We start from the raw sequence: 219100 nt of genomic DNA, 5'->3' as shown, positions 1-219100 counted from the left end.
CCCTCGTGGAGGATGTGGGAGACGCTCTTCACCAGCGGCGAATGCATCGCCTCCAGCCGGGTCGAGCCGCGGACGTGGCGGGCGCCGCCGCGGTTCTCGTCGTTCAGAAGCACGATGAAATCGGGGTTTGTCGCGAGGTAATCGAACGAGGCCTCGATCAGCTTGCGGATCGCCTTTTCCGGCGGCAGGCCTTCGAGGTTGAGCTGGCGCTCCTGCTCGCGGATGTCGGCGTAGACCCATTCGAGCACGGCGAGATAGAGCGCGTCCTTGTCGCCGAAGTAGTGGTAGACGAGCTGCTTGTTGACGCCGGCGCGCTCGGCGATCTCGTCGACGCGGGCGCCGGCAAAGCCGTGCCGGGCGAACTCCAGGCGCGCCGCGGTGAGCAGCTTCTTGCGGGTGGCGACGGGGTCGCGCCGCTGCGGCACGGTGTCGCCTGAACGTTTTGCGGGCATTTCCAACCAGACAGTTGACAAGTCGAGGGCGGCTTGTTGCATTGGTATCCTCACATGGGGAGAGCGACAAGCCGGGTCGCGGCAATGAGGAGGGATGCGATGAAGCGTTTGCAGGCTGCGGGCTCGGCTTTGGCTTTGGCCCTGATGCTCGGTGTGCCGGCGGTGCCGGCGAGCGCGGGGGAGGCGGTCAACCTGATCCTGAACTGGACGCCGACGGCCGACCATTCGCCGTTCTATTACGCCAAGGCGCAGGGCTGGTACGAGAAGGCCGGCATCGACCTGACCATCGAGGTCGGCAAGGGCTCCGGCGTCTCCGCCGCCAAGGTCGGCTCCGGCGGCTCGCCGTTCGGCATCGCCGATCTCGCCACCATGCTGGTCGCCAAGAGCAAGGGCGCCGATGACGTCGCGCTGATGAGCATCTACGCCAACACCGGCCAGACGTTTTATTGGCTGAAGAGCTACGGCGTGAATGGCGTCAAGGATTTTCCGAGCCACAAGATCGGCAACCCGCCCGGCGACGCCTCGCGCGTGATGTGGCCGGCCTTTGCCAAGGCCGCAGGCATCGCGCCTGATGCCGTCAGCTTCGTCAATATCGGCCCGACCGCGAAGATCGCCGCGCTGAAGAGCCATACCGTCGACATCATCAGCGATTTCTACAACGAGCACGATCTGAAGGTGACGGAGTTCGGAAGCGATCTCGGCTTCGTCAACTGGAAGGACATCGGGCTCAACCCCTACGGCAATTCGCTGATCGTCAACGGCGCCTATCTCCAGAAGAACCCGAAGCTGGTCGAGGAGTTCGTCCGCATCTCGCAGAAGGCCTTTGCGGCCTGCGTCGCCGACGTCACGCCGTGCCTGAAGGCGCTGCTCGACCAGGTCTCCGGCCACGACAGGGAGAACCAGGAGCGGCAGTGGGAGCGCATCAAGTATTTGATGACCGACGAGTTCACGACCACCAAGGGTCTCGGCTGGATCGACGGCGAGCGGATGAAGAAGGACTATGAGCTGGTCCAGACCTATCTCGGCATGGAGAAGCCGTTCGACGTCTCTACGGCCTTCACGACCAAGATGCTGGATCCGGCCGTCAAGATGGATGCGAGCAAGGTGAAGAAGTAGGGGGGCGGTAGCGCGGCTGGAGCGAACCCTTCATTTCGCGTCGAAACGAATGATTCCGCTCCAGTCTTCGGGGGGAGGCTCCAGCACGAATCCGATCACCCGTGAAAGATAGATACCGGCCACAACATCGTCGGGGTGGTTCACGGCAAATTCCTGCAGGGCATCCAGCATGCCGAGCCAGTCCCTGTTGGCGTACACCTCATAGACGCGGTTCCAGTCTTCGACGAGCCGCACCATCTCGGTCGTGACCCGGTACGATTCGGGGCCTTCGAACATGCCAAGGAGCTCGAAGACATCAAGCGGCTTGCTCGCGCCCTTCGGCTGGCTGCGATCGATCCGGCGGAACAGGAACGCATCTGAGCAAACGTTGACGATCTCGCCACTGGCGAGAATGCCGCTACCATAATACTTGTTGAGTGCCTCCAGGCGGGAGGCGATGTTCACGGTGTCACCGATCGCGGTGTAGTCGATGCGGTCGGATGATCCGACATTGCCGAGGACCGCGTCGCCGACGTGAACTCCGAAGCGCGTGTGCCACGGCGCCAGACCTTGCTCGACCCGGCGGCCGTTCAGGCGCTGGAGCGCGAAACGGCACTTGAGCGCCGTAGCGCAAGCCAGGTGCTGATGATGCTCCAGGGGAAGGGGAGCGTTCCAGAACGCGAAAATCGCGTCGCCGATATATTTGTCGACCGTTCCGCCCTCCTTGATGATGAGGGATGCAAGCTCCTCGAAATATTCGGAAAGGTCCCTCAGCAGCGATTCAGGCGCCATGCTCGCGGCGATCTGCGTGAAGTCCCTGATATCGCTGAACAGGATGCTGACGCGGCGCATCGTGCCGCCGACCTCAACGGAGCCTTCGCTCTGCAATAGCTCCCTGACCAGCGCCTTGGGCACGTATTTCGAGACTTCCCGGATCGCTCCTTTCATGCCGGACATCGATCGGATCAGCGTGTGGACCTCCCGAATGTGCGACTTCATCTTGATCGGAGCCGCAAGCTGGAATTCTTGGATCAATTCCGCTTCTTCGGAGAGCCTGCTGAGCGGCCGGGAGATCGAGTGAGCGAAGTAGATGATGGCGGGCAGGGCCAGCAGGAATACCACCAGCGCGGCCAGGATGTTTCGCGCGGCGGCATCGGCCAGAGGTCCCATGAAGTCGGATACCGGGGCAGCGTAGAGCACGAAGAAGATGCCTCCTTCCCGGCCGACCTGGCGCACGACCGTCGCGAGATACTCGGCGTCGGCGACTTCGAACAATGCAGAGGCGTACGGACCGTCTCGTGCAAAGACCTCCAGCGCCTGGCGGACCACGGGGTCGGTGAGATCAGCGGTCGATGCGAGCTCGGCCGATTTGATGCCGCCGACCGTCGTCGGCTTGAACATCTGGTCGGGATCGAAATGGGCGAGCAGGCGGCTGTGGTCGTCGAACGCGACGAAGCGCTGGTTTTCGTTCGATCTGACCGAGCGGACGTAGGTCATCAGCCGATCGAGCGTGATGTCAACGCCGACTGCACCGCCCTCGAAGGCTCGCGCCAGTGTCATTCCGACCTGAGAGGTGGTTGCGAAGACATACGCGTCGTTGCGGACCACCTTTTGCGGCTGCGTGCGCGCGTCGCGATACCAATCGCGGCTGCGGGGGTCATAGCTGGCGACTTGATCGTCCAGCGCCCCGATCTGAGCGCCGCCGGCATCGAGGAACTTCCAGGCTTCCCTGCGAGCGCCATTGTCGGACCGGATGTCCTGAACAGCGAAACGGGTGGCCTGCGGCGCACCGAGCCGGTCGATGAAGAACTTCTCGGCATCGGAGATCGACAGGACCTGGAAGTAGTTTCCGTTTTCGTAACCGGCGTAGACGGCTGAAATATGCGGGTTCATCCGCAGGCCGGACAGGATCGATTTCAGGATAGCGTCCTTGGATCCGGCCGATTGGAGCAGCACGGGGTCATCGTGGAGCTGCTCCACGATCAGGAACGGCGAGGCAAAGAACGCCAAGCGCCGCTCGTTGATTCGGCCGATCTTTTCCTTGAACGTGTCGGCGGCCACGCGGATTGCGGTCCTCCTGTTCTGGACGTAGTCGGAAACCGTGACGCCCGCGCCGACCAGAAGCGCGGCGGACAGGAACAGGGTCAGGATCGTCACGAAGAGGCTGAAGCGCGCTTTGCGGTCTGGATGTGGGTCCATCGCCGGGCTCCACGAGCACGTTACGGCGCAGAGAGGTCGATAATGCGCTTCGACAGATAATCGACCCAGTAGCGAATGAACGGGTCGGCCTCTTCCAATTTCTCCTTGAGCTTGTCTTCGCTGACCGACATCACCTCGCATCCTCGTTCGGTGAAGGCGGTTGCGCCGCGCCGGGCCCCGGCCATGAGCGCGTGCACGCCGAACATCTGGCCTGGTTTCAGCCTGGTCAATGCACGCTGTCGGCCGGCTTCCAGTCCAGCGAGAAGCGTGACGTCGCCGCGAAGCAGGATGAAGGCGACCGTTCCAATCTCGCCCTCGGAGAAGATGGTCGCTCCGGGCGAAAACGCCTTGCGATCGAAGCCCTGCCATACGGCTTTAATTGATCGAGCGTCCTCCTTGGGCATCATATGATGGCCTCAGCTCTCATGTATCTTGGCAACAGAAAGCGGAACGGCCCGGAATCGGGGGCCGTTCCTTCTGCAACATTCAGTTGCCGGTAGGCATGCCGATCTGGAATCCGCTCTTGGCAAGTTGATCCCTGAACATCTGGAACCGCTCGTACTGTTGAATCGTGATCGGTCCCGCGTAGGTCTCGCTCTGGATCTTCCGTGGCGGAAACTTCACGTAGGTCTTCATCAGATCCTTGATCGAGTCGTTGATCGTGACCATGATCCAGGTGCGTTCCGTGTAATTGTTCATGAAGATGTCGTAGCGCTCCTGCGGATCCTGCCAGAGGTCAAAGACCTGGGGCACGGTCGCCACATAGGACTCCGGTCCCTTCCAGCCGAGGTTGCTGTCAACCGAGAGGCCGCCGGTCTTGACGCCGTCATCGCCGCGCAGGTTGAACACCGCCTTGTAATTGCCGACGCGCGCTGCGCCCGGCGTGAGCTCGGACTCGGTGAAAAAGAACCAGCTCTTGCGATCGGACTTACCGGTCCCGAACAGGACCGGGGACATGTCGATGCTGTCGAAAATGATCGGCTTACCCTCGCGATCGTTCTCCGGCAGCTTCACGCCGGCGAGCTTCGCGAACGTCGCCATGTAGTCGAGGCCGCCGACGATGTCGGAATTCTTCGTACCAGCCTTGATGCCTGGCCCCCATGCGATGGAGGGGACGCGGTTGCCGCCTTCGCGGACCGTGCCCTTGGTGCCGCGGAACGGCGTATAGCCGGCATCCGGATAGACGTCCTGCCAGGCGCCGTTGTCGGTGGTCCAGAACACATAGGTGTTCTTGTCGAGCCCGAGCGACCGCACCTTGTCCATGATACGGCCGATGCGCGTGTCGTTCTCCACCACCGAGTCGGCAAACTTGCTCTTCGACATCGACTTGCCCTGGAATTCGGGGGCCGGCATGTTGGGCTGGTGCACCTTCATGAAGTTGATGCTCATGAAGAAGGGGCCCGAGGACTTGTTGCGATCCAGATATTCAAGCGAGGCCTTCTCGACATAATCGTCGAAGAAGGGGATGCCGACCACGCCCTTGTCCGGCGTGTTGACATATTGTCCGTTGATCTTGAAATCCTCCTTCGCCGGCTGCCCGGCATTTCCAGACAGCGCGCCCTTGGTGACCTTCGTGAACATCGCCCTGAGTTCGGGGTCCATGTCGGGAAACCACGTCGGGTCGGCATAGGTGTAGGCGTTGAGATGATAGAGTCCGCAATACTTCATCTCGTCGTAGCCCTGGGCGTTCGGTATCGCGTAGTCGTCCTCGCCGAGATGCCATTTGCCGGTGAAGAACGTCTTGTAGCCCCCGGTCTTCAGAACGGAAGCTAGCGTCCATTCTGCAGCGGGAAGTCCGCCGCCCTGGCCCTGGAACGCCACGGTGGTCATGCCGCTGCGGTTTGGAATTCGGCCGGTCTGCACGGCGGCACGCCCGGGCGTACAGCTCGGCTGCGCGTAGAAGGACATGAATTGCAGTCCTTCATTCGCGAGACGATCGATGTTCGGCGTCGGCATGCCACGATTTTCGCCACCGCCGTAGACCCCGGAGTCGCCATAGCCAAAGTCATCCGACAGGATCAGGATGATGTTCGGCTTCGCGCCGCCGACGGAAGACGAGGGCTGTGTGGTCCCCTGTGCTTGCGCGATTTGGACCGGTGCCATAGCCGAGAAGGCGGCAATGGTGGCGAGCGAGCTGGAGGCCGCGAGCAATTTGCGGCGGCTGAAGTCTTCCGTCGTCTTCTTGTCGGTCATCACTCTCTCCCTGGACGTGTCACGCAGCGAAACCCGAGATGGCTGGTCGACGTGTCGATCGGCTCGGCATGGCGCGCAGCCGGTCGATAGCGGCGGCAATAATTTGGCGCACAGAGATGCGAGCCGCCCTTGATCACCTTGCGCGGAATCCGGCTGAGCGGCAGGCTGGGGTCGTGGCTGTCTTGTTCGAGGCCGCCCCGCGGGTTTTGCGGGATGCAACAGGCCTTCTTGGCGTCGGCCTGGTGCTTCGGAGCCCACCAATCGCTGGTCCACTCCCAAACATTCCCGATCATGTCGAAGACGCCGTAACCGTTCGGCGGATACGTCATCACCGGCGAGGTCCGCTCGTAGCCGTCCTCGCGCCGGTTCTCGAACGGGAAGTGTCCCTGCCAAATGTTGGCCTGATGGACGCCGCCCGGAACGAGCTCGTCACCCCAGGCATACTCGGCCCCCTCGAGTCCGCCGCGCGCGGCAAACTCCCACTCGGCTTCCGTGGGCAAATCCTTGCCGGCCCATCGGGCATATGCGAGCGCGTCGGAATAGGCGACGTGGACGACGGGATGATCGTCGAGCGACTTGATGTTGCTCTTCCGGCCATAGGGACACCGCCAGTTTGCGCCCTTGAGCAGCGTCCACCATTGGCTGTAGTCACGAAGATCGACAGGATGATCCGGCGGCGCGAAGACCAGCGATCCCGCGAAGATCATGTGGGGCAGGGCATCCGGATAGTTCTTTGGATCCGGAGCGACTTCGGCAAACGTGACGTGCCCGGTGGCTCGTACGAATTCCTTGAATTGGCGGTTCGTCACCGGCGTGCGGTCGATCCAGAAGCCGTCGACGCTCGCCATGTGGGACGGGGCCTCTTCCGGATAGTGCCGATCCGATCCCATGCGGAAGGTACCGCCCGGAATAAAGATCGCGCTCGTTGCGCTGCCTTCGCAAACATCTGCGGCCGGTGTTTGGTACGTCGCGATACCCACGTGCGGACTCTCGTGCTCGTGAAAGCGCTCAACTGCGGTTCGTTCAACTGCCTCGCATCTTCAAGGCGTCGAGAATCTCGCGCACCGCAGGGCGCGGGTCCGTCGTTGCTCTGGCAAAAGACGGTGAGGGGGCGAGATTGCACGAGCTGCGCGCATCTTCGGCATTGTTTCTCTCCGCATAGCCGGCCTATTTGCGCGTTGTGCGACGGTGCCGACAGCGCGCAGCGAGAAGAGCTTGATGGCGGTAGAGAGTAGACACGCGCAGATACGTTTGGCTATGCAGTTTGTGCCACAAGCGAGCTAAGCCATTGCGTCGCAATCTTTCGATGAGTTCCGGCGACGGCACAAAGTGCACAGCGATGGCGAATTGACATGAGGGAATGTGCCCGTCGGGCAGGACAGCTGACGTCAGCTCTTTTTCATCTCGTAGACGTGTTCGGGGCCGGGAAAGGCGCGTGACCGCACGTCGGCGGCATATCCTTCGATCGCCGCTTCGATGGCCGGACCAAGATTGCCGTAGCGCCGGACGAATTTCGGGGTTCGTGGCGACAGCCCGAGCATGTCCTCGAGCACGAGCACCTGACCGTCGCAGGCAGCGCTCGCGCCGATGCCAATGGTGGGGATCGCAATCGTCTCCGTAATCCTGCGCGCCAACGGTTCGGCCACGGCTTCGACGACGACCGAGAATGCACCGGCATCGGCGACGGCCTTCGCATCGTCCTCGATCGGGCCCCAGTCCACCTCGTTGCGCCCCTGGGCACGAAACGAACCGAGCGTGTTGATGGATTGCGGTGTGAGGCCAACATGCCCCATCACTGGGATGCCGCGCCCGGACAGGAATGCAATCGTCTCGGCCATGCGGACGCCGCCCTCAAGCTTCACCGCGCCGCATTGCGTTTCCTTCATGATCCGCACCGCGGAGTTGAACGCCTGCTCCCTGGAAGCTTCATACGAGCCGAACGGCATATCGACGACGACCAGCGCCTGCTTCGAGCCGCGCATCACCGCGGCGCCCTGAAGGATCATCATGTCGAGCGTAACCGGCACCGTCGTCTCGAAGCCATGCATGACGTTGCCAAGGGAATCGCCGACCAGGATGACGTCGCAATGCCGATCCACCAGTGCGGCCGTATGCGCGTGATAGGACGTCAGCATCACGATCGGCTCGCCCCGCTTGCGTGCACGGATGTCCGGCGCGGTCTTGCGCCTGATGGAAGACTGAATTGACATGATCGGCTCCGTCTGCGGGGGAGGCGGATCGAAACCAGATGCCATGAGCATGTCAATCCGGATGGTCGGGCCTGCGATCACAATGGACGGCGTGAGGGCCCACTGTCTCGACATTCTCAGTGTCATCGCCCGCGTAGTGTTTAGCCCGGACAGATCACTGACGGGTGTTCGGAGACATAGCTGACACATCAACATTGGCTGGATTGGTCCGATTCGGGAGGCCGTCCATGCCTTGGAGCGAGGTGTCAGTGATGGATCAGCGCCACGAGTTTGTGCGGCTGGCTTTGCAGGAGGGCGCCAACCGGCGCGAACTGTGCCGTCGGTTCAACATCAGTCCTGACGTCGGCTACAAGTGGCTGGCGCGCTGGCAGGCCGGCGATCGGGAGCTGGCCGACTGTTCCCGGCGCCCGCATGCGATGCCCAAGCGGAGTGAGGCTGCGGTCGAGGCAGAAGTCCTGGCTGTACGCGACAAGCATCCGGCTTGGGGAGCACGGAAGATTGCCCATTGCCTGAAGCGGGGCGGGCAGACGGTGCCTGTGCCATCAACGGTGCACCAGATCCTGTGTCGGAACGACCGGATCAAACCGAGTGAGAATGCGCCGCCCAATCCGGGCCACCGGTTCGAGAAGGAAGCTCCCAACCTGCTGTGGCAGATGGACTTCAAGGGTCACCTGCCGCTCGCCAATGGGACGCGGTGCCATCCGCTAACGATCGTCGACGATCACTCGCGCTACGTGCTGTGCCTGAAGGCATGTGCCGACGAGCAGCGCCTCACCGTGCAGAATCACCTGTCGACGACGTTCCGCTGCTATGGCCTGCCGGAGGCCTTCTACACCGACAATGGCTCACCCTGGGGCGATACGTCCGGCATTCGTTGGACCGGACTGAAGGTGTGGCTGCTCAAGCTTGGCGTCAGGGTGGTGCACGCAAGGCCATGCCACCCACAGGCCCGCGGCAAGAACGAACGCTTCCATCGCACCCTGAAGGCCGAGGTGTTTGCAATGCGCCGCTTCCGAACTCTCCCGGAAGTCCAGCGCGCCTTCGACGCCTGGCGGCCGGTCTACAATCTGGAGCGGCCTCACCAAGGCCTCGATATGCAGGTCCCTGCCGATCGCTTCCGGCCAAGTGCTCGCCCCATGCCGGCCCGCGTTCCGAACGTCGAATACGACAGCGGCGAGATCGTGCGCAGGGTCTCATCGACAAGACCCTACATCTCCTTCAAGGGACACTTCTGGAAAGTTCCCCAGGCCTTCGCCCGCGAACGCCTTGCCATCCGGCCGCTGGATCGTGACGGCCACTACGGAATCTTCTTCGCCAGCTGGCAGGTCGCATCGATCGACTTGACCAATGGCCAACCTGTCAGTGATGTGTCCGAACAGGTGTCAGCCATGTCTCCGGGCTAAACAGTAGGCGGGCGATCCAGTATTCCAGAGGCCGTGCCATGATGCGGATAAGCCGCGGCGTACTGGATGCCCCGGTCAAGCCGGGGCATGACAGCGGTGTGTTGCGCGGAAGCGCTCGCCCAAGCCCTTCCGCAGGCCCAGCCCGTCCACACCCCACGTGCCCACGGAGAAATTAACTGGCCGTTAACCAAATCCGCCGCATCGTTAACCATTCAATAACAGGGATCGAGTCGGCCGCTATGGAGGCTGCAGCAAAAGTCCAACGCCAAATGGTTCGCCTGCGCGGGCGCTCCTACGTGGCCTTCGTGTTCGTGCCGACGGTTCCGATCCAGGACTGGCTGCAGGAGATCGACGCCACGATTGCGCGCTCGCCGGGTTTCTTCGCCGGCCGGCCCGTGGTGATCGATCTGTCCTCGGTCGATCTCAGCCAGTCCGGCATCGCCCATCTGCTCACGAGCCTCCAGGATCGCAACATCCGGGTGCTCGGGATCGAGGGGGTGGAGGAGGGCCGGCTGACGCCGACCATGCCGCCGCTGCTCTCGGGAGGGCGCAGCTGCGTGGTCGAGCCGAGCGCGCCGAAGAAGGCCGAGGCGAAGGCCGTAACCAAGCCGACCTCGCTCCTGCTCGATAGCCCGGTGCGCTCGGGCCAGACCGTGATCTTCCCGGAGGGCGACGTCACCATTCTGGGCTCGGTCGGCTCCGGCGCCGAAGTCGTCGCCGGCGGTTCCATCCACATCTACGGCGCGCTCCGCGGCCGTGCCATGGCGGGGGTCAATGGGCACACGAGCGCCCGCATCTATTGTCAGAAGATCGAGGCTGAACTGCTTGCAATTGATGGATTTTACCAGACTGCGGACGACATCGACGCCGCTTTGCGCGGCAAGCCGGCGCAGGCCTGGCTGCAGGGGAATACCATGCGAATCACAGCACTGAACTGACCAGCAAAGGAGACATTTCAGATGAGTAAGGTACTGGTCGTGACATCAGGCAAGGGCGGGGTCGGCAAGACCACGACGACCGCCGCGTTGGGGGCTGCGCTGGCGCAGCGCGGCGACAAGGTCGTCGTCGTCGATTTCGACGTCGGCCTGCGCAACCTCGATCTCGTCATGGGCGCCGAACGCCGCGTCGTGTTCGACCTCATCAACGTGGTGCAGGGCGTCGCAAAGCTCCCGCAGGCGCTGATCCGCGACAAGCGGCTGGAGAATCTCTGGCTGCTGCCGGCCTCGCAAACCCGCGACAAGGACGCGCTGACGGAAGAGGGCGTCGGCAAGGTCATCGACGATTTGCGCGACCGCTTCGACTGGGTGATCTGCGACAGCCCGGCCGGCATCGAGCGCGGCGCCTCCATGGCGATGCGCTTTGCGGACGAGGCCGTGATCGTCACCAATCCGGAAGTCTCCTCGGTGCGCGATTCCGACCGCATCATCGGCATGCTCGATTCCAAGACGGTGCGGGCCGAGAAGGGCGAGCACGTCCAGAAGCACATTCTCATCACCCGCTACGATGCCTCGCGCGCCGCGCGCGGCGAGATGCTGACCATCGACGACATCCTCGAAATCCTCGCAACGCCCTTGCTCGGCATCATCCCCGAGAGCCAGGACGTGTTGAAGGCCTCCAATGTCGGCACGCCGGTGACGCTGTCGAACGTGGACGGTGCACCCGCACGGGCCTATATCGACGCGGCGCGGCGGCTGTGCGGCGACACGGTGGCGATGCAGGTTCCGGCCGAGCGCAGGCGCTTCATGGATCGTCTGCTGCGACGGAGGGCTGCATGAGCATGGGTCTGCTTCGGCTTCTCCGCGGCAAGAAGGCCTCTGCCCCGGTCGCTCGCGAGCGATTGCAGATCCTGCTTGCCCATGAACGCGGATTGCGCGGCCAGCCCGATCTGCTCGGCGTGCTGCGCGAGGAAATTCTTGCTGTCGTGTCCAGGCACGTCACGCTGGACCCGACCAAGGTCATCGTCCGGCTCGAGCGCGGCGACGAGGTATCGACCCTGGAGGTCGATATCGAGGTGCCGAACGATTTGGAGCGCAAGCGCGCGGCGGTCGGGTAGGGGATCCGGCCGGTACACTGCAAATTTGGGGTGGGTGAGAAGGCGGTCCGCTGGGCATAGCGGACCGCCTTTGTCTTGCTTGCTCGTCACGTCAAATTCCAGGCCTGCCGATGTGATCGGTCGTGGGCGGAACGGGACCTGCGGCGAAATCGTTGTCAGAGGCCGCGGAGCGCCAAGCCAGGCGCTGCGGTTTCCTGAACAGGAGAGCGGCCATGATATCCGAGATCCAGGTCCACACCATCGCGCGCCAGATGCTGGAAAAACATGGTTTCGCTGCGATTGCGAAGGCCGCCGAGCAGGCGCAGGCCTGTGAGGGCCGCGGCGAGGCCGATGAGGCCAAGGAGTGGCGTCACATCGAGGACGCCATGAAGATCATCCGCGGCCCGCACCAGAGCTGATCCGCGGCCAGCGCGCTCAGCGCTCCCCGCGGTCGGCGCCCGGCTGCGTAGTGCGATTTTGTGTCTGCGGCTGGGGACGCTCGCCTGTCTCTTTGCAAGGGAGCGGTTCCCACGAGCCGTCGGGTGCCTGCTGGTAGGCACTACAGGATGAAGAGGTGGATTTTTCCTCGCCTTTCTGGGCATCGGAATTCTTCGCCAGGGCGGGCGCGGTCAGCACCGTGGCGGCCGCAAATGCGCCGGCGAAAACGAAATGGATACTCCGCATGTGGGCTCTCCTGTTCGAATTCGAAGAGGCCGCATGGTGTCGAGGATTATGACGATAGTTAGCCGCCGCGACGGTTCCGCCGCGGCGTGCTTAACGCCGCGAGAGCGCGCCTAGCCGCCCTTGCTGCGGATCAGGCCGGCGAGGTTGGTCTTCTGGGCCTCGCACCAGCCGGGCATGCCGAGGCGGCGCTGGTCCATGTCGGTCGCCTGCGTCGCGACCGCGACCTCGGCCATCAAATCGTCGTCCTGCTTCTCGCCCATCTTGCCGCCGGTGTGCATCCAGGCGATCGCCTTGCGCACCTTCTCGGTGGTGCCGTCCGGCAGCTGCATCTGCTGCGCCTTCTGCACGAGGTCCTGATAGACGAGATCGGTGTTCGGACATTCCACCTTGGCGGCGAAGGCCTGCAAGACCATCGTCACATAGGTCGAGCGTGCACGGTCCGCCGCTTGGGCCGGCGCGGCGAGCAGTAACAGACCTGCGATCAGGAAACCGGTGCGCATCCTTGGTATCTCCTCCGTTTTTTTGGGAGGCTAGCGTCCGGCAAGCCACTCCGCAATGGTGCCGGGACGTATTTGTCGCTCCCCGGTGCGGTGCGCTATCGTCACCCCGTCCTGGCCACGGAGAGCGACATGAGCCTGTTGAGCACGCCGTTCGACCCCGCACGCGACACGGCGCTCGTCACCGGCGCAGGCAACGGCATCGGCCGCGCGATTGCGCAGGCGCTGGTCGGCGAAGGCGTTCGGACCGTGTTCGCCGATATGAGCCTGGAACGGGTGAATGCGGCGATCAGCGCGAGCGGCAGGCCTGAACTGGCGGTGCCGTGGGTCGGCGATCTCGCCAGGTCAGACGCTTGCGATGCCCTGCTGGCCGCCGCAGAGGCGCTCGGCGAGGTCTCGCATTTCGTGCACAGCGCATCGCCGCCGCGGCGGGAGGCCGATCATGCGCTCGCGGTCGACCGCAAGACCTGGCAGGAGATGCATGCCGTCAATCTCGATGCCGGATTCCATCTGGCGCGCGGGCTGGCAAAGCGGCTGATCGCTGCGAAACGGCCGGGCTCGTTCCTGTTTCTCACCTCGCTGCACGCGGGCACGCCGCGCAACCTGCCGCATTATTCGACGGCGAAGGCGGGGATGGCGATGCTGGTGAAGGAGCTCGCGAAGACGCTCGGGCGTCACGACATCCGCGTCAACGCGCTGGTGCCCGGCGCGATCGCAGCGGGCGGGTTCGTTGCCGACGCCTCGCTGGCGAAGCACATTCCGCTCGGGCGTCTCGGCGAGGCCAAGGACCTCGCGCCGATGGCGCTTGCGGTGCTGTCGAACAAGCTCTCGGGTTACGTCACCGGCGCAGCCTTCGTCGTCGACGGCGGATTGTCACTGACGAACTGGTTCGAGCCGCCGGAGCTGGACGACTAAAGCCCCGTTCCGATGACTCGGAACGATGCTTTTGAGTCACGGTTCGACGCGCTTTTTGCGCGAACCGGTTTCCAAATCGCTCGAAAACGCTGTGGCCTAGCGTCGCCAGGCCGGCACGGGATCGAGCGGCGTGCGATAGACCTCGTTGTGATCGCGATCGGTGACGCGCACCGCGCAACCCTTCCGTTGCAGCTCCGGCTTCACCTGCGACAGCTCGGTAGCCAATTGAACGGCGCGATCGGAAGCGACCTCGATGTCTTCGAGGATGATTCCACCCTGGTTCTTGAACTCTTCACCAACCACGAGATCGAAGGAATAGTAGGGCATTCGATTTCCCCGGTGTGACGACGTGAGCTTCAGTGGAAGTCTCAACACATCCCGGATGATACCACTGAGTCGATATTTTCGAATGAACAGGTCGCGCAATCTCTGTGCTTATGGCGCAGAAATCATGTGCAGCATTCGTGCGCGTTAAGATTTTATTAAATATGTCGACGTGATCATAAGGCATGGAATTGCAGCAGAACCGGGCTCCGGGAACCGGCAGCTGCAAGAGAAGGCCGGCGGCATAGATCCCGACGGCCTTTTCTCTTGACGGAAGACGATCGAAATATCGGTCTCCGTAATTGCCCGGACTCAACGCGTCGCATCGACTCGGACAGCTTGGACGACGTCGCGACAGCGACGCTGCGTCGGCGCCTGATCTAGCGCAGCGGCATCGGCGGACGCACGACAGGTCCGTCGTCATCGGCAACGGCTTGCGTCGTGGCGACCGGTGCTGCCGTCGGCGCGACCGCGGCAGCCTGCGAAGGTGCAGGCGGCGCGGGCGAATAGGCCGGCATGTAGGTTTGCGACACGACCGGCTTCGGCTTGCGAACCGGAGGCGCCGGAGATCGCGACGGGAGCGTGGACACGCGCGCGCGCGGATCGACCGGCTTGGCCTCAGCCACCGGCTTAGGCGCGGGCGGTTTCGCCATCTCGCGCGCCATCTGCTCCTGCCCGGCCTTCAGCTCGGCGATGTTGGCCTTGAGCGCTTCGATCTGCTGCGCCATCGCTGCGAGATCGCGCGTCATCGATTGGACCGACTGCGCGGGATCGGGCTGCGTTGCGACCGGTGCTGCTGCAACCTGAACCGGAGGCGGCGTCGCAGGTTGAGTAGATTGATCGGTCGCTTGATCCGTTGCGGCTGGCTCCGCGGGCGGCGCGGCCTGCGCGGCCGTGACCGGCGCGGCGGGCATCGGCGCCGCCGTTTGCGATGTCGAAGGCTGCAGCGAGGTCAACGCAGTCAATGCTGGTTTCCATTCGGCAAAGATCTGCCTGGCCGTGTCGCCATGTTTCTCCCAGGCGACAGTGGCGGCCGCGCTTCCGCCCGCAAACAAGATCATGACGAACGCGCCGCGCAGCCATTTGCCGGCGGAGGATCGCTTCTGCCGGCGACCATCGCTGGCGGCGACGCGCACGGCGGTGTCGACCGAGGGCGCTGCCGTCTGCGGCTCCAAGACGGGACTGAATTTCGGCTCCGGATTAATGGTGCGCTCCGGCGCGAACTTCGGATCTATTTTCGGCTCTGGACGGGTTGCGATCTCAGGGGCCAACGCGGGCGCACCACTGATGGGGCGCGAAGCCAGCACCATGTCGGGTGAAATCTCAACGGCGTCGTGCGGATCGTTGTCCTTGACCGTGTCCTTCACGATCTCATCGACGATTTGCCTAGAGTTCAGCGTCGCGAGCATCGCAGCTCCTTTGAAGTCCGAGTGTTTAAAGTATGGGCGTCCGCATTGGCGCGAGCCGATCTGTCGAGGTGAACCCATCCCAAATCCGATGAGTCAGCACGATGACCCACGAGTCCAGCCGGGTTTGACCAAAGCAAGGCGAGGGGATGGAGACTGTGCGACGCTTCTCCGCCGTTTGTGGTGATGGAACCAGGCCAGTGGAACACGCGCACGTGTTCCGCACTGCCTTTTTTTCAGCACGATTTGGGCAGCATCTAGCGGGGCTGGGGGCGCTGCTATCCGCTATCGGGGGGCCGGTGGTGCCAAAATCTCGAATCGTCTTGTTCGTCATTGCCATGCTTCCGCTCGCCGGCTGCATGCAAACGACGCTTTCTCCATCGACGGATGCGAGCATGACGCCGCGCGACCGGCAGTTGCTTGCGCACACGCCGTACGCGCAGGCGAACGTGCCTGAGCAATATCTCCGTCATATCGTCGACTACCCGCGCAAGGAGCAGCCGGGCACGATCCTGGTCGATACCGATGCGCGCTACCTCTATTTCGTGTTGCCCGAAGGCAAGGCGATCCGCTACGGCGTCGCGGTCGGCGAGGAAGCCATGGCCTTCTCCGGCGTCGCGCGCGTCGGCCGTCTGGCGGAATGGCCCGACTGGGTTCCGACAGCGGAGATCCAGGCGCGGCTCGGACCATATCCGGCGCGCGTCGCCGGTGGCCCCGCCAATCCGCTGGGCGCGCGCGGCATCTATCTCTACCTCGGCAACAAGGACACGCTCTACCGTATCCACGGCACCAACCAGCCGGAATATATCGGGCAGGCGATCTCGTCCGGCTGCATCCGGATGCGCAACGAGGACGTGATCGATCTGTTCGACCGGGTGAAGCTGAATGCCACGGTGGTGGTGTTGCCGCCCGGGCAGAATGCACGGGTCGACGCGGGGTCTAGCTGGCGCGGCTAAGCGCAGTGCGATCGGTCATTCCACTGCTCACGAGGCTTTCGTCGTGGGCAGGGTTGCCGGTTGAGACCTAGTTCTCAGGCCGGGCGACGCGCCATTGCAGAGTCGTGGCATTGCCGTTGGCATCGCCTGGCGCCTTGTCGGCCGGCGAGGTGTAGAGCGGACGATAGCGGTACGCCCACATCTTGCTGCCGTCGTTGCGACTGATCACGGTGAAGTCGCCGATGGCCTTGGCGTCGACCGTAGCGGATAACGGTACCCAGCTCTCGGTGCACTTGCCGTTGCAGTTCGACGTCTTGCCGGTGGTGTCGCGCTCGTAAGTGTAGAGCGTCATGCCCTTGAGGTCGACGAGCGTGGGACCTTGCTTGGTCAGGACCACCTTCGCCGGTGCGGTCGTGGCCTCGGGCTTCGGCGGAGCAGGGTCGCCGCCACCATGGCCGTTGGCAAGCGCAGGACCGGCCGAGAGCGCGATGGCCGTCGCCGCAATGAGGAACCTGAACATCCGAAACTCCCGAACGGCAAAGTAAATCGCGCGTTAAACGCCGAATGTTGCCGACCCTATCAGCCGAAGGTTAGTTCCAGGTTTCGCGGCACTGCGACAATTACGGATGGAAATACGAGGGTCATGCCTCCAGCTCGCGCAGCGGGGCGCGGCTGAGCTCGTTGCCGGCGGCAATGGCCTTGCGCAGCAACCGCATCAGCTCTTCACTTTCCTTCGCGCTGAGACCGCGCAGCATGACGCGCTGGGCGGACTCCACCGCCGGGGTGATCTTGCGCAGTGTGCGTCGGCCCTCGTCGGTGATCTCGAGCTCGCGGGCGCGGCGGTCGCGGCTGGAGGCGCGGCGCTCGGCAAGGCCTTTCTGGACGAGGCGGTCGATGACCCCGGTGATGGTGGTGCGGTCGTAGGCGATCAATCCTGCGAGCGTCACCTGGTCGAGCCCCGGATTGGCCTTGATGGTCGCAAGGGCCGCGTATTGCACCGGCGTGAGGTCGAAGCCGGCTTCGCCGACTTCGGCCAGAAACACCGCCACCGCGATCTGCTGGAACCGGCGCGCCAGGTGCCCGGGCATGTCGTTGTTGTCTTTCACCGAATTCTCCGTTGCGGCAGGGAATGCGCGGATCGTTGACAAGTATACTGATAGTCAGCATACTGAGCAATATCGAAGAAGACGTTGACGGGAGAGGTGCTCATGCAATTCCATCTCAATGGATTTCAGCCGGGCGATCCTGAAATCGCCGATCCCGCCGAACGTATTCAGGCTTCGGGCGCAGCCGGGGCCGTGCCTGAAGAGGTCGATGTCCTCATCGTCGGCTGCGGCCCTGCGGGCCTGACGCTCGCGGCCCAGCTTGCGCAATTCGGCGACATCAAGACCTGCATCGTCGAGCAGAAGCCGGGCCGTTTGCTGGTCGGGCAGGCCGACGGCATCGCCTGCCGCACCATGGAGATGTTCCACGCCTATGGGTTTAGCGAGCGCGTGCTGAAGGAAGCCTATTGGGTTAACGAGACCACGTTCTGGAAGCCGGACGAACGGAAGCCCGAGACGATCGTCCGCAGCGGGCGTGTGCAGGATGTCGAGGACGGGCTGTCTGAATTCCCGCATGTCATCCTCAACCAGGCGCGCATCCATGACGGCTTTCTCGATCTCATGCGCAAATCGCCGGCCAAGCTCGAACCGCATTACAACCGGCGCCTGCTCGACCTCGAGGTCGATCCGGCGGCAGGTCCCGCCAACCATGCCGTGACGGTGCGCCTCGAACGTGCCGATGCCGGCAATGAGGGGAAGGTGGAGACGATCAGGGCGCGCTACGTCGTCGGCTGCGACGGCGCGCGCAGCACGGTGCGCAAATCGATCGGCCGCGAACTGCATGGCGATTCCGCCAACCACGCCTGGGGCGTGATGGACGTGCTGGCGGTGACCGATTTTCCCGACATCCGCTTCAAGGCCCTGATCCAGTCGGCGAAGGATGGCAGCCTGCTGATCATTCCGCGCGAGGGCGGCTACATGGTCCGCCTCTATGTCGAGCTCGCAAAACTCGATGTCGGCGAGCGCGTCGCCAATCGCAACATCACCGCCGATGACGTGATCGCGAAAGCGCAGCGGATCCTGAAGCCGCATACGCTTGACGTGAAGGAGATCGCCTGGTGGTCGGTCTACGAAATCGGCCAGCGCCTGACCGACAAGTTCGACGACGTGCCGGAGGCCGAGATCGCCTCGCGCCTGCCGCGCATCTTTATCGCCGGCGATGCCTGCCACACCCACAGCCCGAAGGCGGGGCAAGGCATGAACGTCTCGATGCAGGACGCTTTCAATCTCGGCTGGAAGCTCGCCGCCGTCCTCCGGGGGCAGTGTGCACCGAGCCTCCTGCATTCCTATTCGGCCGAGCGCCAGGCGGTGGCGAAGGAGCTGATCGATTTCGACCGCGAATGGGCGGGCATTCTCGCCTCCGCCGCCAAGGCCGGTGGTGCCGATGCGGCGAAGACGCAGGATTATTTCGTCAGGCACGGGCGTTACACCGCCGGCACGGCGACGCATTACCGGCCGTCGCTCCTCACTGGCGCGACATCACACCAGCATCTTGCCGAAGGCCTCGTCATCGGCACGCGCTTCCATTCCGCGCCGGTTATTCGGCTCGGGGATGCCAAGCCTGTCCATCTCGGCCACGCATCGCAGGCTGATGGCCGCTTCCGCATCTACGCGTTCTCGCCCGCGGAGGATCCCGCCGCCGCGGGATCGACGATCCGCGCGCTGTGTGATTTTCTCGCAGAGGCCCGTGAATCGCCGGTCCGTCGCCATACGCCCGCTGGAGCCGACATCGACAGCGTGATCGACCTGCGTGCCGTCTTCCAGCAGGATCATCGCGCGCTCGCCGTGGAGGCGATGCCGGCGCTGCTGCTGCCGCGCAAGGGGCGACACGGCTTGATCGACTACGAGAAGATGTTCTGTCCGGACCTCAAGAGCGGCCAGGACGTTTTCACCATGCGCGGTATCGATCGGAGGGCTGGCTGCATCGTCGTGGTGCGCCCCGACCAATATGTCGCGCAGGTTCTTCCGATCGACGCTTTTTCTGCGCTCGCGGCGTACTTCGACGCGTTCATGCTGCAAGCGAGCTGACGCTCAAACAGCCCTGGCGTTGCCAACGAAAGCCCGGTCCTCGCGCCGGGCTTTCCGTTTGGTTCGAGTCAGGTTCCCGGCTTGTCCAATTTAAGAAAGTTCTTCGCGGGCAGATTTCATCGATCGTAATATGTGTACTCAAAGCTGTAAGCATCCACTCGGGGCAGCGGGGCAACGGGAGGATGACGATGAGACAGAGCCAGGCGGAGACGCGCCGCCAAAATGTCGCGAAGCGGTCGATGACCAAGGAGGCCAAACAGCTGTCCAGCCTGATCGCCGGGCTGCGCAAATCCCTCGACGGGATTCACAAGGAGCGGACGAGCACGAAGCTCACCGGTGCCGAGATGGGCATGCTCGACGAGCGCCGCAACAACCTGTTGCTGACCATCGCAGCGCTGGACGACCGTCTCTCGGCGGTGCAGGGGCTGATCGATCTCGGCCGTCCCCATATCATTCGCGTCCACTAAGCGGATCGCGATACCTTAACGGTTCCGTCGCGGCGGCGATGGACCCGGGCCCGGTGGCCGGCTCCGCAGGGCATAAGGGTTGGCGTAGCACTGGGCGGACTGCCCGGAAGCAGTCGCGGCGCACTGCGCGATCGACGTGAAGCTGCAATCGATGCTGCTGCCGTCGATGGTGTAGATCTCGATGCAGACGGGATAGCGCGGATCGTAGGTCTGCGCCCGCGCAGGTGCGGTGGCAAGCAGCGCCACGCCAGGCAAGCCCGCGACAAGCAGAATCGCATTTCTGATGCTGCGCACGATCAATCTCCGTCGCTCAGTTGGAACCAGGGCACAATGCTGCCGTCGATGGCACCAAATTGCCACGCTCCCGGCGAATTGCCGCCAAAGCCCGCTGCCACGAGGGGGGCTGGTGCAGGGCGACGCAAGGGGATGCGCATTGGCCTATAAAATGGTCGCAGAACGCGACAATGAGAAGTGCAGTTTTGCCCGCGAGAGCCGGTTGCTCATCGTGGCGAAGGCAAAAGTATGGGCGAGCGAGGGATGGAAGGTCGTCATCACCGACCCGGACGGCAAGGCCTACACTCCGCCCGAATTCGATCAGCTATTGGCGGCGTGACCGCGCGACGGGGCCGATTCTTCTTTTGACGCGTTTTCTTTACGCGAACCGGAATCCACTTCGCTCGAAAACGCTCTAGGGGACGACATTGATTTCGCTGTTTCGACCGGGGCGCGATGTGATCGCGCCCCTGGTGACTCTCGCAGCCGCGGCGCTGACGGTGACGGTCGCGTCCGCGCAAAATCTCGATGCCGGCAAGCCGGCCGCAAAGCTCTTCGCGGACGGCTGCGCGACCTGCCATCGCAGCCCGCGGGGATTGGCGAAAGGGCGCTTCAGCCTGACGCTCGCCTGGTTCCTGAAGGACCATTACGCAACCAGCTCCGACTCCGCCAAGGCGCTCGCCGCCTATCTGGTGTCCGTCGACGAACCGCCGCCGCGCGCGGCGGCGAAGTCCGGTAAGCCGGCCAAATCCGCGCCGCGTCCGCCCAAGGCAGTGCAGAGCCAATAGCCGTCGTTCCGGTTATCCGCGCCGATAGGTCTGTGCGATCAGGCGGTCGTGCACGGCACGCAAGTCCGCGCCCATGCGCGTCTGTCCCGTCGTGATGTAGGACAGCCAGGCGCCGTCGGCGGCGAGGCGCACGACGTGGAGTTCGGGCGCCGCGTCGGTCGTACGGTGACGCTTCAGGCGCGCCTTCATCCAGTCGTTCCAGAGCCGACGCAGGGACGGATCGGTGACCACGACCATGCTCAGCGCCGCCCAGGGCGTCGCAAAGCCGAAGGCCTTGCCGGTGAAGACCGCATTGACATAGGCCCGCGTAAAGCTGCCGCGCAGCTTCGGGTCCGTTTCGATAGCGGCGTCGATCTCGGCATCGACGCGGGCGAGGAGATCGGCGAACAGGCCCTCGATCAGCGCCTGCTTGCTGCCGAAATGATGAAACAGCCCGCCCTTGGTGACGCCGGCGGCCGCCGCCACCGCCTGCACCGTAATCCCTGATACGCCGTGATCCATGGCGATCGCCGCGGCGTGGTCGAGCAGGGCGCGGCGGACCTGCTCGGGCTGCTTGGCGCGGGTGTAGGCGCTGGCCGGCATCAATGCGCCGTCGTCTGCGAGAACAGGTTGATGACCACGACCCCTGACACGATCAGCCCGATGCCGACGAAGGCCGCGGCGTCCAGCATCTGGCGGAACAGCACGAAGGAGACGGTCGCGGTCAGGATGATGCCGACGCCGCCCCATATCGCATAGGCGATGCTGAGCGGAATGACCCGGATCGCCACCGACAGCGCGTAGAACGAGGCGACGTAGAACAGCACCATGGCCAGCGTCGGCCATGGCCGCGTGAACTGCGCGGACTGCTGCAGGAAGGCGGACGCGGTCACCTCGAAGACGATGGCGAGGGCAAGCGCTGCGTAGGCATTGAAGGCGGAGGTCATGGCCGGCTCGGGATGGGGGTGCGAAAGATACCGCGCGGTAGGTATGTTTAGCACGCGAAACATGGCTTTTGGCGGGTGGAGGTATCACGTGTGAGTGACGAGCCTGCGACAGGGCGGAGCCTGTTGGCGGCGGTTTGGCGGAGTTTTGGCTGTTTCGCCGAGAAGACGAAGCCGCCGCGCGATAGATCGCACGACGGCTCAGAGTGTCGATTTTATGCGGCGTTAGCTGATCCGCACGGACAGCTCGACGTCTTCGGCGAAGGGCGTGGACATGTAGCCGCTTGCGGGCCCGCGTACGCGCGCGAGGTAGTCAGGGCTGTCGTCGGCATTGTCGGCGACGATGATCGCGCCCGGCTTGAGATGGCCTTCGACCAGATCGAGGATCTCCGGGTAGAGCGCCTTGGCGCCGTCGAGCAGCACGAGGTCGATCGTGTCGGGCAGATCGGCGCTGAGCGTCTTCAGCGCATCGCCCTCGCGGATTTCGACGAGATCGATCAGTCCACCAGCCGAGAGGTTGTCCCGTGCTCGTGCCGCCTTGGACGGCTCGAACTCGCTGGTGATGAGACGGCCGCCGCCATTGTCGCGCAAGCCTGCGGCAAGGTGCAGGGTCGAGATGCCGAACGAGGTCCCGAACTCGATGATCGCCTTGGCGCGCGAACTGCGCGCCAGCATGTAGAGCAGGTGACCCGTCTCGCGCGAGACCGCGAGCGGTGCGTCCTTCAAGCGTCCGTAGAGGTCGCGGTAATCGGTCTTGCTCCGCATCATCCGCGCCCGGTCTGCGTCGGACAAATCGGCGACGGCGGCGTGCGTTGCGCCCCTGGCTGCTTCGGCCTCGTCAAACAGGCGATCCAGCAGCGGCGCAAGCGTTGTGATGGTCGGGGTGGTCATTTGATGTCTCCGGAGTTCGCGAGGAAGCGCGCGCTTGCGCAGGGTTGAAATACGACTAATTCGTCGCATTTCCTATTCGCATTGCCCGAGTACGCCATGGCCGACCGTCGAAGCCGTTCAATTTCCTCACGAAAACAGCCGCAACAGGCCCGATCGAGCGGGCTGGTGGCCGCCATTCTGGATGCCGCTGTTCAGGTCCTGGCCAAGGAGGGGGCGCAGCGTTTCACCACTGCACGGGTGGCGGAGCGGGCCGGTGTGAGCGTCGGATCGCTCTACCAATATTTTCCGAACAAGGCGGCGATCCTGTTCCGCCTCCAGAGCGACGAGTGGCGGCGCACGAGCGAGCTCTTGCGCGGGATCCTCGCGGATGCGGCGAAGCCGCCACCGGCGCGGCTGCGCGCGCTGGTCCACGCCTTCATTCGTTCCGAGTGCGAGGAGGCCGCGATCCGCGTCGCACTCAGTGACGCTGCACCGCTGTATCGCGACGCGCCCGAGGCGCAGGACGCCCGGGCAGCCGGCGAGGGGATCGTCGCCGCGTTCATGCGGGAGGCGCTGCCGAAAGCCTCGGATGCGACGCGTATCCTTGCCGGCGAGCTGATCACGGCGACGCTGAGCGAGGTCGGCAAGAGTTTTTCGGAAGAGACGCGGAGCGAGACGGAGATCGCAGCCTATGCCGATGCCATGGCCGACATGTTCTGCGCCTATCTTGCGACGCTGGCGCGGCGCTGAGGCATTGCTGACATCGGCGTTTGCGGGCCGATTGTTCTTCAGATCTTGCCGGCTCGTGGGTTAGCCTTCGCTCGCCGTTCCCTATTCGAGCCATTGAGACCCGTGCCATGCATGTGCTTCGCCCCCAGTTTCGCATCGAGGAGCAGCGTGCGCTGGAATTTGCCGGGCAACGCGGCTTCGGCATGATCGTCGCGGCGGACGAGCACAGTCCGCGGGCCTCGCACGTGCCGTTCGTGCTGGGCGAGCGCAACGGGCAGGTGATCGCGCAGATCCATTTCACCGCCAAGAATCCGCTCGTTGCGCTTGCGGATGGCACGCGGTGCTTCCTGCTGATCGTTGCCGGCGACGACGCCTACATCTCCAACGACTGGTACTCTTCGCGCGACAATGTCTCGACCTGGCTCTACGAGGCCGTGCACCTGTCGGGCGTGGCGCATCTGCGCGAACTGGACGAGAACCGCGGGCATGGCGATGCGCTGCTTGCGGTGTCCGAGGCACGGTTGCCGAAGCAGCCCTGGGACCTCGCGCAAATGGAGCCGGGCAAGCGCGAGAGCATGCTGGCTGCGATCCGGGTCGTCGATCTCGTGGTCGACACCGTCGAGGGGCAGGCCAAGCTCAATCAGCACAAGAGCGATGCGGACCATATCGCGGTCGCCGACCGGCTGGCGCGGTCGGAGGAGACGGGGCACCGGCGGCTGGCGCGGAAGATGCAGGCGCTGCGGCCGGGGCTGGGGTATGAGATGCTCTAAACTTGTAGCCCGGATGGAGCGCAGCGTAATCCGGGATTCATGCCGCGATCTGAGAACCCCGGATTGCGCTTCGCTCCATCCGGGCTACGCCAGCCGTTCCTGCTACGCTTGCTTCGCTCAGCATTTGATCTTACGGACCTCTCAATGCTCGTCATCTCCATTCAAAGCCAGGTGGTCCACGGCCATGTCGGCAACAGCGCGGCCGCCTATGCCATGCAAGCGGAGGGCGTGAACGTCGCGGCGGTGCCGACGACGCTGCTGTCGAACCATCCGCGCTATCCGACGTTGCGCGGGCGGGTGCTGGAGACCGAGCTCGTCGCCGACCTCCTCAAAGGCGTCGAGGAGCGCGACCTCGTCGATGAGGCCGCGGTGCTGGTCACCGGCTATCTCGGCTCCCCCGGCAATGCGGCGGTGATCGCCGACTTTGTCGAGCGGGCGCTGACGCGGAATTCGAAACTGGTCTATCTCTGCGATCCCGTGATCGGCGATGACGGCCGCGTCTATGTTGCCGACGGCATTCTGGACGTGGTGCAGCACCGGCTGCTGCCGGCCGCCAACCTAACCACGCCGAACCAGTTCGAGCTCGAGCTGCTGTCGGGCGTCACGATCGCGGACACGCAGAGCCTGCGCACGGCCTGCGCGGCGCTGGCGGGGCAACGTCGCATCGATGTCGTCGCTACCGGCTGCACGCTCGCTGACACGGCAGAAGGGCAGGTGGAGACGATCCTGTGCGCCGACGGCCAGCTGTCGCGCTTTGCGACGCCGCGGTTGCCGATCCGCCCCTCAGGCACCGGCGATCTCCTTACCGGCCTGATTGCGGCGCATCTGGCCAAGGGCAAGGCGATGCAGGCGGCCGTGCGGCTTGCGGTCGAAACCATCTTTGCGGTGCTGGTGCGCACGCAAGACGCAGGCACCGCCGAGATGCGCCTCGTACCGCTGCCGATCCCCGGGCGGAAGCCGTAACAGGGTCAGGTCGCGCGCTTGCCGGCCGATTGCGCCGACTTCTGCGGCTTGGCCAAACCCTTTTGCTCGCGTGCGGCGTGTGTCTTTCGCAGCTTTGCGTGGGCCGCGGCCCGCATCACCTTCTTGGACCTCACATTGGTCGCTTCCTTGCGGTCTCCCGTGCCACGCTTCGAGATGTATTCCTGGCCGTCGACCGGGCCGACATGCGGCGGATCGCGGCCGAGATAGGGCCGGCCAATGCCGAATGCCTTGCCGTTGGCGTCAACCCACTTCCACAGGATTTCGGTCGAGACCCAGCGCTGCGCGCGGTTGTTGCCCTGGGTGCTGACGATGTCGGCCGCCATGCCGTGGCCGTAGCCACCGCGCGTGCTGCCGCCATGATAGGAGCGGTCGGAGGCGGCCTTCAGGCCGCTCGCGATCGACTGGCGGTAGTCGTCGCGGAACGCACTGGTGATGCCCGGCGACAGGCCGGCGGCCTCGGCTGCGAGCAGCATGCGAAACAGCTTTCGCTTGAAGCTCTTGTCCATGCCGCCGATGACGTAATCCATCATCGGCATGCTGGCGCGCTCGGCCGCTTTCGGATCCTTCCAGCCAAAATCCTGATCGACCAGCTTTGTGAAGCTGCGCATCACCGTGACCATCTTGCCCCTGCGCTTGATGGTGACGGGGCGGCGGTCCTCGACCTTGATCGAATCCTCCTTCGCGGTGCGCTGATAGAGCGTCCACAGATAGCGGTCGATGCAGGCGTCCATGACAAAGCACTCATCGAGCACGGCGACGGTGTCGGCCGGCGGCGCCGGCTTGCTCGCGGCAGGCGCTGGGCCGGTCGCGATCGCCGCGGGCGACAGCGCATCCGTCGTCACAATCTCGGTGGGATCGGCGGAGGCGAGTTTGACCACGGGCTCCGGCGCCGGTGCGGCTTCTGCTGGTGCAGCCTCGCTGAGGACGGGCGCCGGTTCAGGCGAAATCTGTAGCGCCGGCGGCGCTTCCGCCGGCAAGATCAGCGCCGGATCGGCCGAGGCGAGCTTGATGACGGCGGCGGGCATCTCGGCTGTTGCGGCCTCGGGGGCCGGATCCGGATTCGGGGGCGCGGCGACAGCGGCCGCGATATCGGCGGTCAGGGCGATGCCATCCTCGATGACCGCAGCATGCGGGACGTCGGCGAGCTCGAGCCGGCCAAGATCCTTCGCGCGCGACACGGCGGAAGCATTGGCGCTGCTTTTCTCGATGAGGGTCGGAGCGTAGGCGGACAGGGAGAGCGCCAGCCAGCCGGCGAGAACGGCCGAGGGGCACGAGACCGCCACCAGAAGAGACCGCCGATCATTCATGATCCCTGCCTCCAAACGGTTCTGTTCGAACCAATCTTGCATAGCCAGGCACGCGACGCGTCAATTGTTCGGAGGATGGTGTGGCGGCGCAATGGCGCAAATGGGCGAAATGGGTCTTTTCGGGCGGGTGTTGCCGAGGTGCAACGCGAGTTCCCTGCGGTTTAGGGCGGCAAGTGGCTGAAAAGCAGCAGCCATTCATTGTCATCAAATTGAAGGGATTGAATTTACTCAATCTTGGATTGCGACTTGGTATCTCTCCCGTGCCGGCAACGTGCGGTAGAGTTGGAAGGATGCGAGTTGTGAAATTGAAATGCCTGTTGACCGAATTTGCCGCCGATGAATCCGGCGCCACCGCGATCGAATACGGTCTGATTGCAGCCGGTATCGCGTTGGCGATCATCGAGATCATCTATGCGCTCGGCACCAATCTCGTCGCTAAGCTGCAATCGCTGGCGACGGCGTTGAAATAGGCCGCGTGGACGCGGGGGCATGTGCTCGGTGGCTGACCGCCGCCCATAAAAGTGTCATGTCGCGTCTGGCGGGGATTCGACCAAGCGCTTGTGCGCATTAAACATATTGCCATGCAGCGGGCGCGCTGTTGCAATGCAACATAACATGTCGCAATGCAGCAAAACGCGCTTAAATGTGCTCCGAACCTTCCACTCAGGAGCATCACCAATGAACAAGAAGACTCTGTCGATCGCCGCCGCCATCCTGACGATCGCGGGTAGCACCGCGGCCTTCGCCGCCGAGCTGCCGACCTATGAGGCCAACGGTTTCCCGGTCTCCCCCCTGCAGGTGCGCGTGCTTGGTGCAGCGCATGTCGAGCAGCAGGCAACCGTGCCGACCACGGTCGCTTCGGTCCACCAGGCCCGCGTGCTGACGCCGCGCAAGGTCAAGACCGCGGACGTCACGACGGGCACGGCCCGCTGATCTCAATCGCTTGAAGACATGAAACAGGCTCGTCTCCTCCCGAGCCTGCATGGACCGCGTTCCCTTTCAGGAGCGCGGTCTTTTTTTTGAGAAGCGAGCCATGTTCTGGCGCGGCCGTGCGCGGGTTGAGAAAGCTGCGGCAAGAAAAATCGCCGTCGCGCGCCGATTGTGGACGGCCGTTCAAGACGAGTGTGATCTCTTTAATAGTTGCTTTGCAGATCGCGGCGCCTGATACGGGCGCCGCTTAGTGGCGGCCAAAAACCGTTTTCATAATGGAGCCGTCATGCCCGTTGCGCAAAAAGCAGTTATTGCCACCACCTCGCCGCGCGCGTTTATTCTCAGACATATTGCATTGTTCGCGGCCGCCGCGCTGTTCGTGTTCGTGCTGAGCCTGACCTATGGACTCGATCTCAGCCCCGGATTTTTCTGAGCGAACTTGCGCAGCCCGATTCGGGCTACGCATGCTTCGATGAGCGCAGGCTGGACGGCGATCTTCCATAGAGCTCGGCGAACGCGGCGTTGAATCTCCGCAGGCTGCCGAAGCCGGCCTGAAACGCGATGTCGGTCATGGTGTGTTCGCCGCCATCGAGCAGGCGTTTTGCGCGCTGGACGCGCAGCGTCTTGGCAAGCTGCTGCGGCGTCGCGCCGACATGGCGCTCGAACAAGCGCGCCAGGTGACGCGAGGAGATGCCGAGCCGCGTCGCAAGCGTCACCACCGAAGCGTCATCGAGCGCGCCGTCGTTGATCAGCTTCACCGCGCGCGCGACCGTCGAACGCGTGCCGTTCCAGGCCGGGCAGAACGGCGCGGTTTCGGGGCGGCAGCGCAGGCAGGGCCGGAACCCCGAGGCTTCGGCCGCGGCCGCCGTCGGGTAATAGACGACGTTGCGCGTCAGCGGCTGCTTGGCCGGACAGACCGGGCGGCAATAGATGCCCGTGGTCTTCACCGCCGTGAAGAAGCGGCCGTCATAGCGGGGATCCCTGCGCAGGCGCGCGGCGTTGCAATCGTCAAAACTCAGCATAGCCGGATGATAGCGCATGCCAGCGCGGGCGGAAGGGCCGCGGGATGACCGAGTCCGATTGTGGCGAGCCGCAACGCGCATGGCGGCCTAGAAGGCGGCCCTCGATGCAAGCCCCTCAATGCCAGTTCTGGAGCGCGCCGTGACCAGCCCGAAAGACATCGTCCTCAACGCCTGGAAGACCTTTTCGTCGCGCGATGCCGGCCGCATCGCCGCACTGTTCACCGACGATGCCGAATGGATCGCGCCGAAGGGCAACGCCACCGCCGTCGCGCTCGATCACACCGATCACATGGTGGGCGCGCCAGCGATCGCGCGCTTCATCGCGCAGGAGATGCACAGGATGTTTTCCGAGGTCGATATCGCCTTCCGCGGCGTCTACGCCGACGGCGATGTCGTGATCGTGGAGGAGCGGATGCGTGCCACGCTTGCGGGCGGCAAGCCCTACGAGAACGACTATTGCTTCGTGTTCACGGTGGCCGGGGACCGTATTCGCGAGGTGCGGGAATACATGGACACGCGCAAGGGATGGCGGATGGTGTTCGGCGAGGAGGCATGATGGTTGGGCTACGCTGCGTGCCAGACCTGCAACGGCGTGGGTTGAGGCGGCTCACGCGCTGACATAAGGCTTGCCCATGGATCAGCGAACGAGCGGCGCTGACGCTCTCATTCAGAAGAACGATGCGGCGCCGGCGTTGCTCGGCGTCGTCTGCGGCCTGTCGGCTGCGCTGTTCTGGGCGCTGGGCTTTGCCGGCACGCGGCACGGCCTCAAGGTCGGTTTCACCCCGGTCGATCTGCTCGTGCATCGCTATGTCTGGTCGGGCATCGCGTTCCTGCCGCTGGTCGCGCGCGCCGGCATCGGTGATCTCTGCGGCATCGGCTGGGGCAGGGGCCTTGTGCTGATGGTGCTCGGCGGTCCCGTAATGTCGCTGATCTCCTACACCGGATTCCTGTTCGTGCCGCTCGGCCACGGCAGCGTGATCCAGCCCTCCTGCGCGACGCTCGGCGGCCTCCTGCTCGCCGCGGTCGTGCTGAAGGAGCACATCTCCGCTTCGCGCCTTGCCGGCGCCCTGGTCATCGTCGGCGGCCTCTGCGTGATCGGCGCGGAATCGATCGGGCATATCGGAGCTGACGGCGTGTTCGGCGATCTGGTCTTCGTGCTCACCGGATTCATGTTCGCCGGTTTTGGCGCGCTGCTGCGGCACTGGCGCGTCTCCGCCGTGTCGGCCGCGCTCGTCATCAATGTGCTGTCGCTGCTGCTGCTGCCGATCTATCTCGCCACCGTCGGTCTCGCCCATGTCGCGGCGATCGGCGTGACCGAGAATGCCATTCAGGCGCTGGCGCAGGGCGTGCTCGCCGGCCCCGCCGCGCTTTATCTGTTCGCCGTCTCGGTCCAGCGCCTTGGCGTCGCCCGCGCCGCCGTGATCCCGGCCTGCGTGCCGGCGCTGACGCTCCTGGTCGGCTGGCTGCTGCTCGGCGAGCCGCCGACGATGTTGCAGGTGGCGGGTCTGGTCACGGTGCTGTGCGGGTTTTATCTGGCGCAACGGCAGCGGTGATCGCGTAGCCCGGATGGAGCGGAACCGAAGTCCGGGACCGAAAGGTGCGGCAACATTCCGGATTATGCGTCCGCTCCGTCCGGGCTACGCTGCCCGTTATGACCATCCTGCTCAACATCGACGTTCCCGACGCAGCGCAAGCGACCACCTTCTACACCGCCGCCTTCGGCCTCACGGTCGGCCGCCGCTTCGGCACCGACTTCGTCGAGCTGCTGGGCTGGCCGGCGCCGGTGTATCTTCTGACCAAGCAGTCCGGCACGCCGGGCGCGGGCAGCGACCGCCGGCGCTACGAGCGGCACTGGACGCCGCTGCATATCGACGTCGTCGTCGACGACGTCGATGCCGCCGTCGCGCGCGCACTTGCCGCCGGCGCGATCCTCGAGGCGCCCGCGCGCGATGCGTCCTATGGCCGGATCGCGATGCTGGCCGATCCGTTCGGGCACGGGTTTTGTCTGCTGGCGTTCAGCGCGAAGGGGTATGACGCGCTGCTGGAGGAATAGCTCGAGCGGACGCGGGCGGCTTACGCCTTCTTCACGAACTCCGATTTCAAATTCATCGCGCCGATGCCGTCGATCTTGCAGGCGATGTTGTGGCCGTCGGTGGCGTCCTGGAGGCGGATGTTCCTGACCTTGGTGCCGCCCTTGACGACCGACGACGACCCCTTGACCTTGAGGTCCTTCATCACGATGACGCTGTCGCCATCGGTGAGCGCGTTGCCATGGGCATCGCGCACGCCGGCCTCCTGCGCGGCTGGCGCGGCCGCATCGCCCGCAGCACTCCATTCATGGGCGCACTCCGGACAGACCCAGAGATCGCGGTCCTGGTAAGCGTGTTCGGACTGGCAGTTTTGGCATTTCATCGGTTCGGTCATCGCTTGCCTCGCGTCACCCGTCACGGGCGCGCCGCGCGCATTCCGCCGGAAAAGATGGATTGGGAGCAAATCCTTTACCATGGCGTCCGGTCCCGGTTGAAGTGCCGGAGCCTTAGGAGTTCGGGAAAAATTCCGCGGTATCCATGTCCTGATCATACGGATGCGTCGGCTACGCCGTTCGACGCTGCCGCAAGCTTTGGGAGTCCAGGTCATGAGCGAGCATCGTGCCGCTGCCAGACATCAGACGTTGCGAACCGGGATTGTCGAGTTCGACAACGGCACCGGCAGCCTCATCAGCGTGCCCTGCACGATCCGCGATGTCTCCGGCACCGGCGCCCGCCTGCAGCTCAACTCGTCGCTATGGGTGGCCGAGCAGTTCACGCTGGTCTTCAGCAGCGGATTGCGCAAGGACTGCCGGGTCGCCTGGCGCAAAGGCAGACTGATCGGCAGCGCGTTCGCCGAGGGTTATGCGAGCCCGGACGAACAGGCCGTCATGATGACCGCGGACGAGCAGTCCCGGCACCGGCTCGGGATCGGCGCGCGTGTTAAAGCGACGCGCGAGACCCGCGGCTACACCGAAGTCCAGCTCGCCGAGCGCATCGGCGTCACGCCCGCCTTTCTGGCGCTGGCCGAGAACGGCGAGGCCGACATTCCGCTCTACCAGTTGATGCACATCGCCGATTTGCTGATGGTCGGCCTCGACGGGCTCGTCGCAGGTCCGCCGCCTGAGGACGTCGACGCGGCGTAGGGGCACACCTCGCGGAACTGTCCGGCCAACAAAAATGTCGAAAACAACCCCATGCACCGTAGAAAACACGCGTGATTTCAGGGATCTGCGAGACCGAATATTGTGCTGCTCCGTCGGCAATCCCGGTCGTTGCTTGCCTCGCATCGATTTCGGTGATCCCGAATAAAATTTGACTCGTCGGGCAAAACAGGGGCACTATGGCATGGTGGCGCCGGTGCGAGGGAGAGGTGCTTCGCCGGGCCGCGGGGCGACATGCCGAAAGACCTGAAGAGAAAACTGAAGACCTACCAGACCTCGCTCGGCTTCTACGACCAGGCGGTCGCCGCACCCTCGATGAAGGCGGCGCTGGAGGCCTGGGGCGCCAGCTCCAACCTCTTCCATCAGGGTGCCGCGAAGGAGACCGACGACCCCGACATCGTCGCGGCGACCATGGCGAGCCCCGGCGTCGTGCTCAGGCGTCCGGTCGGCTCCGGCGGCCCGTTCACCGAGAGCGCCGCGCTGCCGACCGATCTCGCCGACGGTGAGGCCAAGCGAAAACCCAAACCCAAGTCCCAGCCCGAGTCCAAATCCAAGTCGAAGCAGCGTCCGGCCGAGGGCGTAACAAAACAGTCACGCAAGATTGACGATCAAGACGCGCGCAAAGCCGCCGCGGCGTTCGAGAAGGAAGAGCGGCGGCGAGACGCCGAGCGACGCAAGGAAGAGGTCGCCCTCGCCAAGGAGCGCGCGCGCCGCGACAAGGCGGTCGCCACGGCCGAGGCGGCGCTGGACGCGGCGAGGCGGGAGCACGCCGCGAAAGCGGAGGCGATCGAAGCCGAGCGGGCTGTGCTCGACGAACGCGCCGAGGCCGAGCAGGGCCGGTGGGACAAGCAAAGGAAAAAGCTGGAGGAGGCTCTGCGCCGCGCGCGCACGTAGCGCGAGCGAATTTAGCTTGCCTTGCCTTGCGTCCTTTTGCACTCTTCCAGGGAAGGAGACCAACGCATGAAGATCATCACCGCCGCGTGCGCGCTCGGAACGGCCCTGGTGCTGTGCAACCTCGGGATATCGGGCGCTGAGGCCCGGACGCGGAAGGCCCAAGTGGTTCGCGAACCACAGCAGAGGCTTATCGTCACGGCGCCCGTGCTCAGGCCGACGCCGTGGGATTACTACATTGTTCCACGATATCGTTATCGCCCTGAAGACGACCGGGTCGATCCGAACGGCCCGCCCTATGTGTCATCATGGGTCCGCTATGAGGGATGGCGGTGGCCGTACTGGTGGTAAAGGCCGCCGACGGACGCGGAGCGGAATAGACGGGAAGCGAAACCCGTCGATAGCTGTCGCGGCACGATGGGTTTCGCAAGCGCTCCACCCATCCTGCGCGCTGCTCCTCGAGGCATCCCCGAGACGTGCTATGCTTCTGGGCGGGAGGAATCAGCATGAGAGTCCCTACCGCGATACTCGCCCTGCTTCTTTCAAGCCCGGCCGCCGCCCAGGAGTGCCAGACATGCTCAATGGCCGACGCCTGCATGAAGGAGTACTCTAAGGCAACGTTGGAGGCCCAACGGGCCACGAAGCAAGCAATCCGGGACTGGAAGCAGAATCTGGACCGAAAGGCCTCCGCCGAATTGTCCAGCAGGGGCATACTCGCATTGCAGGACGCGATGGAGGCGCAGGTTCGTTCCGAGTTGGAGCGGCTGAAGGAGTGCCTGGCGAAGATCAGGTAGGGCGCAAGCGCGCGGCGGAAAGCACCCGCATATAGGGACGGGTTGAGCCTTTGCGAAAACGCACGATCTTCGCGGCTGGCAAGACACTGGTTAAGACACTGGTTGCGCCTTCTTCGCGGCAAGCCTCGCATAAGCGCGCGTTGGGATAGTGGCATCTCCGAGTTAGAGGAGATTCTGCAATGCCGATCGCAGGGCAAAAGCTGGCCTTTGTCATGGCCTCGTCCAACCATGGAACGATGATCGTCAATCGCTTCGACTATCGCATGGTCGCTCCCGACCGCGGCTACGGCGTGGGGTTTCAGATCCTCGAAACGGCTGCTTTCGATCCAGTCGAGGTCAAGATAGCTCTCGAACTGCTGGCATTACGACGGCGGTACCACGGTGACGGGGTGGTCGCCATCGACTGTGGCGCGAATATCGGCGTCCACACGATCGAATGGGCCTCGTTGATGACGGGCTGGGGTTCGGTGGTTGCGATCGAAGCCCAGGAGCGGATCTACTATGCTCTGGCGGGCAACATTGCCATCAACAACTGCTTCAATGCGTTGGCCGTGCATGGTGCCGTTTCCTCCGAATCCGGGCACGATGAAAATTCCACATCCAAACTATTTTGCGCCTTCCAGCTTCGGCAGCCTGGAATTGCGGCAGCGCCCCAGTAACGAATTCATCGGTCAGCCGATCGACTATACCAACAACACCGTCCTCATCCGTAAAATGACGCTGGACGAGCTCAACTTGCCGCGAGTCGACTTCATCAAGATCGATATCGAGGGCATGGAGATGGAGGCCCTTGCGGGGGCTCGGGAGACAATCAAGAAATACCGCCCGATCCTCCTGATCGAAAAAATCAAGACGGATAACCGGCAACTCGAGCAATGGCTCAACGACAACGGCTACCGGTTCATGGGTCTCGACATCAACATTCTCGCAGTCCATCAAAGCGATGAGTGTTGGAAGGATATCAACGCGCCTCAAAGCGCCGGCCAGCCCGCTGAAGCGCGCGCCCTCGCGACAATGAATGTCTAGGCTGATGCACTGCGCTTCGCGCTGCAGGCAAACCCACCCTACGGGTCATCCGCCGATAGTCGCAGGAACTGCCGCTTCATCGCGTTGACCCTGGCGATATAGCTTGCAACCGAGTGATCGCCGCAGCGTTCGTCGGCGATCATCTGAAACTTGCGGCGCGCGTAGGCTGTGGCGGGACCGGCGCCGCAGAGATGGATGAAGGCGGCCAGATCCTGCTTCTGCTCGCGGCTTGCCTTCACATCGCCCGCGCGGGCGAGAACGTCAGCCACGTTGCGATCCAGATACACCGATGCCAGCTCGATGGCGTGGCTCGGGATCGCGCGGGTATAGAGGCCCGTGAACCCGCAACCGGTCTCCGTAACCGCGTTGCCGCGGACACAGAACCGTGCGGCGTCGGCGAAAGCCGGATCGGTCATCTGGTAGAGGCCGACGGCGCTGGAGGCGGGCCGGTAGATTGCGAGCGGATTGAGGCTCAATCGCCAGCGCCAGTAGGTGCGCGTCACCGGATTGCCCGAACTCTCGACTTGTGCCAGCGCCGCCAGCAATTCGGGCGTGATCGTCGCGGTGGAAAAGCTTCGGAACAGCGGCCCGTATTGCCGCCAGTTCTCGGCCGGCTCCTTGTCGAGCGCGTTGCCGACGAAGACGAACAGCTCGGTCGGCTTGCGGATGACGTGATAGACGATGTTCAGAAGCGCAGCGACCGCAAGCAGGATCGCCACGCTGCCTGCGATCCGAACCATCCGCGGTGCGCGCGCGAACCTCTTTCGCATCCACCGGGCGCCTCGCCGGACGCTGCGAAGGCGGGGGAGGAGGCGTTTGCTTTTTCGTGGCATGGGTCTGGTGGGAGCGCGTGGATGAGTTGAGGCTTTGCGAAATCCATCACCTGACGGGGGCGATGGGGATCGACTCGCTCCACCCATCCTATGGATCGTGTGGGGGTATCACTGCAACGATTCGTCCCTGTCCTCTGAGAGTTGGGTGCACCGTCACCGCAATTCGAACCGCAACTATGAGAGGTTGAGCGTTGATGACATCCATCATCGCTGCGTGCCGCGGCGGAAACTGCACAAAAATGGCAAAGCTGCGACTGTCAACGACATATCTGATTAGAAGGTCGCTTATCCACGTAATACACTCAGCGCCGTTTGGGGTACGGGGAGCGTATTGGGAGGGTCAATCATGGCAAGTGTCGAACAATTGCGCAGACGTGAAGGCGTAAACTTGGTCCAGCTCGAGGCGGACATTGCATCGGTGCGCACGGGAAGCTCGATTGCTTCAATTGCGCTGCCCGATTACGTCGAGCACACCGAGGGGGTCACGCGGGTGGGCGCGCTCAGTGCTGAGGCGGTCATTCGTGACTATGAGTCCGCTGCGAAAGAGATCGAGGCCATGGGCGCCGAGCTGATCGATGCCGCGCGAAAATGCGAGGCGCTGACAGCCCAGGTCCATGATGCGATCGCCTTCATGCGCGAGACGGCAGCGGGGTATCGCGACGAGGGGCGGAAGATCTTCAAGCGCATCGAGGAATGCGCGCTCTTCACGGAAGACGTCCGCAAGACGTGCGAGCAGGTCAAGCGCAGGATGAAGGACGTCTCGGTCGGCGAGTACTGCAGCGAGGAGCTTGCGACGGAAGAGCTCGAGCCGACCGGGATCGAAGCCAAGGTGTCGGTGTGCGAGGTACGGTGAGGCGGGCGTAGAGCGTCGTTCGCAGGATGGGGTGAGCGCTCGCGCGCCCCCATCCTGCGGGCTGGGCTTCAAAGCCAATCGCGCGTCGACGGGAAACAAGCCCGTTTGCGAGAGTCCCAGACGTAATCCGAACCGCCGCAAGGCGGACGCGCACGCGACGTGGCCGGACATTGATTCCAGACCCGCGCACCCGTTGCCCAGCCATCGACCACGCACGCGCCGGAAACGGTGGCGTGGCAACCGGTGCCGCAGCCGTCTGCGGCGCTGGCCGCGCAGACTGCAAACAGAAGCATCATGGGGGTCAACAGGACGCGTGAAAGGTGCCTGGTCATGGGCTTGCTCCTTCATGCCGAGGCCCGTCGTGACGTCGCACAGATCTGGCCGAGGGCCTGCCGGCCGATCACCGCGCAGCATAGCACCAAGGTTCTTGGCACCAAGGCTCTTGGCACCAAGCCTCTTGGCCGAGAACGCTGACGGCTTACCAATCCGGATCGTAGGGGTCGGCCATATAGGGCGGGGGCATCCAGCGTCCTCGCGGCGGCGGTGGCCTGGGCCGCCGGGGGGCGGTCGCTTGCACGTGCGGCCGTGCAGGCGCAGCCGTCTCGCTGCTCGTCGCGCTCCGCACGACGGGTTTCGCGGGTGCAGGCGCCGATGACGTCGTCGGTTGCGTTTGCAGCGCCTGGACCTGTGCGGCGAGGCGCGCATTGTCCGCGGCATCCTTCTCCTGCGCCGCCTTGAGCTGTTGAATGGTGTCGGCCTGCTCGCGCAGCGTCTGCTCGTTGCGGCTTTTCAGTTGCTCGAGCTTTCCGTTGATGCTCGCAAGCTCGCTGGTGATGGTCTTGAGCGATTGCGCGAGATCGGACGATGACGGATCGGGCGCCGTGGCGCCGGTTCTTGGCGCGTCAGGTCTTGCAGCCTCAGGTCTTGCAGCGTCAGCTTTTGGAGCCTCAGCTCTTGGAGCGTCAGTTCTTGGAGCGCTTTCCGTTTCCTTGCCGAGCGGCGGCGCGGGCACCGGACTGGGCCCATCCGCAGCAGCCAGTTGCACGGCCGGCGGTTGCGCCGGACTTTCGACCACGGACGCTCGCGCGGGTTCGCTCGCGGCCGGCGGAGCCCATCGCGCCATGATGGACCTGGTCATCGACTTGGCCTCATCGCGATATTGCGAAGCGAAGGCGGCGCCGAGAAGGCCGATCGCCAGCACGAGGCCAACCAGGGCACGCAGCATGGTCCGATCTCCCTTCAGGCCTTGATTGCCCACCTTGCTAACCGGTGCCGGCACCTTGTCCTTGGGACCCTCGGCTGCCTTCGCTCCGGCGCTGGCCTGCGAGGTCCGCGGGGCTTCGTTGCCGCGTTCCATTCCGGAAACCAGCCGGTCCAGCCGCGCAAGGTCTTGCTCTGCGCTCTTGATCTGGTCATAGGCCCGCGCCAGCCCGCCATCGGCGCGCACCTCGTCCGGCTTGGCGGCCTCAGGCTTTTGGGCCTCAGGCTTGTCGGTATCAGGCTTGGGGTCGTTCGCTTCAGGCACCGATGCGCGCTCCATCCAGTCGGGCGTCAATGGGAGTGCGGCAGTCCGAACGTCGGAAGGATAGGCCTCACCGTTGTCCAACACAACGCGCGTGCGAAGGAGAAATTATGGCGGGCTACGGTTGCTGAAGCAGCCGGGCGCTGCTCCCCGGGGCATCCCTGCGACGTGCTGTGCTATCGCGGGAGGGAGCGCCATGAGGGTCTCTACCGCGACACTCGCCCTGCTTCTCTCAGGTCCGGCCGCGGCCCGGGAGTGCCAGACATGCTCAATGGCCGACGCCTGCATGAAGGAGTACGTTAAGACGACGTCGGAGGCCCAAAAGGCCACCAAGCAAGCCATCCGGGATTGGAAGCAGAATCTGGACAGAAAGGCCTCCGCAGGATTGTCCAGCAGGGGCATACTCGCATTGCAAGACGCCATGGAGGCGCAGGTTCGTACGGAGCTGGAGCGCCTGAAGGAGTCCTGGCGAAGATCAGGTAGGGAGGGGCGCAAAGGAGGATCCAATGAAATCGCTTCTGCTGCTCACGGCGAGCGGTCCGCTGCTCATTCTCACCTCGCACCAGTCCCTGGACGACCAGAAGCTCCTAGGGGTGCTCAGGCAAAAAGGTATCGGCAAGTTCGTCGCGTTCGAGGTTCCCTTGTCGCTCGCCAGAGAGCGCTACGGCGGGCACTTTCACGCGGTCGAAAGCAATCTGCACGAGACCGATGATTTGAGAGTGCTCGACTTCAACGGCCAGCGGGTCTTTCAGCTCTTTCATTTCGAAGAGCTCGGTTCACCGATCCTGGTAGAGCGGTCGTGATCCGGTTTTATTCGGCTGCGAAAGGGGATGTGTTGAGCAGGGCTGTTCCGAAGAGACGCCGATTGAGGTACGGTGGAAGCTTGGACCCGTGGAGTCTGCCATGACGTCATATACTGTCGGGTTGAAGCTCGGGGTGCGTGCCAAGGTGCTCACGATCGAAGCCGAGGACGCATTGGTCGCGGCGCTGAAGATCAAGCTCGAGAACCCCGAGGCACTCGTCACCTACGTTCGCAAGTCAAACCGGCGTGGCGATCGTCGTCACCCGCACGAAGTGCAGCGGGCCAAGACAACCGGCTAGCCGATGCCGAGACCGCAGCAAGTAGCCCGGATGGAGCCAACGGGTCGGCGCAAAGCGCCGCCCGATGACAGGCTCCGCGCAATCCGGGATGATGCCACAAGGCAACACTGGTCCCGGATTTCGCTTCGCTGCATCCGGGCTACGCTCGCTCCCCCCGGCGTCGGAATACGCAGTTGTCGTTAGTGACGTGTCGCGCGGATTTCGAGCGTCGTCTGGGTGAGCTTGGCCACGAACCCCTCAAAATGCATGACCCTTTGTCTGGTCAATTGTCCATGCAACTCGGCGATCTTCTGGGATTCGGCGATCAACGATCCGCACACCTGTTTCGCGTACTCCATCTGAAGCTCAAAGGCCTCGACGGGTGAGCGCGCCGCCGCGAGCTTTCCCAGGAAGGTCCAGGCGTGCTCAAGCGACGTCCTCGTGTAGTCGCTATAGGCATCGGCAATCGCCTGCGGGCTGGCCTGGGAGGGTTCCACCGGTGCGACGGGCGCGCTTGCAGCGATCTCCATCCCGGAAGCCTCGCCTGGCAAGGCTGCAGCCGAGGGTATCTGGGCACTGATCTCTCGGCTCGTCTCTTGCCTTATCTCTTGCTCGGCCTCTTGCCTGTTCTCTTGCTTGTTCTCTTGCTTGTTCTCTTGGCTGATCTCCGCCGAGGCATCCGGCAATTGATGGGCCGCAGTTGCGTGTTGCTCGCCGGCCCTGGTCCGTTGCCCGGCCTTCTTCTTCGCGCCGCGCCGGCCGGATTTTCCCGTTGTCTTATTTTCGCCCGCACTCAACATTGCAAATAACTCCTGAATATCGCTGAAGCCGCAAGCCTCCGTCGTGTTTGCGCTGAAATCGCGATTGTGGGTTGTCGCTTGCGTGGCGGCCATGTGGTGAGATTTTGCCGGGCATCGGCAAGGCGCAATTCGCGGGTGACGGCCTGGACTGCTTCGCAGAGCCTGTCATCGGGCCGCGCTCCGCGCGGACCCGGCGGCTCGCAATGACGGGCGTCCTGGTCCTCGCGCGTTCGTCGTCACCCGAACAGGGCGACATAGACCACGTAGAGCCAGCCCAAGATGCCGTGGATGATCGCCCACAGGATCGAATGATTGTTGGTGTAGGAGATTGCGATGGCGAGTGCGGAGCCAAAACCCACGCCGTATTTGGCGCCCTCGACCCGAACCCCGTAGTAGCGATTGCCGTTCATGGCGGTCCTTCCTGCGGGCCACGCTTGCTCATCACGCCTTATAAAAGTCTTCCGCCAATTGTGAAATGGCACACAGACGGCAGCCCTCGGGTCTGCTTCTTTAGCGCCGACACTATACCCTCGTGCGCTCGCTCGGCGATGCGCACCGGCGGGTCGGCATTTGGCAATTTCGGGATGATCGCTATGGGCGTTTTCAATCGCACGGCCATGCTTTGCAGCTCTTTCATCGTGTCCACCATGAGCGGGTGAACCGAGAGATTTCGCGTGCGCGCAACGGCGCGTGCAGGGATTTTCTTGAGGCCCCGCCGGTGACGGACGGGGCCTTTCCATTTTTCATGTCAGCCCACGACTGCCCGGCGGTGCCTTCGCGAAGAAGGATGCAGGGTCATGTGGGAGTATTTTGGACCCGATTTCGCTTTTGACGTGGTGAAGGGATTTGTCGCCGGCGTTGCCTCCATGGCGTTTCAGGTCGTGGCGCCGCGGGCGTTTCATGCCGCGAAGCGATTTCGCGAGCACTGGGTTGCCAGAAAAGACGCAAGGCAAGCGGCAAGGCAATCACGCCGCAACGCTCCGGCGAATGATGAGCCGTGAGGTCTCTGGGCGAAGCGAAACCCATCAACAGTCGTCGTGGATTGATGGGTTTCGCAAGTGCTCTACCCATCCTACGGACAAGCTAACCGCCGTCATCCGCCGCCAGGCGCTGAAATTGCCGCTTCATCGCATTGACCCCAGAGATATAGCTTGCGACGAGATGATCGCCGCAGCGCTCGCCGGCCGTCAGCTGAAAGTGGCGGCGTGCGTAGGCCGTGGCGGGACCGGCGCCGCAGAGATGGATGAAGGCGGCCAGATCCTGCTTCTGCTCGCGGCTTGCCTTCACATCGCCCGCGCGGGCGAGAACGTCGGCCACATTGCGGTCCAGATACACCGATGCCAGCTCGATGGCGTGGCTCGGGATCGCGCGGGTGTAGAGGAAGGTCGACCCGCAGCCGGTCTCCGTGACCGCGTTGCCGCGGACACAGAACCGTGCGGCGTCGCTGAGGGCCGGATCGGTCATCTGGTAGAGGCCGACGGCGCTGGAGGCGGGCCGGTAAATCGCGAGCGGATTGAGGCTCCATCGCCAGCGCCAATAGGTGCGCGCCACCGGATTGCCAGAGCTCTCGAACTGCGCCAGCGCGGCCAGCAATTCGGGCGCGATCGTCGCGGTGGAATAGGTGCGGAAGAGGGGGCCGTATTGGCGCCAGATCTCGGCGGGGTCCTTGTCGAGGGAGTGGCCGACGAAGGCGAAGAGCTCGGTTGGTTTGCGGATGATTTGATAGGCGATGTCGAGGAGGGCGAGGGCCGCAAGCAAGACTGCTACGCTGAGCGCGATCCGGACGATCCGCGGTGCGTGGGCGAACGCCTTTCGCATCCGCCGAGCGCCTCTTCGGAGGTTGCGAAAGCGAGGGAGGAGGTGGGTGCGTTTTCCTGGCATTGCGCTTGCGCAGCACTGTCACTGCAATTCAAGCTGTGATCTCAAGACGCTGTGATCTCAAGATCTGGAGCCCGCCATCAATAGCGGCCGCCGCTGCCCTTTTGCTGCGTGATCCAGTCCGACAATGTTTTCCGTGTCGATCCCGCAGTCCGGCCCGGTGATGCCTTCGGATTGTCGCGAACGCCTTTCGTCGGACGGGTGCGCGGCGCTTCCGTTCCGTTGACGCTCTTCAAGGCAGCCGTCGATGCCTCTGCGGCTTCCTTCTCGAGGCGCAGCTGTTTCAATCGCGCCATCTTGATGCGCTCTGCCTCGACTGCGGGTCCTTCGGACAGCAGCGGCCTGTGTTGAGCAAGCTCCGCCGGGACGATGACACCGAGTATGGTTGTCTCGCCGAGCGCCTTGCAGGCTTCGAGCCGATGCAGTCCCTCGACCAGAACGAGGCGGTCTCCGTCGAGCCGAACGGAAATGGGGGCCTGTTGTCCGATGTCCAGCATACTTTCCGCGATCTCCCCGACGATCTCGGGCTTGATGGTTCTCTTCTTCGTCACGGAAACGAAAATCTTCTCGATCGGGAAGCTTTCCGGTTTGGGCATAACTCGACTCCGCTTCTACCGGGCCCGTCGGAACCCATGCCGGTGGCGTTGGTTTAGGAGGGAAGGGCTCGACCGCAAAGGCAATTCGGCGGCAGGGTATTGATGAGCATCGAAGCCGGAGCCGATCTCGATGACGGTGAAAGTGCACTTACTTGACGCCGTCCACCAAACGCGAGCCGAAGCCGGAGATCGGAACGACTGAATTTAGTGCACCGTCAACGTAATTCCAGAGCAGGGGTGATCTTGAGGAGCCGGTCGGGCAGAGGCGATTGGAGTTTAGCGCTGACCGTAATCGCCGCTGGACGACTACTTTGCTGGTGGCTTCTTCGCAGCTTGCAGTTTTTTGTTGAGCTCGTCCTTTATTCGCTGTGCCTGTTTGGGTCGCACGTAGTAGTGGTCGAATAGGCTGTCTAGGACATCCAAGCAAAATTCGGCTTCGTGCGGTTCGACGTCAATAATCTGAAGAGTCGTTTGATCCGTTATCCGATGTGCCGAAAAATTTCCAAAGTTGCGAACCGCATCCACAATAGCGTGCACGCCCGTCGGAAGGGCCTTTCTAGTATCTTGCTCAGCGAGGACCGCGTCGATCTGTTGCGACAAATCTCTTTGCGTGTAGCCGGCCTCGCGAAGGATTGACTGAAGGCAACGTCTCGACAGCGCTGCGGATGCTTTCGCGCTCAGATGCAAGACCATAGCAGTGGGGGCGGTGCGTTAGCTACACCCCGTCGTAGACCCGCAAGTATCGCACTTCATACACGTGCCATTCCGCACCAGCGTGAAGTTGCCGCACTCCGAGCACATCTCGCCTTCGTAGCCCTTGGCCTTCGCTTCCGCGCGGCGCTCGGCCTTGGAGGGGACCAGGGTCTGCGCGGTGCCGGATTTGCTCCACTGGAGCTGCTCGAGCTTCTCGGTCGGCGAGAGGTCGTGGCTTACTTCCTGCTTCAGCGCGACCGCGCCTTCCAGGGCATCGCCGACCCGCGCGCTTGCGCCGTGCGAGGCCAGCGCCGTGACCTTGCTGCCACCGGTCGGGGCACTGTCGTTACCCTGGGCGACCGCGGCGGAGCCGCCGCGCATCACGACGAGGTTGTCGGTGCGGGAGCGCGTGAGGCCGCGCGAGACCAGCTTGGTCGCGTGCTGGGTCTCGTCCGGCTCCTTGCCTTCCTCGACGCCCTTGCCGAGCGCGTCGAAGTTCGACTCGGTCGGATCGACATGGGCGAGATCGAAGCGCGACATGTAGCTCACCGCGAGCTCGCGGAAGACGTAGTCGAGGATCGAGGTCGCGTACTTGATGCTGTCGTTGCCCTGCACTGGGCCCGCCGGCTCGAAGCGGGTGAAGGTGAAGGCGTCGACATATTCGTCGAGCGGCACGCCGTACTGGAGACCCAGCGACACCGCGATGGCGAAGTTGTTGATGAAGGAGCGCAGCGCCGCGCCTTCCTTGTGCATGTCGATGAAGATCTCGCCGAGACGGCCGTCGTCATACTCGCCGGTGCGCAGGTAAACCTTGTGGCCGCCGACGACTGCCTTCTGGGTGTAGCCCTTGCGGCGATCCGGCATCTTCTCGCGCTCGCGCATCACGATGATGCGCTCGACCAGCTTCTCGACGATCTTTTCCGAGACCTGGGTGGCACGCGCCGCCATCGGCTTCTCGTAGAGTGACTCGACCGCATCCTCCTCGTCCTCATCGTCGGCGATGAGCTGCGAGTTGAGCGGCTGGCTGAGCTTGGAGCCGTCGCGATAGAGCGCGTTGGCCTTCAGCGCCAGTTTCCACGACAGCATGTAGGCGGACTTGCAGTCCTCCACCGTGGCGTCGTTCGGCATGTTGATGGTCTTGGAGATCGCGCCCGAGATGAAGGGCTGGGCCGCCGCCATCATGCGGATGTGGCTCTCGACCGACAGATAGCGCTTGCCGATCTTGCCGCAGGGATTGGCGCAGTCGAACACCGAATAGTGCTCGGCCTTCAGGTGCGGAGCACCTTCCACCGTCATCGCGCCGCAGATGTGGACGTTGGCCGCCTCGATCTCGCGCTTGGTGAAGCCCACGGCCTGGAGCAGGTCGAAGCCGGGGGCCGCGATCGCCTCGGCACCGATGCCGAGCTGGTCGCGGATGAAGTCTTCGCCAAAGGTCCACTTGTTGAAGGCGAACTTGATGTCGAAGGCGGTCGGCAGGGCCTTTTCGACCTTGGCGATGGCTTCATCGGTAAAGCCCTTGGCCTTCAGCGTCGAGGCGTTGATGGCCGGCGCGTTGGAGAGCGAGCCGTGGCCGACGGCGTAGGCTTCGATCTCCGCGATCTCGCTCTCGCGATAGCCGAGCGCGCGCAGCGCCGCGGGGACCGCGCGGTTGATGATCTTGAAGTAGCCGCCGCCGGCGAGCTTCTTGAACTTCACCAGGGCGAAGTCGGGCTCGATGCCGGTGGTGTCGCAATCCATGACCAGGCCGATCGTGCCGGTGGGCGCGATCACCGTGGTCTGGGCGTTGCGATAGCCGTGCTTCTCGCCGAGCTCGAGCGCTGCATCCCAGGCTGCCTGGGCGCGCGTGACGATGTCAGCCTGCGGGCAGGACACGAGGTCCATCGGCACCGGGTTCACCGAGAGCGCCTCGTAGCCGTTGGACTGGCCGTGGGCGGCGCGGCGGTGGTTGCGGATCACGCGCAGCATGTGCGCGGCGTTCTTCTTGTAGCCCGGGAAGGTGCCGAGCTCGGCCGCCATCTCCGCCGAGGTCTTGTAGGTGATGCCGGTCATCACAGCGGTGAGGGCGCCGCAGAGCGCGCGGCCTTCCTTGCTGTCATAGGACAGGCCCATGGTCATCAAGAGGCCGCCGATATTGGCGTAGCCGAGGCCGAGCGTGCGGAACTCGTAGGAGAGCTCGGCGATCGCGCGGGACGGGAACTGCGCCATCATCACGGAGATTTCGAGCACGATGGTCCAGAGCTGGCAGAGGTGCTCGTAGCCGGCGACGTCGAACTGCTTCGTGGTGGTGTTGTAGAAGGTCAGCAGGTTGGCGGAGGCGAGGTTGCACGCCGTGTCGTCCAGGAACATGTATTCCGAGCACGGATTGGACGCGCGGATGTCGCCGGACGCTTTACACGTGTGCCAGTCGTTCATGGTGGTGTTGAAGTGCAGGCCCGGGTCGGCCGACGCCCAGGCGGCGTAGCCGATCTTTTCCCAGAGGTCGCGCGCCTTCAGCGTCTTGGTGATCTTCTTCGTCGTGCGTCCCACGAGGTTCCAGTCGCCATCCGTTTCCACGGCGCGGAGGAAGTCGTCCTTCAGCGAGACCGAGTTGTTGGAGTTCTGGCCTGATACCGTGAGGTAGGCTTCCGAATCCCAGTCGGTGTCGTAGACGTCGAACTGGATGTCCTTGTAGCCCTGCTTGGCGAACTGCATCACGCGCTTGATGTAATTGTCAGGCACGAGGCTGCGGCGCGCGAGCTTGATCTCGCGGCGGAGCGCCGGGTTCTTCTCGGGGTCGAAGCAATCGTCGCCCGAGCCTTCGCAGTTCACGCAGGCCTTCAGCACCGCCTTGAGGTGCTTCTGGTTGATCTTGGATCCGGTGACGAGAGCGGCGACCTTCTGCTCCTCCTTCACCTTCCAGTCGATATAGGTCTCGATATCGGGGTGATCGACGTCGACCACGACCATCTTGGCCGCGCGGCGCGTGGTGCCGCCCGACTTGATCGCGCCGGCTGCGCGGTCGCCGATCTTGAGGAAGCTCATCAGGCCGGACGAGCGGCCGCCGCCCGAGAGCTTTTCGCCTTCGCCGCGCAGGCGGGAGAAGTTGGAGCCGGTGCCGGAGCCGTATTTGAACAGGCGGGCTTCGCGGACCCAGAGGTCCATGATGCCGCCCTCGTTGACGAGGTCGTCACCGACGCCCTGGATGAAGCAGGCGTGCGGCTGCGGGTGCTCGTAGGCCGACTTGGACTTGGTCAGCTTGCCGGTGAAGGGGTCGACGTAATAGTGGCCCTGGCCGGGGCCGTCGATGCCATAGGCCCAGTGCAGACCGGTGTTGAACCATTGCGGCGAGTTCGGCGCGACCATCTGCATGGCGAGCATGTAGCGGATCTCGTCGTAGAAGGTCTGGGCGTCCTCGTCGGAGGAGAAGTAGTTGCCCTTCCAGCCCCAATAGGTCCAGCAGCCGGCCAGCCGGTCGAACACCTGCTTTGCGCTGAGCTCGCTGACGAAGCGCTCTTTCTCAGGGAGAGCGGCGAGCGCCTCGGTGTCGGGCACGGAGCGCCACAGGAAGGAGGGGACGGACTCCTCCTCGACCTTCTTCAGGCGCGCGGCGACGCCGGCCTTGCGGAAATACTTCTGGGCGAGCACGTCGGAGGCGACCTGCGACCACTCGGTCGGCACCTCGACGTTCTCGAGCTTGAACACGACCGAGCCGTCGGGATTCCGGATCTCCGACGTGGTCAGCCGGAAATCGATCCCGGCGTAAGGTGACTGTCCCGAAGTGGTGTGGCGCCGCTCAATCCGCATGGTCTTGCCCCGTCCTTTTATCTGCCGGACTGCCTCCGCAAGGCGCCCGGGTCGCTATTTCGGTTCGCGATTCCTCCAAGGGCCTCATCGGCCCAAAGGCTTCGCAGTTCAGCCGGTGGATCCGGCCCAGTTTCTCCCGGCGCGATGGTTCTCATCCGCCGGCATGTCCACACCCATCCGCCCCCAAGGGGATGCGCGCGACATGCGTTCAACGCCCCACACGCCACTTCAACCAATGCCATCCGAGCCTGTTGCCGGCCCGTTCTGGCGCCCGAAGGTCTGCATTTCGAGGGCAGACAAGCCCTCATCCGCGGCCTTTGGCTGGCTTGGCGGAGTGACGATTTGCGAGACCCTTTGGGGGAGTGCCGGCGGGACGCAAACTCACTCGCGCCGAACGGACCGAAAGCTAGGACTCTCCGTTGCGCCCGTCAAGAACTAGTGCGAGTTCCTGAATCAAATACTAAATATGGTGGATTGCGGGGGATAACAGGGGGCAAGCCCGCGCCTGTTGTTGAGCCAAGTATCAGTGAGTCCTCAGGGATTCCCAACCAAAAAAATTTGCATCCCGTGACGATACGGACCCTTCACCCCGCTGTTCACAGGGCAGGTATATTTTTCGGGACCGGGGTTGCCTCAGCGGGACTCACGTAGGGCTACGGAAGGTGAGGGCAGGCATGCCTGCCGGGGTGGTGGTGGCGCATGCGAATCCGCGCCAAGCTGACCGCGATTTCGCCGGGTACCCCACATGCTTGATTCGACTCGCCGGGATGCGCGACCGCGCATCGCCCCGGCCGGCCTGATGTTCCTCGCCATCACCTCGATCGGCTGGGGCTTCAACTGGCCGGTGACGAAATTCCTGCTGTCCGAACTGCCGCCGTTGACGCTGCGCGGGGTGACCGGCGTGCTGGGCGCGGTGCTGCTCGCCGCCCTCGCGCTGATCCGCCGGCAGAGCCTCAAGGTGGGGCCGGGGATCTGGCCGCGCTTACTGACCGCCGCCGTCCTCAACGTCACCGGCTGGATGGTGCTGATGGGTCTGGCGCTGCTCTGGCTGCCGGCCAGCGAGGCGGCGCTGATCGCCTACACCATGCCGGTCTGGGCCTCGCTGATCGCCTGGCCGGTGCTGGGCGAGCGGCCGACCGTGCTGCGCACGCTGGGGCTGGTGATGGCCTTCGTCGGCCTGGCCTCGATCATGGGCGGCAACGGCTTTGCCGCAAGCGTGGAGAAGCTGCCGGGCATCATCATGGCGCTGGGCGGCGCGATCGGCTTCGCCGTCGGCACGGTGTTCTCGAAGAGGTACCCGATCCATCTGCCGCCGATCACGGCCGCGGCCTGGCAGATCGGGATCGGCTGCCTGCCGATCTCGATCATCGGCCTCTTGGTCGAGACCACGCATCTTTCGCTGGTGACGCCGGTCGGCTGGTGGCTGCTGGTCTATTCCACCGTGGTGCAGTTCTGCATCGCCTATGTCAGCTGGTTCGCAGCACTGGCGCGGCTGCCGGCCTCGGTCGCCGCGATCGGCACCATGGCCGTGCCGGTGATTGGCGTGGTCGCCTCCGCGCTGGCGCTGGGCGAGCCGTTGGGGCCGGGCCAGATCGCCGCGCTGATCTTTACGCTCGCCGCCGTGGTGCTGGCGACGCGGTAGATCGAGAACCAGGCATCACCATGCGTAGCGGATCGCGCCCTTGCCGGCATAGCTTTGCGTGACATTCGAGAACTCGCCCTCGAACGTCGCGGCGGCAGACCAGCCGTTGGTCCATTGCCATTCGGCCGAGGCTGTGGTCAGCGCGGAGTCGGGCGCCTGCGCCGCACCGTTGACGACGAAGCTTGCGCCCGGCAGCGACTGGAAGGTCGGGGCAATCGAACGATCCGGATTAAAATCATGCGCCCATGCAAGGCGGCCGCGCAGCGTGACGATGCCGTTCTGCATGGCGAATGATTTGTCGGTGCGAACGCCGAGCTCGCTGCGCGTGTCGGTCACGCTCTTGGCGGCATAGGTCTGTGCAAACAACGGCGAACCGGCGACGACGCTTTCGGCATAGGCCGGCAGGTCGAATGTGGTGAATTGCCCTGCGGCGTAAGGGGTGATGCCGAGACCGCCCAGCGTCGGCATGACGAAGCGGTAGCCACTCTCCACGCGACCCGAATACGCGTTCGCATTGAACTCGGCGCGCAGGTGGTCGATGCCGGCGACCGTGACGATGCGGTTGGTCGTGATGTCCTGCCAGCCATAAGCCAGCGCAGCAGTGATGTAGGCCGCACCGACATTATGGCGAACGAAGGCGCCGGCCTGGAACAGGTCGGAGCCGCCATAGCCGAGGCCGTTGACGTTGAAGCCAGTGCGGCCGCCCGCCAGCGCAAATCCCGCGAGCGTGTCCGGCGAGACCCGATAGTCCGCACCGACCGCGATGCCGTAGATGCTGCTCGCGCTGTTGTTCGAGCCGATGATGGCGTTGCCGGCCGTGGTCTGCGAGCCGCCGAAGCCGGCGGCCCACACGCTCCAGCGCTGTTCGAAGGTCGGAACTGCCAGCGCCTTGGTGGACATCGCCGCATAAGCGTCGCGCTCACTATCCGTTCGACCGCGTGCCACGGGAACCGAACTCTCCTCCGCAAACGCATTCGGCGGGCCGCCGGCGCTGACGGGACCTCTGCGACCGGAGATGAATGGATCCGTCATCACGCCGATGAACTGGTTCATCGCGTTGAACGTCGTCTGCTGGGAGCCGGTGGCGCTCTCGCCGGAGACCTGGGTCAAGCCGGCGGGACTGAGCCCGAAGAAGCCCATCGGAAGGCCGCCGTTATTGTTGAAGGCGTAGGTCAGCGCGTTGGCGACGTTCTGCTGGTTGACGTTGAGGCCGGTGTAATTGGTGAAGGCGGCCGTCAGGTTCAGATAGGCGTTGTTGGCGTCATAGCTCAGCGTATCGCTCGCGCCTGTCGGCAGTCCGACATTGGTGATGCCCGCGAACGTCGTGCCGCCACGTCCGCCGGCCGCGGTCAGGATCGTGTATGTCTTCGAGACATAGCTGCCGGGCAGGAAATTCGCGACCACGGTCGCGCCTGTCAACGTCGCCGCGCCCATGACATTGGCGAAGCTCGACGTCGATGGATTGACCGCAACGACGTAGAGCGCGCCCGATTGGAAGGCCAGATTGCCGGCGACCATCGTCGACGTCCCGGGCGTGTTGACGGCTCCAGGCATGAACGTGCCACCGGCATTGATCGTCGCTGCGCCGATAGTGCCCGTGCCGCCAAGCGTGCCGCCGGCGTTCACGGTCATGGTCGAATTGGCCAGCGAGCCGTTCACCAGCAGCGTGCCGGCGGCGATCGACCACGGCAATGCAGCGCTATTGGTGCCGCTTAGCGTCCAGGTCGAAGCGCCCGTCTTCTCGAAGCTCGCGAAGCCCCGATACTGCGCAGCGGCGCCGATCAGCGAAACGTCGAAAGAAGCAGTGGGGTTGGTGTTGCCGCCGAACTGCAAGGCGCCGTTGCCCGTCTGATCGACGACGTTGCCGCTGAAGCTGTAGCCGGCCTGAAGCTGTAGCGTGTTCGCGCCGCCGGTGAAGGTGATGGCGTTGGCACGCGTGACGCCGTCGCCGGCGAGACCGCCTGAAATCGATCCGCTGTTGATGATGCTGAGATTGGTGCCGATGACGCCGGCGCCGCCTGCACCGACCGCGCCGGAGACCCCGGCGGTGACGGTGCTGCTGCCGGAGCTACCGCTCGCGCCGGCGCTGCCGCTCACGCCGGAGAAGCCGTTCGTCCCTGTGGTGCCGTTCGTGCCGCCGCTGGCGGCCAAGGCCCCGGCACCGCCGACGCCGCCGGAGCCGCCGACACCACCGCTGCCGGCGCTGCCCGCGGTGCCGCCGAGGCCACCCATGCCCGCGGCCCCGGCGATGCCGCCATTGCCGCCGGTGATCGTGCCGCGATTGATCAGCGTGCCGCCGTTGGAGAAGGCGGCGCCAACGCCGCCGGTGCCACCATAGCCGCCATCGCCGCCGCGGCTCGAGGCGCTGCCACCGTTGCCGGCATTGCCGCCGGCACCGCCAAATCCGCCGGTCCCGCCGTTGCCGCCATTGCCGCCATCGGTCGAGCCGACCACGTTGACGCCAGCGGTGCCGTTGCCGCCAGCGCCGCCAACGCCGCCGACACCGCCGTTGCCCGCATTGCCACCGGCGCCGCCGTTGCCGCCACTGCCTGCGGTGCCGCCGCGGCCGCCATCGCCGCCGGTGATGATGCCTTGATTGGTCAGCGTGCCACCGTTTGAAATGGTCGCGCCGGCGCCGCCGGCGCCGCCATGACCACCTACGCCGGCATTGCCGGCGCTTCCTCCGCTCCCGCCGTTGCCACCCATTCCGCCGGCGGCGCCGCTGCCGCCGCTGCCGCCAGCGACGGCCGGGAGAAGGGCACTCGCGCCAGCACCGCCGGTGCCCGCTGTGCCGGCGTCACTGCCGTTGCCCCCGGCGGCGCCGTTGCCGGCATTGCCGCCGGAGCCGCCAAACCCGCCGGCGCCACCAGCGATGCTGCCAGAAACTGTAACGGTCCCGCCGTTCGTGAGCTGGACACCATCGCCGCCGCTGGATCCGCTACCGCCAATGCCGCCATTTCCGCCGGCGCCACCATTCCCGCCGTTGCCGCCAGCGCCACCAACCAGACCGTTGTTGCCATTGAGAAAGCCGGAGCCGGAGGACCCGTTGGCGCCATTGTCGCCTGTGCCGCCGGCGCCGCCAGTCCCGCTTGCGCCGCCATTGGCGCCGTTGCCGCCAGCGCCGCCATTGCCACCGGCGCCTCCCATGATCGTTTGGGAAATTGAGAGCGTGCCACCGCTCGTCACCTGCAGACCAACGCCACCGCCGGCACCATTGGCGCCATCGCCTGCGTGGGCGCTGGCGCTGCCGCCAGTGCCACCATTGCCACCGCGCCCGCCGGCTACGCCGAGCCCGATGCTGGATCCCGCGTTGCCGCCGTTGCCGGCCATGCCGCCGGCGCCGCCTGCACCGCCAGCGCCACCGCTGCCGCCGGTACCTGCCGTGACGCTTTGCAAAATCGTCACGGTGCCGCCACCCGTGACCTGGATGCCATCGCCACCGCTGCCGCCGATCGCACCGTTGCCGCCGGCACCAACCCCGCTATTGCCGCCGTTTCCACCGGTCCCGCCATCGAGCGCGCCGAGAACATTGGCGCCGGAAGCGCCCGCACCACCGCTCCCGCCGTTACCCGCTGTACCGCCGCGCCCGCCGCTGCCGCCATCGCCGCCAGCGACCGTTTGCAGGACCGTCGTGGTGCCTGCGCCGGTGACCTGCACGGCGGTGCCGCCATTGCCGCCGCCGCCGGCAGCGCCCCCGCTGCCGAGGACGTCGCCACCGGTCCCGCCGGTCACACCAGCGACGCCCAGGGAGAGAGCACTGGCTCCATTGCCGCCGCTCCCGCCGGCGCCGCCACTGCCACCAACCCCACCCGCGCCGCCGGTCACCGCTATCGAAAGCGTGCTGCCGCCGACGCTGACCTCTACGCCGGTGCCACCCCCACCGCCGCCGCCGCCGATGCCGCCGCTGCCCCCTCCCGCGCTCGCATCAAGGCCGCCAATGACAGCAGAACCATCGGCGCCGCTCGCACTGGCGCCGCCGTGACCGCCGGCGCCACCCGCTCCACCGGAGCCGGCACCGAGCGCACCTTCGCCGCCACCGCCGCCGCCACCGCCACTACCCGCAGTGAGGGCTGAGTTGCCGTTGCCGCCGTTTCCGCCGTTGCCACCGACAACGTTGCCGCCATCACCGCCCAGTCCGCCGTTGCCGCCTGAGGTGGCCGTGCCCCCGGAGCCTCCGGTGCCGCCTGCGGCAGCGCCGCCGCCGCCGCCCGCGCCTTGTCCGGTCGCGTTGTCACCGCCATTCCCACCGTTAGGAGAGGCGCTGGTACCGGCCGCGCCACCGCCGCCGCCCGTGCCATTGCCACCGGCTCCGCCAGCGCCGCCGTCGGCGCGCACCGACACGATCGTCAGCGCCAGTGCGACAGCCGTGCTCGCCAACAATGTGGGGAGCCTGAAACGGCGCCGGGTCGGACAAGAACCAATTCTCGATTCAATTATCAATTGTATTACCGGCAGCCCTGGCACCGACCCGCAGGCCATTCCGAGGTGAAATCCTCAGAAACAGACCGCAACATATTCGCTCGCCGAAGCGGCTCAACGAGAATGGTCTTGCCTGCCAGGAATACCGTTTGATTTCGGTCGCCTGTCACCCGAAAACAACATCGACACCCGCCGCGAGACCGCGGATGACGTCAGTGAGCATTCGTAATTCAGTGCAGTTCTCAGCCGAGCGCACAGACAATCCGCGCGCTTTCGAAGCCGTGAGAAAGTGCTCTAGCCCGCCGTCATCCCGCCGCCGTTCAGCGCCTTCCTGATCATCTCGGCGAGCTGGTTGCGGCGGTAGGGCTTAGTCAGCAGCAGCACGCCGTCGTCGAGCTTGCCGTGGTGGACGATGGCGTTGTCGGTGTAGCCGGAGGTGTAGAGCACCCTCACGCCCGGCCGGCGCTTGGCCACCTCTTCGGCGAGCTCGCGGCCGCTCATGCCGCCGGGGATGACGACGTCGGTGAACAGGAGGTCGAAGTCCTGGCCGGCCTCGATCATGTCCAGCGCGGCCCGGCTGTCGGGCGCGGCGACCGTGTCGTAGCCGAGGCTCTGCAGCTGCGCGGTGACGAAGTTGCGCACCAGCGTGTCGTCCTCGACCACGAAAATGGTCTCGGCGCCGCCTTCGGCCTGGGGCGCCACCGGGGCCGCCGCATCCGTCATGCCGTCGCCCGGCGGCAGATAGAGCTTGATCGTGGTGCCGTGGCCTTCCTCGCTGTAGATCTTGATGTGGCCGCCGGACTGCTTGACGAAGCCGTAGACCATGGAGAGGCCGAGGCCCGAGCCCTTGCCGACCTCCTTGGTGGTGAAGAACGGCTCGAAGGCCTTCTGCTGGATGTCCGCCGACATGCCGGTGCCGGTGTCGCTGACCGCGAGCATCACGTAGGGGCCGGGCTGCACCTCCACGTGGGCCTGCGCGTAGGCCTCGTCGAGCACGACGTGGTGGGTCTCGAGCAGCAGCTTGCCGCCGTTCGGCATGGCGTCGCGGGCGTTGATCGCCATGTTGAGCACGGCATTGGTGAGGCGGGACGGATCGATGTGCGCGGTCATCGGTCCCTGTTCCAGCACGGTCTCGATCTGGATCTGCTCGCCGAGGGTGGGGCGCAGCAGCTTGGCGATATCGGCGATCGCGCCGTTGATCTCGACATTGCGCGGCTGGAGCGGCTGCCGACGTGCAAAGGCGAGCAGATGCTGGATCAGCTCGGCGCAGCGCTCGGCGGCATCGTCGATCAGCCGCGCCACGCGCTGGAGCTCGGGCTGCTGCTTCAGGCTCGCCACCAGCGTCTCGGTATTGCCGGAGATCACCGTGAGCATGTTGTTGAAGTCGTGTGCGACGCCGCCGGTCAGCTTGCCGATCGCATCCAGCTTCTGCGACTGGTGCAGCTGTCGCTCGGTTTCGCGCGACGTGGTCGCGTCGTGATAGACCAGCACGGCGCCGGAGACGTTGCCTTGTCCGTCGCGCATCGGCCGGCCGCTGATCATCAGATGGCGGGGATCGTTGCCGTTATGCGGGCGGACGATCATCTCCAGATTCTCGAACTGCTCGCCGCGCAGCACGCGCGTCGAGGGCAGTTCGTCCGCCCTGAGCGGCGTGACGCCGTCGCCGTGAAACACGTCGGACAGGGCGCGCAGATTGCGCAGGCTCATCCCGGCGCGATGCAGCAAGATGCGCTCCGCGGCCGGATTGGACAGAAGGACAGTGCCCTCGGCGTCGATCACCAGCACAGCCTCGGCCATGCTGTGGAACGTGCTCTGGAGCACGTTCACCGACAGGCGCAGCTCGTCATGCGCGTTGACGAGATGCTCGGTGCGCTCGGCGACGGCCGCCTCGAGTTGCTCCTTCGCCGCCGTGGTCTCCAGCAGCGTGCTCTTCAGCGCGACCGTGGTGCGCTGGCTCTCGCGCATCAGCATTGCGACCAGCAGCAGGATCACCAGCGCGCCGATCACGTCGATGCCGAGCAGGACGATGCCGGTTCGGCGTGAACTCTGGGCGCGGGCGGCGAGCAATCGCTCTTCCTCCGCGCTCAGATGATCGAGATTGCCCATCACCGTGTCCATCAGGCCGCGGCCCTCGGCCTTGCCCTGAAGCGCGGCAACGCCGGCCTGGTTGTTCTCGGCGCGCAGGCGCATCACCTCTGCGGCGATCTCGACCCGGCGCAGCGCCAGCGACTCGGTGCCCTCCATGAGCGCGACCTGATCCGGATTGTCACGCAGGCTGCGCTTGAGGTCGGCGAGCGCCGGCGCGAGCTGGGCGTGCACCGCCTGAAACTCGTCGCTGAAGCTCGGGTTGCGATAGATCTCGTAGCCGCGCGCGGCGCTCTCGGCGTGGCGCATCAGCACGCGCAGATCGGAGATCTTCTTCTGCGTCTCGATGGTGTGATTGACCCAGGCGGCATCGAACCGCGACTTGACGTCGAGTCCGATCGAGGCGGCGGTGATGATCAGGAGGATTGCAAGTCCAGCACCGAGAATGACGCGCTGCGTTGGGATCAAGGGGCTTCTTTCTTGTCCTTCGGCTGCGCGGCCTCGCCGAGGCATTCCCGGATCGTGGTCAGGAGCGCGTCCGGCGTGAACGGCTTGCGCAGGCAGCGTGTCGCGCCGAGTTCCAATGCCATGCGGAGGAAATCGGGGGAGGGCGAGGCGGACGAGGCGAAGGCGTAGCCGGACATCGCGATCAGAGGGATCGCCGGCGCGCGCTCGTGAAAGATGCGGATGGATTCGAAGCCGCGCATGTGCGGCATGAAGATGTCGACCAGCATCACGTCAAACGTCTGCGCTTCGAGCGCAGCCAGTCCCGTTTCGCCGCCGTCAGCCATCGTGACATCGAAGCCCTGACGCTGGAGCAGAACCTCGATGGTCGCGCCGACCATCGGATCGTCATCTACCACGAGGATACGCGGCATGACATTTCCCAGTAGATCGAAGTCCCAACATTCATCGGTGATATAGGCGAATCGCGGGACGGGTCAATTTGGGATTGGATCATTGTAGATATGCACGGTGCGGTGAATAAAGGTCCCTCGCGCCTCGCATGTATAGATCGTCGCACGAGATGCGCGGGCTGCGCGCGAAACTGGCGATGAGCGCGCGACAAACGAAAGAGGCGCCGCACCGATGCGACGCCTCTTCCTTCAAGCGTTGTCGATCTGCTTACGGGCAGGGATGACGCTGGCCGTCATAGCCGAGATACGTGCCCGAGGCCGGATTGTAGGACTTGTAGCGCTGCGCGCAATAAGCCGACGAGTCACCACCGCTATCCGGCACCACTGCGACCGACGGTTCGTCATAATAGCTGTCGTCGCCATAGTAGTAGGGATCGTTGTAGTACCCGCCACCGTAGTAGGCGTAGGAGCCGAGCCCGCCGATCGCAGCACCGGCTGCGACGCCCGGCCAGAAACCGCCACCGTGACGACGCCAGCCGCCACCGTGCCAGTTGCCACCGCCGCCGCGCCAGTTGTTACCCGCGACTGCGAGGGGACGGCCGCCGCCACCACTAAACGTGGCTCCTGCGGTCGGACGCATGGCTAGGCCGGCGCTCGGGCGCATGGCTCCGGCTGCGAAATTGCCGCCGCCGCCACCGAACCGCGCGCCGCCAAAGCTGCCGCCGCCCATGCGGGCGCCGCCACCGCCGAAATGGGCGCCGCCACCACCGCCAAAATGACCACCGCCGCCACCGCCGTGGCCGCCACGGCCCTGGGCGAAGCTCGGCGTCGCCAACGGAAGGACCAACGCTACCGCTGCCGCGGCGCTCAAAATTCTCAGACTTTTCATGTTCAAACTCCTTATTCCCTGAAGCAAACCTCTTGAAGGGCCCGCGGTTCCAGGGTTCACGCCGGTGTGCGCGTATGGCGCAGGTTTCCATGCGGCCGCTGTACCCGGCATGAACGGATCGCGTCCGATTTGCGGCAGGGCTTACGCCGGGCATTTTGCGGGGGCACGGCCGTCCCCGCGGAACTGGACATTTCGCCGCCCGGATGGCATCAGGGCCTCACGAAGCAGGGCCCTAGCCGTATGAAACAGTTCTTCCTCAAGTTCTTCACCTGGTGGAGTGGCCAGACCTTTGGCACCCAGCTCTGGACCAAGCGGTACGGCGAGCTGGTCGGCCAGGACGAGCAGGGAAACCGCTATTATCGGACCCGCGGCGGGGCGATCGATCCGACGCTCGGCTTCGAGCGGCGCTGGGTCATCTATAACGGCTACGCCGAAGCGAGCCGCATTCCGACGGGTTGGCACGGCTGGATGCATCACGTCGTCGATGTGCCGCCGACCGAAGAGAACTACCAGCCGCGCGAATGGCAAAAGCCGCACCAGCCGAACCCCACCGGCACGCCGAACGCCTATCGGCCCTCCGGCTCGACGCTTGCCAGCGGCAAGCGTCCCAAGGCGACCGGCGACTACCAGCCCTGGACGCCTGGCTAGCTTTCCGATCTCCGTCCGAATCCTTGCCGTGGGGGAGGATGCACCAGCATCCGCCTCACCTTGCTGTGGACAGCGGGAACAGCGGGGACAGCGCCTGCGCGGGCGTTGCAGCTACGCGAGCGATGCGGCTCAATGGTCCCATCTTACGGAGATGGGAGACCATCGCGTTCGGTTCGGGCAACAGTTCGCGACTGTCCCGAGATGCAGCGGCCGCCGACGAGGACTCGATCGGGAGATAGGCCCCCGGTCTGGAAGTTCGAAATCGCCCGATGGAATGTGCAGCCACCGTAAGACAGGAAAGGCCGCTTGGGAAACCGAGCGGCCTTTTTCTTTGATCTGTTGCTCTGCTCGCTTCTCAGAGATGGAGCGTCGGTGAGTTGCCAACTGGCATCATCTCATAGGGCGGCTTCCAGCCCGGCAGTTCGGCGACACGCCGGCGCCAGGCATCAATCGCCGGGAAAGTCGCGGCAAGATCAAAGCCCGTCTCCTCGGTCGGATAGTACAGATAGCCCAACATTGAGAAATCGACGATCGTCGGCCGATCGCCCAGCATGAAGCTGCGGTGGGAGAGGTGTCTGTCGACGATCGAGAAGGCGCTGTCGGTCCGCGCGCGCAAGTAAGCGAGCACAGCGGGATGGGCGGGCTCCGGCATGAAGCAGCGTTGAAACCGGTGCTGGGCAAAGTTCGCGGTGAACTTGTGGTTGTCGAACAGCAGCCAGCGCGTGGCTTCGGACGTCTCCTCGGGCGTCGGACGGAACACGCCGTGAGTCTCGGCGAGCCACAGCAGGATCGCACCGGACTGGCTCATGTGCCGGCCATCGACCTCGAGGACGGGGACCTCGCCCATGACATTGGTTGCGGCCCGCCAGTCAGGCGTGCGGGTCTCGCCGCCGGCGAAGTCGAGGCCGACCGGTTCCCAGTCGAGCCCGGCGCAGTTGAGGAATAGCGCGACCTTGAACGAATTGCCGGAAGCTCCGATGCAATGCAGCCGGTATCGCGCCATGGTGAGACCCTCCTGTGCGCACGCGACCGGGAAGCGTCCGTGGGTGTTGGGCGCGATACGGATTGTCGCGACAGGCTCCTGACAGCGTCATGTCAGCAGTGCGGAGCTTCCGGAGGCTTTGCATTGCCCGGGAAGTGCTGCGCTGCGTTCGGGGCGCGTGAGCAAAGCCTCTGCTCTACACCCGCTCAGCCGCGCGCTTGACCGCCTCGAGGCGGCGGGCCTGGTTTGCGGCGCCGCGCTCTCTCAGCAAGGCCAGCACTTCGGCCGGCGCGGTGTCGGGCGAGCCGGACGTGAACGGCGGGGCGGGATTGTATTCGATCTGGAGCTGGATCGCTTCCGCCGTGGTGCGGTCGACCAGGATCGACACCAGCGTCAGCGCGAAATCGATCCCGGCGGTGACGCCGCCGCCGGTGACGCGGTTGCGGTCGATGCAGACGCGCGTCTTGGTCGGCGTCGCGCCGAACTGGCCGAGCATCTCCATCGCGCTCCAATGGGTGGCAGCGCGGTAGCCCTTGAGCAGGCCGGCAGCGCCGAGCGCCAGCGCCCCCGTGCAGACCGAGGTGACGTACTTGGCGCCTTCGGCCTGCCTGCGCAGGAAATCCAGCACCTCTTCGTCATTGAGCAGGTCGTTGGTGCCGCCGCCGCCGGGCACGCAGATCACGTCGAGCTGCGGGCAGTCGGCGAATGTCGTGGTTGGCGTCAGCGTCAGCACGGAATCGCTCGGCACCGGCTCGATCCGTTTCCAGATCAGGTGCAGCTTGGCGCCGGGGACGGAGGAGAACACCTGCAAGGGACCGGTGAAATCGAGCTGGGTGACGCGCGGAAACACCAAAAGACCGATCTGGAGCGGTGACGACATGGGCAGGTCCTCCAAAGATGAGCTTGACGGACGCAGCCTCTCATGATGCCATTCCGTCCAAAATGGCGTATTTCCCTCACTTTCGGACATGACCATGATCGGCATCCTGATCTTCCCGGATTTCCAGTTGCTCGATGCGGCCGGCCCGATCTCGGTGTTCGAGATCGCGGCGCGCTGCACGGGCAAGACGACCACCGGAATCCGCGTGCTGGCACTGAACGCGGGGCCCGTGCGCAGCTCGTCCGGCGTGGAAATGATGGCGCGCGACTTCAGGTCGGCGAACGCGATCACGACACTGGTCATCGCGGGTGGGGCAGGCGTAACGGACGCCGCACGCTGCGAGGTCACGCGCGCCTTCGTGCAGCGGCTGGCGCGGCGCGGTGTGCGTGTCGCCAGCGTCTGCTCGGGCGCCTATGTGCTGGCCGAGGCGGGCCTGCTCGATGGACGACGCGCCACCACGCATTGGGGCCGCACACGGGATTTCGTCGCGCGCTATCCCAAGGTGAAGTTCGAGCCGGACCAGATCTTCACGCATGACGGCAATGTGTGGACGTCGGCGGGCATCACGGCGGGAATCGATCTCGCGCTCGCGATGGTCACCGAGGACCATGGTGAGGAGATCGCGCAACAGGCCGCGCGCCAGCTCGTGCTGTATCATCGCCGCAGCGGCGGCCAGTCGCAGTTCTCATCGCTCTTGGAGTTGAAGACGCCGAACGGCCGGTTCGGCGCGCTGCTGTCCTGGGCGCGCGAGAACCTCGACGCCCGGCTGACGGTCGAAGATCTCGCCGATCGTGCCGGCATGAGCGCGCGGCATTTTGCCCGCGCCTTTGCCGCCGAGACCGGCACGACGCCGTCGAAGGCGATCGAGCGCTTACGGATCGAGGTCGCGCGCGAGCGCGTGCAGTCCTCGCGCGAGGCGATCGAGCTCGTCGCGGAGGCGACCGGATTTGGCGACCCCGAGCGCATGCGGCGCGCCTTCATCCGCGCCTTCGGCCAGCCGCCGCAGGCGCTGCGGCGCGCGGCGCGGGCGGGTTAGGGAATCTCACCTGGCACTCGAGCGTGGAGGCGAAGATGGGCGGGATGGAGTACAGCAACGAGAACGCGAAACGGCTCCAGAGAATCTATCTCACGGGGGACGTGACCGCCCAGCGCGCGGAGACCATCCGGCAGCTCAATCTGTCCGCCGGCGAGAGCGTTCTCGATATCGGATGTGGTCCCGGCTATCTCTGCGAAAGCATGGCGCAGATCGTTGGGCCTGATGGTGCTGTCCTCGGTATCGATGTGTCGACTGACCTGATCGAGGTCTGCAACCGGCAGAAGGCTTCCGCCTGGATTTCATATGCGATCGGCAACGCCACGGAATTGGGTCAACCCGATGCGTCGTTCGATGTCGTCGTGTGCACGCAGGTTGCCGAGTACGTGCCTGATGTTGACCGCGTCCTCGCAGAGACGTTTCGCGTGCTCAAGCCGGGGGGCCGCACGATTTTTGTCGCAACGGATTGGGACGCGGTGGTGTGGCATTCCGAAAGCCCGGAACGTATGGCCGCGGTGATGAAATCATGGGAAGCGCACTGCGCTCACCCGCGCCTCCCAAGGTCGATGGCCCACAGATTGGTGAATGCACGACTTCACCTGGACGGTGCGTCGGTCTTTCCAATCCTGAATTTGCAGTACGATGACGATAGCTACAGCAAGGGGCTGGCCCAGGGCATTCGGGACTTCGTCGCCCGCAGGAACGACGTTTCAGCCGGTGATCTCGAAGCATGGCACAGCGAGTTCGAGCATCTCAGCGGGGCGGGACAATACTTCTTCAGCACCAACCGCTATCTCTTCAGGGCCTCAAAGCCGGCTGCGACGCCGCTATGACTGCGGCCTAGGTCGCCTTGCCTGCAGCGGCCTCGCCGTTGCCATCCGCGCGGGCCACCAGGCGGCGTGCAATCGGCGTCAGCATGTAGGGCGCAAGATGGATCGGAAACTGCGTCATCGCGAAATAGAGCCAGGTGGTTGGCGGCAGCGCGCCGGCGGTCGCGGCCAGCATCAGGCCCAGATTGCGCTGTGACACCATCAGCCCGAGCGCCAGCGCGCGCTCATAGCCGATGCGGCGGAACAGCAGCGTGGTGACGGCGAGCAGCGTGAAATAGATCGCGAAGGACAGAGCCGCCAGGCTGATGGTGAACACCGGCTGCGCCACCAGATCGTTCACAACATCGCCCATGATCGCGGCGGCGAAGATCAGGAGGATGATGATGTTGAAGCCGTCGATCGGCTTCCTGTGGCGCTGGATCGCTTCTGCGCCGAACACCCAACGGATGATGGTTGCGGCCAGCAGCGACGCCGCGAGGATGCCAAGCAGCTTCAGGCCGAGCGTCGCCGGTGTGACGCTGAGCATGCCGTCGAGGAACAGGCTTGCGAACAGCGACGCTGTGAAGGGGACCAGCGCGGTGGAGGTCACCAGCGTGACCAGCACGAGCGTGGCATCGAGGCCCATCAGCGCAGCGAGCGCCGGAGACGCCATCATGGGCGAGGCCATGCTCTGGAGCATCAGGGCAACGGAAAGGCCGGGCGAGCGGTCGTTGAGCCCTGTTGCATAGATGATCAGTCCGACGATCAGCGGCACGCCCATCGTAGTCCAGGCGGTTGCGGTCGCAATCAGCGCCGGGCGGCGTAGGTGACCGTACAGCGCCGCGAGATCGACTCGCATGAAGGAGATGCAGAGCAGGACGAGGATCGCTTCGGTGATGTAGGGCCGCAGCAGCGCGCCGAGCGGCGGCACGGCGGCGGCGACGAACACGACCGCCGCGACCCCTCGGGTGCCCTGGCTGCCGAGCCATGTCAGCGCGCGCAGGGGGAGGGCGAAGACGGTTTGAAGAACGAAGGGCATGGGAGGCGTCAGCCCAGCTCCTTCAACCAGGCGCCGATCTCGCGCACCGCGACATTGGCTTGCTGGAGCAATTTGCCCATCGTGAAGAAGCCGTGGAATTGGCCGGGATAGTGCTTGTACGTGACGGGCACGCCGGCCTGCCTGAGGCGCTCGGCATAGTCGTCGCCTTCGTCGCGCAGCGGATCGGCGCCGGCCGTGAGCACATAGGCCGGCGGCAGCCCGGCAAGGCTCTTCGCGCGCGCCGGCGAGGCACGCCAGTCGTGGATGTCGGCTGTGCCGTTGAGATAGTGATCGCGGAACCAGCGGATCACCGAATGCGTCAGCAGCACGCTGGTCTCGGGCTCGCTGTGGGAGCCGTGCGTCATGGCGAAATCGGTCGCGGGGTAGATCAGGACCTGGCCCGCGATCTTCGGACCATTGCCGTCGCGTGCGGTGAGCGCGACCACGGCGGCGAGATTGCCGCCGGCGCTGTCGCCGCCGATCGAAAGGCGCGAGGCATCGATGCCGAGTTCGCGCGCATTCGCGGCAATCCATTTCGTGGCGGCGATCGCGTCATCGGCGGCGGCGGGAAACTTGTGCTCGGGCGCGAGGCGGTAATCGACCGAGATCACGATCAGCGCGCCTGAAACGGCGAGCTGGCGGCAGACGACGTCGTGGGAGTCGAGATCGCCGATCACCCAGCCTCCGCCATGGAAGAACACCAGCGCCGGCGACAACCCGTCCTGACGGCGCGGCTCCTTCGGCACGTAGATGCGGGCGGGGATCGCGCCGTGCGGCGCCGGGATCGCCAGCGCCGCGACGCGCGCCAGTTCCGGCGGCTCCGGGTTGGTGGCAAAGCGGGCCTGCCCGTAATAGGCGCGGGCTTCCGGTGCCGTCAGCGTCTCATTGGCGGGGCGGCCGGCCTCCTGGAAGGCCTTGTAAACGGCGGCGGCATCGGGATCGAGCACGACGGGCATGGGAGCGACCTTGGGGTTTTCTGTTATCGTTGGACGTCGTTTCGGGGGCGCTGCCCGCCTTGGCCCCGGGGAGGGGCCGGTGAACTATCCCATCCGGTCGCCGGTCTGGCCAGCCGGCGGCGGGCAGGGCAGGGATGCCGCCCTTCCCCCGCCGTATTCGCCGTGTTAACCGGATGGCCTGCGAGCGGCGGTATCCCCTGTAGAATGTCCAGCAAGCCCGATTCGCTGTTGAAGCCGCGCGAGAAGATGGTTCGAACCTTTACCCTTACAAGACTTGCCCTGCCAGGTCTTGCGGCGCTTCTGGCCGCCACCGCATTGACGGTTGCGACGCCCGCGCAGGCGCAGATCGGCACGATCTTCTCCGACCCGCCGCCGCGGCCGCCGGGTTCGATTCCGCGTGGTCAGCCGCAGCCTCAGATCCCCGATGACGACGAAGAGGTCCCCGAGCTGCCGCCGCAGGGCCGCGTGCTGCCGTCGCGCCCGATGGCGCCGCCGCCGGGCCGGCAAGGTAACGTGATGCCGGGGCCGGTCGAGTCCCAGCCCCTGGCGCCGCCGCCGGGCTCAACCGTCGCTCCGCCGAACCAGCCGCCGTCCGTGGCGGTCGCTCCGCCCAATCCGCAAGCCGCCCCGGGTGCGCCCGGTCAGCGCCAGCCCCAGCAGAAGGGCGGGCCGGGCGGCACTGTCCCGCAGACCCCGGCTAGCCTCCAGCCGGGCGACGAGGTCGTGACCGAGCCGCCGGCCCAGAAGATCGTGAACAAGAAGGCGACCTTCTCCGGCCTCGACAAGATCACCGGGCGCATCATCAATTTCGACGAGGACATCGGCGAGACCGTCCAGTTCGGCGCGCTGCGGGTCAAGACCGACGCCTGCTATACGCGGCCGGCGACGGAAGCCACCAATACCGACGCCTTCGTCGAGGTCGACGAGATCACCTTGCAGGGCGAGGTGAAGCGCATCTTCTCAGGCTGGATGTATGCGGCGAGCCCCGGCCTGCACGGCGTCGAGCATCCGATCTACGACATCTGGCTCACCGACTGCAAAGAGCCGCAGCAGACCATTGCGACCGCGGCGCCCGATCCGACCGCAGCAAAGCCGGCGGCTCCGCCGCCCGCGCAGAAGAAGGCGGCGCAACCCAAGCAGGCCGTGCAGCAGCGCCCGCCGCAGCCCTTGCCGCCGATCCAGCAGCAGCAGCCGGCGCCGCCACCCCCGCCGCCGCCGGAGCAGCGGCCGGGCCTGTTCGGCATCCCCGGGTTCGGGCGCTAGGCCCCATTACCGATCATGGACGGGAGGCGATGATATCGAGCGCGCGTGCGCCCGGGATCGCGTCGCCGGTTGACAACCGCAGGAAATCACCGGGGTCACCGGCGAGCGCCTTGTCGAGCAGCGCGGTGTAGCGCCGCCGCGAAATCTCGACCGCGCCAAAACTCTTCAAATGATCAGTGACGTATTGCGTGTCGAGCAGCTCGAAGCCGCCATGGATCAGCCGCGCGACCAGGTGCACCAGCGCGACCTTCGAGGCATCGCGCGCGGTGTGAAACATGCTCTCGCCGAAGAAGGCGCGTCCGAGGCTGACGCCGTAGAGCCCGCCGACGAGGTCGTCGCCCTGCCAGGCCTCGACGCTGTGGCAATGGCCGAGCTCGTAGAGGCCGCCATAGAGGTCGCGAATCCGCTTGTTGATCCAGGTGTCCTCGCGCCCCGCCTGCGGCGCGGCGCAGCCGGCGATCGTTGCCTTGAACGCCGTGTTGACGGTGACGCGAAAGGCGTCCGTACGGACGGTGCGCGCGAGCCGCGAGGCCACGCGAAATCCCTCGAGCGGGATCACGCCGCGCAATTCCGGCTCGACCCAGAACAGGGTCGGATCGTCGGCGCTCTCGGCCATCGGAAAAATGCCGCAGGCATAGGCACGCAACAGCACGGCCGGCGTGATTTCAGACGAAGCGGAGTCGCGCGAAGTCATGGCGCAACAATAGCAGGATCGTGGAGGTGTTGCGAAGGGGGCGAGGGTCAGCCTGCGGCGGCGTTGTTGGTCTTGTCGGGGGCTGCGGGCGTGCGGCGGAACCTCAGCATGACGCGAGTTCCGGAATGGGCGGGGTCGCGCTCGACAGTGGCGTCGAGCTTGGTGGCCATCGCCGCGACGATGCGCTGGCCCATGCCGGTCGAGCGCGGATCCGCCTTGACCTTGTCACCGACGCCGTCGTCGGTGATCGCCAGCAGCAGATCCTCGCCATGCGAGGTCAGCTCGACATGGATGGGGCCGGCGCCGTCGGGATAGGCGTATTTCACCGCGTTCATCACCAGCTCGTTGACGATGATGCCGACGGCGACGGCGCGGTCCGGATCGATCTCGATCGGCTCGGCCTTCACCGTCAGGCGCGACATCCGGTTGCCTTCGGCCGAGCGCCTGAGATCCTCGAGCAGCGAATCCAGATACTGGTTCAGCACCACGCTCTTCAGGTCCTGCGAAGTGTAGAGCCGGCGGTGCACCTGCGCGACCGCGGCGACGCGGCCCATCGCGTTGGTCAGCGCCGCCTTGACCTCTTCCTGGCCCGCCGAGTTCGCCTGGAGATGCAGCAGCGAAGCGATGATCTGGAGCGAGTTGCCGACGCGGTGATTGACCTCGCGCAGCAGCAGCTCGCGTTCGGCGGCGAGCGCGGCGTAGCGGTCGCGCGATGCGTGGATCTCGGCCTCGGCTTCCTCGCGCGCCTTCTGCAATTCGGCCTGGCGCAGCGCGCCGTCGGCGGCGACGTGGAGCAGGGGGATGAAATCGCCCTTGACGTCCTTGACGAGATAATCGGCCGCGCCTGCCTTCAGCGCGGTGACCGCGATGCTGGAATCCTGCGACGCGGTGACGAACACCACGGGCGGCGCGCCTGGTATCGCCATGATCTGCTCGAGCGTCTCCAGCCCGTCGAGGCCGGGCATGTACTGGTCGAGCGCCACGACGTCGATGCAGCTGTCGGCGCTGTTTTGGGTCCCCGCGCGACGGATACGCTCCAGGCCTTCCTCGCCGCTCGCGGCATGAATGACCTTGTAGCCGCGTCGCGTCAGGCCGCGCTCGACCAGGCGGGCCAGCGCCGCGTCGTCGTCGATGTAGAGCAGTGTAGGCGGGTGCTGGTTCATGAGGCGGCGGGCGGGACCTGGATGACCGAGAAGAACAGGCCGAGCTGCCGGATGGCATTGGCGAAATTCTCGTAGTTCACGGGCTTGGTGATGTAGACGTTGCAGCCAAGCTCGTAGCAGCGCTTGATTTCCTGGGAATCGTCGGTGGTGGTCAGCACCACCACGGGCGAGGCTTTCAGGTACTTGTTCTCCTTGATCTGCTTCAGGATGTCGATCCCGGTCATGTCGGGGAGATTGAGATCGAGCAGGATCAGGAGCGCATTGCCCTTCTGCACGAGCCCGCTGCCGTCGGAGCCGAACAGGTGCTTCACCGCGTCCGTGCCGTTGGCGAAGGGGATGATCTCGTTGTTGACGCCGGATCGGCGGATGTTGCGCTCGATCAGCCGGGCGTGGCCCTCGTCGTCCTCGATCATGATGATGGTGACGGGTTGAGTCATTGGTCGGCGTTCCGGTTGCTTGCGTTCCAGGTGATGGGCAGCGTGATGGTGAAGGTGCTGCCCGTATTCAGTTCCGATGATACCGACATGGTACCGCCGAGGCGGCGCACAAGTGCACGCACATGCGCAAGACCAATGCCCTGACCAGGCTTGTCCTGGGTTCCCGCCCGGCGAAACAGGTCGAAAATCCGCTGGTGATCTTTCGGATCGATCCCGCGGCCATTATCGCTGATCTCGAAGATAGCGTAGCCAAGCTTGGTGCGCCCGCGGATTCTGATCTCGCCGGGGGCGCCGGCCTTGAGATATTTGATGGCGTTGTCGATCAGATTGGAGAAGATCTGCTCCAGCGCAAGGCGGTCGCTGACGAGATCCGGCAGCGGCGCGACATGGATCTCGGCCTGCGCTTCGGCGGACTGATGCGCCAGCGTCGAGACGATGGCTTCGATCAGCTCGCGGGTGTCGATCTTCTCGGGCACGAATTCGCGCCGGCCCTCGCGGGTGAGGTTGAGGATCGCCGAGATCAGGCGGTCCATCTTGGCGATCGACGACTTGATGAAGCCGAGCGCTTCGGAAAAATCCGTTGAAAGCTGCTTGTCGGGGCCTTCGAGCGTGACCTCGCCGTCAGCTAGCGGCGGGCCATCGGCCGGGACATGGGTAAGGCCGCCGATACGGCGGAAAATGTCGCCGCTGAGCTCTTCGAGTTCGCTGGTGAAGCCCATGATGTTGACGAGTGGCGAGCGAAGATCGTGACTGACGATATAGGCAAAGCGCTGAATCTCGTTGTTGGCCTCGCGCAGGTCTGCCGTGCGTTCGTCGACCACGGTCTCGAGGTTGGCGTAGGCGTCGCGCAGGCGCGTCTCGGCCTCGTCGCGGGCCAGCACTGAGCGCCGCACCAGCCAGATCGAGATCAGGGTCAGCAGCACCACGAGGCCCGAACCGATGCCGGTCATCGAGGCCGCCAGCGTCTGGCTGCGGTCGGAATTGGCCGATCGGAGCCGGAACAGGCGCTCCTCCTCCTGGATCATGGAGACCGCGACTTTGCTGATCTCGGCCGTGGTGTCGGTGGAGGCGGCCTCGCGGACCTGCGCTATGGCCTTGTCCGGCCGATTCTGGCCGATGAAGTCCAGCTCCTGCTTGAATTGCCCCAGCCGGATTTCGATGGCCGCGCTCAGCTTCTCGATGTTGCCGCGTTGGTCCGGATTATCGCGGGTCAGGCGCGTGAGCTTGTCGAGGGCGGGTATGATCGCTGCCACGGCTTTCTCATGGTCGGCCTTGAAATCCGCCCCTTGGGTCAGGAGATAGCCGCGGGCGGCGCTCTCGGCACGCCGGATTTCCAGCAGCAGGGCGTTGATCTGGTTCTCCGCCTCGATGGTGTGGATCACCCATTTACTATCGTCTCTGGCCTTGTTGACCAGGTAGACGGAGCCGGCGCTGATCACGGTCAACACCAGAAGACCCGCCGAGAACAGCAGGATCTGCCACATGGAGCGCCGTCGTTGCGCTTCAGTCGTCACGACGGTCTCGCTTCGTCACGTCAACGGAACTCAAAAGGCCCCCTCGGAACTGTCCCCGTCCAGAACGCGATGGGGGCCAAAGGGTTCCACGGGAGGAGAGGGGTCACCCCGCGACCGGTTCCTTGCCCGCGAGGTACTGTTCCAGCCAGTGGATATGATAGTCGCCGTTGATGATGTCGTCCTGGCGCACCAGGTCGCGGAACAGCGGCAGCGTCGTCTCGATACCCTCGACCACCATCTCGTCCAGCGCCCGGCGCAGCCGCATCAGGCATTCGGCGCGGGTCTTGCCGTGGACGATGAGCTTGCCGACGAGGGAGTCGTAATAGGGCGGGATGGTGTAGCCCTGATAGACCGCGGAATCGATGCGCACGCCGAGCCCGCCGGGCTGGTGATATTGTGTGATGCGGCCTGGCGAGGGACGGAAAGTCTGCGGGTTCTCGGCGTTGATGCGGCACTCGATCGCATGGCCGATGATCTGAATCTCGCTTTGCTTGGCCGGCAGATCACCGCCGGCAGCGATGCGGATCTGCTCCAGCACGAGGTCGATGTCGGTGATGCTCTCGGTGACGGGATGCTCGACCTGGATGCGGGTGTTCATCTCGATGAAGTAGAACTCGCCGTCCTCGAACAGGAATTCGATGGTACCGACGCCGAGATATTTCATCTCGCGCATCGCCTTGGCACAGGTTTCGCCGATCTTGGCGCGTGCAGCGGCAGCAAGGACGGGCGAGGGACCTTCCTCCCAGACCTTCTGGTGGCGGCGCTGCAGCGAGCAATCGCGCTCGCCGAGATGGATCGCGCCGCCGCGGCCGTCACCGAGGATCTGGATTTCGATATGACGCGGCTTCTGGAGGTATTTTTCGAGATAGACGGACGCGTCACCGAAGGCGGACTTGGCCTCGTTGGCTGCCGTCGACAGCGCCACCTGGAGGTCGGCCTCGCTCTGCGCGACCTTCATGCCGCGGCCGCCGCCGCCGGCGGCTGCCTTGACCAGCACGGGGAAGCCGATCTTCCTGGCGATCGCCATCGCGTCGTCCTCGGGGCCGACCGCGCCGTCCGAGCCGGGCACCACGGGAATGCCGAGCTTCCTGGCCGTCTTCTTGGCCTCGATCTTGTCGCCCATCAGGCGGATGTGCTCGGCCTTGGGGCCGATGAAATGCAGATTGTGCTCGCCAAGGATTTCGGCGAAGCGCGCGTTCTCGGAGAGGAAGCCGTAGCCGGGATGCACGGCATCCGCGCCGGTGATCTCGCAGGCCGCGAGTAGCGCGGGCACGTTGAGATAGCTGTCCTTGGACGGCGGCGGCCCGATGCAGACGCTCTCGTCCGACAGGCGCACATGCATGGCGTCGGCATCGGCAGTGGAGTGCACGGCGACGGTCGCGATCCCGAGCTCCTTGCAGGCGCGCAGGATGCGAAGGGCGATCTCGCCGCGATTGGCTATGAGGATCTTGTCGAACATGGTGCCTCAGGGGCGAATGGGGAATAGCGAATGGCGAATGGGGCAGAGTAACTATTCGCTACTCGCTATTCGCCACTCCCTCACTCAATGATGACGAGTGGCTCGCCGTACTCGACCGGCTGGCCGTCTTCGACCAGAATCTGCGTCACCGTGCCGGCGCGCGGCGAGGGGATCTGGTTCATGGTCTTCATGGCTTCGATGATCAGCAGCGTCTGGCCGACCGAGACCTTGCTGCCGACCTCGATGAACGGCTTGGCGCCGGGCTCCGGCGCCCAATAGGCGGTGCCGACCATCGGCGAGATCACCGCGCCCGGATGCTTCGACAGGTCGGCCGCGGCTGGCGCGGCGGCAGCTGCGGCCGCCGGCAGGATGGCGGGAGCGGCCGCCATCTGCATCGGCATGGTCGCGGCGACGCTGATGTTGCGGGCGACGCGCAGGCGAAGGCCGGCCCGTTCGATCTCGATCTCGGTGAGGCTGGTCTCATCGAGCAGAAGTGCGAGCTCGCGGACGAGCGCGGAATCCTCGCTGGAAAACTTTACGGCTGCTTTGTCGTCTGGCTGGCGCGCCATGTTCTGATCCGAATGTTCTGTGTGAAGAGGGAGCGTCAGGCTTTGGGCTTGATGCCGAGCTTGGCGGCAAGGCCCTGGATCGCGAGGCGGTAGCCCTCGATGCCGAAACCGCAGAGCGAGGCGAAGGCCGCGCGCGCGGTGTACGAATGGTGACGGAAGCTCTCGCGGGCGTGGATGTTGGTCACGTGCACTTCGACGGTCGGAATCTGCACCGCGAGCAGCGCGTCGTGCAGCGCGATCGAGGTGTGCGAATAGCCGCCGGCATTGATGATGATGCCCTTCATCTTGCGGGCGTGCGCCTCGTGGACGAAGTCGATCAGCTCGCCTTCGCGGTTGGACTGCCGGCAGTCGGCCTTGAGGCCGTACGCCGCCGCCGCTTCGCGGCACAGCGTTTCGACGTCGGCCAGCGTCGCATGGCCATACTTCTCGGGCTCGCGCGTCCCCAACATGTTGAGGTTCGGCCCGTTGAGAACGAGGATCGTGTCGGTTGCTGGTTCGGCCATTCCAATCCCGCAAGAGGTGCTTCGGCGTGGCGGGGGTTATAGGTAACAAAGCGCCCTAGGGGAAGCCTTGAAGGACCTCCCAGGGGGCTTCAAACAGCTCATCCGGGGTGCAAAAACCTGTGCGGAAGCTACGGAAATTGCTTGTTAACCAGTTCTAATCGTGGCTGCCGGGCGGGATAGGCAGGGGCGGCCGCCCAATAGCCCAAAAGCCCCTGCCGATCTCTCGGCAAGGGCTTATCGGGCGTCAGCCAAGCGGCTTAGCCTTCGATGATGTACACGATCTCGCGCGTCTGCGGACGGACGATGATGTACTGTCCGCGGACGTAGATCACGTCATAGCCGCGCCACTCCGGATAGATTTCCACGATCCGGGGCGGCAGCGGATGGAAGCGAACGGACGCCGGGATCGCGGCGCCGACCGAGATGTTGAAGTTGACGTTGGTGGTCTCTTCGATCTTGGTCGACTTGATCGCCGTTGAGATCTCGGTCCGCTTCTCGGCAGGCGGTGCCGCAGCGGTCGCAGGCGCGGCGCCGGTCGTGGTCTGAGACTTGGTGTCGGCAGCCTTGCTGTCCGCGCCCTTGGTCTGGGCGTTCATGTTGCCGCTCTTGGTGTCAGTCTCGGTGCTCTTGGACTTGTCCATCTGGGACTTGTCCATCGTGCTCTTGGACTTGTCCTGCGCGGACTTGTCCTGCGCGCCCTGGGCGTGCTCACCCTTCGTCGCGCCGGCCTTCTCGTCAGCCGCGTTCTTGTTCATCGTGCCGGATTTTTCCATCCCGCCTGACTTTTCCATCGCACCGGATTTCTCCGTCGCGCCAGACGACTTCTCCTCGGCTGCTCCGCCGGGCTTCATGGCGCCGCCAGCCTGGCCGACGGTGCCCCTCTCGGGAGCGGCTTCCTTGCCCATCGCACCACGTTCAGCTGCGCCGCCGGCGGATTGCGAATGTTGCGTCGGCTGCGCACCGGCGCCACCACCGCTGTCGCGGTTCATGGTGCCCTGTGCGTTCGCCAGACCGGTGCCCGCCACGAGCGCGAGTGCGGCAACCGAGATCATAAAGCGGTTAGACATCGAATTTCTCCTCACGTGTTTCTTTTGCGTCATTGCCCGCGCCACCAACGAAAGGAGATTTGAGTTGTTCCGGAACATCGGCGGTTCCGGGGTATTTGTTTCTTAAACGCGAGATGAATGCGCGCGCCGGATTCGCGCCAGAATTCGCGCAAAGCTGCGGTCAACGAAAAAGGCCGGCTGTTCAGCCGGCCTCGTCGCATGCGCAGATTGTGAAATGCGGGATCAGCAGGTCGCCTTGTTAGCAAGTCGCCTTGCCGCAACGGGCAACGCCGATCTTTTCCTTCAGGCCTTCGAGGCCGACGGCGCCGATCACGATCTGCTTGCCGATCACGTAGCTCGGCGTGCCGTTCATGCCCATCGCTTCGGCGAGCTTGAAATTCTCCTCGATGGTGGCGCGCACCTCGGGGCTGCCGATGTCCTTCTCGATCTTCGCGGTGTCGAGGCCGGCTTCCTTGGCCGCCTGCAGCGCGCGCGCCTTGTCGGCGGCGCCACGGCCGCCGAGCAGCTTCTGGTGGAAGTCGAGATACTTCTTGCCGGTGGGATCCTGCATGCGCACGGCGACCGCGACCTGCGCCGCTTCGACCGAGCCCTGGCTCAGCACCGGAAACTCCTTCAGCACGACCTTCAGCTTCGGATCGGCCTTCATGAGGTCGAGCATGTCGCCCATCGCGCGCTTGCAGTAGCCGCAATTGTAATCGAAGAACTCGACGAAGGTGACGTCGCCGTCCTTGTTGCCGAGCACGACCTGGCGCGGCGAGTTGAAGATCGCATCGGAGTTCTGCGCGATGCTGGCTTCGTGCTTCTGCGTTTCGGCCGCGGCCTGGCGCTTGGTGAGCTCGGTCATCGCTTCCTCGAGCACCTCGGGATGGGTGACGAGATAGTTCTTGATGATCGCCTCGATGTCGGTGCGCTGGGCATCCGAGAAGCTGTCGGCCGACGCGGGCGCGGCTGCGCCGAACATGGCGAGCGCGAACAGCGCGGGAGCAAGCAGGCGCAGCGAAGGCATAGGCAAATCCTCTTATCGAAAGCTGGTTTCGGAAAACGTCCCGGCGGACTTAAGCTCGGTGTCGTGACGTCGTGGTGTCAGGCGTCGTCTTGGTCGCGTTAGTTGCGCGGCGGCTTGGCCGCCACGATGTCGTCGGCCTTGACCCATCCGGGCGTGCCGACGGCGAAACGGGTTTTCGCGCGCGTGGCGAGCTCGCGGGCGGTCTTGTTGTCGCCGCGCAGATAAGCGGCCTGCGCCGACGCCAGATCCGCCTCGGCATAGTCGCCCTTCCGGCCATAGGCCATCGCGAGCTGCATATAACCGAGCGCAGCCTCCGGTTCCCGTGCCACCGCGGCCCGGAGAATCCGAACGGCATCATCGGTGTAGGCCTTATTATCCGATCCAACCAGAGCCTGCCCAAGTAACATCTCGATGAGGGGCGCGTTGTTGGACAGCTGCACCGCCTTGCGCAGGGCGGGGATCGCCTCGGCCGGCTTGCCGCCCTCCAGGAGGGCTTGGCCGCGCACCTCGTAGAAATACGGGTTGTTCGGCTGGACCTGGATCAGCGCGTCGATCTGGGCCAGGGCGCTGCGCAAATCGCCGTGCAGATAGGTGCTGATGGCGCGGGCATAGCGCGCCGGCATGCTGTCGTTCGTCTGGGGGTAGCGGCGGTAGACCGTCTCGGGCCGCTCCATGAACGCGGAAATCTTGGCGCGCGCCATGTCGTGGCGGAGCTGGAGCGCGGGATCGTCCTTCTTGTCCCAATAGGGGCTGGAACTGGCGAATTCCTGAAGCGACGCGACGCGCTCGGCGGGCATCGGATGCGACTGGAGATAGGGATCGGCGCCGCGGGACGCGAACAGGCTCTCGCTGGTGAAGCGCTTGAAGGTCTCGTACATGCCCTTCGGCGACTGCTGGGTCGCGGTCAGGAATTTCACGCCGGCGCGGTCGGCGTTCTCCTCCTGCTGGCGCTGATAGGACAGCAGCGTGCGGCGGATCATCTCCTGTGGTCCGGCGATGGCGGCGGCACCGGCATTGGCGAGGCCGTTGTTGCCGGCGCTGTTGCTGCCTCGGGTGCTACCCACGGCAATCGCGCCGGCCCCGAGCAGCATGGCGATGATCATCTGGGTCTGTGCGTTGGCGAGCTGTTCGCGCAGCTTGGACAGATGGCCGCCGGCCAGATGCCCGGTCTCGTGCGCGAGCACGCCGATGATCTGGTTCGGCGTCTCCGACTGCATGATCGCGCCGTAATTGACAAAGATGCGGCGGCCGTCCGCGACGAACGCGTTGAACGAGCTTTCGTTGATGATCACCATCTGGATGTTCTGCTTTTCCAGACCGGCAACGCGCAGGATCGGGCGCGTGTATTCGCGCAGCAGCTGCTCGGTCTCGGTGTCGCGCAGGATCGGCGGCCCCTTGGCCTGCGCATGCGCGGCCGGCGTCGGCAACAGCGCGATCGCCGCTGCAGTGACGAGGGCGGTGAGGGTGGAGGCCTTCTTGCGCAATGCGATCTGGAGCAACATCAGGCGGTCTGGGTCAAACGGTCTTGATCAAGCAGTTTCGTGATTGGTTTTTGGCGATTGGCGGCGGACCGGATACGAGATATGCCCTTATGAGCCGTACAATGCGGCCAGTCTGGGGCGCAAGCGCCCCGTTTCCCGGACCGAACCGACCGGTTCGCCAGCGAAATAGCAGAATTCGATGCACGATGCGACATTGAGGAACCGGGTGGGGCAGTGGCTCGAGCCCTCCCGCCGCAGCGATGTTCCCCCGTTCATGGTGATGGACGTGATGGCCGCCGCGGCCCGAATCGAGGCGGCAGGCGGCCATGTCATCCACATGGAGGTCGGCCAGCCCGCAACCGGCGCCCCAAAGACCGCGATCGCGGCCGCCCATGCGGCGCTCGAGGCGGGGCGGATCGATTACACCTCCGCGCTCGGCATCCCCTCATTGCGCGAACGCATCGCGCGCCACTATCGGGATGCCTATGGCTGCGATGTCAGCCCCGAGCGGATCGTGGTGACGACAGGCTCCTCCGGCGGTTTCATCCTGGCCTTCCTGTCGATGTTCGCGCCCGGCGACCGGGTGGCCGTGACGGTGCCGGGCTATCCGCCCTACCGTCACATCCTCACCGCGCTTGGTTGCGAGCCGGTGCTGATCGAGACCACCAATGACACGCGCCATGCGCTGACCGGCGAGGCGCTGCTGGCGGCGCATCGCAAGGCGCCGCTGAAGGGCGTGCTGGTCGGCAGCCCGGCCAATCCGACCGGGACGATGATGTCCCGCGAGGCGCTCGCCGGCCTGATCGCTGCGGCGGAAGACGCCGGCATCCGCTTCATCTCGGACGAAATCTATCACGGGCTCGACTACGCGTTTCCGGCGGCAACGGCGGCGGCGCTGTCGGAGCACGCACTCGTGATCAACTCGTTCTCGAAATATTTTTGCATGACGGGCTGGCGCGTCGGCTGGATGGTCGTGCCCGAGATCCTGGTGCGGCCGATCGAGCGGCTGCAGCAGAACCTGTCGATCTCGGTGCCGTCATTGTCGCAGATCGCGGCCGAAGCGGCCTTCGACGGCGCGGCCGAGATGGAGGAGATCAAGCACGGCTATCAGGAAAACCGGCGCATCCTGATCGAGGGATTGCCCAAGGCGGGCCTCAGCAAGTTCCTGCCTGCCGACGGCGCCTTCTATCTCTATGCCGACGTCTCGGACTTCACCTCGGACAGTTTCGAGTTTGCCAAGCAGATGCTGGAGCAGGCGCACGTTGCGGCCACGCCGGGTCTCGATTTCGATCCGATCCATGGTCGTTCGTTCATACGGCTCTCCTATGCGCGTTCGGCAGCGGAGATGCGGGAGGCAGTTGACCGGATCGCTCACTGGCTTAAATAGCCGCCAGTTTTCGACACCCGTCTCGACACCAGCCCTGCGGAGTTCAACTTTGTCTGACCGTTCCCTCCCGTCCGTCGCCGCGCCGCATTCTCCTCTCGCCGCATTGATGTGGCCGACCCGTCCGGGTGAAACCGTCGGCGCACTTCGCGCCGTCGTGCTGATTGCGCTCGGCACCGCCTTGATGGCGCTATCAGCCAAGGTGAATCTGCCGCTGCCTTACGTGCCCATGACCCTGCAGACGCTGGTCGTGCTGATGATCGGCGCCGCCTATGGCTGGCGCCTTGGCAGCGCAACCATGATCGCCTACCTCGCCGAAGGCGCGATGGGGCTGCCGGTGTTCGCCGGTCCGGTCGGTGGAATTGCACCGCTGCTCGGCCCGACTGCCGGTTATCTGTATGGCTTCGTGCTGGCTGCCTTCATCACCGGCTGGCTGGCCGAGCGCGGCTGGGATCGCAACGTGGTGCTGCTGTTTGGGGCAATGGCGCTCGCCCATGTCGTCATCTTCATCGCCGGCTTCGGCTGGCTGGCCTACGGCATCGGCCTTGGCGCAACCAAGGCCTGGGCGGTCGGCGTCGCGCCGTTCATTGCGGCATCGGTGGTCAAGAACGCGCTGGGCGCCGCGCTGATGCCGGCGGCCCGCCGGATCGTCGATCGACGCGGGTAAAGCGCACCATTCCGAGCAGTTCCGATTGACAGAGCCGGCCAAGTTGATCTTGGCTGGCTCTGAGTTTGAGGGGGAGTGAAACAATGACGACGACAACGATGGCGGGGGCGCCGGTCGCGCCGGCCGCCGCCAAGCCTTGGTACAAGGTTCTCTACGTCCAGGTGCTGATCGCCATCGTGCTCGGCGCCTTGGTCGGCTGGCTGTGGCCGTCGCTCGCCACCAACGAGTGGATCAAGGCGATGGGCGACGGCTTCATCAAGCTGATCAAGATGGTGATTGCGCCGATCATCTTCTGCACCGTGGTCTCCGGCATCGCGCATATCCAGGACGCAAAGAAGGTCGGCCGCATCGGCGTCAAGGCGCTGGTCTATTTCGAGGTCGTCTCGACCTTCGCGCTGGTGATAGGACTCATCATCGGCAACCTGGTGAGGCCGGGTGCGGGCTTCGGCAGCGCCGCCGCCAACGCGCAGGCCGTCGCCAACTACGCCAAGCAGGCCGAGGGCCAGAGGTCGGTCGACTTCATCCTGCACATCATCCCCGACACCGTGGTCGGCGCCTTCGCGCAAGGCGAGATCCTGCAGGTGTTGCTGTTCTCGGTGCTGTTCGGCTTCGCCATCATGGGCCTCGGCGAGCGCGGCCATACCATCCGCAGCTTCATCGATGACGCCGCGCATGCGGTGTTCGGAGTCATCTCCATCGTGATGCGCGCGGCGCCGATCGGCGCCTTCGGCGCGATGGCCTACACCATCGGCAAGTTCGGCACCGGGGCGATCCTCAACCTGGTCGGCCTGATCGCGACGTTCTACGTCACCGCGGCGCTGTTCGTGTTCGTCGTGCTCGGAACCATCGCGCGCCTCGCCGGCTTCTCCATCTTCAAGTTCCTGGCCTACATCAAGGACGAGCTGCTGATCGTGCTCGGCACCTCGTCCTCGGAAAGCGCGTTGCCGTCCTTGATGGAGAAGCTCGAGCGCCTCGGCTGCTCGAAGTCGGTGGTCGGTCTCGTGGTGCCCACGGGCTATTCGTTCAATCTCGACGGCACCAACATCTACATGACGCTGGCGACGCTGTTCATCGCGCAGGCGCTTGGCTTCGATCTCTCCTTCGGCCAGCAGCTCACCATCCTGGTGGTGGCGATGCTGACCTCGAAGGGTGCCTCCGGCATCACCGGCGCGGGCTTCATCACGCTGGCTGCGACGCTCGCCGTGGTCGATCCGCGCCTCGTGCCGGGCATGGCGATCGTGCTCGGCATCGACAAGTTCATGAGCGAGTGCCGCGCGCTGACCAACCTCTGTGGCAACGGCGTGGCCTGCGTGATCGTCGCCTGGTGGGAGGGTGAGCTCGACCGCGACAAGCTCAACGCCAACCTCGCCAGACAGATCGATCCGACCGACATGGAAACGGCCGTCACGACGGACTGATCTGCAAGCGGAATCTGACGGCGCGGGCGGCGCCGTCAGACCTCGAAATAATGGGGCTGGTCGAGATCGTCGATCAGCCCTTTTTCTTTCGGCGCCCAGCTGAGCGAAGCGCGCGTCCTGGCGCTTGAGGTCGGAACGTCGATGCCGGCGAACTGTGCGAACCAGCCGAAATGCGCGGCCGCTTCCTCAGGCGATTTGGACACGACGGGGACGCCGAGCCGTCGGCCGATCGCCTCTGCAATCGCCTTGAATGGCACGCCTTCCTCGGCGATCGCATGATAGCGCCGCGCGGTCGCGCCTTGCTCCAGCGCGAGACGATAGACGCGCGCGGCGTCGAGGCGGTGCGCGGCCGGCCAGCGGTTTTGGCCTTCGCCGATATAGGCAGCGGCACCTTTCTCCCGGGCGAGCGCGATCAGGCGCGGCACGAAGCCGTGGTCGCCCTCACCGTGGGTCGTGGGCGGCAGCCGCACGATGCCGGTGCGGACGCCGCGCTCCGCGAGGTCTTCGGCAGTGGCTTCCGAGACGCGCGGAAAGTGGCGGGCCGCCGCATCGTCTTCGGTCGCGAGCCGTCCGGGCGCCAGCAGCGCTACACCGGATGTGACGATGAGAGGGCGGTCGGAGCCTTTGAGCTCCTCACCGAGCGCGAGGATCGCGCGGCGGTCGAGCTCGCAATTGTCGGCGAATTTCGAGAAGTCGTGGTTGAAGCCGAGATGCAGCACACCGTCCGAAGCGGCGGCGCCGCCGCGTAAGGAGGCATGATCCTCCAGCGACCCACGATGGACCTCGGCGCCCATCGCGGTGAGCGCTGCGGCGCCGGCATCGGAGCGGGCGAGGCCGAGTACGCTATGGCCGGCGGCCATCAGGTCTCGAACGACGGCGGAACCGACGAAGCCGGTGGCACCGGTAACGAAAACACGCATGCGAAATCTCCTGGTGTTGGTGGAGAGAACCATCTGCGCTACAGTTATCCGGGTAAAGTAGTGACCTTATCAGGGTATAATAGCTAACAGGATGAGCGAGAGCGCTGCCGCCGAGAACTTGCTTGGGGCCTATCTGAAGGACCGTCGCACCCGGCTCGATGCAGCCGCGTTCGGCTTCTCCGGCAGCCGCAGGCGCACGCCGGGTCTGCGCCGGGAGGAAGTGGCCCAGCGCGCCAATATCAGCTCGACCTGGTACACCTGGCTGGAGCAGGGCCGCGGCGGGGCGCCATCGGCCGACGTGCTCGACCGGATCGCGCGCGCGTTGATGCTGACCGATGTCGAGCGCGAGCACCTGTTCCTGATCGGCCTCGGCCGCCCGCCCGAGGTGCGCTACCAGGCGAGCGAAGGCGTCTCGCCGCGGCTGCAACGCGTGCTCGATGCGCTCTCATTCAGCCCGGCGCTGGTACGCACCGCGACCTGGGACGTCGTCGCCTGGAATCGCGCCGCAAGCGTCGTGCTGACCGACTACGGTGCGATCCCGCCGGGACAGCGCAACATCCTGCGCTTCATCTTCTGCGATCCGCGCGTGCGCGCCGCGCAATACGACTGGAACAGTGTGGCACGCTTCGTGGTGGCCGCATTCAGGGCAGACGCAGCGCGGGCAGGCGCCGTCTCGCATGTCGCCGATTTCGTCGACGAGCTCTGTCGGACAAGTCCGGAATTCGCGGCGCTCTGGCGCGACAATGACGTGCGCCATCATGGCGACGACACCAAGCGGCTCCGGCATCCCGTTCGCGGCACGATGTCGTTCGAATATTCGAGCTTCAATGTCGAGGGCCGCTCCGATCTCAGCATGATCGTCTACAATCCGGCGACGCTCGAAGATGCCGACCGCATCAGGAAGATGCTGGCCGAGCGCGCCGACAGCTAAAAGCGCTCAGGCCGGTATGGCGTCGGATCGATCGCCGGCGTCTCGCCGCTCATCATCTCGGCGAGCAGGCGGCCGGTCGCGGGCCCGAGCGTAAAGCCCTGGTGGCCGTGGCCGAAATTCATCCAGAGGCCCGGGTGACGCGGCGCTTGCCCGAGCACCGGCAGCATGTCGGGCGTGCAGGGGCGGGTGCCGAACCACGGGTCGGGCTCGACCCGCTTGCCGAGGTCGATCAGCTCTCGCGCGGAAGCTTCGGCACTGGCGAGCTGCACCGGCGTTGCGAGCGCGTCCATGCCGGTCAATTCCGCACCCGTGGTGATGCGGATGCCCTTCGCCATCGGACCCATGGCGTAGCCGCCGGCCTTGTCGACCAGCGGCAGGTCGAGTGATGCGCCGCCGCTGTAATGCATGTGGTAGCCGCGCTTGCGCACCAGCGGAATGCGGTAGCCGAATTTGTGCAGCAGATTGGGCGACCAGGGCCCCAGCGTCACGACGGCGGCCGCAGCGTCTATGGTTCCCTGGTCCGTATCGACCGACCAGCCGGTCGCGGTCTGCCGCAAGGTCTGGGCATCGCCGAGCACGATGGTGCCGCCGAGGCGCTCGAACAGCTCGGCATACGCCGTGACCAGTGCGCCGGGATCGGACACGGTCCAGGTGTCGAGCCAATGGATCGCGCCGGGCAGGTCGTCGCGCAGAATCGGTTCGGCCTTGGCGAGCTCGGCCCCCGAGAGCGCGCGAAACCTCACGCCGAATTCGCGCTGGTCTTGTTCCGCCGCCTTGACGGCGAGATCGAAGGAGGCTGCGTCGCGATGCAGATGCCGGTAGCCCGCGCGGCGGATCAGATTGTCGGCATGGGCTTCGCGAATGAGGATGTCGTGCTCCGCCGTCGCGTAGGCGATCAGCCGCGCCCAGGCGTCGATCGCCTCGCGATGCCGCTTCGGCGCCGAATGCCACCAGTAGCGGAGCAGGGGCTCGATATGGAGATGAAGCGACGACAGGCTGTAGCGCACGTCGTTGGTGCGGCCGGTCGCGATCTTCAGGAGCGAAGCGAGGTCGCGCGGCATCGGATAGGGGCGCACGGCTTCGGCCTGGATCATCCCGGCATTGCCATAGCTGGTCTCGCGGCCCGGCTCCCTGCGGTCGACGAGCGTGACCGACCAGCCGCGCTGCCGGAGGTGCAGCGCCGCGCTCACGCCGATCATGCCGCCGCCGAGAACAATCGCGCTTTGCATCGTACTGACCTTGCCAAATCAAAACCGCCCGGCTTGGCCGGGCGGTCTCAACTGATTTGTTCGCCTACTCGCCGCCGCCGAACCGGCGAGACCACCAGCCGGCGCGACGCGGCGCGGCCGGAGTTTCGGTTGCCGCTTCCGGCGCAGGTTCAGCGGCTGGTGCGGGCGGAGCAACCGGCTCTGGCGCTGCCGCAACCGGTGTTGCCGGCTCGCTTGCGCTGCTCGACAGGAAGCTCACCTTTTCCCGGACCGTGGAGCGGCGACGCGCTGCCTTGTCGTCGGCGGGCTCTTCGTCCGCGGCGGCAGGAGCGGGCTCAGGCTGGGCCGGCGCCTCAATCTGCACCTCGGCGCGCGGCTCGGGCTCGCTGACCTCAGGCTCGGCGGTGGTGTGTTCGGCCTGCGCGATCGAGGGCGCAGCCTCGCCGCCAAAGCTGTCGAAATCGGCGACGGCATCGGTCGCTTCCGACGGCGCATTGGCTGCGAGCTCGTCGCCGATGGAGCCGGCGAGACCTTCCTCGTTGCCACCGCGACGGCGGCGGCCACCGCGACGACCACGCCGGCGACGGCGATCGCCGTTGCCCTGCTGCTCGCTGCGGGCGGCCTGGTCCTCACCTTCCTCGCCGTCCTGTTCGGACTCGGAATCCTCTTCACCTTCGCTGGCCGCCACGGCCGCTTCGGAAGACGCCGGAGCGCCATCCTCGCGCAACTCGCCGTCGCGCGGGGCACCGCGGCCGCGCCGACGCCGGCGGCGCTTGCGGCGCTGGCCATCCTGGTCGGAAGCCGCTTCGCCGCCAGCCTGCTCCTCGGCGAGGCCTTCGGTTTCTTCGGTCTCGACCTCGGATTCCAGCTCCGGATCGAATTCCTCGTCGTCATAGACTTCTTCGACTATGGGCGGCGGGCTTGCGGCTGCCTGTGCCGCCAGCAGCGCCTTCGCTGCTTCCAGCGTATGCACCTGCTCGCCGCGGTCGATGAGATAGGCCTGCGGTCCGCTGACGCTGGGGTCGGCGATGACGGCCAGCGTGACCTTGAAGCCGTTCTCGAGGTCGCGCAGATGGCCGCGCTTGTGGTTCAGCACGTAGAGCGCGACGTCGGTGCGGGTGCGGACCACGAGATTGTGGGTCGCGCCCTTCATCAGGATCTCTTCGAGGCCGCGCAGCAGCTGAAGCGCAACCGAGGAGACCGAGCGGACATGGCCGGTGCCGCCGCAATGCGGGCAGGGATCGGTCGAGGATTCCAGCACGCTGGCGCGGATGCGCTGGCGCGACATCTCGAGCAGGCCGAAATGCGAGATGCGGCCGACCTGGATGCGCGCGCGGTCCTGCCGCAGGCAATCGGACAGCTTGCGCTCGACCGCGCGGTTGTTGCGCTTCTCGTCCATGTCGATGAAGTCGATGACGATCAGGCCGGCGAGGTCGCGCAGACGGAGCTGGCGGGCGACCTCTTCGGCCGCTTCCAGATTGGTCTTGAGCGCAGTGTCCTCGATATGGTGCTCGCGGGTCGATCGTCCGGAGTTGACGTCGATCGAGACCAGCGCCTCGGTCTGGTTGATGACGATGTAGCCTCCGGACCGCAACTGCACGGTCGGAGAGAACATCGCGTCCAGCTGGCTCTCGACGCCCATGCGCGAGAACAGCGGCTGGCCGTCCCGATACTGCTTCACCGCGCTGACATTGGCGGGCATCAGCATCTTCATGAAGTCGCGCGCTTCGCGGTAGCCGGACTCACCGGCAACCGAGATCTCGTCGATCTCCTTGTTGTAGAGGTCGCGCAGCGAGCGCTTGATCAGCGAGCCTTCCTCGTAGACCAGGGTCGGGGCCTGCGACTTCAGCGTCAGGTCGCGCACCGTCTCCCACATCCGGATCAGGTATTCGAAGTCGCGCTTGATCTCGGGCTTGGTACGGGCGGCGCCGGCGGTGCGCAGGATGATGCCCATGCCCTCGGGCACGTCGAGATCCTGCACAACTTCCTTCAGGCGGGAACGATCCTGGGCGCTGGTGATCTTGCGGCTGATGCCGCCGCCGCGCGCGGTGTTCGGCATCAACACGGCATAGCGGCCGGCGAGCGAGAGATAGGTGGTCAGCGCCGCGCCCTTGTTGCCGCGCTCTTCCTTGACGACCTGCACCAGCATCACCTGGCGGCGCTTGATGACTTCCTGGATCTTGTACTGGCGGCGCGGGCGGAAGGTGCGCTCCGGCACCTCCTCCATCACGTCGTCGCCGCCGACGGATTCGACGTGTTCCTCTTCGGCTTCCTCGCCGTCCTCGTCCTCGTCGTCTTCCTCCTCGGACTCCTGATGGCGAGCATCAGTGCTTTCGCCGGCAGCGTAGACGGCGTCGGCCGGTTCGGCGGAGGCGGTCACGGCTTCGGCGAGAGCCTCGGCATGGGCTTCGGAGGCGATAGCCTCCTGCGGTTCGGAAGCGGTCTCGGTCGCGACCACGGGCTCGGCGCCGAAGGCTGCGACAGGCGCGGGCGTTTCGTCGGCATGATCATGGTCGTGATGATCGTGCTGGCCGTCGTGGCCGTGGTCATGATCGTGATGATGGTCGTCGTGCCCATGATCGAGATGATCATGGCCTTCGTGGTCATGATCGTGGTGATCATGATCGCCATGTTCGTGGTCTTGATGCTCGTGGCCTTCGTGCTCGCCGTGATGCTCCGTCTCGGCGTGCAGGTGCTCGCCCTCGTGCGACGCACCCTCGATGTGCAGGGCGTCGCTCTCGACCGGCTGGGCCGCTGGATCGGCGCCGGCCTCGAGGCCCTCGACGATGTCGCTGCGGACGCGTTCGCCTTGACTGCGGCGGCGGGAGTTGCGGTGGCGCGAGCGGCGGCGGCCGTGGGAGCGGTTCTCGCTCTCTTCCTCGGCCTCGCGATGGGCCTGTTCCTCGGCCTCGATCAGTGCCTGCCGGTCGGCGACCGGGATCTGGTAGTAATCGGGATGGATTTCGCTGAAGGCGAGGAAGCCGTGGCGGTTGCCGCCATATTCGACAAAGGCGGCCTGGAGCGAAGGCTCCACCCGGGTGACCTTGGCGAGGTAGATATTCCCGCGCAGTTGCTTGCGTTGTGCGGTCTCGAAATCAAACTCTTCGACGCGATTGCCGCGGACCACGACGACCCGGGTCTCCTCCGGGTGGGTGGCATCGATCAACATCTTGTTGGGCATGTCTTAACTCTTGGCGGCGGCGGGCGCGATTCACCGTGGGCGCGATTAGCGCTGCCGGGTGCCGCGACGGTCCACCTGATTCGGGGGTGAGGGGAAGGCCGAAACGCCGTCTCTCGCGCCTTGCCGAAACGGAAGCTGGAGGGCCGAAGCGGCGCGCGGGATTGTCACTCCGCAGCGTCGCGAACGGTCCTTCAGAATTCGTCGGCACAGTCTGGCGCATCAAGCGTCGGCCCGTATGAAACATTGGGCGGCGGGGCCGCCCCTCAATCAGTTGCTGCTGGCCAGGCATGGCGCGAGCGCGCTCGCCTTGGGGATTACGAACCGCTCCCTTGGGATTAAGGGACCGGGTAACGAGTCACGTCGCTGTCAAAACCGTCCCGGAAACGCGGTGGTAACCAGGGACCGTCCGCCACCGGGGCTTGACCCGCTCCACCTCGCTGCCGCGCACCGCGCTGGTCTTTGAGGGGAACGGAAAAACGCTGGAATTCCCAAACCTTGAGAGTTCCGGCGCTGCACCGGGAGGCTGAACGCGACACAACCGGAAATATCGGCCGTCAGCACTCCGTACATACGTGGAATGGACCAACCGTGCAAGGGAGCGTCGCACGGCGGTCACAGTCGGGGAGTTTCGTATATCTGTCATTAAGCGACGATTAACCCTGTGGTTCTATTGCGTTAGAAGGGCCGCTCGGAGGCACTGAATCGGTGACGAGCCGCACAAATCAAAGGGTTTTGCTGGGATGCGCGCTTCTGTGCGCCGCAGCATTGGTATGCGCTGATTCCTGGCGCCTGAGCGCGGCGGAAAGCCAGCCGCAACCCTCTGTTGCGGTAGCGAATTTTCCAACCGCGTCCGCCGCCCGGCTGGCCGGCGATGGCAAGCAGACCCGTTTCATCCTCGACATCGATCAGGCCGTCACATTCCGCGCCGTGACGCTCGCCGACCCGTATCGGGTGGTGGTCGATGTGCCCCAGGTCAATTTTCAACTGCCCGCGGGCACCGGGGTCGAGGGGCGGGGACTGGTCAAGGCCTTCCGCTACGGGCTGGTCATGCCCGGCGGCTCGCGAATCGTGTTCGATCTGACAGGCCCGGCCAAGATCGCCAAGTCCTACGTGCTGGAGGCCGCCAATGGCCAGCCGGCCCGGCTCGTGCTCGAGCTGGAGGAGGTCGACCGGACCGCCTTCGTGCAGTCGCTCGTCCCCGAGAAACGCCCCGAACTGCGGCCCGCAATCGCCGACGCGCCGCCGGCAACGGTTCCGGCCGCCGCAACTCCGGAAGCCGGGCAGCAAAAGGTCGACGGCCGCCCGATCGTCGTGATCGATCCTGGCCATGGCGGCATCGACAACGGCACGCAGTCGGGCGGCGAGAGCGAGAAGAACCTGGTGCTGGCCTTCGGCCTGGCGCTGCGCGACCGGCTGGACAAGACCGGCAAATTCCGCGTGGTGATGACACGGGACGACGACACCTTCATTCCGCTCAACGACCGGGTCAAAGTCGCCCGCGGGCTCAAGGCCGCCTTGTTCCTCTCCATCCACGCAGACGCCCTTCCGAAGGCCGAGGGCGATGCGCAGGGCGCGACCATCTACACGCTGTCCGACAAGGCCTCCGACGCCGAGGCGCAGCGGCTGGCGGATGCGGAAAACCGGGCGGACGCGATCGCCGGTTTCAACCTCGCGGAAGAGCCGACCGACGTCGCGGACATCCTGATCGACCTCACCCAGCGAGAAACTCGTACCTTTTCAAGCCGTTTTGCCCGCCTGTTGATGGGCGAAATGAAGTCGTCGGTGCGGATGCACAAGCATCCCCTGAAGTCGGCCGGCTTCCGGGTCCTCAAGGCGCCAGACGTGCCGTCGGTGCTGGTCGAGATCGGCTATGTCTCCAACAAGGGCGACCTCGAGCATCTGGTCTCCGAGGGCTGGCGGTCCAAGGCCGTGGGCTCGATGGCGCAGGCGATCGACGGGTTCCTGACCAAGCGGATGGCCACGGCCGGATCGTCAAATTGACGACCGGGGGATCGTCGAATTGACGACCGGGAGGCGTCGAATTGAGAGGGATTTTCCGTCCCGTTGCAAAAGCCCTAGTTTGGCCACAGCGGGCGCTTTATAAAAATGCCGCAGGGGGTTCCGGAATCGGCGAGAATCCCGTTCGGCAAGCGTCTTGGTCCGGCACTGATGTAATTGAGTAGGCCGGTGAATTCGCGACGTGGAGTTGGCGCCTGTTTTGGGTGCCTTGAGCTGATCCAGAGTTTGAACGGATAAACATATAATGCGCTTGCTGGTGCGGTTCATGGGCTTCCTGTTCGCCGCGGGAACGGTGGTGTTCCTTGTCGGTGTCGGGGCCGTGGCAGGCCTGATCTGGCATTTCTCCAAGGACTTGCCGGACTACTCTCAGCTTCAGGATTACGAGCCGCCGGTGATGACCCGCGTGCACGCGGTCGACGGCTCGCTGCTCGGCGAATACGCCAAGGAGCGGCGGCTGTATCTGCCGATCCAGGCGGTGCCGAAGCTGGTGATCAACGCCTTCCTCGCGGCCGAGGACAAGAATTTCTACGAGCATGGCGGCATCGACTACACCGGCATGGCGCGCGCCGGCGTGCTCTTCATCCAGAACTACGGCTCGAACCGGCGTCCGCAGGGCGCCTCCACGATCACCCAGCAGGTCGCCAAGAACTTCCTTCTGACCAACGAGGTCTCCTTCGCCCGCAAGATCAAGGAAGCCTTGCTGGCGATGCGCATCGAGAAGACCTACTCGAAGGACAAGATCCTCGAGCTGTATCTGAACGAGATCTATCTCGGCCTCGGCGCCTACGGCATCGCGGCCGCTTCGCTGGTCTATTTCGACAAGTCGGTGAACGAGCTGACGGTCGCTGAAGCGTCCTATCTGGCCGCGCTGCCGAAGATGCCCGCGACGCTGCATCCGGTGCGCAACCGCGATCGCGCCATCGAGCGCCGCAACTACGTGATCGACCGTCTGCTGGAGAACGGCTGGATCAAGCAGGCCGACGCCGACAAGGCGCGCAAGGAGCCGCTGGCCGTCACCAACCGTTCCAACGGTGCTCACACCTTCGCCGGTGAATATTTCGCCGAGGAAGTCCGCCGCGACATCTTCGAGCGCTACGGCGAGAAGAAGCTCTACGAAGGCGGTCTGTCCGTCCGCACCACGCTCGATCCGAAGATCCAGGTCATGGCGCGCAAGGCCATGGTCGCCGGCCTCGTGAATTATGACGAGCAGCAGGGCTATCGCGGCGCCATGAGCAAGCTCGATATTTCGGGCGATTGGGGCGTGAAGCTCGCCGAGATCAAGTCACTCTCCGACATCTCGCCATGGCGCATGGCGGTGGTGCTGGAGACCAGCGACCAGTCCGCGCGCATCGGCTTCCAGCCGAACCGCGAACTCGGTGGCGCCATCAGCAAGCAGCGCGAGACCGGCATCGTCACGGTCGACGGCGTGCGCTGGGCGAGGGCGGCCCAGGGCAATGCCAAGGGCAAGACCCCGACGTCGGTGGCGCAGGTGTTGCAGCCCGGCGACGTGATCTATGCCGATCCGCTCTACACCAAGGAGGGACAGCCGGTCGAAGGCCAGTACCGCCTGCGCCAGATCCCCGAAGTGTCCGGTGCGATGGTGGCGATGGATCCCTGGACCGGCCGCGTGCTCGCGATGGTCGGCGGCTTCTCGTTCGACCAGAGCCAGTTCAACCGCGCCACGCAGGCCTACCGGCAGCCGGGCTCGTCGTTCAAGCCGATCGTCTATTCGGCCGCGCTCGACAACGGCTATACGCCCTCGACCGTGGTGCTCGACGCGCCCATCGAAATCGACCAGGGCCAGGGCGCCGGCGTATGGCGGCCCGAAAACTTCTCGTCCGGCAAATTCCAGGGACCGGTGACGCTGCGCAACGCGCTGCGGCAGTCGCTCAACACCGTGACCGTGCGCCTCGCGCAGGACATCGGCATGCCCCTGATCGGCGAATATGCGCGCCGCTTCGGCGTCTATGACGAATTGCCGAACTATCTCTCCTACGCGCTCGGCGCCGGCGAGACCACGGCGATGCGCATGGTCACGGCCTATTCGATGCTAGCCAATGGCGGTCGCCGGGTGAAGCCGACCTTGATCGACCGTATCCAGGACCGTTACGGCCGCACCATCTTCAAGCACGACCAGCGTGAATGCCGCGGCTGCGACGCACCGGGCGGCTGGAAGAATCAGGTCGAGCCGCAGCTGATCGACCGCCGCGAGCAGGTGCTGGATTCCATGACCGCCTATCAGATCACCGAGCTGATGGAAGGCGTGGTCCAGGCCGGTACCGCAACCGTGGTCAAGGAGGTCGGCAAGCCGATCGCCGGCAAGACCGGCACCACCAACGAGGCCAAGGACGCCTGGTTCGTCGGCTTCTCGCCCGACGTCGCCGTCGCGATCTATATGGGCTACGACAAGCCGCGCGCGCTCGGTAGGGGCAACGCCGCGACCGGCGGCCATCTGGCCGCACCCATCGCGCGCGACTTCCTCAAGCTTGCACTCGCCGACAAGCCCGCCGTTCCATTCAAGGTACCGGCCGGCATCAAGCTCGTACGCGTCGTCTCCAAGACCGGTATGCGCGCCGGTCCCGGCGAGACCGGCGGAACCATCCTCGAAGCCTTCAAGCCGGGCACGGCGCCGCCGGACAATTATTCGGTGATCGGCGTTGCCGATGCCGACGGGCGCGGCGGCGTGCCGGCGTCGCAGCAGCAGCAGCCGGATTCCGGCTTCTTCATGCGGCCGGGCACCGGCGGGCTGTACTAGCGGATAAGACAGACGATCGCGGTTCCGGCGGTTGCGCTTTGCAGCCGCCGCCGCTACATCCCAGCTCCAATGCACGCGGGATTCCGCGAGATCAGAGTACAATATGCGCGCCGAAATCGAACGGTTGGTAGAAGAGATCAAGCAGTCAGTCGGGCTGCTGAGGAGGCATCTTTGACGTCGAGAAATCGACGGCGCGCCTCGCTGAGCTGAACAAGCTCGCAGAAGATCCCAACCTCTGGAACGATCCCCAGAAAGCCCAGAAGCTGATGCAGGAGCGCACCTCGCTTGAGGATTCGCTCTCGGGCATCGGCAAGGTCGAGCAGGAGCTCGAAGACGACATCGGCATGATCGAGCTCGGCGAGGCCGAGGGCGATGCCGGCGTCGTCACTGAGGCTGAAGCCGCGCTGAAGAACCTCAAGAAGGAAGTCGCGCGGCGCGAGCTCGAGGCGCTGCTGTCGGGCGAGGCCGATCGTTTCGATTCCTATCTCGAAGTCCATGCCGGCGCCGGTGGCACCGAGAGCCAGGACTGGGCGCAGATGCTCTTGCGCATGTACACGCGCTGGGCCGAGACGCACGGCTTCAAGGTCGAATTCCTCGAGGAGTCCGAGGGCGAAGAGGCCGGCATCAAGTCCGCGACGATCCAGGTCTCGGGCCACAACGCCTATGGCTGGCTGAAGACGGAGGCGGGCGTGCACCGGTTGGTGCGCATCTCGCCGTTCGATTCCAACGCGCGGCGGCACACCTCGTTTTCGAGCGTGCAGGTGTTCCCCGTCATCGACGACAGCATCAAGATCGACATCAAGGAAGCCGACGTCCGCGTCGACACCATGCGCTCGGGCGGCGCCGGCGGCCAGCACGTCAACAAGACCGAATCCGCGGTGCGCCTGACGCATATTCCGACCGGCGTTGCCGTGGTCTGCCAGGCCGGCCGCTCCCAGCACAAGAACCGGGCGCAGGCCTGGGACATGCTGCGCGCACGGCTTTACGAGATCGAGCTGAAGAAGCGCGAGGAGAAGGCCGCCGCCGACCAGGCCGCCAAGACCGATATCGGCTGGGGTCACCAGATCCGCTCCTACGTGCTGCAGCCCTACCAGATGGTGAAGGATTTGCGCACCGGCGTGCAGACCTCCGACACCTCGGGCGTTCTCAACGGCGAGCTCGACGACTTCATGGCCGCGACCCTGGCGCAGCGCGCCTTCGGCACCACCGGCGCCGACATCGAGGATGTGGATTGATCATGACCCGTGTCGCCTTCATCGGATTGGGGCGAATGGGTCATGGCATGGCAGGCCGCTATCTCGATGCCGGCTTCACGGTGACGCTGTGGAATCGCAGCAAGGCAAAGGCGGACGACCTGATCGCGCGCGGCGCGCATTGGGCAACGTCGCCTGAGGATGCCGCGATCGATGCCGATGCGGTCGTGACCATGGTCGCCGATGACGAAGCCTCGCGCGCGGTCTGGCTCGGGCCCGAGGGCGCGGCCAAGACGGCAAAGGCCGGCACCCTCGCGATCGAGTGCTCCACCGTCTCCTATGACCACGCCCGCGAGATGGGCCGCGAACTGAACGCGCGCGGGCTGATCTACATCGACTGCCCCGTGACGGGATTGCCGGATGCGGCAGCGGCCGGAAAGCTGACGCTGCTCGCCGGCGCCGACGCAGCTGATCTCGAACGTGCGCGGCCGTTTCTCGAACCGATCGGCTCGACCATTCGCCATTTCGGCGCGGTCGGCTCCGGCACCGTCTACAAGCTCATCAACAATCTCCTGGGTGCGATCCAGATCGCGGGCCTTGCCGAAGGCCTCGCCATCGCCGAACAGGCCGGGCTCGACATGAACCTGGTGCTGGAATCGATCCAGGCCGGCGTCGCGGCAAGCCCGCAGGTGCAGCGTCATTCCAAGCGCATGGTCGCCCGCGATTTCAGCGGCGCGACGTTTACGGCGGCGCTGCGGCACAAGGATGCCGCCTACGCCGTGAAGCTCGCCGAAAGCCTGCTGGCCGACAAGCCGCTGGTCTCGCGCGCTGCGGTCGAGTCCTACGCGCAGGCCAAGGCCGCAATGCCCGACGACGATGAAGGCAAGATGATCGAGCTGGTGTCGCGGCCGAAGAAGCCGACCTAGCTGGACGCATCAACATGGGGCGGCCTCGTTCGGATCGCGGTCTCGGCATTGCCCTCGTCATCGCTGCCGCAGTTGCCTGGAGCACGGCGCCGTTCTTCACGCGTCTGTTGCCGTTCGATCCCTGGACCATTTTGTTCTGGCGCGGCCTGTTCGCGGGCAGCCTGATCAGCGTGTTTCTTGTCGTGATGCAGGGCCGCGCTGCGCTGTGGCAATTGGTCGTGCCGGGGAAGGGCGGCCTGCTCGTCGCGTCCTTGTCCGCGGTCGGCATGGTCTCGTTCATTCCCGCGCTTCAGATGACCAAGGTCATGAATGTGGCGGTGCTGATCGCCACCCAGCCCTTCGTTGCGGCTGCGCTGGCGTGGCTGTGGCTCGGCGAAGCCGCGACTTGGCGTACGCTGACCGCGAGCCTGATCGCCTTTGCCGGCGTGGTGATCACGGTCGGCGGCGTTCGGGCCGGCGCCGATCTCGGCGGCGTCGCGCTGAGCTGCCTGATGGTGCTCGCCATCTCCGCCATGACGGTCGTGGTCCGGCGTCATCGCGAGACGTCGATGGTGGCCGCGGCAGCGCTGTCGAACTTCATGGGGAGCCTCGTCAGTCTTCCCTTTGCCTACGACATCGCCCATGTCGGCGGCAACAGCCTTGCGATCCTCGCGATGTTCGGCTGCCTCCAGGTCGCGCTCGGCCTGACCTTCTACGTGCTCGGCTCGCGCTTGTTGCCTTCGGGGCAGGCTTCCCTGATCGCGACGCTGGAAACGCCGCTAATGCCGTTCTGGATCTGGGTCGCTTTTCGCGAACTGCCCGCCGTGCATGCGCTCATTGGCGGCGCGCTGGTGATCGGAGCGGTTGTCGCCGATATTGCCGGTGACGCTCGCTCGCGGCGCCCCTCCTGAGCAAATTTGTCGGAAATCGGGTGGCGGCCTGTCTCGCGCCGTTCTAGGCGGCAGGCTCGGCCGCCGAGGTGAAGCGCATGCCCCCAAACGATAACAGGATCGACGCGCGAGACTGGTCGCTGCTCGCGGTGCTCTCGGTTCTCTGGGGCGGATCGTTCTTCTTCAATGGCGCGGCGCTGCGGGAATTGCCGCCGCTGACGCTCGTGTTCCTGCGCGTCGCACTAGGCGCGGCCATTCTCCTGCCATTGCTCCGGATGCAGGGCATCGGGCTTCCCAAGGGAGTGACGGGCTGGAAGCCGTTCGTCGCCATCGGGCTGCTCAACAACGTCATCCCGTTCTCGCTGATCGTGCTCGGCCAGACCTTCATTCCGAGCGGACTGGCCTCGATCCTGAACGCGACCACGCCGCTCTTCACGGTGATGGTGATGGCGGCGGCCGGCGAAGAGGCCCTGCAGATGCGTCGGGTGGCCGGCGTGGCGCTCGGCCTCGCCGGCGTGATCATCCTGCGGGGATGGGGCATCGAGACCAGGCCGGGGCAGGGGTTCGGCATCCTGCTCTGCCTGGGCGGCGCGTTCAGCTATGGCTTTGCGGCGCTGGCCGCGCGGCGGCTGCTGAAGGACACGCCTCCGCTGGGAACGGCCACGTTTCAACTGATGGCGTCGACGGTGATGATGGCGGTCGTCGCCGGCGCAGTGGAGCAGCCGTGGTACCTTTCGATGCCGGGCCTGACGACCTGGCTCGCGGTGCTTGGCCTTGCCGCCCTCTCGACGGCGCTCGCCTATATCGTCTTCTTTCAGATCCTGCGGCGCTCGGGCGCGACCAATGTGATGCTCGTGACGCTGCTCATTCCCGTCACCGCCATCCTTCTGGGATGGCTGGTGCTCGGTGAGCCGATCTCCGCGCGCGAGATCGCGGGCGCCATCGTCATCGGCAGCGCACTGCTCGTGATCGACGGGCGCGCGCTGACACTGCTGCGGCGCATCGCGTAGGTTCCGGGTCCGTCGTTTCACGGCGCGGAAAATCGCGGCGCTTGCCAGCGGCGAACGGCCTTGCGACACTCTCCGCAAAACAAGACTACAAAACATAGGGGAGAGAACGATGCCGGGTCGTCGCGAAAGCCTTGCTGCCCTCGCCATTCTTGCTGCCGGCGTGCTCGTCACGGCACCGGCCTTGGCGCAGAAGAAATACGATCCCGGCGCCACCGATACCGAAGTCAAGATCGGCAACATCATGCCCTATAGCGGGCCGGCGTCGTCCTATGGCGTGATCGGCAAGACCGAGGCCGCCTATTTCAGGATGATCAACGACCAGGGCGGAATCAACGGCCGCAAGATCAACTTCATCAGCTATGACGACGCTTACTCACCGCCGAAGGCGATCGAGCAGGCGCGCAAGCTGGTCGAGAGCGACGAGGTGCTGCTGATCTTCCAGCCGCTCGGCACGCCCTCGAACTCCGCGATCATGAAATACATGAACGCCAAGAAGGTGCCGCAGCTGTTCGTCGCCTCCGGCGGCACCAAGTTCGGGGACCCCAAGAATTTCCCGTGGACCATGGGTTTCCAGCCGAACTACCAGAGCGAGGGGCGGATCTACGCAAAATACATTCGCGATCATTTCCCCAACAGCAAGGTCGCCGTGTTCTGGCAGAACGACGACGCCGGCAAGGACCAGTTCAAGGGCCTGAAGGACGGGCTCGGCGACAAGGCCGGCATGATCATCGCCGACAAGTCCTATGAGGTCAGCGATCCCTCGATCGACTCGCAGATCGTGGCGCTGCATGACTCGGGTGCCGACATTTTCTTCTCATGGGCCGCCCCGAAGGGCTCGGCGCAGGCAATCCGGAAGGTCGGCGAGCTCGGCTGGAAACCAAAGTTCTTCCTCGCCAATACCGCGACCTCGGTCGCCTCGGTGCTCAAGCCCGCCGGGCTCGACTATTCCAAAGACATCATCTCGACCGTCTATCTGAAGGATCCGACCGACCCGACCTGGGACAAGGACCCGGCGGTGGTGAAGTGGCGCGAATTCATGGACAAATATTATCCCGATGGCGACAAGGCCAACGCCAACAACATCTACGGCTATGTGCAGGCCGAGGCGATGGCGCAGGTGTTGAAGCAGTGCGGTGACAATCTCACCCGTGAGAACGTGATGAAGCAGGCCACTAGCCTGAAGAATTTCCACACTGATCTGATGCTGCCAGGCATCATGGTCAACACCTCCACCGACGACTATTTCCCGATCGAGCAGATGCAGTTGATGCGCTTCAACGGGCAGGCCTGGGAGCTGTTCGGCGACGTCATCACCGGCGAGGTCGGCCACGAGCGGAGTCCGTAGTTCGGTTGTATGTGACCAACAGCGGTCGCGGTGTCCAACTCCGCTAAAGAAATGTCCTCCCGGGTGTGTTCTACTTCACATTGCAGCCGGGTCGGCCCAGCGTAGTCTTCCCTATTGTTCGGGCACCTGTGTCGACGCGCGCTGCGTCTCCACGATGTCCCTGATCTGAATTGTGCCCTGCCTCGGCGAGGGCAGAGCCATTCATGCAAGCGTCGCCTGCTATGTGGGAGCGCGTAACATGGACATCATTGAAGCGATCGTTACGAAGAGCCAATGGATTATTGCGATCTTGGCACTCTTTGTCGTTGCCTGGGCTCGCTTCAACTCTCCGCCCACCAATCGGTCCGGTACGACCTTCGCGCTGTTCTTCTGGGGGGTGATATTCTACTACGCCCTGATGATACCGCTCTGGCTGGTCGTCATGATCGGACTCGTCCAGGGCAGCATCGGGTTCGACTTCATCGTCGGCCAGGTGAAGGCGGTAGATCCAAAGGCGCAGGCGCAACTGGCTCAATATGCTCCGATCGTGGCCGTGCTCATCATCGTCGTCGCTTCGCAATTCCGGCAGGTGGCACGGATCGACCGGGCCGCGCGCGCATTTTGTGTCAGATTGGCCGCGATTCCGCGTGAAGCCGACCGACTCGCATTTGAACTCGCGCAAACCACGGGTTTCGTCCCGCGCGACGACCTTCGAAGCAAGGTGACCAAAATCGTTTCGGAGAATATCGGTCCGCAAGCGTTGAGTTTCAGCAGGGACGGTACTCTTCCCGACCGCTTCACAAGAGCCATCGGCCTTTACAACCTGTTCGTCGGACCCCGGCAGAATGCCGCGGCACTCGACTTCACCGGAAATGGCTATGGCCGATCCGCCTACGCCATGATCATACAATTGGGCGACGCGGTGGCGGCTCGTGCGGATGCCCGTTACGAAGAGATGATGCACGCCGGTCTTGCCTTTTTCACGTCGCCGCTTCCAACCCCGGAATTGAAGGACGCTTTGAACCGCAACATTGCTGAGGTCACCAACCTCACTTGCGGTCTCGTGTCTCGCTATGTCCTGTTTTGCGAAAGGACCCATAGCGGCCGATTGCAGCGGCTAGCGAGGATGGGCTTCGCCTACAGTCCGGGGCCGACCTTTGGGCTGGATCAATGGGCGACAACGATCTTCCTCGTCACGGCCTGGAGCATTGGCATGATGGTGTTCATGCCGGGAACACTTCCGATCGACGTCGACAAGGTGCTGACGATTGCGGTCACGTTCGGCGCTTCGATCGGCTTCGCAGTCCTGGGCGCAATCGTCGTGGCGCAACGCTTCATCGGACGCAAGGAAGGCAACACACCTGGATATCCGCCTATCGCCGAGTTGGTTGTCGCCGGTCTCGTCGTCGTGGGGCTGTCGATTGCGCTCCGGATCGGCATTCCACTAGTGTCCGCCCTGATGCAGGGAGGAGGATATCAGGACGTTCTTAGGCAGTTCATCGAGCGGCTATACGGCGTCATCACGCCTTTCATCTGTACGATTTCCCTCGGGCTCATTTGTTCCTACATGGGATGTTCGCGGATGAGCTGGTACCGCGTGGCGGCCCTCGGGGCTCTCGCGAACGGCGCCGCGCTGACCTGTGCGGGGTGGCTGGTCGCGCATATGATCGGCCAGCAAGTACTGGCTCTGTTCTATGTACATCCGCAGGATGCGATCCAACTGGTGGCGTTAAGCACTGGCTTAACCGGCTTCATCGTCGGCGGCATGGTCCTCGCGGTCTTCAATGAGTCCGAGCGCATACGCAACGTCACGGCTGAGCGGATAGCCACCAGTCCGCACAAGGAGTTTCCATTGCACGATGCGCCGTCGATTGCCGGCGGACTCGAACCTCCGCCAGTGACGTCTAGGTTCGACGTCGCCGATGATCTTGGCTACCGCGATCGCGCAGGAGTCGAGACCTTCGAGGGGGATTACGTCTGCTTCAGGCCCGCGTTCTCCAACCCCGAGATCATCAGTGCCTACATCATCGGCATTCATTGGGACGAAACCGAGTCCTGTCTCATGTTCGAGGAACGCGAACGTGTTGATGCTGGGCACACGCAGAGGGGCCGTGTCTACATCCCGGATGGACGCCCGTTCCTGAACTTCGTCACCCTCGAGAAGGGAGCGATACGTCTGATCATGGTGTCACGTCCCGATAAGAGAAACGAGCCCGCACGCGGTCTGATCACGACGCTGTCCAATCCCGGTGGCGCCCAGTTTACGCCGGCGAGCGCTCCGATCGTTCTCAGGCGTGTGGTCGATCACACGCTTCAACTCGGCTTCATTCGGCCGGGAGCGCTCAGCTACGAAAGCTATCGCCGCGAACTCGAAATGGTGGTGCCCGATTTTGGCGTCTTTGCGCTGGCTTCCCCCCAGGCGGCTTGCGTGGCGGCGGAGTAAAAGGCCTAGTCGGCGCTGAGCCGCACGCCGGCGCGCAGAAATTTCTGCGGATCGACCGCTTCACCCTCGATGCTGGCCTCATAGTGCAGATGCGGTCCGGCTCTTGCCTTCAGCACCATGCCGCCGGCGACGCCGACGCCGAGCACATACATCCACCCCGCGTGGAAGTCGAACAAATGCGAGTTCAGAAGTGAGCTCGCGATGTTCTGCACCACGGCGACGAGCCCGATCCAGGCCGCAAGGCCTTCGTCCAGGAACAGGCGAAGGTGGGCGATCCACATGGTGTAGAGCAGGACGACGCCGAGTACGCCCCATTGCATCGCGACATTGAGGGTCTGGTTGTGGGGATTGCTGACGATCTCCGCATCGAGGTTGCTTCCACCAGTGGCGGCGCGCTCGAACTGGCGCTTGATCGACCCGGTGCCGTGACCGGTCAGGGGCGCCTCGGCGAAGGCGTGAAGCGCCTTGCGCCAATAGGTCAGGCGTTGGGCGGTCGAGGCTCGGCTGATGTCCTCATGGCCGTGGCGGTATTCCACGGCGATGTCCGCAATGCGGTGGCGCAGATAGGGCGAGGTCGTCCAGGCCAGTGTGCTCGCGGCGATCGTGCCCGCGAGCAGGACCAGCGCCGCGCGCCGGCTCAAATGCCTCCAGGCGAGCAGTCCGAGCAGCACCGCGATGCACAGCAGCGCCGTGCGCGCGGCGGCGACGAACACCATGTTGGTGGCGAACAGCAGGATCAATGCCAGACAGACGGCTGTCGCGACCACGTTTCCGCGGTGCCAGAAGGTCAACGCCGGCAGTGCGAGCGCAAAGGCGCACAGCGTGAATTCCTGACTCTGGTCGATGTAGTTCTTGACGGGAACGCCGGCCGACGCGGTCGCGGTGAGTTTCCAGGCGGGATCGTGCAGCACGATCCAGGAATAGACCGCAAGCAGCGCGCAGGACGCGAGAAATCCAAGGAAAACCCAGAAACCGCGTTCGGATCGGCTGAAGTGATTGAGCAGTGCTGGAATGAGCACGAGCTTTGCGACCGGCTTGATCGCATGCAGCCGGTCCGCCCACGCGCCGTCCGACCAGAGCGTGCCGAGAAGCGCGAGCAGCAGGAAGACGAAGGGCAGGGCGAACGCAGGCCGTGCGAGCTGGCGTCCATAGTCGTGCCAGTCGATGGTCGGCGTCACCACCAGCAGCCAGAGCCCGACGAAGATCGAAGGCGCCGTGGTCGACCAGGGCAGCGACGCCGCGATCAGCACAGCGAGCCCATCGGCGGCCCCGATCAGAGCGGGCGATTGGCCCATGGCTTGCCATCGGGCGCGCAAGGCTTGTCGACCGGCCGGGCCGGACCATACCGCGGTTTCAGCAGTCATGTGCAACGACGCCTATTGCGCGGCGGCCAGGCTTTCCCGGGGCATCTCATGCCCGAGGAAGTCGCGCGCCTGGGTCTCGTAGCCGAAGCGTTCGGCGAGCTCGTGTCTCCTCGCGCGGACGCGGCCGCGGCATTCCTCCTGCCGCGTCAGCACGCGGGTGATTGAAGCTGCGATCGCATCGGTCGAGAACGGATCGAAATAGTCGGCGAGCTCGCCCGCGACTTCGCGGAACACCGCGATATCGGAGCACAGCACCGGCGTGTTCGCGGCCAGCGCCTCGATGATCGGTATGCCGAAGCCTTCGGCCAGGCTCGGCATGATCAGCCCGTGCGACTCCGCGATCATGGCGGCCTTTTCGTGCTCGTCGACATAGCCGGCGAAGCGGACATTTGGCGGCAGGTTGCGCATCCGGCTGATCTGACCCGCATGACCGATCACCACGAGATCGGCCTGAGGGACGTTGCGGAAGGCACGAATGACGGTGGCGACGTTCTTGCGCGGCTCGTTCGACACGATGATGACGAAGTTCGGCCGCCCCGGACGCCCCGACAGGGCTGGGAGGTGGAGGACATCCGGGGCGTCGAACCGGGTGCGGGGATACACGACCCGCGCCGGCAGGTGCGCAAATTGCGGCAACAGTTCCCTGAACCGCATCATGCTATAGTTTGAAACGAAGGCGAGCTCGTCAGCCTGGCGCAGGCTGGTGCCGATCCGCGCCAGGAATTGCCGCGTGGCGATGTCGCTGAGCTTGAGATCGGTGAGCGGCAGCAAATCGTGGACGACGCAGATCACCTTGGCGTTCGGCTTGCGCCTGATCGCGACCCGCGTCGGGGTGTCCACAACGATGAGATCATAGTCACGCGCGTCGATCCGCGGCGGCGGCAGCAGGAAGAAGGCCGAAGAGTCCTGATAGTTGAAGAATCCGGGCTCGAGCTGGAATTCGCTGAACAGTTCGAGATGGCGCATATCCGGCGGAATGTATTCGAGCGCGGCGGTCCGGTTCTCGATCAGCCGGGCGTGCAGGCCAAGCAGGCCGATCGCGCGCAGGAGGCAGAGGATATTATCCCGCGACAGCAGCATGGCAGCCTTGTGGCGGAGCCAGTCGAACCTGCGACGCGCGCCGCTGAGCATCACCGGCCCGCTCACGTTGACCTCGTCGAGGAAGCGATAAAGAGCGAGCAGCTCGATGTTGCGCGACTGCGCCGGAAACAGCTTCGTGCGTCGCTCGCGCCGACATAGCTTGCGGTAACGCTTCGAGGTTTCCACCAGCAAGGTGAGTTCGTGGCCTTCCGACGCGAGCGACCGTACCAATTCCCGGGTGAAGTGGAAGATGCCGCGCTTGTGATTGGGTTGTCCGAGCGACTCGGACACGACCAGGATGTTCTGTTTCATGCGCGTTTCTCTCGGAGCTCAAAGGCGTGCGTGACGGGCGGCTCGACCGCGATGGTCGAGGCGATGCGGCCGTGATCGAGGTTGATGATACTCGAGCAGGTGCGGCGCAGCAGCGGCAGGTCGTGCGAGGCGATGATCACGATCGCCGCCTGCGAGACCAGGTTTTGCAGCCGCCTCTCGGCCTTCTCCGCAAAATGCTCGTCGACGACGCTGAGCCATTCGTCGAGCAGCAGGACGTCAGCCGGGAAAGCGGTGGCGGTCGCGAACAACACCCGCATCAGCATGCCCGAGGAGAACATCCGCAGGGGCAGGCGCTGCATGCGCGCTTCTAGCTCGGTGAAGGCCCAGATCTCGTCGATCACGCTGCGTGTGGGCCTGCGACCGCTGATCCGCAGCAGCAGCGCGATGTTGTCCTCCGCCACGAAGTCCAGATTGACCCCGGCGTTCAGGCCGAGCAGGGGCACGACGTTGCCCCGGACCGTAACGCGGCCACTGCTCGGCGGATAGACACCGGCGATCAGGCGCAGCAGCGTCGACTTGCCGGAGCCGTTGGGCCCGGCGAGCCCGATACGGGCGCCGGCTTCGGCCTCGATCGAGACGTTGTCGACGGCGCGGATGATCCGCATCTCGCCCGGTTCGCGGATGAGGTGGCCGAGTAGCCGCCGCTTCAGCGAGAAGTCGTAGGCGCCGTAGAGTGGATAGTCGAGACAGACGTCGTGCAGGCTGATCGAGACCATGCGTCAAATCCAGAATGCGGCTTTGCGCAGGTGGACCAGCGTCAGCACGCTCGCAAAGATCAGCAGCGCCAGCGTGATGAGGACGTAGACGATGCTGGCGGGATCGATATGGCCGCCTGCAAGCGGCTCGCGCCACACCGCGAACAGATGCGTCAGCGGATTGAGCCGCATCACCGTCGAGCGGTGATTGATCATTTCGGCGGACCAGATCACGGGCGAGGCGAGGAAGGCGAGCATCAGCGTGGATTCGATGATCGGCTTGAGGTCGCGATAGCGCGTTGCCGTCGCGCCGAGGACGAGGCTCAAGGCGAAGGTGCAGGCTATGAACAGCAGCAGGCCAGGCAGCGCCGCCAGCGCGTGAGAGAGGTCGTGGGGCGAGAGGATCAGCCACAGCACCAGCGGCACGCAGGCGTTATGCAGCGCGAACAGCGCCTGGCGGAAGGTGCATTGCAGCAGGAAGATCACCGGCGGCAGCGCCCGGTCGCGGATCAGGCTCGCGGAATTCTGAAGCGCCGTGGTCGCATCGAGCACGACGCAGTTGAGGAAGGTCCAGGCCGTCATCGACAGCGCCAGCATCGGCAGGCGCGCCAGCATGTCGGCGTTCGACATCTGGCCGATCACCGAGCCCAATACGGCGACCACGATCGCCATCTGAAGCGACATCCAGAACGGGCCGAGCAGCGAACGCACATAGCGGTGGCGCATGTCCGACCAGGCCAGTGCGGCCGCAATCCGGACGGTGTCCAGCCAGCCGGTCGCCTGCGGCGGCTCGGCGGCGGTTGCGGGTTCCTTGCACGACGCGGTGACGGCCTCGCGGTAGACGGCCTGCATGCCTTCCCTGAAGGCTGGGGCGGAATAGCGGGTGAGGGCGCGCGTCCGGGCTGACAGTCCCATGCGGCGGCGGCGCTCGGGATCGCTGATCAGCGTGTCGATGGCATCGCCGAGCTTTTCGGCATCGCCCGGCGGCACCGTGATCGCCTCCATGCCATGGCGGGCGACGCGCGGCACCGCGGTGTCGAGCGCCGTGTTCACGACAGGGCGGCCGGCGGCCATGGCCTCGAGCTGGACCAGGCCAAAGGTCTCGGCATTGGTGACCGACGGCATGACGAAGACGTCGGACAGGCACATCAGCTTGATGCGCTCGCTGTCGTTCACCGAACCGAGCAGGCGGACGCGGTCACCGAGGCCGAGCTCGCGGATCAGCTGCTCGAGCCGCGGGCGCTCGGTGCCTTCGCCGATGATCCAGACCTCGAACTTGCGGTTGACGGCGGCGCGGATCAGGACGTCAAAGCCCTTGTAGGGCACGAGCCGGCCGCAGGCGAGCACGAGCCGGCCGCGATCGTTCACGTGGTGCGGCTCGATCTTCGGCCAGTCGTACCCTGAGGTGTCGATGCCGAACGGCACGACGTGGCATTTGTCGACGAATTCCCGCAGCAACGGCGTGTTCTCGATCAGCGCGTGGTCCGAGACGATGATCGCCTTCGCCCGGCGCAGCGTCCGCCGCATCAACGGTTCGATGAACCAGCGCAGGCCGGCATGGGTGACGATGTCGGCATGCCAGTGCACCACCAGCGGCCGATTGGCGCCGAAGCCGAACGCGAAAACGAGGTCGGCGAGCGGGAAGGGGGCATGGAGCGCGAGCAAATCGTGCTCGGCGATCTTGCGCCAGAGCCGCCAGGGATAGGTAGGAGCGGCGGGAAGCGACAGGACATTGCCGAATGAGCGGACGCGCTCGACCGGCACATCGTTGACGACGATCTCGCGCCGCTCGGCCGATTGCGAGCAGACCAGCACGGCGGAGGCGAAGCTGTCCTTCAGGCTCGCGCAGATGTCGCGGATCACGGTCAGCGTGCCGCCGAACAGGTCGGGATAATAGATCTTGAAGATGTGCAGCACCGACGGGCGGCGCGGATTTTCGCTGGTGTGATGCATGATGGTGTCAGCCTGCGAGAAGGGCCGCGACGAACGGTGCGGCCAGCACCGAGATGAAGATCACGCCGCGCAACAGCGCCGGCAGCATCGGCTCGATTGCGCCGTGCCCCCAGTCGGGAGCCGGCACAGCACGCAGTGAGTTGGAATTGCGGACCAAGCGGTCAGCCATGGGTGTGAGTCCCTTTACGTCGCGCCCTCAGTGGCGTCCCGTATATGTGGGAAAATTTACCACGTCAATCGGAAGGGAGAAAAAAGTGGGATTGTGTCCCACGTGGAGCGCGGGTACAGTTCGGACATGAATGCCAAGTCCGGGTCCAAAGCAGCGGCTCCGCAGCCGACTGCCGCGAAGCTGCACGCGCCGCTGGCGCGGCTGCTGCGCCCGCTCGTGCGGCTCTGCATTCGCAGCGGCATGACTTTTCCGGCATTGGCGCAATTGCTTCGCGAGCTGTTCGTCAACGTCGCCGAGCACGATTTTGCGCTGGAGGGGAAGGAGCAGACCGACAGCCGCGTCAGCCTGCTCACCGGGATCCATCGCAAGGAGGTGGCGCGGCTGCGCGGTGCCGGCGCGCCGGTGCACGAGGCGCCGGCCGCGGTGTCGCTGACGAGCGCCGTGATCGCGCGCTGGCTTGCTGCGCCCGAATTTACCGATGCGAAGGGCGAGCCGTTGGCGTTGCCGCGCACGGCCGAGGGCGATGCGCCGTCGTTCGAGCAGCTGGTCGCCTCCGTCACCAAGGACGTGCGGCCGCGCGCGGTGCTCGACGAATGGGTCGACCGCAAGCTCGTCACCATCAACGATTCCGACGAGATCGAGCTGGTCGAGGCGGCCTTCGTCCCGAGCGGCGAGGACGACAGCAAATGGCACTATCTCGGCCGCAATCTGCACGACCATATCGCGGCCGCCGCACAGAACGTCTCAGGCGCGGCGCCGCGCTTCCTCGAGCGCGCGGTGCACTACAACAACATCTCGCCGAAGCTTGCCAAGCGCCTCGAGGCACGCTCGCGCGAGCTCGCGATGGATGCGCTGAAGACCGCCAACCGCGAGGCCAATCGTGCGCTCGGCAAGGACAAGGGCGGTGACGCCCGCTGGAATTTCGGCATCTACATCTACAGCGAAGACGCAGATGGCGAGGCAGAGGCCAAGGAAGGCGGCAAGGACAGCAGCAAGGAAAGCGGCAAGGAGGGTGGTTCTTCATGAGCCGGCCGCCGCTGATCTCCCGCCGTCTGCTGCTGACAGGATTTTGGCTCGCCGGTACGGCGATGGCCCACGCGCAGGTCAAGCGCGGCACCGATCAGGGCATCGGCGGCACCGGAATCAGGCGCGGTGACGACCACGGCATCGGCGGCACCGGCATCGTCGGCGTGATCCAGCGGTTTGGCAGCATCTACGTCAACGGCGAGCGCGTCACTTATGCGAGCGACGTGCCGGTCCGGATCGACGGCGAGGCCGCGAGCCCCAAGGCTCTGCGCATCGGTCAGCTCGCGCGCGTGGTCGCGACCCGTCAGGCCGACGGCACGCTGGTGACGCGCAACATCACGATCGCGAACGAGGTCGCAGGTCCGATCGAAACCGTGAAGGGCAACGAGCTGATGGTGCTCGGCCAGAAGATCGTCACAAGCGACAAGGAGAGCAAGCTTCGTGCGGGCACGCAGGTGGCCGTCTATGGCCTGCGCCGGACCGACGGCGTGATCGTCGCAAGCCTGATCGAGCCGCGGCGCGAGGCGACCGAGCGTGTCACCGGTCTCGTCGAGCGCGGCCCTGATGGCTTGCGTATTGGCGGACTGAGGCTGAGCGGGGTCGATCCGCTGCTGGTTGGCCAGCGCGCGCAGATCGAGGGCCGTTCGAGCCAGGGCACGATGCAGGCCGCGCGCACGCGCATCGACGACTTCTCGGATCTCGTCGGCGCAAGCCGCCTCTCGATCGAGGCCTATGTGCAGCGTGTGGGATCGAACCTCCAGCTCGGCTCCGGCTTCGTCGCTCGTGACGGTTCACGCTTCGGCCCGGCGGCCGGCGAGGCCCGCATGGTGGTCAACGGCGTGTTCGATCGCTCGCGCGGCTTCCAGGTGGAGTCGGCTCAGGCCATAGGCCAGGGGCCGGGAGCCCCTCCATCCGGTGGCGGCAATCCCAATCGGTCGCCCGGCGGCTCGATCCTGCATCCGAACCGCGGCGCCACCACTCCGAGCGGCGGCCAGACCGGCGCGCCCGGTGGTGGACCTGCGCCGGGATCTGGCCCAGGACCTGGCCCAAGTGCGAATCCTGGCTCCGCGCCGACGGGCCCGAGCGGCCCGTCAGGCCCCGGCGGATTTGGTTCGCCCGGCGGCGGGCCCATGGGACCCGGCGGTGGAATGGGCGGTGGCGGCTTTGGAGGTCCCGGAGGCGGGATGGGCGGCGGCCGGCGGTAGGCGCGGCCACGCTGAAAGCGCGTGGTGCGGGCTTAGCCCGCGCTGAGCCGCACGCCGGCGCGCAAGAACTTCTGCGGATCGACCGCTTCGCCGTCGATGCGGGTTTCGTAATGGAGGTGCGGGCCGGTGGAACGGCCGGTCGAGCCGACGAGGCCGATGACCTGGCCGAGCTTCACGATCTCGCCGACCTTGACGTTGATCTCGGAGAGATGGCCGTAGCGGGTCGACAGCCCGTTGCCGTGATCGACTTCGACCATGCGGCCGTAACCGCCGGACCAGCCGGCCGAGACCACCTTGCCGTTGGCGGTGACGCGGGCGGGATCGCCGGTCGCGGCGCGGAAATCGAGACCGGTATGCATCGCGGGCCGGCCCAGGAACGGATCGCTGCGCACGCCAAAACCGGAGGTGAATTCGACCTCGCCGATGACGGGCTTGCGGTAGGGCACCAGCGCCAGCGTGCGATTGAGCCGATCCATCTCGGCGCGGGTGACATTGATGCGGTTGAGCTGTTTCTCGAACGGCCCGGCATTGGCCGTCAGCTTGACGGGCACGAAAGGACCGCCCATCGCGGAGCGCGGCACGGCGGCTTCGAGGCTGGCGAGATTGAGGCCGAGGTCGCTGACGACACCGCGCATCCGGCGCATGCGTGAATCCATGCCTTCCTCGACGGCGCTGAGCGTCGCCATCTGGCGACGCTCGACCTGGTCAAGCGAGGTCGTGAGCCGGACCAGGACGTTGTCGAAACCCTGGTTCTTGGCGAATTGGCTGGTCGGCGGTGCCGCGACGGTCGGCGCGCGCGACTCAAGCCGCGCTTCGCGATCGGGTGGTGCCACGAAGATCACGGTGTCGCTGATCGGCGACGGCTTCGGCGTGCCCTGCGTCGCGCCCTGGCTCGAATCGCCGCGCTGCGGAGCCGTGCGGGGGATTGATCCGGTCACGTCGGGCATGGCCCCGAGCGCCGTGGCGCGGGACTCCAGCGCCGTCTGGCGCTTCATGATCTGGTCGAGCTTCTGGTCGAACTGTTCCTGGTCGAGCAGCTGCCGGCTGGTGGTGCGGTCGACCTTGGCACGGAGCTCGGCGATGCGATCCTCGTAGGCGTACTGCATCTCGGCCTGACGTGCGATCAGCCGGGTCAGGACGTCGTCGCGGAAGGCGAAATAGGTCGCGGTCGCGGCCGACCAGAGTCCGAGCAACACGACGGTGCCGACCACGATCCAGAACACCACAGGTCCGAGGCGGACCTGCTTGCCGTGGTGCACGATGGTGTAGGCGTCGTCGGTCGAGGGAAGGGGGATCGCGGCTGCAGCCACGGCGGCGGCAGGACGGCGATGGAGGGGCCGTCCGTGGTCGTGCGCGTGATGTTGGGGGTACTGCGAATATTGGGCAGAACTTTTCGACATCGGCACTCCCGCGCCGGTCGGATGAGTCCGTACGGCCTAATTGCCGCAGCAATCTGGGCCGGTCATGGTTAATTTTCTGGAAACGGAACCGCTCGAATTTAACGGATTGGTTAAAGGCCTCTTGCCGCTTCCAGCACCTCGTCGGCGTGGCCGTCGACGCGGACATTGCGCCAGACCCTGGCTACCTTGCCGTCGGCACCAAGCAGTATCGTGGTGCGAAGAACTCCGAGGAAGCTCTTGCCATACATGGATTTTTCGCCCCAGGCGCCGTACGCCTCCAGCATCTCGTGCTTCTCATCCGAGATGAGGGGCATGCCGAGGCTGTGCTTGTCGCGGAACTTCTCCTGGGCCCTTAACGGATCGGCGGAGATGCCGAGCAGGGCCGTGCCGGCAGCGCTGAAAGCGTCCGCCAGCCGCGTGAAATCGATCGCCTCCCGGGTGCAGCCGGGCGTGTCGGCGCGGGGGTAGAAGAACAGGACGAGCTTCCGACCGGCATAGTCGGCGAGCGAGACCACATCGCCGCCGTCGCGGGGCAGCCGGAAGGCGGGCGCCTTCTGGCCTTCGGTCAGGGCCGGCTTCGCCTTCGCGGGCGGGGAGACCGATTTGGAGGAATTTAACTGTTTCGATGCGGCCTTATGTGATCCTGCTTTTGCTACGGTCCTGGTTGATTTGCTCGCAGGCGTCCGCTGTGTTTTCGCGGACTTTGTTTGAGTCGTTGCCCGCTTGGTCGGGGTCTTCTTTTTAGCCGTTGCGATGCCGGAGGGCGTTTTGGACGATTTCTTTCGGGATTTCTTGGACATACGCCTTCCTTTCGTCGCTTTCGGCGGGTCAACCAAAGCGGTATTGCAGCTCTCGTCCGGTGTGCCGGAATCGCGCCCTCGTCTGGGCAAGTCTGGCGACGCCGGGGTATGGTTACAAGGAATTCCACGCACCACCCCACTGCTCGTTGAACGCGCGCCCGGGGCGAAATGACGAACAGCAGGAACATTCGAGGTATGGCGGCAATGCCGGCGCGGGGAGCTTCGCTTCCCGCGGACGGCTGCGGTCCCGGCGGTGCTCAATCCTACGATGGGCGCCTGTATCGAGAGGCAATGGCAAGGAATACGTCGCCCCAGGATTACAATCGGGATTTCGATCGGCGCGGCGGTCAACAGCAGCCGCAGGAATGGGACGACGCCGACTGGGATCCGGATCAGGAAGCAGCGGCGGGCTATCGGGCGCGCCGGCTGTTGTCGCGTTCCAATTCAGGCTTCCATCGTTTCGGTGACGGGTTTGCGTCAATGCGCCGCTGGCTGGCGGCTGATCGCTGGCTGAAGCGGCTGGCCATCGTGGTCGGAGCCCTTGCCGTCATTTTCATCGGCTGTTTCGGCGCGCTGTGGTGGCGGCTTGGTGCAGGTCCCATCAATCTCGACATCGCGACACCCTGGCTCGCTGCTGCCATCGAGGACAATATCGGCCACGGCAACACCGTGGAGGTCGGCGGCACCCAGATCGAGCGGGCCGGGCGGATCCGCATCGCCGTGCGCATCCGCGACATCGTCGTCCGCGACCACGACCACGCCATCGTCGCCACCGCGCCGAAGGCCGAGGTGAAGCTGTCGGGGGCAGGTCTCCTGATGGGGCACCTGCGCGCGGAAAGCCTCAACCTCGTCGATGCCGAGCTCGCGATCCGCATCGCGCCCGACGGCACCGTCACCGTATCCGCCGGCGACACCGCCAAGCCGCTGGCAACCGGCGTCGCATCCAAGAAGGAAGCGGGCCTGCCGCCGACATTCCCGCGCAACGGTGTCCCGCCGCCGCCATTCGCCACCGGACCTGCAAGCCCGGACGCATCGCAGGCCGCTCCCCAGGCCGCTGCCCCGAGCGGCATTCTTCAGGGCCTCGACTGGCTCGACAGTCTGAGTATGACCGGCCTCGACGGCCAGAACCTCAACGAGATCGGTCTGAAGAACGGCAATCTGATCGTCGACGATCAGCAGCGCGGCAGCAAATGGAGCTTTGAGAACATCACGCTCAGCCTGCGCCGGCCGAGCCATGGCGGCGTCGCGCTCAGCCTAGGCGAGGAGGGCGCGCGCCCGTGGTCGCTGCGCGCCACGATCGGCCCTGCCGAGAATGGTGTGCGTTCGGTCGACATCCGCGCCGATAAGCTTTCCACCGCCAACATCCTGCTGGCACTCCGGGTGAAGGACTTCACCTACACCGCCGACCTGCCGCTGACCGGCGAGCTCAAGGGCGAGCTCGGCCGCGACGGCGTGCCGACCTTCTTCCGCGGCAAGATCGCGGTCGGCGCGGGCAATATCATCGACACCGACACGCCAGATTATCCGATGGCGATCGACTCGGCCGAGATCAACGTCGAGTGGGATTCGAACCGGCGGGTATTGGTCGCTCCGTTCAAGATTCTCTCGGGCGCGAACCGCCTGACGCTTCTGGCCCATCTCGAGCCGCCCAACGGCACCATCAACGACTGGCAGCTTGGCTTCAGCGGCGGCTCGATCCTGCTGGGCGGCATCGACAACGAGCCCCCGCTGGTCTTCAACCGCATCGCGATCGGCTTCCGCTTCGACACCGACCACAAGCGCATGCTGCTGACGCAAGCCGATATCAGCAATGGCGAGATCGGCGTCGCCGGCACCGGCGCCATCGACTATTCGGGCGAGCCGCGGCTGACGCTGGGCTTTGCGGGAACGCCGATGTCGGCCTCCGCGCTCAAGCGGATGTGGCCGACGCTCGTCGTTCCCGAGTTGCGCGAATGGGTGATCGAGCGGATCGAGCGCGGCACGCTCCAGCGCATCGAGATCGGCGTCAATTCGCCGACGAAGAACCTCCCGCGCAAGGGCCCGCCCATTCCCGACGACGGCCTGTCGGTCAACATCGTCGCGAGTGGCGTCGCGGTCCGCCCCGTGGATGGCATGCCGGTGGTGCACGATGCCGATTTGAAGGCGCGTGTGACCGGGCGCACCGCGACCGTGAATATCGGGCAGGGCATTGCCGATACGCCGGCGGGCCGCAAGGTCACGATCTCCGACTTCGTCTTCGAGGTGCCGGATATGGCGCCCAAGCCGTCGCCATCGCGGACCAGGTTCCGCGCCGACGGCCCCGTGGCGGCGGCCGCCGAAATCCTTTCCAATGATCGGCTCAGCGATCTGTCGGCGACGTTCGTCGATCCCAACACCAGCAAGGGAACGTTCTCGGCGAACATCCAGCTCGGCTTGCCGGTCAAGGGCGCGCTGACCAAGGGCGACACCAGCTACGCCGTGAGCGCCGACCTCAACGGCTTTGCCGCCGACAAGCTGGTGATGAACCAGAAGCTGGAGGCCAACAACCTCAAGATATCAGCCAACAACCAGGGCTATCAGGTCAAGGGCGACGTCAAGATCAACGGGCAGGCGGCCTCGCTCGACTATCGCAAGCCGACCGAGGGCGACGCCGACGTCAAATTGCAGGCCACGCTCGACGATGCGAGCCGCGCGCGTCTCGGATTCGACCTCAGCCCTGCCGTGAGCGGATCGCTGCCGATCAAGCTGTCGGGCAAGATCGCCGGAGGTCCCGACCAGACGACGAAGCTCGGTGTCGAGGCGGACCTGACCTCGGTCAAGCTCGACAACATCCTGCCCGGCTGGGTCAAGCTGCCGGGCAAGTCGGCCAAGGCCAGCTTCAAGGTGGTGCCGACGGCGCAATCAACGCGTCTGGAGGACATCGTCGTCGAAGGCGGCGGCGCCTCGATCAAGGGCTCGCTCGAGGTCGATCCGAACGGCGACCTCATGAACGCGAACTTCCCGACCTACGCTCCGTCCGACGGCGACAAGGTCTCGTTGAAGGTGGAGCGTGGCCAGGACGGGGTGGTGCGGGGCACGATGCGCGGGGATGTGTTCGACGGCCGCGGTTTCCTGAAGTCGGCGATCTCGGGCAATTCCAAGGACGACGCCAAGAACAAGATGAAGAACGTCGATTTCGACATCGACGTGAAGCTCGGTGCCGTCGCGGGCTTCAACGGCGAGGCGATGCGCAGCGTCGACGGCAAGATGTCGCGGCGCAACGGCACCGTTAAAGCCTTCACGCTGAATGGCAAGATCGGCCGCGACACGCCGGTGGCAGCCGATTTGCGCGGCGGCCGCGCCCAGGGCAATCGCGAGGTGATCTACCTCCAGACCAACGATGCCGGCGCGTTGCTGCGCTTCACCGACACCTACACCAAGGCGATCGGCGGCCAGATGGTGGTGGCGATGGAGCCGCCGACGTCGGAGCCGAACACCACGCGCGAGGGCCTCATCAACGTCCGCGACTTCACGGTGAAGGGCGAGGCGCAGCTCGAACGCGTTGCCGCCGGCGCGCCCAACGGCACCGGGAACGGCGTCTCCTTCAGCGCGCTGCGCGCCGAGTTCACGCGCCAGAACGGCGCGCTGACGATCCGCGATGGCGTCGTCAAGGGCCCGATGATCGGCGCCACCATCGAGGGCTCGATCGACTATCCCGGCAACCAGGTCTGCATGAGCGGCACCTTCGTGCCGATGTACGGCTTGAACAACATGTTCGGACAGATTCCGGTGCTCGGGTTGTTCCTGGGCGGTGGCGACAAGGAAGGCCTGATCGGCGTGACCTACGAGGTCGTCGGCACGCCGGCCGCGCCGGTGATGCGCGTCAATCCGGTTTCGGCCATGGTGCCGGGTGTGTTCCGCAAGATCTTCGAATTCAACACCGGCAAGCAGAACACGCCGTTCGAGGAATTCCCGTCGCAGTCGAACGACGGCTCGACCGGATCGACGCGCCAGCTCTCGAGCGGCTGCACCCTCGCGCGGCGATAACCCACTAAAATTCGCAGGTGCTCGTCCCGGCTGCGCGGCCGAAGCCGCTTCGGCGCGGCGAAGGCCTGGGTATCCACGTCCTTCGTGCCGCGCGGCAGAACGTGAATGGCCGGGACAAGCCCGGCCATGACGCATGTGGAGGGATTGGCGTCGGGAAGCTTACGCCGCGCGCACGCCCGCCAGGAAGGTGCCGACTTCGCCTGAGAGCTGCTCGGCCTGCTTGGAGAGATTGCTGGCCGCAGCGAGCACCATGCCGGCGGCGTTGCCGGTCTCGTTCGCTGCGGTGCTGACACCGCCGATGTTGGTGGTGACTTCCTTGGTCGCCTCAGCGGTCTGCGAGACGCTGCGGGCGATCTCGGCGGTGGCGGCACCTTGCTCCTCGATGGCCGTGCCGATCGAGGTGGCGATACGGCTGACTTCCTCGATGGTGGCGGTGATACCGCCGATGGCGTCCACGGCCTCCTTGGTCGCGCCCTGGATCTGGGCGATCTTGTCGCCGATCTCGCGGGTGGCTTCCGCGGTCTGGCTGGCGAGCGACTTCACCTCGGAGGCGACGACGGCAAAGCCGCGGCCGGCTTCACCGGCGCGCGCGGCCTCGATGGTGGCATTCAGCGCGAGCAGATTGGTCTGCGCCGCGATGCTGGAGATCAGCTCGGCGACGTGCTCGATCTGCTGGGCGCCGTCTGAGAGCGCACGGACGATGGTGTCGGTGCGGCGTGCGCTGTCGACGGCGCGCCCCGTCACCTCGGCGGACTGCGCGACCTGGCGGCTGATCTCGGTGATGGAGGAGGAGAGCTCTTCGGCGGCAGCCGCGACTGTCTGGACGCGCTGGCTGGCCTCGGTGGCGGCCGAGCCGACCACAGCGGCGCGGCGGTTGGTGCCCTCGGCCGTGGACGACATCGACTTGGCGGTGGTCTCGAGCTCGCCGGAGCCCGAGGCCATCAGGCCGACGAGCTGGCCGACCGAGGCATCGAAGCGGTCGGCGAGCGAGATCAGCGCGTCACGCTTCTCCTGCTCGCTGCGGCTCTTGGCGGCGACCTGTTCGGACTCCAGCGTGCGCGCCGTCAAAGCGGTCTGCCTGAGCATTTCGAGGGTCTCGGCCATGCGGCCGATCTCGTCACCGCGGCCGGTCTCCTCGACCGGCTTGTCGATGGCACCGTCGGCAATCTCCTGCATGCGGGTCTTCTGGCGATCGAGCGCGCCGAGCACGTCGCGGGCGATCAGCCACGACAACGTCGCCATCAGCAGCATCAGGCCGAAGCCGACCGCGGCAAGCTCGAGCGTCAGCGCGCGCACATCGGCGTCGATGTCGTCGACATAGAGGCCATAGCTGATCGTCGCGTTCCAGGGAGCGAACTTGCGCGCGAACACGGTCTTGCGCACCGCTTCGGTCTGGCCGGGGCGGGGATAGAGATAGGAGGCTACGCCGCCGCCATTCTGTTCGCCGGCCTTGAGGATCGCGTCGGCAATGAGGACGCCGTTGGCGTCGATCGCGCCGGTGATCTTGCCTTCGAGCTGCTGGTTGGCGCCGTTGACGAGGAGGGACGTGTCGGCGTTGTAGACGACCGGATAGCCCTGGTTGCCGTTGAAGGTCATGCGCCGTCCGCGCATGTGGAACTGGGCCTTGGCCTCGGCCTGCGTCAGCTTGCCGGCGGTGACGTCGTCCTGGACCGACTGGGCGAGATTGTAGAGCATGTCGACCGCGGTCTTCATCTGCTGGACCCGGTCCTCCATCATGCGGCTCTTGCTGAGGAAGGCCGATACCGCGATGATGGCCGTGACTGTGAGAGCCGCAAGACAGACCATGCTGGTAAGCTTGGTGCGGATCTTCAGATGGCTCAGCAGCTTCATCGCAGCCTCTACGAAATGGTTGTTATTGCTCGCATCGGTAGCATGAAGTTCTTACCAATCATGAACATAGGCATGCGGCCGCCGGCGGCGCGCGTGATCGTTCGCAGCCTGATGCGCAACCGTGCAGGCAAAGCGACATGCGTCGGCGCACGTCAGCGCGTATGCTGGAGAAGATCGATCCGGGACTTTGGTGGTGGTCGAGCCTGGCGGGAGCGGCAATGAACCGATTCGTTCACCGCCTCATCATGTCCGCGCTGCTCGTCGCGGCCCTCGTCCTGATCTGGAACGTGCTGGGCTCGCGGTAGATGACACCGGCAGAGCTGCCGGTGCCATCCATGACTTGCGCGTCAATTGCGCGCGTCAGCGTCGCGCAAATGCGCCGCCGGTCGAGGCGCGTTCGTTGCCCAGCGCCGCATCGACGCTGATCGGGCCACCACCGGCCGCCGAGAGATAGAGGCAGGCGAAGCAGAACAGGATGGCGAGCGTGCCGTTGTTAAGCAGCGGCAGGAGCACCGGCGTCTCGCCCTTGAGCATATGTCCCATGAAGTAGGCGAAGGCCATTTCACCGGAGAGGATGAAAGCGGCGAGGCGGGTGAACAGGCCGAGGATCAGCAGCGCGCCAAGCACCAGTTCAAGCGTGCCGGCCGCGCCGTAAAGCGACATCAGTTCGACTTTCGCGAACATCGGCAAAGGCGGAAACTTGAAAAGCTTGGCCACGCCGAATTGAAACAGCAGCAGGCCGGTGATGAAGCGGAACAGGCTCAGGAGAACCGGTTCAAAGCGAGTGAGATAGGAAAAGTTCATTGGTTTGTGCCCTCCATCCAATGGGCGACTTGGACCGTATTCAGTTCGGCCTCGCAAGCCACCCGAGGTCAATTCGGCGCTGACATTTTTGTCATGTGGACAAAATATCGCAGTTCGTCCCTTAACTCCGGTTGCGCCCGACGGTTTCGCACGCGGTGCAGCGTGTGTCGCCCGTAATTTCCCGGTGACGCGGAGGGGTGCAGGTTACGTCGGGGAGACCTACTCCCGCAAGGCAGGGACAATCAGAAATGGAATCATTCCGAGGATCACGCTCGCAAGTGCGAAGACGAGCAGGAGATTGTAGCCGTGCGTGAAGTCGTGGATGAGGCCGCCGCTCCATGAGCCGAACGCCGAACCCAATCCGCTGCCGATCGAGATGGTGCCGAAGATCGTGCCGACGCGCTTGCCGCGAAAAATCTTCATGGCGGTCGCTGTGATCAGCGGGCCGCGCGAGCCCATCATGCTGCCGAAACAGACGACGAAGCCGGTGAGCAGGATGATGTTCGGATAATACTGCAAGAGCCAGAGCAGGACGATGCCGATGATCGAGATCGCGTAGCTGAGCAGCACCGAGGGCCGGCGCCCGATCAGCCCGTCGAGCGCGGATACGCCGAGCATGCCGAACACCAGCACCACGCCCGAAAAACCCCAGGCGGTCGCGGCCTGGAGCGGCGGAAAGCCGGCGTCGATGAGGTAGGCCACGATCTGCGCGGCGATCGAATACATGCCGACCGCGGTGAAGAAGAAGGTCGAGAACAGCGCCCAGAAGGCGTGGTGGCGCATCGCGCTCGCAAGCGTCCAGCCGTTGTCGATGAAATCAGGATCGGTCTTCTTGCTGACATGCGGCGAGCCGACCGCGAACATGCGCCAGGGCAGAAGCAGCAGTGGCACGAGCAAGCCGAGCGCGGCGAAGCCGTAGACCTGATAGGCTTCACGCCAGCCGAGATGATCGATCAAAAGCTGCGAGGTCGGGAGCAGCGCCAGCACGCCGCCGCCCATCGCCGAATAGACCACCGCCATCGCGGTCGGCAACCGTGGCCCGAACCAGCGGCCGAGCAGGATCGAGTTCGGCACAATGCCGATGAAGGCGACGCTAATGCCGACGCAGAGGCCGATCGAGAGCTGAAATTGCCAGAGCGCCTGCGCGTGCGCCGCGATCAGGAAGGCCGAGCCGAGCAGAAAAAGTCCGAGTGCGTAGACGATGCGCGGTCCGGAATGGTCGAACAGGCGCCCGACCAGCGGCGCGGTCAGTCCGCTGATCAGCCAGGTCAGTGAGTAGATCGAGACGACCTGCGCACGGTCCCAGCCGAAGTTTTCGGAGATCGGCTTGAGGAAGACAGTGAAGCTCTCGCTGAGGCCGCGGCCGAGGACGGCGAGCGTGAAGCACAGCGCGAGCACGACGAGTGCGGTGCGCACCGCATCTCGCTGCGTGCGTTCGTCTTGTTCCCTCGAAGCTTCCCTGGGCGTGTTCTGATCCATTGCCGGTCAGGGAGCGCGCTTCGGCGCGCCCTGACAAGCATCAAAAGCTCATAAGCCTATGCAGGCCGGATCAGGACGTGCTTCTTCTTGCCGAAGGACAGCTTGATCACGCCCTCAGGCGTCAGATTGGCCGCCGACAGCGCCATCTTCTCGTCGCTGACGGACTCATCGTTGACGCGCAGGCCGCCGCCCTTGATCTGGCGCCGTGCCTCGCCATTGGAGGCAACCAAGCCTGCCTTGACGAAGGCGTTGAGCACGCCGAGGCCGGCGTCCAGCTCGCCGCGCGGAATTTCCACCGTCGGCAGGCTTTCGGCCAGTGCGCCTTCCTCGAAGGTGCGGCGCGCGGTTTCAGCCGCCTGGTTTGCGGCGTCGCGTCCGTGCAAGAGCGCGGTCGCCTCGGTCGCAAGCACCTTCTTGGCCTCGTTGATCTCGGAGCCGCCGAGCGCCTCGAGCTTCCTGATCTCGCTCATCGGCAGCGTCGTGAACAGTTTGAGGAATTTGCCGACGTCGGCGTCCTCGGTGTTGCGCCAGTATTGCCAGAAGTCATAGGGCGAGAACTGGTCGGCGTTCAGCCAGACCGCGCCTTGCGCGGTCTTGCCCATCTTGGCGCCGGACGCCGTGGTCAGCAGCGGCGTCGTCAGCGCGAACAGCTGGTGGGTGCCCATGCGGCGGCCGAGATCGACGCCCATGATGATGTTGCCCCACTGGTCCGAGCCGCCCATCTGCAATTTGCAACCGGTGCGCTTGGCGAGCTCGACGAAGTCGTAGGCCTGGCAGACCATGTAGTTGAACTCGATGAAGCTCATCTCCTGCTCGCGCTCGAGGCGCAGCCGCACGGAGTCCATGGTCAGCATGCGGTTGACCGAGAAATGCCGGCCGACGTCGCGCAGCATCTCGATCCAGTTGAGCTTGGTCAGCCACTCCGCATTGTCGAGCATGACGGCGTCGCTCTTGCCGTCGCCGTAGCGCAGCACCTTTGCGAACACGCCGCGGATCGATTCCTTGTTCGCCTCGATCTCGGCGACGGTGCGCATGGCACGGGTCTCGTCCTTGCCGGAGGGATCGCCGACCATGGTGGTGCCGCCGCCCATCAGCGTGATCGGCTTGTTGCCGGACTGCTGGAGCCAGTGCAGCATCATCATGGTCAGGTAGTTGCCGATGTGCAGCGAGCGGGCGGTGCAATCGTAGCCGACATAGGTGGTCGCCTCGCCCTTGGCGGCGAGCGCGTCCAGCCCCTCGAAATCGGAGCACTGGTGGATGAAACCACGTTCCTGCAGGGTGTTGAGGAAATCCGATTTAAATGCAGTCATCTGTCGGCGAGCCTGACAATTCTTGGTTTACTGTTTCGGGTGCAATTTAAGGGTCTCCCGTGGGAACTTGATTGCCACCCGCCACCTTGCCTGTGGCATTATAAGATGTGTCCCTCTGGCACAAGATCGGCATGCCGGAGGGGGTCTCTTGAGGACGCTGATCCATGATGTTGACGGCACTCGGTTTGATGAGCGGCACCTCGCTGGACGGGGTGGACGTCGCGCTGATCGAAACCGACGGAAAGCAAGTGAAGGCGTTCGGGCCGTCCGGCTACCGGGCCTACAGCCCGGCGGAGCGCAATCTGTTGCGCCAGGCGCTGAGCGAGGCCGTGCACCTGCCGCGACGCGACGCCCGCCCGGGCGTTCTGGCCGAGGCCGAGCGCGCGGTGACGCTGGCCCATGCCGAGGCTGTGGCCGCCTTCATCGCCCAGAACCGGATGAAGCCGGAGGACATCGACATCGTCGGCTTCCACGGCCAGACGGTGCTGCATCGCCCCGAGAAGCGGCTGACGGTCCAGATCGGCGATGCGCCGGCGCTGGCCAGGGCGATCCATATCCCCGTGATGCACGACTTCCGCGCCGCCGACGTCGAGGCCGGCGGGCAGGGCGCGCCGTTCGTGCCGGTCTACCACCGGGCGCTCGTCCATTCGCTGGAGCGTGAAGGGCCGATCGTCGTCGTCAATATCGGCGGCGTCTCCAACATCACCTATATCGACGGCAACGATACGCTGATCGCCTGCGACACCGGACCGGGCAACGCGCTGCTTGACGATTTCATGTACCGCACCATGAACCAGGCCTTCGATGCGGAAGGAAAGTTCGCAGCGCTCGGCAAGGCGGACGAAGCCTGGATCGCGCGGGCACTGGAACTGCCGTTCTTCGCAGCTTCGCCGCCGAAATCGCTCGACCGCAACGACTTTGCCGCGCTGAAGCTCGGCGACGTCCCGCCGGCCGACGGCGCCGCGACCCTGACCGCCTTCACCGCGGCGGCGATCGCCCGGATCATCTCGCTCCTGCCGCGCCGGCCGCGGAGCTGGATCGTCTGCGGCGGCGGCGCCCGCAACCTCACCATGCTGCGGATGCTGCGGGAGCGGGTGGGCTCGGCCACGGTCGAAGCCGCCGAGACGCTCGGCTGGGCCTCCGACGCCATCGAGGCGCAGGCCTTCGGCTTCCTTGCCGCCCGCGGCCTCAAGGGGCTGCCGCTGTCCTACCCGGCCACGACGGGGGTGCCGATGCCGATGACGGGCGGCGTGATGGCGCGGCCCTGAGGTCCGGGAAGATCCAAGGACGGTTGATGCAAATGCATCGATCTTGACGGGTGAATGCAATTGCATCTATATTGGATGCAGTTGCATCAAACCGCCGGGATCATTGCCATGACCGCTTCACTGAAACTCATCAGCCACAAGCTTTGCCCGTATGTGCAGCGCGCCGTGATCGCGCTCAACGAGAAGGGCGTGCCGTTCGAGCGGATCGACATCGATCTCGCCAACAAGCCCGACTGGTTTCTGAAACTCTCGCCGCTCGGCAAGGTGCCGGTCCTGGTGGTGACGACGGAGAAGGGCGAGGTCGCGCTGTTCGAGAGCAACGTGATCTGCGAATACATCGAGGAGACGCAGGCAGGCCTCAAGCTGCATCCGGCGGATCCGTTGAAGCGCGCCGAGCATCGCGCCTGGATGGAGTTCGGCTCGGCGATCCTCGGTGACCTCTGGGGTCTGGAGACCACGACCGATCCGGCGACGTTCGAAAGCAAGCGCCAGGCGGTTGCGGCGAAATTCGCGCGCGTGGAGGCAGCGCTCGGCGCAGGGCCTTACTTCGCAGGCGATGCGTTCAGCCTCGTGGATGCGGTCTTCGCCCCGATCTTCCGTTATTTCGACCTGTTCGACGAACTGACCGAGCACGGCATCTTCAGCGATCTGCCGAAGGTCCGCGCATGGCGCGCGGAGCTTGCGAGACGCCCGAGCGTGCGCACCGCGGTCGGCGCGGACTATCCGCAATTGCTGCGTGCCTTCCTGGTGCGCCACGACGCGCATCTGCTGAAGCTTGCGGCCTGAGCGCACGCCAATGTCGCAATCCATGGCCTGGCTGATGCTGGTGATCGCCGGTGCGCTCGATGTCGGCTGGGCGATCTCGATGAAATATGCGGAAGGCTACACGCGGGCAGGCTGGAGCATCGCCTCGCTCGTGCTGCTCGCCGCCTTCGTCTTCCTGCTCGGACGCGCTTTGCAGGTGCTGGAGGTCGGCGTCGCCTATTCGGTGTGGACCGGCATCGGCGCGGCCGGCACCTTCCTGCTGGGCGTCGTGCTGTTCGGCGAGACCTTGAGCGCGATGAAGCTTGCCGGCATCGCGCTCGTGCTGATGGGGATCGCCGCGCTCAAGCTGGCCTAGATCTCCGCGGCCATCTTCGCGAGCGTTGCGACGGTATTCATGTTGCGCGCGGTGCCGGTCTTGGCGGCGGGGAGGACGAGCTTCGACGTCCCCATGCCGTCGCCATAGTGCACGTAAATCTCGCGGCGGCCGAGGCGGAGATCTTCGCTGTTCCGGCCGCGGATGTCGGCAAGCGCGTCTTCATGTGGCGCCCTGTCGAGGAAGATCGCGACGGTGCGATTGGGCGTAGCCTTTGGAAAAGGATTGTCGGCCGAGACTTGCGCCATCTCGGCGGCGCTACGCACGAGCACCCCGACCGGCGCGCCGGCGTAGGCGTGCAGGCGCTTTTCGAGGGCGGTCTTGATTGCAGCTTCCGACTTGCGGCTCGTGAAGACGACGTTGCCGCTCGCAATATAGGTGCGCACGGCGGCGAAGCCGAGCTCTTCGCACATGGCCTTGAGCTCGCTCATCGGCAGCTTGCCGGTGCCGCCGACATTGACGGCACGCAGCAAGGCGACGAAGGAGCCCATTTGAGGCCTTAGCGCACGTTGGCGAGGCGCATGTCGAGATAGGCCGTGATGGTTTCCATCAGCGGCTCGAGCTTGGCGTCGAAGAAGTGGTTGGCGCCGGGGATGACCTGTTGGTCGATCACGATGCCCTTCTGCGTCTTCAGCTTCTCGACCAGCGTGTTGACGTCCTTGGGCGGCACCACCGCATCCTTCTCACCATGCACGATCAGCCCCGACGAGGGGCAGGGCGCGAGGAACGAGAAGTCGTAGAGATTGGCCGGCGGCGCGATCGAGATGAAGCCCTCGACCTCGGGACGGCGCATCAAAAGCTGCATGCCGATCCAGGCGCCGAAGGAGAAGCCGGCGACCCAGCAGGCGCGTGCTTCGGGATTGATGGTCTGCGCCCAGTCGAGCGCTGCGGCCGCATCCGACAATTCGCCGGTGCCGTGGTCGAACGAGCCCTGGCTGCGGCCGACGCCGCGGAAGTTGAAGCGCAGCACCGAGAAGCCGCGATGCGCGAAGGCGTAGTAGCACTGGTACACGATCTGGTGGTTCATCGTGCCGTGAAACTGCGGATGCGGATGCAGGATCATCGCGATCGGCGCGTTCTTCTGCTTGGCCGGGTGATAGCGGCCTTCGAGACGGCCAGCAGGGCCGGTGAAAATGACTTCAGGCATGATGATCTCTTGATTGATCCCTTGAAGACGCTCTTCAGCAATCAACCGATTGTGCGGACTTCATCGACTGCTGTGCCGATCAAACCGCGAATGGAAGAGTGGAGCGGCGCCCTCGGATGGTGCGCGAGCGGCGCGCGGTGAACTGACGCGGGCGTTCTAACATGAGGCGAGGGTCAAAAAGCAAGCATCTTGAACATCCGGCAATGGGCTCAAGATGTTAGCGCGTCATGGCGGCGTCATTGAGCGGTGGGGATTCGGAATCGAGTTGCCAAGTGCTTCACGGGGGCCCATGTCGGGCTCCAGGACGGGCACACCAACCCGATCCACGGAGTAATATATTACCTTATGCCGAGCCGCGTCTATCTCGACTGGAATGCGACCACGCCGCTGCGTGCCGAAGCGCGGACCGCGATGCTCGCCGCCTGGGAGCTGATCGGCAATCCGTCCTCGGTTCATGCCGAGGGGCGCGAGGCGCGCCGGCTGGTTGAGGAAGCCCGTGCCACGCTCGCGGCGGCCGTCGGTGCATTGCCGAGGAACGTCGTCTTCACCTCAGCCGGAACCGAGGCGAATGCGTTGGCGCTGTCGCCCGGTCTGCGGGGGTCGTCCGGCGGTCCTGTCGAACGCCTGTTGGTCTCGGCTGTCGAGCATGCCTCAGTGCTGTCAGGCGGCCGGTTCCCAGCGGACAAGGTCAGCCAGATCCCGGTCACACGCTCCGGCGTCATCGACCCCGACCATCTGAAGGCGTTGCTCGGCGACGGCCCGCCGGCTCTGGTCTCCATTATGGCTGCGAACAACGAGACAGGCGCAATTCAGCCGATCGCAGAGGCCGCAGGGATCGTCCACAAGGCGGGAGGTCTCCTGCACGTCGATGCGATCCAGGCGCTGGGTAAAATCCCGTTCGATATCAAGGCTGTGGGCGCAGACCTTGCGACCTTTTCCGCGCACAAGATCGGCGGCCCCAAGGGCGTCGGGGCGCTGGTCCTGGCGGAGGGGATCGCCGGACTGGAACCCGTGCTGCGGGGCGGGGGGCAGGAGCTGAGCCGGCGCGCGGGAACCGAGAATGTCGCCGGCATCGCCGGATTCGGGGCAGCGGTGAGAGCCGCCCTTCAGGCTCTGCCAGAGGATGTGGAGCGGATGGCAACCCTCAGAGATTCCTTGGAGAATGGTATCCGCGGGATCGCTGGCGCGGTGGTCTTCGCGGATGATGTCAAGCGGTTGCCAAATACCATCCTTTTCACTGCCCCCGGCCTGAGCGCCGAAACCGCCGTGATCGGCTTCGATCTCGAAGGCGTGGCCGTGTCCTCGGGCTCGGCCTGTTCTTCAGGCAAAGTGCAGCCGTCTCACGTGCTGTCGGCGATGGGGTATGATGCCACCGTTGCCCAGGGAGCGGTGCGTCTCAGTCTGGGCTGGTCCACGGAACCAGATGACATCAACAGGGCGTTAGAGGCTTGGCGAAAGCTTGGTAATACCCTACTTAGAGCCTAAGCGACGAAACACGGCTTGAACGGTTCTAAGCGCGTGCTTTCTGCGGAAAAACATCGTAATACTCGTCCAAGTTTGTGATCCACCGCGGTCCTTGAAACCGCGAGCGGAGGATAGAATGCCAGCCGTGCAAGAGACGGTCGAGCGCGTGAAGCGCATCGACGTCGATCAGTATCGTTATGGGTTTGAGACCCTGATCGAGTCCGACAAGGCCCCCAAGGGACTGTCGGAAGAGACCGTCAAGTTCATCTCCGAGAAGAAGAACGAACCCGCCTGGATGCTCCAGTGGCGGCTCGAGGCCTATCGGCGCTGGCTGACCATGACCGAGCCGACCTGGGCGCGCGTCGACTATCCCAAGATCGACTTCCAGGACCTTTATTACTACGCGGCGCCGAAGCCGAAGAAGACGGTCACCTCGCTCGACGAGATCGATCCGGAGATTCTCAAGACCTACGAGAAGCTCGGCATTCCCCTGCGGGAAGTCGCCATGCTCGAAGGCGTCGAGCCGAAGCCCGGCGATCAGGATCCGGCCCGGCGCAAGATCGCGGTCGACGCGGTCTTCGATTCGGTCTCGGTTGCGACGACCTTCAAGGCGGAGCTGAAGAAGGCCGGCGTGATCTTCATGCCGATCTCGGAGGCAATCCGCGAGCATCCCGAGCTGGTGCAGAAATATCTCGGCTCCGTGGTGCCGACCTCGGACAATTTCTATGCGACGCTGAACTCGGCGGTATTTTCGGACGGCTCGTTCGTCTACGTGCCGCCGGGCGTGCGCTGCCCGATGGAGCTGTCGACCTATTTCCGCATCAACGAGCGCAACACCGGCCAGTTCGAGCGCACGCTGATCATCGCCGACAAGGGTTCTTACGTCAGCTATCTCGAAGGCTGCACCGCGCCGCAGCGCGACGAGAACCAGTTGCACGCCGCCGTGGTCGAGCTCGTTGCGCATGACGACGCCGAGATCAAATATTCGACGGTGCAGAACTGGTACCCGGGCAATTCCGAAGGCAAGGGCGGCATCTACAATTTCGTCACCAAGCGTGGCGACTGCCGTGGCGACCGGTCCAAGATTTCCTGGACCCAGGTCGAGACCGGCTCCGCCATCACCTGGAAGTACCCGAGCTGCATCCTGCGTGGCGACAATTCCAGCGGTGAGTTCTACTCGATCGCGATCTCGAACGGTTTCCAGCAGGTCGATTCGGGCACCAAGATGATCCACCTCGGCAAGAACACGTCGAGTCGGATCATCTCGAAGGGCATCGCCGCCGGCAAGTCGCAGAACACCTATCGCGGGCTCGTCACCGCGCACCGGAAAGCGACCGGCGCGCGCAACTTCACGGCGTGCGATTCCCTGTTGATCGGTGACAAATGCGGCGCGCACACCGTGCCGTATATCGAGGCCAAGAACTCCTCGGCGACGTTCGAGCACGAGGCGACGACCTCGAAGATCTCCGAGGACGTGCTGTTCTATTGCATCCAGCGCGGCCTCAGCCAGGAAGAAGCCGTCGGCCTCGTCGTCAACGGTTTCGTCAAGGACGTGCTTCAGCAGCTGCCGATGGAATTCGCGGTGGAAGCACAGAAGCTGATCTCGATCTCGCTTGAAGGGTCGGTCGGCTAATCGCCGACCCTCGCGGTGCGCTACGGCGCTCCATGCATCATTTGAATAGACTGGACACCAAGATGGCTTTGCTTGAAGTGAAGGATTTGAAGGTTCGTGTCGAGGAGCGTGAGATCCTCCACGGGCTGACGCTGACTGTGAACGAGGGCGAGGTTCACGCAATCATGGGGCCGAACGGCTCCGGCAAATCGACGCTCTCCCACGTCATCGCCGGCAAGCCCGGCTATGAGGTCACCGACGGCCAGATCCTGTTCAAGGGCGAGGACCTGCTGGAGATGGACCCCAACGAGCGCGCCGCGAAGGGCGTGTTCCTGGCGTTCCAGTATCCGGTCGAGATTCCCGGCGTCGCTACCATGACCTTCCTGCGCACCGCACTGAACGCGCAGCGCAAGGCGCGCGGCGAGAGCGAATATTCGACCCCGGACTTCCTGAGGAAGGTCCGCGAGGTCTCGAAGTCGCTGAACATCCCGCAGGACATGCTCAAGCGCGGCGTCAATGTCGGCTTCTCCGGCGGCGAGAAGAAGCGCAACGAGGTGCTGCAGATGGCGCTGTTCGAGCCGAGCCTGTGCATCCTCGACGAGATGGATTCGGGTCTCGACATCGACGCGCTGCGCATTGCGGCCGACGGCGTCAACGCGCTGCGCTCGCCCAAGCGCGCGATGGTCGTCATCACCCATTATCAGCGGCTGCTGAACTACATCGTGCCCGACGTCGTGCACGTGATGTCGAAGGGCCGTGTCGTGAAGAGCGGCGGCAAGGACTTGGCGCTGGAGCTGGAAGCGTCCGGCTACGCCCAGTTCGAGGATGCCGCGTAAGGAATTTTAGGATGAACGTTGCTGTGGCAAAGACCGGAAACGGCCGCGCGGTGAGCGATCTCTTCGCCAGCGCCGAAGGCCGCCTGCCGGGTTCGCCTTCTGTGATCGCGGTACGCCGCGAGGCGTTCGAGAGCTATGAGCGTCTCGGCCTGCCGCATCGCCGGATCGAGGAATGGAAATACACCGACCTGCGTGCACTGGTCGGCGAGGTGCTGCCGCTTGCAGCCAGCCCCGATGCGGCCGCGCAGAAGCGTGCCGCGGATGCCGTCAAGGCGCATGCGATCGAAGGCGCCCGCAAGCTGGTGCTGGTCGACGGCGTGTTCGCGGCCGATCTCTCCGACGTCAAGGCGCTTGCCTCTGAGGCGGGCCTCAAGACGCTGCGGGAAGCGCTGGAGAAGGACGCAGGTCTCCTGAAGACCGCGGCCACCGATGCCGTGATCGCGCTGAATGCGGCGCTGGCAACCGACGGCGTCGTGTTGTCGATCGCCGACGGTGCGCAGCTGTCCGCGCCGATCCAGATCATCCACATCGCGACCGCTTCGTCCGCGTCGGCTTTCAGCCGTTCGCAGGTCGCGGTCGGGAACGGCGCTCGCGCCACCATCATCGAGAGCTTTGTGGCGGCCGGTGCCAAGGCCTACCAGGTCAACGACGCCGTCATCCTCTCGGTCGGCGACAATGCCGACGTCGCGCATATCCGCCTGTTGGACGATGCGCCCGACGCGGTGAACGTGACCTCGCAGTTCGTCACGGTCGGCGCGAACACGAAGCTCAATTTCTTCAACATGACGACTGGCGCTGCCGTCAGCCGCCTCCAGGGCTTCATCACGATGGCGGGCGAGGGCAGCGATCTCTCCGTCAACGGCGTGAACCTGCTCCAGAAGACCGAGCACGGCGACACCACGCTGGTGGTCGATCATGCCGTGCCGAACTGCGTCAGCCGCGAGGTCTTCCGCGCGGTGATCGACGATCGCGCCCATTCGGTGTTCCAGGGCCGCATCATCGTCCGTCCCGACGCGCAGAAGACCGACGGCAAGATGATGACCCGCGCGCTGCTGCTTTCGGACGAAGCCGAGGCCGACAACAAGCCGGAGCTCGAGATCTTCGCCGATGACGTCTCCTGCGGCCACGGCGCCACTGCCGGCGCGCTCGACGACAGCCTGCTGTTCTACCTGAAGGCGCGCGGCCTCCCGGAGAAGCAGGCCCAGGCGCTGCTGATCCAGGCTTTCGTGGGTGAGGCGATCGAGCAGATCGCCGATGACGGTTTGCGCGAGCACGTGATCGGCATCGCCGAGCGCTGGCTGGAGCGGCGCCAATGAGCACGCATCCCGCAGTCAAGAACGGTGCCTACGACGTCGCACGCGTGCGCCAGGATTTTCCGGCGCTTGCCATGCAGGTCTACGGCAAGCCGCTGGTCTATCTCGACAACGCCGCCTCGGCGCAGAAGCCCAGCGCCGTGCTCGATCGCATGACGCAGGCCTATACGTCCGAATACGCCAACGTGCATCGCGGCCTGCATTACCTCGCCAATGCCGCCACCGAGGCCTATGAGGGCGGTCGCAGCAAGGTTGCGCAGTTCATCAACGCGCCGCGGACCGAAGAGGTCATCTTCACCCGCAACGCGACGGAGGCGATCAACCTCGTCGCGTCGTCCTGGGGCGAACCGAACATCCAAGAGGGCGACGAGATCGTCATCTCGATCATGGAGCACCACTCCAACATCGTGCCGTGGCATTTCCTCAGGGAACGCCATGGCGCCGTGATCAAGTGGGCGCCGGTCGACGACGAGGGTAACTTCCTCATCGACGAGTTCGAGAAGCTGCTGACGTCGAAGACCAAGCTGGTCGCGATCACGCAAATGTCGAACGCGCTCGGCACCATTGTCCCGATCAAGGACGTCGTGAAAATCGCGCATGCGCGCGGCATTCCCGTGCTGGTCGACGGCAGCCAGGGTGCGGTGCATCTGCCTGTCGACGTCCAGGATCTCGGCTGCGATTTCTACGTCTTTACCGGCCACAAGGTCTACGGGCCAACCGGCATCGGCATCCTCTGGGCCAAGTACGACCACCTCGTCGCGATGCGTCCCTATAACGGCGGCGGCGAGATGATCCGCGAGGTCTCGCGCGACATCGTCACCTATGGCGATCCCCCGCACAAGTTCGAGGCCGGCACGCCCGCGATCGTCGAGGCCGTGGGCCTTGGCGCGGCCATCGACTACGTCAATTCGATCGGCAAGGAGCGCATCGCTGCCCACGAGCACGATCTCACCACCTATGCCCAGGACCGGCTGCGCGAGATCAACTCGCTCCGGCTGATCGGCACCGCCCGGGGCAAGGGCCCGGTGATCTCCTTCGAGCTCAAGGGCGCCCACGCCCACGACGTCGCCACCGTGATCGACCGCCAGGGCATCGCGGTGCGCGCCGGCACCCATTGCGTCATGCCGCTTTTAGAGCGGTTCAACGTGACTGCCACCTGCCGGGCGTCGTTCGGCATGTATAATACGCGGGAAGAAGTCGATCATCTGGCACAGGCGCTGTTGAAGGCGCGGGATTTGTTCGCATGAGTGACACGGCCGAAGTCAAAGCCAATCCGATGGAGACCCAGTCGGCGCTGCCGCCTGAGGAGACCGAGCGTCTCACCACCGAGATCATCGCGGGCCTCAAGACCGTGTTCGATCCGGAGATCCCGGCCGACATCTACGAACTCGGCCTGATCTACAAGGTCGAGATCAAGGACGACCGCTCGGTTGACGTCCAGATGACGCTGACGACGCCGAACTGCCCGGCTGCCGGCGAGCTGCCGACCATGGTCGAGAACGCGGTCGCCAGCGTCCCCGGCGTCGGCGTGGTCGACGTTAAGGTCGTCTGGGAGCCGCCGTGGTCGCCGGAACGCATGAGCGACGAGGCCCGCCTCGTGCTCAACATGTGGTGACGGTCTCAGCTCGCATTGAATTCGCTCCGCAACGGACCACATACATAACATGACCCAGGCAACACCAGCTTCGACACCAAAGCCCCGGCGGCCACGCCCGCAGGTGATGCGGCTGACGGATGCCGCGGCCCAGCGCATCAGCGAGCTGACGAGCCGCGCCGATTCCGAGATCGTGGGTCTGCGCGTCGGCGTGAAGAACGGCGGCTGTGCCGGCCAGTCCTACACGGTCGAATACGCCCATGATGTCCGCCCGACCGACGAAGTGGTCGAGGACAAGGGCGTCAAGATCCTGGTCGATCCCAAGGCCGTGCTGTTCCTGCTCGGCACCGAGATGGACTACAAGGCGGACAAGATGCAGGCCCAGTTCGTCTTTAACAACCCCAACCAGGTCTCCGCCTGCGGCTGCGGCGAGTCGGTCGAGCTGCGGCCCGCGAAGATCGACGGGTAAGTCGCTGTCGTCCCCGCGAACGCGGGGACCCATACCGCGTGATCTGGCGATGACGCTCGGTATCAGTACCAAGCTTTCCTGGCTGGTAGTCTTCGCTAAACTCCTCCCTGTGGTTATGGGTCCCCGCGTTCGCGGGGACGACCGTGGGGAGACAGCTTGGCCATGGACCGCGAATTCCTCATCGACCTGTTCGCCGATTTCGGCCCCGTCACCATCCGAAAAATGTTCTCCGGCTACGGCATCTCCGCCGACGGCATCAACTTCGCGCTCGCCTTGCGCGCGGGCCTGTTCTTCCGCGCCGACGAGGTCACCATCCCGGACTTTGAAGCGGAAGGCTCGAAGCCGTTTCAGTATTCGACCCGCGCCAAAACCGTGCTGGTGAATTCCTATTGGGAATTGCCGGCGCGCCTGTTCGACGATTCCGAGGAGCTTGCGCAATGGGCGAGGGCAGCGCTCGCCGCCGCCCAGCGCGCCAAGGTGAAGAAGCGGCCGAAGGCGAAGAGGGCGCTGGCGAAGAAGCAGCCAGCCAAGAAAGTGGCCAAGAAGGCGGTGCGTAGGGTGGGCAAAGCGAAGCGTGCCCACCGTTCGAGATAGTTATGCCGAGATGGTGGGCACGACGCTGCGCGCCTTTGCCCACCCTACGGGACCTGAGGATCAATCTACGGCCTTGGTCAGGCCGACCCGCATATCCTTCGCCGTGAACACACCGACGCCGTCGGCAAGCACACGACCGTCGGCAATTCCGAGCACCAGCTTGCCGCGCCGGACCATACGCATGGCGACCTCGTAGCGCACGCGTCGCGTCTCCGGTGTGACCAATCCCGTAGCCTCGACCTCGCCGACGCCGATGGCGCGGCCCTTGCCCGGTGAGCCCGACCAGCCAAGCCAGTAGCCGATCATCTGCCACATCGCATCCAGGCCGAGGCTTCCCGGCATCATCGCGTCACCGCGATAGTGGCAATCGAAGAACCAGTGGCCGGGCACAATATCGAGCTCGCCGACGATGTGGCCCTTGCCGAACTCGCCGCCGTCCAGGCTGATCTCGGTGATGCGATCCATCATCAGCATCGGCGGGGCCGGCAATTGCGCGTTGCCCGGGCCGAAATAGCCGCCGTCGCTCGATCTCAGCAGTTCGTCCCTGGAGTAGGACGGTTGCGGTGTGTGAAAGTCATGGGGATTGGGCAAGACGACAAGTCCTCTCGACGCTCGCAGTCGGGCGGCGGGGAAGATGTCGTTCGGCGGATTGGAATGTCAAGCGCCGGCCGTCTCTTCGGCGCGCTGCTTCGGCGTCAGGCCACCCGGCTGTGCGACTCGATCGCGAATTCCGGATCGGCCTCGCAGATCACGCGGTTGCGCCCGTTGCGCTTGGCGGCATAGAGGCAGGCATCCGCACGCTCGATCAACGCGTCGGGGTCGTCGCCCTGCTTGAGCATGGAGACGCCGACGGAGATGGTGACGCGGCCGAGGATCTCGCCGGTCGATTTCTTCTTCAATTCCTTCGCCATCACGGCGCGGCGGATATGATCTGCAACGGTGAGGGCCTGGCGCAGCGCCGTGTTGGGCAGCAGGACCGCGAATTCCTCGCCGCCATAGCGCGCGGTGATGTCCTGTCCCTTGATGGTCTGCTTCATGGACAGGCCGACCAGCCGCAACACCTGGTCGCCGGTGAGATGGCCGTAGGAATCGTTGAACGATTTGAAATGATCGATGTCGAACAGCAGCAGCGACAGCGGCTCGCCCGAGGCGAGCGCGCTCTGCACGGCCATGCCGATCATGCGATCGAAATATTTGCGATTGCCCAATCCCGTCAGCGGATCGGTCAGGCTCTCGGCGCGGATCGCCTCCAGGCTCTGCTGGAGATTGCTGATCTCGTTCTTGGACAGGGTCAGCCGGTCTTCCAGCGCCTTGTTGGTCTCGCGCATCTCGCTGGTCGAACGCAGCAGCGTCTCGACGATCGACTTGATCTGGTCGCGGTTCTTGGCCGACGACAGTTGCTCGGTCGCGCCCGACAGGCTGGCATCGTAGGAGCCGGTCATCCCGAGCGCTTCGCTCAGCACCGTCATCACGTCGTCGATCTCGCCGATGACGCGTGCGCCGACCTTGTCGATGCGGTCGGTGGTCTTGATGTGGGAAAGATAGGTCTCGTAGATCTGCTCGAGATCGCCTTCGGTCAGCTTGCCGTGGCGCGCCAGCGTCTCGTTGATGATCTTGTTGAGCGGTGCGTTATAGCCGGTGGCGTAGACGTACCAGATCTCGTAATTGCGGGGGATTGCGGTCTGTCGAAGCGAGCGGATCTGACCGAGAGCCACTTCGGCGAACGCCATCGTGCGTTCGTGTTCGTCGAGCACCTTGACCACTGAACATACCCCACAACGGTCGGTGCGCCATCGACCGCAGCAATACTTAAATTATGTTCGCAGGCTAACGGACGATCGTGAAGGCTCTGTAAACAGACGTTCGCGAATGCATCAGAATAAGTGTGAAGCGGCTCTGCTCAACCGAACCTGAGTCGCGCCGGCGCGTCAGGCGCCGGCGGGAGAACGCACTGGCCGGAGCAGAAACGCCGGAAGGTGCGAGTGATCGCCGGGCTCGGTATCGGCCTCGCGCTGGCGGCGCGGCTCGGGGCGGCCGATCGACGGCACATGCGATGGATTGGCTTGCTGGCGCGATCCACCGCGCGGCTCGGATGATTGCTTCGCTTCACGCGGAGGCCTCGCCTCCCGTGCGGGCCTCGGCTCACGTGCAGGTCTCGCTTCAGGAGCGGGCTGTGTCTCTGCGGAAGGCCTCGCCTCGCCGCGCGGTTCGCGGGGCTCGTGGCTGCGCTCACGATCGCGGCCACGCTGCGGCTTGCCGCGTCCGCCGCGGGAACGTTCACGGTCGCGCCCGCGCGGTTCGCGCGAACGTGCGCTCTGCTCGCCTGCGTCCGCGGGCACTTCGAAATCGCCCTCGGCGCGCGGAATGCTCTGGCCGATCAGCTTCTCGATCGCCACCATCGACTTCTGGTCGAGCGGCGTCACGAGCGAGATCGCCATGCCGGACCGGCCGGCGCGGCCGGTGCGGCCGACGCGGTGAACATAGTCGTCGGGGTGGTGGGGGACGTCGAAATTGAAGACGTGGCTGACCTCAGGGATGTCGAGGCCGCGGGCGGCAACATCGGAGGCGACCAGCAGCGGCAGTTCGCCCTTGCGGAACTGTTCGAGCGCCGCCGTGCGGGCCGACTGGTCCATGTCGCCATGCAGGGCGCCGACGCTGAAACCATGCTTTTGCAGTGATTTGTGAACGACGGCGACCTCGCGCTTGCGATTACAGAAGATGATCGCGTTCTGGAGATCCTTGGCCTCGCGCAGCAGGCGTCGCAGCAATTCACGCTTCTCATGCGCCTCGCGCCCGGCCGGGACCTGACACTGCGTGACGGTCACGGCGGTGGTGGCGGGCTTGGAGACCTCGACCTTCTGCGGATTATGCAGGAAGGTCTCGGTGATGCGCCGGATTTCCGGCGGCATGGTCGCGGTGAAGAACAGGGTTTGCCGCGTGAACGGGACGAGCTTACAGACGCGCTCGATGTCAGGAATGAAGCCCATGTCCAGCATGCGGTCGGCTTCGTCGATGACGAGCAGCTCCACGCCGGTGAGCAGGAGCCCGCCGCGCTCGGTGTGGTCGAGCAGGCGGCCGGGGGTGGCGATCAGCACGTCGACGCCGCGCGTCAGCTTGGCATCCTGGTCGCCGAAGGAAACGCCGCCGATCAGCAGGGCGACGTTGAGCTTCTGCCCAGCGCCGTAGCGGTCGAAGTTTTCCTTCACCTGCGCCGCGAGTTCGCGGGTCGGCTCCAGGATCAGCGTGCGCGGCATGCGCGCGCGGGCGCGACCCTTTTCGAGGATGGTGAGCATCGGCAGCACGAAGGCCGCGGTCTTGCCGGTGCCGGTCTGGGCGATGCCGAGCACATCCTTGCGTGCGAGGACGTGGGGGATCGCCTGTTCCTGAATGGGGGTGGGGGTGGTGTAACCGGTGGCCGCCACTGCGGCGAGGACTTTTTCGGACAGTCCGAGATTTGAAAAGGACATTGAGCCTCTGGTCGAAACCGCCGTTCGGAATCGAGGGTAATTAAGGCTGTCGCGTTCCACCCCGAAACGGCGCGCTCTCAAAGAAGCTGGGGGTGCTGACTCACGCGAACAAAGCGCAAGGCTCAAGAATCGGTCTTCGATCTGAGCCGCGTCGCCCCGGAACATAGGCGGGAATCGGCCAAAGTCAATGGAGCGGGCGCGGGAAGACCCTAAAAAACCTGAGGTTTTTGCTCAAATAGCGGGCCCGGCTGGGCTTTTCCGCCTCCACCGTTAACCGGGCGATAGCTGCCGGAGGGACGGCTAACGCCCTTCCGGGCCCCGGGCCCGGAAATCGCCGGGGGCCATTCCGTAGGCGGCGTTGAAGACCCGGTAATAGGTCGCCAGGCTCTCGAAGCCGCAGGAGGTCGCGATATCAGCGATCAGCCGGTCCGGCGCCTCGCGCATCAGGCGGCGGCTCTGTTTCAGGCGTTCGTCCGTCACGGTCTGCGAAAAGCTCTTCGCTGCGGTTTCGAACAGCATGTGCAGGTGACGCACGGACACGCCGAGCTGGTCGGCCACCATCGCCGGCGCCAGATCGGGATCCTGCAGGTGGCGCACGATCAGGCGACGCGCCTGCGAGAGCCGGGCGGTCCGCAGCGCGGCCTGCCCACGGCGGCTGCCGGGCCGCACGATGCCGCGCTCGATCAGGGCCAGATGGGCCAAGGCCTGGACGAGCGAGACTTGATCCAAGGAGGCCTGATCCAAGGAGGTCTGGGCGACTGAGGTCGCATCAGTGGCGCCGTTATCGCCCGCGGCGGCTTCATCGAGGTCGGCGAAGCAGGCGCCGAGCAGGGGCGCCAGGCCGGGATCGTTGAAGGTCCGGGGCGCAAGCGCGCGCATGCGCCTGTCCTGCGTGGAGAGGCTGCTCACGGGGATCTTCAGGATGCGCAGGTGGAAGCCGCCTGCGCCGAGCGGCGCGGTGCGATAGGGCTGGTCGGTATGGCTGGTGGCGAAGCTGCCGTTGGCGATCGCAAAGTCGCCGGTGCGCATGCCGCCGAACCAGCCGCCGCTGCCGAGCTGCTGGTAGACGCAGATGCTGTCGCCGGGCGCGTAGGCGATGTCGGAGTTGCTGCGCTCGACCGTGTAGTGCGACGCCTTCAGCTCGACGAGCCCACCGCCGCCGAGCTGGCGCAGCGAGAATTCGCCGTAGAAGTCCGCGCGGCGCTCGCGCTCGAGTTCGGCGGTGACGCCGAACAGGCCCTTGGACCGGACCTCGCGCCAATAGTCGAACCGGTCATGCGGCTCGACCTCGTCAGTACACCATCGATACACGGCAGCCCCCGCTTGCAGCGCAGCTGCCTAGAAAAAGCAGATTCCGGAGGAATCTGCCATAGTCCTGATGACGGAACCCGTGGGCTCTGCGCGTTGAACCGTCGATATGGCTGGACCGACTATCATCAACGGCAGAGGGTTCCCATGAATCGCTGTTCGAGGGGGCCGGCGGAGCGCCGTTCTGCAACGGGAATTTTACGATGACGCGTCGGCTTTTCAGAATTCTGGCGGCCCTTGGCCTTGCGATGAGCCTGAGCGGCTTCGCGCTGCCCGCACACGCCGAGAAGCGCGTTGCGCTCGTCGTCGGCAACAACGACTACAGGAACGTCCCCAAGCTCCTCAAGGCGGTCAACGACGCCCGCACCATGGGCGATACGTTGAAGCAGCTCGGCTTCTCGGTGATGGTCGCCGAGAACCAGAGCCGGCAGCAATTCTCCGAGACGCTGCTCGCCTTCGACAGGACGATCGAGCCCGGCGACACCGCATTCTTCTTCTACGCCGGCCACGGCTTCGAGATCGCGGGCCAGAACTACCTGCTGCCGACTGACGTACCGGCGGCGACCGAAGGGCAGGAAGAGCTGGTGCGCGACGCTTCCATCCTGGCCGACCGCATCGTCGAGCGCCTTCAGAACAAGAAGGCGCGGACGTCGATCCTGGTGTTTGACGCCTGCCGCAACAACCCGTTCGAGCGCAAAGGCACCCGCGCGGTCGCCGGCGGCGGCGGCCTCGCGCCGATGGTGCAGCTGCCCGAAGGCGTGTTCTCGGTGTTCTCCGCGGGTCCCCGCCAGACCGCGCTCGATCGTCTCTCCAACGACGACGCCAATCCCAATTCGGTGTTCACGCGCACCTTCGCCAAGGAGCTCCTCCAACCCGGCGAGAACCTGGTGCAGGTGGCGCAGCGGACCCGCCGTCTCGTCAGAGAGATGGCCGACACCGTCAAGCACAGGCAGGTGCCGGTCTATTTCGACCAGATGGTCGACGACGTGTTCCTCAGCGGTGTTGCCAAGGACGCGACGGCCGCTGCACGCCCGGCCGATCCGCCGCCGCAGAAGCTCGCGGCTCTCCCGCCGGTGTCGGTACCGCGCGTGCCGAAGGAAGAAACCACCAACGCGCCGATCGCCAGCTTCTCGCGGCACAATGGCGGCTGGAGCGTGGTGTTCTCCTTCGCCGACCCGACGCTCGGCATTTCCTGGCGCATGGCCGGCAATGGCGATTTCCGCGAGACCGGCTTCATCGACACGCTCGATCCGCGCACGCGCAAGCGGATGCCGAACCCGTCGATCGAATTGCCGCCGGATGCGCAGGCCGGCACCATCGAGGTCCGCTATGTCGATCAGTCCGGCGACATGCAGGGGCCATTCCCGATCAAGTTCGATCCCGAGGCCGCGCTGATCCGCGACCAGCGCAAGATTCTCGACATGACCGCGACGAGCTGGCTGTCGTTCCGCGAGTTCAACGGGCTGCTCGTCTACTACACGCACCTCGTGTCCTACCGCTGCGCCATCCGCGAGGTGCGCATCGGCATCGACACCGCCGTTCCGAACCAGGTGTTGAAGATGCCGGGCTGCGACATGCGCGATCCCAGCGCGATCAGCGCCGGCATGCCGCTCTACATGAAGCTTGCCCCGGCGACGCAGTTCGTCTCGGTGGAACTGACCTACCGCGACGGCAGCGTGTCGGAAATCAAGAGTTTTCGGGCCGCGAACCGCAGCAACAACTGAGCGGTCTGTGGTTCCATTGTTGGGCGTCGAGCGCAGTTGGCGCGGGAAACTAGCCGCGACGCTTCCCGATGTAGCGCTTGATGGCGTCGATCGCTTCCATCAAGGGCGGCGCAAGCGAGAAGAACGTCCCCATGGCGATCGAGATGACCACATGGCGAAGCAGGACCTTCTCCTGTTCCTCGAACGGATAGCCGTTCTGGTCGATCCGTGCCGGCGCGAGCGTGCCCGCCTCCTGAGGATCCGGCTTCCGCGGCTTGCGCGGCGGCAGCATGATCACGACGAAAAGCACGTTGATCAGCAGCCAGATGCCAAGCACTATCAGTATGGTGCGCAACGCGGGATCATCCTGAAATCAATCGAAATTATCAGCAACGCTACCGGCCATTCGGCATTGCGGCAAACCAATTCCGGCTTGTTGCACCGCACAGAGTACTAAAGTTGTAAGCGGGGAGTTGATGACGGAATCTGATACGCCAGAGCACACCGTGCGTCACTCCGTGAGAGCCCGATGTTGCATCGTCGGCGGCGGGCCGGCCGGCATGATGCTCGGCTATCTCCTGGGACGCGCCGGCATCGACGTCATGGTGCTGGAGAAGCATGCGGATTTCTTCCGCGACTTTCGCGGCGACACCGTGCATCCCTCGACGCTCCAGGTGATGGACGAGCTCGGCCTGATCGATGGGTTCCTGAAGCTGCCGCACCAGCGCCTGCAGATGATGGACGGCCTGTTTGGCGGCACGCCCGTGCGGATCGCCGATCTCCGCCGGCTGCGCACCAAGTACCCGTTCATTGCCTTCATGCCGCAATGGGACTTCCTGAATTTCCTGCGCGAGGCCGGCCAGCGCTTCGCCTCGCTCAAGGTGATGATGAATACGGAAGCCGTCGATCTGATCCGCCGCGGCGAGACCGTCGCCGGCGTGCGCGCGATGACACCGGATGGGCCGATCGACATCGAAGCCGATCTTACCATTGCCTGCGACGGCCGGCATTCGACGGTGCGCGAGCGTGCGGGGCTCCGCGTCGAGGAGATCGGCGCGCCGATGGACGTGCTGTGGTTCCGCGTCGGCCGCAAGGCGGACGAGACCGAGAACCTGTTCGCGCGCGTCGAGCCCGGAAAGATGATGGTCACGTTCGACCGCGGCGACTATTGGCAGTGCGCCTATGTCATCGCGAAAGGACAATACGAGGCGGTGAAGGCGAGGGGATTGCAGGCGCTGCTCGACGACGTCGTGCGCATGGCGCCGATCCTTCGATCCGGCATGGCCGATGTGAAGGGCTTTGACGACGTCAAGCTGCTGACCGTCGCGATCAACCGCCTGGCGCGCTGGACGCGGCCGGGCCTGCTTCTCATCGGCGATGCCGCGCATGCGATGTCGCCGGTCGGCGGCGTCGGCGTCAATCTCGCCGTGCAGGATGCAGTTGCGACCGCCAATTTGCTGGCGGACAAGCTTCGGCACGGCTGCCCAACCGAGAATGAACTCGATGCCGTGCGCCGGCGCCGCGAATTCCCGGTGTGGATGACGCAGCGCATGCAGGTGATCGTGCAGAACAACATCATCAGCGGCGCCCTGCAGGGCGGCGATCGGCCGCTGAAGGTGCCGCTGGTCGTGCGCCTGATCACTGCGCTGCCATGGCTCCAGGGTATTCCGGCGCGCCTGATTGCGCTCGGCGTGCGGCCCGAGCACGTGCAATCCAAGGCCGCGCCGGCGTCGTAGTGCAGGAGGTCGGTAGGGATAACGCGGCGTTAAATCGCGCGCCGCGCGTTGCGTGCGCGCAACAGCTCAAACGGATTCACGTCGCGCCGCTTGCCAATCCGGCGTCTTAACTTTCTTGATTCAAATTTGAGTAAGACCTGCGTGTGACCGTGCACCCATCAAAGGACACGGGGTGTACCATGCGTAACAAATTGATTGCCGCCTTCGCCTGCACGACCGCTCTGGTTTCGACCGGCGCCGCTTCAGCCGCCGATCTCGGTGCGCGCTACATGAAGGCGCCCGCCTATGCGGAGCCGCTGTTCAACTGGACCGGTTTCTATGTCGGCGGCCACATCGGTGGCGCATGGACCAACGAGCAGTTCATCAACAACGGGACCGGCGCGCCGTTCGGCGATCTCGTTCCGGGCCAGGGCTATCGCCAGCGTGGCGCCGGCATCATGGGCGGCGCCCAGATCGGCTACAACTGGCAGGCCAACAACTACGTGTTCGGCATGGAAGGCACGATCTCCGGCCTCGACAACAAGGGTACGGTCGTCAACACCGCCTTCGGCGCCGCTGACGACATCTTCACCTGGCGCGCCAACGTGCTCGCGACCGTCGTCGGCCGCGCCGGCTTCGCCGTGCAGAACAATTTGTTCTACATCAAGGGCGGCTATGCCGGCGTGAACAACCGTCTCAACGTCAGCGACACCGTTGCGCCCTCGACCGGCTCGGGCGGTCAGACCCACTGGGCCAACGGCTGGACCGTCGGCGCCGGCTGGGAATACGGCATCACCCGCAACTGGATCGTCGGCCTCGAGTACAATTACGCGGCCTTCGGCAGCCAGACCTATCAGCTCGGCGGCACCTCGGGCAACTACACCTTCGATGCCAAGCCGCGCGACATCCAGTGGGCCGTCGTGCGCGCGAGCTACAAGTTCGACGCACCGGTCATCGCGCGCTACTGAGCACGTCAACAAACGACCGAAGCTAAAAAAGTACTGCCAACAACTGAAAGCCCCGGCTCCGTCCGGGGCTTTTTTCTGCCGATTCGCGCGTCGTTGTCGCCACGGGCGGGACGGCGCAGCGGATGGTCATCTCCGGAAATTGGCCGTGACGGTGCATAAGGGTGCAGTAGGTAAATAGCACTTGCCTATTTCTGCCCCACGGACTCAGCGACGTAGCGTTCAGCCATGTCGTTGATGCGATGCGCGTCGGCGTGAACTACCGCTTCGGTCCCTCGGCCGTCGTCGCAGGGTACTGATCTCTCCGAACGTGAGAGCTTTCAAAGCCCCGGCATCTGCCGGGGCTTTTTCGTCGACCGCGGGGCAAGCTTACGCCATCACGGAGAATCCACCGTCGACGGGGATCGCGGTGCCCGTGACGAAGTTCGAGGCGGGCGAGGCGAGGAACACGGCGATGCCGGCGAAGTCGTCGATATCGCCCCAGCGTCCCGCGGGCGTGCGCGCCAGCACGCGCTCATGCAGTCCCGAGACCTGCTGCCGCGCGCCGCGGGTGAGGTCGGTGTCGATCCAGCCCGGCAGGATGGCGTTGACCTGGATGTTGTCGGGCGCCCACGCATTGGCGCACGCGCGCGTGTACTGCACGATGCCGCCCTTGCTTGCCGCATAGGCGGTGGCGAAGCTCGCGCCGAAGATCGACATCATCGAGCCGATATTGATCACCTTGCCGTTGCCCGACGCCTTCAGCGCCGGATAGGCCAGCTTCGAGCACACGAAAGCGCTGGTGAGGTTGGTGTCGATCACCTTGTTCCACTCGTCGAGCTCGAGCTCGTGCGGCGGCTTGCGGATGCTCATGCCGGCATTGTTGATGAGGATGTCGATCCGGCCGAGCTCCTTGACGACGCGGTCGATCATGGCCGCGACCGCCGCCTTGTCGGTGACGTCGGTGGTGACGGCAATCGCCTTCACGCCGCGCTCTCTGAGATCGGCAACGGCAGCGGCCGACTTGGTTTCGTTACGTGCGACCACGGCGATATCGGCGCCGGCATCGGCGAGTCCGTGGGCGAGGCCAAGACCGATGCCGCCATTGCCCCCTGTGACGATCGCGACTTTGCCGTGGAGATCGAACCGGTTGGATGTCATATTTGTATTCCCTGGTTTCTTCTATTGGTTGCTCTGCCAGATCAGGACCAGTCCGAAGCCGGCCATGGCTGCGCCATAGCCGGCCCATTGCAACTGGTTGACCATGAAGCTCGACCGCGGCCAGGCGACGGTGCCCGTTCCCTGTCCGATCCAGAGCAGCCCGACGGCGAGGGCAAACAGGCCTGCGATCAGCAGAAATCTGCGCATGCATTCCTCCCCGTTGGTTTGCTTCTGTCGTGGCCTACGGCATCAACGATCGCCGCTTGTCACGAAAACTTCCCGCCAGACTAGCCGTAGCTTCGGTTTGGATACAATGGCTGCGGATGCAGGGCCGCTGGGAGGATCCATGTCCGTGCGGAAGATGATCCTTGGTAGCACCCTTGGCATCGCGGCTGCGGCCGCACTGGTGGCGGCCTATGCCGTCATTCCACGGCGTGCGGATCTGCGGGCGTTCGATCCGGCCGAGATGGCGCGGCTCGAGACCGCGATGTGGCGCGACTATTACGACAGGCGCTATGCCGCGCTGTTCTATCATCTCTACGAATCGACGCGGACGCAGTTCGGCTTTTCGCCGCTAGGAAGCTTGCAGGTCGCGCTCGGCGCCGCCGGGGCCGCCAGGACGTTCCAGCCGACGCGGTCACGACCGGAGGCCGATGCGGCCCTGCCAGCGCTCGTTGGATACTACCGGGATCTTGCATCGGCCGCGCCTGTGGCATTCGACGCGCACGAGGCCGCCCGTCTCGAGCTTGACTGGTGGCAGGCGCGGCGCGAGGCGGCGGACCCGCGCGACTATGGCCTCACCATCGCACGCGTGACGGCGCTGACCTACGGCAAGAGCGCGGACGATTCCGGCATCAGGCAGTTCGGCATCGCGCGGGCAGAGGCCATGGCGTTTCGCGATGCGCGGGGCGAGGCGATCACCGAGGCCGACTGGGCGGGGATCGAGAACCGGCTTGGAGAGGCGTACCGATCTCTGAAGGCGAGCGTCGGCCGCTGACAATCCGGCAACGAAAAAGCCCCGGACGATGCCGGGGCTTTGACGTCTAACCAGACTGGATCAGGACCTGTCTCAGGAGTTGGGGCGCTTCAGTTGAAGCGGTAGACCAGCGACGTGCTGATGGTCTGGACCCAGGGCTTGAAGGTAATTGCGGTGCCCGTCAGACCCACCGCCGGCGCGCCGAAATTATTGCCCGGAGCAAACGTCGTGGGCCGGGAAATGCGGTCATAGTACGCCGAACGGTATTCGGTTTTCATGAACCAGCCGGGCGCAGCAATTCCGAAAATGTCGAGGTTGTTCTCGACGCCACCGCCAACGAAAAAGCCATCGCGGTGGAAGGAGCCAGTGGTCGTCTGCGTCGCGGTACTGGCGCCCGGTCCCACACCCAGAAACGTCTGAGACGTGCCTGACCATTCCGAACCCGAGTAACCGGCGTTGACGTAGGACAGGACATTGGGCGCAACGAGATAGCCTAACCGCGCGCCGGCCGTGTAGCTGGTGCGGAGCTTTTGGCGGCCTTCAGTTTGCCAGAAGGCGGGGTCGGTCAGCGAGCCACTGATGTCACCGAACTGTCCGTCAGCAAAGACGCCGGCCACCCAGCGGCCGTTGAATTGCCAATCGTAACCGGCGCCGACGGTTCCAAACCAGCCGCTGCCGCCCAGGCGCGTATCGCGGGTTATCGCGGTGCCAGCAGGTCCGAAGGCACCGAACCCTCCGGCAACACCGGTGCTCTGGATGTTGCTGTCGGCGGACCACAGACCGCCGCCGCCACCGCCGAAGATGTAGAAGCCGGTCCAGCTTTGCACTGGCGCGGGCGCCGGAGCCTTCACATAGGGGCGGGCCCCAAGGTCAGCCGCCGCGGCCGAACCGGTCATTGCCGCCATTGCCGTCAGAGCGAGCAAAAACTTCTTCATGATAAAACCCCAACCTTGGTCTGTTCGGCGCGGGCGCACTGAACTTCGAGTCATCGGATGACCAAGCTATAGGCGGTTCCAGCCAAAAAGCTGTTGCCGGTCAGGTACATATGAATTGGGAACGCAGAGCTTGAGGCGACGCCTCCGGACTGGCACGACCCGCTGGGGCACCGCGCACCGGAGCTCTCGATGTATCGAGCCTTGAACTCCGCAAAACAGAACCCGCAACGAAAAAGCCCCGGACAATGCCGGGGCTTTGACGTCTGAATTTCAGATCAGATCAGTACTTCGCGACGACCGGACCGGTCCAGTTGAAGCGGTAGACCAGCGAGGTCGAGATCGTCTGGTTCCAGCTGTTCGCGCGGATGCTGTTGCCGGTCGGGAGGTTGGTGCCGTCGATCAGTTCGTCCTGGGTCTTGGCGTTGTAGAAGGCCGAACGATATTCGGTCTTCATGAACCAGCCGGGCGAAGAGATGCCGAAGATGTTCAGGCTGTTCTCGACGCCGCCGCCAACGAACCAACCATTGCGGTTGTAGCTGTTGAGGTGGGCACCAGCGGGAACGCCGGCCAGCGTCAGGAAGTTGGTCTGGCCGAAGTGAGCGCCGGAATAACCGCCGTTGACGTAGGAGAGAACGTTCGGAGCAACCAGATAGCCGAGGCGCACACCAGCGGCCCAGGAGTCTTCCAGCTTCTGCGAGCCGGTGATGCCGAAGAAGGGATCCTGAACCGTGCCACGGATGCTGCCGAACTGACCGTCAGCGAACACGCCGGCGACCCAGGTGCTGTTGAACTGCCAGTCGTAGCCGAGACCGACGGTGCCGAACCAGCCCGAGCCACCCTGGCGCTGGCCGATCGTCAGCGGAACCGCGCCGACCGTGGTCTGGACGGACTGATCGGAGTTCGAGAGGCCACCACCACCACCGCCGAAGATGTAGAAGCCGGTCCAGTTGGCGACGGGCGCCGGAAGCGGGGCCTTCACGTAGGGACGGGCAGCCAGATCGGCCGCCGACGCCGAGCCGGTCATCGCGGCAACCGCGGTGAGTGCGAGCAAAATCTTCTTCATCTTAAAATCCCCAAGCTTTGGTCTGTCCGGCAGGCGCGAGCGCACTGAAGTCCGAGTGATCTGATGCCCGGACTATAGCCGCTTTCCACCGAAATGCTGTTGCCGGACAGGCACAGTCGCCGGGAAACGCCGCTCGGCGAGGATTCCGGGCGTGATCGCCGAAATCAAAAATAGCTCTATTATTACAATGTGTTGCGTCATTTTCCGAAGATCGAATTCCGGTAACTTCTCGTTAGCAAATCCGGCTCTGTCCGAAATGGTAGCAATCCTGCCTCAGCCTTGGCGCCGGTGAGTCGTTGGCCGAGTCGTTCCGCCCCAAGATGAGTCGGGTAGCGGACGCGGTCTGGTCGGGCGCCTCCGCGAGCAGCCGCAAACAAAAAAGCCCCGGCCGAGGCCGGGACTTTGTGCGTGACGTCGGAAGACTACCTCAGACGTCGAGCAGCTCCTCGCTCGCAAACTCCGCCTTGTCCGAGATGAACGCGAAGCGCGCCTCGGCCTTGGTGCCCATCAGGCGCTCCACCGAATCCGCCGTGGTGTCGCGGTCGTCGGCGAGCAGCACCACCTTGAGCAGCGTCCGCTTGCGCGGATCCATGGTGGTTTCCTTGAGCTGCGCCGGCATCATCTCACCGAGACCTTTGAAGCGGTTCACCTCGACCTTGGCGTTGGCGTTGAACTCGCTCTTGAGCAGCGTCTCCTTGTGCTTGTCGTCGCGTGCGTAGACGGACTTCGAGCCATGGGTCAGCTTGTAGAGCGGCGGCACCGCGAGGAAGAGGTGGCCCTCGTCGATCAGCCGCGGCATCTGCCGGTAGAAGAAGGTGATCAGGAGCGAGGCGATGTGGGCGCCGTCGACGTCGGCGTCGGTCATGATGATGATGCGCTGATAGCGCAGATCCTCTTCGCGATATTGCAAAAGCTGGCCGCAGCCGATCGCCTGCACGAGGTCGGAGAGCTGCGCGTTCGCCGTCAGCTTGTCCTTGCCGGCCGAGGCGACGTTGAGGATCTTGCCGCGCAGCGGCAGCACCGCTTGCGTCTTGCGATCACGGGCCTGCTTGGCGCTGCCGCCTGCCGAGTCACCCTCGACAATGAAGAGCTCGGAGCCCTCGGTGCCGGCATCGGTGCAGTCGGCGAGCTTGCCGGGCAGGCGCAGCTTCTTGCCGGCGGTCTTGCGTGCCGTTTCCTTTTCCTGGCGACGGCGCAGCCGCTCCTCGGCGCGGTCGATCACGAAGTCGAGCAGCCGGTTGGCCATGTTCGGATTGCCCGACAGCCAGTGGTCGAACGGATCCTTCATCGCCTGTTCGACGATGCGCTGTGCTTCGGCGGTGGCGAGACGATCCTTGGTCTGGCCCTGGAATTCAGGCTCGCGCACGAACACCGAGAGCATCACGGCCGCGCCCACCATGACGTCTTCCGACGTAATGGATGACGCGCGCTTGCCCTGACCGACGCGCTCGGCGTGATCCTTCAGGCCGCGCAGCAGCGCGCTGCGCAGGCCGGATTCGTGCGTGCCGCCATCGGGCGTCGGCACGGTGTTGGTGTACGAGGACAGGAAGCCGTCGGCATCCGCGGTCCAGGCGACAGCCCATTCGCAGGCGCCATGCGCGCCGTTGCGGCCCGATTTGCCGGAGAAGATGTCGGGATGCACCAGCGTGTCGGCGTGGATCGCTGCGGCGAGGTAATCCTTGAGGCCGCCGGGGAAGTGGAAGGTCGCTTCCGCCGGGACATCCTCGACGCCCTTCAAGAGCTCGGGTGCGCAATTCCAGCGGATCTCGACGCCGCCGAACAGATAGGCCTTCGAGCGCGTCATCTTGAACAGGCGCTGCGGCTTGAATGCGGCCTTGGCGCCGAAGATGTCGGTGTCGGGCTTGAAGCGCACGCGGGTGCCGCGGCGGTTGTTGATTTTGCCGAGATCCTCGAGCTTGCCCTTCGGGTGCCCGCGCTCGAACGTCATGCGGTAGAGTTTCTGGCTGCGTGCGACCTCGACCTCGAGCAGCGAGGAGAGGGCGTTCACCACGGAGATGCCGACACCGTGCAGACCGCCGGAAGTCTCGTAGACCTTGGAGTCGAACTTGCCGCCCGAATGCAGCGTGCACATGATGACTTCGAGCGCAGACTTCTTCGGGAATTTGGGATGCGGATCGATCGGGATGCCGCGGCCGTTGTCGGTGACGGTCAGGAACCCATCGGCGCTGAGCTCGACTCCGATGAAGGTTGCGTGCCCGGCCAGAGCCTCGTCCATCGAGTTGTCGATGACTTCGGCGAAGAGGTGATGCAGCGCCTTCTCATCGGTGCCGCCGATATACATGCCGGGCCGGCGGCGCACCGGTTCCAGGCCTTCGAGCACCTCGATATCGGCCGCAGTGTAATCGGCTTCGCCGCCGGTCCCGCGCGAAGCCGCCTTGGCGGGCGCACGCGACTTCGGCTCATCGCCGCCGAAAAAATCGTCTTTTGCTTTTGGCTTCAACTGCTTGGACATATATTTTGATGCACTTTGATGGCCGCGATGGCGGCGAATCGGTTCGGCCGACTATGCCACGGCTGGCCTGCAAAGGTCACCGCAGGTCCGCCGGGTGGGTGTGGGTGGGAGCCAATCCCGGCGATTTTACGCCGCAGGCCCCACCAATTCCCGGCAATTTGACACCTAGGCCCGGCTCAGGCCCGGCTTTGTGACTTGATGTCACACAAGTCCTTGGCTTACCAGTCCTTTTATCTGACAGGACCGTGACGGGGCGGGAAGGCAATCTGGAATGGAGCAGTACGCGCACGCGCTGGCCGATTTCGTGCGCGCTCACCAGGCTTGGGCGGCCCCGATCGTGTTCCTGCTCGCCTTCGGGGAGTCGCTGGCCTTCATCTCGCTGCTGATCCCGGCCTGGGGGGCGCTGGTTGCGATCGGCGCGCTGATCGGGGCCAGCGGCATCAGCTTCTATCCGGTCTGGATCGCCGGCGGCATCGGTGCTGCGCTCGGCGACTGGGTCTCGTACTGGTTCGGCTATCGCTACAAGGAGCAGGTCGCCCAGATGTGGCCGCTGTCGCGCTACCCGGAACTGCTGCCCAGGGGCGAAGCCTTCGTGCGGAGCTGGGGCGTGCCCAGCATCTTCATCGGCCGCTTCTTCGGGCCCTTGCGCGCCTCGGTGCCGCTCGCAGCCGGCATTTTCGAGATGCCCTATTGGAGTTTTCAGGCCGCCAATTTCATCTCGGCGCTGGTCTGGTCCGCGGCGCTGTTGCTGTTCGGCGACGTGATCGCGAAGATCATGGAATGGATCTGGCGCGTGATCTGACCGGGCAGCTCGGCCGCCCGGTCAGCGCATACGGCAGAGCCTATAGCGAGGCATTCCAGATCGACGGAATCCAGCGATAGCCCGAACCATCCTTCTCCTTCTCGACGCGGACGAGACCGGGGAAGGCGGCATGGAAGGCCTGGATCGGCATCTTCTCGGCAATCGCCATGTCGTAAAGCTTCCGCCGCGTCTCTTGCGCCAGCGGCTTGTCGACGTCGGAGGCGATGTTCCATTCGGGGTGCTTCACGAACAGGAACGCTGCGCCTGCGGTGATGTCGACCTGCACAAGTACCTTTTCCGCGCCTGACGCGACGATGAAGGAGTTGTGTCCCGGCGTGTGGCCCGGGCTCGCCACCGACGTGATGCCGGGCGCGACTTCCTTGCCGGACTCGTATTGCGTGACCTTGCGGCCGAGCGCATCGAACACGCGGCGGATGTTCTTGAAGTTGCTCTCAAGGATCGGATTGCCGGTCCCCTTGCTCATCTCGCCGTCGTCCATCCAGAACTTCCATTCCACTGCCGGAACCATGATCTCGGCGTTGGGGAAGGCCGGCTTGTTCTCGGCCGCGAGCAGGCCGTTGATGTGGTCGCCGTGGAAGTGCGAGATGATGACGGTGTCGACTGCCGCGCGGTCGATGCTGGCCGCCGCAAGGTTGTTGTGGAACTGGCCGACCTTGCCCTTGGTCTGCGTGAACTGGTCGGGCCCGAGACCGGTATCGATCACGACGAGCTTCGGCCCGGTGTTGACGACGACCGGATTGAAGGTGTGGGTGACCTTGTCGGTCGGCAGATGGTTCTCGGCGAAGATCTTGTTGATGTCGTCCTTGCTGGCGCCGGCCGCGTAATTGTCCGTCAGGTTGACGGTCGCGACGCCGTCGCAGACCACGGTGATCTGGTGGGTGCCGACATTGTAGCGGTAGAAGCTCGCATTCTGGGTCGCTGCCTGGGGCGCGGCGGCGCTCGCGGGCGAGGTCTTCACGAAGGGCAGGAGCGCCGAGGCGGCGGCGCCGGCTAGCGTTGCGCGACGGGTGATCTCGGTCATGGCGATGTCCTGGGGCTGGGTTGCGAACGAAAGGCACGAACCGGCGGGGTTGTGGCGCCTTTCTTTCTCGGGAACCCCCAAGCTTAGGAGAAATTCCGCTGCGACCCGATGACATCCGTGCGGCATCCTGCCGTCACGTGGTGCGGCAGCCGTCGCGCCCCATCGATTTGGACTTGACCCTGGAACCCTCTGGCCTTATAGCCGCGCGCCATGATCAACGCCGCGACCATCCTGTTCGCCCGTCGCCGCCGCCGCTCTTTAGCGGTTTGGGCGGTCGGTCGCGTTTGAGATCATCGTCTTTGCCGCTGGATCCTATCCGCGGCATTCTCTCTCCTGTCAGCGCGATCTGATCCGGCGGCCCCTCAAGGAGGCCCAGCAGGAGACCACGATGTACACGCCACCCTTTTTCAAGCAGGACCGCGCCGCGAGCCTGAAATTCGCCGAGGAGCGCGGCTTCGGCACGATGTGCGCCTTCGACGGCCACAAGCCGGTCGCCTCGCCGCTGCCGTTCTACCTGACTTACGCCGCTAACGGCACGCCGCAGGCCGCCTTTCATGTCGCCCGTCACAATCCGCTGCTAAAGCTGGCGGATGGGACGACCTCCTGGCTGCTCGCGGTCAACGGCCCCGATGCCTATGTATCGCCCGACTGGTACGTCTCGCCGGATCAGGTGCCGACCTGGCTCTACCAGTCGGTGCATCTGAGCGGGCCGGTGCGCCTCTTGTCGGACGATCAGCTGGCGGTGCAGATCGACACGCTGAGCGACAAGTTCGAGAGCTGGCTGTTGCCGAAAGCGCCGTGGACATCGGCGAAGATGACGGCAGGCCGGCTGGAAGCGTTGAAGAAGGGGATCGTGGGCCTGGTCATGACGGTTGAAGAGGTCGAAGGCAGCTTCAAGCTCAACCAGCACAAATCGGACGCCGACTATACCGCGATCGCCAACGCGCTCGGGGCGCAACCCGCAGCCGACGCCAGAGAGATTGCACAATTGATGCAGGACGTGAGGCCGGAGGCCTTCGCGAACGAAACCAACATGCTCGAAAGGAGCGCGCCATGAGCCTCACGGAAACCACCAAGGCCCCGACCACCGGCGCCGCCAAGAAGCCCGCCACCGTCTTCGTCGACGGCGGCTCCGGCACCACCGGGCTCGGCATCAACGAGCGGCTGAAGCTCCAGAGCGACGTCACCGTGAAGACGATCTCCGACGACAAGCGCAAGGATCCCGCGGCCAAGAAGGCGCTGATGGAGGAGGTCGATCTCGTCATCCTCTGCCTGCCTGACGAGGCCGCGAAGGAAACAGTGGCGCTGGTCGACAGCATGGGCGCTTCGGCGCCGAAGGTGCTGGACGCTTCCACCGCGTACCGGGTCGCGCCCGACTGGGCCTACGGCTTTCCGGAGCTGACGTCGGACCAGGCCGCAAAGATCAAGGCCGCGAAGAAGGTCTCCAATCCCGGCTGCTATCCGACCGGTGCGATCGCGCTGCTGCGGCCGATCGTCGATGCCGGTCTGTTGCCGCCCGATTATCCCGTCACCGTCAACGCGGTGAGCGGCTATTCCGGCGGCGGCAAGTCGATGATCGCGAGCTTCGAAGACGGCAGCGCGCCGTCCTTCGAGCTCTACGGCCTTGGCTTCGAGCACAAGCATCTTCCGGAGATGCAGCTCTATTCGAAACTGACGCGGCGGCCGATCTTCATTCCCTCGGTCGCCAACTACCGGCAGGGCATGCTGGTCTCGGTGCCGCTCCAGCTCGACGCGCTGCCGGGCAAGCTTGGCGGTGCGGACCTCCAGGCCGCGCTGGCCAAGCGTTACGCCGGCTCGAAATATGTCTCGGTGATGCCGCTCCAGAACGAGGCGACCAAGGGCGGCAAGCTCGAGCCGGAGGCGCTCAACGAGACCAACGCGCTCGAGCTCCACGTCTTCGCCAGCGACAAATATCACCAGGCGGTACTTGTCGCCCGGCTCGACAATCTCGGCAAGGGCGCCTCGGGTGCGGCCGTGCAGAACATGCGGCTGATGCTGGGCCTTGCCGACAATAGCTGATCGAACGTTGCTCGGGAGGCCAGCCCGGTGGACGAAGCGACGCTGCGACTTTCGACCCCGGCAAGACGATCAAATGACGCCTGAAAGGTACGCGTGATGAGCTCGAAGAAGATCGGCATTCTCGGCGCCTCCGGTTACACCGGGGCCGATGCGGTGCGCCTGTTGGCCCGGCATCCGAATGCCGAGATCGTCGCGCTCACCGCCAACACCCATGCCGGCAAGTCGATGGGCGACGTGTTTCCGCATTTTTTCATGCTGGACCTGCCGAAACTCGTGGAATGGGAAAAGGTCGACTGGAGCAAGCTCGATGCGGTGTTCTGCGGACTGCCGCACGGCACCACGCAGGAAATCATCGCCGCGGTCCTCAAGGCAAATCCCAAAATCAAGGTCCTCGACATGTCCGCCGATTTCAGGCTGCGGGACAAGAGCACCTATGCGCAGTGGTACGGCCATGAGCACCGGGCGCTCGAACTGCAGGGCGAAGCGGTCTACGGTCTCACCGAATTCTATCGCGAGAAGATCACGTCGGCGCGGCTGGTCGCCTGTCCCGGCTGCTATCCCACGGCGGCGCTGCTCGCGCTGGTGCCGCTTGCGAAAGCCAAGCTGATCGACGTCGACGACATCGTCATCGACGCGAAATCGGGCGTCACCGGCGCCGGCCGCGGGCTGAAACAGAACACGTTGTTCAGCGAGGCGGGCGAGGGGCTGTCGCCCTATTCGGTTGGCACCCACCGGCACGCGCCCGAGATCGAGCAGGAGATCGGCGTCGCCGCCGGTTCCGCAGTGACGATCAACTTCACGCCGCATCTTATTCCGATGGCGCGCGGCGAACTCTGCACCTCCTACGTCAAGCTCAACGGCGCGACGCCGGACGATCTGCGAAGCGCGCTGGAGCAGGCTTATGCCAACGAGCCCTTCGTGCATGTCGCCAGGAAGGGCGTGCTGCCGCAGACCCAGAATGTGCGCGGCTCCAACTATGTGCAGATCGGCGTCGTCGCCGACCGCATCAAGAACCGGGCGATCGTGATTTCCACGCTCGACAATCTGGTGAAGGGGTCGGCCGGGCAGGCGATCCAGAACATGAACCTGATGTTCGGGCTGCCCGAGACGGCGGGGTTGGAGCAGATCGCGCTGTTTCCATGACACGAGGTACTGCGGTGGACGAAGCGACCTTGCAATTCTACCGGCAGAACGCCGAGGCCTATGCCGGCTGGGCGAAGGCCGCATCGACGCGGTTGCGGGGCTTTCTCGCCCTGCTGCCGCCGGGAGGCGCGATCCTCGAGCTCGGTTGCGGTGCCGGCAATCATTCCGCAGTGATGCTCGCCGAAGGTTTTTCAGTGCGTGCGACCGATGGCTCGCCCGAAATGGCCGGGATCGCCTCGCGCCGGCTTGGTCATCCCGTCGAGGCGATGCGGTTCGACCAGCTGGATGGGCACGAGGCCTATGACGGCGTCTGGGCGAGCGCCTGTCTGCTGCATGTGCCACGCGACGAGCTCGCCGGCATCCTTGGAAAGATCCACCGTGCACTCAAGCCATCAGGCGTGTTCTACGCCAGCTACAAGATGGGCGAGGGCGACGCGCGAGACAGCCTCGGGCGGTACTACAGCTACGTCTCGCGGGAGTGGCTCGAGATGACTTACGCCAGCGCAGGTTCGTGGATCACGCTGTCGTCGGACACCAACGTGATCCAGAGTTTCGACGAGACGCCAGCCAACATGCTGAACCTCGTCGTACGCAGGGCCTGATCCCTAAGAGACCCGATTTCTAGAGCACCTTGAAGATTGCCAGCGCAAGCACGGCCTGGGCGAGGAAGCCGACGGTGAAGGCGAGAGTCCGGAACACCGGGATTCCGAGCGCATAGACGATCAGATGCGCGACACGCGACCAGAAATAGACCGCACAGGCGAGCACGGTCCATTTCGAGGAATAGTCGATGGCGTTCAGGATCAGCACCAGCGGCGCGAAGAGCACGAGGTTTTCGACGGCGTTGTCATGCGCGAACATCAGGCGGTTCGCCCACTCCGCCTGCGGCTTGTCGCCGCGCGAGGGATTGGCCAAGGCGCCACTGAGCCCCCGGACCTGGCAGCGGTTGATGGTGTAGGGAATCCAGAGGATCCCGGTCAGGATCACCGTCAGTGTCAGCCAGAACAATTCGCGCGTCATGGTCCGTCCCCTGTGTCTTCGCTGCGTTGAGAGCGAGTCTATACGAAAGCGCGGGCGAGTCCGCTATGCGCGAACCCTGACATAGCTGCCGGGCGCGTCCTCGATCGGGGGCAGGGCCTCGCTGCCGACCACGCGCGCCGGGACTTCCTCCGGATCGAGCTCGCCCAGCCATTGCCGCCAGTCCGGCCACCACGAGCCCTTGTGCTCCACCGCGCCCTTCATCCATTCGGCGACGTTGACATCCTTGACGTTGTCGTTGGTCCAGTACTGGTACTTGTTCGAGGCGGGCGGGTTGACCACGCCGGCGATGTGGCCCGAGCCGGACAGGACGTATTTCACCGGGCCGCCGAAGAACTGCGAGCCGTACAGCACCGATTCGGCCGGCGCGATGTGGTCCTCGCGGGTGGCGAGGTTGTAGACGGGCACCTTGACCTTGGAGAGGTCGAGCAGCGTGTTGTCGAGCACCATCGTGCCGGTGGAGAGCCGGTTCTCCAGGTAGCAGTTGCGCAGGTAGTAGGAATGGTTCGACGCGGTCATGCGCGTCGCATCCGAATTCCAGTGCAAGAGGTCGAACGCGCTCGGCTGCTGGCCCTTCAGATAGTTGCTGACGACATAGGACCAGATCAGATCGTTGGAGCGCAGCATGTTGAAGGCCATCGCCATCTTCGAGCCTTCGAGCACGCCGGCCGCCTTCATGTCCTGCTCGAGGGCCGCGATCTGGTCCTCGTCGACGAACACGAGGAGATCGCCGGCATGGGTGAAGTCGACCTGCGCTGCGAAGAACGTCGCCGACGCCACGCGCTGGCGGCGCTTCTCGGCGAGCCAGGCCAGCGTGGTCGCGAGCATGGTACCGCCGACGCAATAGCCGGCGGTGTGCACCTTCAACTCGCCGGTGACCTTCTCGATCACGTCCATCGCCGTGAGCGGGCCTTCCTTCATGTAGTCTTCCCAGCTCTTGTTGCCGAGCCGCTTGTCGGGATTGACCCATGAGATCACGAACACGGTGATGCCCTGGTCGACGCACCACTTGATGTAGGATTTCTCCGGCTTGAGATCGAGGATGTAGAACTTGTTGATCCAGGGCGGCACGATCAGGAGCGGCGTGCGCAGCACGTTCTCCGTGGTCGGCGAATACTGGATCAGCTGCATCATCTCGTTCTGGTAGATCACCTTGCCCGGCGTCGTCGCCATGTTGACGCCGACGACGAGATTGTCCGGATTGGACTGGCGGATCTTCAGCATGCCCTTGCCGGCCGCGATGTCCTCGGCCAGCATCTTCAGGCCGCGCGCGAGATTTTCGCCGCTGCTCGCCACCGTCTCGCGCAGCACTTCCGGATTGGTCAGCACGAAGTTGGACGGCGAGATCGCATTGGTGACCTGCTGGATGTAGAACTCCGCCTTGCGGCGGGTCTGCGGATCGAGCTCGGCGTCGTGCACCAGCTCCTGCGCCCATTTGGTCGTGAGCAGATAGAGCTGCATCATGAAATCAAAGAACTGGTTCGACTTCCATTCCGGATCGGCAAAGCGCTTGTCGCGCGGCGAGGGCGCGATCGCGGGCGGGGCGTCCTGGCCGGCCATGCGGCGCGCTGCCGAGCCCCAGAGGTCGAGATAATCCTTGGCGAGCTTGGTCTGCAGATCCGACGCGCGGGATGTATCCGACAGCCAGTATTCGGCGACCGACGTGAAGGCCTTGACCACTTCCGTAAGCTCGGCGGGCGGCCGATCCTGCACGTCGCCGCTCTCGCGCGGTTTCAGATACGCGGCGAGCGCCTTGCCGCCGCTCTCCATCGCCCGCGCGACATTCATCGCGAAGGCTTCCGCATCGAACTTCGTCTCGGGTTTGGGCGTGTCGGTCGTGGCGGTACTCATGAGCAGAACAGTAACGATTCATTCTGTATTCGTCACCGCGAAGCTCGCATGTTTGGCGTTAAACAAGCTCCAACATGTGCTGCACTGCGACAAAGCCCCTTGGTTTTGTCACAATCAGCGTGCACCTCTTCCGCAGTGGGCCTTGGAAGTATTCTCGCTCGTACCATTTGTGGGCAGCAATGGTTTGAGCTTGGGCAGGTTGTCGGGTTAAGTTCCGGCAGCCTTGCGTTGGGACGAGTAGGGGATTTCCCAAGTGTTGGCGTTGAGGGACCTGCAAAAGTCGCTGCCGATCTGTGGCGCGCTGCTGATGGCGGCGCTTGCCTTGGGCGGCTGCTCGAGTCAGCTGGCTGACTATACCCCTACTGATGCGCAGGCCCATCCCAGGGAGCCCGGCTCGTACCTTCCGGTGCACGATCTGCCACCGGATCGTGATCAGGCAATCATCCCGCCGGACCAGCGCGCCAAGATCGAAGCCGAGCTGGCCGCCGCGCGCGACCGCCAATCCGTTGCCGCAAAAGACGCCAAGTAACGCGGCGTAATCGCTGGCGCCCCCGCCATGCCGTGCTAAAAGACCTCAGTTCAGCCGAGAGTCAGGGCGAACGACTTCAGCTCCTGCCGTCGAATATTGCTCTAAGCGTTTGATTTTGAGTGATTTTCGCGAGGGGGCGAGAGCTTTCCCGAGCGGCTGTCATGGCCGGTCGATTCTGTCCTGACCGGTTGCCCGGAGCCCAGAGAGCCATGGAAGAGTTTTACCGCATCCGCCGCCTTCCGCCTTACGTGTTCGAGCAGGTCAACCGGGCCAAGGCAGCCGCGCGGAATGCCGGCGCCGACATCATCGACCTCGGCATGGGCAATCCGGACCTGCCGGCGCCTGCGCATGTGCTGGAGAAGCTGAAGGAGACGCTGGGCAAGCCGCGCACCGACCGCTACTCGGCCTCCCGCGGCATCCCCGGGCTGCGCCGCGCTCAGGCCGCTTATTACGCCCGCCGCTTCGGCGTGAAGCTCAACCCCGACACCCAGGTCGTCGCGACACTCGGTTCGAAGGAGGGCTTTGCCAATGTGGCGCAGGCGATCACCGCGCCCGGCGACGTCATCCTCTGCCCGAACCCGAGCTACCCGATTCACGCCTTCGGATTCCTGATGGCGGGCGGCGTGATCCGCTCGGTGCCCTCGGAGCCGACGCCGCAATTCTTCGAGGCGGTGGAACGGGCGATCGTGCATTCGATCCCGAAGCCGCTCGCGCTCGTGGTCTGCTACCCCTCGAACCCGACCGCCTATGTCGCGAGCCTCGACTTCTACAAGGACCTTGTCGCGTTCGCGAAGAAGCACGAGATCCTGATCCTGTCCGATCTCGCCTATGCCGAAGTCTATTTCGACGAGAACAACCCGCCGCCCTCGGTGCTCCAGGTGCCCGGCGCGATCGACGTCACCGTCGAGTTCACCTCGATGTCGAAGACCTATTCGATGGCCGGCTGGCGCATGGGCTTTGCGGTCGGCAACGACCGCGTGATCGCCGCGCTCGCCCGCGTCAAATCCTACCTCGACTACGGCGCCTTCACGCCGGTGCAGGTCGCCGCGACCGCCGCGCTGAACGGCCCCGACGATTGCATCAAGGAGATGCGCGACACCTACCGCAAGCGCCGCGACGCGCTGGTGGAGTCATTCGGCCGCGCCGGCTGGGAGATCCCGCCGCCGGAAGCCTCGATGTTCGCATGGGTGCCGCTGCCGGAGGCCTTCCGCAGCGTCGGCAGCATGCAGTTCGCAACCCTGATGGTGGAGAAATCCGGCGTCGCGGTCTCGCCCGGTGTCGGCTTCGGCGAGCACGGTGAAGGATATGTCCGCATCGCCATGGTGGAAAACGAGCAACGGATCAGACAAGCCGCGCGCGGCGTGCGCCGCTTCCTTGAAAGCGGCATCGAAACGTTGCACAACGTCGTTCCGCTCGCCAATCGGCGTTAAGTTTCTCTTCGGCAGGTTTTCTAAAGCATCATGGTTGCACCCCTGAAAGTGGGCATAGCGGGGCTCGGCACCGTGGGCGCCGAAGTTGTCCGTTTGATCGAGACCCAGGCCCGCGTGCTCGCGGGCCGCAGCGGCCGCGGCATTCGCGTCGTCGCCGTCACCGCGCGCTCGAAGGCGAAGAAGCGCGGCGTCGATCTGCGCGGCATCGAATGGGTCAGGGACCCCATGGCACTGGCCACGCACCCCGGCATCGACTGCTTCGTCGAGCTGATGGGCGGCGCCGGTGATCCCGCTCTCTCTGCGGTCGAAGCGGCACTGAATGCGGGCAAGTCGGTCGTCACCGCCAACAAGGCGCTGCTCGCCAAGCACGGCCTGAAGCTTGCCAAGGCCGCCGAAAAGCACGGCGGCGCGCTGAATTTCGAGGCAGCGGTCGGCGCCGCGATCCCTGTCATCAAAACGTTACGCGAAGGGCTTGCCGGAACCGGCGTCACCCGCGTCTACGGCATCCTCAACGGCACCTGCAATTACATCCTGACGCGGATGGAGCAGGAGGGACTGTCCTTCGCCGAATGCCTCAAGGATGCGCAGCGGCTCGGCTACGCCGAGGCCAATCCGTCCTTCGACGTCGATGGCCACGACACCGCGCAAAAACTTGCCATTCTCGCCAGCCTCGCTTTCGGCACGAAAGTTGCTCAAAGCGCTGTGTATGTCGAAGGTATCTCATCCATCGCGCCGGAAGATCTGCGCGCGGCCGACGATCTCGGTTACCGGCTCAAGCTGCTCGGTGTTGCCGTCCGTACCGCCAAGGGCATCGAGCAGCGCGTGCACCCGACCATGGTTCCAAAATCCTCCTCGATCGCGCAGGTGATGGGTGTCACCAATGCGGTCACGATCGATGGCGAGGGCATTCCTCCGATCACGCTGGTCGGCCCCGGTGCCGGCGGTGCTGCGACCGCATCCGCCGTCGTCGCCGACATCGCCGACGTTGCGCGCGGCATCCGCGCCAATCCGTTCGGCCGGCCGATCTCGCATCTGCGCGACACCAAGAAGGCGCCGATGGAGCGGCACGAGGGCGGCTACTATATCCGCCTGCTGGCGCGGGATTTCCCGGGCACTGCGGCCGCGATCGCGACCCGGCTCGCGGAGCAGAAGATTTCGATCGAGTCGATCGTGCAGCGTCATCCCAATGGCGGCGCTGCGCCGGCGAACGGCAAGGCGGTGCCCGTGCCCGTCATCCTGATCACCTATGCGACGCATGAGGACGCCGTGCGACGCGCGCTCGCGGCCGTGCAGAAGGACAAGGTGATCAGCGGACGGCCACAGGTGATCCGGATCGAGAAGAACTGAGCATGACCCGGAAAAGTGTGAAGAGGTTTTCCGGAAAGGTCATGCTCAAACAATAGGACACGGTTCGAACGAACTGTGGGTGTTACGAGTTGATGCGGACGGAGATCTCCGTCCAAAACTGTTCCGAAGGAGTTAGCCGATGTCGACCCATATTTCAGTCCCGCCGCACGCGTTGCTCGAGCGCATCCTCACGCTGGAGATCGTGCGGGTGACGGAGCGGGCGGCGGTGTCTTCGGCGCGGCTGCGCGGGCACGGCAACGAGAAGGCGGCCGACCAGGCCGCGGTGGACGCCATGCGGCGCGAGCTCAACAAGCTGCCGATCGAGGGCACCATCGTGATCGGCGAGGGCGAGCGCGACGAGGCGCCGATGCTGTTCATCGGCGAGAAGGTTGGCATGAACGCCGGCCCGCAGGTCGACATCGCGGTCGACCCGCTCGAAGGCACCACGCTGTGCGCCAAGAACATGCCGGGCTCGATTGCCACCATGGCGATGGCCGACGGCGGCACGCTGCTGCACGCTCCTGACGTCTACATGGAGAAGCTCGCGATCGGTCCCGGCTACGACAAGGGTGTTGTCGAAATTGATGCCTCGCCCGCCGACAACGTCCGCCGCCTCGCCAAGGCCAAGGGTGTCCAGCCGGAAGGCATCACCGTTCTCGTGCTCGACCGCCCGCGCCATGCCAGCATCATCGAGAGCGTGCGCTCGACCGGCGCCGCCGTCCGCCTCATCACCGACGGCGACGTGGCCGGCGTGATCCACTGCGCCGACCCCGATAACACCGGCGTCGACATGTATCTCGGCACCGGCGGCGCGCCGGAAGGCGTGCTCGCGGCCGTGGCGCTGCGCTGCATCGGTGGCCAGATGCAGTGCCGCCTGATCCTCGATTCCGACGAGAAGCGCGAACGCGCCGCCAAGATGGGCGTCAACGATCCCAAGATGATCTACGGCATCGAGGACATGGCGCGCGGCGACTGCCTGTTCGCCGCCACGGGCGTCACCACGGGCTCGTTGCTGTCGGGCGTCAAGTTCCGTAAGGACGGCGTGATCGAGACCGAGACGGTCGTGATGCGCTCCGTCACCGGCACCGTGCGTTACATCAAGGCCGAGCACCGGCAGTTGGAGAAGTTTTACCTGGGCTGACGCGCTTCGTCATTCCGGGGCGACGGGACCGCGCAAAGCGCGCGGCCCGGAGAAATCGGAATCTCGCGCCATAACTTCTGGATTCCGGGTTAGTGCTGACGCGCCCCCCGGAATGGCAAGAACAACAAAAGAGGAAGCGCACATGTCCGATCTCTCCTCCGTCAAAGCCCTGGTCTTCGACGTGTTCGGCACCGTCGTGGACTGGCGCACCAGCCTGATCACCGACCTCATGTGGTGGGGCAAGGGCCGCGGCATCTCCGCCGACTGGACCGCTTTGGTCGACGGCTGGCGCGGCATGTACACGGCCGCCATGGATGACGTGCGCAAGCACCCCGAACGTGGCTATGTCATCCTCGACGTCCTGCACCGCCGCTCGCTGGACAAGCTGGTCGAGAAGTTCGCGATCAAGGGTTTGACCGAGGCCGACCTCGACTACATCACCAAGGGCTGGCACCGTCTGCATCCCTGGCCCGACAGTGTCGCGGGCCTGACCCGGCTGAAGTCGAAATTCGTGATCTCGCCGCTGTCGAACGGCAATGTCGCGCTGCTCACCAACATGGCGAAGTTCGCAGGCCTGCCGTGGGACCTCATCATGTCGGCCGAGCTGTTCGAGCACTACAAGCCCGATCCCGAGACCTATCTCGGCGCCGCGCGCCTGCTCGGCCTCAAGCCGGAACAGGTGATGATGGTCGCCGCCCACAACGGCGATCTCGCCGCCGCGCAGAAGAACGGGCTGAAGACCGCGTTCGTGGCGCGGCCAACCGAATACGGCCCCCTCCAGAAGGTCGATTTCGGGGCGACCGGCAATTGGGACATCGTCGCCAAGGATTTTGGCGGGGTCGCCGACAAGCTGGGCTGCTAAGCCCTCGACCTGGTCGAAGCCCGACCTCGTGCTGTTGCTGCCCGGTCTCCTGGTCGGCATTGCGCTCGGCAATCTCTTGTTTCGCGTGCTCGATCACCGCGCCGTCGCGATCGTGATGGCGGTCGTCACCTTGATCTTCGTTGGCCTGTGGCTCCTGAGCGACCCCAAGGTGACCATTAGCCCGCGTTCGACGCCGAAAGCAGTTGCGGCCGGTCTCGCCTCGGGCGTGACCACCATGGTCGCCCATTCCGGCGGACCGCCTCTGGCGATGTATCTGCTGCCGCTCGGCCTGACCAAGGAAGTCTATGCCGGCACGACCAGCCTGTTCTTCACCGTCGGCAATGCGACCAAGGCGGTGCCGTGGCTGCTGCTGGTGCGGCCATCAGGCAACGTCTGGATCGAGATGGCCGCGTGCCTGCTCGCCATTCCCGCCGGCGTCTGGCTCGGCTGGCGGCTGCATGGAAAGCTGGACCAGCGGCAGATCTACCGGACCTGCTACGGACTGCTGGTCGTGACGGCGCTGAAGCTGCTATGGGACGGTGTGTCCGGCTATCTCGCCTCAGACACTCCGGCGCCGACATTCAGATCCTGCCGAAGGCAACGGTCGCCTTGTCGTAAGCGCCGTCACCCATTGTCCCATCCCTGAAGATGCCGTGCTTCTCGATCCAGTCGAACGACTGCTCGTAGATCTCGCGCGAATAGGGTTCGAACACGATGCGCTCGCCGGGCCCCCAGCGGCGCGTGTCCATGGCCGCGTGAAAACGCTCCGGAAATTCGTTTCTGTAGTAGCGGGTGTAGAGCTCCGGCCGCAGATCGATGTCGCGCTGGGCCTTCTTCAGAGCGCGGAAATAGCGCTTGATGTCCTCGGGCGCTGGATCGCCGTTGATCATGGACGCGATCATGAAGGTCGTGTCGATGATCTTGCGATAGCCAAGCTGCTCGGCGAAGTAATAAGGGCCGTTGAAGAGCGCAGCCGCCTCGCTCTTGCCCTCGAACAGCAGCTCCATCCTGCGGAACAACATGCCGTCCTCGAAGGTGAGGTTGATGTCATCAGGCGCGAGATAGGGCTCGAGCGCCTGGATGGTCGAATAATGGCTGCCGGACTGAAAGCCGACCGAGATCGGCACGCCGGCGAGGTCGGAAGGGGTACGGATCTTCGAATCCGCGGGAACGAAGATGCCCGAGGGCGCGACCGAATAGACGTCCGCGTAGAGTTTGGCATGGCCGTTCGAGGCGGCGACGTTGACGGTCCAGTGGCAGGCGCAACTGACGTCGGCCTTGCGTCCCTTCTCGATGCTCTGGAAGGCGCCTTCATTGACCTTGTTGTGGTGCTGGCCTTCGGTCGAGCGGATTAACTCGTGGAACTCGTAGTCGAGCCCTTCGTCGCGGAAATAGCCCTTCTCCTCGGCCACCCATTCCTGAAGACGGAAATGAGACTCGATCACGAATGTGGTCATGGCGTCCTCCGTGTTCGCCGCAGCCATTCGGCGGCTCGATTGACTGGAGGATAGCAAAAGGCGAGGCTTGATCCATGGCCAGAAGGGAATGTTTCATATGTCAAAAAGAGAATCTTCCGGCATCGACTTCCGAGATCTGCGCGTGCTCGACGCGCTGATCCGCGAGGGCAGTATCACGCGTGCTGCCGCGAGTCTCGACACCACGCAGCCGGCCGTCAGCAAGCTGCTGGCACGATTGCGGCTGCGCTTCGACGATCCCCTGTTCGTGCGGCGCGGCAGCGGCGTGCAGCCGACGGCGCGGGCCGTCGAGATGGCCTCGCAGGTCCGCGCCTTGCTCGATATGGCCGACACGCTGTGGCAGGAGCGGTTGCCGTTCGATCCGCGCAAATCGGAGAAGGCCTTCAGCCTGCTCTTGACCGACGTCGGCATGGTGCGATTCCTGCCGCCGCTGGTCGCACGCCTCGCCGAACTCGCACCGCGCATTCAGGTGCGCGCGATGCCGCTGGACTCCCGGCACTTTGCGCTCAAGCTGGAGTCGGGGGAGGCGGACCTCGCGCTCGGCGCCTTGCCGCGGGCGGCGGGGCATCTCCGCTCGCAGCGGCTTTATTCCGACGGCTACGCGAGCGTGGTGCGGCGCGGGCATCCGCGGCCGGCGCAGGCGCGGACGCGCCGCGGTTTTCTCGACGAGCAGCAAATCCTGATCACCGCCTCCGAGACCGGGCATGCGGCCCATCTCGAAACGCAGCGCGTGCTGACACGGGCGATCGCCCGCGCCAACATCCTGTTGCAGGTGCCGAGCTTCATCGCCGGCGCGATCGTGGCCTCGCAGACCGACGGTGTCGCGACCCTGCCGGCCAATCTGGCCGCCATCGTCGCCGAGCCGCTCGGCATGACCGTGTTCAGGACGCCGGTTGCGTTGCCGCGGATCGAGATCGCGCAGTACTGGCATGAGCGTTACCATCGCGACCCCGCCCACCGCTGGCTGCGATCGATCACGCTCGCATTGTTCGGCAATCGCGCCTAGCGGGTAGGGCAGTCGGACCGCCTCGTGAGATCCGCAGCGTTGATTCGCGCGCTTTCGCTGCTATAGGCCCATCGGCTAGTTTGACATCTCTCAAGAGAGCGCCCTTCATATCGACAATATCGATGTGAGGTGCGCCCCTGGATACCGAGCTCGCGCGTACATTCCTGACCGTGGTCGCGACCGGCAATTTCATCACCGCCGCCGACCGGCTTCACGTCAGCCAGTCCACCGTCAGCACGCGGATACACTCGCTCGAGGAGCTGCTCGGCTGCACGCTGTTCGTGCGCAACAAGGCCGGCGCGACGCTTACGGTGGCGGGGCGGCAATTTCAGCGCCATGCCTCGACGCTTGTTCGCACCGTCGAGCAGGCCCGCCACGACGTCGGCCTCCCCAAGGGCTTTAGCGGGGCGCTGGTGGTCGGCGGCCGCATCGGCCTGTGGGAGGAGTTCCTGCTGCTTTGGGTGCCGCGCATGCAGGAGGCCAATCCGCAGATCTCGATCCGGGCCGAGAGTGCCCTTGAGCCCGAGTTGATGCAGGGGCTGGTCGAGGGACGCATCGACATCGGCGTGATGTACACCCCGCAAAGCCGCCCCGGCCTCAAGGTCGAGTTGCTGATCGAGGAGCAGCTCGTGCTGGTGTCGACCAATCCCAGGAGCGATCCGGAGCCGCAGGAGGGCTACGTCTATGTCGACTGGGGGCCCGAATTCTACGCCCGGCACAGCGCCGTCTTTCCCAATTTCGCGGGGCCTGCGCTGACCGCCAACATCGGCTGGCTCGGGCTGCAGCACGTCCTCGCCAACGGCGGCTCCGGCTATTTTGCGCACCGGATCGTCGAGCCGCTGCTGAAGGCGCGGCGGCTGCACCTGGTGGTGGGAGCGCCGAAATTCTCGATGCCGGCCTATGTCGTCTATTCGGTCGACCAGCCCGACGACCATGTGCAGAGCGCGATTGCGATCATGCGCGACCTTGCCGCCGAGCAGATCCGGCGCGTGACGGAAACGCCGGCGCGTGGCGCGCGCAAGCGCCGCTGACGGCTCGTTTGACTGGATCTATCCGCGCCGGTGCAGGCGGGTCTCGGCGAGCGCCGTCACCGCGCCAAGTGCGAGCGTCGCGACGACGATGTCGGCAGTCGCGTCGAAACCGACGGCGAGAACTGCAGCGGCGATCACCGCGGCCAGCACGGTGATGGTGAAGCCTTCGTCGGTTATCAACCGTCGCGCGCCGCCGAGAAGCGTTGCACGCTTGTTCGTGGGACGCATTCGCCGCCTACTGAAACAGCTTCATGGCATTGAGCAAAGTCTGGATCACGCCCGCGAGCAGGGGGATGCCCGCAAAGCTCCAGGCCAGCGCCAATTGCAGCGGGGTGGTCTTTGCCGTCTGAGCGGTCTGCATGATGTCACGCCCCCGAGGGATTGTTGCTCGCCGCGGCTGCGGCCGCGATCTCGGTTGCACGATGCACCGGCCGCATCGCCGCCATCGTCCGGGACACCCGCCAGGCGATCCAGCTCAGCAGCGATTGGGAGAATGACGCTTCGCTCCGGGATGTCGTGGTCATGGTCGCCTCCTTGTGTTCGTCCGAACGTCAGGCAGCACGCGCCGCCTCGAGACCTGAACGGTCCTCGTCTTCCATGTGATGACGCTTGTCGACGGCGCGGACGCAGAGATTGGCGAGGAAGCCGACCACGAGCAGTCCGGCCATGATGTACATGGTCGTGTTGTAGGCCTGCGCCTTCGGCACGCCGTGGGTGACGTTGTATTCGCGGATGTAGTTGATCAGCACAGGCCCGGCGATTCCGGCCATCGACCAGGCCGTCAGCAGGATGCCGTGGATGGCGCCGACATAGCGCGTGCCGAACATGTCGCGCAGATAGGCCGGCACGGTGGAAAAGCCGCCGCCATACATGCTGACGATAATCAGGAAGCACAGCACGAACAGCACGACATTGCCGCTCGCGCCAGCATAGGGCACGGTCACGTAGAGGGCGATTCCGAGCACCATGTAGACGAAATAGGTGTTCTTGCGTCCGATGAAGTCGGATAGCGAGGCCCAGCTGAAACGCCCGCCCATGTTGAACAGGCTCATCAGGCCGACGAGACCTGCGGCCGCCACCGCGGTGATGTGGCCGGGGAACATCTCCTGGCTCATCGCTGAGGCCTGGCCGAGCACGCCGATGCCGGCGGTGGTGTTGCAGAACAGCACGATCCAGATCAGCCAGAACTGCGGCGTCTTGATCGCCTGGTAGACGAACACGTCGTTCCGGGTCATCAGCTTGGTGGCGGCCGCAGGCGGCACATAACCCTCCGGCTTCCAGCCCGGCGCCGGTACGCGCACGATGGCGGAGCCGACCATCATGAAGACGAAGTAGACACAGCCGAGCGTGATGAAGGCGCCGAGCACGCCGACGTCGCTCGTGGTCGCAAACTTGCTCATCAGCCAGACGGAGAGGGGGGAGGCGATCAGCGCGCCGCCGCCAAAGCCCATGATCGCCATGCCGGTGGCCATGCCCGGCCGGTCGGGAAACCACTTCATGAGCGTCGAAACCGGGGAGATGTAGCCGATGCCGAGTGCGCAGCCGCCGATCACGCCGTAGCCGAGATAGATGATCCAGAGATTGTGGAGATAGACGCCGAGGGCCGAGATCAGGAATGCGCTCGCCCAGGCAACGCCGGCGGTGAACATCGCCTTGCGCGGGCCGCCTTCCTCGACCCAGCGTCCGAACACTGCGGCCGACAGTCCGAGGAACACCATCGCGATGGAGAAAATCCAGCCGAGCTCGGTGAGCTTCCAGTCGCCGGGTGCCGATTGGGTGACGCCGATCAGCTTGGTCATCGGCAGGTTGAAGACGCTGAAGGCGTAGGCCTGCCCGATGCACAGGTGCACGCAAAGCGCCGCGGGCGGCACCATCCATCGGCTGTAGCCCGGCCTTGCGATCGTGTGCTCGCGATCAAGGAAGGGCAGCAGCGAACGTGCAGGCATTCCCGATGCGTCGAGCGTCGTCGTCATCCAATCCTCCGGTGCCTCGCTGTTCTCGGGGGCGGCCTTTACGGGCAGCCGGGCGATGGCGCGGGATCAGGCTACGCAGAAGGAGGATTTTGACAAACGAATAATATGCGCTGTTGCAATCGGATTAATCGATATTAGAAAAAGCAGAAATCGGCATGGCGTTTTCGCGATAGACAAAAGGTCCGGGCGGTCTCGCGCCGCCCGGACCTGATCTGAAGAATGACAACGTCATCTGCATTGGTTCGGTATGGTATGTCAGCCGATGCTACTTCGCTGTGACCGCATTCGCAGCCTTCCGGATCACATCCAGCACCACATCCGGCTTCGACAGCATGGGGACGTGGGACGAAGGCACTTCGGTCACGGTGGCGTTCATGCGCTTCGAGACGAAGTGTTGCAGATCGGGGTGAACCGTCTGGTCCTTGCTGGCGAGGATGTACCAGCTCGGCTTCGAGGTCCACGCTGTGCCATCGACCTTTTGGGTCAGGAGATCCGCAACCGGCGCCCCTTGCGTTGCGTAGACCAGCTTTTGCTCGGCTTCGGGCAGGTCGCCGGCAAAGTGCGTCAGGCCGCTTGGCTTGAGCCAGACACGGCCCGCCGGCGCGTCGATGTGGCCGAACACCTGCGTCGTCGGAAATTTTGCAATCTGGCTCTGCGAAGTTTCGTCGGCAGCGGGCGCGAGCGCCGCGATGTAGACCAGCGCGGCGACCCGCGGATCGGTTCCGGCATGCGTGATCAGTGTGCCGCCATAGGAGTGGCCGACGAGGACCACGGGTCCGGGAACACGGCCAAAGCACGCCGTCACGCAGGCGACGTCGGTTGCGAGTGAATCGAGCCCGTGCTGGCTCGCCAGGACCTCGTGGCCTTCGGCTTGCAGCGTCGGGATCAGCTTGCCGAAGCACGATCCGTCAGCCCAGAGGCCGTGCGCGAAAACGATGCTTGGTTTGGTCATGAGATGGTCTCCGTTGGCTGCGCAACGGCGAGCCGAGGTGCTCGCGGAGCGGGAAGCGGGGGAGCTTCACGTCTAACGCGCGACCACGTCAGCTGACAGAGGGTCGCAAGGATAATCGGGCGAATGCGAAATTGAGCAAGTTCGGCTCGCGAGCCGAATGCAGCTTACGCCCCACACGACAGAGAGCGTGCATCAGTTCAATGGTCCGGGCAGCGTGCACCGTCGCGATTGTGTCTCCTGATCACGCGATGCGGCAGGACGGCACGAATCTTTTTGCGTCAGGATGGCGTGCGCATGCCCAGGCGTTCGACGAAGCGCACGAGGTAACCGTCCGGATCCTGGACGAGGAATTCGCGCTGGCCGAATTCCTGGTCGCCGACCCGATACCAGGCTTCGTTCGGCTGCTCGTAGAGCGGCCATTTGGCATCGCCGAGAGCCCTCAGCATGGGATCAATGCGATCGACGACCATTTGGAAATTGACGCCGCGTCCGAATGGCCGCTGCATCTCGGCCGTCTCTCAGCGTCCATTCAATTCGCAGAGCATGACCTGCAAACGCCCCCTGACGAGATACGCAAATCGCGCATCGGGGCGATCGTAAGCGAGCTCGAAGCCGAGCAAGTCGCGCCAGAACGGCAGGCTGGCTTGAATGCTGGAAACGCCGAGTTCGGGAACGAGATCGGCAAAGCCGCCTTGCGGCGCGCTTCCCGTGCTGTCGGAGGTCGCACGCGCGGCGGGGTCTGAGGGCAGCGGTTTGTTCATTGCGGCGTCGCCTGATCTTATGACCGATCTTCGAGGCGGTTATCGCAGCGAAGCGGCACGAAGGCCAGACGCGGAATGGGGCAAATGAATGCTCGCCGGGCGAGATCGCCTCACGCGATCCGCAGCGCGAGGTCGTTTCCTTCCGTCTCGGCAAAGCCCGCCTGCAAGACCTCTTCGCGCTTGTGGCGCAGATGCGCACGCAGGATGTGGGAGAGGCCGGCGCCATCACGCCGCTGCAGCGCGTCCAGGATCGCCTCGTGCTCCTTCACGGCGAACGCCCAGCGCTGCGGTGTGATCGGCGTGACGTAGCGCGCGCGCCGGATGCGCGCGGTCACGGAAGCATAGAGCCCGGTCAGCGCGGGATTTTCGGCTGCTGCGACGATGGCCTCGTGAATGGCGCGGTTGCCGCGATAATACTGGATCAAATCGCCCTCGCGATAATGCCGAACCATTTCGTCATGTGCGGCGGCGATTTCGCCGATCCCGGCGTCGCTGATGCGCTCGCAGGCGAGCTCGCCGGCGAGCGCCTCGAGACCCTGGCAGACCTTCGGTGGCTTCCCATTCCCGATCTGCACGCCCGCGCACGGCACCGCCTACGACATCGCAGGGCAAGGCAGCGCGTCGATCGGCGCCAGCCGCGCCGCGTTGCTGCTTGCCGCGGAGATGGCCGCGCGCCGCGCTGCGTGACGAGGCGGCGCTACTTCGTGATCGGCGTGACCAGCTCCTTGTCTGCTGTATCCACCACGAAGACGGCCAGCAGCTTCGCAGGTTCGGTATCGCTGGCATTCGCGCTTATGGCGTGACGGTCGCCGGGCTTTTCGAAGAAATTCTCTCCTTTGCGATAGACCTTGGCGGGCTCGTCATTGACCTGACTGCGGATCGCTCCTTCCAGGATGGTCGCATAGATGAATGCGGAGCGCGGATGCATGTGGGCCGGCGAGGAGCCTCCGGGACCATACTCGACCAGCACGCCCTTCATGCTCTTGCCCGGGACGTTCGGCAGCGCCTGGTCGAACACGACCGTCACTTTGGCCAGAGGTGCCGGTTCGGCCGCATAAGCCGTCAGGATTGATGCGGCATAAACCGCCGTTGCGATCAGCAATCTGCGCATGGGATTTCCTTCATTGCAGTGGTTGTCGTGATTGAAGCTCTTGCGGTCCGTCAGAGTCTTGCGAGCCACGTTGCGAGCGGCGTTTTTCCAAGCCGCGCCTCGCCGAGCGGGTTCAGTGATGTGTCGTCAATGGGGGCGCCGTAGTACGGTGCCTTCGGGTCCCCCACCACCGGTCGGGTGTCGCCGGACGCCTTGAGGCGCCGCGCAATGAATTCATTGAAGGGGGCCTTCTCGGGTCCCGCGATATCGATGGTGCCGTTGAGCGGCCGGCCCATGGCGACCTCCGCGAGGCGATCAGCTACGTCTTCGGCGGCGATCGGCTGAAACAGTGCGGACGGGACGACGATCTTTCCATCGACCACAGCCGTTTCGGCAATGGCGCCGAGGAATTCGAAGAACTGGGTGGCACGAACGATGGAGTAGGGGACCGACGAGGATTTGATGATGGTCTCCTGGGCGAGCTTGGCCCGAAAATAGGAATTGTCGGGCGACCGTTCGGTCCCCACGACCGACAGCGCCACGTGATGCTTCACGCCCGCGACCGCCTCTGCCGCGACGAGGTTTGTGCTCGAGCGCTGGAAGAAATCGAGCACGGCGGCGGGCTCCCAGGACGGTGCGTTGGCAACGTCGACGACGACATCCGCGCTAGCCAGCGCTGCTGCGAGGCCTTCCCCGGTCACGGCGTTCACGCCTGATTTCGGCGAGGCTGCAACGGCCTCGTGGCCGTGTTGTTTCAACTTCGTCACGAGCTTGGTTCCGATCAATCCGGTCCCGCCGATCACGACGATCTTCATGGCATGTCTCCTCGGCATGGGACGAGCGTGAGTGATCCAGGTCCGTGGGCCGATCACACACGTCCGCCCAACGTGATGCGAAGCGCAGCGTAGCCGAGCAATGCGGCAAGCTCTTGCCTGTAACCGGCCTGCCTTGCCGGAAAATGCTGAGAAGACTCGTTGCGACGGGGTGGGCGCCGCGCCCGCCGTGGTCGGATCGAAGCCCAACGCAAGAAGTTTGCTGCATCTGCTCTGCTCAAGCGGAGGCGCCGAAATTGCACCGAGATCAATGTTCTTATTGTACTGAGAAATGTACCGGTTCATATTGCACCGCATCGACCCTCAAATGCACCGAGAGGTGGTCGCCCGACAAAGCGGAGCAACAGAATGAGCGTGAGTTATCTTGGTGTGTTTCTGGCATTCCTGGGAATGACCTTTGGGCTGCCTTCAGTGCTGCCCGGTCTCTTTTTCCAGCCGAAGGCCGAGCCGACTCGAACCTCGCAAGCGACGTCGACCGACGCCGGCCCAACAGCAACCGATGACGACGTCACGGCGACCTGAGCCGAGTCTCGCCCGCGACGTTTCGGCGTGACGCGCGCCGAGGCGCGAGCGTGCCCGTCATGGAGATGCGCAGATGGATTTGACTGTCGCCACGGTGATCATCGCCTTTTCCGGCGTCTTCCTGATCTGCTTCATGAAGGGCGCATTCGGCGGCGGCTTCTCCATCGTCGGCATTCCGTTGCTGTCGTGCGTGATGGATCCGGTCACGGCGGGCGGCCTGCTCGCACCGCTCTTCATCGCCATGGACCTGTTCGCGCTGCGCTACTGGAAGCCCTCGACATGGTCGAAGCCGGACCTGGTGCTGCTGTTGCCCGGGCTCGTGATCGGCATTGCCCTCGGCTATCTCTTGTTCCGTGTATTGGACCATCGCGCCGTCGCGATCGTGATGGCGGTCGTGACGTTGAGCTTCGTTGGCATTTGGCTCGTGAGTGACCCGAAGGTGGTCATTCGTCCGCGCTCCTCGCCGAAGGCGGTTGCTGCCGGTCTTGCCTCGGGTGTCACGACCATGGTCGCGCATTCCGGCGGACCGCCGCTGGCGATGTACCTCCTGCCGCTTGGCCTCAGCAAGGAGGTCTACGCGGGAACAACGAGCCTGTTCTTCACCGTCGGCAACGCGATCAAGGCGGTGCCTTGGCTGCTGCTGGTGCGGCCGGCGGGCAACGTCTGGATCGTGATGGCGGCGTGCCTCTTTGCCATTCCCAGCGGCGTCTGGCTCGGCTGGCGGTTGCACGGAAAGCTGGACCAGCGGCAGATCTACCGGGCGTGCCATGGCTTGCTGGCCGTGACGGCATTGAAGCTGTTGTGGGACGGCGTGTCTGGCTATCTCGGATAGGCTGCAAGTTGCGCCGCATCACGGCGCGACCATCGTTCGACGGTCACGCTGCCCCGCTCACGGATATCGCGATGATGTCGTCACGCTCCGCAGACGATCACGCCGTACCAGCCGAGGCCGCGATAGGTCTCGTAGCCCGGGGTCGCATGGAACGCGACCAGCGCGCCCGTGCGGTCGTGATAGAATCCGGAGCGCTGGCCGTTCAGCGAGATCGAGATGCGCTCGCTCAAAATACCCTGGCCGTCGGAAGCTGCGATCACACGCAGATTGGAGTCGACCAGCAGCACGCGCGCCTTGTCGCTGTCGCCGACGCGCACGCCCTGCACGATGGCGCGGGCCTGCGCCTCCCAGTCGAAATGGATGGCGAGCACGCCGATCGGTGCGCCGTTGGCCTGGCCGCCGGCGCGGACGCTGGCACAATAGGTCGCGACCTGCGCATTGCCGAGCAGCGGCTGGTTCTCGACATCACCGGCGACATAGTCGTCGCCGGAGCGCAAGGTTCGCGCCTCGCGAAACCACTTTGTGTGGGCGACGTTCTGGCCGACGACGCGAAAGCGGTCGGCGCGGCCATTGGCGATGACGTTGCCGTCGAGGTCGCAGAGCCACAGGTCGAGATAGACGGTGTAGGCGCCGAGGATCACGCCGAGGCGCTGCGAGGCATGGGAGACGGCTGCGGCGTTGGGCGAGGCCGCGCAATCGACCACGGCGGAATCGGTCGCCCACCAGCGCACGTCGCAGGTGCGTTCATAGAGGTTGCGATCGATCAGCTCGATGGCGTTGAGCGACAGGTCGACCATCCGCTCGCCGCGCGAGCGCTGGCTCATGCGGTCGATCGAGGCGACGAGATCGCCGGTGCGCTTCGTCAGCTGGGTTTCGAGCTCGCGCGCGATGGTTTCGACCTGCTGGCCGACGCCGCGCACCTCCTGCGCCACCACCGCGAAGCCGGCGCCTTGCGCGCCGGCGCGCGAGCTCTCGATCAGCGCGTTCAGCGCCAGCATCTTCATCTGGTTGGTGATCTGCTGGATCGCCTTGGTCTTGTCGACTGCGATCTGGTTGACCTCCGCGGTCAGGCGATTGATCAGTGCGGAGATATCGGAATCGTCATCAGCGGGTTCGGTGGCGATTGGCTTGGCTTTCAGACCCAGCGCAGCAGACATCGGGGAGCTTCCCTTGGCAATGAGGCCTGATCTGCAACGAACCCGGAACAACTAATTACAGATCGAATACGAGTCTTTTTCGAAGATTCCGCCTAACGCCCGCTTAATTTGCTGTTCCACGGAATGCCCAAATGATAGTCAGTCCGCGCAGCAAAGCGGCAATCCACCGCTTTGTGCGGCGCGGACATTGCAAATCCCGGGGGATTCCAGGTCAATCGTCATTGCCGGCCGATCGCCGCAACGCCCAGTCCGATTCCCGGGTTCCTCAAGCCAGTCTCGACTCATGACGCCGCCCGCAACCGCCTTGCCCGTCGAAGTGCCCCAGGCGTTTCTGGGCGTCGCGCGCTCGCTCACCGACAAGCTCTGGCTCGACCGGCTGGATGCGCGCGGGGCGGCCAAGGCGCTCGCCATCGTGCAGCGGCACCAGCTGCCGGAGTTGCTGGCACGGGTGCTGGCGGGCCGCGGCATCGACATTGACGCCGTCGCCGACTTCCTCGATCCGACCATCCGCAAGCTGTTGCCGGACCCGTACACCGTGACGGAGATGGAGGCCGCCGCGAAGCGGATCGCGGATGCGGCGGTGCGCGGCGAGAAGGTTGCGATCTTCGGCGACTACGATGTCGATGGTGCGACCTCGGCGGCGCTGCTCGCCTGGCATCTGCGCCATTGCGGGCTCGATCCGCTGATCCATATTCCCGACCGGATTTTCGAAGGCTACGGCCCGAACACCGAAGCGATCCGCGCGCTGGCCGCGAAGGGCGCCACGCTGCTCGTCACCGTCGATTGCGGCACCACCAGCATCGAGCCACTCGCTGAAGCCAAGCGCCTCGGCATGTCCGTGGTCGTGATCGATCATCACCAGGCCGGCACGGAGCTGCCGGAGGTCGATGCGCTGGTCAATCCGAACCGGCTCGACGATCTCTCGGGCCTTGGCCATCTCGCCGCCGTCGGGCTCGTGCTGGTGACGCTGGTCGCCGTCAACCGTGAACTGCGCCAGCGCGGCTTCTGGACCAGCGAGATGCCCGAGCCCGATCTGCTCGGCATGCTGCACCACGTCGCGCTCGGCACGGTTGCGGATGTCGCGCCGCTGATCGGGCTCAATCGTGCCTTCGTCGCAAAAGGCCTGATCGCGATGCGGCGGCGCGACCATGTCGGCCACACCGCGCTGATGGACGTGGCGCGGCTCAACGGCCCGCCGGAGGCCTGGCATCTCGGCTTCATGCTGGGGCCGCGCGTCAATGCCGGCGGCCGCATCGGCCGCGCCGATCTTGGCGTGCGGCTCTTGCTCGAAGGCGACAGCGTCGAGGCGGCGCGGATTGCGGCCGAACTCGATCGCCTCAACAGCGAGCGCCGCGTCATCGAGCAGGCGGCCGAAGCGCAGGCCGAAGCCGAGGCGCTGGCCTCGATCGGGCTCGAGGACAAGATTGGCGTGATCGTCACGGCCTCCGAAGGCTGGCATCCCGGCGTGGTCGGCCTCGTCGCGTCCCGCCTGAAGGAGAAGTTTTCACGACCGGCCTTTGCGATTGCGCTGGAGCCCGGCGGCATCGGCACCGGCTCGGGCCGCTCCATCGCCGGCGTCGATCTCGGTAAGGCGGTGCGGCAGGCGGTGACCGACGGCATCTTGCTGAAGGGCGGCGGCCACGCGATGGCCGCGGGCGTAACGTTGCGGAAGGAGAAGCTCGCCGAATTCCGCGCCTATCTCGAAAATGCGCTGGCGCGGGACGTTGCCGAGGCGCGCCATGTCAACGAGCTCTATGTCGACGGCGCGGTGTCCGCGCGCGCCGTGACGACGGAGCTTGCAACCACGCTCAACCGCGCCGGTCCCTTCGGAAGCGGCAATCCGGAAGTCGTGCTGGCGCTGCCGTCGCATCAGCTCGTCTATGCCGATGAGGTCGGACAGGCGCATTTGAGGCTACGCTTCAAGTCGGGCGACGGCTCGATCGTCAACGGCATTGCGTTCCGTTCGGTCGGCCAGAAGCTCGGCAATGCACTTCTCGCCAATCGCGGTCAGCAATTGCATGTCGCGGGATCGTTGTCGGTCGACCGGTACCAGGGCGCCGAGCGCGTGCAATTCCGCGTCGTCGACGTCGCGCTACCGGACCAGGGGCCATCCGTGATTAGATGACGCAAGATCCCTCGCGACAAACGCGGTACGCGTTTGCGCGGAGATCATGCGTCAAAAATAAGCCGCTCAAACAACAAAAAAGGGAGTGAACATGGCAGGGCAGGTTGAGGGCAAGGTCGCGCTGGTGACGGGCGGCGCGTCGGGCATTGGCGAGGCTATCGTCGAATTGTTCGCGCGCGAAGGCGCTACCGTCGTCATCACCGACATCGACGAGCTGCGAGGCCCGGAGCTCGTCAAGCGCGTGACAAAAGCCGGCGGCAAGGCGATTTTCCTGGAGCAGGACGTCACCAGCGAGGAGCGCTGGATCGAGATCGTAGCCGAGATCGCCAAGCGCCATGGCCGGCTCGACATCATGGTCTCCAATGCCGGCATCGGCATTGCGGTACCCTCGATCGTCGATATGACGCTCGCTGACTGGCACAAGCAGAACGCGATCAACCTCGACGGCGTGTTTCTGTCCGTGAAGCATTGCCTGCCGCTGATGCGCAAGACCGGCGGCAGCTCGATCGTGATGATGTCCTCGCTCGCGGGCTTGCGCGGTGCGCCCGGCCTCTCGGCCTATTCGCTGACCAAAGGCGGCGTGCGGCTGTTCGCCAAATCGATCGCGATGGAGTGCGCGGCCGCCGGCGACGGCATCCGCGTCAACTCCGTTCACCCCGGCATCATCGATACCCCGATCTGGGGCAAGATTCCGACGGGGGCAACGGGCGCCGGCCAGAACGCCCCGATCGACCCCGAGGAGCGAGCCAAGGTCGCAACCCCGCTCGGCCGCGCCGGGCAGGCCGCGGAGATCGCTTCCGGTGTGCTGTATCTGGCCTCCGATGCCTCGCGCTACGTCACCGGCAGCGAGCTCGTCATCGACGGCGGCATGAACGCCGGCGGCGTGCCGCGGCGGCAATAAGCCGCCGCGCAAGACGCGAAGGGCAGGGTGGCGCGCGCAGGGGCTGACGCAGAGGCGTCGGCCCTGTACAACGCGGGCCTCTTCCGACCGAAAGAGGTTTCCTTCGCCATGGCGCACAGCCTTCAATCTTCCTCATCCGCACCTGCGCCGTTCCGCTCGAACCGGCCTGATCTCGCCACCGACGCGATCCGCACCGCGCGCGAGGATCTTGCGGCCTGCTTCCGCATGGCCGCGCGCAATGGTTTTGAGGAGGGCATCTGCAACCATTTCTCGGCCGTGGTGCCTGGCCATGACGATCTCTTCCTGGTCAATCCATATGGCTACGCCTTCCGCGAGCTGACGGCGTCAAAGCTCCTGATCTGCGATTTCTACGGCAACGTCCTCGACGGCGAGGGCGCGCCCGAGGCAACCGCGTTCTACATCCACGCCGAGATGCATAGGTTGCTGCCGCGCGCGAAGGTCGCCTTCCACACCCACATGCCCTACGCCACGGCGTTGTCGATGACCGAGGGTGATCCCCTGATCTGGGCCGGCCAGACCGCGCTGAAATTCTACGGCCGCACCGCAGTGGACCGCGATTACAACGGCCTCGCACTCGACAACCGCGAAGGCGCGCGGATCGCATCCGCCGTCGGCGATGCCGACATCGTCTTCATGAAGCATCATGGCGTGATGGTGCTGGCGCCGACCATCGCGGAGGCCTGGGACGATCTCTATTATCTCGAGCGCGCCGCCGAGGTGCAGGTGCTGGCGATGTCGACGGGACGAAAGGTGCTGCCGGTCGATCCCGCGATCGCGGCGGAAACCTACAGCCAGATGCGCGAAGGCGATTCCGAATCCGCGCGATTGCATCTCGCCGCGATCCGCCGCCAGCTGGACGCGGAAGAGCCGCAGTACCGGCACTGAGGCGAGTTACGACCCCTGCCGCAGCTTCGCCAGCACCTTCAGCCCGCCATAGCCATCCGCGGGCGTGATCCCCGCGCGCTGCTGGAAATCCTTGATCGCCTTCATGGTGTCGTTACCGACGCGGCCGTCGGTGCCGCCGGTGTCGAACCCGGCCTTGGTCAGGCGCGTCTGCATCTCCTGCACCTCGGCGAGCGTCAGCGCGCGCTCTGAGCCGGGGAAGGGCTGGATGAAGGGCGGCGCGCCGAGGCAGCGGTCGCCGAGATGGCAGATTGCGAGCGCATAGTTCATCGAGGGATTGTAGCTCTTCACCGAATAGAAATTCGGTCCCAGCAGGAATGTCGGCCCGCCCGCAACCGGCGTCCACATCTGCGCGGATGCATTCGGTTGCGGAAACGGCTGGCCGTCGGCGCGGGGGACGCCGGCCGATGCCCACGCCGCGTAGGTCCGGTTGCCGCTCATATCGCCGGACGCGCGCACCTCGTAGCCCCAGTGCTCGCCACGGCGCCACTTGCCGCGATTGACCAGATACTTTGCCGTTGAGCCCAGCGCGTCGTCGGGCTTGCCGAACGGCGAGACCTTGCCGTCGCCGTCATAGTCGATGCCGACATTGAGCCAGACCTCCGGCATCCATTGCGAATGCCCCATCGCGCCGGCCCAGGAGCCCTGCATCTGCTCCGGCGTGCTCCAGCCCTTGTCGACGATGCGCAGCGCGTTGATCAGCTCGGTTTCCCAATAGGCCTTGCGGCGCGGCTCGTTCCAGGCGAGCGCGGCGAGCGAGGGGAATACCGGCGTCATGTGGTTTTGTTGCACCAGCGGATCGCCATAGGCGGACTCCACGCCCCACAGCGCCAGCAGCGTACCGCGCTCGACGCCGAAATCACGCTCGATGCGCGCGAGCAGCGCCTCGTTGTTTTTCAGCGCGATCTTGCCATTGATGATGCGCCAGTCCGAGACGCGGCGGTTGATGTATTGCCAGACCTGCTCGTGGAATTCGGGCTGGTTGCGCATCTGCTTGAACACGCTCATGTCGGGCTCGAGCCGCGCCATCGCGCGTTGCCAGGTCGCGGCCGAAATGCCCTTCGCCATGGCGCGTGCACGAAAACCCTCGCGCCATTCGTCGAAGCCCGGAGGCGCGGCGAGAAGCTGCGTGGGGAATGTGATGAGTGCGGCTGCGCCGAGCGTGGATCGAAGCAGGGCGCGGCGGCTGCGATGGGCCGAGGAATCAGCTTGTTTCATGGACCCATTCTAGCGGGAATCACGGCTGCTGTGGGCCGGTTCCTGGAACACCGGGAACAGGCCATCGCGCCGCGTTCCGCCGGAACAAAGTGTCGCAGTCCCGCATTCCCTCCGCATACACTGGAGGATGAAGATGAAAAGATATCTGTTTGCCGCCGCCATGGTCACGGCCATTGCCGCCCCTGCATTCGCTGACGAAGTCGGCGTTCACGTCGGCCCGGTCGGTGCCGGCGTGACGGTCGGACAGTCCCACGAATATCGTGAGCGGGACCGCGATCGCGACCGCACCACGGTCATCAGGGAGCGCGAGCCTGCCAACCGCACCACGGTGATCAAGAAGGAAGATGAATTCGGCAATCGCAGCAAGACCGTGATTCATCACGACAACGACTGACGGAGCAGGGCCCCGGCCGAGCGCCGGGGCTCGCCTTCTGCACGCAGTCTGCTCATCGAGAATTCGGGGTGGAATGAAGATACGGGCACATGCGGAAAGCCATGTCGTCGAGCTCGACGACGGATCGCAATGGCGGATCTATCCCGGCGATCTCGCGACCACATTGAGCTGGAAGCCCGAAACCGATTTGCGTCTCGAGCCGAGCGGGGATCGGACGAGTTCGCATGTGCTGGTGAATGCCGCCGATCAGAGCCGTGTGCGCGTGAGCGCGGCGGGCGATGCCTGGCCCGACGGCGAGGTTAAGAAAGCGTTGAAGGGCGGCTGAGCGTCCTTGCGGCTGCCCGGATATCCCCAATTTCAAGCCTGTCGCTTTACGGTCGGTTTGCTTCCGTCTGCCCAGAATGCGCGCATGCGGGAGCTGTTCGACATCATCGGTAGCAATCCCTGGCCGTTCGGCGCCGGGCTGTTTGTCGTGATCCTGATGATCATCACCGAGAACTTTGGCCGTGGCATTCAGGGCGACGGCGCCGTCAGCGATTTCTCGGATGCCGATGGAGGCGACGGCGGCTGCGGTGGTGACGGGGGCGGCGGCGACTAGAGCCGGTTAGTCCTCCTGCAAATCGGCGGCGATTCCGGCGAGCCAGCGCCGGATCGCGGTCTCTGCCTTGGCGTCCAGACTTGCGGCAAGGCGCTTCTCCAGCGCGATCACGCGCTCCCTGCAAGCCTTCAACAGCGTCGTTCCCCGCTGCGTCAGCGTCCATTGCTGGATCCGGCCGTGGACCGGATGAGGCGTCATCGCGATCGCACCGTCGCGATCGAGGTTGCGAATGATCACGCCGACCGTCTGCGGGGTCAGGAAGGTGAGCCGGGCGACGTCGGCACCCGAGAGGCCCGGATAGGCGTTCAGCATGGTCAGCACAGCAAATTGCGGCGACGTCACGCCGAGGTCGGCGAGCGTCCGTTCCATCGTCAGGCGGACCGCGGCATGGGCCTGTCGCAGCAGATAGCCGAGATAACCTTGCTCGCCGCGCTTGCCTTCTCCGGGCGCGGGCACGCGAACGGCGACGATTTCGGCAGGTGCGGTCGGCTTCCGCGGAGCCTTCGATTTCGTGATGGCGGCGGTCTTGCGTGACATATAAGAGCTCTTATAAGATGTAAGCAGTCTTACAATACACGAGGTGAACGCCAATGTCACACGCCCGCAGCGAGTACGAGGATTTCAAGAAGATCGCGCCCGATGCGTATGAGCTGGTGCTGGCGCTCGGCCAGGTGGCGGCCAAGGCGGGCCTCGACAAGCAGCTGCTCGAGCTGGTCAAGCTGCGCGCCTCGCAGATCAACGGCTGCGCGTTCTGCGTGCAGCACCACGTCCTGTTGTCGGAGCGGATCGGCGTGCCCGTGGACAAGCTCAATCTGGTCGCGGTCTGGCGCGAGGCGCCGGTCTTTTCCGCGCGCGAGCGGGCCGCGCTGGCCTGGGCGGAGGCGCTGACCTTCCTGCCCGATGGCGTCAGTGAAGAGGTCTATGCGGACGCTTCCGGCGAATTCTCCGAGGCCGAGCTGATGTACCTGACCTCGGCGGTCGCCTCGATCAACGTCTGGAACCGCTTTGGCGCCGCGTATCGCTGGACGCCGGCGAAGCGGCCGGTCGCAGCGAGCGCCGCGGCATCTTGATTGCAACAACGAGAAAACAAGGAGAGGTTATCATGACTGCAATGAGTTTGACCCATGCGCAGCGTCCGGTGCCATCGCGCTCGATGGCGCTGGCCGTCGTCGGCGGGCTCGCCTGCGCGTTTGCGATCGGCAAGGCGTTGCCGGTGACGATGGATGCCGTATCCGGCGCGTTGGCGCCGCTCTGCGCGACCGCGGCGGAGAGCTCGCCGCTCGACAAGGTCGAACCGATCGGCTCCTACGCGCTGCCGAACGTCCCGGGCAAGCGCGTCACCATCGTGCGTGTGTTCTACGGTCCCGGCGGATTCTCGCGGCCGCATCGTCACGCAGGTTCGGTAACCGCCTACATCACCAAGGGTGAAATCCGTTCCCAGCTCGGCGGCGGTCCTGTCGAGACGTTTGGTGTCGGCCAGTCCTTCTTCGAGCCGCCGGGATCGACGCATCTGGTCTCGGCCAATGCCAGCGCGACCGAGCCGGCGGAATTGATCGCGGTATTCGTGGCGGACGAGGGCGCGCAGCTGACGACGCTGTTGGAGTAGTCCGTAGCGGCCCTATGAGCGAACTCGCCCCTCAATTCTCCTCGCCGCTCGATCCTTCGCGCTGGTCCGGCTTGATCACGTCCTCCGGCAACGCATGCGCCACCGGCTGCGGCGTGCCGGCGATCTCCGGGCCGACTTCGCGCCCGCGGGCATGGATCAGGCGTTCATAGGCTGAGACCAGCGTGACGTAGGGACTGACCCAGATCCAGCCGTCGCGGGTAAATACCTGCACGTCGAAATGCAAATGCATCGATGTGCCGGCGGGATGGTCGAGATAGTTGGAGACCACACCGATCTTCTCGCCTTCGGTGACGATGCGGCCGTTGAGCATGCCGTCGGCGGTCAGCGCCTGCGGGTTCATGTGCATATAGCGGAAGCGAATATGCTCGGTGCGGCTGTTGACCTCGAGCGTCGCGGCCTGATCCTTGGCGCCGCGGATCACGATGGCGTCGCGCACCGCGACGACGCCGCGCTGCTTGCGATCGCAGGGTTCGTGGCCTTCGCCGGGCGGTGGGCATTCGGCGGCGCGGATGTCCTCGCCCTGGTGGCCATAACCGCCGCCGCACTGCCAGACCTCGAAACTGCGGGACTCGCAGAAATTGTCGCGCCAGGGATAGGCCGTCGGGCCGTCGCTCTTGTCGCGCTTGCCGTAGGATTGCGAACGCACGAAGGCGGGCGCCTTTTCGAGCGGAAAACGGATCTGCGCATAGGCCATCACATCCGGATGGCCGGCCTTGTTGCGATAGCCGGTGTTCGGGATGATATCGCCGCTCGGTCGGTAGGTGAAATCCGGCGACCGCGCTGAAGGACGATCGATGATGCTGGAGGCCATGTCCGTCAGCGGCCGCATGCGCTGGCCGCCGGCGATGCGGAGCCCTTTCAGGAAGCGCTCGGCAACCGGATAGGCTTCCTTGCAGGCGAGCCTCCGCGGCTTTGCGATGCTGTCCAGGCACTGGATGGAGACGACATAGGCAACGCCGAAGCGGGTGAAGGCGTAGCGCACATAGCCTTCCCGGATGAACCTGCGCAGGTCCGGATAGGTTGCCGCAAGCGGCTTGACCTGCTCGCCCTTGCCGCCGGCGGGATCGGCGACGTCGTAAACGAGTGCCGAGCCCGTGATCTGCACCTCGACCGGCCTTGTGTAGACGCGGCTCGGCATGCCGTCGCCGGCACCGGGTTCGAGCGAGAAGCTGGCACTGTAACCTGAGGGGCCGGCATCAAACATGTCGACGGGATTGAAATCGGCCTGGTAGTGCGAGAGCGCGAGTGTCCCCGGCGCGCGATTGCGCTGCGCCTCGAGATAGGCGGCAGCATCGAACGGCAGAAGCACGGGCACGGAGCTGCGGGCGATACCGGTGAAGAATTGCGATGAGACCGCGTTGAGCTGCACCAGCGCAGGCATCGCGCGCGGATCGTAGCGTGGCACCGAACGGCGGGGTGCGAAGATGAAGTCGCCCGCGATCGGGGGACGGCTGTTGACCTCGGTGCGGAGCTGGTCGAGCGCTGCGCGCCAATCGACGCGCAGCGCCGTGAGCGAAGGGCTGCGGATTTCGTCCGCAGCGAGCGGAGTGGCGGTGAGAAGCGAAAGCGCCGCCAGAAACAGCGAGACGAAGCGGAAACTTTTCCCAACCACTGCCTCGGCCCCCGGCGGCACCTGCTCTGATTCCTCGCTTAGTCCTTGGCGCGCTCGGAGTAGGAGCCGTCTTCGGTCATCACCACGATACGGGTGCCGACGGCGATGTGCGGCGGCACAGTGGTGCGCAGGCCGTTGGAGAGCACCGCGGGCTTGTAGGAGGAGGAGGCGGTCTGGCCCTTGGTCACGGGCTCGGTCTCGACCACTTCCAGCGTCACGCGCTGCGGCAACGCGATCGACACCACGTTGACGTCATGCGTCGACAGCTTGACCGTCATACTCTCCTGGAGATAAGCGGCCGCATCGCCGATGACGTCCTTGGACACCTGGACCTGGTCATAGGTTTCCGGGTTCATGAAATGGAAGCCGTCGCCATCTTCATAGAGGAAGGTGAAGTTGCGCTCTTCGATCGTGGCCTTCTCGACCTGGTCGGTGGTCTTGTAGCGCTCGGAGATCTTTACCCCGTCCGAGATTCGGCGCATTTCGATCTGGCTGACCGGAGTGCCCTTGCCGGGATGGATGTTCTCGGCGGTCACAACGACATAAAGCTTGCCGTCTTGCTCGATCACGTTGCCCTTGCGAATAGAACTGGCGATGACTCTCAAAGCTATATTTCCTGCTTGCTTGGCCCGGCTCCGGCCAGGACGTGGTCAAATTGATGGGGGACCTGGGGCCTCAAATCAGACCGCGGCACCCGTTTCGGGCCGCAACATACGCATTTTGTCGTTGAATGCCAGCATTTTGCTGGCCTGCGGGGCGGCCGGTTGATGGTTGGGGACAAGCCGATTTCGCCGTTCTGGTCGCCCTCGCGGCACCTCGACCGGCGGCCGTTCCTCCAGGCCAGGGGGGCCATTACCGGGTCTCTCAGGGACTTTTTCGCCGAGCAGGGGTTCCTCGAGGTCGAAACCTCGGTCCTTCAGGTCTCCCCGGGCAACGAAACCCATCTGCATGCCCCCCGGACCGAGATCATGCGGCCGGATGGCAGCCGTGCCAGCCGGTACTTGCGGACCTCGCCGGAATTCTCCTGCAAGAAGCTGCTGGCGGCCGGCGAGGAGCGGATTTTCGAATTCGCACGGGTATTCCGTGATCGCGAGCGCGGCGACCTGCATCTGCCCGAATTCACCATGCTGGAATGGTACCGGGCTCGCGCCCCCTACGATGCCATCATGGCGGACACCGTCGTCGTCATCGCCCGCGCGGCGCAGGCGACCGGGATCGGGAATTTCTCGTTTCGCGGCCGGACTGCCGATCCCTTTGCCGAACCGGAGCTGGTGACGGTCGCCGGCGCCTTCGAGAGGTTCGCAGGGATCGACCTGCTGTCGACAATCTCGGGCGGCGAGGGTAACCGTGACGCGCTCGCGCAGGCGGCCGGCGGCAAGGTCCGGGTGGCGGAGGACGACACCTGGTCGGACATCTTCAGCAAGGTCCTGGTCGAGCATGTCGAGCCGCATCTGGGGCAGGGGCGTTTGACCATTCTGTTCGAATACCCATCTCCAGAGGCGGCGTTGGCGCGCGTGAAAGCCGATGACCCGCGGGTCGCCGAGCGGTTCGAGGTCTATGCCTGCGGCGTCGAGCTCGCCAACGGCTTTGGCGAGTTGACCGACGCCGAGGAGCAGCGCAAGCGCTTCACGGAGTCGATGGCGGAAAAGCAGCGCCGCTATGGCGAGGCCTATCCGCTGGACGAGGATTTTCTGGCCGCGGTCGCCCAAATGCCAGAGGCGAGCGGTGTCGCGCTCGGCTTCGACCGGCTGGTGATGCTGGCGAGCGGCGCAGCGCGGATCGATCAGGTGGTGTGGACACCGCCCGCAAATGAAACGTTAAGTGAGACATGACGAAGACCAAACTTGCACGCACCCTGCGTGAGCCGGCCGAACTTGTGGCCGTGCAGCTTGCACCTGCCGAAGCGCTGCCCGCGCTCGAGCGTGTCGCCGCGCGCTACGCGGTGGCGATCACGCCGGCGCTGGTCGAGCTGATCGACACGTCCGATCCTGACGATCCGATCGCGCGGCAATTCGTTCCGACCGTCGCTGAGCTGGAGATGCAGCCAGGCGAGAGCGCCGATCCGATCGGCGATCATCCGCACTCGCCGGTTCAGGGCATCGTGCATCGCTATCCCGACCGCGTGCTGTTCAAGCTCGTTCACGTCTGCGCGGTCTATTGCCGCTTCTGCTTCCGCCGCGAAATGGTCGGGCCCGGCAAGGAGAACGCGCTCTCGGACGGCGCCTATCGCGCGGCGATCGACTACATCCGTTCGCACAGCGAGATCTGGGAAGTGATCCTGACCGGCGGCGATCCCTTGATGCTATCGCCGCGCCGGATGAGCGAGATCATGGCCGATCTCGCGGGAATCGGTCACGTCAAGATCATCCGCCTTCACACCCGCGTGCCGGTGGCCGATCCCGCGCGGATCAGCGACGAGATGGTGGCTGCGTTGAAGGTCGAGGGTGCGACCACCTGGGTCGCGGTGCATGCCAACCATGCGCGCGAGTTGACGAGGCCTGCGCGCGCGGCCTGCGCACGGCTTGCCGATGCCGGGATTCCCATGGTGAGCCAGTCCGTGCTTTTGCGCGGCGTCAACGACAGCATTGCCGCTTTGTCGGATTTGATGCGAGCTTTCGTCGAATGCCGGATCAAGCCCTACTATCTGCATCACGGCGATCTCGCGCCGGGCACCGTGCATTTGCGAACGACGCTGGCCCAGGGGCAGGATTTGATGCGGCAGTTGCGCGGACGGGTGTCAGGACTGTGTCAGCCCGACTATGTCATCGACATTCCTGGCGGTGCCGGCAAATCGCCGGTGGGGCCGAATTATGTGTTGGCGGTGCAAAATACCGCAGCCGACGCGCGTGAAGCGGAGACGGAAACGCGCTATCGTATCGTGGATTATTGCGGCGACGTTCATCTCTATCCGCCCGAGACGTGAGCGGCGATGCAGAGAACGTGGGTTTGAGAATGGAGGAACGGACATGAAGAAGATCATGGTGGTGGCAGCGTCGCTCGTGGTCTTGCTTGGCGGCGCGGCGGTTGCACAGCCCAGCGGCTCCAAGGGGTCGACATCCGGCGGCGCCACGTCGGGATCAGTGCCGCAAGCGCCGATCGGGCATCGCCAGCCGCGCGCCGGTGACGTACCGAACGAGAAAAATCTGAGCGATCCGAATAATCCCGTGAACAAGGAAGACGCGGCGCTCGACAAGAAGATCAAGAGCATCTGCCGCGGCTGTTAGCTTGTGGCTAGCGGCGGGCAGGGCGCGACAGCTCGCCCCGCCCGCGTTGGCTTTGGCCTTACGCCGAGCGTTCGTGCAGCCCCGCGCGCTTCGTGTTGCGCCGGATCTCGACCGCGTCAGCGAGTTGCTCGAGCGCGGTTGCCGTGGTCGCCCAGTCGATGCATCCGTCCGTGATGCTCTGGCCGTAGGTCAGCGGCTTGCCCGGCACCACGTCCTGGCGGCCGGCAACGAGATTGCTCTCGATCATCACGCCCATGATACGGTTCTCGCCACCTGAGATCTGGCCGGCGATGTCGGCCATGACCAGCGGCTGGTTTTCCGGCTTCTTGCTCGAATTGGCGTGGCTCGCATCCACCATCACCAGCGGCGCGACGCCGGATTTGGCCAGATCGTTGCAGGCCGCCGCGACGCTTGCCGCATCGTAATTCGGCTTGCTGCCGCCGCGCAGGATGATGTGGCAATCCTCGTTGCCCGCGGTCGAAGCGATCGCCGAACGGCCGAGCTTGGTCACCGCCATGAAATGATGCGGATGCGAGGCCGACTTCACCGCGTCCGCAGCGATGCGCACATTGCCGTCGGTGCCGTTCTTGAACCCGACCGGGCAGGACAACCCCGAGGCCAGCTCGCGATGGATCTGGCTCTCGGTCGTGCGCGCGCCGATCGCGGCCCAGGACACGAGGTCCGCAATGTATTGCGGCGTCGTCATGTCCAGAAATTCTGCGCCGGCGGGCAGGCCGAGATTGTTTACCGCGGACAGCACGTTGCGCGCCAGCCGCAGGCCCTTGTTGATGTCGAAGCTGCCGTCCAGGTCGGGATCGTTGATCAGGCCCTTCCAGCCGACGGTGGTGCGCGGCTTCTCGAAATAGACCCGCATCACGATCTCGAGCTGGTCGGCCAGCTCTTCGCGCAAGCTCGCGAGGCGCTCGGCATATTCGAGCGCGGCCTTGGGATCGTGCACCGAGCAGGGGCCGACCACGACCAGCAGGCGGTCGTCCTGGCCGTTGAGGATGGCATGGATGGCGTTGCGCGCCGCCATCACCACACGCGTTGCGGTGAGCGTGCGCGGGACTTCCCGCATCACCTCTTCCGGCGTGCTCAGCTCTTTCAGTTCGCGGATACGAAGATCGTCGGTCGTGCTCAGCACGGCGGGCTCCTGTTTGTTTGAACCTGCCGGCAATAAAAAAGCCGCCAGGTCTGGCGGCTTGTTCGGACGTTTGCTTCAATATTCAGATTGAGCGCGATCCTCCTGCCGCCAGCGAGCTGTCGTAGCTAAAGTACCAAAAATAGCTGGTGACGAGGGTGATCATCGCCGCTCATATAGCGTGCGATTGGCGGGTTGTCACCCCCCAATCGGCGCGAGCGGCCACGAGGCGCCTCAACTGTTGCTCTTGCGTGCCGCCAGCGCCATGCCGATCAGGGTGGCGCCGCCGAACAGCAAATTGATACCGACGAGGATGCCGATCGCCCATTCTGCCGAGCTCGGCAGCCCCGTGATCACCATGAACGCGATGGCGATGTCGACGAGGCCGGAGATCAGGAGCCAGGACCAGCGGCTGCTCAGCTCGCGACGGTGCTCCAGCGCATACATGATGGTGGCGACGCCCTCGGCGAGGAAGTAGGCGCCGAGCACGATGGTCAGCGTCAGCACGGCCTGCATGGGGCGGGCCAGCAGGAGCATGCCGGCGAGCACGGCCAGCGCGGCCGAGATCAGCGACCACCAGAACCCCGGCGAGCTGCGCGCCCAATAGGTCACGATCAGTCCGCCGATGCCGCTGATCAGGAACATCCAGCCGAGAAAGATCGTGATCGCAAGGCTCGCGAGCGGCGGCAGGATCAGCGCGGCGACGCCGAGGACGGCAAGCAGGATGCCTTCGAACAGGAAAGCCTTCCAATGCGCCTTGACCGTTTCGCTCATGGCGGATTGCAGCCGGGAAAAATCCTCAGGCGATGTCATCGGCAGGCTCCAGATCGGAAGATGTGTGCTCAATCTAGTATGCACACACCGCGCTTGCCATCCCGGGGCTCAACCGCCGCCGTGCGCTGACGAAAAACCTTCGCCGCTGGTGCGAACACGATTGCGGCCGAGAATGTAGATCGCGATCGTGACGATCAGGAGCGCGAGGCCGAGCAGGATCGAGACGAAGCCGATCGGGATCAGGGCCAATGTCAGATTGCGCTCGGGGTTGATCAGCCAGTGATGGATCGAGGTCAGCACGAAGGCGAGGCCGAGAAAGCCGACGCCGCCGCCGGCGAGCAGCAGCGCCCACATCCGGCGCAGCTGGCTAAGCCGCTCCCGCGCGATATCGGTCCGCGGCGCGTGATGGCGCGCGACCCGCCGCACCAGGCGGATGGCGAAGGCGATCGAGCTGAAGCCGATCAGCAGGCTCGCTCCGCCCAGCCACATCCGCAGCGTCGGATCGAGATCGGGCATCCGCTGCAAGGTCAGCAGCGGGAAGTCGAAGGCCGAATGCAGCGCGACCGGGCCTGCGAAGATCAGCAGGCGGCTGGACAGGCGGGCCCAGTCGCGATGGTGGCGGTTGGCGCCCAGCGCCGTGCCGGCCCGCGCGATCGTCAGGTAGGCGCCGGCGATGATGCCGAGCGCGCCGTGGAACGGCACGGTCAGCACGCTGCGCAGCGCGGCCAGCGAGCGCCACATCTCGGCGTGCTGGACGAGGTAGGCGAGGTTCTCGTAGGCGGCGAAGCCGAGGCCGACCGCGGCGCCATAGACCACGGTGTCCATCGGATTGGCGAAGGTCCGCCGCTTGGTCGAGGAGACCAGCACGATGGCGATCACCTTGACCGCTTCCTCGGGCAGCGCGACCCCGAAGACCGAATGCATGGCGAGCGCCGCCCAGGGGTTGTCGGGGGCCGCAACCATCTTGGCGAAGGGCGCGCGGGCAAGGCCCAGCAGCGAAATGCTGGCTGCGCCGAGCAGAAAGGCAGTCCAGACCTGGGCCGGCGGTCCTGGACGCTCCTCGGCGGCAATGACGAGCCACAGCATCAGCAGCGCCGGGGCGATGGCGGCAGTTCCGATGACGGTGGGCAAAGCTTCAATCAGGTACATCGGCGCCGAAAATAGGTTCCCTTGATCTGCTTATCTACGTCTCCCGATGCGACCATGTGTCATGCATTTGCTGTCGCGTCACTTAACAGGCGCGACAGCCGGCGTTCATCGGGATCGGCACCGAACGTGTAGAATACGAGCGCGATCAAGCGCATGACAGAACCAATTCGTCATCGATGGGAGCGGTCCGCGCCCGCCACCGGATCGCGATTGGCAAGTCAGATCAAGGCACTGCGCAGGTTTCTTCGATTCACGATGCACGTGCGCGAGAGGCGTGTCCAGAGGCGGCGTGGCTGCCGCCTGGACAACGCTGGGCCGGGCCAACCGGCCTAGTCACGCTTCGTTGTGCGCCCACGGGGCGGCGCAGCGACCCGGCGTGCCCGCACCTGCTCCAGCTCCCAGAAGGCGCGTACGAGGCACGTGCCAAGGCAGAAGACGATGAGCAGCAGCAGGAAGGCCTGGTCGACGGCGGGGATGTGCATCATGACGTTGATTAAGCAACGTGCATGCCATGCGTTCCCGCAGTCGCCTGCGCCGCGCGCAGCCCGCAAGGCGATTTGGGCCGGCGTTCCCGCGCTTCAATGCGTGGTGAACGGCGGTGGGGTGTCCGGCGCGATGTCGAAGGCGCCGAGATGGAATTCCTCGCCGACGGCCTCGTCCGGCTCGGCGTGGTGCGCGAGCAGCGTGAAGGCGGCTTGCGGATATTGCTTCCAGATATCGAGATCGCCGGCCGTAATCGTCAGCCAGCCAAAGGTGTACATGTAGCGTCCGGGCTCGGTGACCCGGCCAACCCTGTCCCAAGTGATCTTATCAATCCTAATCTTGTTGACTGCCATTCGGTCCCCCGATCGCAAGTCTGCAAATGAGGTCCGGCACGAGGCACAGACCCTCAAAAGCTGATCCCGCAATGGGGCCGCGATAGGGCAGCGGAGCGGAGGCAAGGCGGCCGGAGGAACGGCCGCCGCCTGCCGCCTTTAGCGCGCCGTCGTGGCTGCCTGCGCTTCCGCTTCGGACGCCAGCTCGAGCTGACGGTGCGAGGCGTGGAAGACGTCGTGGACGAGGCCGATCTTCTCCATGCCCAGAATGATCAGGCCGTTGAGATCGATCTCCCACCAGGCGTGCGAGATATAGGCGTCCCGCGGGAAGCGGTGATGGTTGTTGTGCAGACCCTCGCCGAAGGTGAGGATCGTGGTCACGAACTCGTTGGTCGAGGCGTCCTCGACCTCGAAGCGGCGATAGCCGTAGGCGTGGCAGACCGAGCCGGTGAGCTGGCTGGTGAGGATCAGCAGGTAACAGCGGAGCAGGCCGGAGAACAGGACGCAGCCGATCATGGTGTGCACGCCGCCGAAAGTGTAGCCGATTACGCCGGGAATGAAGACGCCGGACATCCCGTACCAGACCCAGCGCGTGCGGACGAAGAACATCGCGATCGGATCGGCCAGGATGTCCTTGGCATAGTATTCGTTGTCGGTGGTCGCCTGGTCGAACACCCAGCTGCCCTGGGCGTGCAAAAAGCCCTTGAGCGCGCTGACATAGCGATTGCCGAAGCCGTCGAATTGCGGGCTGTGGGGATCGCCGACGTCGTCGGCATAGAGGTGGTGGCGGCGGTGGTTGGCGACCCATTTCGCGATCGAGCCCTGCACCGCCATCTGGGCGATGGCGCAGAAGAAGACGCGCATGATCGGGCCGGTGCGGAAGCTGCGATGGACGAACAGGCGGTGCATGCCCGCGCCGATGCCGAACGTCGTCAGCGCGAACATCCAGGCGAAGGTAAACAGCTCCACCTTGCCGACGCCTTGCGTGATGGCCCAGATGATGCCCGCGACAGCGCCGACGTAGAGAATGCCGAGGAGAAGATAGCTTTCGCGCAACTTGGCCTGGACGAGCGGGCCTTCAGTGATGACGCCGGGCGGGAGCTGCGGCTTTGCGACGGCGGGCGCGTTTTGGGCGGTCTCTGCCGGGGCGAACTCAGCGATGGACATTCCGGGACTTCCAATAAGTCGGGGCCCGCAGTGATTGCGGACGTGCTGGGTCACACCCTACCGTGCGGGGATCGGCACCTCCAGTATTTACTTAAAATTGAGTTAAAATCGATTGGGCCGATTCAGGCCGATTGCAGCATGGGCGTACGGACGACCAGGCGGACGAGGTCGTCCCGCTGCTGCTTCTCGGCGAACTTGACCGCAAAGCCGTTGTCGAATTTGCGAATGACGCGCCCGACGCAGGCGCCGACCGCAAGCGGGGTTCCGATCGCCGGGTCGTATTCGCAGGATATCGCGACGCCGGCCGTGGAGACGTCGATGATGAAGCAGGCATGGGTGCTGCCGTCGGCGAGCGTCAGAAAGCTGTGCGAGACCTGGGGAACGAAGCGCGCGTCATTGCGCAGTTCCTGAATGCTGGCGTCCTTCTGCTTCTTCTCCAGCCACGTCAGCTTTTCCGACATCCAGGCGCGCCGCTCCCGCGTCATGTCGAGTTCCATCAGGAAGCCCGCCTTGAGCGTCGCGCTGATGGTGCACTGGAATTCGCCAAAGTCCTGGAAATAGGAGGTCACGCGCTCGCCGACCTTGCCGACAACAGGCACGTCGACGATCATGCGGAACGGGGAGACACGCTTGGTGCGGCAGGCGAAGGTGCGCAGCTGGCCCTCACAATCGTACCAGCGCGGCAGCGAGTAGCTGCCGCTCACGCTGACTTCCACTGCACGCTGCCGGAGGAACTCTGAGACGGACATGAACGCCAATCGTGTTTCGGATTGTTTCCGTAGATTCACGGTAGGGCGCAACGTCTAAGCAAACGATACGCCGATCAAATAGCAGGGGTAAATTTCCGGTAAACGGCCCGGCCGTCTCACGACATCGTCATTGCGCGCCGCTCAGAGAGATCCGAGCAGCACCAGCAAGGCGAGCAGGCCAAGGGCCATGAGGAGCTTGATCGTCGTCGCGGTCAGGCTGTCCGGCCTGATCTGAAATCCGAACCACGGCAATGCGTGCCGCATCGCCAGCCCCGCAGACGCTTCGACGGTCGCGAACACGACGGCGATGCCGGCAATGGTGGACCAGGATGTGTCCGGCGGCATCCATGCCGCAAGGCAGGCCGGCACGGAGCCCCGCAAGGATGCGAGCAGCGCGAACCATCCGAACAGGGAAGCGAAGCCCTTGATGATGTCGGGGCCGATCGTGTTGGGCTCGAACCGGATGCCGACCGCTCTGAGTGCGTGCTCGATGCGCTCGCCGTCGGTGAGGAAGAGATAGGCGCCGAGGTAGAGCGGAATGCGCGACTGGAAGAGCAGGGCGATGACACCGAACAGGACCGTGTAGCCGAAGGCATCGCCGAGAATGTCCATGCCGCTCGCGCGCGGCGACGCCGTCGCGGCCTGGGGCTGCGGAAGCGATCGGGCGCGTGCCATGTGCTCCAGCATTCTGGCGCGCCGCTCCGGCGCGTAGGGCGCTGTACGGTGCATCCAGGACGGCGGTGCCGGCGAGGCGGCGCCGGTCTGGCGGTCCGAGGGGGATTTATGCAGCACCATGGCCTGTACCGGTTCCAACGGGACATTGGTCGTCGGTCAGGGGCAGGGAGGTTCATGGAGGGGGGCGGATTTCGCCGCATCACCCGATGGCCCGGATGATGGCGCTCCCTGGCGGAATCGAACCGCTCTCTCCACCGTGAAAGAGATGGGATGATGTCCATGGTCGTTTATCCCCGTCTAAAAATGCGTGCTGCTTTGGCTTCCTCGTCGAGCTTACGCATCCGCTCCTGGTGGTAGGCCCTGGCGGCCGCTCGGTTCTCTGCCTTGGTCATTGCGCCATCGAAGCCTGGCGCCGCGAGAGTCAAATTATCAATCCCTTGGGCCGCGGAACGAACGCGGGCTACTGCGCATCGTGGGTGTGGAAAAGCAAAGGCCCCGCCCGTTCACGCCGGCGGGCCCCAGCCTTGTTGCATGCGCTAATCATTCGTGAATTGCCCACCCCTGACGCCGTAGAAATACTGATCCAGCTATGATGGCGGTGGCGTTGATTACCGGCTGTGTCAGCGTTTTGGCTCTAGGCGCCACATTCGCGGTGGTCATCTATTTCGATGCTAGAGCGGATCGCAGGCGCCAACAGTAAGGCCGCGCCGGAAGTTGATTGCCTGATGAACAGGATCACTCAAACGTTGGGCCGGACGGGGATGTCCCTTGTTGTCGTCTCTCTCGTCTCTGCCTGCTCCAGCTCAGAACATGCCGCTCCGAAGTCAGTTGCTCGATCTGGCGCGCCGTGGGCCCGAGACCTCAATGAGCCGCCCCCAAATCGAGAGCCCGCGAGTGCCGCAACTGCACAGACAAAGGCAGACCTGAACGCTGCGCGCCAGAAGGCGGTTACCGGGCGGTAGGGGGGCTTTCGCGCTGAGTCGTCCGCAAGCTTACCTGTGCTGGCAGAACTTCACGAGCGGCGGGGCTTTGGTCCCGCGCCTAGATCAGCGGAAAATGGTTGTTCCTATATTGAAGGGCTGACGGATCCGCAGGGCTCATGGGTTAGGAGCACGTGCCCGTGCCAACATTCATGGTGCGTTTGGGCGAAGCCAATCAAGGCCAGGATAATCAAAGCCACTGCGACGCATCCGGCTACAACATTCTGCATCATGGCTGCCACTCCAGGTAAACTGTGACTGGCTTACTCTGCCAGGCACCGGCGAGCAGGCCTTCGAAGTCCGCGCTGGGCGCCCGGTCACCGTGTGATCACCGCGGACGGTGACCGGGCGGACAAGCTATCTGGCGAAACCGGAGTCTAGAAGCTTCAGAGTCGAAATCGGCCACTTGCCGTCGTGGCCACCGATCGAGATCCGGAGCCCGTGCACCTCGTCAAGGAAGACGTGATCAACCGTCCCCGCCTTACCGTCGGTCAGGATAACACCCCTGCCGATTAGCTCCGTCTCGGCAGCATGAAGTTCTCGAAGGATGTTCGTCGCTCGTTTGGTCCAGTCATCGGACATGGTCATGCCCTACGCGGCTGGCGGATTAGTGAAGATCAGTCAGAGCGGCAGATGCATTGAGGCCATCGCCGCTTCGTGCGAGTCAGTGCCGCCAACCGTCCTTGTCGAGCTCGCCCCTGAAACCTTCCGGCAGCCGCGGCGTCTCGCCTTCGGTCACGACTTGCAGCGCGGGTTACTTCGGTGGGCGCAAATCGCCTTGAAGCCAGCGGCCATTGGAATGCATGGGATCTTCATGCGTTGCGAATGTCGTAAGTGCGTGATTGCAGACAGCGCAGCGAAACATGTGCAAGTCCACGCTTAGGCTTTTTGGCTCGATGCTGACGAGCATCATCTGGGCCTTGCACCTCGGACAGGCTGGGCGCGCAAATGGAGCCGGCGGAATGGGCCGCGCCAATCTGGCGGCCCACCGTTGTTCGAACTTTCTTTCGAGGTCCGCAGGGATCGTGCTCATGATCCGAACTCCGGGGTTCGCGATCCTGCCCCGGTGCTAACCTCAACGCTCACCGCGCCCTAAAGGTCCCAAACAGCACCAGAGGGAACCATCGCGTCCGCAGCGGCGCGGTAGTCGGCCGCCAGCGCGTTCAGGCCGTCGCGCGCGAGAACGAGATCGTCATCGTCCGCCCAATCCGAGCAAAGGCGCTCCATCTCGCGCAGCTCCGCGACCCGGCGCTGTGTACGAGTCCATACCCGTATATTGGACAGGTGTTGGACACGGCGGCGGAGGTGGGCGGCAAGTGATTGATTTTGTTGGCGCTCCCTAGCGGAATCGAACCGCTCTCTCCACCGTGAAAGGGTGGCGTCCTAACCGATAGACGAAGGGAGCAAACACAAGGCCCCGCCGCTTTTCACGGCATGGCCGCCGGCCACCCGAGTCGAGCCCGGCGGCTGCAGCGGGCGAACGTATAGTGGCCTTTGGCGCCGTGGGCAAGCCGTTCGGGAACGGTCTTTTGGCACCGGTGGATAGCCTCCACCCCCGCTACATTCGGGGGCGATTTCAACGGTTTCTTAGGCCCCGTGAGCTAGCGCTGGAACCGGAGAAATTTGTCCATGCCCCAGCCCAAGAAGCGCGCAGCCCGCAAATCGCTGTCGCGGCACGCCTGGATCACGCTCGACGGCGGGTTCGCGGCGCGGCATTGCCTGGTCCAGGACATCTCCGATACCGGCGCGAAGATCACGCTGGACGAGGACGCGAGCCAGCTCCCGGGCGTGATCCGGATGGCGTTCGCGCGCGACGCCCGCACCGGGCGGAGCTGCCAGGTGATCTGGCGCCGCGGCAAATCGGCCGGCGTCAAGTTCATCTGATCCCGGGCGAGGCGACCCGGATGGCGCGCGGCGCCGGTCCGGGCTAGAACGGCTGCATGCGTGCGCCGCTCCTCATCCTCCTCTCGTTGTTGGCCACCTCCACGGCCGCGGCCGAGGCCCTGCGCCTTCCGCCTGCCGAGCGGCCGCAGGCCGGCAAGGCTCTGCCGCTGAAGGGCGCGGGCGGCACAGTGAAGGCCGGCTCCTGCGCCTCCTACGGCCCGCGCTTCGTCATGGTCGAGAGCACCGGCACCTGCGTGAAGATTGGCGGCTCGGTCAGCGTCGAGACCACGGTCAGGCGCTGAAGTCGGATGCCGCCCGATCTCATGCGGCCCGACATCATCGTCCCCTTCGTGATGTATTGCGCGCTGCTGTTGTGGGTCGGCCGCGGCCTGAGCTGGACGGCCAAGCTTGCCACCGCCGCCGTGACGCTGGTGCTGATCATCTGCGTGCTGCTGGTCGAGCGCGGCTGGCGCTAGGGGTCTTGTTTGGACGCGTTTTCTTCACGCGAACCGGTATCCACTTCGCTTGAAAACGCTCTCAAAACAAAAACCGCGAAAACAACCCCATGCACAGTAGCCGTCAAGTCCCGGCGCGACGCTTGATGCGTGCGCCGTGACGACGATTCATCGCGCGCTCAGCGCAGCTGAGGCCGCGCCACCGGCTCACGACATCGGCGGTGCGACGAACTGCGCAAATCCGGGCCGTTTGCCGAGCTCGGCGAGCCAGCGGGTCAAATGCGGCTGGGCCGGGCGGGTGATGCCCTCGACCCCGAGCCAGCGCCGCGCATAGGCGCCGATCGCGATGTCGGCCAGCGTGAACTGGTCGCCGTCCATGAAGCGGCGCGACGAGAGCAGGCGGTCGGCGATGGCCCAAACCTCGGCGGCGGCATCGGCATCCCGCTGCACCTGGATCATGTCGCGCTCGGCGGGGGCCGTGCGCACGATGCCCCAGAACACCGGGCGGTCGACCGGCTGCACCATCGACAGCGTCCAGTCGAGCCAGCGGTCGACGCTGGTGCGCAGCTTCGTTGCCTCGGGATAGATCGGCGTGCCGCGGCCATGTGCGAGGCAGAGATAGCGCATGATGGAGTTGGATTCCCACAGCACGAAGTCGCCCTCGACCAGCGTCGGGATTCGCGCGTTGGGGTTCATCGCCAGATAGTCGGCCTCGCGGGTCCTGCCGAAACTCATGCCGGCGTCGATGCGCTCATAGGGCAGGTCGAGCTCGGCGAGGCACCACAGCACCTTCTGCACGTTGACCGAGTTGGCGCGGCCCCAGATCGTCCGCTTGGTGTCCGGCATGAAGTCCTCCCGCATTTCGCTTTGGCGCGCGTGATAGCGGAATTCCCTGGCGGGAGCGACGGCGATTGCGGCGCGCCCCTCATGCAAAAAGCTCCGCCGTCGGCGGAGCTTTCATTGCAAGCCAAACTCGGCAAGTTGAACCTAGCAAGTTGAGCCTGGCAAATCGAACCCGGCAAATCGAGCCCGATGATCAGTGGCCGAAGAACAGCCACAACAGAATGATCACCGGGATCGGCACGCCAAGCATCCACAGCAACAGTCCTCGTCCCATTGCGTCCTCCTCCAATCGTTATGTCGGAGGGACAACACGGGTCGCGAGGGCTGGTTCCTGCGTCGCGGCCCTACCAGTGGCCGGTATTCGGCATCGACGACCAGGGCTCGGCCGGCGCCTTCGGCTCGCCCTTCTGCAGCAACTCGATCGAGTGCAGATCCGGCGAACGGACGAAGGCCATGTTGCCGTCGCGCGGCGGACGGTTGATGGTGACGCCGGCCTTCATCAGCTGCGCGCAGGTTGCGTAGATGTCGTCGACCTCATAGGCGAGATGGCCGAAGAAGCGATCCTCGCCATACTTCTCCTCGTCCCAGTTGTAAGTGAGCTCGACCAGCGGCGCGCCGCGCGTTTGCGGCTGCTTCTTCAGCGCCGCGAGATCGTCCGCCGAGCACAGGAAGACGAGCGTGAAGCGCCCCTTGTCGTTCTCGATCCGCCGCACCTCCTTCAGTCCCAGCGCATCCTGGTAAAACTTCAGCGCGACATCGAGATTGCGCACGCGCAGCATGGTGTGGAGGTATCGCATGGTTGTTGCTCCCTGATACGGAGGTGTTTTGGTTTGGGCCGGAACGGCGGGGACAGGAGATAGCAGGAAAGTGGGAGGAGGGGCAGGGGGCGCAGGCACATGTGCGTGAGGGAGAGACGGTGGGTGCGGTCAGCCAACTCAGCATGGACGGACAAGCCGTAGCGTCAGCCGGGACACGCAGATGAGTTCAATGCGCTGTCAGCGGAATTCAGCGCTTCTCGTCAATGAGCAAGCCCGGTCCTGCCGATGAACCATCCTCAATGTCACGGTCACTAATGGCCATATCTGGAAGGTATTTCGCCGTGAAATGGTTCAAGCGATATGCAATTGGCTGCCTGATCTGGTTGATCCTCGGCGGCATCAACGATGGCTACAGACGGCCCGGCGAAGACATGCGTTGGGGCGCTATCGTCATGGTGGCGGGTTTTTGGCCAATCGTGACCGCCGTCATCGTTGGCAGCTCTGTTGGCGAGGTTGCGCACAAGATCAATGAAGGGAAGCTGGGGTGACTGACGTGTCCGACACCCAGAAACTGATGCCCGCACTCTCGACGCCTAGGCGCGACCTGCTGAGGCGAGAAATATATAGGCAATTCGGAGTTGATGGTCGAAAGACGCTCGTCTTGCTCCTTCTCCTTTTCGCGATCCCCGCGGACGACTGCTCCGCGCAGACACCGCCGCCCCCAGTCGACGAACATGCGTTCGAGCGCGTGCCGCCGACAGTCGTGAAGAGATTGGCGACCCGCTTTTCGCTAGGCGCATTCGCCGGCCGCTTCGAAGAGACGCGGCTCGGCGCGGTTCGCGAAGCCGTGGGCGAAGGGACCATCCGACACCAAGGCGACGCTGGAGATAGCATCTATTGGCTGTGTTATCGGCGCGCGCAGCATCGATTATGGGTGGTGTCCAGCGGAGAGATGGGCGGCCCGGACCATCTCGTCACGGAGATCGTTGAAGAGCTCACCGAGAAAGACGCCGGGGCCTCGGCCGATTGCGCCATCATCCCGGAAAAGTTCTCGCCCGTCGTCCTCGACAGCAAGCTGCATTTAGGTATGTCGCGTCAGGAGGTAATCACGGCGTTGGGACCGCCGTCGAAGTCGGAAGCTGCTCAGATCGTGTATTCTCACGAGGGAAAGCTCGCAGACGGTTTCGATGAGACCGCTTGGCTCATTCTCGGATTTGGTGCGGACAAGCTCGTGTCCATGCGCGGCGGCAAGACCACGACGAATTGAAGTGGCTGCTGACGCTGATCAGGGACCGCTTCTCGTGTTCGCCGACCTGCTCGACAGTTCGCCGGAGGTAGGCCTGTTCACTCAGGAGCGCGCCGCGGAGAGTACCGGTCGTCCACTGGGAGACGACCGCTTCATCGCCCGCCTCGAGCGACTGACCGGGCGGCTCTAAGCGTGGACCGAAGCCGCAGGGCGGTTGGCGACGCCGAATGAATTTGATGCGCTGTCACCGCAATTGTCAGCAAGCGGGAGCAGTTGATAGCCAGCTACGCCCGGTAGCATAACCCACGGAGTTGGTTAGAATAGTGCTCTCCGGGGCGTTTTTTCTTTGAGAACAACATGGTGTTCGATACGGACTATCTCGGCCGCTCTCTCGACAATCGGTTACCCGATGTCCACGAAGCGGTAACACGCGAAGTGAAGGCGCTGCAGAACAAGCACGCCGCTGCGGGAAGGTTGAAGAGCGGGGCAACCCTTATTGCCTTTGAGGACATCGCGACGAACTTGCTCAAATCGACGATCACGGATGCGTCGAAATTCACCTTTGAGTTCACTGGGGGCCACGAGCCTGGAGCCTTAGTGTATCTCAAGAACTTCGCTGACCGGGTGCAGCACCTGATCTGGGCGGAGATCACTGAAAAGGCCGAACGACTGGGATTGGGAGAGGTTAGCACCAACCATCTCGAAAAGGTCCGTGGTAAACTGGACCGGTTCAAACAGCAAGCTTTGGACGATTTCTCACACGGGATGCAAGGGAGTGAGCGGTTGAAGAAAGATCCTGTGGTCAACGCGGTCATCAATCAGTCCAATAGTCCAGGTGCGGTGGCGCAGGTGGGAGCGGGGACGTTTTCCCAATCGGCATTTGTTCAACAACAGCATCAGCTAATTGAGGCCATCGACCAAGCGATAAACTCCCCAGAGTTCGCCGCCCTGAACCCCGATCAACAGCAAGGCTTTCGGGACATCGCTGATGTCCTCAAAGCGGAAGCATCAACTGCAAAGCCGGACACCGGCAAACTTCAGCGATGGGGCAAGACCCTCGTTACGTTCGCGGCCGATACCGGGATGAAGGCCGCAAGCAGCACGATTGCACAAGTGTTGACCAAGATATTCACCTAGGGGCGCCCAGTGACTACGCGATAAGTCGGCGTCCCGACGTTGGAAATTGCGGTGACAGTGCACTCAATTGATGCTGTCCGCCAAACGCGGTCCGAAGCCGCAAGCCAACAGGGTGCCGATGGCGAATGAATTTGATGCACTGTCACCGCAATTCCGCCTATCGCTTGTCTCCGGTCACCTGTTCGCCCGGCAGGTTAGGCACGGCTTTCCGGATCCAGTCTGCATAGGACGACACGCGAGTGTAGACACCGAGGCCCGCCTTGGGGCTGTTGCAATCCTCGCCCAAACTGACGATCCCGACTTGATATTTCCGGCCCGCGCTGTTCAGCAGCACTGCCGGTCCTCCGGCACCCCGGTGCGCACATGCAACGGCGCCACCGTGTTCGAAGCCAGCGCAAAAGGTCCCCTCGGGCATGACCTTGCCTGGATACATTGCGGCACACATTGCGGCGTTGGCGATTGGGACCGGACTCTGCAGAAGGCTTGCCGGTTGCGATTTGAAGTCGAACCCTGCGACCAGGGTCAGTTCGCCAATTCTCGGATCAGCCGATTTCTGGGTTGCAATCGTGATGAAGGGCGGGGGCAATGCCGTGCCGATTTCAAGAATGGCGATGTCATCCCGCGCGGTGTCCTCCGAAAACGTGGGATGAACGACGAACTTGGTGACCGGAATCCGCCGGCCAATTCTGACGTTTGGTCCATTATCGGTCGCGGTGGCCACCTCGAACTTGCCGCGCCGTTCACCGGACATGCAGTTGGCGGCCGACAGCACCGCCTTCGGAGCAATCACGGTCCCGTTGCAAATGAACGTGCCGTCCTCAAAGACGGACACCAGCCAGGGCCATTCCGCAGCGGACGTGCCGGTTCCCCCGAGTATCGCCGGCGAAACGGACGATGGCAGCGGCGCACGCTGCTTGGAGAGGATTTCGACTTCTTCGTCGGGAACGGAGACCGGCGAGAGCTTGAACAGCACCCGGTAGGCCCAGTTCGTAATAACAATGTTGGCATCCGGTGTTACGCTGGACGCGACGTCCTTCGCGATCTTGACGTACTCCAGGTCGATCTTCTTTTTCTCGATCTCGCCCTGTCGATTATTGAGGATCTCGTTGCCGAAATATCCGATGAGCGCCACCACGATCGGGATCAGGAGCGGGACCGATATGCGCGAGATTTGCTCGAGCGTGTCGAGCGGTTGCCGATTCCGGGCCGGCGCTTTCTCAGTCGCAACCTGAGAATCGTCCTTGGGGGTCGCCATCGATCCGGGCTCCTGTGCGGAACACCTTCTCCACCCCAGCCCAACGCCGCGCCCTGCGGAACATGAATAGCTTAACGACCGCATCTTCTGGTCGCAAGCGGCGAAGTAGCCTGCGGGACTTTCTACCTATGGGCCTACCACCCCGTCACCGGCGCCCGTGGACTCGGCGCGGATCGCGGCTTCGGAATTACGGTGACAGTGCGCTTAATTGCGCTGCCGCCGAGCACCGACCGAAGCCGCGAGCCAGCTAGGTGGCGATCGCGAATGAATTCAGTGCACTGTCACCGCAATTCGCGCGTCAACCGGGCCCCAGGGGATGTGGTCCGGCAATTTATATGTGACGGCGGCGGTTGTGAAGGCAACGCGCGGGCCGCGCATGCGTGACCTTCTGTCCGCGCGAGGACATGACGCGACGCGGCTGCAACATCAAAAAGGGGGATCGCGGTGTGCGCGCGACAGCTACGTCGCTTGGCTAGCTCACTTGGCTAGTTCACTTGGCGTAACCCTGGGAACGGAGCCATGCGATCTTGCGATCGCCGTTGATCCAGTCGTCGGCATCTGCCTTGCTGGCGAATCCGGTGATTTCGCGCTGTTCGTGGTCGGGGTAGTCCGCCAGTATCTTCCAGTCGCTGTCTGAGAGGCGGACGGTTTTGAAGGTCACTTTTGCTTTGGCCATGCCGCACTATGCAGGGAATTCTCTCAAAAGTGAACCCGCTTGCGGCTGGCTCGGCGATGATGGCTGTTTATGAGTGTCGAGCAGTGACCTTGCCAGCAACCTATCGAACCGGCGCCCGCAATGGTCAAACCCTCGGCAGTTGAACCCCGCCAGAGTTAGGGCGACTAAACGCCATGTCCGCTTTCTTTGCAGAACTCCTGTTTGATCTCGTCAGAAGCCTCGTTGGTAACTGGCTGAGGCAGGTTGCGGTGGCGGTTTGTGCGTGGCTCGATACGAAGATTCACGGCCGCGCTGCACGCCTCGTCGTGGGCGGCCTTCTCGGGCTCGCCGCCTATTTCCTCATTCCTGTCGTCGCCGGGCTGTTGGGGTTTTGATGCTCTCCGTGAAAGCGAACCTCATCATCGCATTGGTCATCGGGGCGCTCATCTCGTCGGTGCTCCTCGCCATCGAGCCGCTGACCGACTTCGCTTTTCTTTCGCTGGAGTGGCCCGGCATCAGCGCAGCGTATTTGTTCTGGGGAGCGGTCGGAGGCTCCAGCTTCGCAGGGATTGCCATTTCCTCGGTCGTGAATGCACTCACCTACGCTCTCGGTGCTTTCGCCATTCTCAGTGTTCTCAGCGCTCTCAGGCTGCTGGCCAGGCCGAAGACTTGAGAAGCGCGGCTGCCTCCTGGAGCTTATGAAAGCTGATCCGGACTAAGGCGCAGCGGAGATCCACGCCATGATGAGGGTGGCATGAAGCGCTGGCTTCAAAGGCTCGGAAAGATTGCGAGGATTGCTGCGCTTTGCGGGACCATCGCGTGGCTGGTGCTTTTGACGATCTCACCCCAGCAGCCTGATGCCGCGCATCCTGAACGCTACGCGCACCGGCACGATGTCCGGTATGTGAGCCAGGAGACGGGATCGACCCTGCGAATTCTGCTCGGCTCGACGTTTGCCCTGGTCCTGGTGGCGTTCGGATGTCACTTCGCGACCAGGGACATGCGAGATGGGACGTAGCCGCAGCGTGTTCGTCGCTGTTGGACCATGCTTCGCATCGCCTGGAGCGCTGCCTCCGGGACGCGAGCGCACGTAAAAAGCCGCCCCTGACATGGCCAGGGGCGGTCTTCGAAAAGTCGGTCTAGTGACCGGTGCCGGGCTTCGTCGTCTTCCGCGGCTTGCCGTCTTCGACGCGGCCGTCGTTCCTGAGGTCACGACCCTCCTGAGCCTTCTTCTGGCTCTCGGGGGACTTGCCGTGCTCGTTCAGCTCTTCCTTGACGTAGCCGGCGGCTTCCTTGGCTTTACCTTCAACGCTCATTGCAATCTCCTCATCTGGAGATGGGTCAATGTGCGGGAGAGCCGACCGTTCCTATGCGCCGGTCATTGTGAGGATGCGCTTGCCCTGGGTAACTACGCAGCGATCCGTCGTTCGACAGGCGCCGTTAGATATTTGAGCACTTCGGCATGCTCCAGGTCAGGGACCGCAATCGCCGTATGGCTGTAGGTCGTATGGGTCCGAGAGTTTGCGATCTTGTCCAGGATCGCTTTGCCCTTGATGACGTGGAGGCCCATGCCTTCCTGCGAGGGGAAGATCGCCAGCACCACGTCGTAAGCCGCGATGACGGCCTTGAGCGCTTCAGCCTTGTCCTCGGCGATGTCAACAAACACGCGAACATCAGCCGCGAGTTCACGCAGCTCGTCAAAATTCAGCACTGTGAGTTTACTCCAACGCAACGATACTGGCGGGGAGAGTGGATGGGTTAGGTTACCGAAGTCTCAACAAGGTGGGCCGGCCCGCAGGTTTCACGATGAGGTGACGCGTTGGCTGGGGATAACCGCGTTGCGGTGACGGTCCGCTCATTTCAGCGCGGGCGCGCCTAGCGCTTGGCTTCGTCGTTGCGAAGCCTGTTATCCCAGGCCTCGTCCACGAGCTTCAAGGCGCTGCCGTCGTAGCTCAGCTTGAGTCCACGGCCGACGATCCACGTCCATCCCTCGCGGGCGTCCCTGGTCGGCTGGGCGTTGAACTGGTCGGAAATCGATTTGACGGCGGCGTCCTGCGGCCCAGGATTGTTCAACGCGGCATTGACGCGCCGGATGGGGTGGCTGGCGTCGACGTCGTCATTATAGACCGTGACCTTGGCGCCGTTGATTTCGCATTCGAGGATGTACGAACCCCGACCCTGTCGGCAGCGGTAGTGACGTTGCGTGACGAGCTTGTTGGTCTCCTCGAATGTCATCCCGGGCGAGAAGCCGAAGATGTCGGATTTCTTGACCTGTGCCAGAGACGCAGGCTTCAAAAACTCCGGCTGGATGGCGACCAGGGCGGCGACCGCAACGACGATCAGGCCGGCGATAACAATGGCAATCTTCATCAGCCCCTCACGAGAAACATCCGACCATATAACAGCCGGCGCGCTCCACCAGGCCTCCAAAAGCGAAAGCCCCGCCTGGGGGAAGCGGGGCTCTCTGATGGGGGTGAAGCTTGGGGACTTCAATTAGTTAGACGCGCCAGCGGCAGAATGGTTCAAAGCCAACGCGGCAGCATGCTGCGACACTTTCGCGGTAAGGGGTGGAACCCCCGCACAAGGCATGCTTGTGTTTTGGGCCTCAATGGGTTCTAAGCCCCGTGACTTCATGACCTCCGGCGTGAATCGGCATCACACTTGCGTGGTTCAGCCGCGTCCTGAGCAGGATCTGCTCACCCGCACAAAAGGAATTCAGACATGGCGAAGATGACGAAAACTCAATTGATTGATGCAATTGCCGAGGGCACGCAGCTGTCGAAGAACGACGTGAAGTCGGTCATCGAGTACATGGCGACGGTCGGCTACAAGGAGCTCAACGAGTCCGGCGAGTTCGTCATTCCCGGCTTCGCCAAGATGTCGGTCGTGAACAAGCCGGCGACCGAAGCCCGCATGGGCGTCAATCCCTTCACCAAGGAGCCGATGCAGTTCGCGGCGAAGCCGGCGAGCAAGTCGGTGAAGGCCTCGCCGCTGAAGGTGGCCAAGGACTCCGTCTAAGCAGCCCGCGACGTCGTCGCGGTGGCTCCCTGTCGCGGAGCGCCGCAACGACCGCCGGCTGGTGTGCCGGACACGGACAAGGAACTCTCGGGCGTCGTCAGGCTTTGCTTCCCAAAGGGAGACGTCACATGGCCAGTCTGAGCGAGGAACAGATCCGGGACCGCGCCTATCATCTCTGGCGGGAAGCCGGCGAGCCCGCGGGGAGGATGGACACTTTCTGGTACGAGGCCGAAAGGATGCTCCTCGCCGAGCGGGCCGCGCAAGGCGAAGTCCCGCCGGGGCTGAACGACAATCTGCCGGTCTGACGGCAACAAAGGCCGCACGGAAATTTGCCGCGCGCCGGAACGTTGTCCGGCGTTCGGCGGTTGAGATGACGGCGACGGAATCTTGCGCGAAGCTGACAGTCGTCAAAGCAGCCACCCGGTGTAACGCCCGTGTGGCTGCTTTGTTGTTTGCTGCCTTGTTGTAAGAGCGCGGCGCAAAGAAAAACCCCGGCGTTGGGGACCGGGGCTTCTCAAAGCTGGACGGCCGCGTCGCACAGCCGCCAGCACCACTGAATTCGACCTGATAACGCGGGGCGGGGACATTCGTTCCGGCCGCTACTCCGTCGACACCGACACATCGATGATCGCCGGCGGATCGATCTGGCGCTCGCGCCAGACGATGAATTCACATTTGGGATTGAGCCACTGATATTCGGAGCCGCGCGCCTTGAGGTGCGCAAGCGCCGCATCGTGCGCCGTGGTCTCGTCGGGGGCCTCGACCATGATCTCCACGGTCTCCTCGATCTGACGAACCACTTCGACGGCGTAAAATTTCCTGGTCACGGTCCCTCGCTCCGGAATGGCTAACGAGGAGGACGACGGCGCGTTCCCAAAAGAAAAACCCCGCGCTTGCGCACGGGGCTCTCTTGGCCGGCGGCGTTGGGATTTCAGCGCCTGGCCGCCAGCGCCTCGAACTTAAGGTTGAAAATCCAAAAAGCAACCCGCCGTGGCGACGGAGCATGTTCGTCAGGCGCGCTGCCAGTGGCCGGGCGCGAAAATCCCCAGCTTTCAGGGGGCCGCGCAGCGCGAGCAAGGCTTGAGGCGATGTGCGTGGGAAATCGCGCGCGAGGGGCTGGACTTTTTGTTCTCATTTTGTTCTAGTTGATCATCACGTTGGAGGTGACTCATGACCGTCGAGAAACAGCGCGAAGTGATCAGGCTCTGGAATCAGCTGAGAAAAGTCGAGGGGCCGGCCGCTGAAGAGCTCCGCATCCAGATCCTCGAATGTTTTTCCGAGAAGGCCAACGCCAAGCGAGCGGCGTGAGGCGGGCCACGACGGCGACCCAGTAAGCGCGATCTCGTCTGCCGTTGAAAATCTTGCCGATGAAGTCGTGACGGCGCGGGCCTTCATTGATCGTTAGGAGTCGCGCCGCGCTGATTTGCTCGACTCCGATTCGTTCTTTGCGAACGAAATGGAGTCGGATGCAGAACAAGGCGTGCCTTCTGTGTCGATGCGGGACAGTCCTTGTCGCCGCGCGTGAGCGTGATGCTTCGCACGGTCCCGCCCTCGTGTCCTCGCTACGGAATGGAGCGAGGGAGAGCGACATGGATGCGTGCTGGTTTCTCGCCGAGATCGTCAAAGTGTTCTGGTCCGACAGGCACAAGCGGCTGCCTAAAGGCAGGCCCTCGGTGCCGCAGGTGCCGCCGCCACTGAAGCCCGACGATACGGAGTGATCGGTCCTTCGTTGCGATCGCGCGTTTGCTTTCGCTGCGATCCGCACCACTTGTTAAGAGTTGCTCCGCGCCGATTTCTTCGATTCCGATTCGTTCTTCGAGAACGAAATGCGGGCGAAGCTGGAACAAAGCCGTACCCGCGGCTCCGCCGGAGCGTTTACGAGTTTTGGCGCGGACGTTGTCTGAAGCGGCGCGCCGGGATCTCGAGGGCAGATGTCTCAAGCCTTGCGCAAACTCCTAACGAAAATTTGCGGGAAAGCCGATAACCCTATTCGGTTAGGTGAAAAACCCAATCGCGTTGCGCTTGCCGCTGCTTGGGATAGGTGTCTGGCAAGGACAAGAAACGACTTTGCCCAGAAGCAAGTTTGCATGACACCTTTTTCAGAACCATCCTTCTTTCAGGGCGACCGGCACACCTACCGGCGCGTCGCCGTCGTCGGCTCGCTGTTCTGCCTCGCCTTCGTGGTGATCAGCTTCTCGCTGCGGCCGCAGCTCGAGGACACGCGCGTCGCGGTCAAGGCCGACCGGCTGGTGCGCACGGCAGGCCAGGCGCCCCACACCAATTAGCGCTCGTCACCATAGGTGCGGTCGTCGGCGGAATGGCCCGGGCACGCGGTGCCGCGGCGCGCAAGTGCGACGAAGCCGGCATAGCCGGACAGGTTGAGCAGAACTTCAAGCCACGCGGGCATGGCGGGTCCCTTCTTGCGTGAAGGAGACTCAACGTGCGCGGGAAACCTTTGTTCCGTGCTCGCCAGAAACAAGCCCGCTTACAGCGGAGAGGAGGGGTCCAGCCGCCGGCCGAGGGTCGCAACGGACGCGCTCGACGGCTGCTCCTTGAGGAACTCGGCGATGGCCCGCGCCAGCTCGCCGTCGCTCATCGGCGTCGGCGGCGGGCGCAGCGCGCCGACACCGAAGTTGCGGACGATCTCGTCGTAATGCTGGTCGCGCGATTTGGGAACGAGCCTGCGGATGCGCCCCAGCAAAGCGGATAGCGGCAATGTGTCCTCCTCGGCATCCGTCCCATTGGCAGCCATTGATGTCTGCCGCCATTTTCTGTCCGCGAAACCAAAAACCCCGCCAGCATCGCGGAGATGCTGACGGGGCATCGTGCTGTCGCCTCAACCGGATAGCGGAGGCTTCCGCACTCGCAGATGCAATTCGCCCGAACCGGCTTTCGTTCCGCTCGTGCCGATATTTTTCTGCCGCCCGGGTTCCACACCTGCGCGCAACCATCGCGGGCCGGCGACGTTGTCCCCGCGAGACGCGAAGGAGGAGAGTCATGAAGAAGACATTGGCAGTTCTGGCCACCGTTGCGGCCGTCGGCGTGACCGCGGTCGCGGCGCCTGCGCCTGCAGAGGCGCGCGGTCGCGGCATTGGCCCGGGCCTCGCATTCGGCCTCGCCGCCGGCGCGATCACCGCGGGCGCGATCGCTGCGTCCCATCCGTACGGCTATTATGGCGGGCCCGCCTATTACAGCCCCGGCCCGTATGCCTATTACGGCGATGGGCCGTACTACCCCCGGCGCCACTACTACTACCGCCACTGGTAACGGCTGACCAAGTGAAAAGCCCGGAGCGATGCTCCGGGCTTTTTTCATGCGTGGCGATCGGAGGTGCCTTTATGGCCAGAGCGAGGGCCGCTCCACCTTGCGCGCATTGTCGAGCGTCGACACGAAATACTCTTCGCGCTCGCGCTGGAATTTTTCCTGGGTGGCACGGAAGGCGGCGACACGGGCGGCGATCTCTTCGCGTTCGCGGATTTTGCGTTGTTCGTCTTCGGTCATGTCAAATCCCCTCTACACGTCAGTATCTGTGCACTCCAATATGTGTGCACGGCCGAACTCACGCACTGCCGCCGCAATCACGTTGAGTCGCGTTAACACATGCATTGGCGCTTCTGATTGGGGCGTCAATGGGGAGGAGGCATTGCAGGATTGTGATAAGCGAAGGTCGGAAAAAATTGCCGACCGCGCTTGCGCGATTCTCACGTGGCAGTGGATAACAGCGTCAACGATCTTGTCGCTTGCGCATGGAGCGGCCAGCGCAAGGCCAACACGGGAGGCCGCGAGTGATTGCATCGGATCTTCGCAGCGGCGTCGAACGACTCGGCGACATGATCGCCGAGTCCAGGACCATCGTGCCGTTCACCGGCGCGGGCATCTCCACCGAATGCGGCATCCCGGATTTCCGCTCACCGGGCGGAATTTGGACGCGCAACCGTCCGATCCCGTTCGACGAGTTCGTCGCCAGCCAGGAAGCTCGCGACGAATCCTGGCGCCGCCGCTTTGCGATGGAATCTGTCTTTGCCGCGGCCAGGCCCGGCCGCGGTCATCGCGCGCTCGCCTCGCTCTACCGCGCCGGCAAGGTTCCCGCCGTCATCACCCAGAACATCGACAACCTGCACCAAGCTTCGGGCTTTGCCGCCGAGCACGTCATCGAGCTTCACGGCAATACCACTTATGCGCGCTGCATCGGATGCGGGCAGGCCTATCAGCTTGACTGGGTGAAGCGCCGCTTCGACGAAGATGGCGGCGCACCCAACTGCACCGCGTGCGACGAGCCCGTGAAGACCGCGACGATCTCGTTCGGCCAGATGATGCCCGACGACGAAATGCAGCGCGCGACCGCGCTGTCGCAAGCCTGCGACCTCTTCATCGCGATCGGCTCCTCGCTCGTGGTGTGGCCGGCGGCGGGCTTTCCGATGATTGCGAAGAACGCCGGTGCACGTCTGGTGATCATCAATCGCGAGCCGACCGATCAGGACGACATCGCCGACCTCGTTATCCGCCACGACATAGGCGAGACTCTCGGGCCCTTTGTCGGAAATTGAGGCATCAATTTGATTCGCGGCTGTGCAAGCTGTTCATAGGTTCCGGCGAATCATTTTTTTATCTATGCGCCGCAACCGGGAGTGTTATCTTTTGAGTCGAAAGATTCGCATCGCGTCGAATTGAGAACATTCTCTTAAGACGCGTGATTCGACGCCGCCGCTGAGGCGGGTTGCAATGGGCAGTGTGGGGTCCGGGGTTATGGGGTCGTCGGACGGATTTGAGTCCAAGAAGATCGGAGTTCCCGCTGTGGGCGAGCACGGCGGCGGTCGCGATAACGCGCTAAGCCCGTTCAGCGGACTTGGTGAAGGCAGTGCCAACCTCGTCGAGGTTCACGGCGTCATCAAATGGTTCGACGCTTCAAAGGGCTACGGCTTCATCGTTCCCGACAATGGCTGGCCGGACGTGCTGCTTCACGTCACCGTGCTCAGGCGCGACGGCTTCCAGACCGCCTATGAGGGCGCCCGCATCGTCGTCGAGTGCATCCAACGCGCCAAGGGCTACCAGGCCTTCCGGGTGGTCTCGATGGACGAGTCGACCGCGATCCATCCGGCGCAGATGCTGCCGCCGCGCACCCACGTCACGGTCACCGCGACCAGCGGACTGGAGCGAGCCCAGGTCAAGTGGTTCAACCGCCTGCGCGGCTTCGGCTTCCTGACCTGCGGCGAGGGCACGCCCGACATCTTCGTGCACATGGAGACGCTGCGCCGCTTCGGCATGACCGAGCTCAGGCCCGGCCAATATGTCCTGGTCCGCTTCGGGCCCGGCTCCAAGGGCATGATGGCGGCCGAGATCCATCCCGAGACGGGATCGCCGGGTTTGCAGTCGCACTAGCGGCGATCGCCAACTCCCGCAATCGTGACAAGAGGCGCGCAGGCCGTCCGGCGCGCCTCTGGCTTTTGTCACGATCGCCGCGTAAGGACTGGTCCAGTCCCACGCCCCCTTGAGTACCGTCCCATGAATTTTGACCGAAAGGCCGTCTGGTCCATTGCGAGGGGCTGGCTGGCCGCCATCCTCGTCGTCGGCTGTGCCGTCGGGAGCGCGCCGGTGCGCGCCGCCAGCTTCCAGCCGCTCGAGATCGTCACCAGGAACGGCGTGCAGGTGTTCTCGGTGGAAATGGCGACGACCGAGGAGGAGAAGCAGACCGGGCTGATGTACCGCAAGGAACTGGCTGACGGCAAAGGCATGCTGTTCGACTTCAAACCCGAGCAGGAAGTGTCGATGTGGATGAAGAACACCTACGTCTCGCTCGACATGATCTTCATCCGCGCCGACGGCCGCATCCTGCGCATCGCCGAAAACACCGAGCCGCTGTCGACCAAGATCATCTCGTCCCAGGGCCCCGCGCGGGCCGTGCTGGAGGTGGTGGCGGGAACGGCGCAGAAATACGGCATCCGTCCCGGCGACCGCGTCGGCCACCCGCTGTTCGGCACCAAGTAGGGCGACCTGGCGGGGTTATTGCCGCATTGCCGGCGGCTTGAAAGCTTGATGGCGCTTTGGGAAGCGTGTATCGACGGGGCTCGCTGGACATTCGGGGTATAGCGCAGCCTGGTAGCGCGGCAGTTTTGGGTACTGCAGGTCGTTGGTTCGAATCCAGCTGCCCCGACCAACAAAATCAAAGGCTTAAGGGCATTCGCAAAAGGGGGGTTCCTTCGAATCGCCACCGGGTAGCCACGGCTGAGCCTGTCGACACCGCGGCGACCAGCGAAATTATTTTATGATCGCTCCATGTGGTTCGCCGCGCTGGTCCATATTTATGTGTACCTTTCGGAAACGGGCGGCCACGAAAAATAATCCGCGGGACAGTGGTCAACGCTAAGGTTCGTACTATCCCTTACGACATGACGTTGCCGCGAACGAAAACCACCGCAGACGGGCACTTGAAACGGCTTAGGCCGGTCCGGGCGTATCGACCCTCCTGCCGGGAGCTATCCGGTGAATCTCCTATCCCTCGACCAGACCGTCGTCCTGACGGGGCTATCCCGCTCGTCCCTTGCCAAAAAGCGATGTGACGGTAGCGGACCTGCGTTCTTCAAAATCGGCCGCACCATTAAATATGCCTCAACCGACGTTGACGCCTGGATATTGTCGCGGCGGCGGACCTCGACCTGGGCTGCCAACGACAACGCCAAAGTCGGCGAGGTGGCCGCGTGACGGGCCTTGGTGACCTGCTGCGCGAGGAAAAGGCTATGACTGGCCTTGGCCTCGCAGAGCTAACAGTGCTGTCTCCGCAAAACGACCCATTCCGCCTCGATACCCCTTCGAATCACAAAAACGGTCTGTGGTTTCGGGACCGGATGGAAGAGTGCGGGTTACTCTCGGGCGCCGGCACTATCCACAACCACGGCATTCATTATGCCATCGTGTCGCTGGGTAACGCCGTGAGGCCAGACGGCAAGCCATGTGTCAACGATGCCGATTGCTGGGCTATCCTTGAGAACGCCAGCAACGTCGCCCGGTGGCTGAAGTATATACCATGGTCACGCATCGTCGACGCCCGGAACGCCGACCCTATTATCCGGGTGCGCGACGATGAAACCGACGAATGGGCAGTTGCCCTGCCGGCGGAAACCCTCATGCCGGATGACGATGACCTTATCCCGACCGTCAAAGGAGATTGGAAGCCGGCTCGGCAATGTTTCAGGCTAGCGTTATACGGCGAGAAGACCAGCCTCGGAAACGTACTTCAGCCGATTGCGGAGCAATACGGCGCGGACCTGTATCTGCCGTCGGGCGAAATCAGCAACACGCTGTTGGCGCAAATGGCAGCAACCGGCGCGGACGACGGACGTGAGATGGTCGTTGCCGTGTTCGCGGATTGCGACCCGGCCGGATATCAGATGGCCGTCAGCATCGGACACAAGCTTCGCGCACTGAAGGAGTCGCTCTATCCCAACAGCCTTTCCTTCCGCGTCATCGCACCCGCCCTGACGGTTGAGCAGGTTAAAGAGCTTGGCCTTCCTCATACACCACTCAAGCCGACCGAGTTGCGGGCCGCCGGTGGGTGGAGCGCTACGGTATTGAACAGACGGAAATCGATGCGCTGGCGACACTTAGGCCTGACGTTCTGACCGCCATTGCCCGCGATGCACTGGACCCATTCTTCGACCACACCCTGGCCAAACGGCATAGGCATGCAGAGCGTGAGTGGCATCGGATGGCTCAGGCCCGGCTCGCCGAGCACTTCAACGGTGAACTCGATGACGCTTGGCAGGCCGCGGCCGAGGCCCGCGCCGCCTTAGAGGCAAGGGTTAAGGCTCTCCGGGACCTCGCTGACGGCTTCAACGAGGCCCTGCCGGAGTTCATATCGCCGTCGTCGGAAGCCTACGGCGACTCGTCCATCACGCTGGTGAGCAGCGATATGCCGCTCTCCGTGCATGCCGGAATCCTGCGGCGTCGGAAAGATTACTCGGTCTCTGCCTAAAGCTCGATCGGCATTTCCGCCGAGAGCACCGCTCCGAAGGAGCAACCTCGTAAACGAGGACCCCCACAATGCGAATACTAGACATCAGACCAAACCCTCCGGGATCGACGAGGCTCGCGCGTTTCGATCTCGAACTGAATGACCACCTCAAACTCTTCAACCTCGCCCTCCGTCAGCGCGGCGACGAGCCGCGCACGTCACTGCGCCGAACGCCTTCCAGCAGCGCGTCGCGGGCTTTTCCGCGTCCTTCAGCAAGGCGCTTGCCGAACTGGCTCTTAAATCCCTTGTGGAGCTTCAGACCGCCAATGCATGCGCTTCGTAGTGTTGCTCGTACCCTCGGCGGCCAGGTCGCCAGCCGCGACTCCGTGTTGGTGCCCGGTCCCGGTCATTCTCGTCGCGACCGCAGCCTCAAGGTCAAGTTCAAGCCTGACGGCACATTTAGCGTCACCAGCTTTGCCGGCGACGACTGGGCGCAATGCAAGGACTACGTTCGCGCGAAACTCGGTCTGCCGAGTGACTGGCACCGCCAGCCTGACCGCGAGCCGGTTATCTACCTGCGGGAAGTCAGGGACGATGAGCCAGAACGAATCCGCGGTGCTTTGCAGCGCTGGGCGCACGCAGCCCCCATCACGGGCACCCTAGCCGAAAAATATCTGGCCAGCCGCGGTCTGACCTATAGCGGAGATGCCGTCCGCTTCCGGGAAAATGATCGGACGATGGTCGCGTTGATGACAGACATTGTCACCAACGAACCCTGCGGCGCTCACGTCACATATCTCGACGGTGAAGGCCGCAAGATCGCGCGCAAGATGTACGGCAAGGCCAAGGGCGCGGTGGTGCGGCTGTCTGATGACACCGACGTCGAGTATGGCCTCGGCATCGGCGAGGGCATCGAGACTGCGCTCGCCACCGGATTTGCGCCCATCTGGTCGTGCTTGAGCGCTGGCACCATGGCTGCATTCCCGGTGTTGGGCGGCATCGAGGCGTTGACCATTTTTGCGGACAGAGACCACGCCGGCATGTCGGCGGCAAACGCGTGCGGCCGGATCTGGCACGAAGCAGGAAAAGAAGTTGAGATCGTTGCGCCTTCCGAGATCGGTGCTGATTTCGCCGATGAATTGGAGGTTGCGTAATGTCACCGCTTAAATGGAAATCCGAGCCGAGCGGCGGGTTCAACGAAGCCGAGGTGCCGCCAAAGCCGAAGCATGCGAACGACAACAATGCTGGCGGCAATGCCCGCGCGAAGGTGGCGGAAGATGCCGAAACGGCGGAGAAGAAGCCGGTAGAGGCATCCCCGTTTGTTTGGCGCGACCCCAAAAAAATCCCGCCGCGGGAGTGGTTGTACGGTTACCACTACATCAGGGGTTACATCTCAGTGACCGTGTCCCCGGGGGGAGTTGGCAAGACGGCAAACAGTATCGTCGAGGCACTGTCGATGGCGTCCGGGCGCCCACTGCTTGGCGACCACGTACATGAGCGGTGCCGCACCTGGCTCTTTAATGAGGATCCCATAGACGAGATAGACCGCCGGATTATGGCTGCTTGTATTGAGCATAACATCCGACCGGAGGAGATCGACGGATATCTGTTCCGCGATAGCTTTCGCAAGCAGAGTCTTGTTACTGCCACGCAGGACAAGAATGGATTCTCGATTGCTACGCCATTGCTGAAGGAGCTTAAGGCCGAAATCAATCGCCGCGAGGTAGACGTCCTGATTATCGACCCGCTCGTCTCGACCCACCGTGTTTCCGAAAACGACAACATGGCCATCGACGCGGTGCTCAAGCAATTCTGGCAGCCCATCTTGGAGGAGACCAACTGCGCGATTGACTTGATCCACCACGCTAAGAAGCTTGGCGGAAACGAGGTGACGGCTGAGTCGGCCCGTGGCGCCGTGTCGCTCATCGGAGCGGCGCGGTCGGCGCGGGCGCTCAACGTCATGACGGATAAGGAGGCTGCCGCGTCCGGCGTCGATAACCGGCGGCTGTTCTTCCGCATCACTGACGCTAAGGCCAACATGTCCCCGCCGGCCGCAAAGTCGACGTGGCGGCAGTTGGTCAGCGTCGACTTGGAAAACGAAACCAATCATCGATCGTCAGACCACGTCGGCGTCGTCACCGAATGGAGCTGGCCCGACACCATGGCTGGCGTCACGACGGCGGACATTTTGGCGGTTCAGATCGAGGTGAATGCCGGCAGCTATAAGCAATCATCGCAGGCAGCAGACTGGGTTGGCCACGCGGTGGCGAAGGTGCTGAAGCTCGACCTCGAAGAACCGGGGGACAAGTTGCGGGCGAAGGCATGCATCAAGGCGTGGACGGCGAGCGGCATGCTGAAGGTGGAGCAGAAGGAGGACGGCAATCGCAAGAAGAGGCCGTTTATTGTGGTCGGAACGTGGGCAAATTCGACCGATGAGGAGGATTGATTTGCGCCACCTGCTCCACCTTTGCGCCACTTTGCGCCACCTTGGTGGAGCAAGGTGGCAAATCATTGAAATCATTGCATTTGCGCCACTGCGCCACTTGCTCCACCACCTCTATAGAGGTGGAGCAGGTGGAGGTGGCAGCAATGAAGGGCGGGGGGTGTCGACGAAGTGTCGGACCATCGGCCTTAACTTCCGGTCCCACAATCTAAGAGGTCCGGCCGCAGATATCGAAGAAATTTTGGGCAGTGAGACAATCTGGAAACTTGCGGCGCCGCGTCCGCAAGTTCAACGCCGGCTGTTAGAAGCGATCGGCCCAGGCCTAGAGGCGGCCACGCTCAGGCGTCATCTCCCCGCTGACGTGAGCCGCAGTGTGACCGGGGTGTCCTCTGTTTTGAAACCAATGGTTTCTTGGCTACCGGCCGCCCCGGAAAATTCGCGCATCCACAATTCAGAATATGGGGTATCTTAGGTTGTACTGCATATTAACGCGCGAGCTGCGCGCAAATGTGCCGAGATCAGCGCTCGGTATTCGAATAATAGTTCCTTCATGAGGCCGCTAGCAATCGATCCGATCGGCTCGGAGCGGTCTCCGATCGATCTCCGCGGAGGACATCGGCGCGTTGCTTGGCGGTGTCGCGAGGAGACGTTAGCGGCCGCTGGCGGCCCGATCCGCAGCCGCCTGAATCCGGATATTTTCGTAGAGACGGAGGACGCTCTCGTCGCCCATCAGAGCCGAGGGGAATGGGCCGCTGCGGATCGCGCCAACGTTCGTCCTCGAACTAATCTCGGAGCAGAACGTCGGGTTGCGGGTATCGAGCGGACTCGGGGGCTGGCTGCATGAGACACGTGGCCGCGGACGAGACTGCTGGCGACAGCGACGCAGATCCGCAAATTCCCCGAGGGACAAGGCGTAAGGCCGCCTCAGTTGGCGACGCCACCACGTCAGTGAATAGGTTTGCTCGGTGTGTTTGCGTCGCTGTTGTCGCTGGTCGAGAAGGTGATGCCTGAGCCCCGCCAATGTCGCGCACCGATATGCTCAAATTCGCAGCCAGCTATCCGGCGTTCGTCAAACTCGCACCAATCCGCCTTTGGTTGCGAGCTAATGAGCCACGCCTTACACGCCGTGTGACCGTGGACAAAGGCCAGAAGTCAGCTGCATGACCGAAGGCCAGATGGAACTCAACCGTCTTAGTATTGTTTTACCTCAACCCTCCAGCAGTCGGCGGGCTGGATAGGACTCGAATGGAAAAATCAGACCGCTTCGATGCTGCACAATCCAGCGAGGGGCGTTATCGGCTACTCGTTGAGGCGATCACCGACTACGCGATCTATATGCTGGATCGCGACGGGCATGTCACCAGCTGGAACCCGGGGGCGAAGCGCTTTAAGGGCTATGAGGCCGAGGAGATCATAGGGCACCACTTCTCGACATTCTATACGGAGACCGAGCGGGAGCAGAAAGTGCCTGCGTTGGCGCTGGAGGAGGCGGAGCGAACCGGACGCTTCGAGCGAGAGGGTTGGCGGGTGCGCAAGGACGGCACGCAGTTCTGGGCCCATGTCATCATTGACGCGATCCGCTCGCCTAAGGGCGAGCTTGTAGGTTTCGCCAAGATCACTCGGGATCTGACCGAGCGAAGGGCTGCCGAGGCCAAATTACGCGAAAGCGAGCAGCAGTTCCGGCTAATGGTCCAAAGTGTGACGGACTACGCCATCTACATGCTGGACGTGGAAGGCAACGTGGCGAGTTGGAACGCTGGAGCCCAGCGCATCAAGGGGTACGCTCCCGAAGAGATCATCGGTCGCCACTTCTCCAATTTCTATACGGAAGAGGATCGCGCCGCGGGCCTCCCGCGAACAGGCCTGCAGACCGCATCCCGTGACGGACGGTGGGAGCATGAAGGTCAAAGGGTACGAAAGGACGGCACTCGCTTTTGGGCGCATGTCGTGATCGACGCGATTCGAGACGACGACGGGAAGCTCGTAGGATTCGCCAAAGTGACCCGGGACATTACAGAACGGCGTGAGGCGGAAGCCGCGCTCCAGGCGGCGCAAGGAACGATGATCCGATCCCAGAAGCTGGAAGCGATCGGCCAACTTACTGGCGGCGTTGCCCACGACTTCAACAACTTGCTGCAGGTCATCAGCGGAAATCTGCAACTGCTTAGGAAAGATATCGCTGGTAATGCCCGGGCCGAGATGCGGGTCCAAAACGCCCTCGGAGGTGTGGCCCGAGGTTCTAAACTTGCCTCTCAACTGCTTGCCTTTGCACGGCGACAGCCGCTGGAGCCAAGGGTAGTGAACGCGGGCCGTCTCATCAAGAACATGGATGAGATGCTTCGTCGCGCCCTCGGTGGGGAGATCGAAGTCGAGACGGTCGTCGCAGGTGGGCTGTGGAATAGCCTCATCGACCCGGATCAACTGGAAAATGCGGTCCTGAATCTTGCGATCAACGCCCGCGACGCGATGAACGGCGAAGGCCGGCTGACGATTGAAGCAAGTAATGCCTTCCTCGACGACGAATATGTCCGCCAGCATGACGAGTTGTCTGCGGGACAATACGTGATGATCGCGGTGACCGATACAGGCACCGGAATTCCGCCGGATATCCTGGAACGGGTCTATGAGCCATTCTTCACAACCAAGGCGGAGGACAAGGGTACGGGCCTGGGCCTCGCCATGGTTTACGGCTTTCTCAAGCAGTCCGGCGGACACGTGAAAATCTACAGCGAGGTAGGGGCCGGGACCACGGTGAAGCTGTACTTCCCGCGAGAGATGGCATCCGAAGATACTCTGGTGGGGGCTCCGACCGGCGAGGTTCAAGGCGGAGAGGAAACTGTCCTCGTGGTTGAGGATGACGATGAGGTTCGCGAGGTCGCGGTCTCGATGCTTACCGAGCTCGGCTACCGCGTGGTCAAGGCGCGAGATGCAGCGAGCGCACTCGTCGTTGTCGACAGCGGCATTCCAATAGACCTTATCTTCACCGACGTCATGATGCCTGGCAGCCTGCGTAGCCCGGACTTCGCAAGAAAAGCCAAGGAGCGTTTGCCAAACGTCGCCGTACTTTTCACATCCGGCTATACTCAGAACGCCATCGTGCACGGCGGGCGGCTCGATCCCGGGGTGGAACTCCTGGCCAAACCTTACACGCGCGAGGCGCTCGCGCGGAAAATCAGACACTTGCTGGCTAATCAAGCTCAAAGGCGCGTCGCTCAGGGATCGCAACACTCGGCCGACGAAAAGTCTTTCAAGGACGCGACCGTGTTGCTCGTCGAAGACGACGACCTCATCCGCCTGACGACAACAGAGATGCTAAACGATCTTGGATGCAACGTAAAAGAGGCCAGCACGGCTCAAGAGGCCTTGAAGATCCTGGATGAGCACCCCGTGGACATCTTACTTACTGATGTCGGACTCCTAGGAGTTTCGGGTCTAGAGCTCGCAAGGAATGTCTATGCGCGCCGGCCCGATCTTTGCCTAGTTCTCGCGACAGGTGACAGCGGATTGAAATCTGAAGCCGCGCGATTGGGCGCAATACTCGTCGTGAAGCCTTACACTCCGAAGTCTCTTCGTCAGGGTTTGGAACAGGCGATGAACAAGCGTCGCTGAATAGATAGGTCTCACTGGGTGAAGCAACCCCATGCGCTTTCAACATTGACCGCTATACGATATTCAAAGTCCACGCTGATGCTGGCTGGGTAACGCCGAATGTGAGGTTAACGCTGCGCCGAATTACAGAAAGGCCGGCGCAACGTCCGATTTGGCACACAGCCGACCTTTTTGGGAAAGCCCGCGACGATTAGTTTTGACCCCAGGCGGACTACATCTCATCTGAAGACCAAGAACGTGGCACTGGTCAGCGCACTAACTGTGGCGTGAGATTTTGACGCAACTAGCGATGTAAGAATCACCAGTCCTTGAATGAAGGCTCAGCACATCCACCGCAAACCCAGAGAAATGTCCAATCGGCGGTGCGTCTCGCGCTCTCCGGAAGATATCGGCTCCACACGGATGCCTTGATCGGGCTGGCGCACTGCCAAACGACCTCGAAGGTACCCGTCGCCGCCGGCTTCGAGAGATGATGATTGGTATTCATCACATTCTGATGAACGCGTCGTTTCGACCGACTTGACAGACTGGAAGTATTCCGTGCCGCCAGGTGCCCGGCGAGTTTGCCGAGGTCGACACTGCGCAACTCATGTTCGCTGACGGAGAGGGCCATGAACTGGATCTGACGGGCATCTACCTGTTGCTTTATCAATACGGCGTACATATGAGCGTTGGAATCCCCAGCGACCGTCGATATCATTGCGGTCTTTGGTCCAGCTGTGCCTAAAGCCTACCTCGCGCATTGGCTTCCCTGCGGCCGTTAGCGAATTACGGACATCGCGGGCTATGATTATACGCCCTTCTGTAATGGGCCCGATGATGTCAAGCCTCCCGAGTGAATGTCACGCCGCCGAGCTCATGCTTCTGTCCGTGGTCAACGCCTGGCCGCCACATCATGCTGTCAGAGGGAGCGGTGAGCCTATCTAGATACGCGTGGTCCGTCAGAAGACGGCCACTGGGCGTGTAACGGCTTCACCGGATCCACCGTCCCGGCGACGGGACTTCGGGCACCAGGCTCAGTTCAGCCCGGTTGCATTCCAACTCTTCTCCTCGTGTTCTATGCTGCGATCGGGGCCGCGTCGGTCCATCGGTAAGTTGTGCCGTCGACCCAGATTCGATGCAGGATCACTGCGAGCTTGCGTGCCAAGGCGACTTTTGCGCGCTTCGAGCCTCGCCGCTTGGCGACGTCCATCCCCCAGCGCTTAAGTTTTGAGAATCGCGTGATGCGCGATAGCAGAACGTTGGCGGCCTCATACAACACCGTACGCACTATCTCGTCGCCGGCCAGCGTGATCCCGCCCGTGACGTCCTTTTCTCCCGATTGGTATTTCTTTGGCGTGAGCCCGAACAGCGCGCCTGCCGCCTTCGATTTTACAATGCGATGAGGATCATCAATCGCCGATTTGTAGGTAATCGCCACTAGGGGACCAACACCTGGCACTGTCATTAGCCGCCGACAGACCGTATTGTCACGCACCGTTGCCAGCACAGCTTTGTGTAGCCTTCCGTACTCTGCCTTCAAGGCCGATCGTGCCGAAAGCATCGCTATGGCAATGCGTTCCAATGTCGCCTGACCCGCAACCAACTCTCGGATCCGCGCTTCGAAATTCTTCCGCGTCACCGGGCCAACCTTCAGCCCAAAGCCACGCAAAATCCCGCGGATACTTAATTCCACATCGATAAGTCGCCCAAGAAGCTGCTTGCGCGCGACCAGTAGCGCTCGGATCTCTTGAGCCCCTATCGACTTTGCGTGCACCGCGCGGAACCATCCCATCCGGATCAACTGGGCAATTCCGCGTGCATCCTTGCGATCCGTCTTCACTGTCATCGCCGACAATGCTGCCTTCACATGCCGTGTTTCCAGCAGAACCGTCTCGAATCCTGCTCTTTGCAGCCCCGCATGCAGCCATTGCGACAGTGGCCCAGCCTCCAGTCCGATCCGACTCACTGCAAAGCCAAGCGTCTCGAAAAATTCGACTAAGGCGTCGGGTTCGCTTGCGACCTTCGCCTCCTTCAGGATCTTACCCTGGGAATCCACAACGCATACGCTCGACAGTTCCAACGACACGTCAATTCCGGCATAATTCTCCACGGCTGTCCTCCGTCTCCAGATGCTTGGGGCCGACTCAAGTCGTGACCCGTTTCATCATCTATCGGGGGACAGCCACCATCATGCCCCCTTACACGGAGCAGGGCCCATTACGGCATCTAGCGCCACTCCGGCCCAAGTTCCTAAATCTTACGTTTGACTGGTCGACACGCCGATTGCTAACGAGCGGCTCTTTTCTCCGGGTCATCCCGGCGCTGCGCCATCTCTGTGTTTCGGTCGAGCTGCGCACGCTCGCTGCGGCGCAACCTTCCCGTCTTCATAACGCCATACAGAATTGTGCCACCCAAGATGAAGGCGCCAATAAACACCATCCAGAGCGCCGTCACGGAGGTATCGCCGAGTAGCATTCCGACGCCACTGTTTCCCATTTTCGCTCTCGCTGTTTGTCTCAAGAACCAAACCCGCATCGGAGCGGAGGTTCCTGTGGAGCTCGCAGCAAGCCTTCCGACTCGAAATCCCATCTCTTTTTGCAGCCCCCAAAGGTACGTTGGCGATCGGCAAGCCGTTTTCGGTCGACCAGTTGAGGGCTAAATTGCGGATCGCGGCTCCTTTAGCGACCAAGCCAGCTTGTACGGTCTCGCGCTTAGGCACAATTCATGAGGCCCGATGTTAGAAACGAATGGAGGACCACCCGGCCGAACAAACTGAGGGCGATGTGCTGGACAAACTCCGGCGCCATATCCGCATTTTGGTCGATATCGGTCGTCTTTCGGTTGAAGAGGCCGGAACAGAACGCTTCTTGGACCAAGCGGTGCTGCAAATTGCCCGAGCCGTGGAAATCGACCATGTTAAGGTGCTTCAATATCGTCCAGACACGTCCGATCTTCTGTTGATTGCGGGAGTCGGCTGGAAGGATGGTGCCGTCCGCACCGCCACGCTGTCGGCCGACCTCCGCTCGCCGCCTGGCCGCGCTTTCCAAACGGCCGAGCCTGTCAGCATCAGAGATTTCGCCGAGCAGAACGAATTTGTTTGTTCCGAGTTCTTGGCGGAGCACAGCATTGTGGCTGTCAGCAACGTCCCGATCCTCATCGGCGGCGCCGCATGGGGCGTGCTGGAGGTGGACAGTACAAAGCCGAGAGACTTCTCCCAGGATACGACCGAGTTTCTGACCGCCGCCGCCGCGCTGATAGGTGCTGTGCTGCGTCGCGGTGCGCAACCGGACGAACATGCAAGCCTTATGGCTGCGGTCGCGGAAGCTAAAAAGGGGCAGATCTTGCTTCGAGAGATGCAACATCGGGTCAAGAACAATTTTCAACTCGTCCTGTCCTCGATTTCCATCCAGAAGCGCCGCTATCTTGATCCAGAATCACACCGCGCTCTGGACCACGTGGCCAGCCGCATCAACGCCATCTCGCTCGCACATGATCAGCTTGCCCCTCGCCAAGAGGGGCAGATCGTTAGACTTTCCCATTACATCCGGGCTCTTTGCAGCGCGATCCGCAATCAGGTGGATGAGGTTGAAGTCGACGTCGAATGCGACGAGCTCGAATTGGCGATCGACCGGGCCCTCCCGGTTGGCCTCATTTTGAATGAGACTGCGATGAACAGCATCAAGCATGCGTTCGGTGCAGAGGGAGGCAGGATCAGCGTAAGTTTAGTGGGAGGCGTCGGCTACGGCGAGGCCCGATTGACAGTGACCGACAACGGTCGCGGCATTCAACATCCTAACGAAAACGGGTCGGGCCTTAAGCTGATTACCTCTCTGGCGAGACAAATTGGCGGTACCGTCGACCAGACCAGCAGCGACGCGGGTACAACAACAACGCTTACATTCCCTTTGATATCGTAAAGTGGGACCTGCTGAGGCAGGCACGGGATAGGCAGCGCCTCGGCTAGTCGGCCGAGGGTACACCTGCGGACCACAAGCCCACATCGTCGCTGAGGTGGGGTAGTCGGGTTGTGACCCGTCAGCGAAGTAGCGTCGCACCTCGTTGAGGTCCGCTCAGTGAGGCACGGCGGACTAGATTTGCTCAGGTTGAGTTCTTCGCATCTTGAACCGAAGCGGACCACAGTGCCGACGCGGGTGAAGCGGTAAAAGCAAGGCCCGGCCTGAAATCACAGGCCCCGTGCCTGCGTGTTTTCGCTGGGCAATGGACGTCTGTTACAACACCTCAGCACGAACCTGGGCGACGCCACGGTTGGTAAACCCCAAGCTACGCGCGGCGGCGAGCGAGAGGTCGATGACGCGACTGCGAATCCATGGTCCGCGATCAGTGATACGAACGACCACCGATTTGCTGCTCTTAGGGTCAGTAACGCGAACATGCGTGCCGAGCGGCAGATTGCGATGAGCTGCAGTTAGCGAATCCCGATCGAACGTTGTGCCGCTCGCTGCAGCTTTCATCGACGACGCCGCAATCGCGAGGTCGAAAAGCCCTGTGACGTCTGAAAAACCTTAAGTTTGCCAGGCATTCAGGTCCAATAATCCGCCATGCAGCTTGGTTCCCGATCTTGGAAGGTCAGTTCCGAAATTGGAACGTCCGGGTCTAGAGTTCGTTTAGCCGGGATAGGAGAAGCGCCATGATCCTCGAAAGCTTCGATCGCCGCACACTTGCAAGCATGGAAGCCGTTCTCGAACAGCTCTGCCAAGGCAGGCCGGACGGCGTCAATCATGAACTGAGATCTTTCATCGCGGACAGCCTTGTCCAGTGCGCAAGGAAGGGGCAGACAACGCTCGGCGCCTTGACCGAAGCAGGAGAAGCCGCGCTGGCACGCTGGGCAATCTCGGACAGGAAACAGGCTTGAGCCAAGCTAGCGGATCGCGCGGTCCTCAGCCTGGGACGCGGCGGCTTCCTTACCGGCGCGAGGTAGCCAGCGCCATACGCCCAGCACGTTGATCAAGAGAAGCGCAGCGTTCTGGATGATGAGCGAGCTCTTCGGCTCAATTATCCCGTCGGCGATCCAGGCGATCGATGAGGCAATAAAGAGAGCGAACCCGCAGACGGTAATGCGCGCATTCCAGTTCGCCGCCACCATGGCGGCGGCGATAATCGTTATGGCGGCTGCCACCGTCCTCAATACTTCAAGGCTCATGCTTTGCTGCTCAAAAAGAGGGCCGCCTTCCGGGGCGGCCCTCTTACGTTTCATGTTGCTAACGGGTTAAGCGGCTTTCCGGTTCACGCTGCGCAGCGCCATCGTATTGAGCTTCTCGTCCGTCGCCTTCTCCTCATCGAGGTTCTGCTGCAGGACTGAGGCGCAGTCATCGCGGCCAAGCATCTTGGCCCATGCAATCAGGGTGCCGTACCTCGTGATTTCATAGTGCTCGACGGCCTGGGCCGCCGCGATCAGCGCCGCATCCAGCACCTGCTTGTCATCGATATCGCCCGCGACCTCGCTGGCTTCCTTGAGGATGCCATCGATCGCAGGGCAATCCACGCCCTTCGCCTGGGCGCCGTGCATTTCGAAAACCTTCTCAAGCCGGGTGATCTGGCCCTTGGTTTCGGAGAGATGCGTCTGAAAGCCGTTCTTGAGGCTGGGATCGCTCGCTTTCTCGATCATGTCCGGAAGGTTCTTCGCGATCTGCTGCTCGGCGTAATAGATATCTTGCAGCGTATGCACGAAGAGGTCGTTCAGCGTCTTTATGTCCTTGGTAAAAAAGCCCATGACGTCCTCCTGTTTTTCTGCTCTGCAAACAGCCGGTAAGGGAGAGCGTTCCTAATCTTACAGCGGGATGATTTCCTGGGCGCGAATGACGATCTCTTCCTGCGAAAGCTCGCGTTCCAGCCGCTCTGGCAGGGTGCGCCAGAACTCGGGAGCGAGCTTTGCCACGAGACTTCGATGACCGCGATATTGTCCCGCTCGGTCTCGTGGCCGCTGCGCCATAGGCCCTGGCCGGGCACCCGGACAAAGCTGGTGGCGCCGCCGAATTTGCCGGTCATTTCTTCCAGGAATTCCTCGAACCAGCTTTGCGAAACCGGCTCTCCGTCTCCTCGCTCTTTCGGCAGGAGAACCTGCACGAGGTAGGCTTTACTCATGATACGAGCTTGCCCTGGCGCTGCCCGGCCAGCTGCCGAGAAGCGTTTCGGTCGTGACGC

Annotated in this window: 235 protein-coding genes, 2 tRNA genes and 3 pseudogenes (2 of these 240 cut by a window edge); 121 read left to right on the top strand and 119 right to left on the bottom strand. The window is 64.2% G+C overall.

The annotated features are described in order from the left end of the window. Nucleotides 1-452, bottom strand: partial view of a TetR/AcrR family transcriptional regulator gene (locus tag AB7290_RS23800; RefSeq protein ID WP_063983595.1) — the 5' portion only. The gene continues 196 nt to the left of window position 1, outside the view; the window shows 452 of its 648 coding nt (coding positions 1-452); the start codon lies at nucleotides 450-452; its stop codon lies beyond the left edge, outside the window. 99 nt (nucleotides 453-551) lie between these two features. Here AB7290_RS23800 and AB7290_RS23795 point away from each other — a divergent pair, with 99 nt between their 5' ends. Beyond that, nucleotides 552-1568: an ABC transporter substrate-binding protein gene (locus AB7290_RS23795; RefSeq protein ID WP_085399200.1), complete on the top strand. Its 1017-nt coding sequence runs from the start codon at nucleotides 552-554 to the stop codon at nucleotides 1566-1568. A 30-nt stretch (nucleotides 1569-1598) separates the two neighbouring features. Here AB7290_RS23795 and AB7290_RS23790 read toward each other — a convergent pair whose 3' ends face one another. The 5 genes from AB7290_RS23790 to panB all read right to left on the bottom strand — a co-directional run bounded on the left by AB7290_RS23790 (nucleotide 1599) and on the right by panB (nucleotide 8149). After that, on the bottom strand, nucleotides 1599-3746 hold the full coding sequence (locus AB7290_RS23790; RefSeq protein WP_166353013.1) for an adenylate/guanylate cyclase domain-containing protein: 2148 nt from the start codon (nucleotides 3744-3746) through the stop codon (nucleotides 1599-1601). Nucleotides 3747-3766: 20 nt separating this feature from the next. Next, nucleotides 3767-4153: a Crp/Fnr family transcriptional regulator gene (locus AB7290_RS23785; protein WP_085399197.1), complete on the bottom strand. Its 387-nt coding sequence runs from the start codon at nucleotides 4151-4153 to the stop codon at nucleotides 3767-3769. 79 nt (nucleotides 4154-4232) lie between these two features. Further along, nucleotides 4233-5939 (bottom strand): arylsulfatase, encoded by a 1707-nt coding sequence (locus AB7290_RS23780; RefSeq protein ID WP_354075799.1) that lies wholly within the window; start codon nucleotides 5937-5939, stop codon nucleotides 4233-4235. Further along, nucleotides 5939-6913, bottom strand: a complete 975-nt coding sequence (locus AB7290_RS23775) for a formylglycine-generating enzyme family protein (RefSeq protein WP_283808545.1) — start codon at nucleotides 6911-6913, stop codon at nucleotides 5939-5941. Before AB7290_RS23775 ends, AB7290_RS23780 begins: the two co-directional genes overlap by 1 nt. A 414-nt stretch (nucleotides 6914-7327) precedes the next feature. After that, the gene (gene panB / locus AB7290_RS23770) at nucleotides 7328-8149 is read right to left on the bottom strand and encodes a 3-methyl-2-oxobutanoate hydroxymethyltransferase (RefSeq protein ID WP_354076008.1); all 822 of its coding nucleotides are present in this window, start codon (nucleotides 8147-8149) and stop codon (nucleotides 7328-7330) included. 227 nt (nucleotides 8150-8376) lie between these two features. On the opposite strand from panB, the gene AB7290_RS23765 reads away from it, so the two are divergent. The 5 genes from AB7290_RS23765 (at nucleotide 8377) to AB7290_RS23745 (ending at nucleotide 12003) form a co-directional block, all read left to right on the top strand. Next, nucleotides 8377-9552, top strand: a complete 1176-nt coding sequence (locus AB7290_RS23765) for an IS481 family transposase (RefSeq protein ID WP_085398134.1) — start codon at nucleotides 8377-8379, stop codon at nucleotides 9550-9552. 239 nt (nucleotides 9553-9791) lie between these two features. Continuing rightward, nucleotides 9792-10490 carry a septum site-determining protein MinC gene (minC, locus tag AB7290_RS23760; protein WP_063983592.1) on the top strand — a complete coding sequence of 233 codons (699 nt, stop codon included), beginning with the start codon at nucleotides 9792-9794 and terminating at the stop codon, nucleotides 10488-10490. 21 nt (nucleotides 10491-10511) lie between these two features. Beyond that, complete coding sequence (gene minD, locus AB7290_RS23755; RefSeq protein WP_063983591.1) at nucleotides 10512-11327, top strand: septum site-determining protein MinD; 816 nt, start codon at nucleotides 10512-10514, stop codon at nucleotides 11325-11327. Then, entirely contained in the window at nucleotides 11324-11605 is a 282-nt protein-coding gene (gene minE, locus AB7290_RS23750) for a cell division topological specificity factor MinE (RefSeq protein WP_063983590.1), read from the top strand. The genes minD and minE overlap by 4 nt, the downstream gene beginning before the upstream one ends. 212 nt (nucleotides 11606-11817) lie before the next feature. Further along, nucleotides 11818-12003, top strand: coding sequence for a hypothetical protein (locus AB7290_RS23745; RefSeq protein ID WP_028161169.1), 186 nt, complete (start codon nucleotides 11818-11820; stop codon nucleotides 12001-12003). Nucleotides 12004-12019: 16 nt separating this feature from the next. On the opposite strand, the gene AB7290_RS23740 is transcribed toward AB7290_RS23745, so the two are convergent. Further along, on the bottom strand, nucleotides 12020-12268 hold the full coding sequence (locus tag AB7290_RS23740) for a hypothetical protein (RefSeq protein WP_085399032.1): 249 nt from the start codon (nucleotides 12266-12268) through the stop codon (nucleotides 12020-12022). A 110-nt stretch (nucleotides 12269-12378) separates the two neighbouring features. Next, nucleotides 12379-12768, bottom strand: a complete 390-nt coding sequence (locus AB7290_RS23735; RefSeq protein ID WP_063983589.1) for a hypothetical protein — start codon at nucleotides 12766-12768, stop codon at nucleotides 12379-12381. Nucleotides 12769-12897: 129 nt separating this feature from the next. Between AB7290_RS23735 and AB7290_RS23730 the strand changes: the two genes are divergently transcribed. Next, on the top strand, nucleotides 12898-13680 hold the full coding sequence (locus AB7290_RS23730) for an SDR family NAD(P)-dependent oxidoreductase (RefSeq protein WP_085399056.1): 783 nt from the start codon (nucleotides 12898-12900) through the stop codon (nucleotides 13678-13680). 96 nt (nucleotides 13681-13776) lie between these two features. Here AB7290_RS23730 and AB7290_RS23725 read toward each other — a convergent pair whose 3' ends face one another. Both AB7290_RS23725 and AB7290_RS23720 read right to left on the bottom strand, forming a co-directional pair. After that, entirely contained in the window at nucleotides 13777-14007 is a 231-nt protein-coding gene (locus tag AB7290_RS23725) for a DUF6894 family protein (protein WP_027530842.1), read from the bottom strand. A gap of 377 nt (nucleotides 14008-14384) precedes the next feature. Beyond that, a complete protein-coding gene (locus AB7290_RS23720; protein WP_085399033.1) occupies nucleotides 14385-15413 on the bottom strand; it encodes a hypothetical protein in 1029 nt (342 codons plus the stop codon). Between the two features lie 335 nt (nucleotides 15414-15748). Here AB7290_RS23720 and AB7290_RS23715 point away from each other — a divergent pair, with 335 nt between their 5' ends. Then, entirely contained in the window at nucleotides 15749-16366 is a 618-nt protein-coding gene (locus AB7290_RS23715) for a L,D-transpeptidase (protein ID WP_166105773.1), read from the top strand. 67 nt (nucleotides 16367-16433) lie between these two features. Here the strand turns inward: AB7290_RS23715 and AB7290_RS23710 are convergent, their stop codons facing one another. After that, a complete protein-coding gene (locus AB7290_RS23710; RefSeq protein WP_085399034.1) occupies nucleotides 16434-16865 on the bottom strand; it encodes a COG4315 family predicted lipoprotein in 432 nt (143 codons plus the stop codon). A 121-nt stretch (nucleotides 16866-16986) separates the two neighbouring features. Continuing rightward, nucleotides 16987-17451: a MarR family winged helix-turn-helix transcriptional regulator gene (locus tag AB7290_RS23705; RefSeq protein WP_071917490.1), complete on the bottom strand. Its 465-nt coding sequence runs from the start codon at nucleotides 17449-17451 to the stop codon at nucleotides 16987-16989. Nucleotides 17452-17553: 102 nt separating this feature from the next. Here AB7290_RS23705 and AB7290_RS23700 point away from each other — a divergent pair, with 102 nt between their 5' ends. Both AB7290_RS23700 and AB7290_RS23695 read left to right on the top strand, forming a co-directional pair. Beyond that, entirely contained in the window at nucleotides 17554-19476 is a 1923-nt protein-coding gene (locus tag AB7290_RS23700) for an FAD-binding monooxygenase (protein ID WP_085399035.1), read from the top strand. 239 nt (nucleotides 19477-19715) lie between these two features. Continuing rightward, a complete protein-coding gene (locus tag AB7290_RS23695) occupies nucleotides 19716-19943 on the top strand; it encodes a hypothetical protein (RefSeq protein ID WP_224580733.1) in 228 nt (75 codons plus the stop codon). Nucleotides 19944-19958: 15 nt separating this feature from the next. Here the strand turns inward: AB7290_RS23695 and AB7290_RS23690 are convergent, their stop codons facing one another. Beyond that, nucleotides 19959-20237: a DUF3551 domain-containing protein gene (locus AB7290_RS23690; RefSeq protein WP_176400468.1), complete on the bottom strand. Its 279-nt coding sequence runs from the start codon at nucleotides 20235-20237 to the stop codon at nucleotides 19959-19961. A 112-nt stretch (nucleotides 20238-20349) separates the two neighbouring features. Here AB7290_RS23690 and AB7290_RS23685 point away from each other — a divergent pair, with 112 nt between their 5' ends. Further along, nucleotides 20350-20556: a hypothetical protein gene (locus tag AB7290_RS23685; RefSeq protein WP_071914443.1), complete on the top strand. Its 207-nt coding sequence runs from the start codon at nucleotides 20350-20352 to the stop codon at nucleotides 20554-20556. An 88-nt stretch (nucleotides 20557-20644) separates the two neighbouring features. After that, the gene (locus tag AB7290_RS23680) at nucleotides 20645-21004 is read left to right on the top strand and encodes a hypothetical protein (RefSeq protein ID WP_085399036.1); all 360 of its coding nucleotides are present in this window, start codon (nucleotides 20645-20647) and stop codon (nucleotides 21002-21004) included. Between the two features lie 12 nt (nucleotides 21005-21016). On the opposite strand, the gene AB7290_RS23675 is transcribed toward AB7290_RS23680, so the two are convergent. From AB7290_RS23675 to AB7290_RS23665, 3 genes are all read right to left on the bottom strand, one after another. After that, nucleotides 21017-21586: a TetR/AcrR family transcriptional regulator gene (locus AB7290_RS23675; protein WP_085399037.1), complete on the bottom strand. Its 570-nt coding sequence runs from the start codon at nucleotides 21584-21586 to the stop codon at nucleotides 21017-21019. Continuing rightward, entirely contained in the window at nucleotides 21586-21930 is a 345-nt protein-coding gene (locus AB7290_RS23670; protein ID WP_014495640.1) for a DMT family transporter, read from the bottom strand. Before AB7290_RS23670 ends, AB7290_RS23675 begins: the two co-directional genes overlap by 1 nt. Nucleotides 21931-22152: 222 nt before the next feature. Continuing rightward, complete coding sequence (locus tag AB7290_RS23665; protein ID WP_085399038.1) at nucleotides 22153-22818, bottom strand: O-methyltransferase; 666 nt, start codon at nucleotides 22816-22818, stop codon at nucleotides 22153-22155. A 96-nt stretch (nucleotides 22819-22914) separates the two neighbouring features. On the opposite strand from AB7290_RS23665, the gene AB7290_RS23660 reads away from it, so the two are divergent. The 3 genes from AB7290_RS23660 to pdxY all read left to right on the top strand — a co-directional run bounded on the left by AB7290_RS23660 (nucleotide 22915) and on the right by pdxY (nucleotide 25259). Beyond that, entirely contained in the window at nucleotides 22915-23547 is a 633-nt protein-coding gene (locus AB7290_RS23660; protein WP_085399039.1) for a TetR family transcriptional regulator, read from the top strand. 107 nt (nucleotides 23548-23654) lie between these two features. Beyond that, nucleotides 23655-24296: an FMN-binding negative transcriptional regulator gene (locus AB7290_RS23655; protein ID WP_085399040.1), complete on the top strand. Its 642-nt coding sequence runs from the start codon at nucleotides 23655-23657 to the stop codon at nucleotides 24294-24296. Nucleotides 24297-24440: 144 nt separating this feature from the next. After that, nucleotides 24441-25259 carry a pyridoxal kinase gene (gene pdxY, locus AB7290_RS23650; RefSeq protein WP_085399041.1) on the top strand — a complete coding sequence of 273 codons (819 nt, stop codon included), beginning with the start codon at nucleotides 24441-24443 and terminating at the stop codon, nucleotides 25257-25259. A gap of 5 nt (nucleotides 25260-25264) precedes the next feature. Here the strand turns inward: pdxY and AB7290_RS23645 are convergent, their stop codons facing one another. Further along, nucleotides 25265-26587, bottom strand: a complete 1323-nt coding sequence (locus tag AB7290_RS23645; RefSeq protein WP_085399058.1) for a hypothetical protein — start codon at nucleotides 26585-26587, stop codon at nucleotides 25265-25267. A 305-nt stretch (nucleotides 26588-26892) separates the two neighbouring features. Between AB7290_RS23645 and AB7290_RS23640 the strand changes: the two genes are divergently transcribed. The 4 genes from AB7290_RS23640 (at nucleotide 26893) to AB7290_RS23625 (ending at nucleotide 27950) form a co-directional block, all read left to right on the top strand. Then, nucleotides 26893-27057, top strand: coding sequence for a Flp family type IVb pilin (locus tag AB7290_RS23640; protein ID WP_028169565.1), 165 nt, complete (start codon nucleotides 26893-26895; stop codon nucleotides 27055-27057). A 208-nt stretch (nucleotides 27058-27265) separates the two neighbouring features. Continuing rightward, nucleotides 27266-27520, top strand: a complete 255-nt coding sequence (locus AB7290_RS23635; RefSeq protein WP_028161188.1) for a hypothetical protein — start codon at nucleotides 27266-27268, stop codon at nucleotides 27518-27520. 49 nt (nucleotides 27521-27569) lie between these two features. Next, nucleotides 27570-27752: a hypothetical protein gene (locus AB7290_RS23630; protein ID WP_144030624.1), complete on the top strand. Its 183-nt coding sequence runs from the start codon at nucleotides 27570-27572 to the stop codon at nucleotides 27750-27752. Between the two features lie 51 nt (nucleotides 27753-27803). Beyond that, nucleotides 27804-27950: a hypothetical protein gene (locus AB7290_RS23625; protein ID WP_166096368.1), complete on the top strand. Its 147-nt coding sequence runs from the start codon at nucleotides 27804-27806 to the stop codon at nucleotides 27948-27950. Nucleotides 27951-27975: 25 nt separating this feature from the next. Here AB7290_RS23625 and AB7290_RS23620 read toward each other — a convergent pair whose 3' ends face one another. Next, nucleotides 27976-28539, bottom strand: a complete 564-nt coding sequence (locus tag AB7290_RS23620) for a bifunctional transcriptional activator/DNA repair enzyme AdaA (protein WP_085399059.1) — start codon at nucleotides 28537-28539, stop codon at nucleotides 27976-27978. 139 nt (nucleotides 28540-28678) lie between these two features. Between AB7290_RS23620 and AB7290_RS23615 the strand changes: the two genes are divergently transcribed. The 3 genes from AB7290_RS23615 (at nucleotide 28679) to AB7290_RS23605 (ending at nucleotide 30592) form a co-directional block, all read left to right on the top strand. Further along, a complete protein-coding gene (locus AB7290_RS23615; RefSeq protein ID WP_245343960.1) occupies nucleotides 28679-29095 on the top strand; it encodes a nuclear transport factor 2 family protein in 417 nt (138 codons plus the stop codon). Nucleotides 29096-29171: 76 nt separating this feature from the next. Next, a complete protein-coding gene (locus AB7290_RS23610) occupies nucleotides 29172-30092 on the top strand; it encodes a DMT family transporter (protein ID WP_085399043.1) in 921 nt (306 codons plus the stop codon). A gap of 98 nt (nucleotides 30093-30190) precedes the next feature. After that, nucleotides 30191-30592, top strand: a complete 402-nt coding sequence (locus AB7290_RS23605; RefSeq protein ID WP_085399044.1) for a VOC family protein — start codon at nucleotides 30191-30193, stop codon at nucleotides 30590-30592. 20 nt (nucleotides 30593-30612) lie between these two features. Here AB7290_RS23605 and AB7290_RS23600 read toward each other — a convergent pair whose 3' ends face one another. Next, nucleotides 30613-30963 carry a zinc ribbon domain-containing protein YjdM gene (locus AB7290_RS23600; protein ID WP_085399060.1) on the bottom strand — a complete coding sequence of 117 codons (351 nt, stop codon included), beginning with the start codon at nucleotides 30961-30963 and terminating at the stop codon, nucleotides 30613-30615. 211 nt (nucleotides 30964-31174) lie between these two features. On the opposite strand from AB7290_RS23600, the gene AB7290_RS23595 reads away from it, so the two are divergent. From AB7290_RS23595 to AB7290_RS23580, 4 genes and pseudogenes are all read left to right on the top strand, one after another. Beyond that, nucleotides 31175-31711, top strand: coding sequence for a helix-turn-helix domain-containing protein (locus AB7290_RS23595; protein WP_085399045.1), 537 nt, complete (start codon nucleotides 31175-31177; stop codon nucleotides 31709-31711). A gap of 252 nt (nucleotides 31712-31963) precedes the next feature. After that, on the top strand, nucleotides 31964-32623 hold the full coding sequence (locus AB7290_RS23590; RefSeq protein ID WP_085399046.1) for a cell envelope biogenesis protein TolA: 660 nt from the start codon (nucleotides 31964-31966) through the stop codon (nucleotides 32621-32623). Between the two features lie 66 nt (nucleotides 32624-32689). Continuing rightward, the gene (locus AB7290_RS23585) at nucleotides 32690-32971 is read left to right on the top strand and encodes a hypothetical protein (RefSeq protein WP_071914421.1); all 282 of its coding nucleotides are present in this window, start codon (nucleotides 32690-32692) and stop codon (nucleotides 32969-32971) included. A gap of 622 nt (nucleotides 32972-33593) precedes the next feature. Then, nucleotides 33594-34440, top strand: a pseudogene (locus AB7290_RS23580) (FkbM family methyltransferase). Between the two features lie 38 nt (nucleotides 34441-34478). On the opposite strand, the gene AB7290_RS23575 reads toward AB7290_RS23580, so the two are convergent. After that, a complete protein-coding gene (locus AB7290_RS23575; protein WP_085399047.1) occupies nucleotides 34479-35273 on the bottom strand; it encodes a transglycosylase SLT domain-containing protein in 795 nt (264 codons plus the stop codon). A 346-nt stretch (nucleotides 35274-35619) separates the two neighbouring features. Between AB7290_RS23575 and AB7290_RS23570 the strand changes: the two genes are divergently transcribed. After that, entirely contained in the window at nucleotides 35620-36126 is a 507-nt protein-coding gene (locus AB7290_RS23570; RefSeq protein ID WP_071914417.1) for a hypothetical protein, read from the top strand. Between the two features lie 68 nt (nucleotides 36127-36194). On the opposite strand, the gene AB7290_RS23565 is transcribed toward AB7290_RS23570, so the two are convergent. After that, entirely contained in the window at nucleotides 36195-36419 is a 225-nt protein-coding gene (locus AB7290_RS23565) for a GCG_CRPN prefix-to-repeats domain-containing protein (RefSeq protein WP_371498184.1), read from the bottom strand. Nucleotides 36420-36604: 185 nt separating this feature from the next. Then, nucleotides 36605-37666: a hypothetical protein gene (locus AB7290_RS23560; RefSeq protein WP_085399048.1), complete on the bottom strand. Its 1062-nt coding sequence runs from the start codon at nucleotides 37664-37666 to the stop codon at nucleotides 36605-36607. 488 nt (nucleotides 37667-38154) lie between these two features. On the opposite strand from AB7290_RS23560, the gene AB7290_RS23555 reads away from it, so the two are divergent. Further along, nucleotides 38155-38451 carry a hypothetical protein gene (locus tag AB7290_RS23555; RefSeq protein ID WP_063983569.1) on the top strand — a complete coding sequence of 99 codons (297 nt, stop codon included), beginning with the start codon at nucleotides 38155-38157 and terminating at the stop codon, nucleotides 38449-38451. Between the two features lie 100 nt (nucleotides 38452-38551). Beyond that, on the top strand, nucleotides 38552-38749 hold the full coding sequence (locus AB7290_RS23550; RefSeq protein ID WP_014495617.1) for a hypothetical protein: 198 nt from the start codon (nucleotides 38552-38554) through the stop codon (nucleotides 38747-38749). A gap of 179 nt (nucleotides 38750-38928) precedes the next feature. Here AB7290_RS23550 and AB7290_RS23545 read toward each other — a convergent pair whose 3' ends face one another. The 6 genes from AB7290_RS23545 to AB7290_RS23520 all read right to left on the bottom strand — a co-directional run bounded on the left by AB7290_RS23545 (nucleotide 38929) and on the right by AB7290_RS23520 (nucleotide 46478). Continuing rightward, nucleotides 38929-39621, bottom strand: a complete 693-nt coding sequence (locus AB7290_RS23545) for a phasin family protein (protein ID WP_245343961.1) — start codon at nucleotides 39619-39621, stop codon at nucleotides 38929-38931. A 143-nt stretch (nucleotides 39622-39764) separates the two neighbouring features. Next, nucleotides 39765-39938, bottom strand: a complete 174-nt coding sequence (locus AB7290_RS23540) for a hypothetical protein (protein ID WP_166096372.1) — start codon at nucleotides 39936-39938, stop codon at nucleotides 39765-39767. 673 nt (nucleotides 39939-40611) lie between these two features. Further along, nucleotides 40612-41346: a transglycosylase SLT domain-containing protein gene (locus tag AB7290_RS23535; protein WP_434057383.1), complete on the bottom strand. Its 735-nt coding sequence runs from the start codon at nucleotides 41344-41346 to the stop codon at nucleotides 40612-40614. Between the two features lie 140 nt (nucleotides 41347-41486). Further along, nucleotides 41487-42002, bottom strand: coding sequence for a ParB N-terminal domain-containing protein (locus tag AB7290_RS23530; protein WP_085399052.1), 516 nt, complete (start codon nucleotides 42000-42002; stop codon nucleotides 41487-41489). A 306-nt stretch (nucleotides 42003-42308) separates the two neighbouring features. Next, nucleotides 42309-42695 carry a DUF4145 domain-containing protein gene (locus AB7290_RS23525; protein WP_085399053.1) on the bottom strand — a complete coding sequence of 129 codons (387 nt, stop codon included), beginning with the start codon at nucleotides 42693-42695 and terminating at the stop codon, nucleotides 42309-42311. An 18-nt stretch (nucleotides 42696-42713) separates the two neighbouring features. Then, on the bottom strand, nucleotides 42714-46478 hold the full coding sequence (locus tag AB7290_RS23520; RefSeq protein WP_085399054.1) for a vitamin B12-dependent ribonucleotide reductase: 3765 nt from the start codon (nucleotides 46476-46478) through the stop codon (nucleotides 42714-42716). A 745-nt stretch (nucleotides 46479-47223) separates the two neighbouring features. Between AB7290_RS23520 and AB7290_RS23515 the strand changes: the two genes are divergently transcribed. After that, a complete protein-coding gene (locus tag AB7290_RS23515) occupies nucleotides 47224-48120 on the top strand; it encodes a DMT family transporter (protein ID WP_085399055.1) in 897 nt (298 codons plus the stop codon). A 15-nt stretch (nucleotides 48121-48135) separates the two neighbouring features. On the opposite strand, the gene AB7290_RS23510 is transcribed toward AB7290_RS23515, so the two are convergent. The 4 genes from AB7290_RS23510 to AB7290_RS23495 all read right to left on the bottom strand — a co-directional run bounded on the left by AB7290_RS23510 (nucleotide 48136) and on the right by AB7290_RS23495 (nucleotide 56370). Next, complete coding sequence (locus tag AB7290_RS23510; RefSeq protein ID WP_354133798.1) at nucleotides 48136-52497, bottom strand: autotransporter domain-containing protein; 4362 nt, start codon at nucleotides 52495-52497, stop codon at nucleotides 48136-48138. A gap of 336 nt (nucleotides 52498-52833) precedes the next feature. Beyond that, on the bottom strand, nucleotides 52834-55092 hold the full coding sequence (locus tag AB7290_RS23505; RefSeq protein WP_085401107.1) for a CHASE3 domain-containing protein: 2259 nt from the start codon (nucleotides 55090-55092) through the stop codon (nucleotides 52834-52836). Continuing rightward, a complete protein-coding gene (locus AB7290_RS23500; protein WP_028148724.1) occupies nucleotides 55089-55502 on the bottom strand; it encodes a response regulator in 414 nt (137 codons plus the stop codon). Before AB7290_RS23500 ends, AB7290_RS23505 begins: the two co-directional genes overlap by 4 nt. 247 nt (nucleotides 55503-55749) lie before the next feature. Then, entirely contained in the window at nucleotides 55750-56370 is a 621-nt protein-coding gene (locus AB7290_RS23495; protein WP_085401106.1) for a BA14K family protein, read from the bottom strand. 240 nt (nucleotides 56371-56610) lie between these two features. Between AB7290_RS23495 and AB7290_RS23490 the strand changes: the two genes are divergently transcribed. Next, nucleotides 56611-57018 (top strand): NADH:ubiquinone oxidoreductase subunit NDUFA12, encoded by a 408-nt coding sequence (locus AB7290_RS23490; protein WP_028148726.1) that lies wholly within the window; start codon nucleotides 56611-56613, stop codon nucleotides 57016-57018. A gap of 355 nt (nucleotides 57019-57373) precedes the next feature. Here AB7290_RS23490 and AB7290_RS23485 read toward each other — a convergent pair whose 3' ends face one another. Further along, nucleotides 57374-58021 carry a glutathione S-transferase family protein gene (locus AB7290_RS23485; protein ID WP_085401105.1) on the bottom strand — a complete coding sequence of 216 codons (648 nt, stop codon included), beginning with the start codon at nucleotides 58019-58021 and terminating at the stop codon, nucleotides 57374-57376. Nucleotides 58022-58196: 175 nt separating this feature from the next. After that, entirely contained in the window at nucleotides 58197-58880 is a 684-nt protein-coding gene (locus AB7290_RS23480; RefSeq protein WP_085401104.1) for a DJ-1/PfpI family protein, read from the bottom strand. A gap of 94 nt (nucleotides 58881-58974) precedes the next feature. Between AB7290_RS23480 and AB7290_RS23475 the strand changes: the two genes are divergently transcribed. Both AB7290_RS23475 and AB7290_RS23470 read left to right on the top strand, forming a co-directional pair. Further along, nucleotides 58975-59916: a GlxA family transcriptional regulator gene (locus AB7290_RS23475; RefSeq protein WP_085401111.1), complete on the top strand. Its 942-nt coding sequence runs from the start codon at nucleotides 58975-58977 to the stop codon at nucleotides 59914-59916. A gap of 35 nt (nucleotides 59917-59951) precedes the next feature. Then, entirely contained in the window at nucleotides 59952-60746 is a 795-nt protein-coding gene (locus tag AB7290_RS23470; RefSeq protein WP_085401110.1) for a methyltransferase domain-containing protein, read from the top strand. Between the two features lie 7 nt (nucleotides 60747-60753). Here AB7290_RS23470 and AB7290_RS23465 read toward each other — a convergent pair whose 3' ends face one another. Continuing rightward, on the bottom strand, nucleotides 60754-61761 hold the full coding sequence (locus AB7290_RS23465; RefSeq protein WP_085401103.1) for a Na+-dependent transporter: 1008 nt from the start codon (nucleotides 61759-61761) through the stop codon (nucleotides 60754-60756). A gap of 8 nt (nucleotides 61762-61769) precedes the next feature. Further along, nucleotides 61770-62717 carry an alpha/beta hydrolase gene (locus tag AB7290_RS23460; RefSeq protein ID WP_085401102.1) on the bottom strand — a complete coding sequence of 316 codons (948 nt, stop codon included), beginning with the start codon at nucleotides 62715-62717 and terminating at the stop codon, nucleotides 61770-61772. Between the two features lie 204 nt (nucleotides 62718-62921). Between AB7290_RS23460 and AB7290_RS23455 the strand changes: the two genes are divergently transcribed. Then, nucleotides 62922-63980, top strand: a complete 1059-nt coding sequence (locus AB7290_RS23455; RefSeq protein ID WP_085401101.1) for a DUF2155 domain-containing protein — start codon at nucleotides 62922-62924, stop codon at nucleotides 63978-63980. A 13-nt stretch (nucleotides 63981-63993) separates the two neighbouring features. On the opposite strand, the gene aat is transcribed toward AB7290_RS23455, so the two are convergent. From aat to AB7290_RS23405, 10 genes are all read right to left on the bottom strand, one after another. Beyond that, on the bottom strand, nucleotides 63994-64674 hold the full coding sequence (gene aat / locus AB7290_RS23450; protein WP_085401100.1) for a leucyl/phenylalanyl-tRNA--protein transferase: 681 nt from the start codon (nucleotides 64672-64674) through the stop codon (nucleotides 63994-63996). Between the two features lie 47 nt (nucleotides 64675-64721). Then, nucleotides 64722-65837: a sensor histidine kinase gene (locus AB7290_RS23445; protein WP_085401099.1), complete on the bottom strand. Its 1116-nt coding sequence runs from the start codon at nucleotides 65835-65837 to the stop codon at nucleotides 64722-64724. Beyond that, entirely contained in the window at nucleotides 65834-66274 is a 441-nt protein-coding gene (locus AB7290_RS23440; RefSeq protein WP_063983554.1) for a response regulator, read from the bottom strand. Before AB7290_RS23440 ends, AB7290_RS23445 begins: the two co-directional genes overlap by 4 nt. Then, the gene (locus AB7290_RS23435; RefSeq protein ID WP_094184055.1) at nucleotides 66271-67788 is read right to left on the bottom strand and encodes a sensor histidine kinase; all 1518 of its coding nucleotides are present in this window, start codon (nucleotides 67786-67788) and stop codon (nucleotides 66271-66273) included. The genes AB7290_RS23440 and AB7290_RS23435 overlap by 4 nt, the downstream gene beginning before the upstream one ends. Nucleotides 67789-67891: 103 nt before the next feature. Next, on the bottom strand, nucleotides 67892-69247 hold the full coding sequence (gene accC / locus AB7290_RS23430; RefSeq protein ID WP_085401097.1) for an acetyl-CoA carboxylase biotin carboxylase subunit: 1356 nt from the start codon (nucleotides 69245-69247) through the stop codon (nucleotides 67892-67894). Nucleotides 69248-69327: 80 nt separating this feature from the next. Further along, nucleotides 69328-69816 (bottom strand): acetyl-CoA carboxylase biotin carboxyl carrier protein, encoded by a 489-nt coding sequence (accB, locus tag AB7290_RS23425; protein ID WP_085401096.1) that lies wholly within the window; start codon nucleotides 69814-69816, stop codon nucleotides 69328-69330. Nucleotides 69817-69851: 35 nt separating this feature from the next. Next, nucleotides 69852-70319: a type II 3-dehydroquinate dehydratase gene (gene aroQ, locus AB7290_RS23420; RefSeq protein WP_014495592.1), complete on the bottom strand. Its 468-nt coding sequence runs from the start codon at nucleotides 70317-70319 to the stop codon at nucleotides 69852-69854. A gap of 257 nt (nucleotides 70320-70576) precedes the next feature. Then, the gene (locus AB7290_RS23415; protein WP_085401095.1) at nucleotides 70577-71386 is read right to left on the bottom strand and encodes a DUF1236 domain-containing protein; all 810 of its coding nucleotides are present in this window, start codon (nucleotides 71384-71386) and stop codon (nucleotides 70577-70579) included. A gap of 238 nt (nucleotides 71387-71624) precedes the next feature. After that, nucleotides 71625-72392: a DsbA family protein gene (locus tag AB7290_RS23410; RefSeq protein WP_085401094.1), complete on the bottom strand. Its 768-nt coding sequence runs from the start codon at nucleotides 72390-72392 to the stop codon at nucleotides 71625-71627. A gap of 98 nt (nucleotides 72393-72490) precedes the next feature. Next, a complete protein-coding gene (locus AB7290_RS23405; RefSeq protein ID WP_071914367.1) occupies nucleotides 72491-73894 on the bottom strand; it encodes a M48 family metalloprotease in 1404 nt (467 codons plus the stop codon). Nucleotides 73895-74072: 178 nt separating this feature from the next. Here AB7290_RS23405 and AB7290_RS23400 point away from each other — a divergent pair, with 178 nt between their 5' ends. The 3 genes from AB7290_RS23400 (at nucleotide 74073) to AB7290_RS23390 (ending at nucleotide 77342) form a co-directional block, all read left to right on the top strand. Beyond that, nucleotides 74073-75260, top strand: a complete 1188-nt coding sequence (locus AB7290_RS23400) for a pyridoxal phosphate-dependent aminotransferase (protein WP_063983548.1) — start codon at nucleotides 74073-74075, stop codon at nucleotides 75258-75260. Nucleotides 75261-75366: 106 nt separating this feature from the next. Continuing rightward, a complete protein-coding gene (locus tag AB7290_RS23395) occupies nucleotides 75367-75924 on the top strand; it encodes a biotin transporter BioY (protein WP_085401093.1) in 558 nt (185 codons plus the stop codon). An 83-nt stretch (nucleotides 75925-76007) separates the two neighbouring features. Further along, nucleotides 76008-77342: a dicarboxylate/amino acid:cation symporter gene (locus tag AB7290_RS23390; protein ID WP_085401092.1), complete on the top strand. Its 1335-nt coding sequence runs from the start codon at nucleotides 76008-76010 to the stop codon at nucleotides 77340-77342. Nucleotides 77343-77377: 35 nt separating this feature from the next. Here AB7290_RS23390 and AB7290_RS23385 read toward each other — a convergent pair whose 3' ends face one another. Beyond that, a complete protein-coding gene (locus AB7290_RS23385; protein ID WP_085401091.1) occupies nucleotides 77378-78262 on the bottom strand; it encodes an SDR family oxidoreductase in 885 nt (294 codons plus the stop codon). Nucleotides 78263-78353: 91 nt separating this feature from the next. On the opposite strand from AB7290_RS23385, the gene AB7290_RS23380 reads away from it, so the two are divergent. Beyond that, nucleotides 78354-79193, top strand: coding sequence for a helix-turn-helix transcriptional regulator (locus AB7290_RS23380; protein WP_085401090.1), 840 nt, complete (start codon nucleotides 78354-78356; stop codon nucleotides 79191-79193). Here the strand turns inward: AB7290_RS23380 and AB7290_RS23375 are convergent. Then, a complete protein-coding gene (locus AB7290_RS23375; RefSeq protein ID WP_085401089.1) occupies nucleotides 79190-80422 on the bottom strand; it encodes an NAD(P)/FAD-dependent oxidoreductase in 1233 nt (410 codons plus the stop codon). The two genes, AB7290_RS23380 and AB7290_RS23375, sit on opposite strands and share 4 nt — an antisense overlap. Nucleotides 80423-80486: 64 nt before the next feature. Next, the gene (locus AB7290_RS23370; protein WP_283808567.1) at nucleotides 80487-82859 is read right to left on the bottom strand and encodes an Rne/Rng family ribonuclease; all 2373 of its coding nucleotides are present in this window, start codon (nucleotides 82857-82859) and stop codon (nucleotides 80487-80489) included. 45 nt (nucleotides 82860-82904) lie between these two features. Between AB7290_RS23370 and AB7290_RS23365 the strand changes: the two genes are divergently transcribed. The 9 genes from AB7290_RS23365 to AB7290_RS23325 all read left to right on the top strand — a co-directional run bounded on the left by AB7290_RS23365 (nucleotide 82905) and on the right by AB7290_RS23325 (nucleotide 96121). Continuing rightward, nucleotides 82905-83672, top strand: a complete 768-nt coding sequence (locus AB7290_RS23365) for a hypothetical protein (protein WP_283808566.1) — start codon at nucleotides 82905-82907, stop codon at nucleotides 83670-83672. Between the two features lie 615 nt (nucleotides 83673-84287). Then, nucleotides 84288-85583 (top strand): N-acetylmuramoyl-L-alanine amidase, encoded by a 1296-nt coding sequence (locus tag AB7290_RS23360; RefSeq protein ID WP_085401087.1) that lies wholly within the window; start codon nucleotides 84288-84290, stop codon nucleotides 85581-85583. 262 nt (nucleotides 85584-85845) lie between these two features. Further along, complete coding sequence (locus tag AB7290_RS23355) at nucleotides 85846-88356, top strand: penicillin-binding protein 1A (RefSeq protein WP_071914354.1); 2511 nt, start codon at nucleotides 85846-85848, stop codon at nucleotides 88354-88356. 103 nt (nucleotides 88357-88459) lie between these two features. Next, nucleotides 88460-89591, top strand: a protein-coding gene (gene prfB / locus AB7290_RS23350) for a peptide chain release factor 2 (protein ID WP_144030704.1) whose coding sequence is annotated in 2 segments (ribosomal slippage) — nucleotides 88460-88528 and nucleotides 88530-89591 — 1131 coding nt in all. Because the reading frame shifts where the segments join, the coding sequence is not laid out codon by codon here. 2 nt (nucleotides 89592-89593) lie between these two features. Continuing rightward, nucleotides 89594-90475: an NAD(P)-dependent oxidoreductase gene (locus tag AB7290_RS23345; RefSeq protein WP_085401085.1), complete on the top strand. Its 882-nt coding sequence runs from the start codon at nucleotides 89594-89596 to the stop codon at nucleotides 90473-90475. 14 nt (nucleotides 90476-90489) lie between these two features. Next, nucleotides 90490-91365: a DMT family transporter gene (locus AB7290_RS23340; protein WP_085401084.1), complete on the top strand. Its 876-nt coding sequence runs from the start codon at nucleotides 90490-90492 to the stop codon at nucleotides 91363-91365. 77 nt (nucleotides 91366-91442) lie between these two features. Continuing rightward, entirely contained in the window at nucleotides 91443-92354 is a 912-nt protein-coding gene (locus tag AB7290_RS23335; protein ID WP_085401083.1) for a DMT family transporter, read from the top strand. A 109-nt stretch (nucleotides 92355-92463) separates the two neighbouring features. Beyond that, entirely contained in the window at nucleotides 92464-93699 is a 1236-nt protein-coding gene (locus AB7290_RS23330) for an ABC transporter substrate-binding protein (RefSeq protein ID WP_085401082.1), read from the top strand. 238 nt (nucleotides 93700-93937) lie between these two features. Further along, a complete protein-coding gene (locus AB7290_RS23325) occupies nucleotides 93938-96121 on the top strand; it encodes a hypothetical protein (protein WP_085401081.1) in 2184 nt (727 codons plus the stop codon). A gap of 5 nt (nucleotides 96122-96126) precedes the next feature. On the opposite strand, the gene AB7290_RS23320 is transcribed toward AB7290_RS23325, so the two are convergent. The 5 genes from AB7290_RS23320 to AB7290_RS23300 are packed head-to-tail and all read right to left on the bottom strand — an operon-like array spanning nucleotide 96127 to nucleotide 101715. Further along, the gene (locus tag AB7290_RS23320; RefSeq protein WP_085401080.1) at nucleotides 96127-97485 is read right to left on the bottom strand and encodes an O-antigen ligase family protein; all 1359 of its coding nucleotides are present in this window, start codon (nucleotides 97483-97485) and stop codon (nucleotides 96127-96129) included. 12 nt (nucleotides 97486-97497) lie between these two features. Then, nucleotides 97498-98877, bottom strand: coding sequence for a glycosyltransferase family 4 protein (locus AB7290_RS23315; protein WP_085401079.1), 1380 nt, complete (start codon nucleotides 98875-98877; stop codon nucleotides 97498-97500). After that, on the bottom strand, nucleotides 98874-99614 hold the full coding sequence (locus AB7290_RS23310) for an ABC transporter ATP-binding protein (RefSeq protein WP_085401078.1): 741 nt from the start codon (nucleotides 99612-99614) through the stop codon (nucleotides 98874-98876). The genes AB7290_RS23315 and AB7290_RS23310 overlap by 4 nt, the downstream gene beginning before the upstream one ends. 3 nt (nucleotides 99615-99617) lie before the next feature. Then, nucleotides 99618-101546 carry a glycosyltransferase gene (locus AB7290_RS23305; protein ID WP_085401077.1) on the bottom strand — a complete coding sequence of 643 codons (1929 nt, stop codon included), beginning with the start codon at nucleotides 101544-101546 and terminating at the stop codon, nucleotides 99618-99620. A 7-nt stretch (nucleotides 101547-101553) separates the two neighbouring features. After that, nucleotides 101554-101715 (bottom strand): hypothetical protein, encoded by a 162-nt coding sequence (locus AB7290_RS23300; protein WP_014495568.1) that lies wholly within the window; start codon nucleotides 101713-101715, stop codon nucleotides 101554-101556. A 126-nt stretch (nucleotides 101716-101841) separates the two neighbouring features. Here AB7290_RS23300 and AB7290_RS23295 point away from each other — a divergent pair, with 126 nt between their 5' ends. Then, on the top strand, nucleotides 101842-102741 hold the full coding sequence (locus AB7290_RS23295) for a DUF6502 family protein (protein ID WP_085401076.1): 900 nt from the start codon (nucleotides 101842-101844) through the stop codon (nucleotides 102739-102741). Further along, the gene (locus AB7290_RS23290) at nucleotides 102738-103946 is read left to right on the top strand and encodes a DUF5666 domain-containing protein (RefSeq protein ID WP_085401075.1); all 1209 of its coding nucleotides are present in this window, start codon (nucleotides 102738-102740) and stop codon (nucleotides 103944-103946) included. Before AB7290_RS23295 ends, AB7290_RS23290 begins: the two co-directional genes overlap by 4 nt. A gap of 32 nt (nucleotides 103947-103978) precedes the next feature. Here AB7290_RS23290 and AB7290_RS23285 read toward each other — a convergent pair whose 3' ends face one another. After that, on the bottom strand, nucleotides 103979-105346 hold the full coding sequence (locus AB7290_RS23285; protein WP_201266171.1) for a M23 family metallopeptidase: 1368 nt from the start codon (nucleotides 105344-105346) through the stop codon (nucleotides 103979-103981). A gap of 110 nt (nucleotides 105347-105456) precedes the next feature. Further along, nucleotides 105457-106146, bottom strand: coding sequence for a peroxiredoxin (locus tag AB7290_RS23280; protein ID WP_085401073.1), 690 nt, complete (start codon nucleotides 106144-106146; stop codon nucleotides 105457-105459). 204 nt (nucleotides 106147-106350) lie between these two features. On the opposite strand from AB7290_RS23280, the gene AB7290_RS23275 reads away from it, so the two are divergent. Continuing rightward, the gene (locus AB7290_RS23275) at nucleotides 106351-110151 is read left to right on the top strand and encodes a YhdP family protein (protein ID WP_201266172.1); all 3801 of its coding nucleotides are present in this window, start codon (nucleotides 106351-106353) and stop codon (nucleotides 110149-110151) included. Nucleotides 110152-110310: 159 nt separating this feature from the next. On the opposite strand, the gene AB7290_RS23270 is transcribed toward AB7290_RS23275, so the two are convergent. Then, on the bottom strand, nucleotides 110311-112002 hold the full coding sequence (locus AB7290_RS23270; RefSeq protein WP_441253953.1) for a methyl-accepting chemotaxis protein: 1692 nt from the start codon (nucleotides 112000-112002) through the stop codon (nucleotides 110311-110313). A gap of 161 nt (nucleotides 112003-112163) precedes the next feature. On the opposite strand from AB7290_RS23270, the gene AB7290_RS23265 reads away from it, so the two are divergent. Further along, entirely contained in the window at nucleotides 112164-112307 is a 144-nt protein-coding gene (locus AB7290_RS23265) for a hypothetical protein (RefSeq protein WP_161495809.1), read from the top strand. A 55-nt stretch (nucleotides 112308-112362) separates the two neighbouring features. Here AB7290_RS23265 and AB7290_RS23260 read toward each other — a convergent pair whose 3' ends face one another. From AB7290_RS23260 to tyrS, 3 genes are all read right to left on the bottom strand, one after another. Next, the gene (locus AB7290_RS23260; RefSeq protein ID WP_071914328.1) at nucleotides 112363-112806 is read right to left on the bottom strand and encodes a DoxX family protein; all 444 of its coding nucleotides are present in this window, start codon (nucleotides 112804-112806) and stop codon (nucleotides 112363-112365) included. 219 nt (nucleotides 112807-113025) lie between these two features. After that, on the bottom strand, nucleotides 113026-114285 hold the full coding sequence (locus AB7290_RS23255) for an MFS transporter (protein ID WP_085401070.1): 1260 nt from the start codon (nucleotides 114283-114285) through the stop codon (nucleotides 113026-113028). Between the two features lie 56 nt (nucleotides 114286-114341). Continuing rightward, the gene (tyrS, locus tag AB7290_RS23250; protein ID WP_063983526.1) at nucleotides 114342-115595 is read right to left on the bottom strand and encodes a tyrosine--tRNA ligase; all 1254 of its coding nucleotides are present in this window, start codon (nucleotides 115593-115595) and stop codon (nucleotides 114342-114344) included. Nucleotides 115596-115759: 164 nt separating this feature from the next. Between tyrS and AB7290_RS23245 the strand changes: the two genes are divergently transcribed. From AB7290_RS23245 to AB7290_RS23235, 3 genes are all read left to right on the top strand, one after another. Further along, entirely contained in the window at nucleotides 115760-116863 is a 1104-nt protein-coding gene (locus AB7290_RS23245) for an anhydro-N-acetylmuramic acid kinase (RefSeq protein WP_085401069.1), read from the top strand. A gap of 108 nt (nucleotides 116864-116971) precedes the next feature. Further along, entirely contained in the window at nucleotides 116972-117649 is a 678-nt protein-coding gene (locus AB7290_RS23240; RefSeq protein WP_085401109.1) for a glutathione S-transferase family protein, read from the top strand. Between the two features lie 10 nt (nucleotides 117650-117659). Next, entirely contained in the window at nucleotides 117660-117983 is a 324-nt protein-coding gene (locus AB7290_RS23235; protein ID WP_028148768.1) for a DMT family transporter, read from the top strand. On the opposite strand, the gene AB7290_RS23230 is transcribed toward AB7290_RS23235, so the two are convergent. Next, nucleotides 117980-118492, bottom strand: a complete 513-nt coding sequence (locus AB7290_RS23230; RefSeq protein ID WP_085401068.1) for a DUF1697 domain-containing protein — start codon at nucleotides 118490-118492, stop codon at nucleotides 117980-117982. The genes AB7290_RS23235 and AB7290_RS23230 overlap by 4 nt on opposite strands. Nucleotides 118493-118500: 8 nt before the next feature. Continuing rightward, entirely contained in the window at nucleotides 118501-119148 is a 648-nt protein-coding gene (locus AB7290_RS23225; RefSeq protein ID WP_014495555.1) for an alpha/beta hydrolase, read from the bottom strand. A gap of 345 nt (nucleotides 119149-119493) precedes the next feature. Here AB7290_RS23225 and AB7290_RS23220 point away from each other — a divergent pair, with 345 nt between their 5' ends. The 8 genes from AB7290_RS23220 to AB7290_RS23185 all read left to right on the top strand — a co-directional run bounded on the left by AB7290_RS23220 (nucleotide 119494) and on the right by AB7290_RS23185 (nucleotide 127030). Further along, a complete protein-coding gene (locus AB7290_RS23220) occupies nucleotides 119494-120633 on the top strand; it encodes a cysteine desulfurase family protein (protein WP_354115136.1) in 1140 nt (379 codons plus the stop codon). Between the two features lie 115 nt (nucleotides 120634-120748). Next, on the top strand, nucleotides 120749-122245 hold the full coding sequence (sufB, locus tag AB7290_RS23215) for a Fe-S cluster assembly protein SufB (protein ID WP_063983522.1): 1497 nt from the start codon (nucleotides 120749-120751) through the stop codon (nucleotides 122243-122245). Between the two features lie 62 nt (nucleotides 122246-122307). Then, nucleotides 122308-123060: a Fe-S cluster assembly ATPase SufC gene (gene sufC, locus AB7290_RS23210; RefSeq protein WP_028161255.1), complete on the top strand. Its 753-nt coding sequence runs from the start codon at nucleotides 122308-122310 to the stop codon at nucleotides 123058-123060. An 11-nt stretch (nucleotides 123061-123071) separates the two neighbouring features. Continuing rightward, entirely contained in the window at nucleotides 123072-124376 is a 1305-nt protein-coding gene (sufD, locus tag AB7290_RS23205; protein ID WP_085401067.1) for a Fe-S cluster assembly protein SufD, read from the top strand. Beyond that, nucleotides 124373-125620 carry a cysteine desulfurase gene (locus tag AB7290_RS23200; RefSeq protein WP_085401066.1) on the top strand — a complete coding sequence of 416 codons (1248 nt, stop codon included), beginning with the start codon at nucleotides 124373-124375 and terminating at the stop codon, nucleotides 125618-125620. The genes sufD and AB7290_RS23200 overlap by 4 nt, the downstream gene beginning before the upstream one ends. Then, nucleotides 125617-125988 carry an SUF system Fe-S cluster assembly protein gene (locus AB7290_RS23195; RefSeq protein WP_014495549.1) on the top strand — a complete coding sequence of 124 codons (372 nt, stop codon included), beginning with the start codon at nucleotides 125617-125619 and terminating at the stop codon, nucleotides 125986-125988. The genes AB7290_RS23200 and AB7290_RS23195 overlap by 4 nt, the downstream gene beginning before the upstream one ends. Nucleotides 125989-126037: 49 nt before the next feature. Further along, on the top strand, nucleotides 126038-126436 hold the full coding sequence (locus AB7290_RS23190) for a HesB/IscA family protein (RefSeq protein WP_080586712.1): 399 nt from the start codon (nucleotides 126038-126040) through the stop codon (nucleotides 126434-126436). 162 nt (nucleotides 126437-126598) lie between these two features. Next, on the top strand, nucleotides 126599-127030 hold the full coding sequence (locus tag AB7290_RS23185; RefSeq protein WP_085401065.1) for a TfoX/Sxy family protein: 432 nt from the start codon (nucleotides 126599-126601) through the stop codon (nucleotides 127028-127030). A gap of 60 nt (nucleotides 127031-127090) precedes the next feature. Here AB7290_RS23185 and fabA read toward each other — a convergent pair whose 3' ends face one another. The 4 genes from fabA to AB7290_RS23165 all read right to left on the bottom strand — a co-directional run bounded on the left by fabA (nucleotide 127091) and on the right by AB7290_RS23165 (nucleotide 131808). Further along, nucleotides 127091-127621 (bottom strand): bifunctional 3-hydroxydecanoyl-ACP dehydratase/trans-2-decenoyl-ACP isomerase, encoded by a 531-nt coding sequence (gene fabA, locus AB7290_RS23180; RefSeq protein ID WP_085401064.1) that lies wholly within the window; start codon nucleotides 127619-127621, stop codon nucleotides 127091-127093. Nucleotides 127622-127725: 104 nt separating this feature from the next. Next, nucleotides 127726-128793 carry a GGDEF domain-containing protein gene (locus tag AB7290_RS23175; protein ID WP_039149102.1) on the bottom strand — a complete coding sequence of 356 codons (1068 nt, stop codon included), beginning with the start codon at nucleotides 128791-128793 and terminating at the stop codon, nucleotides 127726-127728. Nucleotides 128794-128958: 165 nt separating this feature from the next. After that, nucleotides 128959-130497, bottom strand: coding sequence for a DEAD/DEAH box helicase (locus tag AB7290_RS23170; protein WP_063983517.1), 1539 nt, complete (start codon nucleotides 130495-130497; stop codon nucleotides 128959-128961). Nucleotides 130498-130797: 300 nt separating this feature from the next. Further along, nucleotides 130798-131808, bottom strand: coding sequence for an AraC family transcriptional regulator (locus tag AB7290_RS23165; RefSeq protein WP_085401063.1), 1011 nt, complete (start codon nucleotides 131806-131808; stop codon nucleotides 130798-130800). A 200-nt stretch (nucleotides 131809-132008) separates the two neighbouring features. On the opposite strand from AB7290_RS23165, the gene AB7290_RS23160 reads away from it, so the two are divergent. Beyond that, nucleotides 132009-133529 carry a caspase family protein gene (locus tag AB7290_RS23160; RefSeq protein WP_085401062.1) on the top strand — a complete coding sequence of 507 codons (1521 nt, stop codon included), beginning with the start codon at nucleotides 132009-132011 and terminating at the stop codon, nucleotides 133527-133529. A gap of 49 nt (nucleotides 133530-133578) precedes the next feature. Here the strand turns inward: AB7290_RS23160 and AB7290_RS23155 are convergent, their stop codons facing one another. After that, complete coding sequence (locus AB7290_RS23155; RefSeq protein ID WP_063983514.1) at nucleotides 133579-133863, bottom strand: hypothetical protein; 285 nt, start codon at nucleotides 133861-133863, stop codon at nucleotides 133579-133581. 121 nt (nucleotides 133864-133984) lie between these two features. Between AB7290_RS23155 and AB7290_RS23150 the strand changes: the two genes are divergently transcribed. Next, nucleotides 133985-135244, top strand: a complete 1260-nt coding sequence (locus tag AB7290_RS23150) for an FAD-dependent oxidoreductase (protein ID WP_085401060.1) — start codon at nucleotides 133985-133987, stop codon at nucleotides 135242-135244. A 179-nt stretch (nucleotides 135245-135423) separates the two neighbouring features. Then, entirely contained in the window at nucleotides 135424-136191 is a 768-nt protein-coding gene (locus AB7290_RS23145; protein WP_071914298.1) for an outer membrane protein, read from the top strand. A 366-nt stretch (nucleotides 136192-136557) separates the two neighbouring features. Here AB7290_RS23145 and AB7290_RS23140 read toward each other — a convergent pair whose 3' ends face one another. Beyond that, on the bottom strand, nucleotides 136558-137328 hold the full coding sequence (locus tag AB7290_RS23140) for an SDR family NAD(P)-dependent oxidoreductase (RefSeq protein ID WP_085401059.1): 771 nt from the start codon (nucleotides 137326-137328) through the stop codon (nucleotides 136558-136560). Between the two features lie 21 nt (nucleotides 137329-137349). Next, nucleotides 137350-137535: a hypothetical protein gene (locus AB7290_RS23135; RefSeq protein WP_007609848.1), complete on the bottom strand. Its 186-nt coding sequence runs from the start codon at nucleotides 137533-137535 to the stop codon at nucleotides 137350-137352. 139 nt (nucleotides 137536-137674) lie between these two features. On the opposite strand from AB7290_RS23135, the gene AB7290_RS23130 reads away from it, so the two are divergent. Continuing rightward, nucleotides 137675-138325, top strand: coding sequence for a hypothetical protein (locus AB7290_RS23130; RefSeq protein ID WP_085401057.1), 651 nt, complete (start codon nucleotides 137675-137677; stop codon nucleotides 138323-138325). Nucleotides 138326-138414: 89 nt separating this feature from the next. On the opposite strand, the gene AB7290_RS23125 is transcribed toward AB7290_RS23130, so the two are convergent. The 3 genes from AB7290_RS23125 to parE all read right to left on the bottom strand — a co-directional run bounded on the left by AB7290_RS23125 (nucleotide 138415) and on the right by parE (nucleotide 142775). After that, entirely contained in the window at nucleotides 138415-139239 is an 825-nt protein-coding gene (locus AB7290_RS23125) for an outer membrane protein (RefSeq protein WP_085401055.1), read from the bottom strand. A gap of 280 nt (nucleotides 139240-139519) precedes the next feature. Further along, a complete protein-coding gene (locus AB7290_RS23120) occupies nucleotides 139520-140302 on the bottom strand; it encodes an outer membrane protein (RefSeq protein WP_085401054.1) in 783 nt (260 codons plus the stop codon). A 427-nt stretch (nucleotides 140303-140729) separates the two neighbouring features. After that, nucleotides 140730-142775, bottom strand: a complete 2046-nt coding sequence (gene parE, locus AB7290_RS23115; RefSeq protein WP_071914292.1) for a DNA topoisomerase IV subunit B — start codon at nucleotides 142773-142775, stop codon at nucleotides 140730-140732. A 271-nt stretch (nucleotides 142776-143046) separates the two neighbouring features. Here parE and AB7290_RS23110 point away from each other — a divergent pair, with 271 nt between their 5' ends. Further along, on the top strand, nucleotides 143047-143577 hold the full coding sequence (locus AB7290_RS23110) for a DedA family protein (RefSeq protein ID WP_063983507.1): 531 nt from the start codon (nucleotides 143047-143049) through the stop codon (nucleotides 143575-143577). 40 nt (nucleotides 143578-143617) lie between these two features. Here AB7290_RS23110 and AB7290_RS23105 read toward each other — a convergent pair whose 3' ends face one another. Continuing rightward, nucleotides 143618-144619: an MBL fold metallo-hydrolase gene (locus AB7290_RS23105; RefSeq protein WP_085401206.1), complete on the bottom strand. Its 1002-nt coding sequence runs from the start codon at nucleotides 144617-144619 to the stop codon at nucleotides 143618-143620. 388 nt (nucleotides 144620-145007) lie between these two features. Between AB7290_RS23105 and AB7290_RS23100 the strand changes: the two genes are divergently transcribed. The 4 genes from AB7290_RS23100 to AB7290_RS23085 all read left to right on the top strand — a co-directional run bounded on the left by AB7290_RS23100 (nucleotide 145008) and on the right by AB7290_RS23085 (nucleotide 148404). Further along, the gene (locus AB7290_RS23100) at nucleotides 145008-145676 is read left to right on the top strand and encodes an FMN-binding negative transcriptional regulator (protein ID WP_085401207.1); all 669 of its coding nucleotides are present in this window, start codon (nucleotides 145008-145010) and stop codon (nucleotides 145674-145676) included. Further along, on the top strand, nucleotides 145673-146659 hold the full coding sequence (argC, locus tag AB7290_RS23095; RefSeq protein ID WP_085401208.1) for an N-acetyl-gamma-glutamyl-phosphate reductase: 987 nt from the start codon (nucleotides 145673-145675) through the stop codon (nucleotides 146657-146659). Before AB7290_RS23100 ends, argC (AB7290_RS23095) begins: the two co-directional genes overlap by 4 nt. 96 nt (nucleotides 146660-146755) lie before the next feature. Continuing rightward, nucleotides 146756-147802 (top strand): N-acetyl-gamma-glutamyl-phosphate reductase, encoded by a 1047-nt coding sequence (gene argC, locus AB7290_RS23090; protein ID WP_063983503.1) that lies wholly within the window; start codon nucleotides 146756-146758, stop codon nucleotides 147800-147802. 14 nt (nucleotides 147803-147816) lie between these two features. Continuing rightward, nucleotides 147817-148404: a class I SAM-dependent methyltransferase gene (locus AB7290_RS23085; RefSeq protein ID WP_085401209.1), complete on the top strand. Its 588-nt coding sequence runs from the start codon at nucleotides 147817-147819 to the stop codon at nucleotides 148402-148404. Between the two features lie 19 nt (nucleotides 148405-148423). On the opposite strand, the gene AB7290_RS23080 is transcribed toward AB7290_RS23085, so the two are convergent. Then, nucleotides 148424-148822: an MAPEG family protein gene (locus tag AB7290_RS23080; protein ID WP_071914281.1), complete on the bottom strand. Its 399-nt coding sequence runs from the start codon at nucleotides 148820-148822 to the stop codon at nucleotides 148424-148426. A gap of 63 nt (nucleotides 148823-148885) precedes the next feature. Next, a complete protein-coding gene (locus AB7290_RS23075) occupies nucleotides 148886-150691 on the bottom strand; it encodes a PHA/PHB synthase family protein (RefSeq protein WP_085401210.1) in 1806 nt (601 codons plus the stop codon). 253 nt (nucleotides 150692-150944) lie between these two features. On the opposite strand from AB7290_RS23075, the gene AB7290_RS23070 reads away from it, so the two are divergent. The 6 genes and pseudogenes from AB7290_RS23070 to AB7290_RS23045 form a co-directional block, all read left to right on the top strand. Next, nucleotides 150945-151220, top strand: a complete 276-nt coding sequence (locus AB7290_RS23070) for a hypothetical protein (RefSeq protein ID WP_063983499.1) — start codon at nucleotides 150945-150947, stop codon at nucleotides 151218-151220. 209 nt (nucleotides 151221-151429) lie between these two features. Beyond that, nucleotides 151430-152650: an LL-diaminopimelate aminotransferase gene (locus tag AB7290_RS23065; protein ID WP_014495524.1), complete on the top strand. Its 1221-nt coding sequence runs from the start codon at nucleotides 151430-151432 to the stop codon at nucleotides 152648-152650. Nucleotides 152651-152680: 30 nt separating this feature from the next. After that, nucleotides 152681-153997 carry a homoserine dehydrogenase gene (locus AB7290_RS23060; protein ID WP_085401211.1) on the top strand — a complete coding sequence of 439 codons (1317 nt, stop codon included), beginning with the start codon at nucleotides 152681-152683 and terminating at the stop codon, nucleotides 153995-153997. Nucleotides 153998-154136: 139 nt separating this feature from the next. Next, nucleotides 154137-155138, top strand: coding sequence for a class II fructose-bisphosphatase (glpX, locus tag AB7290_RS23055; RefSeq protein WP_063983497.1), 1002 nt, complete (start codon nucleotides 154137-154139; stop codon nucleotides 155136-155138). 142 nt (nucleotides 155139-155280) lie between these two features. Then, entirely contained in the window at nucleotides 155281-156000 is a 720-nt protein-coding gene (locus tag AB7290_RS23050) for a haloacid dehalogenase type II (RefSeq protein WP_085401212.1), read from the top strand. Continuing rightward, a pseudogene (locus AB7290_RS23045) lies at nucleotides 155999-156559 on the top strand (sulfite exporter TauE/SafE family protein); the annotation flags it as partial. The gene AB7290_RS23050 and the pseudogene AB7290_RS23045, both read left to right, overlap by 2 nt. A gap of 22 nt (nucleotides 156560-156581) precedes the next feature. Here AB7290_RS23045 and AB7290_RS23040 read toward each other — a convergent pair. Then, nucleotides 156582-157457 (bottom strand): ABC transporter substrate-binding protein, encoded by an 876-nt coding sequence (locus AB7290_RS23040; protein ID WP_161495819.1) that lies wholly within the window; start codon nucleotides 157455-157457, stop codon nucleotides 156582-156584. Nucleotides 157458-157554: 97 nt separating this feature from the next. On the opposite strand from AB7290_RS23040, the gene AB7290_RS23035 reads away from it, so the two are divergent. Next, nucleotides 157555-158481, top strand: a complete 927-nt coding sequence (locus AB7290_RS23035) for a LysR family transcriptional regulator (RefSeq protein ID WP_161495820.1) — start codon at nucleotides 157555-157557, stop codon at nucleotides 158479-158481. A 137-nt stretch (nucleotides 158482-158618) separates the two neighbouring features. Continuing rightward, nucleotides 158619-159512: a LysR family transcriptional regulator gene (locus AB7290_RS23030; RefSeq protein WP_085401215.1), complete on the top strand. Its 894-nt coding sequence runs from the start codon at nucleotides 158619-158621 to the stop codon at nucleotides 159510-159512. Between the two features lie 18 nt (nucleotides 159513-159530). Here the strand turns inward: AB7290_RS23030 and AB7290_RS23025 are convergent, their stop codons facing one another. The 8 genes from AB7290_RS23025 to AB7290_RS22990 form a co-directional block, all read right to left on the bottom strand. Further along, the gene (locus AB7290_RS23025; RefSeq protein WP_085401216.1) at nucleotides 159531-159740 is read right to left on the bottom strand and encodes a hypothetical protein; all 210 of its coding nucleotides are present in this window, start codon (nucleotides 159738-159740) and stop codon (nucleotides 159531-159533) included. 7 nt (nucleotides 159741-159747) lie between these two features. Next, nucleotides 159748-159873: an MFS transporter small subunit gene (locus AB7290_RS23020; RefSeq protein WP_014495518.1), complete on the bottom strand. Its 126-nt coding sequence runs from the start codon at nucleotides 159871-159873 to the stop codon at nucleotides 159748-159750. A gap of 4 nt (nucleotides 159874-159877) precedes the next feature. Continuing rightward, complete coding sequence (locus AB7290_RS23015; protein WP_157790313.1) at nucleotides 159878-160036, bottom strand: hypothetical protein; 159 nt, start codon at nucleotides 160034-160036, stop codon at nucleotides 159878-159880. Between the two features lie 27 nt (nucleotides 160037-160063). Beyond that, nucleotides 160064-161485 (bottom strand): L-lactate MFS transporter, encoded by a 1422-nt coding sequence (locus AB7290_RS23010; protein WP_085401217.1) that lies wholly within the window; start codon nucleotides 161483-161485, stop codon nucleotides 160064-160066. Between the two features lie 265 nt (nucleotides 161486-161750). Further along, nucleotides 161751-162437, bottom strand: coding sequence for an alpha/beta fold hydrolase (locus AB7290_RS23005; RefSeq protein WP_212094622.1), 687 nt, complete (start codon nucleotides 162435-162437; stop codon nucleotides 161751-161753). A gap of 278 nt (nucleotides 162438-162715) precedes the next feature. Next, the gene (locus AB7290_RS23000) at nucleotides 162716-162943 is read right to left on the bottom strand and encodes a hypothetical protein (protein WP_349642889.1); all 228 of its coding nucleotides are present in this window, start codon (nucleotides 162941-162943) and stop codon (nucleotides 162716-162718) included. A 12-nt stretch (nucleotides 162944-162955) separates the two neighbouring features. Further along, nucleotides 162956-163198 (bottom strand): hypothetical protein, encoded by a 243-nt coding sequence (locus tag AB7290_RS22995; protein ID WP_349642890.1) that lies wholly within the window; start codon nucleotides 163196-163198, stop codon nucleotides 162956-162958. Nucleotides 163199-163308: 110 nt separating this feature from the next. Then, entirely contained in the window at nucleotides 163309-163773 is a 465-nt protein-coding gene (locus tag AB7290_RS22990) for a GntR family transcriptional regulator (RefSeq protein ID WP_245344070.1), read from the bottom strand. Between AB7290_RS22990 and AB7290_RS22985 the strand changes: the two are divergent. Next, a pseudogene (locus tag AB7290_RS22985) lies at nucleotides 163748-163885 on the top strand (4-hydroxythreonine-4-phosphate dehydrogenase PdxA); the annotation flags it as partial. The gene AB7290_RS22990 and the pseudogene AB7290_RS22985 sit on opposite strands and share 26 nt — an antisense overlap. A gap of 10 nt (nucleotides 163886-163895) precedes the next feature. Here AB7290_RS22985 and AB7290_RS22980 read toward each other — a convergent pair. Both AB7290_RS22980 and AB7290_RS22975 read right to left on the bottom strand, forming a co-directional pair. Further along, entirely contained in the window at nucleotides 163896-164309 is a 414-nt protein-coding gene (locus AB7290_RS22980; RefSeq protein ID WP_085401265.1) for a cupin domain-containing protein, read from the bottom strand. Between the two features lie 50 nt (nucleotides 164310-164359). Further along, nucleotides 164360-165103, bottom strand: a complete 744-nt coding sequence (locus AB7290_RS22975) for an SDR family oxidoreductase (protein ID WP_085401219.1) — start codon at nucleotides 165101-165103, stop codon at nucleotides 164360-164362. A 366-nt stretch (nucleotides 165104-165469) separates the two neighbouring features. Here AB7290_RS22975 and AB7290_RS22970 point away from each other — a divergent pair, with 366 nt between their 5' ends. Together AB7290_RS22970 and AB7290_RS22965 are read left to right on the top strand one after the other, a co-directional pair. Further along, the gene (locus tag AB7290_RS22970; RefSeq protein WP_161495821.1) at nucleotides 165470-165643 is read left to right on the top strand and encodes a hypothetical protein; all 174 of its coding nucleotides are present in this window, start codon (nucleotides 165470-165472) and stop codon (nucleotides 165641-165643) included. Nucleotides 165644-165716: 73 nt separating this feature from the next. Next, on the top strand, nucleotides 165717-166475 hold the full coding sequence (locus tag AB7290_RS22965) for a sulfite exporter TauE/SafE family protein (RefSeq protein WP_063983490.1): 759 nt from the start codon (nucleotides 165717-165719) through the stop codon (nucleotides 166473-166475). 80 nt (nucleotides 166476-166555) lie between these two features. Here AB7290_RS22965 and AB7290_RS22960 read toward each other — a convergent pair whose 3' ends face one another. Continuing rightward, nucleotides 166556-167632 carry a methyl-accepting chemotaxis protein gene (locus AB7290_RS22960; RefSeq protein ID WP_085401220.1) on the bottom strand — a complete coding sequence of 359 codons (1077 nt, stop codon included), beginning with the start codon at nucleotides 167630-167632 and terminating at the stop codon, nucleotides 166556-166558. 283 nt (nucleotides 167633-167915) lie between these two features. Between AB7290_RS22960 and recJ the strand changes: the two genes are divergently transcribed. The 3 genes from recJ to AB7290_RS22945 all read left to right on the top strand — a co-directional run bounded on the left by recJ (nucleotide 167916) and on the right by AB7290_RS22945 (nucleotide 171564). After that, the gene (gene recJ / locus AB7290_RS22955) at nucleotides 167916-169757 is read left to right on the top strand and encodes a single-stranded-DNA-specific exonuclease RecJ (RefSeq protein ID WP_085401221.1); all 1842 of its coding nucleotides are present in this window, start codon (nucleotides 167916-167918) and stop codon (nucleotides 169755-169757) included. Between the two features lie 91 nt (nucleotides 169758-169848). Then, nucleotides 169849-170658 (top strand): SDR family NAD(P)-dependent oxidoreductase, encoded by an 810-nt coding sequence (locus AB7290_RS22950; protein WP_063983487.1) that lies wholly within the window; start codon nucleotides 169849-169851, stop codon nucleotides 170656-170658. A 108-nt stretch (nucleotides 170659-170766) separates the two neighbouring features. Next, a complete protein-coding gene (locus tag AB7290_RS22945; protein WP_085401222.1) occupies nucleotides 170767-171564 on the top strand; it encodes an aldolase in 798 nt (265 codons plus the stop codon). A 6-nt stretch (nucleotides 171565-171570) separates the two neighbouring features. On the opposite strand, the gene AB7290_RS22940 is transcribed toward AB7290_RS22945, so the two are convergent. Beyond that, entirely contained in the window at nucleotides 171571-172800 is a 1230-nt protein-coding gene (locus AB7290_RS22940) for a lytic murein transglycosylase (RefSeq protein WP_085401223.1), read from the bottom strand. 133 nt (nucleotides 172801-172933) lie between these two features. Between AB7290_RS22940 and AB7290_RS22935 the strand changes: the two genes are divergently transcribed. The 3 genes from AB7290_RS22935 to AB7290_RS22925 all read left to right on the top strand — a co-directional run bounded on the left by AB7290_RS22935 (nucleotide 172934) and on the right by AB7290_RS22925 (nucleotide 173792). After that, on the top strand, nucleotides 172934-173194 hold the full coding sequence (locus AB7290_RS22935) for a hypothetical protein (RefSeq protein ID WP_028151025.1): 261 nt from the start codon (nucleotides 172934-172936) through the stop codon (nucleotides 173192-173194). A gap of 73 nt (nucleotides 173195-173267) precedes the next feature. Then, complete coding sequence (locus AB7290_RS22930) at nucleotides 173268-173519, top strand: hypothetical protein (RefSeq protein ID WP_028161293.1); 252 nt, start codon at nucleotides 173268-173270, stop codon at nucleotides 173517-173519. A gap of 84 nt (nucleotides 173520-173603) precedes the next feature. Beyond that, nucleotides 173604-173792 carry a hypothetical protein gene (locus AB7290_RS22925; RefSeq protein ID WP_085401224.1) on the top strand — a complete coding sequence of 63 codons (189 nt, stop codon included), beginning with the start codon at nucleotides 173604-173606 and terminating at the stop codon, nucleotides 173790-173792. 6 nt (nucleotides 173793-173798) lie between these two features. Here the strand turns inward: AB7290_RS22925 and AB7290_RS22920 are convergent, their stop codons facing one another. Beyond that, the gene (locus AB7290_RS22920) at nucleotides 173799-174329 is read right to left on the bottom strand and encodes a MarR family winged helix-turn-helix transcriptional regulator (protein WP_085401225.1); all 531 of its coding nucleotides are present in this window, start codon (nucleotides 174327-174329) and stop codon (nucleotides 173799-173801) included. A gap of 53 nt (nucleotides 174330-174382) precedes the next feature. Between AB7290_RS22920 and AB7290_RS22915 the strand changes: the two genes are divergently transcribed. Together AB7290_RS22915 and AB7290_RS22910 are read left to right on the top strand one after the other, a co-directional pair. Next, the gene (locus tag AB7290_RS22915) at nucleotides 174383-174862 is read left to right on the top strand and encodes a carboxymuconolactone decarboxylase family protein (protein ID WP_085401226.1); all 480 of its coding nucleotides are present in this window, start codon (nucleotides 174383-174385) and stop codon (nucleotides 174860-174862) included. Nucleotides 174863-174894: 32 nt separating this feature from the next. After that, on the top strand, nucleotides 174895-175398 hold the full coding sequence (locus tag AB7290_RS22910; RefSeq protein ID WP_166096451.1) for a cupin domain-containing protein: 504 nt from the start codon (nucleotides 174895-174897) through the stop codon (nucleotides 175396-175398). A 31-nt stretch (nucleotides 175399-175429) separates the two neighbouring features. Here the strand turns inward: AB7290_RS22910 and AB7290_RS22905 are convergent, their stop codons facing one another. Further along, on the bottom strand, nucleotides 175430-177052 hold the full coding sequence (locus AB7290_RS22905) for a peptidase M23 (RefSeq protein WP_085401228.1): 1623 nt from the start codon (nucleotides 177050-177052) through the stop codon (nucleotides 175430-175432). A 17-nt stretch (nucleotides 177053-177069) separates the two neighbouring features. Next, on the bottom strand, nucleotides 177070-177636 hold the full coding sequence (gene efp, locus AB7290_RS22900; RefSeq protein WP_063983478.1) for an elongation factor P: 567 nt from the start codon (nucleotides 177634-177636) through the stop codon (nucleotides 177070-177072). A 162-nt stretch (nucleotides 177637-177798) separates the two neighbouring features. Here efp and epmA point away from each other — a divergent pair, with 162 nt between their 5' ends. From epmA to AB7290_RS22885, 3 genes are read left to right on the top strand one after another with little or no spacing between them, the layout of a single operon-like run. Next, nucleotides 177799-178863, top strand: a complete 1065-nt coding sequence (gene epmA, locus AB7290_RS22895) for an EF-P lysine aminoacylase EpmA (protein ID WP_085401229.1) — start codon at nucleotides 177799-177801, stop codon at nucleotides 178861-178863. Continuing rightward, entirely contained in the window at nucleotides 178860-179954 is a 1095-nt protein-coding gene (locus AB7290_RS22890; RefSeq protein WP_085401230.1) for a lysine-2,3-aminomutase-like protein, read from the top strand. Before epmA ends, AB7290_RS22890 begins: the two co-directional genes overlap by 4 nt. A gap of 43 nt (nucleotides 179955-179997) precedes the next feature. Continuing rightward, on the top strand, nucleotides 179998-180255 hold the full coding sequence (locus AB7290_RS22885) for a hypothetical protein (protein WP_085401231.1): 258 nt from the start codon (nucleotides 179998-180000) through the stop codon (nucleotides 180253-180255). 58 nt (nucleotides 180256-180313) lie between these two features. Here the strand turns inward: AB7290_RS22885 and AB7290_RS22880 are convergent, their stop codons facing one another. The 10 genes from AB7290_RS22880 to AB7290_RS22835 form a co-directional block, all read right to left on the bottom strand. Further along, nucleotides 180314-181399 (bottom strand): 3-deoxy-7-phosphoheptulonate synthase, encoded by a 1086-nt coding sequence (locus AB7290_RS22880; protein ID WP_063986391.1) that lies wholly within the window; start codon nucleotides 181397-181399, stop codon nucleotides 180314-180316. Between the two features lie 231 nt (nucleotides 181400-181630). After that, nucleotides 181631-182209: an HdeD family acid-resistance protein gene (locus AB7290_RS22875; RefSeq protein ID WP_063983474.1), complete on the bottom strand. Its 579-nt coding sequence runs from the start codon at nucleotides 182207-182209 to the stop codon at nucleotides 181631-181633. A gap of 69 nt (nucleotides 182210-182278) precedes the next feature. Continuing rightward, complete coding sequence (locus tag AB7290_RS22870; RefSeq protein WP_014495490.1) at nucleotides 182279-183319, bottom strand: PrsW family glutamic-type intramembrane protease; 1041 nt, start codon at nucleotides 183317-183319, stop codon at nucleotides 182279-182281. Nucleotides 183320-183897: 578 nt separating this feature from the next. Further along, nucleotides 183898-184155 (bottom strand): hypothetical protein, encoded by a 258-nt coding sequence (locus AB7290_RS22865; RefSeq protein ID WP_063983473.1) that lies wholly within the window; start codon nucleotides 184153-184155, stop codon nucleotides 183898-183900. Between the two features lie 138 nt (nucleotides 184156-184293). Then, nucleotides 184294-185301: an acyl-CoA desaturase gene (locus tag AB7290_RS22860; protein ID WP_028151010.1), complete on the bottom strand. Its 1008-nt coding sequence runs from the start codon at nucleotides 185299-185301 to the stop codon at nucleotides 184294-184296. Between the two features lie 122 nt (nucleotides 185302-185423). Further along, entirely contained in the window at nucleotides 185424-186050 is a 627-nt protein-coding gene (locus tag AB7290_RS22855; RefSeq protein ID WP_085401232.1) for a PilZ domain-containing protein, read from the bottom strand. Nucleotides 186051-186191: 141 nt separating this feature from the next. Then, nucleotides 186192-186845, bottom strand: a complete 654-nt coding sequence (locus AB7290_RS22850; RefSeq protein WP_085401233.1) for a hypothetical protein — start codon at nucleotides 186843-186845, stop codon at nucleotides 186192-186194. Between the two features lie 1217 nt (nucleotides 186846-188062). Continuing rightward, complete coding sequence (locus tag AB7290_RS22845) at nucleotides 188063-188293, bottom strand: photosystem reaction center subunit H (RefSeq protein WP_081369264.1); 231 nt, start codon at nucleotides 188291-188293, stop codon at nucleotides 188063-188065. A gap of 504 nt (nucleotides 188294-188797) precedes the next feature. Further along, on the bottom strand, nucleotides 188798-188932 hold the full coding sequence (locus AB7290_RS22840; protein WP_256461574.1) for a hypothetical protein: 135 nt from the start codon (nucleotides 188930-188932) through the stop codon (nucleotides 188798-188800). Nucleotides 188933-189035: 103 nt separating this feature from the next. After that, nucleotides 189036-189110: transfer RNA gene (locus tag AB7290_RS22835), tRNA-Glu, on the bottom strand. A 224-nt stretch (nucleotides 189111-189334) separates the two neighbouring features. Here AB7290_RS22835 and AB7290_RS22830 point away from each other — a divergent pair. Genes AB7290_RS22830 through AB7290_RS22820 form a run of 3 tightly spaced genes read left to right on the top strand, consistent with a single transcriptional unit; the run spans nucleotide 189335 to nucleotide 190065 of the window. Then, nucleotides 189335-189589: a PilZ domain-containing protein gene (locus AB7290_RS22830; protein WP_063983468.1), complete on the top strand. Its 255-nt coding sequence runs from the start codon at nucleotides 189335-189337 to the stop codon at nucleotides 189587-189589. Between the two features lie 56 nt (nucleotides 189590-189645). Then, nucleotides 189646-189891 carry a hypothetical protein gene (locus AB7290_RS22825; RefSeq protein ID WP_085401236.1) on the top strand — a complete coding sequence of 82 codons (246 nt, stop codon included), beginning with the start codon at nucleotides 189646-189648 and terminating at the stop codon, nucleotides 189889-189891. 6 nt (nucleotides 189892-189897) lie between these two features. After that, nucleotides 189898-190065, top strand: a complete 168-nt coding sequence (locus AB7290_RS22820) for a hypothetical protein (protein WP_014495480.1) — start codon at nucleotides 189898-189900, stop codon at nucleotides 190063-190065. A gap of 186 nt (nucleotides 190066-190251) precedes the next feature. Here the strand turns inward: AB7290_RS22820 and AB7290_RS22815 are convergent, their stop codons facing one another. Together AB7290_RS22815 and AB7290_RS22810 are read right to left on the bottom strand one after the other, a co-directional pair. Further along, nucleotides 190252-190890, bottom strand: coding sequence for a glutathione S-transferase family protein (locus AB7290_RS22815; RefSeq protein ID WP_085401267.1), 639 nt, complete (start codon nucleotides 190888-190890; stop codon nucleotides 190252-190254). Nucleotides 190891-191231: 341 nt separating this feature from the next. Further along, nucleotides 191232-191684: a VOC family protein gene (locus AB7290_RS22810; RefSeq protein ID WP_085401237.1), complete on the bottom strand. Its 453-nt coding sequence runs from the start codon at nucleotides 191682-191684 to the stop codon at nucleotides 191232-191234. Nucleotides 191685-191986: 302 nt separating this feature from the next. Between AB7290_RS22810 and AB7290_RS22805 the strand changes: the two genes are divergently transcribed. From AB7290_RS22805 to AB7290_RS22790, 4 genes are all read left to right on the top strand, one after another. Beyond that, nucleotides 191987-192193, top strand: a complete 207-nt coding sequence (locus tag AB7290_RS22805) for a hypothetical protein (protein WP_028151003.1) — start codon at nucleotides 191987-191989, stop codon at nucleotides 192191-192193. A 5-nt stretch (nucleotides 192194-192198) separates the two neighbouring features. Next, the gene (locus tag AB7290_RS22800; RefSeq protein WP_144030724.1) at nucleotides 192199-192912 is read left to right on the top strand and encodes a hypothetical protein; all 714 of its coding nucleotides are present in this window, start codon (nucleotides 192199-192201) and stop codon (nucleotides 192910-192912) included. Nucleotides 192913-192946: 34 nt separating this feature from the next. Next, a complete protein-coding gene (locus AB7290_RS22795) occupies nucleotides 192947-193081 on the top strand; it encodes a hypothetical protein (protein ID WP_282519392.1) in 135 nt (44 codons plus the stop codon). Nucleotides 193082-193248: 167 nt separating this feature from the next. After that, the gene (locus AB7290_RS22790; RefSeq protein WP_085401239.1) at nucleotides 193249-194028 is read left to right on the top strand and encodes a hypothetical protein; all 780 of its coding nucleotides are present in this window, start codon (nucleotides 193249-193251) and stop codon (nucleotides 194026-194028) included. A gap of 157 nt (nucleotides 194029-194185) precedes the next feature. Here AB7290_RS22790 and AB7290_RS22785 read toward each other — a convergent pair whose 3' ends face one another. Next, nucleotides 194186-195283, bottom strand: coding sequence for a S1 family peptidase (locus AB7290_RS22785; RefSeq protein WP_161495823.1), 1098 nt, complete (start codon nucleotides 195281-195283; stop codon nucleotides 194186-194188). A 490-nt stretch (nucleotides 195284-195773) separates the two neighbouring features. Then, nucleotides 195774-195959 (bottom strand): hypothetical protein, encoded by a 186-nt coding sequence (locus tag AB7290_RS22780; protein ID WP_028151001.1) that lies wholly within the window; start codon nucleotides 195957-195959, stop codon nucleotides 195774-195776. Between the two features lie 173 nt (nucleotides 195960-196132). Between AB7290_RS22780 and AB7290_RS22775 the strand changes: the two genes are divergently transcribed. The 3 genes from AB7290_RS22775 to AB7290_RS22765 all read left to right on the top strand — a co-directional run bounded on the left by AB7290_RS22775 (nucleotide 196133) and on the right by AB7290_RS22765 (nucleotide 196956). Continuing rightward, nucleotides 196133-196333, top strand: coding sequence for a hypothetical protein (locus AB7290_RS22775; RefSeq protein ID WP_085401241.1), 201 nt, complete (start codon nucleotides 196133-196135; stop codon nucleotides 196331-196333). Continuing rightward, the gene (locus AB7290_RS22770; RefSeq protein ID WP_085401242.1) at nucleotides 196333-196611 is read left to right on the top strand and encodes a hypothetical protein; all 279 of its coding nucleotides are present in this window, start codon (nucleotides 196333-196335) and stop codon (nucleotides 196609-196611) included. The genes AB7290_RS22775 and AB7290_RS22770 overlap by 1 nt, the downstream gene beginning before the upstream one ends. Nucleotides 196612-196692: 81 nt before the next feature. Continuing rightward, a complete protein-coding gene (locus AB7290_RS22765; RefSeq protein ID WP_085401243.1) occupies nucleotides 196693-196956 on the top strand; it encodes a hypothetical protein in 264 nt (87 codons plus the stop codon). A 121-nt stretch (nucleotides 196957-197077) separates the two neighbouring features. Here AB7290_RS22765 and AB7290_RS22760 read toward each other — a convergent pair whose 3' ends face one another. From AB7290_RS22760 to AB7290_RS22750, 3 genes are all read right to left on the bottom strand, one after another. Further along, a complete protein-coding gene (locus AB7290_RS22760) occupies nucleotides 197078-197254 on the bottom strand; it encodes a hypothetical protein (protein ID WP_201266176.1) in 177 nt (58 codons plus the stop codon). A 92-nt stretch (nucleotides 197255-197346) separates the two neighbouring features. Then, nucleotides 197347-197649: a hypothetical protein gene (locus tag AB7290_RS22755; protein WP_085401244.1), complete on the bottom strand. Its 303-nt coding sequence runs from the start codon at nucleotides 197647-197649 to the stop codon at nucleotides 197347-197349. Nucleotides 197650-197813: 164 nt separating this feature from the next. Next, on the bottom strand, nucleotides 197814-198308 hold the full coding sequence (locus AB7290_RS22750) for a hypothetical protein (RefSeq protein WP_085401245.1): 495 nt from the start codon (nucleotides 198306-198308) through the stop codon (nucleotides 197814-197816). 351 nt (nucleotides 198309-198659) lie between these two features. On the opposite strand from AB7290_RS22750, the gene AB7290_RS22745 reads away from it, so the two are divergent. After that, nucleotides 198660-198956 (top strand): HU family DNA-binding protein, encoded by a 297-nt coding sequence (locus tag AB7290_RS22745; protein WP_071914190.1) that lies wholly within the window; start codon nucleotides 198660-198662, stop codon nucleotides 198954-198956. 128 nt (nucleotides 198957-199084) lie between these two features. Continuing rightward, nucleotides 199085-199261: a DUF2934 domain-containing protein gene (locus AB7290_RS22740; protein ID WP_085401246.1), complete on the top strand. Its 177-nt coding sequence runs from the start codon at nucleotides 199085-199087 to the stop codon at nucleotides 199259-199261. Nucleotides 199262-199555: 294 nt separating this feature from the next. Here AB7290_RS22740 and AB7290_RS22735 read toward each other — a convergent pair whose 3' ends face one another. Then, nucleotides 199556-199783, bottom strand: coding sequence for a hypothetical protein (locus tag AB7290_RS22735; RefSeq protein WP_063983455.1), 228 nt, complete (start codon nucleotides 199781-199783; stop codon nucleotides 199556-199558). A 343-nt stretch (nucleotides 199784-200126) separates the two neighbouring features. On the opposite strand from AB7290_RS22735, the gene AB7290_RS22730 reads away from it, so the two are divergent. From AB7290_RS22730 to AB7290_RS22720, 3 genes are all read left to right on the top strand, one after another. Beyond that, nucleotides 200127-200264, top strand: a complete 138-nt coding sequence (locus tag AB7290_RS22730) for a hypothetical protein (protein WP_166096469.1) — start codon at nucleotides 200127-200129, stop codon at nucleotides 200262-200264. Nucleotides 200265-200545: 281 nt separating this feature from the next. After that, nucleotides 200546-200674 carry a hypothetical protein gene (locus tag AB7290_RS22725; RefSeq protein WP_283808570.1) on the top strand — a complete coding sequence of 43 codons (129 nt, stop codon included), beginning with the start codon at nucleotides 200546-200548 and terminating at the stop codon, nucleotides 200672-200674. 369 nt (nucleotides 200675-201043) lie between these two features. Beyond that, on the top strand, nucleotides 201044-201241 hold the full coding sequence (locus tag AB7290_RS22720; RefSeq protein WP_039148983.1) for a hypothetical protein: 198 nt from the start codon (nucleotides 201044-201046) through the stop codon (nucleotides 201239-201241). Here the strand turns inward: AB7290_RS22720 and AB7290_RS22715 are convergent. Together AB7290_RS22715 and AB7290_RS22710 are read right to left on the bottom strand one after the other, a co-directional pair. Then, nucleotides 201238-201363 (bottom strand): hypothetical protein, encoded by a 126-nt coding sequence (locus AB7290_RS22715; RefSeq protein WP_085965803.1) that lies wholly within the window; start codon nucleotides 201361-201363, stop codon nucleotides 201238-201240. The genes AB7290_RS22720 and AB7290_RS22715 overlap by 4 nt on opposite strands. A gap of 78 nt (nucleotides 201364-201441) precedes the next feature. After that, nucleotides 201442-201780 carry a hypothetical protein gene (locus AB7290_RS22710; RefSeq protein WP_245344071.1) on the bottom strand — a complete coding sequence of 113 codons (339 nt, stop codon included), beginning with the start codon at nucleotides 201778-201780 and terminating at the stop codon, nucleotides 201442-201444. Nucleotides 201781-201953: 173 nt separating this feature from the next. On the opposite strand from AB7290_RS22710, the gene AB7290_RS22705 reads away from it, so the two are divergent. Continuing rightward, nucleotides 201954-202223, top strand: coding sequence for a hypothetical protein (locus tag AB7290_RS22705; RefSeq protein WP_038945366.1), 270 nt, complete (start codon nucleotides 201954-201956; stop codon nucleotides 202221-202223). A gap of 69 nt (nucleotides 202224-202292) precedes the next feature. Here the strand turns inward: AB7290_RS22705 and AB7290_RS22700 are convergent, their stop codons facing one another. After that, nucleotides 202293-202457 carry a hypothetical protein gene (locus AB7290_RS22700; protein WP_014495457.1) on the bottom strand — a complete coding sequence of 55 codons (165 nt, stop codon included), beginning with the start codon at nucleotides 202455-202457 and terminating at the stop codon, nucleotides 202293-202295. A 284-nt stretch (nucleotides 202458-202741) separates the two neighbouring features. Here AB7290_RS22700 and AB7290_RS22695 point away from each other — a divergent pair, with 284 nt between their 5' ends. The 10 genes from AB7290_RS22695 to AB7290_RS22650 all read left to right on the top strand — a co-directional run bounded on the left by AB7290_RS22695 (nucleotide 202742) and on the right by AB7290_RS22650 (nucleotide 212956). Beyond that, nucleotides 202742-203503, top strand: coding sequence for an SIR2 family NAD-dependent protein deacylase (locus tag AB7290_RS22695; protein WP_085401269.1), 762 nt, complete (start codon nucleotides 202742-202744; stop codon nucleotides 203501-203503). A gap of 199 nt (nucleotides 203504-203702) precedes the next feature. Then, a complete protein-coding gene (locus tag AB7290_RS22690) occupies nucleotides 203703-204335 on the top strand; it encodes a cold-shock protein (protein WP_028150990.1) in 633 nt (210 codons plus the stop codon). Nucleotides 204336-204458: 123 nt separating this feature from the next. Further along, nucleotides 204459-204941: a DUF192 domain-containing protein gene (locus AB7290_RS22685; RefSeq protein ID WP_038959501.1), complete on the top strand. Its 483-nt coding sequence runs from the start codon at nucleotides 204459-204461 to the stop codon at nucleotides 204939-204941. 92 nt (nucleotides 204942-205033) lie between these two features. Continuing rightward, nucleotides 205034-205110 (top strand) — tRNA-Pro (locus AB7290_RS22680). Between the two features lie 326 nt (nucleotides 205111-205436). Then, nucleotides 205437-205655 (top strand): helix-turn-helix transcriptional regulator, encoded by a 219-nt coding sequence (locus AB7290_RS22675; protein WP_441253917.1) that lies wholly within the window; start codon nucleotides 205437-205439, stop codon nucleotides 205653-205655. Nucleotides 205656-205690: 35 nt separating this feature from the next. Then, on the top strand, nucleotides 205691-206572 hold the full coding sequence (locus AB7290_RS22670; protein WP_441253915.1) for a hypothetical protein: 882 nt from the start codon (nucleotides 205691-205693) through the stop codon (nucleotides 206570-206572). Beyond that, the gene (locus tag AB7290_RS22665) at nucleotides 206506-206925 is read left to right on the top strand and encodes a hypothetical protein (RefSeq protein WP_441253913.1); all 420 of its coding nucleotides are present in this window, start codon (nucleotides 206506-206508) and stop codon (nucleotides 206923-206925) included. Before AB7290_RS22670 ends, AB7290_RS22665 begins: the two co-directional genes overlap by 67 nt. A gap of 305 nt (nucleotides 206926-207230) precedes the next feature. Next, nucleotides 207231-208058 carry a DUF7146 domain-containing protein gene (locus tag AB7290_RS22660; protein WP_441253911.1) on the top strand — a complete coding sequence of 276 codons (828 nt, stop codon included), beginning with the start codon at nucleotides 207231-207233 and terminating at the stop codon, nucleotides 208056-208058. Beyond that, complete coding sequence (locus AB7290_RS22655; protein ID WP_441253909.1) at nucleotides 208058-209350, top strand: AAA family ATPase; 1293 nt, start codon at nucleotides 208058-208060, stop codon at nucleotides 209348-209350. Before AB7290_RS22660 ends, AB7290_RS22655 begins: the two co-directional genes overlap by 1 nt. 1242 nt (nucleotides 209351-210592) lie before the next feature. After that, on the top strand, nucleotides 210593-212956 hold the full coding sequence (locus AB7290_RS22650) for a PAS domain S-box protein (protein WP_441253907.1): 2364 nt from the start codon (nucleotides 210593-210595) through the stop codon (nucleotides 212954-212956). A gap of 298 nt (nucleotides 212957-213254) precedes the next feature. Here the strand turns inward: AB7290_RS22650 and AB7290_RS22645 are convergent, their stop codons facing one another. The 3 genes from AB7290_RS22645 to AB7290_RS22635 form a co-directional block, all read right to left on the bottom strand. Further along, the gene (locus AB7290_RS22645; protein WP_441253905.1) at nucleotides 213255-213656 is read right to left on the bottom strand and encodes a transporter substrate-binding protein; all 402 of its coding nucleotides are present in this window, start codon (nucleotides 213654-213656) and stop codon (nucleotides 213255-213257) included. Between the two features lie 357 nt (nucleotides 213657-214013). Beyond that, nucleotides 214014-215048: an IS110 family transposase gene (locus AB7290_RS22640; RefSeq protein WP_441253904.1), complete on the bottom strand. Its 1035-nt coding sequence runs from the start codon at nucleotides 215046-215048 to the stop codon at nucleotides 214014-214016. Nucleotides 215049-215224: 176 nt separating this feature from the next. Beyond that, complete coding sequence (locus tag AB7290_RS22635; protein WP_441253902.1) at nucleotides 215225-215434, bottom strand: hypothetical protein; 210 nt, start codon at nucleotides 215432-215434, stop codon at nucleotides 215225-215227. A 251-nt stretch (nucleotides 215435-215685) separates the two neighbouring features. Here AB7290_RS22635 and AB7290_RS22630 point away from each other — a divergent pair, with 251 nt between their 5' ends. Then, complete coding sequence (locus tag AB7290_RS22630) at nucleotides 215686-216855, top strand: sensor histidine kinase (RefSeq protein WP_166341767.1); 1170 nt, start codon at nucleotides 215686-215688, stop codon at nucleotides 216853-216855. 312 nt (nucleotides 216856-217167) lie between these two features. Here the strand turns inward: AB7290_RS22630 and AB7290_RS22625 are convergent, their stop codons facing one another. Beyond that, nucleotides 217168-217410: a septal ring lytic transglycosylase RlpA family protein gene (locus AB7290_RS22625; protein ID WP_084795104.1), complete on the bottom strand. Its 243-nt coding sequence runs from the start codon at nucleotides 217408-217410 to the stop codon at nucleotides 217168-217170. Nucleotides 217411-217586: 176 nt separating this feature from the next. Between AB7290_RS22625 and AB7290_RS22620 the strand changes: the two genes are divergently transcribed. Beyond that, nucleotides 217587-217811, top strand: coding sequence for a hypothetical protein (locus tag AB7290_RS22620; protein ID WP_063982871.1), 225 nt, complete (start codon nucleotides 217587-217589; stop codon nucleotides 217809-217811). A 6-nt stretch (nucleotides 217812-217817) separates the two neighbouring features. On the opposite strand, the gene AB7290_RS22615 is transcribed toward AB7290_RS22620, so the two are convergent. From AB7290_RS22615 to AB7290_RS22605, 3 genes are all read right to left on the bottom strand, one after another. Beyond that, the gene (locus AB7290_RS22615) at nucleotides 217818-218153 is read right to left on the bottom strand and encodes a hypothetical protein (protein WP_071911101.1); all 336 of its coding nucleotides are present in this window, start codon (nucleotides 218151-218153) and stop codon (nucleotides 217818-217820) included. 12 nt (nucleotides 218154-218165) lie between these two features. Further along, nucleotides 218166-218669, bottom strand: coding sequence for a YciE/YciF ferroxidase family protein (locus AB7290_RS22610; protein ID WP_038936050.1), 504 nt, complete (start codon nucleotides 218667-218669; stop codon nucleotides 218166-218168). A 363-nt stretch (nucleotides 218670-219032) separates the two neighbouring features. Then, nucleotides 219033-219100, bottom strand: partial view of an isochorismatase family cysteine hydrolase gene (locus AB7290_RS22605; protein ID WP_071911104.1) — the final stretch only. Its footprint extends 571 nt past the window's final position; 68 of the gene's 639 nt are visible here — the last part of the coding sequence; its start codon lies beyond the right edge, outside the window — the gene reads right to left on this strand; the stop codon is at nucleotides 219033-219035.

The sequence above is a fragment of the Bradyrhizobium sp. 613_E4_N2_2 genome, assembly GCF_052075995.1.
In the GTDB taxonomy this organism is placed as follows: domain Bacteria; phylum Pseudomonadota; class Alphaproteobacteria; order Rhizobiales; family Xanthobacteraceae; genus Bradyrhizobium; species Bradyrhizobium barranii.
The sequence above is the reverse complement of the archived record's forward strand: the minus strand, read 5'-3'. Positions and strand labels throughout refer to the sequence as shown.

Coding starts and splice junctions, on each gene's coding strand:
- AB7290_RS23795 (WP_085399200.1), top strand. CDS start 552: ATGAAGCGTTTGCAGGCTGCGGGCTCGGCTTTGGCTTTGGCCCTGATG.
- AB7290_RS23790 (WP_166353013.1), bottom strand. CDS start 3,746: ATGGACCCACATCCAGACCGCAAAGCGCGCTTCAGCCTCTTCGTGACG.
- AB7290_RS23785 (WP_085399197.1), bottom strand. CDS start 4,153: ATGATGCCCAAGGAGGACGCTCGATCAATTAAAGCCGTATGGCAGGGC.
- AB7290_RS23780 (WP_354075799.1), bottom strand. CDS start 5,939: ATGACCGACAAGAAGACGACGGAAGACTTCAGCCGCCGCAAATTGCTC.
- panB (WP_354076008.1), bottom strand. CDS start 8,149: ATGTCAATTCAGTCTTCCATCAGGCGCAAGACCGCGCCGGACATCCGT.
- AB7290_RS23765 (WP_085398134.1), top strand. CDS start 8,377: ATGCCTTGGAGCGAGGTGTCAGTGATGGATCAGCGCCACGAGTTTGTG.
- minC (WP_063983592.1), top strand. CDS start 9,792: ATGGAGGCTGCAGCAAAAGTCCAACGCCAAATGGTTCGCCTGCGCGGG.
- minD (WP_063983591.1), top strand. CDS start 10,512: ATGAGTAAGGTACTGGTCGTGACATCAGGCAAGGGCGGGGTCGGCAAG.
- minE (WP_063983590.1), top strand. CDS start 11,324: ATGAGCATGGGTCTGCTTCGGCTTCTCCGCGGCAAGAAGGCCTCTGCC.
- AB7290_RS23745 (WP_028161169.1), top strand. CDS start 11,818: ATGATATCCGAGATCCAGGTCCACACCATCGCGCGCCAGATGCTGGAA.
- AB7290_RS23740 (WP_085399032.1), bottom strand. CDS start 12,268: ATGCGGAGTATCCATTTCGTTTTCGCCGGCGCATTTGCGGCCGCCACG.
- AB7290_RS23735 (WP_063983589.1), bottom strand. CDS start 12,768: ATGCGCACCGGTTTCCTGATCGCAGGTCTGTTACTGCTCGCCGCGCCG.
- AB7290_RS23730 (WP_085399056.1), top strand. CDS start 12,898: ATGAGCCTGTTGAGCACGCCGTTCGACCCCGCACGCGACACGGCGCTC.
- AB7290_RS23725 (WP_027530842.1), bottom strand. CDS start 14,007: ATGCCCTACTATTCCTTCGATCTCGTGGTTGGTGAAGAGTTCAAGAAC.
- AB7290_RS23720 (WP_085399033.1), bottom strand. CDS start 15,413: ATGCTCGCGACGCTGAACTCTAGGCAAATCGTCGATGAGATCGTGAAG.
- AB7290_RS23715 (WP_166105773.1), top strand. CDS start 15,749: ATGCTTCCGCTCGCCGGCTGCATGCAAACGACGCTTTCTCCATCGACG.
- AB7290_RS23710 (WP_085399034.1), bottom strand. CDS start 16,865: ATGTTCAGGTTCCTCATTGCGGCGACGGCCATCGCGCTCTCGGCCGGT.
- AB7290_RS23700 (WP_085399035.1), top strand. CDS start 17,554: ATGCAATTCCATCTCAATGGATTTCAGCCGGGCGATCCTGAAATCGCC.
- AB7290_RS23695 (WP_224580733.1), top strand. CDS start 19,716: ATGACCAAGGAGGCCAAACAGCTGTCCAGCCTGATCGCCGGGCTGCGC.
- AB7290_RS23675 (WP_085399037.1), bottom strand. CDS start 21,586: ATGCCGGCCAGCGCCTACACCCGCGCCAAGCAGCCCGAGCAGGTCCGC.
- AB7290_RS23670 (WP_014495640.1), bottom strand. CDS start 21,930: ATGACCTCCGCCTTCAATGCCTACGCAGCGCTTGCCCTCGCCATCGTC.
- AB7290_RS23665 (WP_085399038.1), bottom strand. CDS start 22,818: ATGACCACCCCGACCATCACAACGCTTGCGCCGCTGCTGGATCGCCTG.
- AB7290_RS23660 (WP_085399039.1), top strand. CDS start 22,915: ATGGCCGACCGTCGAAGCCGTTCAATTTCCTCACGAAAACAGCCGCAA.
- AB7290_RS23655 (WP_085399040.1), top strand. CDS start 23,655: ATGCATGTGCTTCGCCCCCAGTTTCGCATCGAGGAGCAGCGTGCGCTG.
- pdxY (WP_085399041.1), top strand. CDS start 24,441: ATGCTCGTCATCTCCATTCAAAGCCAGGTGGTCCACGGCCATGTCGGC.
- AB7290_RS23645 (WP_085399058.1), bottom strand. CDS start 26,587: ATGAATGATCGGCGGTCTCTTCTGGTGGCGGTCTCGTGCCCCTCGGCC.
- AB7290_RS23635 (WP_028161188.1), top strand. CDS start 27,266: ATGAACAAGAAGACTCTGTCGATCGCCGCCGCCATCCTGACGATCGCG.
- AB7290_RS23630 (WP_144030624.1), top strand. CDS start 27,570: ATGGACCGCGTTCCCTTTCAGGAGCGCGGTCTTTTTTTTGAGAAGCGA.
- AB7290_RS23625 (WP_166096368.1), top strand. CDS start 27,804: ATGCCCGTTGCGCAAAAAGCAGTTATTGCCACCACCTCGCCGCGCGCG.
- AB7290_RS23620 (WP_085399059.1), bottom strand. CDS start 28,539: ATGCTGAGTTTTGACGATTGCAACGCCGCGCGCCTGCGCAGGGATCCC.
- AB7290_RS23610 (WP_085399043.1), top strand. CDS start 29,172: ATGGATCAGCGAACGAGCGGCGCTGACGCTCTCATTCAGAAGAACGAT.
- AB7290_RS23605 (WP_085399044.1), top strand. CDS start 30,191: ATGACCATCCTGCTCAACATCGACGTTCCCGACGCAGCGCAAGCGACC.
- AB7290_RS23600 (WP_085399060.1), bottom strand. CDS start 30,963: ATGACCGAACCGATGAAATGCCAAAACTGCCAGTCCGAACACGCTTAC.
- AB7290_RS23595 (WP_085399045.1), top strand. CDS start 31,175: ATGAGCGAGCATCGTGCCGCTGCCAGACATCAGACGTTGCGAACCGGG.
- AB7290_RS23590 (WP_085399046.1), top strand. CDS start 31,964: ATGCCGAAAGACCTGAAGAGAAAACTGAAGACCTACCAGACCTCGCTC.
- AB7290_RS23585 (WP_071914421.1), top strand. CDS start 32,690: ATGAAGATCATCACCGCCGCGTGCGCGCTCGGAACGGCCCTGGTGCTG.
- AB7290_RS23575 (WP_085399047.1), bottom strand. CDS start 35,273: ATGCCACGAAAAAGCAAACGCCTCCTCCCCCGCCTTCGCAGCGTCCGG.
- AB7290_RS23570 (WP_071914417.1), top strand. CDS start 35,620: ATGGCAAGTGTCGAACAATTGCGCAGACGTGAAGGCGTAAACTTGGTC.
- AB7290_RS23565 (WP_371498184.1), bottom strand. CDS start 36,419: ATGCTTCTGTTTGCAGTCTGCGCGGCCAGCGCCGCAGACGGCTGCGGC.
- AB7290_RS23560 (WP_085399048.1), bottom strand. CDS start 37,666: ATGGAGCGCGCATCGGTGCCTGAAGCGAACGACCCCAAGCCTGATACC.
- AB7290_RS23555 (WP_063983569.1), top strand. CDS start 38,155: ATGAAATCGCTTCTGCTGCTCACGGCGAGCGGTCCGCTGCTCATTCTC.
- AB7290_RS23550 (WP_014495617.1), top strand. CDS start 38,552: ATGACGTCATATACTGTCGGGTTGAAGCTCGGGGTGCGTGCCAAGGTG.
- AB7290_RS23545 (WP_245343961.1), bottom strand. CDS start 39,621: ATGGCCGCCACGCAAGCGACAACCCACAATCGCGATTTCAGCGCAAAC.
- AB7290_RS23540 (WP_166096372.1), bottom strand. CDS start 39,938: ATGAACGGCAATCGCTACTACGGGGTTCGGGTCGAGGGCGCCAAATAC.
- AB7290_RS23535 (WP_434057383.1), bottom strand. CDS start 41,346: ATGCGAAAGGCGTTCGCCCACGCACCGCGGATCGTCCGGATCGCGCTC.
- AB7290_RS23530 (WP_085399052.1), bottom strand. CDS start 42,002: ATGCCCAAACCGGAAAGCTTCCCGATCGAGAAGATTTTCGTTTCCGTG.
- AB7290_RS23525 (WP_085399053.1), bottom strand. CDS start 42,695: ATGGTCTTGCATCTGAGCGCGAAAGCATCCGCAGCGCTGTCGAGACGT.
- AB7290_RS23520 (WP_085399054.1), bottom strand. CDS start 46,478: ATGCGGATTGAGCGGCGCCACACCACTTCGGGACAGTCACCTTACGCC.
- AB7290_RS23515 (WP_085399055.1), top strand. CDS start 47,224: ATGCTTGATTCGACTCGCCGGGATGCGCGACCGCGCATCGCCCCGGCC.
- AB7290_RS23500 (WP_028148724.1), bottom strand. CDS start 55,502: ATGCCGCGTATCCTCGTGGTAGATGACGATCCGATGGTCGGCGCGACC.
- AB7290_RS23495 (WP_085401106.1), bottom strand. CDS start 56,370: ATGAAAAGTCTGAGAATTTTGAGCGCCGCGGCAGCGGTAGCGTTGGTC.
- AB7290_RS23490 (WP_028148726.1), top strand. CDS start 56,611: ATGAAACAGTTCTTCCTCAAGTTCTTCACCTGGTGGAGTGGCCAGACC.
- AB7290_RS23485 (WP_085401105.1), bottom strand. CDS start 58,021: ATGGCGCGATACCGGCTGCATTGCATCGGAGCTTCCGGCAATTCGTTC.
- AB7290_RS23480 (WP_085401104.1), bottom strand. CDS start 58,880: ATGTCGTCACCGCTCCAGATCGGTCTTTTGGTGTTTCCGCGCGTCACC.
- AB7290_RS23475 (WP_085401111.1), top strand. CDS start 58,975: ATGATCGGCATCCTGATCTTCCCGGATTTCCAGTTGCTCGATGCGGCC.
- AB7290_RS23470 (WP_085401110.1), top strand. CDS start 59,952: ATGGGCGGGATGGAGTACAGCAACGAGAACGCGAAACGGCTCCAGAGA.
- AB7290_RS23465 (WP_085401103.1), bottom strand. CDS start 61,761: ATGCCCTTCGTTCTTCAAACCGTCTTCGCCCTCCCCCTGCGCGCGCTG.
- AB7290_RS23460 (WP_085401102.1), bottom strand. CDS start 62,717: ATGCCCGTCGTGCTCGATCCCGATGCCGCCGCCGTTTACAAGGCCTTC.
- AB7290_RS23455 (WP_085401101.1), top strand. CDS start 62,922: ATGTCCAGCAAGCCCGATTCGCTGTTGAAGCCGCGCGAGAAGATGGTT.
- aat (WP_085401100.1), bottom strand. CDS start 64,674: ATGACTTCGCGCGACTCCGCTTCGTCTGAAATCACGCCGGCCGTGCTG.
- AB7290_RS23445 (WP_085401099.1), bottom strand. CDS start 65,837: ATGAACCAGCACCCGCCTACACTGCTCTACATCGACGACGACGCGGCG.
- AB7290_RS23440 (WP_063983554.1), bottom strand. CDS start 66,274: ATGACTCAACCCGTCACCATCATCATGATCGAGGACGACGAGGGCCAC.
- accC (WP_085401097.1), bottom strand. CDS start 69,247: ATGTTCGACAAGATCCTCATAGCCAATCGCGGCGAGATCGCCCTTCGC.
- accB (WP_085401096.1), bottom strand. CDS start 69,816: ATGGCGCGCCAGCCAGACGACAAAGCAGCCGTAAAGTTTTCCAGCGAG.
- aroQ (WP_014495592.1), bottom strand. CDS start 70,319: ATGGCCGAACCAGCAACCGACACGATCCTCGTTCTCAACGGGCCGAAC.
- AB7290_RS23415 (WP_085401095.1), bottom strand. CDS start 71,386: ATGTCTAACCGCTTTATGATCTCGGTTGCCGCACTCGCGCTCGTGGCG.
- AB7290_RS23410 (WP_085401094.1), bottom strand. CDS start 72,392: ATGCCTTCGCTGCGCCTGCTTGCTCCCGCGCTGTTCGCGCTCGCCATG.
- AB7290_RS23405 (WP_071914367.1), bottom strand. CDS start 73,894: ATGTTGCTCCAGATCGCATTGCGCAAGAAGGCCTCCACCCTCACCGCC.
- AB7290_RS23400 (WP_063983548.1), top strand. CDS start 74,073: ATGCACGATGCGACATTGAGGAACCGGGTGGGGCAGTGGCTCGAGCCC.
- AB7290_RS23395 (WP_085401093.1), top strand. CDS start 75,367: ATGTGGCCGACCCGTCCGGGTGAAACCGTCGGCGCACTTCGCGCCGTC.
- AB7290_RS23390 (WP_085401092.1), top strand. CDS start 76,008: ATGACGACGACAACGATGGCGGGGGCGCCGGTCGCGCCGGCCGCCGCC.
- AB7290_RS23385 (WP_085401091.1), bottom strand. CDS start 78,262: ATGCGTGTTTTCGTTACCGGTGCCACCGGCTTCGTCGGTTCCGCCGTC.
- AB7290_RS23380 (WP_085401090.1), top strand. CDS start 78,354: ATGAGCGAGAGCGCTGCCGCCGAGAACTTGCTTGGGGCCTATCTGAAG.
- AB7290_RS23375 (WP_085401089.1), bottom strand. CDS start 80,422: ATGCAAAGCGCGATTGTTCTCGGCGGCGGCATGATCGGCGTGAGCGCG.
- AB7290_RS23365 (WP_283808566.1), top strand. CDS start 82,905: ATGATCATGGTCGTGATGATCGTGCTGGCCGTCGTGGCCGTGGTCATG.
- AB7290_RS23355 (WP_071914354.1), top strand. CDS start 85,846: ATGCGCTTGCTGGTGCGGTTCATGGGCTTCCTGTTCGCCGCGGGAACG.
- AB7290_RS23345 (WP_085401085.1), top strand. CDS start 89,594: ATGACCCGTGTCGCCTTCATCGGATTGGGGCGAATGGGTCATGGCATG.
- AB7290_RS23340 (WP_085401084.1), top strand. CDS start 90,490: ATGGGGCGGCCTCGTTCGGATCGCGGTCTCGGCATTGCCCTCGTCATC.
- AB7290_RS23335 (WP_085401083.1), top strand. CDS start 91,443: ATGCCCCCAAACGATAACAGGATCGACGCGCGAGACTGGTCGCTGCTC.
- AB7290_RS23330 (WP_085401082.1), top strand. CDS start 92,464: ATGCCGGGTCGTCGCGAAAGCCTTGCTGCCCTCGCCATTCTTGCTGCC.
- AB7290_RS23325 (WP_085401081.1), top strand. CDS start 93,938: ATGGACATCATTGAAGCGATCGTTACGAAGAGCCAATGGATTATTGCG.
- AB7290_RS23320 (WP_085401080.1), bottom strand. CDS start 97,485: ATGACTGCTGAAACCGCGGTATGGTCCGGCCCGGCCGGTCGACAAGCC.
- AB7290_RS23315 (WP_085401079.1), bottom strand. CDS start 98,877: ATGAAACAGAACATCCTGGTCGTGTCCGAGTCGCTCGGACAACCCAAT.
- AB7290_RS23310 (WP_085401078.1), bottom strand. CDS start 99,614: ATGGTCTCGATCAGCCTGCACGACGTCTGTCTCGACTATCCACTCTAC.
- AB7290_RS23305 (WP_085401077.1), bottom strand. CDS start 101,546: ATGCATCACACCAGCGAAAATCCGCGCCGCCCGTCGGTGCTGCACATC.
- AB7290_RS23300 (WP_014495568.1), bottom strand. CDS start 101,715: ATGGCTGACCGCTTGGTCCGCAATTCCAACTCACTGCGTGCTGTGCCG.
- AB7290_RS23295 (WP_085401076.1), top strand. CDS start 101,842: ATGAATGCCAAGTCCGGGTCCAAAGCAGCGGCTCCGCAGCCGACTGCC.
- AB7290_RS23290 (WP_085401075.1), top strand. CDS start 102,738: ATGAGCCGGCCGCCGCTGATCTCCCGCCGTCTGCTGCTGACAGGATTT.
- AB7290_RS23285 (WP_201266171.1), bottom strand. CDS start 105,346: ATGTCGAAAAGTTCTGCCCAATATTCGCAGTACCCCCAACATCACGCG.
- AB7290_RS23280 (WP_085401073.1), bottom strand. CDS start 106,146: ATGTCCAAGAAATCCCGAAAGAAATCGTCCAAAACGCCCTCCGGCATC.
- AB7290_RS23275 (WP_201266172.1), top strand. CDS start 106,351: ATGCCGGCGCGGGGAGCTTCGCTTCCCGCGGACGGCTGCGGTCCCGGC.
- AB7290_RS23270 (WP_441253953.1), bottom strand. CDS start 112,002: ATGAAGCTGCTGAGCCATCTGAAGATCCGCACCAAGCTTACCAGCATG.
- AB7290_RS23265 (WP_161495809.1), top strand. CDS start 112,164: ATGCTGGAGAAGATCGATCCGGGACTTTGGTGGTGGTCGAGCCTGGCG.
- AB7290_RS23260 (WP_071914328.1), bottom strand. CDS start 112,806: ATGAACTTTTCCTATCTCACTCGCTTTGAACCGGTTCTCCTGAGCCTG.
- AB7290_RS23255 (WP_085401070.1), bottom strand. CDS start 114,285: ATGGATCAGAACACGCCCAGGGAAGCTTCGAGGGAACAAGACGAACGC.
- tyrS (WP_063983526.1), bottom strand. CDS start 115,595: ATGACTGCATTTAAATCGGATTTCCTCAACACCCTGCAGGAACGTGGT.
- AB7290_RS23245 (WP_085401069.1), top strand. CDS start 115,760: ATGATGTTGACGGCACTCGGTTTGATGAGCGGCACCTCGCTGGACGGG.
- AB7290_RS23240 (WP_085401109.1), top strand. CDS start 116,972: ATGACCGCTTCACTGAAACTCATCAGCCACAAGCTTTGCCCGTATGTG.
- AB7290_RS23235 (WP_028148768.1), top strand. CDS start 117,660: ATGTCGCAATCCATGGCCTGGCTGATGCTGGTGATCGCCGGTGCGCTC.
- AB7290_RS23230 (WP_085401068.1), bottom strand. CDS start 118,492: ATGGGCTCCTTCGTCGCCTTGCTGCGTGCCGTCAATGTCGGCGGCACC.
- AB7290_RS23225 (WP_014495555.1), bottom strand. CDS start 119,148: ATGCCTGAAGTCATTTTCACCGGCCCTGCTGGCCGTCTCGAAGGCCGC.
- AB7290_RS23220 (WP_354115136.1), top strand. CDS start 119,494: ATGCCGAGCCGCGTCTATCTCGACTGGAATGCGACCACGCCGCTGCGT.
- sufB (WP_063983522.1), top strand. CDS start 120,749: ATGCCAGCCGTGCAAGAGACGGTCGAGCGCGTGAAGCGCATCGACGTC.
- sufC (WP_028161255.1), top strand. CDS start 122,308: ATGGCTTTGCTTGAAGTGAAGGATTTGAAGGTTCGTGTCGAGGAGCGT.
- sufD (WP_085401067.1), top strand. CDS start 123,072: ATGAACGTTGCTGTGGCAAAGACCGGAAACGGCCGCGCGGTGAGCGAT.
- AB7290_RS23200 (WP_085401066.1), top strand. CDS start 124,373: ATGAGCACGCATCCCGCAGTCAAGAACGGTGCCTACGACGTCGCACGC.
- AB7290_RS23195 (WP_014495549.1), top strand. CDS start 125,617: ATGAGTGACACGGCCGAAGTCAAAGCCAATCCGATGGAGACCCAGTCG.
- AB7290_RS23190 (WP_080586712.1), top strand. CDS start 126,038: ATGACCCAGGCAACACCAGCTTCGACACCAAAGCCCCGGCGGCCACGC.
- AB7290_RS23185 (WP_085401065.1), top strand. CDS start 126,599: ATGGACCGCGAATTCCTCATCGACCTGTTCGCCGATTTCGGCCCCGTC.
- AB7290_RS23170 (WP_063983517.1), bottom strand. CDS start 130,497: ATGTCCTTTTCAAATCTCGGACTGTCCGAAAAAGTCCTCGCCGCAGTG.
- AB7290_RS23160 (WP_085401062.1), top strand. CDS start 132,009: ATGACGCGTCGGCTTTTCAGAATTCTGGCGGCCCTTGGCCTTGCGATG.
- AB7290_RS23150 (WP_085401060.1), top strand. CDS start 133,985: ATGACGGAATCTGATACGCCAGAGCACACCGTGCGTCACTCCGTGAGA.
- AB7290_RS23145 (WP_071914298.1), top strand. CDS start 135,424: ATGCGTAACAAATTGATTGCCGCCTTCGCCTGCACGACCGCTCTGGTT.
- AB7290_RS23140 (WP_085401059.1), bottom strand. CDS start 137,328: ATGACATCCAACCGGTTCGATCTCCACGGCAAAGTCGCGATCGTCACA.
- AB7290_RS23135 (WP_007609848.1), bottom strand. CDS start 137,535: ATGCGCAGATTTCTGCTGATCGCAGGCCTGTTTGCCCTCGCCGTCGGG.
- AB7290_RS23130 (WP_085401057.1), top strand. CDS start 137,675: ATGTCCGTGCGGAAGATGATCCTTGGTAGCACCCTTGGCATCGCGGCT.
- AB7290_RS23125 (WP_085401055.1), bottom strand. CDS start 139,239: ATGAAGAAGTTTTTGCTCGCTCTGACGGCAATGGCGGCAATGACCGGT.
- AB7290_RS23120 (WP_085401054.1), bottom strand. CDS start 140,302: ATGAAGAAGATTTTGCTCGCACTCACCGCGGTTGCCGCGATGACCGGC.
- parE (WP_071914292.1), bottom strand. CDS start 142,775: ATGTCCAAGCAGTTGAAGCCAAAAGCAAAAGACGATTTTTTCGGCGGC.
- AB7290_RS23110 (WP_063983507.1), top strand. CDS start 143,047: ATGGAGCAGTACGCGCACGCGCTGGCCGATTTCGTGCGCGCTCACCAG.
- AB7290_RS23105 (WP_085401206.1), bottom strand. CDS start 144,619: ATGACCGAGATCACCCGTCGCGCAACGCTAGCCGGCGCCGCCGCCTCG.
- AB7290_RS23100 (WP_085401207.1), top strand. CDS start 145,008: ATGTACACGCCACCCTTTTTCAAGCAGGACCGCGCCGCGAGCCTGAAA.
- argC (WP_085401208.1), top strand. CDS start 145,673: ATGAGCCTCACGGAAACCACCAAGGCCCCGACCACCGGCGCCGCCAAG.
- argC (WP_063983503.1), top strand. CDS start 146,756: ATGAGCTCGAAGAAGATCGGCATTCTCGGCGCCTCCGGTTACACCGGG.
- AB7290_RS23080 (WP_071914281.1), bottom strand. CDS start 148,822: ATGACGCGCGAATTGTTCTGGCTGACACTGACGGTGATCCTGACCGGG.
- AB7290_RS23075 (WP_085401210.1), bottom strand. CDS start 150,691: ATGAGTACCGCCACGACCGACACGCCCAAACCCGAGACGAAGTTCGAT.
- AB7290_RS23065 (WP_014495524.1), top strand. CDS start 151,430: ATGGAAGAGTTTTACCGCATCCGCCGCCTTCCGCCTTACGTGTTCGAG.
- AB7290_RS23060 (WP_085401211.1), top strand. CDS start 152,681: ATGGTTGCACCCCTGAAAGTGGGCATAGCGGGGCTCGGCACCGTGGGC.
- glpX (WP_063983497.1), top strand. CDS start 154,137: ATGTCGACCCATATTTCAGTCCCGCCGCACGCGTTGCTCGAGCGCATC.
- AB7290_RS23050 (WP_085401212.1), top strand. CDS start 155,281: ATGTCCGATCTCTCCTCCGTCAAAGCCCTGGTCTTCGACGTGTTCGGC.
- AB7290_RS23040 (WP_161495819.1), bottom strand. CDS start 157,457: ATGACCACATTCGTGATCGAGTCTCATTTCCGTCTTCAGGAATGGGTG.
- AB7290_RS23035 (WP_161495820.1), top strand. CDS start 157,555: ATGTCAAAAAGAGAATCTTCCGGCATCGACTTCCGAGATCTGCGCGTG.
- AB7290_RS23025 (WP_085401216.1), bottom strand. CDS start 159,740: ATGCGTCCCACGAACAAGCGTGCAACGCTTCTCGGCGGCGCGCGACGG.
- AB7290_RS23020 (WP_014495518.1), bottom strand. CDS start 159,873: ATGCAGACCGCTCAGACGGCAAAGACCACCCCGCTGCAATTGGCGCTG.
- AB7290_RS23015 (WP_157790313.1), bottom strand. CDS start 160,036: ATGACCACGACATCCCGGAGCGAAGCGTCATTCTCCCAATCGCTGCTG.
- AB7290_RS23010 (WP_085401217.1), bottom strand. CDS start 161,485: ATGACGACGACGCTCGACGCATCGGGAATGCCTGCACGTTCGCTGCTG.
- AB7290_RS23005 (WP_212094622.1), bottom strand. CDS start 162,437: ATGACCAAACCAAGCATCGTTTTCGCGCACGGCCTCTGGGCTGACGGA.
- AB7290_RS23000 (WP_349642889.1), bottom strand. CDS start 162,943: ATGCAGCGGCCATTCGGACGCGGCGTCAATTTCCAAATGGTCGTCGAT.
- AB7290_RS22995 (WP_349642890.1), bottom strand. CDS start 163,198: ATGAACAAACCGCTGCCCTCAGACCCCGCCGCGCGTGCGACCTCCGAC.
- AB7290_RS22980 (WP_085401265.1), bottom strand. CDS start 164,309: ATGCGCAGATTGCTGATCGCAACGGCGGTTTATGCCGCATCAATCCTG.
- AB7290_RS22975 (WP_085401219.1), bottom strand. CDS start 165,103: ATGAAGATCGTCGTGATCGGCGGGACCGGATTGATCGGAACCAAGCTC.
- AB7290_RS22970 (WP_161495821.1), top strand. CDS start 165,470: ATGAGCGTGAGTTATCTTGGTGTGTTTCTGGCATTCCTGGGAATGACC.
- AB7290_RS22965 (WP_063983490.1), top strand. CDS start 165,717: ATGGATTTGACTGTCGCCACGGTGATCATCGCCTTTTCCGGCGTCTTC.
- AB7290_RS22960 (WP_085401220.1), bottom strand. CDS start 167,632: ATGTCTGCTGCGCTGGGTCTGAAAGCCAAGCCAATCGCCACCGAACCC.
- recJ (WP_085401221.1), top strand. CDS start 167,916: ATGACGCCGCCCGCAACCGCCTTGCCCGTCGAAGTGCCCCAGGCGTTT.
- AB7290_RS22950 (WP_063983487.1), top strand. CDS start 169,849: ATGGCAGGGCAGGTTGAGGGCAAGGTCGCGCTGGTGACGGGCGGCGCG.
- AB7290_RS22945 (WP_085401222.1), top strand. CDS start 170,767: ATGGCGCACAGCCTTCAATCTTCCTCATCCGCACCTGCGCCGTTCCGC.
- AB7290_RS22940 (WP_085401223.1), bottom strand. CDS start 172,800: ATGAAACAAGCTGATTCCTCGGCCCATCGCAGCCGCCGCGCCCTGCTT.
- AB7290_RS22935 (WP_028151025.1), top strand. CDS start 172,934: ATGAAAAGATATCTGTTTGCCGCCGCCATGGTCACGGCCATTGCCGCC.
- AB7290_RS22930 (WP_028161293.1), top strand. CDS start 173,268: ATGAAGATACGGGCACATGCGGAAAGCCATGTCGTCGAGCTCGACGAC.
- AB7290_RS22925 (WP_085401224.1), top strand. CDS start 173,604: ATGCGGGAGCTGTTCGACATCATCGGTAGCAATCCCTGGCCGTTCGGC.
- AB7290_RS22920 (WP_085401225.1), bottom strand. CDS start 174,329: ATGTCACGCAAGACCGCCGCCATCACGAAATCGAAGGCTCCGCGGAAG.
- AB7290_RS22915 (WP_085401226.1), top strand. CDS start 174,383: ATGTCACACGCCCGCAGCGAGTACGAGGATTTCAAGAAGATCGCGCCC.
- AB7290_RS22910 (WP_166096451.1), top strand. CDS start 174,895: ATGACTGCAATGAGTTTGACCCATGCGCAGCGTCCGGTGCCATCGCGC.
- epmA (WP_085401229.1), top strand. CDS start 177,799: ATGGTTGGGGACAAGCCGATTTCGCCGTTCTGGTCGCCCTCGCGGCAC.
- AB7290_RS22890 (WP_085401230.1), top strand. CDS start 178,860: ATGACGAAGACCAAACTTGCACGCACCCTGCGTGAGCCGGCCGAACTT.
- AB7290_RS22885 (WP_085401231.1), top strand. CDS start 179,998: ATGAAGAAGATCATGGTGGTGGCAGCGTCGCTCGTGGTCTTGCTTGGC.
- AB7290_RS22875 (WP_063983474.1), bottom strand. CDS start 182,209: ATGACATCGCCTGAGGATTTTTCCCGGCTGCAATCCGCCATGAGCGAA.
- AB7290_RS22870 (WP_014495490.1), bottom strand. CDS start 183,319: ATGTACCTGATTGAAGCTTTGCCCACCGTCATCGGAACTGCCGCCATC.
- AB7290_RS22865 (WP_063983473.1), bottom strand. CDS start 184,155: ATGGCAGTCAACAAGATTAGGATTGATAAGATCACTTGGGACAGGGTT.
- AB7290_RS22860 (WP_028151010.1), bottom strand. CDS start 185,301: ATGTCCATCGCTGAGTTCGCCCCGGCAGAGACCGCCCAAAACGCGCCC.
- AB7290_RS22855 (WP_085401232.1), bottom strand. CDS start 186,050: ATGTCCGTCTCAGAGTTCCTCCGGCAGCGTGCAGTGGAAGTCAGCGTG.
- AB7290_RS22850 (WP_085401233.1), bottom strand. CDS start 186,845: ATGGTGCTGCATAAATCCCCCTCGGACCGCCAGACCGGCGCCGCCTCG.
- AB7290_RS22845 (WP_081369264.1), bottom strand. CDS start 188,293: ATGACCATGTCCGATGACTGGACCAAACGAGCGACGAACATCCTTCGA.
- AB7290_RS22840 (WP_256461574.1), bottom strand. CDS start 188,932: ATGGAGCGCCTTTGCTCGGATTGGGCGGACGATGACGATCTCGTTCTC.
- AB7290_RS22830 (WP_063983468.1), top strand. CDS start 189,335: ATGCCCCAGCCCAAGAAGCGCGCAGCCCGCAAATCGCTGTCGCGGCAC.
- AB7290_RS22825 (WP_085401236.1), top strand. CDS start 189,646: ATGCGTGCGCCGCTCCTCATCCTCCTCTCGTTGTTGGCCACCTCCACG.
- AB7290_RS22820 (WP_014495480.1), top strand. CDS start 189,898: ATGCCGCCCGATCTCATGCGGCCCGACATCATCGTCCCCTTCGTGATG.
- AB7290_RS22815 (WP_085401267.1), bottom strand. CDS start 190,890: ATGCCGGACACCAAGCGGACGATCTGGGGCCGCGCCAACTCGGTCAAC.
- AB7290_RS22810 (WP_085401237.1), bottom strand. CDS start 191,684: ATGCGATACCTCCACACCATGCTGCGCGTGCGCAATCTCGATGTCGCG.
- AB7290_RS22790 (WP_085401239.1), top strand. CDS start 193,249: ATGGTGTTCGATACGGACTATCTCGGCCGCTCTCTCGACAATCGGTTA.
- AB7290_RS22785 (WP_161495823.1), bottom strand. CDS start 195,283: ATGGCGACCCCCAAGGACGATTCTCAGGTTGCGACTGAGAAAGCGCCG.
- AB7290_RS22780 (WP_028151001.1), bottom strand. CDS start 195,959: ATGGCCAAAGCAAAAGTGACCTTCAAAACCGTCCGCCTCTCAGACAGC.
- AB7290_RS22775 (WP_085401241.1), top strand. CDS start 196,133: ATGTCCGCTTTCTTTGCAGAACTCCTGTTTGATCTCGTCAGAAGCCTC.
- AB7290_RS22770 (WP_085401242.1), top strand. CDS start 196,333: ATGCTCTCCGTGAAAGCGAACCTCATCATCGCATTGGTCATCGGGGCG.
- AB7290_RS22765 (WP_085401243.1), top strand. CDS start 196,693: ATGAAGCGCTGGCTTCAAAGGCTCGGAAAGATTGCGAGGATTGCTGCG.
- AB7290_RS22760 (WP_201266176.1), bottom strand. CDS start 197,254: ATGAGCGTTGAAGGTAAAGCCAAGGAAGCCGCCGGCTACGTCAAGGAA.
- AB7290_RS22750 (WP_085401245.1), bottom strand. CDS start 198,308: ATGAAGATTGCCATTGTTATCGCCGGCCTGATCGTCGTTGCGGTCGCC.
- AB7290_RS22745 (WP_071914190.1), top strand. CDS start 198,660: ATGGCGAAGATGACGAAAACTCAATTGATTGATGCAATTGCCGAGGGC.
- AB7290_RS22740 (WP_085401246.1), top strand. CDS start 199,085: ATGGCCAGTCTGAGCGAGGAACAGATCCGGGACCGCGCCTATCATCTC.
- AB7290_RS22730 (WP_166096469.1), top strand. CDS start 200,127: ATGACCGTCGAGAAACAGCGCGAAGTGATCAGGCTCTGGAATCAGCTG.
- AB7290_RS22725 (WP_283808570.1), top strand. CDS start 200,546: ATGGATGCGTGCTGGTTTCTCGCCGAGATCGTCAAAGTGTTCTGGTCC.
- AB7290_RS22720 (WP_039148983.1), top strand. CDS start 201,044: ATGACACCTTTTTCAGAACCATCCTTCTTTCAGGGCGACCGGCACACC.
- AB7290_RS22715 (WP_085965803.1), bottom strand. CDS start 201,363: ATGCCCGCGTGGCTTGAAGTTCTGCTCAACCTGTCCGGCTATGCCGGC.
- AB7290_RS22710 (WP_245344071.1), bottom strand. CDS start 201,780: ATGCCCCGTCAGCATCTCCGCGATGCTGGCGGGGTTTTTGGTTTCGCG.
- AB7290_RS22705 (WP_038945366.1), top strand. CDS start 201,954: ATGAAGAAGACATTGGCAGTTCTGGCCACCGTTGCGGCCGTCGGCGTG.
- AB7290_RS22700 (WP_014495457.1), bottom strand. CDS start 202,457: ATGACCGAAGACGAACAACGCAAAATCCGCGAACGCGAAGAGATCGCC.
- AB7290_RS22690 (WP_028150990.1), top strand. CDS start 203,703: ATGGGGTCGTCGGACGGATTTGAGTCCAAGAAGATCGGAGTTCCCGCT.
- AB7290_RS22685 (WP_038959501.1), top strand. CDS start 204,459: ATGAATTTTGACCGAAAGGCCGTCTGGTCCATTGCGAGGGGCTGGCTG.
- AB7290_RS22670 (WP_441253915.1), top strand. CDS start 205,691: ATGACTGGCCTTGGCCTCGCAGAGCTAACAGTGCTGTCTCCGCAAAAC.
- AB7290_RS22660 (WP_441253911.1), top strand. CDS start 207,231: ATGCATGCGCTTCGTAGTGTTGCTCGTACCCTCGGCGGCCAGGTCGCC.
- AB7290_RS22655 (WP_441253909.1), top strand. CDS start 208,058: ATGTCACCGCTTAAATGGAAATCCGAGCCGAGCGGCGGGTTCAACGAA.
- AB7290_RS22650 (WP_441253907.1), top strand. CDS start 210,593: ATGGAAAAATCAGACCGCTTCGATGCTGCACAATCCAGCGAGGGGCGT.
- AB7290_RS22645 (WP_441253905.1), bottom strand. CDS start 213,656: ATGATATCGACGGTCGCTGGGGATTCCAACGCTCATATGTACGCCGTA.
- AB7290_RS22635 (WP_441253902.1), bottom strand. CDS start 215,434: ATGGGAAACAGTGGCGTCGGAATGCTACTCGGCGATACCTCCGTGACG.
- AB7290_RS22630 (WP_166341767.1), top strand. CDS start 215,686: ATGGAGGACCACCCGGCCGAACAAACTGAGGGCGATGTGCTGGACAAA.
- AB7290_RS22625 (WP_084795104.1), bottom strand. CDS start 217,410: ATGAAAGCTGCAGCGAGCGGCACAACGTTCGATCGGGATTCGCTAACT.
- AB7290_RS22620 (WP_063982871.1), top strand. CDS start 217,587: ATGATCCTCGAAAGCTTCGATCGCCGCACACTTGCAAGCATGGAAGCC.
- AB7290_RS22615 (WP_071911101.1), bottom strand. CDS start 218,153: ATGAAACGTAAGAGGGCCGCCCCGGAAGGCGGCCCTCTTTTTGAGCAG.
- AB7290_RS22610 (WP_038936050.1), bottom strand. CDS start 218,669: ATGGGCTTTTTTACCAAGGACATAAAGACGCTGAACGACCTCTTCGTG.